General features: G+C 61.4%; 172 protein-coding genes, 1 tRNA gene and 5 pseudogenes. 96 read left to right on the forward strand and 82 right to left on the reverse strand.

Annotated features, from left to right (window positions below; genetic code table 11):
- Together AC3WJW_RS23050 and AC3WJW_RS23055 are read right to left on the reverse strand one after the other, a co-directional pair.
- Positions 1-1,094, reverse strand: a 1,094-nt coding sequence (locus tag AC3WJW_RS23050) for a VCBS domain-containing protein (RefSeq protein WP_493727519.1), incomplete at its 3' end; no start/stop codon positions are given.
- A 339-nt stretch (positions 1,095-1,433) separates the two neighbouring features.
- A complete protein-coding gene (locus tag AC3WJW_RS23055) occupies positions 1,434-1,721 on the reverse strand; it encodes a PilZ domain-containing protein (RefSeq protein ID WP_493727520.1) in 288 nt (95 codons plus the stop codon).
- Between the two features lie 201 nt (positions 1,722-1,922).
- Here AC3WJW_RS23055 and AC3WJW_RS23060 point away from each other — a divergent pair, with 201 nt between their 5' ends.
- The 3 genes from AC3WJW_RS23060 (at position 1,923) to AC3WJW_RS23070 (ending at position 5,873) form a co-directional block, all read left to right on the forward strand.
- A complete protein-coding gene (locus AC3WJW_RS23060; RefSeq protein ID WP_493727521.1) occupies positions 1,923-2,588 on the forward strand; it encodes a LuxR C-terminal-related transcriptional regulator in 666 nt (221 codons plus the stop codon).
- 238 nt (positions 2,589-2,826) lie between these two features.
- Entirely contained in the window at positions 2,827-4,635 is a 1,809-nt protein-coding gene (locus AC3WJW_RS23065) for a monovalent cation:proton antiporter-2 (CPA2) family protein (RefSeq protein WP_493727522.1), read from the forward strand.
- Positions 4,636-4,775: 140 nt separating this feature from the next.
- Positions 4,776-5,873, forward strand: coding sequence for a DNA alkylation repair protein (locus tag AC3WJW_RS23070; RefSeq protein WP_493727523.1), 1,098 nt, complete (start codon positions 4,776-4,778; stop codon positions 5,871-5,873).
- A 130-nt stretch (positions 5,874-6,003) separates the two neighbouring features.
- Here AC3WJW_RS23070 and AC3WJW_RS23075 read toward each other — a convergent pair whose 3' ends face one another.
- Positions 6,004-6,891 (reverse strand): LysR family transcriptional regulator, encoded by an 888-nt coding sequence (locus AC3WJW_RS23075; RefSeq protein WP_116582791.1) that lies wholly within the window; start codon positions 6,889-6,891, stop codon positions 6,004-6,006.
- A gap of 132 nt (positions 6,892-7,023) precedes the next feature.
- On the opposite strand from AC3WJW_RS23075, the gene AC3WJW_RS23080 reads away from it, so the two are divergent.
- Both AC3WJW_RS23080 and AC3WJW_RS23085 read left to right on the forward strand, forming a co-directional pair.
- Positions 7,024-8,670: a GMC family oxidoreductase gene (locus AC3WJW_RS23080; RefSeq protein WP_493727524.1), complete on the forward strand. Its 1,647-nt coding sequence runs from the start codon at positions 7,024-7,026 to the stop codon at positions 8,668-8,670.
- A 208-nt stretch (positions 8,671-8,878) separates the two neighbouring features.
- Complete coding sequence (locus AC3WJW_RS23085) at positions 8,879-10,501, forward strand: MFS transporter (protein ID WP_493727525.1); 1,623 nt, start codon at positions 8,879-8,881, stop codon at positions 10,499-10,501.
- A gap of 66 nt (positions 10,502-10,567) precedes the next feature.
- Here the strand turns inward: AC3WJW_RS23085 and AC3WJW_RS23090 are convergent, their stop codons facing one another.
- Positions 10,568-10,936 carry a DUF427 domain-containing protein gene (locus AC3WJW_RS23090; protein WP_102675744.1) on the reverse strand — a complete coding sequence of 123 codons (369 nt, stop codon included), beginning with the start codon at positions 10,934-10,936 and terminating at the stop codon, positions 10,568-10,570.
- A 257-nt stretch (positions 10,937-11,193) separates the two neighbouring features.
- Here AC3WJW_RS23090 and AC3WJW_RS23095 point away from each other — a divergent pair, with 257 nt between their 5' ends.
- From AC3WJW_RS23095 to AC3WJW_RS23105, 3 genes are all read left to right on the forward strand, one after another.
- Entirely contained in the window at positions 11,194-13,140 is a 1,947-nt protein-coding gene (locus tag AC3WJW_RS23095; RefSeq protein ID WP_493727526.1) for a DNA topoisomerase III, read from the forward strand.
- 196 nt (positions 13,141-13,336) lie between these two features.
- Entirely contained in the window at positions 13,337-13,840 is a 504-nt protein-coding gene (locus AC3WJW_RS23100) for a GNAT family N-acetyltransferase (protein ID WP_493727527.1), read from the forward strand.
- 523 nt (positions 13,841-14,363) lie between these two features.
- A complete protein-coding gene (locus AC3WJW_RS23105) occupies positions 14,364-14,693 on the forward strand; it encodes a hypothetical protein (protein ID WP_043302583.1) in 330 nt (109 codons plus the stop codon).
- Between the two features lie 189 nt (positions 14,694-14,882).
- On the opposite strand, the gene cynR is transcribed toward AC3WJW_RS23105, so the two are convergent.
- Positions 14,883-15,764, reverse strand: a complete 882-nt coding sequence (gene cynR / locus AC3WJW_RS23110) for a transcriptional regulator CynR (protein ID WP_493727528.1) — start codon at positions 15,762-15,764, stop codon at positions 14,883-14,885.
- Between the two features lie 123 nt (positions 15,765-15,887).
- On the opposite strand from cynR, the gene cynS reads away from it, so the two are divergent.
- Positions 15,888-16,355: a cyanase gene (gene cynS / locus AC3WJW_RS23115; protein WP_008021517.1), complete on the forward strand. Its 468-nt coding sequence runs from the start codon at positions 15,888-15,890 to the stop codon at positions 16,353-16,355.
- A 62-nt stretch (positions 16,356-16,417) separates the two neighbouring features.
- Positions 16,418-17,077, forward strand: coding sequence for a carbonic anhydrase (locus AC3WJW_RS23120; RefSeq protein ID WP_095967594.1), 660 nt, complete (start codon positions 16,418-16,420; stop codon positions 17,075-17,077).
- Positions 17,078-17,138: 61 nt separating this feature from the next.
- On the opposite strand, the gene AC3WJW_RS23125 is transcribed toward AC3WJW_RS23120, so the two are convergent.
- Positions 17,139-18,641 (reverse strand): aldehyde dehydrogenase family protein, encoded by a 1,503-nt coding sequence (locus tag AC3WJW_RS23125; RefSeq protein ID WP_493727529.1) that lies wholly within the window; start codon positions 18,639-18,641, stop codon positions 17,139-17,141.
- 363 nt (positions 18,642-19,004) lie between these two features.
- Between AC3WJW_RS23125 and AC3WJW_RS23130 the strand changes: the two genes are divergently transcribed.
- Positions 19,005-19,511: an HvfX family Cu-binding RiPP maturation protein gene (locus AC3WJW_RS23130; RefSeq protein WP_493727530.1), complete on the forward strand. Its 507-nt coding sequence runs from the start codon at positions 19,005-19,007 to the stop codon at positions 19,509-19,511.
- 234 nt (positions 19,512-19,745) lie between these two features.
- On the opposite strand, the gene AC3WJW_RS23135 is transcribed toward AC3WJW_RS23130, so the two are convergent.
- Both AC3WJW_RS23135 and AC3WJW_RS23140 read right to left on the reverse strand, forming a co-directional pair.
- Positions 19,746-20,720 carry a nitrilase-related carbon-nitrogen hydrolase gene (locus tag AC3WJW_RS23135; RefSeq protein ID WP_493727531.1) on the reverse strand — a complete coding sequence of 325 codons (975 nt, stop codon included), beginning with the start codon at positions 20,718-20,720 and terminating at the stop codon, positions 19,746-19,748.
- Between the two features lie 102 nt (positions 20,721-20,822).
- Positions 20,823-21,755, reverse strand: a complete 933-nt coding sequence (locus AC3WJW_RS23140; protein ID WP_493727532.1) for a GlxA family transcriptional regulator — start codon at positions 21,753-21,755, stop codon at positions 20,823-20,825.
- 156 nt (positions 21,756-21,911) lie between these two features.
- Between AC3WJW_RS23140 and AC3WJW_RS23145 the strand changes: the two genes are divergently transcribed.
- Positions 21,912-22,574 carry a glutathione S-transferase family protein gene (locus AC3WJW_RS23145; RefSeq protein WP_493727533.1) on the forward strand — a complete coding sequence of 221 codons (663 nt, stop codon included), beginning with the start codon at positions 21,912-21,914 and terminating at the stop codon, positions 22,572-22,574.
- Between the two features lie 150 nt (positions 22,575-22,724).
- Here AC3WJW_RS23145 and AC3WJW_RS23150 read toward each other — a convergent pair.
- Positions 22,725-22,799, reverse strand: a tRNA-Gln gene (locus AC3WJW_RS23150).
- 323 nt (positions 22,800-23,122) lie between these two features.
- On the opposite strand from AC3WJW_RS23150, the gene AC3WJW_RS23155 reads away from it, so the two are divergent.
- Together AC3WJW_RS23155 and AC3WJW_RS23160 are read left to right on the forward strand one after the other, a co-directional pair.
- A complete protein-coding gene (locus tag AC3WJW_RS23155) occupies positions 23,123-23,551 on the forward strand; it encodes a hypothetical protein (protein WP_493727534.1) in 429 nt (142 codons plus the stop codon).
- A 111-nt stretch (positions 23,552-23,662) separates the two neighbouring features.
- Positions 23,663-24,241 carry a hypothetical protein gene (locus tag AC3WJW_RS23160; protein WP_493727535.1) on the forward strand — a complete coding sequence of 193 codons (579 nt, stop codon included), beginning with the start codon at positions 23,663-23,665 and terminating at the stop codon, positions 24,239-24,241.
- Positions 24,242-24,282: 41 nt separating this feature from the next.
- Here the strand turns inward: AC3WJW_RS23160 and AC3WJW_RS23165 are convergent, their stop codons facing one another.
- From AC3WJW_RS23165 to AC3WJW_RS23175, 3 genes are all read right to left on the reverse strand, one after another.
- Positions 24,283-26,271: a peptidase U32 family protein gene (locus AC3WJW_RS23165; protein WP_102702707.1), complete on the reverse strand. Its 1,989-nt coding sequence runs from the start codon at positions 26,269-26,271 to the stop codon at positions 24,283-24,285.
- A gap of 364 nt (positions 26,272-26,635) precedes the next feature.
- On the reverse strand, positions 26,636-27,016 hold the full coding sequence (locus AC3WJW_RS23170; protein WP_116582778.1) for a RidA family protein: 381 nt from the start codon (positions 27,014-27,016) through the stop codon (positions 26,636-26,638).
- Positions 27,017-27,133: 117 nt separating this feature from the next.
- Positions 27,134-27,757: an NIPSNAP family protein gene (locus AC3WJW_RS23175; RefSeq protein WP_493727536.1), complete on the reverse strand. Its 624-nt coding sequence runs from the start codon at positions 27,755-27,757 to the stop codon at positions 27,134-27,136.
- A 250-nt stretch (positions 27,758-28,007) separates the two neighbouring features.
- Between AC3WJW_RS23175 and leuC the strand changes: the two genes are divergently transcribed.
- The gene (gene leuC, locus AC3WJW_RS23180) at positions 28,008-29,429 is read left to right on the forward strand and encodes a 3-isopropylmalate dehydratase large subunit (protein ID WP_493727537.1); all 1,422 of its coding nucleotides are present in this window, start codon (positions 28,008-28,010) and stop codon (positions 29,427-29,429) included.
- Between the two features lie 3 nt (positions 29,430-29,432).
- Entirely contained in the window at positions 29,433-30,041 is a 609-nt protein-coding gene (gene leuD / locus AC3WJW_RS23185) for a 3-isopropylmalate dehydratase small subunit (protein WP_493727538.1), read from the forward strand.
- Between the two features lie 372 nt (positions 30,042-30,413).
- On the opposite strand, the gene AC3WJW_RS23190 is transcribed toward leuD, so the two are convergent.
- Positions 30,414-31,328 carry a LysR substrate-binding domain-containing protein gene (locus tag AC3WJW_RS23190; protein WP_476200787.1) on the reverse strand — a complete coding sequence of 305 codons (915 nt, stop codon included), beginning with the start codon at positions 31,326-31,328 and terminating at the stop codon, positions 30,414-30,416.
- A 128-nt stretch (positions 31,329-31,456) separates the two neighbouring features.
- Here AC3WJW_RS23190 and AC3WJW_RS23195 point away from each other — a divergent pair, with 128 nt between their 5' ends.
- The 5 genes from AC3WJW_RS23195 (at position 31,457) to phnX (ending at position 37,435) form a co-directional block, all read left to right on the forward strand.
- Positions 31,457-32,794 carry a 2-hydroxycarboxylate transporter family protein gene (locus AC3WJW_RS23195; protein WP_102702584.1) on the forward strand — a complete coding sequence of 446 codons (1,338 nt, stop codon included), beginning with the start codon at positions 31,457-31,459 and terminating at the stop codon, positions 32,792-32,794.
- Positions 32,795-33,078: 284 nt separating this feature from the next.
- The gene (psrA, locus tag AC3WJW_RS23200) at positions 33,079-34,170 is read left to right on the forward strand and encodes an iron-containing alcohol dehydrogenase PsrA (RefSeq protein ID WP_493727539.1); all 1,092 of its coding nucleotides are present in this window, start codon (positions 33,079-33,081) and stop codon (positions 34,168-34,170) included.
- Between the two features lie 129 nt (positions 34,171-34,299).
- A complete protein-coding gene (locus tag AC3WJW_RS23205) occupies positions 34,300-35,595 on the forward strand; it encodes an MFS transporter (protein WP_493727540.1) in 1,296 nt (431 codons plus the stop codon).
- A 53-nt stretch (positions 35,596-35,648) separates the two neighbouring features.
- Positions 35,649-36,521: a LysR substrate-binding domain-containing protein gene (locus AC3WJW_RS23210; RefSeq protein WP_007980564.1), complete on the forward strand. Its 873-nt coding sequence runs from the start codon at positions 35,649-35,651 to the stop codon at positions 36,519-36,521.
- A gap of 86 nt (positions 36,522-36,607) precedes the next feature.
- Entirely contained in the window at positions 36,608-37,435 is an 828-nt protein-coding gene (gene phnX / locus AC3WJW_RS23215; protein WP_007980567.1) for a phosphonoacetaldehyde hydrolase, read from the forward strand.
- A gap of 41 nt (positions 37,436-37,476) precedes the next feature.
- Here the strand turns inward: phnX and AC3WJW_RS23220 are convergent, their stop codons facing one another.
- Complete coding sequence (locus AC3WJW_RS23220) at positions 37,477-38,250, reverse strand: AraC family transcriptional regulator (RefSeq protein WP_493727541.1); 774 nt, start codon at positions 38,248-38,250, stop codon at positions 37,477-37,479.
- Between the two features lie 134 nt (positions 38,251-38,384).
- Between AC3WJW_RS23220 and AC3WJW_RS23225 the strand changes: the two genes are divergently transcribed.
- From AC3WJW_RS23225 to AC3WJW_RS23235, 3 genes are all read left to right on the forward strand, one after another.
- On the forward strand, positions 38,385-39,614 hold the full coding sequence (locus AC3WJW_RS23225; protein WP_493727542.1) for an MFS transporter: 1,230 nt from the start codon (positions 38,385-38,387) through the stop codon (positions 39,612-39,614).
- A gap of 76 nt (positions 39,615-39,690) precedes the next feature.
- Positions 39,691-40,086 carry a VOC family protein gene (locus tag AC3WJW_RS23230; protein ID WP_493727543.1) on the forward strand — a complete coding sequence of 132 codons (396 nt, stop codon included), beginning with the start codon at positions 39,691-39,693 and terminating at the stop codon, positions 40,084-40,086.
- 158 nt (positions 40,087-40,244) lie between these two features.
- A complete protein-coding gene (locus tag AC3WJW_RS23235; protein ID WP_429389787.1) occupies positions 40,245-41,069 on the forward strand; it encodes a response regulator transcription factor in 825 nt (274 codons plus the stop codon).
- Between the two features lie 524 nt (positions 41,070-41,593).
- Here the strand turns inward: AC3WJW_RS23235 and AC3WJW_RS23240 are convergent.
- Positions 41,594-41,941, reverse strand: a complete 348-nt coding sequence (locus AC3WJW_RS23240) for a DUF6124 family protein (RefSeq protein WP_493727544.1) — start codon at positions 41,939-41,941, stop codon at positions 41,594-41,596.
- 556 nt (positions 41,942-42,497) lie between these two features.
- Between AC3WJW_RS23240 and AC3WJW_RS23245 the strand changes: the two genes are divergently transcribed.
- The 6 genes from AC3WJW_RS23245 to AC3WJW_RS23270 all read left to right on the forward strand — a co-directional run bounded on the left by AC3WJW_RS23245 (position 42,498) and on the right by AC3WJW_RS23270 (position 49,489).
- Positions 42,498-43,613, forward strand: coding sequence for an ABC transporter ATP-binding protein (locus AC3WJW_RS23245; protein WP_493727545.1), 1,116 nt, complete (start codon positions 42,498-42,500; stop codon positions 43,611-43,613).
- Positions 43,614-43,652: 39 nt separating this feature from the next.
- Positions 43,653-44,795: an ABC transporter substrate-binding protein gene (locus tag AC3WJW_RS23250; protein WP_493727546.1), complete on the forward strand. Its 1,143-nt coding sequence runs from the start codon at positions 43,653-43,655 to the stop codon at positions 44,793-44,795.
- Between the two features lie 31 nt (positions 44,796-44,826).
- Positions 44,827-45,744 carry an ABC transporter permease gene (locus tag AC3WJW_RS23255; protein ID WP_493727547.1) on the forward strand — a complete coding sequence of 306 codons (918 nt, stop codon included), beginning with the start codon at positions 44,827-44,829 and terminating at the stop codon, positions 45,742-45,744.
- Position 45,745: 1 nt separating this feature from the next.
- Positions 45,746-46,573, forward strand: coding sequence for an ABC transporter permease (locus tag AC3WJW_RS23260; RefSeq protein WP_104447473.1), 828 nt, complete (start codon positions 45,746-45,748; stop codon positions 46,571-46,573).
- Entirely contained in the window at positions 46,566-48,038 is a 1,473-nt protein-coding gene (locus AC3WJW_RS23265) for an aldehyde dehydrogenase family protein (RefSeq protein WP_493727548.1), read from the forward strand. Before AC3WJW_RS23260 ends, AC3WJW_RS23265 begins: the two co-directional genes overlap by 8 nt.
- A 683-nt stretch (positions 48,039-48,721) precedes the next feature.
- Positions 48,722-49,489 (forward strand): metallophosphoesterase, encoded by a 768-nt coding sequence (locus tag AC3WJW_RS23270; RefSeq protein ID WP_493727549.1) that lies wholly within the window; start codon positions 48,722-48,724, stop codon positions 49,487-49,489.
- 13 nt (positions 49,490-49,502) lie between these two features.
- On the opposite strand, the gene AC3WJW_RS23275 is transcribed toward AC3WJW_RS23270, so the two are convergent.
- Positions 49,503-49,703: a YbdD/YjiX family protein gene (locus tag AC3WJW_RS23275; protein WP_493727550.1), complete on the reverse strand. Its 201-nt coding sequence runs from the start codon at positions 49,701-49,703 to the stop codon at positions 49,503-49,505.
- A 199-nt stretch (positions 49,704-49,902) separates the two neighbouring features.
- On the opposite strand from AC3WJW_RS23275, the gene ahr reads away from it, so the two are divergent.
- Positions 49,903-50,934, forward strand: a complete 1,032-nt coding sequence (gene ahr, locus AC3WJW_RS23280) for an NADPH-dependent aldehyde reductase Ahr (protein WP_493727551.1) — start codon at positions 49,903-49,905, stop codon at positions 50,932-50,934.
- Positions 50,935-51,487: 553 nt separating this feature from the next.
- On the opposite strand, the gene AC3WJW_RS23285 is transcribed toward ahr, so the two are convergent.
- The 5 genes from AC3WJW_RS23285 to AC3WJW_RS23305 form a co-directional block, all read right to left on the reverse strand.
- Positions 51,488-53,038 (reverse strand): ArnT family glycosyltransferase, encoded by a 1,551-nt coding sequence (locus AC3WJW_RS23285; RefSeq protein WP_493727552.1) that lies wholly within the window; start codon positions 53,036-53,038, stop codon positions 51,488-51,490.
- Between the two features lie 3 nt (positions 53,039-53,041).
- On the reverse strand, positions 53,042-53,320 hold the full coding sequence (locus AC3WJW_RS23290) for a lipid-A-disaccharide synthase N-terminal domain-containing protein (protein ID WP_007976061.1): 279 nt from the start codon (positions 53,318-53,320) through the stop codon (positions 53,042-53,044).
- On the reverse strand, positions 53,317-54,057 hold the full coding sequence (locus tag AC3WJW_RS23295; protein ID WP_493727553.1) for a glycosyltransferase family 2 protein: 741 nt from the start codon (positions 54,055-54,057) through the stop codon (positions 53,317-53,319). Before AC3WJW_RS23295 ends, AC3WJW_RS23290 begins: the two co-directional genes overlap by 4 nt.
- Positions 54,058-54,106: 49 nt before the next feature.
- On the reverse strand, positions 54,107-55,084 hold the full coding sequence (locus AC3WJW_RS23300) for an NAD-dependent epimerase (protein WP_493727554.1): 978 nt from the start codon (positions 55,082-55,084) through the stop codon (positions 54,107-54,109).
- Between the two features lie 198 nt (positions 55,085-55,282).
- Positions 55,283-55,903 carry a cell wall hydrolase gene (locus tag AC3WJW_RS23305; protein WP_493727555.1) on the reverse strand — a complete coding sequence of 207 codons (621 nt, stop codon included), beginning with the start codon at positions 55,901-55,903 and terminating at the stop codon, positions 55,283-55,285.
- A 142-nt stretch (positions 55,904-56,045) separates the two neighbouring features.
- Here AC3WJW_RS23305 and AC3WJW_RS23310 point away from each other — a divergent pair, with 142 nt between their 5' ends.
- Positions 56,046-56,897 (forward strand): CAP domain-containing protein, encoded by an 852-nt coding sequence (locus AC3WJW_RS23310; protein ID WP_493727556.1) that lies wholly within the window; start codon positions 56,046-56,048, stop codon positions 56,895-56,897.
- Between the two features lie 158 nt (positions 56,898-57,055).
- Here AC3WJW_RS23310 and AC3WJW_RS23315 read toward each other — a convergent pair whose 3' ends face one another.
- From AC3WJW_RS23315 to AC3WJW_RS23330, 4 genes are all read right to left on the reverse strand, one after another.
- A complete protein-coding gene (locus tag AC3WJW_RS23315; RefSeq protein ID WP_493727557.1) occupies positions 57,056-57,211 on the reverse strand; it encodes a DUF2474 domain-containing protein in 156 nt (51 codons plus the stop codon).
- A complete protein-coding gene (cydB, locus tag AC3WJW_RS23320; RefSeq protein ID WP_116583026.1) occupies positions 57,198-58,214 on the reverse strand; it encodes a cytochrome d ubiquinol oxidase subunit II in 1,017 nt (338 codons plus the stop codon). Before cydB ends, AC3WJW_RS23315 begins: the two co-directional genes overlap by 14 nt.
- 17 nt (positions 58,215-58,231) lie before the next feature.
- On the reverse strand, positions 58,232-59,653 hold the full coding sequence (locus AC3WJW_RS23325; protein WP_493727558.1) for a cytochrome ubiquinol oxidase subunit I: 1,422 nt from the start codon (positions 59,651-59,653) through the stop codon (positions 58,232-58,234).
- A 137-nt stretch (positions 59,654-59,790) separates the two neighbouring features.
- On the reverse strand, positions 59,791-62,115 hold the full coding sequence (locus tag AC3WJW_RS23330) for an FdhF/YdeP family oxidoreductase (RefSeq protein WP_493727559.1): 2,325 nt from the start codon (positions 62,113-62,115) through the stop codon (positions 59,791-59,793).
- 581 nt (positions 62,116-62,696) lie between these two features.
- Between AC3WJW_RS23330 and moaA the strand changes: the two genes are divergently transcribed.
- Positions 62,697-63,695 carry a GTP 3',8-cyclase MoaA gene (moaA, locus tag AC3WJW_RS23335; RefSeq protein ID WP_493727560.1) on the forward strand — a complete coding sequence of 333 codons (999 nt, stop codon included), beginning with the start codon at positions 62,697-62,699 and terminating at the stop codon, positions 63,693-63,695.
- A gap of 5 nt (positions 63,696-63,700) precedes the next feature.
- On the forward strand, positions 63,701-64,600 hold the full coding sequence (locus AC3WJW_RS23340; RefSeq protein ID WP_218504241.1) for a bestrophin family protein: 900 nt from the start codon (positions 63,701-63,703) through the stop codon (positions 64,598-64,600).
- Between the two features lie 164 nt (positions 64,601-64,764).
- Here the strand turns inward: AC3WJW_RS23340 and AC3WJW_RS23345 are convergent, their stop codons facing one another.
- Together AC3WJW_RS23345 and moaB are read right to left on the reverse strand one after the other, a co-directional pair.
- A complete protein-coding gene (locus AC3WJW_RS23345; protein WP_493727561.1) occupies positions 64,765-65,970 on the reverse strand; it encodes a molybdopterin molybdotransferase MoeA in 1,206 nt (401 codons plus the stop codon).
- Entirely contained in the window at positions 65,967-66,506 is a 540-nt protein-coding gene (gene moaB / locus AC3WJW_RS23350; protein ID WP_493727562.1) for a molybdenum cofactor biosynthesis protein B, read from the reverse strand. Before moaB ends, AC3WJW_RS23345 begins: the two co-directional genes overlap by 4 nt.
- Before the next feature lie 299 nt (positions 66,507-66,805).
- Here moaB and AC3WJW_RS23355 point away from each other — a divergent pair, with 299 nt between their 5' ends.
- The 7 genes from AC3WJW_RS23355 to AC3WJW_RS23385 all read left to right on the forward strand — a co-directional run bounded on the left by AC3WJW_RS23355 (position 66,806) and on the right by AC3WJW_RS23385 (position 73,117).
- Complete coding sequence (locus tag AC3WJW_RS23355) at positions 66,806-67,696, forward strand: LysR family transcriptional regulator (RefSeq protein ID WP_493727563.1); 891 nt, start codon at positions 66,806-66,808, stop codon at positions 67,694-67,696.
- Positions 67,697-67,842: 146 nt separating this feature from the next.
- Positions 67,843-68,670: a formate dehydrogenase accessory sulfurtransferase FdhD gene (fdhD, locus tag AC3WJW_RS23360; RefSeq protein ID WP_493727564.1), complete on the forward strand. Its 828-nt coding sequence runs from the start codon at positions 67,843-67,845 to the stop codon at positions 68,668-68,670.
- 43 nt (positions 68,671-68,713) lie between these two features.
- On the forward strand, positions 68,714-69,220 hold the full coding sequence (moaC, locus tag AC3WJW_RS23365) for a cyclic pyranopterin monophosphate synthase MoaC (RefSeq protein ID WP_493727565.1): 507 nt from the start codon (positions 68,714-68,716) through the stop codon (positions 69,218-69,220).
- The gene (moaD, locus tag AC3WJW_RS23370; RefSeq protein ID WP_493727566.1) at positions 69,217-69,468 is read left to right on the forward strand and encodes a molybdopterin converting factor subunit 1; all 252 of its coding nucleotides are present in this window, start codon (positions 69,217-69,219) and stop codon (positions 69,466-69,468) included. Before moaC ends, moaD begins: the two co-directional genes overlap by 4 nt.
- 3 nt (positions 69,469-69,471) lie before the next feature.
- Positions 69,472-69,960, forward strand: a complete 489-nt coding sequence (moaE, locus tag AC3WJW_RS23375; protein ID WP_493727567.1) for a molybdopterin synthase catalytic subunit MoaE — start codon at positions 69,472-69,474, stop codon at positions 69,958-69,960.
- 44 nt (positions 69,961-70,004) lie between these two features.
- Entirely contained in the window at positions 70,005-71,363 is a 1,359-nt protein-coding gene (gene chrA, locus AC3WJW_RS23380; protein ID WP_493727568.1) for a chromate efflux transporter, read from the forward strand.
- A gap of 458 nt (positions 71,364-71,821) precedes the next feature.
- A complete protein-coding gene (locus AC3WJW_RS23385) occupies positions 71,822-73,117 on the forward strand; it encodes an NAD(P)/FAD-dependent oxidoreductase (RefSeq protein ID WP_493727569.1) in 1,296 nt (431 codons plus the stop codon).
- 147 nt (positions 73,118-73,264) lie between these two features.
- Here the strand turns inward: AC3WJW_RS23385 and AC3WJW_RS23390 are convergent, their stop codons facing one another.
- A complete protein-coding gene (locus AC3WJW_RS23390) occupies positions 73,265-74,047 on the reverse strand; it encodes a DeoR/GlpR family DNA-binding transcription regulator (protein WP_493727570.1) in 783 nt (260 codons plus the stop codon).
- 425 nt (positions 74,048-74,472) lie between these two features.
- Between AC3WJW_RS23390 and speF the strand changes: the two genes are divergently transcribed.
- The gene (speF, locus tag AC3WJW_RS23395) at positions 74,473-76,656 is read left to right on the forward strand and encodes an ornithine decarboxylase SpeF (RefSeq protein WP_493727571.1); all 2,184 of its coding nucleotides are present in this window, start codon (positions 74,473-74,475) and stop codon (positions 76,654-76,656) included.
- 49 nt (positions 76,657-76,705) lie between these two features.
- Here the strand turns inward: speF and ppk2 are convergent, their stop codons facing one another.
- Entirely contained in the window at positions 76,706-77,524 is an 819-nt protein-coding gene (gene ppk2, locus AC3WJW_RS23400) for a polyphosphate kinase 2 (RefSeq protein ID WP_493727572.1), read from the reverse strand.
- Positions 77,525-77,582: 58 nt separating this feature from the next.
- Complete coding sequence (locus tag AC3WJW_RS23405) at positions 77,583-79,304, reverse strand: SulP family inorganic anion transporter (protein WP_493727573.1); 1,722 nt, start codon at positions 79,302-79,304, stop codon at positions 77,583-77,585.
- A 318-nt stretch (positions 79,305-79,622) separates the two neighbouring features.
- Here AC3WJW_RS23405 and AC3WJW_RS23410 point away from each other — a divergent pair, with 318 nt between their 5' ends.
- Positions 79,623-80,075 (forward strand): hypothetical protein, encoded by a 453-nt coding sequence (locus AC3WJW_RS23410; protein ID WP_493727574.1) that lies wholly within the window; start codon positions 79,623-79,625, stop codon positions 80,073-80,075.
- Between the two features lie 289 nt (positions 80,076-80,364).
- Entirely contained in the window at positions 80,365-81,318 is a 954-nt protein-coding gene (locus AC3WJW_RS23415; RefSeq protein ID WP_493727575.1) for a helix-turn-helix transcriptional regulator, read from the forward strand.
- Between the two features lie 147 nt (positions 81,319-81,465).
- Here the strand turns inward: AC3WJW_RS23415 and AC3WJW_RS23420 are convergent, their stop codons facing one another.
- From AC3WJW_RS23420 to AC3WJW_RS23430, 3 genes are all read right to left on the reverse strand, one after another.
- On the reverse strand, positions 81,466-83,385 hold the full coding sequence (locus AC3WJW_RS23420; RefSeq protein ID WP_493727576.1) for a tyrosine-protein phosphatase: 1,920 nt from the start codon (positions 83,383-83,385) through the stop codon (positions 81,466-81,468).
- A 283-nt stretch (positions 83,386-83,668) separates the two neighbouring features.
- Positions 83,669-84,175, reverse strand: a complete 507-nt coding sequence (locus AC3WJW_RS23425) for a hypothetical protein (RefSeq protein ID WP_493727577.1) — start codon at positions 84,173-84,175, stop codon at positions 83,669-83,671.
- A 98-nt stretch (positions 84,176-84,273) separates the two neighbouring features.
- Positions 84,274-84,720, reverse strand: a complete 447-nt coding sequence (locus AC3WJW_RS23430) for an anti-virulence regulator CigR family protein (RefSeq protein WP_493727578.1) — start codon at positions 84,718-84,720, stop codon at positions 84,274-84,276.
- Positions 84,721-85,121: 401 nt separating this feature from the next.
- Here AC3WJW_RS23430 and AC3WJW_RS23435 point away from each other — a divergent pair, with 401 nt between their 5' ends.
- Positions 85,122-85,358 carry a hypothetical protein gene (locus AC3WJW_RS23435; protein WP_218504226.1) on the forward strand — a complete coding sequence of 79 codons (237 nt, stop codon included), beginning with the start codon at positions 85,122-85,124 and terminating at the stop codon, positions 85,356-85,358.
- Between the two features lie 190 nt (positions 85,359-85,548).
- Entirely contained in the window at positions 85,549-86,286 is a 738-nt protein-coding gene (locus AC3WJW_RS23440) for a hypothetical protein (protein WP_493727579.1), read from the forward strand.
- Positions 86,287-86,319: 33 nt separating this feature from the next.
- Here AC3WJW_RS23440 and AC3WJW_RS23445 read toward each other — a convergent pair whose 3' ends face one another.
- Positions 86,320-87,123 carry a hypothetical protein gene (locus AC3WJW_RS23445; RefSeq protein WP_493727580.1) on the reverse strand — a complete coding sequence of 268 codons (804 nt, stop codon included), beginning with the start codon at positions 87,121-87,123 and terminating at the stop codon, positions 86,320-86,322.
- Positions 87,124-87,762: 639 nt separating this feature from the next.
- On the opposite strand from AC3WJW_RS23445, the gene AC3WJW_RS23450 reads away from it, so the two are divergent.
- A complete protein-coding gene (locus AC3WJW_RS23450; RefSeq protein WP_493727581.1) occupies positions 87,763-88,053 on the forward strand; it encodes a fructose-bisphosphate aldolase in 291 nt (96 codons plus the stop codon).
- A 177-nt stretch (positions 88,054-88,230) separates the two neighbouring features.
- Positions 88,231-88,938 (forward strand): CatB-related O-acetyltransferase, encoded by a 708-nt coding sequence (locus AC3WJW_RS23455; protein ID WP_493727648.1) that lies wholly within the window; start codon positions 88,231-88,233, stop codon positions 88,936-88,938.
- A gap of 127 nt (positions 88,939-89,065) precedes the next feature.
- On the opposite strand, the gene AC3WJW_RS23460 is transcribed toward AC3WJW_RS23455, so the two are convergent.
- From AC3WJW_RS23460 to AC3WJW_RS23475, 4 genes are all read right to left on the reverse strand, one after another.
- Positions 89,066-89,614 (reverse strand): cupin domain-containing protein, encoded by a 549-nt coding sequence (locus AC3WJW_RS23460; protein WP_007975263.1) that lies wholly within the window; start codon positions 89,612-89,614, stop codon positions 89,066-89,068.
- 338 nt (positions 89,615-89,952) lie between these two features.
- Positions 89,953-91,251: an NAD(P)/FAD-dependent oxidoreductase gene (locus AC3WJW_RS23465; RefSeq protein WP_493727582.1), complete on the reverse strand. Its 1,299-nt coding sequence runs from the start codon at positions 91,249-91,251 to the stop codon at positions 89,953-89,955.
- A 52-nt stretch (positions 91,252-91,303) separates the two neighbouring features.
- A complete protein-coding gene (locus tag AC3WJW_RS23470) occupies positions 91,304-92,794 on the reverse strand; it encodes an aldehyde dehydrogenase (protein WP_493727583.1) in 1,491 nt (496 codons plus the stop codon).
- Between the two features lie 208 nt (positions 92,795-93,002).
- Positions 93,003-94,379 (reverse strand): glutamine synthetase family protein, encoded by a 1,377-nt coding sequence (locus tag AC3WJW_RS23475; protein ID WP_493727584.1) that lies wholly within the window; start codon positions 94,377-94,379, stop codon positions 93,003-93,005.
- A gap of 283 nt (positions 94,380-94,662) precedes the next feature.
- On the opposite strand from AC3WJW_RS23475, the gene AC3WJW_RS23480 reads away from it, so the two are divergent.
- From AC3WJW_RS23480 to AC3WJW_RS23500, 5 genes are all read left to right on the forward strand, one after another.
- Positions 94,663-95,424: a gamma-glutamyl-gamma-aminobutyrate hydrolase family protein gene (locus AC3WJW_RS23480; RefSeq protein WP_493727585.1), complete on the forward strand. Its 762-nt coding sequence runs from the start codon at positions 94,663-94,665 to the stop codon at positions 95,422-95,424.
- Between the two features lie 367 nt (positions 95,425-95,791).
- Positions 95,792-96,934, forward strand: a complete 1,143-nt coding sequence (gene potA / locus AC3WJW_RS23485) for a polyamine ABC transporter ATP-binding protein (RefSeq protein ID WP_007982155.1) — start codon at positions 95,792-95,794, stop codon at positions 96,932-96,934.
- On the forward strand, positions 96,931-97,845 hold the full coding sequence (locus AC3WJW_RS23490; protein ID WP_102701223.1) for an ABC transporter permease subunit: 915 nt from the start codon (positions 96,931-96,933) through the stop codon (positions 97,843-97,845). The genes potA and AC3WJW_RS23490 overlap by 4 nt, the downstream gene beginning before the upstream one ends.
- Positions 97,842-98,726: an ABC transporter permease subunit gene (locus AC3WJW_RS23495; RefSeq protein ID WP_015095584.1), complete on the forward strand. Its 885-nt coding sequence runs from the start codon at positions 97,842-97,844 to the stop codon at positions 98,724-98,726. The genes AC3WJW_RS23490 and AC3WJW_RS23495 overlap by 4 nt, the downstream gene beginning before the upstream one ends.
- Positions 98,727-98,907: 181 nt before the next feature.
- Positions 98,908-100,005 (forward strand): polyamine ABC transporter substrate-binding protein, encoded by a 1,098-nt coding sequence (locus tag AC3WJW_RS23500; protein ID WP_493727586.1) that lies wholly within the window; start codon positions 98,908-98,910, stop codon positions 100,003-100,005.
- Between the two features lie 413 nt (positions 100,006-100,418).
- Here the strand turns inward: AC3WJW_RS23500 and thpR are convergent, their stop codons facing one another.
- On the reverse strand, positions 100,419-100,967 hold the full coding sequence (thpR, locus tag AC3WJW_RS23505) for an RNA 2',3'-cyclic phosphodiesterase (protein ID WP_493727649.1): 549 nt from the start codon (positions 100,965-100,967) through the stop codon (positions 100,419-100,421).
- A 122-nt stretch (positions 100,968-101,089) separates the two neighbouring features.
- Here thpR and AC3WJW_RS23510 point away from each other — a divergent pair, with 122 nt between their 5' ends.
- Positions 101,090-101,284 (forward strand): hypothetical protein, encoded by a 195-nt coding sequence (locus tag AC3WJW_RS23510; RefSeq protein ID WP_007975251.1) that lies wholly within the window; start codon positions 101,090-101,092, stop codon positions 101,282-101,284.
- A 14-nt stretch (positions 101,285-101,298) separates the two neighbouring features.
- On the opposite strand, the gene AC3WJW_RS23515 is transcribed toward AC3WJW_RS23510, so the two are convergent.
- Together AC3WJW_RS23515 and AC3WJW_RS23520 are read right to left on the reverse strand one after the other, a co-directional pair.
- Positions 101,299-101,652 (reverse strand): DUF1428 domain-containing protein, encoded by a 354-nt coding sequence (locus AC3WJW_RS23515; protein WP_102701220.1) that lies wholly within the window; start codon positions 101,650-101,652, stop codon positions 101,299-101,301.
- Positions 101,653-101,669: 17 nt separating this feature from the next.
- Positions 101,670-102,734 carry a hypothetical protein gene (locus AC3WJW_RS23520; RefSeq protein ID WP_493727587.1) on the reverse strand — a complete coding sequence of 355 codons (1,065 nt, stop codon included), beginning with the start codon at positions 102,732-102,734 and terminating at the stop codon, positions 101,670-101,672.
- 388 nt (positions 102,735-103,122) lie between these two features.
- Between AC3WJW_RS23520 and AC3WJW_RS23525 the strand changes: the two genes are divergently transcribed.
- Positions 103,123-103,383, forward strand: a complete 261-nt coding sequence (locus AC3WJW_RS23525; protein ID WP_493727588.1) for a hypothetical protein — start codon at positions 103,123-103,125, stop codon at positions 103,381-103,383.
- A gap of 38 nt (positions 103,384-103,421) precedes the next feature.
- On the opposite strand, the gene AC3WJW_RS23530 is transcribed toward AC3WJW_RS23525, so the two are convergent.
- Positions 103,422-103,658, reverse strand: coding sequence for a hypothetical protein (locus tag AC3WJW_RS23530; protein ID WP_493727589.1), 237 nt, complete (start codon positions 103,656-103,658; stop codon positions 103,422-103,424).
- Positions 103,659-103,837: 179 nt separating this feature from the next.
- Between AC3WJW_RS23530 and AC3WJW_RS23535 the strand changes: the two genes are divergently transcribed.
- From AC3WJW_RS23535 to yghX, 6 genes are all read left to right on the forward strand, one after another.
- A complete protein-coding gene (locus AC3WJW_RS23535) occupies positions 103,838-105,601 on the forward strand; it encodes an L-lactate permease (protein WP_493727590.1) in 1,764 nt (587 codons plus the stop codon).
- Positions 105,602-105,843: 242 nt separating this feature from the next.
- Positions 105,844-107,343: a glycolate oxidase subunit GlcD gene (gene glcD / locus AC3WJW_RS23540; RefSeq protein ID WP_493727591.1), complete on the forward strand. Its 1,500-nt coding sequence runs from the start codon at positions 105,844-105,846 to the stop codon at positions 107,341-107,343.
- On the forward strand, positions 107,343-108,407 hold the full coding sequence (gene glcE, locus AC3WJW_RS23545; protein ID WP_493727592.1) for a glycolate oxidase subunit GlcE: 1,065 nt from the start codon (positions 107,343-107,345) through the stop codon (positions 108,405-108,407). The genes glcD and glcE overlap by 1 nt, the downstream gene beginning before the upstream one ends.
- A gap of 3 nt (positions 108,408-108,410) precedes the next feature.
- Complete coding sequence (gene glcF, locus AC3WJW_RS23550; RefSeq protein WP_493727593.1) at positions 108,411-109,628, forward strand: glycolate oxidase subunit GlcF; 1,218 nt, start codon at positions 108,411-108,413, stop codon at positions 109,626-109,628.
- 19 nt (positions 109,629-109,647) lie between these two features.
- Positions 109,648-110,049 (forward strand): heme-binding protein, encoded by a 402-nt coding sequence (locus AC3WJW_RS23555; RefSeq protein ID WP_407801892.1) that lies wholly within the window; start codon positions 109,648-109,650, stop codon positions 110,047-110,049.
- A gap of 150 nt (positions 110,050-110,199) precedes the next feature.
- Positions 110,200-111,087, forward strand: coding sequence for a YghX family hydrolase (gene yghX / locus AC3WJW_RS23560; protein ID WP_493727594.1), 888 nt, complete (start codon positions 110,200-110,202; stop codon positions 111,085-111,087).
- A 142-nt stretch (positions 111,088-111,229) separates the two neighbouring features.
- Here yghX and AC3WJW_RS23565 read toward each other — a convergent pair whose 3' ends face one another.
- Positions 111,230-111,883: a peroxiredoxin gene (locus AC3WJW_RS23565; RefSeq protein ID WP_429398773.1), complete on the reverse strand. Its 654-nt coding sequence runs from the start codon at positions 111,881-111,883 to the stop codon at positions 111,230-111,232.
- Between the two features lie 110 nt (positions 111,884-111,993).
- Positions 111,994-112,938 carry an aldo/keto reductase gene (locus AC3WJW_RS23570; RefSeq protein WP_173900838.1) on the reverse strand — a complete coding sequence of 315 codons (945 nt, stop codon included), beginning with the start codon at positions 112,936-112,938 and terminating at the stop codon, positions 111,994-111,996.
- Positions 112,939-113,067: 129 nt separating this feature from the next.
- On the opposite strand from AC3WJW_RS23570, the gene AC3WJW_RS23575 reads away from it, so the two are divergent.
- Positions 113,068-113,856 carry an alpha/beta hydrolase gene (locus AC3WJW_RS23575; protein WP_493727595.1) on the forward strand — a complete coding sequence of 263 codons (789 nt, stop codon included), beginning with the start codon at positions 113,068-113,070 and terminating at the stop codon, positions 113,854-113,856.
- A 179-nt stretch (positions 113,857-114,035) separates the two neighbouring features.
- On the opposite strand, the gene AC3WJW_RS23580 is transcribed toward AC3WJW_RS23575, so the two are convergent.
- Positions 114,036-115,310, reverse strand: coding sequence for a glucarate dehydratase family protein (locus AC3WJW_RS23580; RefSeq protein ID WP_493727596.1), 1,275 nt, complete (start codon positions 115,308-115,310; stop codon positions 114,036-114,038).
- On the reverse strand, positions 115,307-116,704 hold the full coding sequence (locus AC3WJW_RS23585) for an MFS transporter (RefSeq protein WP_493727597.1): 1,398 nt from the start codon (positions 116,702-116,704) through the stop codon (positions 115,307-115,309). Before AC3WJW_RS23585 ends, AC3WJW_RS23580 begins: the two co-directional genes overlap by 4 nt.
- 131 nt (positions 116,705-116,835) lie before the next feature.
- On the opposite strand from AC3WJW_RS23585, the gene AC3WJW_RS23590 reads away from it, so the two are divergent.
- The 5 genes from AC3WJW_RS23590 to AC3WJW_RS23610 all read left to right on the forward strand — a co-directional run bounded on the left by AC3WJW_RS23590 (position 116,836) and on the right by AC3WJW_RS23610 (position 121,379).
- On the forward strand, positions 116,836-117,738 hold the full coding sequence (locus AC3WJW_RS23590) for a LysR family transcriptional regulator (protein ID WP_493727598.1): 903 nt from the start codon (positions 116,836-116,838) through the stop codon (positions 117,736-117,738).
- 254 nt (positions 117,739-117,992) lie between these two features.
- On the forward strand, positions 117,993-118,622 hold the full coding sequence (locus AC3WJW_RS23595) for a hypothetical protein (RefSeq protein WP_007975236.1): 630 nt from the start codon (positions 117,993-117,995) through the stop codon (positions 118,620-118,622).
- A 19-nt stretch (positions 118,623-118,641) separates the two neighbouring features.
- Positions 118,642-119,271, forward strand: coding sequence for a helix-turn-helix transcriptional regulator (locus tag AC3WJW_RS23600; RefSeq protein WP_218486146.1), 630 nt, complete (start codon positions 118,642-118,644; stop codon positions 119,269-119,271).
- A 148-nt stretch (positions 119,272-119,419) separates the two neighbouring features.
- Positions 119,420-120,280 (forward strand): CAP domain-containing protein, encoded by an 861-nt coding sequence (locus AC3WJW_RS23605; RefSeq protein WP_493727599.1) that lies wholly within the window; start codon positions 119,420-119,422, stop codon positions 120,278-120,280.
- Positions 120,281-120,977: 697 nt separating this feature from the next.
- Positions 120,978-121,379: a GFA family protein gene (locus tag AC3WJW_RS23610; protein WP_493727600.1), complete on the forward strand. Its 402-nt coding sequence runs from the start codon at positions 120,978-120,980 to the stop codon at positions 121,377-121,379.
- A 151-nt stretch (positions 121,380-121,530) separates the two neighbouring features.
- Here AC3WJW_RS23610 and AC3WJW_RS23615 read toward each other — a convergent pair whose 3' ends face one another.
- On the reverse strand, positions 121,531-122,163 hold the full coding sequence (locus AC3WJW_RS23615) for a Vgb family protein (protein WP_218504196.1): 633 nt from the start codon (positions 122,161-122,163) through the stop codon (positions 121,531-121,533).
- Between the two features lie 36 nt (positions 122,164-122,199).
- Positions 122,200-123,420 (reverse strand): helix-turn-helix domain-containing protein, encoded by a 1,221-nt coding sequence (locus AC3WJW_RS23620; protein ID WP_493727601.1) that lies wholly within the window; start codon positions 123,418-123,420, stop codon positions 122,200-122,202.
- 84 nt (positions 123,421-123,504) lie between these two features.
- Here AC3WJW_RS23620 and AC3WJW_RS23625 point away from each other — a divergent pair, with 84 nt between their 5' ends.
- Positions 123,505-124,263, forward strand: a complete 759-nt coding sequence (locus tag AC3WJW_RS23625) for a DUF899 domain-containing protein (RefSeq protein ID WP_493727602.1) — start codon at positions 123,505-123,507, stop codon at positions 124,261-124,263.
- A 12-nt stretch (positions 124,264-124,275) separates the two neighbouring features.
- Here the strand turns inward: AC3WJW_RS23625 and AC3WJW_RS23630 are convergent, their stop codons facing one another.
- From AC3WJW_RS23630 to AC3WJW_RS23650, 5 genes are all read right to left on the reverse strand, one after another.
- On the reverse strand, positions 124,276-124,572 hold the full coding sequence (locus tag AC3WJW_RS23630; RefSeq protein ID WP_493727603.1) for a hypothetical protein: 297 nt from the start codon (positions 124,570-124,572) through the stop codon (positions 124,276-124,278).
- Between the two features lie 33 nt (positions 124,573-124,605).
- Positions 124,606-125,139 (reverse strand): molybdopterin-dependent oxidoreductase, encoded by a 534-nt coding sequence (locus AC3WJW_RS23635; RefSeq protein WP_493727604.1) that lies wholly within the window; start codon positions 125,137-125,139, stop codon positions 124,606-124,608.
- A gap of 78 nt (positions 125,140-125,217) precedes the next feature.
- Positions 125,218-126,582 carry an OprD family porin gene (locus AC3WJW_RS23640; protein WP_493727605.1) on the reverse strand — a complete coding sequence of 455 codons (1,365 nt, stop codon included), beginning with the start codon at positions 126,580-126,582 and terminating at the stop codon, positions 125,218-125,220.
- Positions 126,583-127,173: 591 nt separating this feature from the next.
- Positions 127,174-128,256 carry a sterol desaturase family protein gene (locus tag AC3WJW_RS23645; RefSeq protein ID WP_493727606.1) on the reverse strand — a complete coding sequence of 361 codons (1,083 nt, stop codon included), beginning with the start codon at positions 128,254-128,256 and terminating at the stop codon, positions 127,174-127,176.
- A gap of 77 nt (positions 128,257-128,333) precedes the next feature.
- A complete protein-coding gene (locus tag AC3WJW_RS23650) occupies positions 128,334-128,996 on the reverse strand; it encodes a hypothetical protein (protein ID WP_493727607.1) in 663 nt (220 codons plus the stop codon).
- A 151-nt stretch (positions 128,997-129,147) separates the two neighbouring features.
- On the opposite strand from AC3WJW_RS23650, the gene AC3WJW_RS23655 reads away from it, so the two are divergent.
- Both AC3WJW_RS23655 and AC3WJW_RS23660 read left to right on the forward strand, forming a co-directional pair.
- A complete protein-coding gene (locus AC3WJW_RS23655; RefSeq protein WP_493727608.1) occupies positions 129,148-129,519 on the forward strand; it encodes a DUF3302 domain-containing protein in 372 nt (123 codons plus the stop codon).
- A gap of 3 nt (positions 129,520-129,522) precedes the next feature.
- Entirely contained in the window at positions 129,523-130,482 is a 960-nt protein-coding gene (locus AC3WJW_RS23660; RefSeq protein WP_493727609.1) for an HlyD family secretion protein, read from the forward strand.
- 22 nt (positions 130,483-130,504) lie between these two features.
- Here AC3WJW_RS23660 and AC3WJW_RS23665 read toward each other — a convergent pair whose 3' ends face one another.
- The 10 genes from AC3WJW_RS23665 to AC3WJW_RS23710 form a co-directional block, all read right to left on the reverse strand.
- The gene (locus tag AC3WJW_RS23665) at positions 130,505-132,487 is read right to left on the reverse strand and encodes a methyl-accepting chemotaxis protein (RefSeq protein ID WP_493727610.1); all 1,983 of its coding nucleotides are present in this window, start codon (positions 132,485-132,487) and stop codon (positions 130,505-130,507) included.
- A 257-nt stretch (positions 132,488-132,744) separates the two neighbouring features.
- Positions 132,745-132,870, reverse strand: coding sequence for a hypothetical protein (locus AC3WJW_RS23670; protein ID WP_493727611.1), 126 nt, complete (start codon positions 132,868-132,870; stop codon positions 132,745-132,747).
- Between the two features lie 189 nt (positions 132,871-133,059).
- Positions 133,060-133,206, reverse strand: coding sequence for a hypothetical protein (locus AC3WJW_RS23675; RefSeq protein WP_493727612.1), 147 nt, complete (start codon positions 133,204-133,206; stop codon positions 133,060-133,062).
- A gap of 533 nt (positions 133,207-133,739) precedes the next feature.
- The gene (locus AC3WJW_RS23680; protein ID WP_493727613.1) at positions 133,740-134,807 is read right to left on the reverse strand and encodes a GGDEF domain-containing protein; all 1,068 of its coding nucleotides are present in this window, start codon (positions 134,805-134,807) and stop codon (positions 133,740-133,742) included.
- Positions 134,808-134,930: 123 nt separating this feature from the next.
- The gene (locus AC3WJW_RS23685) at positions 134,931-136,346 is read right to left on the reverse strand and encodes a purine-cytosine permease family protein (protein WP_008049652.1); all 1,416 of its coding nucleotides are present in this window, start codon (positions 136,344-136,346) and stop codon (positions 134,931-134,933) included.
- A gap of 792 nt (positions 136,347-137,138) precedes the next feature.
- Complete coding sequence (locus AC3WJW_RS23690; protein WP_493727614.1) at positions 137,139-138,179, reverse strand: ABC transporter substrate-binding protein; 1,041 nt, start codon at positions 138,177-138,179, stop codon at positions 137,139-137,141.
- Between the two features lie 35 nt (positions 138,180-138,214).
- The gene (gene argE, locus AC3WJW_RS23695) at positions 138,215-139,384 is read right to left on the reverse strand and encodes an acetylornithine deacetylase (RefSeq protein WP_493727615.1); all 1,170 of its coding nucleotides are present in this window, start codon (positions 139,382-139,384) and stop codon (positions 138,215-138,217) included.
- Positions 139,377-140,051 (reverse strand): DUF1028 domain-containing protein, encoded by a 675-nt coding sequence (locus AC3WJW_RS23700; RefSeq protein WP_493727616.1) that lies wholly within the window; start codon positions 140,049-140,051, stop codon positions 139,377-139,379. Before AC3WJW_RS23700 ends, argE begins: the two co-directional genes overlap by 8 nt.
- 10 nt (positions 140,052-140,061) lie before the next feature.
- Positions 140,062-140,472: a RidA family protein gene (locus AC3WJW_RS23705; protein WP_003201555.1), complete on the reverse strand. Its 411-nt coding sequence runs from the start codon at positions 140,470-140,472 to the stop codon at positions 140,062-140,064.
- A complete protein-coding gene (locus tag AC3WJW_RS23710; RefSeq protein ID WP_493727617.1) occupies positions 140,472-141,833 on the reverse strand; it encodes a flavin-containing monooxygenase in 1,362 nt (453 codons plus the stop codon). Before AC3WJW_RS23710 ends, AC3WJW_RS23705 begins: the two co-directional genes overlap by 1 nt.
- Positions 141,834-142,107: 274 nt before the next feature.
- On the opposite strand from AC3WJW_RS23710, the gene AC3WJW_RS23715 reads away from it, so the two are divergent.
- The 12 genes and pseudogenes from AC3WJW_RS23715 (at position 142,108) to AC3WJW_RS23770 (ending at position 151,761) form a co-directional block, all read left to right on the forward strand.
- Entirely contained in the window at positions 142,108-143,484 is a 1,377-nt protein-coding gene (locus tag AC3WJW_RS23715; RefSeq protein WP_493727618.1) for a pyridoxal-phosphate dependent enzyme, read from the forward strand.
- A complete protein-coding gene (locus AC3WJW_RS23720) occupies positions 143,481-144,659 on the forward strand; it encodes a trans-sulfuration enzyme family protein (RefSeq protein ID WP_218486175.1) in 1,179 nt (392 codons plus the stop codon). The genes AC3WJW_RS23715 and AC3WJW_RS23720 overlap by 4 nt, the downstream gene beginning before the upstream one ends.
- A gap of 111 nt (positions 144,660-144,770) precedes the next feature.
- A pseudogene (locus AC3WJW_RS23725) lies at positions 144,771-145,139 on the forward strand (PLP-dependent transferase); the annotation flags it as partial.
- A gap of 192 nt (positions 145,140-145,331) precedes the next feature.
- Positions 145,332-145,619 (forward strand): annotated as a pseudogene (locus tag AC3WJW_RS23730) (PLP-dependent transferase); the annotation flags it as partial.
- A 192-nt stretch (positions 145,620-145,811) separates the two neighbouring features.
- Positions 145,812-146,099: pseudogene (locus tag AC3WJW_RS23735) on the forward strand (PLP-dependent transferase); the annotation flags it as partial.
- 191 nt (positions 146,100-146,290) lie between these two features.
- Positions 146,291-146,578, forward strand: a pseudogene (locus tag AC3WJW_RS23740) (PLP-dependent transferase); the annotation flags it as partial.
- 272 nt (positions 146,579-146,850) lie between these two features.
- The gene (locus tag AC3WJW_RS23745; RefSeq protein ID WP_102702713.1) at positions 146,851-147,702 is read left to right on the forward strand and encodes a putative selenate ABC transporter substrate-binding protein; all 852 of its coding nucleotides are present in this window, start codon (positions 146,851-146,853) and stop codon (positions 147,700-147,702) included.
- Complete coding sequence (locus tag AC3WJW_RS23750) at positions 147,699-148,496, forward strand: phosphonate ABC transporter ATP-binding protein (RefSeq protein ID WP_493727619.1); 798 nt, start codon at positions 147,699-147,701, stop codon at positions 148,494-148,496. The genes AC3WJW_RS23745 and AC3WJW_RS23750 overlap by 4 nt, the downstream gene beginning before the upstream one ends.
- Entirely contained in the window at positions 148,490-149,317 is an 828-nt protein-coding gene (locus AC3WJW_RS23755; RefSeq protein WP_493727620.1) for a PhnE/PtxC family ABC transporter permease, read from the forward strand. Before AC3WJW_RS23750 ends, AC3WJW_RS23755 begins: the two co-directional genes overlap by 7 nt.
- Positions 149,314-150,081: a phosphonate ABC transporter, permease protein PhnE gene (phnE, locus tag AC3WJW_RS23760; RefSeq protein ID WP_493727621.1), complete on the forward strand. Its 768-nt coding sequence runs from the start codon at positions 149,314-149,316 to the stop codon at positions 150,079-150,081. The genes AC3WJW_RS23755 and phnE overlap by 4 nt, the downstream gene beginning before the upstream one ends.
- A 359-nt stretch (positions 150,082-150,440) precedes the next feature.
- On the forward strand, positions 150,441-151,202 hold the full coding sequence (locus AC3WJW_RS23765) for an HNH endonuclease (protein WP_493727622.1): 762 nt from the start codon (positions 150,441-150,443) through the stop codon (positions 151,200-151,202).
- 76 nt (positions 151,203-151,278) lie between these two features.
- Positions 151,279-151,761 carry a hypothetical protein gene (locus AC3WJW_RS23770; protein WP_493727623.1) on the forward strand — a complete coding sequence of 161 codons (483 nt, stop codon included), beginning with the start codon at positions 151,279-151,281 and terminating at the stop codon, positions 151,759-151,761.
- Positions 151,762-151,950: 189 nt separating this feature from the next.
- Here the strand turns inward: AC3WJW_RS23770 and AC3WJW_RS23775 are convergent, their stop codons facing one another.
- Both AC3WJW_RS23775 and AC3WJW_RS23780 read right to left on the reverse strand, forming a co-directional pair.
- Complete coding sequence (locus AC3WJW_RS23775; protein ID WP_493727624.1) at positions 151,951-152,742, reverse strand: PDZ domain-containing protein; 792 nt, start codon at positions 152,740-152,742, stop codon at positions 151,951-151,953.
- Between the two features lie 349 nt (positions 152,743-153,091).
- A complete protein-coding gene (locus tag AC3WJW_RS23780) occupies positions 153,092-153,553 on the reverse strand; it encodes an HvfA family oxazolone/thioamide-modified RiPP metallophore (RefSeq protein ID WP_116265222.1) in 462 nt (153 codons plus the stop codon).
- A 619-nt stretch (positions 153,554-154,172) separates the two neighbouring features.
- Here AC3WJW_RS23780 and AC3WJW_RS23785 point away from each other — a divergent pair.
- The 3 genes from AC3WJW_RS23785 to AC3WJW_RS23795 all read left to right on the forward strand — a co-directional run bounded on the left by AC3WJW_RS23785 (position 154,173) and on the right by AC3WJW_RS23795 (position 156,629).
- A complete protein-coding gene (locus tag AC3WJW_RS23785; protein WP_493727625.1) occupies positions 154,173-154,523 on the forward strand; it encodes a DUF6124 family protein in 351 nt (116 codons plus the stop codon).
- Between the two features lie 319 nt (positions 154,524-154,842).
- Entirely contained in the window at positions 154,843-156,423 is a 1,581-nt protein-coding gene (locus tag AC3WJW_RS23790) for an ATP-dependent nuclease (RefSeq protein WP_493727626.1), read from the forward strand.
- Positions 156,424-156,455: 32 nt separating this feature from the next.
- Positions 156,456-156,629, forward strand: coding sequence for a hypothetical protein (locus tag AC3WJW_RS23795; protein WP_493727627.1), 174 nt, complete (start codon positions 156,456-156,458; stop codon positions 156,627-156,629).
- Here AC3WJW_RS23795 and AC3WJW_RS23800 read toward each other — a convergent pair.
- The gene (locus AC3WJW_RS23800; RefSeq protein ID WP_493727628.1) at positions 156,626-157,642 is read right to left on the reverse strand and encodes a M14 family metallopeptidase; all 1,017 of its coding nucleotides are present in this window, start codon (positions 157,640-157,642) and stop codon (positions 156,626-156,628) included. The two genes, AC3WJW_RS23795 and AC3WJW_RS23800, sit on opposite strands and share 4 nt — an antisense overlap.
- 171 nt (positions 157,643-157,813) lie before the next feature.
- Between AC3WJW_RS23800 and AC3WJW_RS23805 the strand changes: the two are divergent.
- A pseudogene (locus tag AC3WJW_RS23805) lies at positions 157,814-158,299 on the forward strand (TetR family transcriptional regulator C-terminal domain-containing protein); the annotation flags it as partial.
- Here AC3WJW_RS23805 and AC3WJW_RS23810 read toward each other — a convergent pair.
- From AC3WJW_RS23810 to AC3WJW_RS23835, 6 genes are all read right to left on the reverse strand, one after another.
- Positions 158,255-159,259 carry a DMT family transporter gene (locus AC3WJW_RS23810; protein WP_493727629.1) on the reverse strand — a complete coding sequence of 335 codons (1,005 nt, stop codon included), beginning with the start codon at positions 159,257-159,259 and terminating at the stop codon, positions 158,255-158,257. The pseudogene AC3WJW_RS23805 and the gene AC3WJW_RS23810 sit on opposite strands and share 45 nt — an antisense overlap.
- Entirely contained in the window at positions 159,259-159,957 is a 699-nt protein-coding gene (locus AC3WJW_RS23815; RefSeq protein ID WP_015095644.1) for an ABC transporter permease subunit, read from the reverse strand. The genes AC3WJW_RS23810 and AC3WJW_RS23815 overlap by 1 nt, the downstream gene beginning before the upstream one ends.
- An 18-nt stretch (positions 159,958-159,975) precedes the next feature.
- Positions 159,976-160,689: an ABC transporter permease gene (locus AC3WJW_RS23820; RefSeq protein ID WP_493727630.1), complete on the reverse strand. Its 714-nt coding sequence runs from the start codon at positions 160,687-160,689 to the stop codon at positions 159,976-159,978.
- A 170-nt stretch (positions 160,690-160,859) separates the two neighbouring features.
- Positions 160,860-161,642 carry a transporter substrate-binding domain-containing protein gene (locus tag AC3WJW_RS23825; RefSeq protein ID WP_007999835.1) on the reverse strand — a complete coding sequence of 261 codons (783 nt, stop codon included), beginning with the start codon at positions 161,640-161,642 and terminating at the stop codon, positions 160,860-160,862.
- 27 nt (positions 161,643-161,669) lie between these two features.
- Positions 161,670-163,673, reverse strand: a complete 2,004-nt coding sequence (locus tag AC3WJW_RS23830; RefSeq protein WP_493727631.1) for an aminotransferase class I/II-fold pyridoxal phosphate-dependent enzyme — start codon at positions 163,671-163,673, stop codon at positions 161,670-161,672.
- A gap of 157 nt (positions 163,674-163,830) precedes the next feature.
- Positions 163,831-165,231 (reverse strand): MFS transporter, encoded by a 1,401-nt coding sequence (locus AC3WJW_RS23835; RefSeq protein WP_493727632.1) that lies wholly within the window; start codon positions 165,229-165,231, stop codon positions 163,831-163,833.
- A gap of 355 nt (positions 165,232-165,586) precedes the next feature.
- Between AC3WJW_RS23835 and AC3WJW_RS23840 the strand changes: the two genes are divergently transcribed.
- Positions 165,587-166,471, forward strand: coding sequence for a LysR family transcriptional regulator (locus AC3WJW_RS23840; RefSeq protein WP_493727633.1), 885 nt, complete (start codon positions 165,587-165,589; stop codon positions 166,469-166,471).
- 14 nt (positions 166,472-166,485) lie between these two features.
- Here AC3WJW_RS23840 and AC3WJW_RS23845 read toward each other — a convergent pair whose 3' ends face one another.
- Positions 166,486-166,935 carry a winged helix-turn-helix transcriptional regulator gene (locus AC3WJW_RS23845; protein WP_493727634.1) on the reverse strand — a complete coding sequence of 150 codons (450 nt, stop codon included), beginning with the start codon at positions 166,933-166,935 and terminating at the stop codon, positions 166,486-166,488.
- A gap of 203 nt (positions 166,936-167,138) precedes the next feature.
- On the opposite strand from AC3WJW_RS23845, the gene AC3WJW_RS23850 reads away from it, so the two are divergent.
- Both AC3WJW_RS23850 and AC3WJW_RS23855 read left to right on the forward strand, forming a co-directional pair.
- Positions 167,139-167,924 (forward strand): SDR family oxidoreductase, encoded by a 786-nt coding sequence (locus AC3WJW_RS23850; protein ID WP_493727635.1) that lies wholly within the window; start codon positions 167,139-167,141, stop codon positions 167,922-167,924.
- Positions 167,925-168,143: 219 nt separating this feature from the next.
- On the forward strand, positions 168,144-168,563 hold the full coding sequence (locus AC3WJW_RS23855; protein ID WP_493727636.1) for an organic hydroperoxide resistance protein: 420 nt from the start codon (positions 168,144-168,146) through the stop codon (positions 168,561-168,563).
- 190 nt (positions 168,564-168,753) lie between these two features.
- Here AC3WJW_RS23855 and AC3WJW_RS23860 read toward each other — a convergent pair whose 3' ends face one another.
- Together AC3WJW_RS23860 and AC3WJW_RS23865 are read right to left on the reverse strand one after the other, a co-directional pair.
- Positions 168,754-169,206: a cupin domain-containing protein gene (locus AC3WJW_RS23860; protein ID WP_428607257.1), complete on the reverse strand. Its 453-nt coding sequence runs from the start codon at positions 169,204-169,206 to the stop codon at positions 168,754-168,756.
- Between the two features lie 163 nt (positions 169,207-169,369).
- A complete protein-coding gene (locus tag AC3WJW_RS23865) occupies positions 169,370-169,864 on the reverse strand; it encodes a winged helix-turn-helix transcriptional regulator (protein WP_493727637.1) in 495 nt (164 codons plus the stop codon).
- A gap of 99 nt (positions 169,865-169,963) precedes the next feature.
- On the opposite strand from AC3WJW_RS23865, the gene AC3WJW_RS23870 reads away from it, so the two are divergent.
- Together AC3WJW_RS23870 and AC3WJW_RS23875 are read left to right on the forward strand one after the other, a co-directional pair.
- Positions 169,964-170,596, forward strand: coding sequence for a cysteine hydrolase family protein (locus tag AC3WJW_RS23870; protein ID WP_218504160.1), 633 nt, complete (start codon positions 169,964-169,966; stop codon positions 170,594-170,596).
- On the forward strand, positions 170,596-172,161 hold the full coding sequence (locus AC3WJW_RS23875; protein ID WP_493727650.1) for an aldehyde dehydrogenase (NADP(+)): 1,566 nt from the start codon (positions 170,596-170,598) through the stop codon (positions 172,159-172,161). Before AC3WJW_RS23870 ends, AC3WJW_RS23875 begins: the two co-directional genes overlap by 1 nt.
- A 744-nt stretch (positions 172,162-172,905) precedes the next feature.
- Here the strand turns inward: AC3WJW_RS23875 and AC3WJW_RS23880 are convergent.
- The 4 genes from AC3WJW_RS23880 to AC3WJW_RS23895 form a co-directional block, all read right to left on the reverse strand.
- Positions 172,906-174,324 carry an efflux transporter outer membrane subunit gene (locus AC3WJW_RS23880; protein WP_493727638.1) on the reverse strand — a complete coding sequence of 473 codons (1,419 nt, stop codon included), beginning with the start codon at positions 174,322-174,324 and terminating at the stop codon, positions 172,906-172,908.
- Complete coding sequence (locus AC3WJW_RS23885) at positions 174,324-177,515, reverse strand: efflux RND transporter permease subunit (protein WP_493727639.1); 3,192 nt, start codon at positions 177,513-177,515, stop codon at positions 174,324-174,326. The genes AC3WJW_RS23880 and AC3WJW_RS23885 overlap by 1 nt, the downstream gene beginning before the upstream one ends.
- A gap of 12 nt (positions 177,516-177,527) precedes the next feature.
- Complete coding sequence (mexE, locus tag AC3WJW_RS23890) at positions 177,528-178,769, reverse strand: multidrug efflux RND transporter periplasmic adaptor subunit MexE (protein WP_429398528.1); 1,242 nt, start codon at positions 178,767-178,769, stop codon at positions 177,528-177,530.
- 453 nt (positions 178,770-179,222) lie between these two features.
- Positions 179,223-179,516 carry a LysR family transcriptional regulator gene (locus tag AC3WJW_RS23895; protein ID WP_493727640.1) on the reverse strand — a complete coding sequence of 98 codons (294 nt, stop codon included), beginning with the start codon at positions 179,514-179,516 and terminating at the stop codon, positions 179,223-179,225.
- A 127-nt stretch (positions 179,517-179,643) separates the two neighbouring features.
- On the opposite strand from AC3WJW_RS23895, the gene AC3WJW_RS23900 reads away from it, so the two are divergent.
- Complete coding sequence (locus AC3WJW_RS23900) at positions 179,644-180,210, forward strand: TetR/AcrR family transcriptional regulator (protein WP_493727641.1); 567 nt, start codon at positions 179,644-179,646, stop codon at positions 180,208-180,210.
- A gap of 54 nt (positions 180,211-180,264) precedes the next feature.
- On the opposite strand, the gene katG is transcribed toward AC3WJW_RS23900, so the two are convergent.
- Positions 180,265-182,520, reverse strand: coding sequence for a catalase/peroxidase HPI (katG, locus tag AC3WJW_RS23905; protein WP_493727642.1), 2,256 nt, complete (start codon positions 182,518-182,520; stop codon positions 180,265-180,267).
- Positions 182,521-182,828: 308 nt separating this feature from the next.
- Here katG and AC3WJW_RS23910 point away from each other — a divergent pair, with 308 nt between their 5' ends.
- Positions 182,829-182,987, forward strand: a complete 159-nt coding sequence (locus tag AC3WJW_RS23910) for a hypothetical protein (RefSeq protein WP_493727643.1) — start codon at positions 182,829-182,831, stop codon at positions 182,985-182,987.
- Between the two features lie 115 nt (positions 182,988-183,102).
- Here the strand turns inward: AC3WJW_RS23910 and AC3WJW_RS23915 are convergent, their stop codons facing one another.
- Together AC3WJW_RS23915 and AC3WJW_RS23920 are read right to left on the reverse strand one after the other, a co-directional pair.
- Positions 183,103-183,300, reverse strand: a complete 198-nt coding sequence (locus tag AC3WJW_RS23915; RefSeq protein WP_493727644.1) for a YbdD/YjiX family protein — start codon at positions 183,298-183,300, stop codon at positions 183,103-183,105.
- Between the two features lie 14 nt (positions 183,301-183,314).
- The gene (locus AC3WJW_RS23920; protein ID WP_102702207.1) at positions 183,315-185,372 is read right to left on the reverse strand and encodes a carbon starvation CstA family protein; all 2,058 of its coding nucleotides are present in this window, start codon (positions 185,370-185,372) and stop codon (positions 183,315-183,317) included.
- Positions 185,373-185,739: 367 nt separating this feature from the next.
- Here AC3WJW_RS23920 and AC3WJW_RS23925 point away from each other — a divergent pair, with 367 nt between their 5' ends.
- The 3 genes from AC3WJW_RS23925 (at position 185,740) to AC3WJW_RS23935 (ending at position 188,532) form a co-directional block, all read left to right on the forward strand.
- Complete coding sequence (locus tag AC3WJW_RS23925) at positions 185,740-187,104, forward strand: cache domain-containing protein (RefSeq protein WP_493727645.1); 1,365 nt, start codon at positions 185,740-185,742, stop codon at positions 187,102-187,104.
- Between the two features lie 34 nt (positions 187,105-187,138).
- A complete protein-coding gene (locus AC3WJW_RS23930) occupies positions 187,139-187,771 on the forward strand; it encodes a response regulator (protein ID WP_007970873.1) in 633 nt (210 codons plus the stop codon).
- 242 nt (positions 187,772-188,013) lie between these two features.
- Entirely contained in the window at positions 188,014-188,532 is a 519-nt protein-coding gene (locus tag AC3WJW_RS23935) for a phage infection protein (RefSeq protein WP_493727646.1), read from the forward strand.
- The last annotated feature ends 300 nt before the right edge of the window (positions 188,533-188,832 follow it).

Raw genomic sequence — 188,832 nt, forward strand, 5'->3', positions numbered from 1 at the left:
AGCGCACCGGACGGCGCGCTCACGCTGGCCACATGGGCGTCATCGGCCAGGTCCACGTCGCCGAAGGCGAAGCTGCCACTGGCCACCGTGGTGCCGTCTTCGGTCACCGCAGCGCTTTCGACCTCAGATGCTGCCACCGTTGGCGCGTCATTGGTCCCGGTCAGGGTGATCGTCACGGCCTTGGTCACTGTCGCTCCGAAGTCGTCGGTCAGCGTCACCGTGAACACTTCGGTCTTGGTCTGCCCCTCGGCCAGGTACTGCGCCGCGCTGTTGTTCAGCGTATAGGTCCAGCCCACACTGCCCACCGCGTCGCCCGTGCTCTCGTCGCCCACAGTGGCCACCAGCGTACCCAGCGCACCGGACGGCGCGCTCACGCTGGCCACATGGGCGTCATCGGCCAGGTCCACGTCGCCGAAGGCGAAGCTGCCGCTGGCCACCGTGGTGCCGTCTTCGGTCACCGCAGCGCTTTCGACCTCTGCCGCCGTCACCGTCGGCCCGTCGTTGGTGCCGGTGATGGTGATAATCACATTCTGCGTTGCCGACGAACCATGACCATCGCTGATGGTGACCACGTAGGTTTCGGTAACTGTCTGTCCCTGGGCCAGGTACTGCGCAGCCACATTGCTCAGGTTGTACGTCCATTGCACCGAACCGTTGGCCGCGTTCGCGGCTTCGCTGACCGACGAGAGCACGAACGTACCAAGATGAGTAGCGTTGCCCGCCACCGGTGCGAACGTCGCCATGTGCGTGTCGCTCAGGTCGACGTCGTTGAACACAATCGTGCCGCTGGCCGTCAGCGAGTCGGTCGCGCTCGCAGTGGTGGCGGCGTCTTCGGTCACCGTGCCGGCCTGCGCGCCGAGGCTGATCGTCACACCATCATTCACGCCCGAGAACTGTACTGTCGCGGTGGCCCAACTGAGCGTTCCGTTGCCCAGACGTATCGCATAGGTAAAGCTGTCCGTCAGGACATCGCCAGCAGCAAGCGCCTGGAGTTGTGCCTTGAAAGCAGGGGTGAAAGTAGCGGCGTCGTAGCCGACCTTACCGTCCGGGGTGATCCAGATCCTGGCCCCATTCAAACTGGTGTCAGAACTCATCGCCTCAGCCCTCGCCGTATCCTGGGCCAGGAGGTCGGCCGGAGCAGAAACCTTGGTGGCAGTAGAAAGACTATCCGCGTTGTCGAGTGACCAGAGTGTCTTCGCGTTACCGCCGAGGTCATTGGACATGACGTCCCAATACACGACCCCCAGCAGATTTTCATTGGTGGTAAAGACGTCATCCTTCGCCTGTGGCGTGTTGGAAAACGAGGTAACGGTTCCGCCGCTGGTAGTGGTGGTGCTAGCCATGTCTTTCTCCCAAGAATGTCACTCAGAGCAAAAAAACCGCTGTGGGCCACCAACAGCCGCAAGCCGATTCTTCCTCAACCCACGAACACTTCACTCCACCGGTACCAGCCGGCTGGCCAGTAGCTTCACGCCCACCCCGGCCCTGCCGCCCAGCGGCTCAATGCGCACGATTTGTCCTCGCGCCCTGAACTTCATGGGGCCGCCGGGAGTGTCGAGTTCGATCTCGAAGTCAATCAAGCTACCCACCTGCTGCTCGCTATCTGTTTCGAAATACAAACCGGAGGCGCTGATGTCACGGGTGACACCGTTGCCCCCGCCGATCAGTTGCAGCGACAGGGTGACTTGTTCACGGGGCTCAATGCGGTGTGTGTCTTTCATGACTGCAGTCTAAAAACGACCGCTGTTTATTACATGAGTGCGCTATCCCTTTTTTCTGGGAGTCAATCACCCATGAAAACAGTGTTTTACGGGACAAATGTCATGGGAGGGGGGGCCTGAAGCGTTATGAAAAAGCTACGGACTGCAACGATTGCTATCATGATCAGCTAACACAACCCGCCAAAAGAGGCAGCGACACGCATGCCAATTCAAGTTCTGTTGGTAGCTCTACCGCTCGTGGCCTGGGGCCTTGAGCGTCTGGTGGAAAGCGCTCAGCCAAGGTTGGCGCTGGCGGGTTCGGTGTCGTCGCTGGCGCAATACCTGCTTTCGCTGCACCAATACGCGCCGGATGTGGTGGTGCTGGACCTGGACAGCGAGGACTGTATCGAGTCGCTGGCCGACTTGCACAGCCAGACCAAAGCCAGGATTCTGGTCGTGACAGGGTCGAGCGACGTGGCGCTGCATGACAGTGCGGTGCTGGCGGGCGCACGTGGCGTGGTGGATAAACGGGAGCCGGCATCCGCATCAACATTGCTCAAAGCCATAGAAAAAGTGCATGACGGCGAACTCTGGATTGACCGCAATGCGACCAGCCGTATCTTTCTTGAACTGGCGCGCAAGAAAACCGAGCGCAATATAGACCCGGAGCAACAAAAAATCGCCAAGCTGACGCGCCGCGAGCAGCAAACCATTGCATCGCTGGCCCGCGACCCCTCAGTGTCTGGCAAGTTGGTGGCCGAGAAGCTGCACATCAGCGAGCACACGCTGCGCAACCATTTAACATCGATCTACAGCAAGCTGGGCCTGACGAACCGCGTAGATCTGTACGCCTACGCACACAAGCATGGGCTTTCCACAGGCGACTGAGGGCTGCGGCAAATCGCCGGGCGTGTTGCCGCAGCCTGACCTTGCCCGGAAACTCCAACACAGGTCATTCGCCGATACTATCCAGATTTATCGAGAACCCGAATTACCCCCCATCTCCTGCGAGGCCGGCAAGATTCGCCATCAATCCATATGACAGACCACTCTCGCAGTGGATCTTCACAGAACCCAACCTTTATCCTTGACGCCCCCCGCTGCCCCGAGTCCTGGAGTTTCGCCCATGCCCCATGAAGGCAACCTGCTACAAGCCGCTGTCGTGTTCCTGATGGCGGCCGTTCTCATCGTTCCATTGGCCAAGCGCCTGCAACTGGGGGCGGTCCTGGGCTATCTGTTTGCCGGGGTGATCATCGGCCCGTCGGTACTGGGGTTGATCGACAATCCGCAAAGCGTCGCGAACATTTCCGAACTCGGCGTGGTGTTGCTGCTGTTCATCATCGGCCTGGAGCTGTCGCCGCGACGCTTGTGGGTGATGCGCAAATCCGTGTTCGGCGTGGGTCTGGCGCAAGTGCTGCTGACCGGCACGGTGATTGGCGTGGTGGCTTTGTGGTTGTTTGCCCAGCCGCTGAACACCGCGATCGTCCTGGGTCTGGGCCTGGCGCTGTCGTCCACGGCGTTCGGCCTGCAAAGCCTGGCTGAACGCAAGGAGCTGACCAGCCCCCACGGGCGATTGGCGTTCGCAATCCTGTTGTTCCAGGACATCGCCGCAATCCCCTTGATCGCCATGGTGCCGCTGCTGGCCGGTGGCGATCACAGCACCAGCGTCAGCGAAAACCTCAACCACGGCCTGCAAGTGCTGGCCAGCATCGCAATGGTGGTGATCGGCGGGCGTTACCTGCTGCGGCCGGTATTCCGCGTGGTGACCAAGACCGCATTGCCGGAGGTTTCCACCGCCACCGCGTTGCTGGTGGTGATCGGCACGGCCTGGTTGATGGAACTGGTCGGTATTTCCATGGCCCTTGGCGCCTTCCTCGCCGGCCTGCTGCTGGCGGACTCCGAGTATCGCCATGAACTGGAAGCCCAGATCGAACCCTTCAAGGGCCTGCTGCTCGGCCTGTTTTTCATCAGCGTTGGCATGGGCGCGAACCTGAGCCTGTTGCTGAGCATGCCGGTCGCGGTGTTGGGCCTGACCCTGCTGCTGATCGCGATCAAACTGCCGCTGCTGTTTATCGTCGGTCGCCTGGCCGGAGGCTTGAAGAACGTCAGTGCGATCCGCCTGGGTATCGTGTTGGCGGCCGGTGGCGAATTTGCCTTTGTGGTGTTCAAGATCGGTCGCGATCATGGGCTGTTCGCCGCCGGGTTGTATGACTTGCTGGTGTTGACCATCACCCTGTCCATGGCCGTGACGCCGCTGTTGCTGCTGGTTTGCGCACGCCTGGTCAGCCCGAAAGTGCAACCGGTGGAAGTACCGGAGAAGTTCCGTGAAATCGACACCGACGCACCACGGGTGGTGATCGCCGGCATGGGCCGCATGGGCCAGATCGTTGCGCGAATCCTGCGCGCACAGAACATCAAGTTCGTGGCCCTCGACACCTCGGTGGAAACCATCGAACTGTCCCGCAGCTTCGGTGGCGTGCCGGTGTTCTACGGCGACCCGATGCGCCCGGAAATCCTCAGCGCGGCCAAGGTCGGCGAAGCCGAGTTTTTTGTGATCGCCACCGACGACCCGGACACCAACATCAAGACCGCCGAGCTGGTGCGCAAGCTCTATCCGCATATGAAAATCATCGCCCGCGCCCGTAACCGTCAGCATGTGCACCGGCTGATGGACGTTGGTGCCCACGCCGTGCGCGAGACCTTTTTCTCGAGCCTGGAAATGAGCCGGCAAACCCTGATCGGCTTGGGATTGACCCAGGCCCAGGCCGATGCGCGGATCAGGCGTTTCAAGCAGCACGACGAAGAAGTGCTGGAAGCCCAGCACGCGGTGTATGACGACGCGGTGAAAGTGATGCAGACGGCGCAGGAAGCGCGGGTGGAACTGGCCAGGTTGTTCGAGTCGGATCAATTGCAGGAGCAGGCGGGCAAGAAATGAGGTGACTATTCGGGCCTCATCGCGACGAGGCTCGCTCCCACATTGGATCTATGTCGCTCATACGCTCTTCTGTGGGAGCGAGCCTGCTCGCGAAGAACGATAACGCGGTGTGACGGATCAACAACTACCAAGGAACCACCATGGCTGACCAACCTGCCCCCGCCCTCAAGGAAATCTTCAACGCCGAGCGCCTCAAGCACATCGCCACAGAGATGACGGCGGTGTACCCCGATTTTGACGGCAGGAAATTCCTGAAGCTGGCCCAATCCGGCCTGGCAGACCTCAGCGTCATGCAGCGCATGGCCCGGGTCAGCGAATGCCTGCACGCGGTACTGCCGCTGGACTATGAAGCATCGCTGCAGGTACTGCGCGCCCTCGCCCCGCGCCTGAACAGCAGCTTCGTCAGCATGTGCCTGCCGCACTACGTCGCCCGCTACGGCGCCCATGCGTTCGAGCAGTCGATGGACGCGCTGAAGTACTTCACTGCTTTCGGCTCTTCGGAATTCGCGATCCGCCACTTTCTGCGCAGCGACCTCGAGGGTTCGCTCAAGCTGATGCACGACTGGTCACTGGATGACAACGAACACGTAAGACGCCTGGCCAGTGAAGGTTGCCGCCCTCGCCTGCCCTGGTCATTCCGTCTGGAACCCGTCCAGGCCGACCCGACACTCGCCGCGAAAATCCTCGACAACCTCAAGGCCGACACCAGCCTGTACGTGCGCAAATCCGTGGCCAACCACCTCAACGACATAACCAAGGACCACCCCGGCTGGGTGCTGGACCTGATCGAAGGCTGGTCGCTGGACAACCGGCACACCGCATGGATCGCCAGGCACGCCCTGCGCAGCCTGATCAAACAGGGCAACCAGCGGGCACTGGCGATCATCGGCGCGGGCGGCAAGCCTGAAGTCGAGATCGTCGATGTGAAAGTCGAACCGCCGGTGATTGGCCTGGGAGAAAAGATCACTCTGTCGTTTGCCATCAGATCCACGATAGAAAGCAGCCAGCGCCTGGTGATCGACTACGCCATCGATTACGTCAAGGCCAACGGCAGCACCTCGGCGAAGGTCTTCAAGCTCAAGGCGCTGACGCTGCCCGGCAACGCCAGCGAAGCCGTCAGCCGTGGGCAGCAGATCAAGGAACTCACCACCCGCCGGCATTATGCGGGGCGTCATGCGGTGCATGTCATGGTCAATGGCGAGCGGCTGGCCAGCACGGCGTTCGAGATTGTTGTTTAAACCCCGGGATGGATATTGAATGTGCCACCTTCGCGAGCAGGCTCGCTCCCACAGGGGGGCAGAGTTGCCACATACTTTGCGAACGACGCTGAACCAGTGTGGGAGCGAGCCTGCTCGCGAAGGCGTCAGGTCAGCCACCCAGTAGCAACCCCTGCTCCCGCTCACACAACTCCACCACATAATCCCACAACACCCGCAACCGCACCGACTTGTGCAACTCCCGGCGAGTGCTGATCCAGTAACTGCGCTGGATGCTTTCATCCGGCAACAGCGGCACCAGCCCCGGATCGGCACTGGCCATGTAGCACGGCAACACCGCAATCCCAAGACCCGAGCGCGCAGCCTGCTGCTGGGCGATCACGCTGGTGCTGTGAAACACCACCTGCGGGTTGCGGCAGAAGCTGTTGAGGAACATCAATTCCTGGCTGAACAGCAAGTCGTCGACGTAGCCGATCCACGCATGACGCCCCAGGTCCTCGCGACTGCGCAACGGCGGCGAACGATCGAGGTACTCCTGGCTGGCATACAATGCCAGGCGATAATCGGTGAGTTTGCGGGTGACCAGCATGTCGGCGGCCGGGCGCTCAAGGTGGATGCTGATCTCCGCCTCGCGGTTGAGGATGCTGACAAACCGCGGCACCGCCACCAGTTCCACTTCCAGCCCCGGATAGCGTTCGAACAAGCCGTTCATGCGACTGGCGAGGAACATGATGCCCAGGCCTTCGGTCACCCCGACGCGGATCTTGCCCAGCGGCGCAGTGGATTGGGTGATTTCTTCCTGGGCCAGCAGCGCCACGTTCTCCATCGCCTCGGCGTGTTTAAGCAACGCCTCGCCCGCCGGGGTCATCTCATAGCCCTGGGCATGCTGAACGAACAACGCCGTACCGAGGCTCTTTTCGATGGCCTCGATGTGCCGCGCCACGGTGGCATGGGTGGTGTTCAAGCGCCGGGCAGCCGTGAGCAAACGCCCGCTACGCTGCAATTCGAGAAAAAACCGCAGGTCATTCCAGTCGAACATGAAGCGTCCTTGTTTGTAGCCGTTCGGGATGCTGTTTAAAAACGCACAGCGGCTGCGCAAAAACTAACATTCTTTTGACGAAAGCTAACAACTAGGATGACAGACAACAAGAACAACAAAACGAGGTCAGGGATGCAGGCTTCCCTTGATGAATACGATTACATCGTGGTCGGAGCCGGGCCGGCCGGGTGTCTGCTGGCCAATCGACTGTCGGCCAACCCTCGACATCGCGTGTTGTTGCTCGAAGCCGGCGGCCGCGACAACTATGCGTGGATTCACATCCCCGTGGGTTACCTGTACTGCATCGGCAACCCGCGCACCGACTGGTGCTTCAAGACCGAAGCGCAATCGGGCCTGCAAGGTCGCGCCCTGAGTTATCCGCGCGGCAAGGTACTGGGCGGCTGCTCATCCATCAACGGCATGATCTACATGCGCGGCCAGGCCGGTGACTACGACCGCTGGGCCGCCGACGGCAACCCCGGCTGGAGCTGGCAAGACGTGTTGCCGCTGTTCAAGCAGAGTGAAAACCACTTCGCCGGCGCCGCCGAATTTCACGGCGACGCGGGTGAATGGCGCGTCGAACGCCAGCGCCTGTCGTGGCCGATTCTCGACGCCTTCCGCAGTGCCGCCGAACAAAGCGGCATCGCCAGCATCGATGACTTCAACCAGGGCGACAACGAAGGTTGCGGCTATTTCCAGGTCAACCAGAAGGCCGGCATCCGCTGGAACGCGGCCAAGGCCTTTCTCAAACCGATTCGCCAACGCTCCAATCTCACCGTACTGACCGGTGTCGAAGTCGACCGCGTGCTGCTGGACAATGGCCGCGCATCGGCAGTCAGCGCCCGCTGGCAAGGCGCGGTGAAGACCTTCAAGGCACGCAAGGAAATCGTCCTCTGTGCCGGCTCGGTCGGGTCGCCCGGCATCCTGCAACGCTCCGGCATCGGCCCGCGCCCACTGCTGGAACGGCTGGGCATTGGCGTCGCCCATGAGCTGCCCGGTGTCGGCGGCAATCTGCAGGATCACCTGCAACTGCGGCTGATCTACAAGCTGGAAAATGCCCGCACCCTGAACCAGATTGCCGGCAGTCTGTGGGGCAAACTGGGCATGGGCCTGCGCTACCTGTATGACCGCAGCGGTCCGCTGTCCATGGCGCCGAGCCAGTTGGGCGCCTTCGCCCGCTCGGGGCCGGAACAGCCTTCAGCCAACCTCGAATACCACGTGCAGCCGCTGTCGCTGGAGCGCTTTGGCGAACCACTGCATGCGTTCCCGGCGTTCACCGCATCGGTCTGCGATCTACGCCCGCAAAGCCGTGGCCGGGTCGATATCCGCTCGGCTGATCCGCAACAAGCACCGCTGATCCAGCCCAATTACCTGAGCCACCCGGAAGACCTGCGGGTCGCCGCCGACGCCATTCGCCTGACCCGGCGCATCGTCGCCGCGCCGGCCCTGCGCGCCTTCAATCCGGTGGAATACCTGCCCGGCGCCAGCCTGCAAAGCGAGGAACAACTGCACGAAGCCGCCGCGCGCATCGGCACCACGATTTTCCACCCCGTGGGCACCTGCCGCATGGGCAATGACGCCAACGCCGTGGTCGATGCGCAACTCAAGGTCCATGGCATCCCCGGCCTGCGCATAGCCGATGCCTCGATCATGCCGCGCATCACCTCGGGCAACACCTGCTCACCGACGCTGATGATTGCCGAGAAGGCTGCGCAGATGATCCTTAATCCCGAAACAAGGGCCTTTGCCCCGGAAAAGGAGATCCCCACCAACGCCTGAAAGCCACACACGGTCCCTGTAGGAGCTGCCGAAGGCTGCGATCTTTTGATCTTGCCCTTAAAAGATCGCAGCCTTCGGCAGCTCCTACAAAGGCCATTCAACGAACGAGTACATAAGCAAACCCGATGCATGGACAGTAGCGGCACCCGCCCACAAGGCCGGCGCCGACAGTGGAACAACAAAAACAATCACTGTGAGGGATACCGGTATGTCAGAAAATGTTCAAACCCTGGAAGCCGTGCGCAGCGCGGGCACCAGCCAGGAAACCCAGAAAGTCATCTTCGCGTCGTCCCTCGGTACCGTCTTCGAGTGGTACGACTTTTTCCTCTATGGCGCCCTCGCGGCGGTCATCAGCAAGCAGTTTTTCGCCGGGGTCAACGACACCACGGCGTTCATCTTTGCACTGATGGCCTTCGCCGCCGGCTTCATCGTCCGGCCGTTCGGCGCGCTGGTGTTCGGCCGGTTGGGGGACATGATCGGGCGCAAGTACACCTTCCTCGCCACCATCATCCTCATGGGCCTGGCGACGTTCTGTGTCGGGCTGCTGCCAACCTACGCCAGCATCGGCATCGCCGCGCCGATCATCCTGGTGGTGCTGCGCATGCTCCAGGGCCTGGCCCTGGGCGGTGAATACGGTGGCGCCGCGACCTATGTCGCCGAGCACGCGCCCATGGGCAAGCGTGGCTTCCACACCAGCTGGATTCAATCCACCGCGACCCTGGGTCTGCTGCTCTCGCTGCTGGTGGTGCTGGGCTGTCGCTACTTCACCGGCGACCAGTTCGAAGTCTGGGGCTGGCGCATTCCGTTCCTGTTTTCCATCGTGCTGCTGGGCATCTCCACCTGGATTCGCCTGAGCCTGCACGAGTCGCCGGCCTTCGTGAAAATGAAAGAGGAAGGCAAGCTGTGCAAACAGCCGATTCGCGACTCCTTCGGCAAATGGGAAAACCTCAAGGTGGTGTTGATCGCGCTGTTCAGCATCAATGCCGGGCAAGCGGTGACCTTCTACGCCGCGCAATTCTATGTGCTGTTCTTCCTCACCCAGTTCCTGAAAATGGACCCGGCCGTGGCCAACGGTCTGCTGATTGTCAGCGTGACCATTGGCGCCCCCTTCTTCATTTTCTTTGGCTGGCTGTCGGACAAGGTCGGGCGCAAACCGGTGCTGATGATCGGCCTGCTGCTGGCCACTGCGCTGTACTTCCCGATCTTCAAGACCCTCGCCCACTACGCCAACCCGGCCATTGACCAGGCCAGCCGCCAGGCACCGATCACCGTGATGGCCGACCCGGCCACCTGCACCTTCCAGTTCGACCCGGTGGGCAAGGCGAAATTCGACAGCCCCTGCGACAAGGTCAAGACCTTCCTGGTCAAGCAGGGCTTGCCCTACCAGAGCGCAGCGGCCCCGGCCGGCAGTGGCGTGCAGGTGAGCGTCGGTGACGTGAAGATCGATGGTTTCGACGAAGCCGCCTTGCGCGGTGCCGTGACCCTCGCCGGCTACCCGCAACAGGCGGACATGCAACAGATCAACAAACCGATGATCGTGGCGCTGATTGTCGCGCTGATCATCATCTCGGCAATGTGCTACGGCCCGCTGGCGGCGTTGATGGTCGAACTGTTCCCGACCCGCATCCGCTATACCTCTATGTCCCTGCCCTACCACATCGGCAACGGCTGGTTCGGCGGCTTCCTGCCGACGGTGTCGTTCGCGTTGGTGGTGTACACCGGGGACATCTTCTACGGGCTGTGGTATCCGGTGGTGATCACCGGGGTGAGCCTGGTGGTGGGGATGATATGCCTGCGTGAGACGCGTAACGTGGATCTCGACAAAAACTGATCCGCCCTGCTCGCGAGGGAGTCCACGGACTCTCTCGCCAGCACTGCGCCTGGCTGACGGCGCCCATCAAACCTCTGCGTCCAACAACTCGAACTTCACCTGATCCGGGTAGAACGCCACGTATTCGCGTATCTGCTGCACCGATATCTTGGGGTTCTCATAACTCCACACCGCATTGGCACTCTCATGCCCCGGCACCTGCAAACTGAAATAACTCGCATCGCCCTTGTACGGGCAATAGCTGGTGTGGTCGGTGCGGGCGAAATATTTCTCGTCGATATCCTCCCGCGGCACGTAGTACACCGGCGGGTAGTTGGCCTCCAGCAACACCAGGGCCCGCGCCGAGGCGGCGACCTGAATACCGTGAAACCTCACCAGCAGACAGCCAGGCTGCTCGGCGATGGTGATGACAGGACTAGGACCGGAGCTTTTCATGGAAAACGTTCCTCATGACGGTGATGGACCTGCAAATCGATGATGTGGGAGCGTGGCTTGCCCGCGATGGCTGCGCAGCAGCCCCAAAACCTGAGACCACGGTTTATCAGGTATAACCCAAGTTTTACCCTCGCGACTGCTTCGCAGCCGAACGGGAGCGACACACAAAGCTGTACATCCATACAGATAAAGATTGCTCCATCGTCCATCAAGCGCCATTCTGTGCACCCCTGACACATAGATCGACGATGGTGGTTATGCGGCTGTACCTCTGTGAAAAACCTTCCCAGGCCAAAGACATTGCGGCAGTCCTCGGCGCCCGGCGCCGGGGCGATGGCTGCTGGCTGGGAACGGACGTCACGGTGACCTGGTGCATCGGCCACCTGCTGGAAACCGCACCGCCGGATGCCTACGACGCGCGCTACAAGCGCTGGGTGCTGGCGGACCTGCCGATCATTCCAGAAAAATGGAAAATGACCGTCAAGCCGCGCACCGCCAGCCAGTACAAGGCGGTCAAGCGCCTGCTCGGTGAAGCCTCCGAACTGATCATTGCCACGGACGCAGACCGTGAGGGCGAGATGATCGCCCGGGAACTGGTGGAGCATTGCCGCTATCGCGGGCCGATCCGTCGCCTCTGGTTGTCGGCGCTGGACGATGCGTCCATCCGCAAGGCTCTCGCGGCACTGAAACCGGGCAACGAGACGTTCAGCCTCTATCACTCGGCCCTGGGCCGTTCCCGGGCCGACTGGCTGATCGGCATGAACATGAGCCGGCTGTTCACCTTGCTGGGGCGCCAGTCCGGCTATCAAGGCGTGTTGCCGGTGGGCCGGGTGCAAACACCGACCTTGCGCCTGGTGGTGGATCGCGATCGCAGCATTGCCGACTTTGTTCCCGTCCCCTATTGGGCGATCGATGTGCAACTGCTGCACAACGGCACCGCGTTCACGGCGCAATGGCGCGCGGCATCCGAGGTTTGCGACGATCAGGACCGTTGCCTGAACCAGGCGCTGGCACAACAAGCAGCAAACGCCATGAGCGGCGCGGCCAGTGCGCGGGTGATCAAACTGCGCACCGAGCGGATGCGCGAAGTGGCGCCGCTGCCGTTCGACCTGGGCACCCTGCAGGAGGTCTGCTCAAAGAAACTCGGCCTCGGCGCCCAGGAAACCCTCGACATCGCCCAGGCACTGTACGAAACCTACAAAGTCATTACCTATCCGCGCAGCGATTGCGGCTACTTGCCCCTGAGTCAACACGCCGAGGTGCCGGCCATTCTGGCAGCACTGCGCCAGGCCGACCCGGCGTTGAACGCCTTGCACGATCACCTTGATCCGCAACGGCGCTCACGGGCCTGGAACGATGCCAAGGTCAGCGCTCACCACGGCATCATCCCCACCGCGGCGGCGAAGAACCTCGACAAGCTGGCAGGCAAGCAGCGCGCGGTCTACACGCTGATCCGCGCGCGGTATCTGGCGCAGTTCCTGCCCAATCACGAATACGACCGCACCCAGGCCGACTTCGATTGCGCCAGTGAAGCCTTGCGCGCTGTCGGCAAGCAGATCATCGAGCCGGGCTGGAAACGCGCCCTGCCCGAGGCACTGGCTCCGACCAGGGGACGCGAAGCTCCAGCGCCGCAGACACTGCCCAACCTGGCCGAAGGCATCGATTGCGCCGTGGCCGGCGTGCAACTCAAGGACCTCTGGACGCAACCGCCGAAGCCGTTCACCGAAGGCGATCTGATCAAGGCCATGAAGAACGTCGCCAAACTGGTGGAAGACCCGCTGCTCAAGCAAAAGCTCAAGGACACCACCGGCATCGGCACCGAAGCGACCCGTGCATCGATCATCCAGGGCCTGCTCGACCGTGGTTATCTGGTCAAGAACGGCAAGGCCCTGGCCGCCACGCCGGCCGCGTTCAGCCTGATCGACGCCGTGCCGCGGGCCATCGCCGACCCGGGCACCACGGCGATCTGGGAACAGGCCCTGGACATGGTGCAAAGCGGGGAAATGAGCCTTGAGGAGTTCGTCACCAAACAGGCGGCGTGGATGAGCAAGCAGGTCAGCCGTTGCGCCGGACTGAGCCTGACCATCAGCGGTCCGCCGCCCAACGGATCCGCCGCAGCCCCCTGGAAGAAAAAACGCAAGAGCGCCCCGCGCAAACCAGCGAGCGGCACCAAGCGCAGGGCAAAGCCGGCAGTCAAAACGTAGACCTGACACTGAGCCCTTGTGGCGAGGGAGCTTGCTCCCGCTGGGCCGCAAAGCGGCCCCACTCCCTAACAAAAATGAATGGGCCTGCTGCGCCCGAACGCGGACCGGTCCAACGGGAGCAAGCTCCCTCGCCACGGATCGTGCGACGCCGACCATAATCAAATGTGTCCCTTGGCCGCTCAGGAGCCACCCCCGTATGTCTTCGATAGCACTGCACGCCGCCCAACGCGACGAACTGGAAACCATCGAAAACCTGATGCAGTTCTACACCTACGACTTCAGCGAATGGCTGCCGCTAAAGTTGGGTGAATCCGGATTCTTCAACATCCTGCCCATGCCGGAGTACTGGCGACACCCGGCTACCCGCCCGTTCCTGATCAAGGTCGACGGGGAACTGGCCGGGTTCGTGACCGTGGATAACCGGACTCATCTCCCCGGTGCCGACTACAACATCGGCTATCTGTTTGTCAGTCGACGCTTTCGTGGCCGGGGTGTCGCGCGATTTGTCGTTTCCACCCTCTTGAGCCAATTACCCGGTCAATGGCAGATTTTCCATCTCGAGGCGAATCAGCCGGCACGCCTGTTCTGGGCCACCGTGATGCCGGGGCTGGGCGTTGGCGCGTTCACCTTGCATCAGCAGGTGGTAGACGGCCATCCCTGCACTTTTTACCGCTTTGAGTGTCCGCCTTTGTCGTCCTGATCGACACGCCCTCGTCTCCCGCCGCTAATTCCGAACAGCTTTGTCCGACAATATGTAGTGACTGAAAATAATCACTACAAAACCGTTGACGCCTCCGTTTTGCCCTTGCATGATGCAGACGTCTCCCCGATCGGGAGTACAGGCAACACGTTTGAGCAAGCTCGTCTGACCGCCGAGCTGTTTTTCCCGGATACACGCTGCCCACAAGGCAGATTGAAGAAGCTGACCTGGCCTGAACGTCCAGTACAAGGGCGAGAAGTCTCGGCGAGCAATCCTCATGATGCTTGTGGCCGACCCTGAAAATGTCGGCAGTGGCCTTAAGGTTTTCGCCGCTTCTCTTCGTTGTGACGCTATTGCGTAGCAGTTATTCAACACGACTACATGCAACAGACGCAGGACCCCGCCCGATAAGGCGGTCGAACGCTGACGTCCTGGTTTCGGTGCCAGGGATCAACTAACCGATGGGCTACCTGTATTAGCGAATCAACTTTGAAAGATCACCAATTGGTCAAGGGGCTTTATGATGAATCTGAACAATCAACCAACTATCGATGAACTGGCTCGTATGTTCGCTGCCAAGAAAGACAGCCACGACAGCCATATTCTCTGGATCAGCAAGTGTGGCCAGGTTCATATCGACTGCCTGTCGCCGCACGCCCACGAAGCAGAGTTCGACCAGAACAACCAGAACCTGCTCGCCCGACTGAAGATGTACCGTCGCGGCCAGGGCTATGTCGGCAAGAAGGCCGCGGCCGACAAGGACTTCATCGGTAATGTTCTGCAAACCCTGAAACAGGCCTGGGCCTCGATGCAGAATCAGAACGAAGTTCGGGTGATTGACCGGTTCTACTGATTGAATGAGTCGTCACTGACATATTGAAAAACAGAGCCTGCTCCCAATAAGGAGCAGGCTTTTTTTATGCCCGAACGAAGACCAACTGTGGGAGCGAGCCTGCTCGCGAATACGGTGTATCAGTTGGCATGGTTTTATCTGACACACCGCATTCGCGAGCAGGCTCGCTCCCACAAGGGTTCGCGGTGATCAGAAAAGATCAGACCCCAACACCAGCTCCACAAACGCCACCGACGCCGCACTGTGGTAGTTGTTCTTGCGCCGCAGCAACGCGGCCCCGCGTTCAGGCGCTGCGCCCTGCATGGAAAGCTTGCGCAATGCCCGATCCTGAGTGGCGATGGGTTCCGGCAGGATGGTGGCGATGGCGGAATGCCGGATGACTTCCAGCAGCGTGTTGACCGAGTTCACTTCAATCACCACTTTGGGCGTGATCTGCGCCTTAGCGAAAAACTCATCGATGCATGTTCGGGTGATGTAATCCGGGGTCAGTAGCGCAAACTCCAGTTGAGCCACCTCTTGCGCGGGCAAGGCGTCCTGATGCTCGTAAAGCGGATGATCGCGCCCAACCATCAACCCCAGGGTCTCGGTAAACGCCGGGATCGATTCGATATCGGCGCTTCTCACCTGATCAAACGCAATCGCGATATCCAGCGAATCATCCGCCAGCCCGGCTTCGATCCCGTCCATCGACAGCTCGAAAATCTCCAGGTGGATGTTCGGGTAGCGCGCCACGTAGTCGCGCACCAACGGCCCGACCAGATAAGCCATGAAGGTTGGCGTCATGGCCAGGCGCAAGGTGCCGCGGGACAAATCCTTTACGTCATGCAACGCACGCCTGCCCGCTTCCAGCTCCACCAGTACCCGCCGCGCGCATTCAATGTAAGCCTGGCCAGCATCGGTGGGCCTGACCGTGCGCGAGGTGCGGTCGAACAGGCTCACACCCAGTGATTCCTCCAGTTGGCGGATCTGCTGCGACAAGGTCGGCTGGGACACATGCAGCACTTCGGCGGCGCGGGTGAAACCGCCCTGGTCGGCCACCGCCAGCAGGTAACGCAAATGGCGAAGCAACATCGGACTCTCCATCTATAGGCAGTGCTTATGCTTGGCATTGTATATCGGTCTTGGACGCTATGGATGGATCGGCAGAAGATGGCCCCACACCCAAGCAACGCCACTCCCGATAGGAGAATCACCATGCAACAGTCCCACGCCTACAACGACCCAAGCCTGGCCCTGACCACTTCTGTCCTTGATGCCAAGGCGCGCAAGAACCTGTCGTGGCAGGACCTCGCCGATGGCACCGGCTTGAGCCTGGCCTACGTCACAGCCGCCCTGCTCGGTCAACACCCGCTGCCGGAAAGCGCCGCCAAAGTGGTCGGCGACAAACTCGAACTGGACGCCGACGCCGTGGCCCGGTTGCAGATCATCCCGTTGCGCGGCAGCCTCTCGGGTGTGCCGACCGACCCGACCATCTACCGCTTCCACGAAATGATCCAGATCTACGGCACCACCCTCAAAGCCCTGGTCCATGAGCAGTTTGGCGACGGCATCATCAGCGCGATCAACTTCAAGCTCGACATGAAGAAAGTCGAAGATCCGGAAGGCGGCTCCCGCGCCGTCATCACCCTCGACGGCAAGTTCCTGCCGCTGCGTCCCTTCTAAGTTGATACCGGCCCGCACGCCCCGTGCGGGCCGACCCCTGCCCACCCCATGAGGACGCGATCATGAAAGCGCTCATCGACGGTTTCCTGAAGTTCCAGAAAGAAGCCTTTCCGCAACGCACCGACCTGTTCAAGCACCTGGCCACCACCCAGCATCCGGGCACGCTGTTCATCACCTGCTCCGACAGCCGTGTCGTGCCGGAACTGCTGACCCAGCAAGAGCCCGGTGAACTGTTCGTGATCCGCAACGCCGGCAACATCGTGCCGTCCTACAGCCCGCATCCGGGTGGCGTATCGGCCACGGTCGAATACGCCGTCGCGGTGCTCGGCGTGACCGACATCGTGATTTGCGGCCATTCGGACTGCGGCGCCATGACGGCGGTGGCCAAGTGCACCTGCATGGATCACCTGCCCGCCGTCAGCGGCTGGCTGCAACACGCCGAGTCGGCGAAAGTGATCAACGAAGCCCGGCCACATGCCAGTGAAGCGGCCAAGGTCAGTTCGATGGTGCGGGAGAACGTCATCGCCCAACTGGCCAACATCCAGACGCACCCGAGCGTGCGACTGGCCCAGGAAAAAGGCCTGTTGAACCTGCATGGCTGGGTGTACGACATCGAGACCGGCTCGATCGACGCGCTGGATGCCGACAGCCGCAGCTTTGTGTCGCTGGTCGAGCATCCGGGCACTTGTGCGGTATCGGCCAAGGCGATCAAAGCCGCTTGACCGGAACCACCGGTTGTTGAAAAAAGTGACCGCCCTTGCAGCGGTCACGGGTTCCGCTGTCTCAGCGTTTGACGCCCAGGTCGATCTGGGTCATGCGGCTACGGATGGTGAACACGCCATCACCCGAGAGAATCGCACTGCGCGCAAACAGGCGCCCGCTCTCCCAGTTCGAAAGGCCCAGTTCCGGCTTGTTCAACGCGTACTGACCGTCGACCCAGCGGGTGATGCCATTGCCGACAAAAGGCGCGTTGACCGCGCTGTAGAAACGCTCCTGGGCCTCGGCACTTTCACTGATCAAGGACACGGTGAACTGCGGGCTGTAGCGATTGAACAAGGCAATGGCACTGTCCAGGTCGTCGACGATTTTCAGGCTGACTTCCGGGGTTTCTTCCCACTCCCATTCACGACCCAATTGATCTTCCGGCAACGGCTCGGCCTGGGCTTCGGTCTGATAGCCTTCGGCGCGGTACACCTCGACCGTTGCAGTCAGCCAGTCTTGCGCCAGGTGCGACTCGCTGCCTTCGACGATGTGCAGCTTGCAGCCCTGCCCCCGCGCAGTACCGGCGTGCTTGAGTGCATCGAGGAACAGCGGCACCAGTTCAGCGGCGCGCTCGCGGTGGATCAGGCAGACGTTCAGGGTGTTGCAGACTTTGCGGTCCAGGGAGTTGCGTACCACAGCAGCAAAGCGCTGGGCGTCGGCATCGGCGTTGGCGATCAGCCAGGCGCCACCGGTGCCGTGCAGGCTGACCGCCGTGCCGGCCTGCTGCGCGATGCTGCCCAACTGGCTGACGGCGCGACCCGAACCACGGGCTACCGCCAGTGACAGGCGCCGGTCAGCGAACATCGCCCAACCGGCGGCGTGGTTGACGCTTTCCACCAGCGACACCGCACCGGCCGGCAGGCCAGCGTCGTTCAATGCAGGGTTCAGTGCATGGGTAACGATCGCCTGGGCGGTGCCCAACGCATCACTGCCGATGCGCAATACGGCGGTGTTGCCAGTGCGCAACACACCGGCCGCATCGGCAAACACATTCGGCCGGCCTTCGAAGACGAACGCGACAATGCCCAACGGCGAGACCACTTGCTCGACTTTCCAGCCATCGTGTTCGACGCAGCTGATCACCTTGCCCCGAGTGGCCGCGGCATCACGCCATGCGCGCAGGCCGGCGATCATGTCGCGACGCATGCGCTCATCGGCCAGCAACCGGGTGGTCGAGCGGCCGCGCGCCTTGGCCCGTTCGATATCGGCCAGGTTGGCGGCCTCGATCAAGGTCCAGCACTCCGGGTTTTCCAGGCGCTGGGCAAACAGGTCGAAGAAGGCGCTGATCGCTTGATCGGACACCGCCGACAGCGCGGTAAACGCCGCTTGGGCGCGCTCGATCGCGACGTTGGCCGCTTGCTGGTCCGCCACGGGGATCAACAACAACTCGCCGCTGACCTGCTCCACCAGCAGGTGATCACCGGGCTGGAAGCGTTGCGCCAGTTCGGGGCTGACGACAGTGACACGATTGCCGGCGAAAGGGATGGGCGTACCAGCGACTAGACGTTCGAGCGCGAGAGACATGAAGCGGTTTCACCATGCAGTGGGCGGCCGGAAAATGTATAGCAATTTCCCTGTGGGAGCGAGCCTGCTCGCGAATAGCGTCAGACCAGTCACATGGATGCTGCCTGAACCTCCGCTATTCGCGAGCAGGCTCGCTCCCACAAGGGTTCAGTGGTGTTTTTTGATTTGATCGCGCGCTTACGTATCTCAATGTATACAGCCCCGCCCCAGACACACCCCGCACGCAAAACCCCACCCCAACGACACACCGCAGATACACCCCGTTGATGAAATACGCCGGTCGATTGGCCACGCCGATCAAAGCGCTCAACTCACGGGGCATGCCCTTGCCGCGACTCCCCGACCTGAAGGAGATCATCGTCCATGAACACCACCCTTTCCTCGGCCGTCAAAGGCCTGAACCTGAACCTCGACCGCGCCGGCAACTGGGTTGCGCCCCTGGCGCTGCGAGTGTTCCTTGCCTGGGAATTCCTCGAGTCGGGCCTGGAAAAATTCAACGGCCAGAACTGGTTCGCCGATATCCAGGAGCGCTTCCCGTTTCCGTTCGACCACCTTCCGGCGACGCTGAACTGGGAACTGTCGATGTGGGCCGAACTGATCTTCGCCATGACCTTGCTGGTGGGCCTTGGCACGCGCTTCTCGGCGTTGAGCCTGATGGTGGTGACCCTGGTCGCCACCGCCGCCGTGCATTGGCCCGCCGACTGGCACACCCTGAGTGAACTTGCCCAGGGTTACGCCATCAGCAACAAGGGTTACGGCAACTTCAAGCTGCCCTTGATCTACCTGGTGGCCCTCACTCCGCTGTTGCTGTCCGGTGCCGGCAAGCTCAGCCTCGATGCACTGCTGGCGCGCTACTTCTGGCGTCGCTGACAGATCACGCAATATCTGTAGGAGCTGCCGAAGGCTCGGGCCGCGTTCGGACGATCTTTTGATATTTCTTTTGCGATCTGGAGATTGCTGAAGATCAAAAGATCGCAGCCTTCGGCAGCTCCTACAGGGGAACGCGTGCACCACCAAACAACGAGGCCCTGTAGGAGCGAGCTCGCTCGCGAAAAACCCGAGAGCACCGCGGGGTATCAGGCTCCCCGCAATTGCCTGAACAACCTATCCAATCAATTCCTCCACCCCCGTCTGTTCGGCCAGCCTCGGATACGCACTGCGTTCATGCACATGGGCGTGCGGTGTACGGTCAATCAGCAGGCTCAGTATTTCCGGACGACTGTAGTGGCCGCGGGAATCCATCATGCGTTTGCGCTTGTCGATCAGGCCCATGTCGAGGTCGGCGATCACCTCGCCTTCACCTTCCTGCAACGAACCCAGCACCGTGCCATCCGGGCTGATGATCGCCGTATAGCAGCCGCCGGAGATCGGGCCGATGGCGCAGCCGGTATCAGCCATGATCTGCGCCTGTTGCTCGGGGTACAGCCATGCCGTGGAATTGACCACAAAGCACGCGGCCTCCAGGGCATGCTGGCGAATGCTGACTTCCATTTGCGAGGCGAACAACGGACCTGCAAACGACCCCGGGTACATCGCCGCATGGATCTGTTCGCCATCGGCCATCAAGGCATAACGGGCCAGCGGGTTGAAATGCTCCCAGCAGGCCAGTTGCCCGATGCGCCCTGCCGCGCTGTCGACGGCCCGCAGGCCGGAGCCGTCGCCCATGCCCCAGATCATGCGTTCATGGTAGGTCGGGGAGATCTTGCGGCGGCGCTGGATCAGCGAGCCGTCGGCATCGAACAGCAACTGCGTGTTGTACAGCGTGCCGCCATCACGCTCGTTGACGCCGATGGACACGACCATGCCGACTTGCCTGGCCGCAGCGCCGATGGCATCGGTGGCGGGCGAAGGCACGGTGACAGCCTGGTCCAGCAGCTTGAGGTGTTCGGCGGCCATTTCGAACGGCGACTGCACGAAGGAAAAGTACGGGTAGTACGGCACGACGGTTTCCGGGAACACGGCGAATTGCACGCCCTGTTCGCCGAGTTCGAGAATCTTCTGCACCACTTTGTCGACGGTGCCTTCACGGCTGTAAAGAACGGGACTGATTTGCACGGCGGCGGCTTTGACGAAGGTCATGGCGGTGATCTCACTGAAGGAAGGGTTTCAACGAGATCGAGATTACACCCATAATATTAAGGCTTGAATGTCGTATACACCACCTTTCAGGACATAACCCAATCAACCCCGACTGGCGCGCTGAATCACCTGCGGCGGCTGCCCGAAGGCCCGAATAAAAGCGCGGCGCATCCGCTCTCGGTCACCAAAACCGGTGTCCGTCGCCACCACATCGATAGAGTGCCGTCCGGTTTCCATCATCAACCGGGCCGACTCGACCCGCAGGCGTTCGATGGCCTTGGCCGGAGACTGGCCGGTTTCGGCATGAAACACCCGGCTGAATTGCCGGGGGCTGAGATTGGCCGCGCTGGCCAGCTCCTCGACCGACAGCGCGGACTTGAGATTCTGCCTGGCGTAGTTCAGCGCGGCCTGAATCCGATCGGTCTTGGGCGCCAGTTCCAGCATCACGGAAAACTGCGACTGTCCGCCGGAACGTCGGTGATACACCACCAATTGCCGCGCCACCTTGCGTGCAAGGTCGGCGCCCAGGTCCTGCTCCACCAGCGCCAACGCCAGGTCCACGCACGCGCTCATGCCCGCCGCCGTCCACAAATGACCATCATTGACGAAGATCCGGTCCTCCTCGACCTTCACGTTCGGGTACGTCTTGCGAAAGGCCGGAACATGCGCCCAGTGGGTGGTCGCCCGCCGACCATCAAGCAAACCGGCCTCCGCCAAGGCAATCGCCCCCGTGCAAATCGAGCCCAGGCGTCGGGTGCCGTGGCTGGCGCGGCGCAAGAACGCCAGCATGCCCGCAGTGGTCGGGCGGATCAGATTGTCGCCCAGGACCAGCAGCGTATCGAACGCGCGCTGGTCGAACGCTTCGGTCTGCACGGCAAAACCGGCGGAGGTTTGCACCAGGCCACCCGGCTCGGACAACAAGGCGATGCGGTACAAGGGTTCGTCACCGGCACTGTTGGCCAATTCGAAGGCGGCACACATGGCCAGGCCCAGAACCTGAAAACCGGGATAAACAATGAGTCCGATCTGGTGCATGGCGGTATGACCCTGAACGTGGCATGCATGATATTCAGGCCAGGATCTGCACTCTAACCCGAACAGCCCGCACCGGACATCATGATGGAGCGCCTCGCGCATTGGCCGATGGCGACGGATAATGAAGCGGTTTGCATCTCACCGAGGAATGGAAGGATGTCACTGACTCTTTATTTCCACCCGCTCTCGTCGTTCTGCCACAAAGCGCTGATCGCCCTCTATGAACTGGACATCGAGTTTGAAAAAAGGGTTATCGACCTGGGCAACGACGCCGACCGGGCCGAACTTCAAGCGCTGTGGTCGATCGGCAAGTTCCCGGTGCTTCGCGATCACACCCGGCAAAAGAACGTGCCGGAGTCGAGTGTGATCATTGAATATCTGGACCGACTTCATGCCGGCCAGGCACACCTGATTCCCCACGATTGGGAAGCCGCCCTGGAAGTGCGGCTATGGGATCGCTTTTTCGACCTCCACGTCCAGGTGCCCATGCAAAAGATCGTCGCTGACCGCCTGAACGCCGCCAACGGCGACCTGAGCCGCGAGCGCGCTGCGCTGACAACGGCGTACGGCCTGCTTGAACGGCAAGTGGCGGCAAGCACCTGGGTGGCCAGTCCGGCATTCAGCATGGCCGATTGCGCCGCCGCCCCGGCGCTGTTCTACGCCAGCACCCTCGTCCCCTTTGCCGACGATCATCGCCACTTGAGCGCTTATTTCGACAGGTTGACCGAAAGGCCCTCGGTGAAGCGGGTGATCGACGAGGCACGGCCCTGGTTTGCCTGGTATCCGTTTGCCGAGGCCATCCCGGAGCGCTTTCGCTAGAGGCGCGCGCACAAAGAACGCCCGCGAGCCTTGGCTGTACGCTGGTTCGCAAGGGAGCATCCGGGACATGAATAACGAGCGCAAAAAAATGGCGAATCGACGAATAACAACCGTCGGCCGAGTGTTTTCTGATTGAGCAGGAAGAAAAAATGGCAGGGGCGGCTGGATTCGAACCAACGCATGGCAGGATCAAAACCTGCTGCCTTACCGCTTGGCGACGCCCCTGTATCTGTTGCGACGAGTGCCAGGCACTCGCTTTCTTGAGTGGCAACAAGCGCTGTTGCCCGCTTGCGTGACAGGCTCCCTGAGGGCCTGTGCAAGAGTGGGCGGCAATTTACCAACTTTTGTCTCGTCTGGGAAGCCCCAATAAAACAATTTGTTTTTTTAAAACAGATGCTTAGTGTTCAGCCGAGTCCCGGGGAAGTGGTCGGCGCACATTCGGCCCGATCACGTCTGCTACGCTTTTCCTTTAGGGGATGGAATCGGGAATCGCTTGCTCAACACCCCTCCTTTGTCATTTGAGGGCGCAAAATGTGAAAGGCAAATTGATGGGCACCTTTGCAACCATCCTGGTGGTCGGGGCCGCAATCTATGGACTGAACACCTGGGAACACATCGAGAGCCAGCGACAGGAAGCGGTCTGCAGGGCCGCCCGGGAGCACCTCAACGGCCTGGAAACCCAGGCGCGGGCCCTGGCCTCCGGGTTGACGGTCGAAGCCTATGCCGAAGCCGAAAAAGCCGAGGCCGGCCAGTTGGTCCTGGCACTTGATACAGCCAGGAACGAAGCCGAGGTCAATGCCGTCATCGACAAACACGCCGCCGCCATCGAAGCACAGATAACGGCCGAAAACGCCGAGGTCCACTCCCGGAGCGATCAACCCTTCCTCGGCCAGGAAGTCAAGAAGCAACGCATCCCCACCGACATCAAACAGGAATTCAAACGAGCTGAAAAAGCCGTCCTCGAGACCTGCGGATAGCGTCGACTGCAGCTCCGGGTTTGTCGCCAGCGTCTAGACTCCAGCAAGAGCAGGCCGCAACCAGACTCCGCGTTTAAAACAAAAAAAACTACAAACGAGGACGCCCATACCTTGAAAATATCATCCCTCTGCGCCATCGCGGGCCTGCTGGTGTCGGTCGCGGTGTCTGCCAACGGTGTCATTCCTGTCCTCGAACTGGACTTCACACGGTCGGCGACGGAAACCCTGAAAAAAATCGGCATCAATGACGCGTGCATCATCGGCGCCTCGAGCCCCGTTGCGTTCACTTATTGCCGGGAAGGATCGTCGACACTCTGGAAGTATCAGGCACTGGATCTGGAACAGATGGCGGCACTGCACAATGATGCAAAGCAATCCACGGCGGTCTACCAACCGGTTTCCGTGGTGGAGTTCGGAAGTCCGGCCTGTGAACACGAGGGTAGTCTGGCCGCCACTGGAAGACCGGCGATACGCAGGCTGGTCCTCGGCCTGATCGCCATTTCCCTGCTGATCGGCTTGCGCTACAGCTATCGGGCCATGCGGCAGCGCCGCCAGGCCCCCACCGTGTACTCGCACCCCCTTGAGCAGGCGTCGAGTGAATTTCAGGCCAGCGCACAGACAAAAGCCCTGGCAGCCTTTGGCCTCGCGGTTGCCGTGGCAGTCGTCTACTTCAATTACACGGGGTATTGAACAACAGGCGAGCGCGCCGTTGCAGCGCGCTCGCCGGTCACTCAGTGCGGTGCGCGCGGGATGGTCTTGAGCAGGTCTTCGGGGCTGATGTGACCGACCACGCTGCCCGGTTGCGGCAGGTTGAGGATGTGGCCCTTCATCTTGCCGATGATGTGCATTTCGCATGGCTTGCAATCGAACTTCAGCGTCAGCACTTCATCGCCGTGAATCAGCTGCATCGGCGCGACCTTGGTGCGCACGCCGGTCACGCCCTTGGCCTGTTTCGGACACAGGTTGAAGGAGAAACGCAGACAGTGCTTGGTGATCATCACCGGCACTTCGCCGGCTTCCTCGTGGGCCTCGTAGGCCGCGTCGATCAGCTTGACCCCATGGCGGTGATAGAAGTCGCGGGCCTTCTGGTTGTAGACGTTGGCCAGGAAGGTCAGGTGCGACTCCGGGTACACCGGCGGCGGTGTGGTTTCGGCTTTACGGCTGCCGCGCGGGTGGGCGGCGACCCGCGCCTGGGTCAAGGCCTCGATCACTTCGCGGCGCAAGGCCTTGAGCTGCGAGTTCGGGATGAAGAACGCCTGCGGCGCATCCAGCTTGATGTCGATGGCGTGGTACTGGGTAGTACCCAGCTGGCCGAGCAGATCCTGCAATTGCTCCAGCGCCTGCTCCGGCTTGTTGGCCGCGCCGAACGGGCCGGCCAGGGTGACGCTGGCGCTGATGCCCTCCTCGCTGGTCGCGGTCAGCTCCAGCTGTTCTTCACGCAGGCGAGCGACCCAGCTCAGGGCGATGCGACGCTCGGCCGAGGTCCGTTGCAGCGCCTGTTGCCAGTTGTGATCGAGATTGCGATTCAGCGGATGATTGGGACGCAGCTTGTACATCCCCTCCGGCATCTCGTTGGGCTCGACGCGATAGCGATAACGCTTCTCGCCGTCCTCCTCGAATTCGCCCTTGGGTTCGGCGATGTTGGCGCGGAACCCCACCACTTCACGCTTGACCAGCACGTTGAGGCCGTCACCGTTGGACAGCGGCTCATGCGTCACGACCTGCATGTCACGCTTGGCGACCTTCTCGACCACACCCACCGGCAGACCGGTGAAGGTCGGCGAGTCAAAGGCGCCGATATCGATCTTGCGGTCAGTGACGAAGTAATCGGTGCTGCCGCGGTGGAAGGTCTTTTCCGGGTCGGGCAGGAAGAAGTGCGCGGTGCGGCCGCTGGAAGCGCGGGCCAGGTCCGGGCGGTCTTCGAGGACGTCGTCGAGACGCTGGCGGTAGTAGGCGGTGATGTTCTTCACATAGCCCATGTCCTTGTAGCGGCCTTCGATCTTGAACGAGCGCACGCCCGCCTCGACCAGCGCGCGGATGTTGGCGCTCTGGTTGTTGTCCTTCATCGACAGCAGGTGCTTTTCGTAAGCGATCACCCCACCCTTTTCGTCCTTGAGGGTGTACGGCAGGCGGCAAGCCTGGGAGCAGTCGCCACGGTTGGCGCTGCGCCCGGTCTGCGCGTGGGAAATGTTGCACTGGCCGGAAAACGCCACGCACAACGCGCCATGGATAAAGAACTCGATGGCCGCGTCGGTTTCGTCGGCGATGGCACGGATTTCCTTGAGGTTCAGCTCTCGGGCCAGCACCAGTTGCGAGAAACCGGCCTGATCGAGGAACTTCGCCCGCTCCAGGGTACGGATATCCGTCTGGGTGCTGGCGTGCAGTTCGATCGGCGGGATGTCCAGTTCCATCACACCCAGGTCCTGGACGATCAGCGCATCGACGCCGGCGTCGTACAACTGGTGGATCAGCTGGCGGGCCGGCTCCAGTTCATTGTCGTGCAGGATCGTGTTGATGGTGGTGAAGATCCGCGCGTGATAACGACGGGCGAACTCCACCAGTTCGGCAATCTCGCTCACCTCGTTGCAGGCGTTGTGGCGGGCGCCGAAGCTCGGGCCGCCGATGTACACGGCATCGGCACCATGCAGGATAGCCTCGCGGGCGATGGCGACATCGCGGGCAGGGCTGAGCAATTCCAGGTGATGTTTGGGCAAAGACATAGTTTTTTTAGTCAGGCTTGTCACGGTCGAGGCGTGCATTGTAACGGCGAAACGCCTGACCGGCACCCGTATGCTGCCAGGTGGCGTTTCGGGCAAGCCTGGCCAGCCTCAATCCCTGTAGGAGCGAGCTTGCTCGCGATGGACGCTAACGATGACGCGGGCATTCTGTATGCACGCGTCGCCCTTGTGTTCATCGCGAGCAAGCTCGCTCCTACATTATTTGATCGGCGTTGACCAAATGCCCAACATCCCCTGTGGGAGCGAGCCTGCTCGCGAAGGCGGTATAACAGTCAAGGTTGATGGTGACTGACACACCGCTTTCGCGAGCAGGCTCGCTCCCACAGGGTTTTGTGTGTTGCCGAGATCAGGCCTTGGCCGCCATCGCGGTCACTTCCACGCGCATGCCTTCCACCGCCAACGAGGCAACCCCGACAGCGGCGCGCACTGGCCACGGCTTGGCGAAGTAGCGCTTGTAGACCTCGTTGAACGCGGCGCGGTCGGCCATGTCGGTGAGGTAGATGGTCAGGTGCATCACGCGGTCCATGGAGCTGCCGGCACGTTCCAGCGCAACCTTCAGCGCTTGCAGGGTGCATTCGCTTTGCAGGGTGATGTCGCCCAGTTCCAGGCTGCCGTCGGCACGGGTGGGGATCTGGGTGGAGACCAGCACACCGGCGAAACCGACGACGTCGGAGGAAATCGAATCGGCATCGAGGTCAGGCGTAAAGGTCAGGTCGTGGTTTGCCATTGGAAGTTCTCTTGCTTGAAAGGGTAAGGCGAGCGCCTTTTGCGCCGCCAGTTTACAGGGCCATTCCCGGCGCGTCGCTAATCTGCACCGTTCGACTGCGCATGAGCCGGGCCGTCGTCATTGCAAGGGGGAAAACTTCGCCGGCAGGTAGATCGTCGAGCACATGTCACGCAGTTGCGGGCCGGAGTTTTCCGGCGGCCAGACGCCGTCGGCGACTGCTTGGGTGCGCACCTGCAAGCGCTGCTCAAGGCTGGCCCACGGCCAGATGTGCAGGTAACGCGGCAGCGCGCCGTCGGTGGCGTAAAACGCCGCGTACACCGGCGAATACTGTTCGCTGGTTCGCGCCTCGATGGCTTTACTCCAGCCGTCGAGTGTCGGCTGCAAACCGCTGCTGACCAGATCGTAGACGCGCAACTCATAGAACGGACCGTGCTGGCCGGCGCTCAAGGGTTCGAGGAAGGGAAACAGCGTGTAGTTTTCGATGCGCAGGTCGGTGATGAACTCGTTGACGCCAAACGCCCCGCCCCCCAGCAGGAAACGCTCGCGCTCTGCCTGCCTTGAGTGTTCGTCGGCATAGCCACGCAGCACGGCGATCTGATTCAACGGGCCGATCTCCGAAGCCCAGCACCCCATCAACACCCCGCCGACTTCCGGCTTCGCCAACTCATTCTCGATACGTGCCAGTGCATAGGCCACCGAGCGCACCCGCACGGTAAAAGTGATCAGTTCAAATAAACGCATAACGACTCCGCCGACTTGATTGCCAAAAGCCCACAGCCTAAGGCAGCCCCTGCCGACGGGGTATTGAGACGAACCCCATCGATTACGGCATTTCCCCCAGTGTTCCAGGTGATTTCTTTACGACGGGCAGCCATCGATCATTCACACATCGTGTTCAATGCCTTCACTTAATGGCGCTTGATGCAGGAATGGCGACGAATATGCTGTGAGTACGTTTCCGTGATCTCGCATGACAACAAGAGCCCACAACATGCACAGCCCCAGAACGCTCTACCAGAAACATATCGACAGTCACACCGTCTGCGCCCTCGACGATCAGGGCCATGTGCTGCTGTACATCGACCGCCAGGTCGCCAACGAATACACCAGCCCGCAAGCCTTCAGCGGCATGCGCGACGCAGGTCGCAAAGCCTGGCGCCCGAGCGCGACGCTGGCGGTGGTCGACCACGTCAATCCCACGGCGCCGACACGCGTTGCCGCCATGCCGGACGCCGGCGGTGCCCGTCAGGTGTCCTATTTCGAAGAAAACTGCCGCGACTTCGGCATCGAACTGTTCGATGTGCTGGACAAGCGCCAGGGCATCGAGCACGTCGTGGCCCCCGAACAAGGCTTTATCCTGCCCGGCATGGTCATTGCCGCCGGCGACAGCCACACCACCACCTACGGTGCCCTGGGTGCCTTCGGCTTCGGCATCGGCACCTCGGAAATCGAACACCTGCTGGCCGCGCAAACCCTGGTCTACAAGTGCCTGAAGACGATGCGCGTGACGGTCAATGGCCTGCTCGGGCCTGGCGTGACGTCCAAGGACATCATCATGGCCCTGATCGAGAAAATCGGCGCTTCGGGCGCCACCGGTTACGCCATCGAGTTCGCCGGCCCGGCGATCAGCGACCTCAGCGTCGAAGCGCGCATGACCATCTGCAACATGGCCGTCGAGGCCGGCGCCCGAGGCGCGTTCATGGCCCCGGATGACAAGGTCTTCGCCTACCTGCAACGCAAGCCCCGCGCCCCCCGGGGCCAGCTGTGGGAACAGGCCGTCGCAACATGGCGCGGCCTGCACAGCGACGAGGGTGCGGTGTTCGATCGCGAAGTCACCCTGGATGTCGCGACGCTCGAACCCATGGTCACCTGGGGCACCAGCCCCGATCAGGCCGCACCGGTGGGCGGGCATGTGCCGGACCCGGCCGCGCAGCCGGACCTGATCCTGCGTCAGGGCATGCAACGCGCCTTGAACTACATGGGCCTGGAACCGGGCATGCCGCTCAGCGACGTGGTGATCAGCCACGCCTTCATCGGCTCCTGCACCAATGCGCGCATCGAAGACCTGCGCGATGTCGCCCGCGTCGTGCGCGGCAAACGGGTGGCGGCCCATGTGCGGGCGATGATTGTTCCCGGTTCGACGATGGTGCGTGACCAGGCCGAAGACGAAGGGCTGGCGCAGATTTTCCTCGACGCCGGTTTTGAATGGCGCCAGTCGGGTTGCTCGATGTGCCTGGCCATGAATGACGACGTGCTCGCCCCCGGTGATCGCTGCGCCTCAAGCACCAACCGCAACTTCGAAGGCCGGCAAGGCGCCGGTGCGCGCACCCATTTGATGAGCCCGGCCATGGTCGCCGCCGCAGCGATTACCGGGCACTTGACCGACGTGCGCACCTTCGCGCTGGAGGCTTGAACCATGCAACCTTTCGCTATCGTCAGCGGCAGCGCCGCCCCGCTCCTGGCCGCCAACATCGACACCGACGTGATCATGCCCAAGCAGTTCCTCAAAGGGATTGATCGCAAGGGCCTGGACAAGGGGCTGTTCTTTGACTTGAGGTTCCTTGAGTCCGGCGAACCCGATCCGCGGTTCATCCTCAACCAACCGGCCTGGAACGAGGCTGCGTTTCTGGTGGTGGGTGCCAATTTCGGCTGTGGTTCGAGTCGCGAACATGCGGTCTGGGGCCTGAAACAGGTCGGCATCCGCGCACTGATCGGCACCCGCTTCGCCGGCATTTTCTACGACAACTGCCAGCGCAATGGGGTGTTGGCGATTCAGCTGACCGAGGAACAACTCAAGCAGATTGCCGCGTTGACCAGCAACCCGGCAACGGCTCGAATCAGCGTCAACCTGCCGGAGCAAACCATCGAACTGGCAGACGGCAACGTGATCCCGTTCGAGATCGATGAACTGCGCAAGCAATCGTTGCTGCTGGGACTGGACGCGATTGGCACCACGTTGCAACGGGCCGAGCAGATTCGCCAGTTCGAAGCCCGGCACCTGGCGGAAAATCCCTGGCTGGTCTGATAAGGACCCTGTAGGAGCGAGCTCGCTCGCGATGGTCGTTAACGATAACGCGTGTTTACTGGCTAAACGCGGCGCCCTTGAATCCATCGCGAGCAAGCTGACCTTCCTTGTAGGCGCTGCCGCAGGCTGCGATCTTTTGGCTTTTGACGGGCTCAAATCAAGATCAAAAGATCGCAGCCTGCGGCAGCTCCTACAAGGGGGGTGTGGTAGATGTAAAAAAACGGCTTCTGGGGCTCGATGCCATTGGCACCACGTTGCAACGGGCCGAACAGATTCCTGTAGGAGCGAGCTCGCTCGCGATGGTCGTCAACGATAACGCGTGCTTACTGGCTAAACGCGGCGCCCTTGAATCCATCGCGAGCAAGCTCGCTCCTACAGAGACAGATGACGAAAATACTCCTCGAGAAACTCGACACAAACCCGCAGCTTGGCCGACTGGCTCAGCCGCGTCGGGTACACCGCCCACACGTTGGCGCTCTGGGTGTAATCGTGCAGCACCTGCACCAGTCGCCCCTGCTCCAGCATCGGCTTCACATCCCACATCGAGCGCAACAGGATCCCGCCGCCACTCAAGGCCCACTGCAACACGATCTCGCCGTTGTTCGAGGATAACGGCCCGCTGACACGCACCGATTCTTCCTGCCCGTCCTTCGTCAGGCTCCACACGCCGAACGCGTTGTTGCGCTCCTTGAGCACCAGGCAATCGTGGTCTTTGAGGTCAGCCAGCGATTGCGGCACACCGCGCCGTTCCAGGTACTCGGGCGTCGCACACAGCACCCGCCGGTTGCTTACCAGTTTGCGCCCCAGGTGCTGGCCCGGCAGGTCATCCCCCACGCGAATCTCCAGGTCGAAGCCCTCACCGACGATATCGACCACGCGGTCGAACACGTCCAGGCGCAGTTCGAGTTTGGGATAGGTCTGCGACAGCTCGCAGATGGCCGGCGCCACATGATTACGGCCAAAACCGAAGCTGCTGCAGATGTGCAACGAGCCCATGGGTTGTTGCCGCGCCTCGGATATTTCGCCGACGAAATCATCGAAATCACCCAGCAACTTCTCCGCCCACACCCGCACCCGCTCGCCGTCGTCGGTCAGTGCGATGCGTCTTGTCGTGCGGTGCAGCAGGCGGGTCGAGAGCGTGGTTTCCAGCACGGATATGCGTTTGCTGATGTAGGCCGGCGAATACCCCAGCTCCTCGGCGGCGCTGGCGAAGCCGTTTTTGCGCACGACGGTGAGGAACACCTTGAGGTCTTCAGGCAAGGGAAACTGATCACGATTCGTGTTCATACGCCTCATACTTTTGCTGTTTATCGCGTTATTCGCGAAGGATAGCATCGATCTACCGAGTGGCAATCCATCCCCGGCCAACCGTAGTTTCTGAATCCTCGATAAAAACAACATGAGGAAAGCGCGACATGAACAAGCCCTACGAGCAAACCCTTAACGCCCCCGACGGCGGTTTCGTGCAACGCCTGCGCAGCCTCTGTGCCTACGAAATCGGCGTCATCCCGCTGCCGATCTTTCTCGGCATCGCGGTCATCGTTTATCTCTCGGCCCACCTGGGCTTCCTGCCCAAGAACATGATCGGCGGGCTCGCTGTGATCATGACCATGGGCGTGTTCTTCGGCCAACTGGGCTCGCGCCTGCCGATCCTCAAGGAAATCGGCGGCGGCGCGATCCTGTGCCTGATGCTGCCGTCGATCCTGGTGTTCTACGGCTTCTTCGGGCCGGCGACGATCGACGCGACCAAAATGCTCATGAAGGAAGCCAACTTCCTGTACTTCGTGATCGCCAGCCTGGTGGTCGGCAGCATTCTGGGGATGAGTCGTTTCATCCTGGTCCAGGGCATGCTGCGAATGTTCATTCCCCTGCTCGTCGGCACCCTGGCCGCCGTTGCCAGCGGATTGCTGGTCGGCAAACTGGTGGGCTACAGCTTTCACCACACGTTCTTTTTCATCATCGTGCCGATCATTGGCGGCGGGATCGGCGAAGGGATTCTGCCCCTGTCGCTGGCCTACTCGTCGATCCTCGGCGGCACACCGGATATCTACGTGGCGCAACTGGCGCCGGCCGCCGTGGTCGGCAACATCGCGGCGATCATCTGTGCCGGTTTTCTCGCGCGCCTGGCCCTCAAACGCCCGAACATCAATGGCGAAGGTTCGCTGATCCGCGCCAAGGACGAGAACGATAAATTCAAGGTCAAGGAAGACACCGGCTCCCTTGTCGACTTCCGCGTCATGGGTGCCGGGGTCCTGGTGATCTGCGCGTTCTTCGTCCTCGGCGGCCTGCTGGAAAAAGTCGTGGGCATTCCCGGCCCGGTGATGATGATCCTCGCGGCGGTGCTGTTTAAGTACCTTCGGGTGCTGCCGGAGAAACTCGAGAAAGGCGCCAACACCTTTTACAAGCTGGTGTCGTCGGCCTTCATCTGGCCGGTCATGATCGGCCTGGGTATGCTCTACGTGCCGCTGGACAGCGTGGTGAAAGTGTTCTCGGTCGGCTATGTACTGGTGTGCGTCTCGGTGGTGGTGTCGATGACCGTGGCCGGCTTTTTCATTGGCAACCTGATGAAGATGTACCCCATCGAATCGGCCATCGTGACCTGCTGTCACAGCGGCCTGGGCGGCACCGGAGACGTGGCGATCCTCTCCGCGTCCAACCGCATGTCGCTGATGCCGTTCGCGCAGATTTCCACGCGCATTGGCGGGGCTTCGACGGTGATTCTGGCGACGATACTGTTGCGCCTGTTTGTCTGAAGTTCTCAACACACAAACCCTGTGGGAGCGAGCTTGCTCGCGATAGCGTTGTGCCTGATACATAGATGTTGAATGTACGACCGCAATCGCGAGCAAGCTCGCTCCCACAGGAGGTGCGGTGTTCAAACTATTAGCTGAACAGAACACCGGCCCCGTGCCGGTGTTTTGCATTGTGAGGTCGTTATCGGCCCAGCCGATTCAAACCTGCGAATTATCGATTTGTGCAGCAGTCCGTGGACCGCGAGCATGGCATCACTTCCAACAACAAAAACCAAGGACCCGCCATGACCGCCCGATTTCACAACCCAGTGGATACCCGTTTCGGCTGGGGCAGCCTGCAAGAGCTGGCCGCCATCACCGAACACCAGAACGTTGCCGTCGTGACCTTTCCCGAAGCCCGTGACCTGGGGCTGGTGGATCGCCTTCAAGCGTTGCTGGGCGAACGTCTGGTCTACGTGATCGAAGATGTCCAGCCCAATCCCGATGTCGCGCAACTGCGCGCGACCTATGAACGCTTCTGGCAGGAAGCCGGCGATTGCCATGCGGTGATCGCCGTCGGAGGCGGCAGTGCCATCGACACCGCCAAGGCGCTGATAGTCGGCACCGAGTCAGGCCGCTTCGATGAGCTGCTGGCATTGCTGGCAAGCGGCAAACCCTTCGTTCCGGTACGCAGCAAACAGCTGATCGCAGCCCCGACCACGGCAGGCACCGGCAGTGAAGTCACGCCCTGGGCGACGATCTGGGACGCGGCCAACCACAAGAAGTATTCCCTGCACCTGGACTGTACCTGGCCAAAGGTCGCGATCATCGATCCGCAATTGATGCTCACGGTGCCGGCCAGCGTCACCGTTTCCACCGGGCTGGATGCACTGTCCCACGCACTGGAATCGATCTGGAACATCAACGCCAACCCGCTTTCCGACACCTTCGCCATCTCCGCCATCGAAGACATCCTCGAATGCCTGCCCTTGCTGCGGCGTGACCTGTCCAACCAGGAACTGCGTTCACGGATGGCCCTCGCCGCACTCAAGGCCGGCATGGCGTTCTCCAACACCAAGACCGCGCTGGCCCACTCCATTTCCTATGAGATGACCCTGCACTACGGTTTGCCCCATGGCATCGCCTGCTCCTTCACCTTGCCACTGGTACTGGGCCTCGCCTGGGGTCACGACGCAACGCGCGACAAGACCCTGCAACGGGTTTTCGGGCCAGACCTGGATAAAGCCCAGGCCCGTTTGCGCGCCTTCCTGCACAGCCTGGACGTGAAAACCGAGTTCGCCGACTACGGCGTAACGGCCGAAGAGGCGCAAGCCATGATCGACTTCGCCCTGCAGGGCGCGCGCGGCAAGAACTTCATCGGCTCACGAGCGGCCTAGGGCTCGACAGCCCCCAAGACACTACACTGCCAGCGGCGTAACGAGCCGCGACGATTTCCTGCCGCACCTGAAAAAGAGTGCACCCTGCGACGCAACTCGCAGGGAACGAACAAGAATAAGGAAAAGATCATGAATCGTGCCCAAACCATGCCAGGTCTCGCCGTACACAGCGCATCGTTTCGCTTCGCCCAGTGGCGCATGCTGCTGGCCGCCATGTTTTGCTATCTGTTTTTCTATACCGGGCGACAAACGTTCGGTTTCGCCATTCCCGGTATCCAGGCCGAGTTCGGCTTTACCAAAGAGCACCTTGGCTGGGTATCGGCCGCCATGCTCTGGGCCTACGCCATTGGCCAGGCCATCAACGGCAACCTCGCCGACAAATTCGGTGGCCGACGCATCATGACCCTGGGCGCGGTACTGTCGTGCGGCGCTAACTGGGTGACGAGCTTCGCCAGTAACTTTGCCGCGTTGATTTTGCCCTGGGGCATCAATGGCTACTTCCAGGCATTGGGCTGGGCACCGGGCAGCCGGCTGATCTCCAACTGGTGGAGCGCAGGTGAACGCGGCAAGGTCTACGGCTTCTACGTGTTCGCGGCCGGTTGCGCTTCCGTTCTTTCCTACGTGACCTCGATCGTCGTGCTGGAAGTGATGCATCTGGAATGGCGCTGGATCTTCCGCCTGCCCGTATTGCTCATGCTGGCGGGCGGCATCATCTTCTACCTGGTGGCCCGCGAGCGTCCGCAAGACCTGGGATTCGAACCGCTGGCCGACACAGGCGTGGCCAACGCCGAGGACAAGAACCATGAGGTGGCGCACGGTGAAACCGAAACATCGGCGCAACGCTACAAAGCGGTACTGAAGAACTTTCGCCTGATCATCGCCGCCGTGTCCCTGGGGTTCCAGAACGCTGCCCGCTACGGTTTGATCGTCTGGGTGCCGGTGCACTTTCTGGGCGCCAACTGGAAAAGCGGCGACAGCATGATCGATCCGAAATGGATCACCGTGGCCCTTCCGGTCGGCATGGCCATCGGCGCGCTGAGCAACGGCTGGATCTCGGACAAGCTGTTCGGCTCCAGGCGCTACCTGGCGATCATGCTCTACATGTTCCTCGGTGCGGCCACCAGCTTGTGGATGTGGACCCTTGCCCCCCACAGCGCGACCGGCCTTGTGGCGTTGTTCCTCTGCGGTTTCTTCGTGTACGGCCCCGCCTCCAGCTTCTGGGCACTGTGCCCGGACCTGGTGGGCGCCAATCGTGCCGGCACGGCGACCGGCGTGATGAACTTCTCGTCCTATCTGTTCGCCGGCCTGGCGGAACCGCTGATCGGCAGTATGCTCGACAGTACCGGCAACACCTCGCTGATCTTCATCGTGGTCACCAGCGCCTGCCTGTGCAGTGCGATTGTCGCGTTGTTCATCAGGCGTTGATTGGCTGGCACGGCAGATTGAATCGAAGGCGCGGCTTCTGAACAGGATCGTCTATGTACCAGTACCACAAGTGGCTACGTTCATTTCACGCGGTGGCCAAGACCGGCAGCTTCACCCTCGCCGCCGAGTACCTGAGCGTTGGCCAGCCCACGGTCAGTGAGCAGGTCAATGCCCTGGAGAAGAAGTTTTCCGTGGAGCTGTTCCATCGCCGCGGCCGCTTTATCGAAATGAGTGCCGCCGGGCACCAACTCTATGCGATCACCCAGGGCCTGTTCGGCCAGGAGGATGAAGCCGTGCAACTGCTGCAGAGTTTCAAGCAACGCAAGACCGGCATGCTGCGCCTGGGCGCGGTGTCCCCGCCCATTGCGATGAACCTGACCTACGAACTGATGCAGCGGCACCCGGACATCGAGCTGGAAACCTCGTTTTCTCCGGAAAAAGAGACCCTGGATCGCCTGTTCAACTTCGATATCGATGTGGCGATCCTGGCCCTGTCCGAATTCGACCAGCGTTTTGACACGCAGCTTTACCGGCGCTACCCGATCATTGCGGTGGTGCGCGAGGACCATCCCTGGGCCCGGCAGAAAGAAGTCCATGTCGAGCAGATCAGCGAAGAGAAATGGGTGCTACGGGAAAAAAGCTCCCGCACTCGCCAGTTGGTAGAGGAAAGCTGCAAGCGCCTGGGCGTCGCCCTCAATTGCGTCATGCAGTTGAACAGCCGCGAGGCCATCGTCCATGCCATCGCCAAGGGCATCGGTATCGGTTTCGTCTCGGCCGTCGAGTACGCCGAAACGCCCGGCACCAAACCGATCACCTTCGTCAATCACCCGTTTTCCATCGACTACCACCTGTGCTGCCTGGGCATCCGCCGAAACCGGCCGATGATCGCGGAGCTGTTCGACTCGAGCCCAACGCCGGCCACCTGATTTCGTCTCACCCTTGAGCAATCCACAGGCCTACTTCCTGGCGACAGGAGGGACGGCCTGCCCACAACAAAAAATGGAGAAATCCCATGAACTACCAACAACCGACCCAACTGCAAGCCGTGGTCCTGGACTGGGCCGGCACCGTTGTCGATTTCGGCTCCTTCGCCCCCACGCAGATTTTCGTCGAAGCCTTTGCCGAGTTCGGCGTCGCCGTTTCGCTGGAAGAAGCCCGGGGCCCGATGGGCATGGGCAAGTGGGATCACATCCGCACCCTGTGCAATCAGCCGCAGATCGCCGAGCGCTACCGTGCCGTGTTTGACCGCCTGCCGACCGATGACGATGTCACCGCACTGTACGAGCGCTTCATGCCGCTGCAGATCGAGAAAATCGCCCTGCACTCGGCCCTGATTCCCGGCGCCCTGAACACCATCGATGCCTTGCGCGACAAGGGCCTGAAAATCGGTTCCTGCTCCGGTTACCCGGCCGTGGTCATGGAAAAAGTGGTCGAACTGGCGCGGCACAATGGCTACGTGGCGGACCATGTGGTGGCCACCGACGAGGTGCCGAACGGCCGCCCCTACCCGGCCCAGGCGCTGGCCAACGTGATTGCCCTGGGGATCAGCGACGTCGCCGCCTGCGTCAAGGTCGACGACACCTGGCCCGGCATTCTCGAAGGCCGTGCCGCCGGGATGTGGACGGTCGCGCTGACCTGTTCCGGCAATGCCCTGGGCTTGACCTACGAGCAATACAAGGCCCTGCCTTCCGACAGGCTGGACAGTGAGCGGGCCCGCATCGTCAAGATGTTCGAAGGCTCCCGCCCGCACTACCTGATCGATACCATCGTCGATCTGCCGGCGGTCATCGAAGACATCAATGCCCGACTGGCGCGGGGTGAAACACCGCAAGGGTCCTGAACGGATTCAGACGTCAAGCGGCCGTCCCACGGGTGGCCGCCTTACTTGAAAAAATCACTCGGCGTCTTGCCGAACTGCTTCTTGAACATGGTCGTGAACGCGCTCGGGCTGTCGTATCCCAGCTCCCCGGCGATGTCGATGATCTTCTCCCCGACGGCGATGCGTTCCAGCGCCAGCAGCAGTCGCGCTTGCTGGCGCCATTGGCCGAAGGTCATGCCGGTTTCCTTGCGGAAGCGGCGCTGGATGGTTTTGACGTCGAGGTCCAACCGCGCGCTCCAGTCCGACAAGGTCGAGCCATCCCCTGGGTCTTGCTGCAATGCGCTACAGATCTGGTTGATCCGTTGATCGGTGGGCTGCGGCAGGTTCAATGGCAAGGTCGGCAGGATCGTCAGTTCATCCAGGATCAGTCGCAGCACCCGGGCTTCCCGCGAGTCCGGATCGCAATTGAAATCGAAATCCACCGAGACCTTGATCAGCTCACTGAGCAAGGCGGACACACTCACCGCGCGGGTTTCGCCGGGCAGGTCCGGGCTCGCGCCGGGGTGCACAAACACGCTGCGCATCTTGATCGGCCCCACGCAGCGAATCGAGTGCACTTCCCCACTCGGCATCCAGATGCCACGGCTCGGCGGCACCGTCCATTGGCTGGTGGCGGCGTGCACCACCATCACGCCTTCGATGGCATAGATCAGTTGATGCTTTTCATGGGAATGCGGCGCGATAAACCAGTTTTCCGGGTAGTCGGTCGCACTGCTGCGAACGCTCCAGCCGCCCTGGTCGATCTCCGCAAGAAATGTCTGCAATGGCTTGATCATGACGCCCTTTTTGCGATGGTCGGCGCCCGAGTTGCGCGAGACGGGCGACTTTGTGGGCCATAGGATAACGCCGAACCCTGAAATTGGCTGCGCCTTGCGTTCGCGGCTCGCGTTTTTTATCCGGAAACCCGCCTATGTCGACCACCACCCTCAGCTCGCCCTCACCCACCGTCTCGGTCGCCAGCCAGGCCAGCCCCCTGGTCATGCGCGTCATCGGCGCCTGTGCGTTGGCGCACCTGATCAACGACCTGATCCAGGCCGTGCTGCCGTCGATCTACCCGATGCTCAAGGCCACTTATGGCCTGAGCTTCACCCAGGTCGGCCTGATCACCCTGACCTTCCAGCTCACCGCCTCACTGCTGCAACCGTGGATCGGCTTCTACACCGACCGTCATCCCAAACCGTGGCTGCTGCCGGCCGGCATGGTCTGCACCCTGATCGGTATCCTGATGCTGTCGATGGTCGGCAGTTTCCCGGCGATTCTCGTGGCCTCGGCGCTGGTGGGGGTTGGCTCGTCGACCTTTCACCCGGAGACCTCGCGGGTGGCGCGCCTGGCCTCGGGCGGTCGCTACGGCCTGGCGCAGTCGACCTTTCAGGTCGGTGGCAACGCCGGCAGCGCCTTCGGCCCCTTGCTGGCCGCCGCGATCATCATTCCCTATGGCCAGGGCAATGTCGCCTGGTTCGGCCTGTTCGCGGTGTTCGCCATCCTCGTGCAATACGGCCTGAGCCGCTGGTATCGCAATCACTTGAACCTGTTCAAGCTCAAGCAAGGCAGCAAGGCCACCCACGGCCTGTCGAAACGGCGGGTGACCTTCGCCCTGGCGGTGTTGGCGCTGTTGGTGTTTTCCAAATACTTCTACATGGCCAGCTTCACCAGTTACTTCACCTTCTACCTGATCGAAAAATTCGACCTGTCGGTGGCCAGTTCGCAGCTGTACCTGTTCCTGTTCCTCGGTGCCGTCGCGGCGGGTACGTTCTTTGGCGGCCCGATCGGCGACCGGATCGGCCGCAAGCGGGTGATCTGGTTCTCGATCCTCGGCGCAGCGCCGTTCACCCTCGCCCTGCCCTACGTCGACCTGTTCTGGACGGGCGTGTTGAGCATGATCATTGGCTTCATCCTCGCCTCGGCATTCTCGGCCATCGTGGTCTTCGCCCAGGAACTGGTGCCCGGCAACGTCGGCATGATCGCCGGGGTGTTCTTCGGCCTGATGTTCGGTTTTGGCGGGATCGGTGCCGCGTTGCTCGGGCATCTGGCGGATATCCATGGCATCGAGTACGTGTACACGCTGTGTTCATACCTGCCGCTGCTGGGAATTCTGACCCTGCTGCTGCCGTCTACTGGACAACGCCCGTCGGGAGCTTGAATGGCCAAAATGGTGTTCTCCCGAAAAGGAGCGCACCCTTTCGGTTTTACAGGCCAGCCATCAGGAGGAACACCCCATGAAAATCGTAGTCACCAGCGTACTCGTCGATGATCAGGCCAAGGCCCTGGCGTTCTACCGGGATGTACTCGGCTTTGAACTCAAGCACGACATTCCCATGGGCGAACACCGCTGGCTGACGCTGACGTCCCCCGGCGATCCCGATGGCGTCGAGCTGCTGCTGGAGCCCAATGCCCACGGCGCGGCAAAAACCTTCCAGAGCGCAATCAAGCAGGACGGCATTCCCTGCACGTTTTTCGGTGTCGAGGACGTGCAGGCCGAATATGCCCGGCTCTGTGCCGCCGGGGTTCAGTTCACCCGCCCGCCGACGGTGATGGGACCGGTCACCCTCGCGGTACTGGACGACACCTGCGGCAACCTCATCCAGATCGTCCAGCACCACTCGACCGCCTGATCATTTCTGCTACCAGCCCTGTAGCACTCGGTAACACCCGGCCCCAATGCGGTGCGTCTTTTAAACGCAATGCCGTGCGCCACCCCGCTCCACACGGGGCCCCCCGCCATGGCGTACTTTGTGCATCCAAAGGCCATCCTCTTCTGCCTGTAGCCGCCATGCGCCCCAAGGAACTGAAACTCTGGACCACCGGAGTCGCCCACCTGCTCGACCTGCCTGCCGGGCATGCGCGGCTGTCGGGGTTGAGCCACTGGCTTCGACAAATCTGCCCGGTCGATCATTTCGTGTTGTTTGTCTATGAAGGCAATCACCGGCCACTGGCGTTGTTCGATACGTTTTCGGCGGACAAGCGCGCGGTGTATGTCGACGACTACCAGTGCGGGCCTTACCTGCTCGATCCGTTCTACCTGGCTTGTACACGCGGGCAGGCGCCGGGACTGTGGCGGTTGCGCCAGTTCGCCCCCGACCATTTCTACCTTGGCGAATACTTCCTGACCTATTACCAGCAGACCGGCCTGGCCGAGGAAGTGGCGTTCTTCGTCGACCTCGGTGGCGGCGCCATGGCGGTGTTGTCGTTGATGCGTTCCAGCGCCAGCTGTGCGTTCAGCCGGGACGAAATGCAACTGGTCGAGTGCGCGCAAGCGGTGGTCGAACAGGTCATCAATGAAGCCTGGCGCTTGCGTCAGGCCCAACAACCGCGACCAGCGCAAGACCTGGACTTCAAGATCCGCGAAGCCTTCGACCACTTCGGCGCGCACATCCTCACCGGGCGCGAGCAGGAAATCGTTCAACTGTTGCTGCGCGGCCACTCCAGCGCGTCGGTGGCCGAACAACTGAACATCAGCCCCGGCACGGTGAAGATTCACCGCAAGAACATCTACGCCAAGCTGGGGATTGGCAGCCAGTCGGAGTTGCTGGGGTTGTTCATTCGGGAGCTGACGGAGGACCCGTTGCAGGCGCCCGGCCTCAGGCTGCAAGCCTGATACCTGTTGGTATACGCATATCCCTGTGGGAGCGAGCTTGCTCGCGATTGCGGCCATACATTCAACATCCATGTGTCTGATACACCGCCATCGCGAGCAAGCTCGCTCCCACAGGTCTATCGGTGATCCGGAGATTGTGGTCAGCGCGAATCAAGCTAATCCTGCTCCCCTGGGCTCAAGCTGCAAGCCTGATACCTGTCGGTAAGCAGAAAACCCTGTGGGAGCGGGCTTGCCCGCGATAGCGGCAGCACATTCAACATTGATGTGTCTGACATACCGCCATCGCGGGCAAGCCCGCTCCCACAGGTCTATCGGTGATCCGGAGATTGTGGTCAGCGCGAATCAAGCTGATCCTGCTCCCCTGGGCTCAAGCTGCAAGCCTGATACCTGTCGGTAAGCAGAAAACCCTGTGGGAGCGGGATTGCCCGCGATAGCGGCAGCATATTCAACATTGATGTGTCTGACATACCGCCATCGCGAGCAAGCTCGCTCCCACAGGTCTACTGGTGATCTGAAGATTGTGGTCAGGGCGGATCAAGCTGATCCAGTGCCCGGTTCACCGCCAACTCCCCCAGCATGATCACCTGCGCGATGCCCAACAGCGCATTGCGGCTCGACCCTTCCAGATGATCCACCAGATCGTTGGCCATGACATTGGCCGACGCCAGCGACTCGCAGGCGTGCACCAGCAAGGTCTCGGTATTGAGTTCGGGATTGACGATGAACATCGTGCTGGGTTTGTGAGGGGTGGCCATGATGTGGGGGCCTGGGTTGAGCTCGCGCTCGGCGGCTTCGTGGAGCTTGCTTGAATCGAGGCTTTCGTACGGGAATGCCGGATCGGTGTCCGGCGGGTTGGGTGTGACTTTGAACATAGTGAAACTCCTCGCATCGTAAAAAGGAGCCATCACTCTCACGCTACCAAACGTAGGGTGGTGGCCATACGCAGGTTGGTAGACCGGGATGCAAGGAGACCGGCGCGCCCGAAGGCGCCCTGTGCATGGCCACCATAGAGCAGAGTAGAAAAACACTGCAAATGATGAAGCATTGCACCTCGCATACCTGGGCTACCAAACCCGATCACTGTTGTTTTCCAGCGACCGGCAAACGATAAAACCCAGGCCCGAAGCGCACAAGCCGGCGGATTCTGGCGTACCTGTAGGCAATGACGCAAGGTGGTGTAGCCTTCGCGAAGTAACCCCGGATGTCTTTAAACACGCATCTGCATTTTGTAGGAGCGAGCCTGCTCGCGATGGTCGTTAACGATTACGCGTGATGACTGGCTGAACGCAGCGCTCTTGAGTCCATCGCGAGCCAGCTCGCTCCTACAGTAATCTGCTTCTATCCCCGTAGGGATATATACACCGCAAAACCCCCATTGCTAGTTTGGCTCCCGACGCACTGATTCATCACTGCAAGGGAGCCCGCCTCGTGAACAACACCCCGCCAAGCGATATCGAATTCTGCAATGTGGTCAAACGCTATGGCGAGGTACAGGCCGTCAGCGGTCTGGATTTCGCGGTGCGGCGTGGCTCGTTTCATTCCTTTCTCGGCGGCTCGGGCTGTGGCAAGACCACCACCCTGCGCATGATCGCCGGTTTCGAACAGCCCACCAGCGGCGAGGTGCGTCTGGCCGGCAAAAGCGTGGCCGGGGTGCCGGCGTTCGAGCGGCCGGTGAACATGGTGTTCCAGCATTACGCATTGTTCCCGCACCTGACCGTGGCGCAGAACATTGCCTACGGCCTGCGCTATCGCACACCGCGCCCGGACAAGAAACAGCAACTGCGCATGGCCGATGAAGCGCTGGAGATGGTGCGCCTGAGCGGCTTTGGCCAGCGCAAGCCGAGCGAGCTTTCCGGCGGCCAGCAACAGCGTGTCGCCCTCGCCCGCGCCTTAGTGAACAAGCCGACGGTGTTGCTGCTCGACGAGCCGCTGGCCGCGCTGGACCGCAAGCTGCGCAAGGAGATGCAATCGGAACTGCTGCGTTTGCAGCGCGAGGTCGGCATCACCTTCGTACTGGTCACCCATGATCAGGAAGAAGCCCTGTCGATGAGCGACAGCATCAGCGTGATGCACAACGGTTCGATCATCCAGACCGCCACCCCGGAACAACTCTACGAAGCCCCGGCCAGCCGCTACGTCGCCGACTTTATCGGCGAGTCCAATCTGTTCGACGGCACGGTGCGCCAGCTCAACGGCAATTCGGTGGTGCTGCGTACCGAGCAGGGTCTGGAGCTGACCAGCCCGCTGACGCCTACCGGCAAATCTCTGAGCGCCAATGCCGCCGGCTGCATTGCGGTGCGCCCGGAGCTGATCAGCATCGCCGGCGCCCATGCCGAAATGAGCCGCGAAGTGAAGCTGCCGGGCTGCGTCGAAGACCGCATTTACCTGGGCAATTCCACCGAATACCGCGTGCGCACCCATGCCTTCGGCGTGGTCTGCGTACGGGTGCCGCGCCAGCAGGATCACGGCGCCAATGCCTTCGAACACGGCGCAGCGGTTCGCGTCGGCTGGGATCACGCCAATGGCCTGGCCATGGCGTTGTAAATCATCGATTCGTTTCATCAACCGGATGTGGAGCGTGCTATGGACCAGAAGACTTTTATCAAAACCCTGCGCAGCTGGCAGAACGGCTCGATCAGCCGCCGCGAGTTCCTTGGTCGCACCGGCCTCGGCATTGCCGCCGCCGTGGTCGCCACCAACATGCCCGGCCTGCTGACCTCCAGCGCCGAGGCCGCCGAGCAGACCAAGCTCGGTGATCGCCTGTCGCTGGCGACCTGGCCGAACTACCACAGCCAGGAAAACATCGACGCCTTCGGCAAGACCACCGGCGCCCGGGTGTCGATGAGCGTGTTCGGTTCCAACGAGGAAATGCTCGCCAAATTGCAGGCCGGCGGCAGCGGCTGGGACGTGCTGGTGCCGACTAACTACACCATCAGCACCTACGTCGGGCTGGGCCTGATCGAGCCGCTGGACCTGTCGCGCATTCCCAACTTCGATGCCTCGGCGTTCCAGCAGAAGTTCATGGCCCAGGGCACGGTGGACGGCAAGGTCTACGCGGTGCCGAAAAACTGGGGCACCACCGGCATGCTCTACGACACCGGCAAGCTGAAAAACGGCCCGACCAGTTGGAAGGAATTCTGGGTCGCCGCCCAGGGCCCGGCCAGTGGCCGGACGATGGTCCACGACTACCAGTTGACCGCCATTGGCAACGCCCTCAAAAGCTTCGGCTACAGCTTCAACTCCCTGGACCCGAAAGAACTGGCCGATGCGGAAAAACTGCTGATCGAGGTCAAGCCGCACCTGTTCGCGATCAACTCCGACATTCAGCCGTCGATGCGCAGCGGCGATGCCTGGCTGGCGATGTCGTGGACTGGCGACGCTTCGCAACTGCACCGCGACAACGCGCAAATGCAGTTCGAACTGGGCAAGGAAGGTGGCGAGTTGTGGAGCGACTTCTTCGCGATTCCGAAAAGCTCGGAGCACAAGGACGCCGCCTACGCCTTCATCAACTACCTGCTCGATCCCCAGCACAACAAGCTGGAAGTGCTGAGCCACGGTTACCCGAGCGGCGACAAGCGTGTCGATGCCTTGCTGCCTGTGGCGATGCTCGACGACCCGATCATGTACCCGGCCGCCGAGGCCTTGAGCCCGCTGGAGTTCGGTGCCGCCGCGACGCTGACCAGCCCGGCGCGTGCCGAACTGATGGCGCGTTTCAAGTCCGCCTGATCGCCTGACCATGGCCAATGAGGAGTCACCCATGAATGTCGCCGCCCACCCGCAAACGGTGCAGCCGGGCCATGCCCTGTCGGCCGAGGTTCGCCAGCGGCGCAGCCTCGGCCGGCGCATCACCCTGCTGATGCTCTTGCCTTCGACCCTGTGGTTCCTGCTGCTGTTGTTGATGCCGCTGGTGATCATCCTGGTCTTCAGTTTCGGCGAGCGCAGCGCCGTGGGCGGTTACGCCGGTGGCTTCACCCTGGCCAACTACCTGAACCTCGGCTCTCGCGGCGCAGCGTTCAGCAACACGCTGATGCTCGCGCCGCTGGGCACTTTGGTGTGCCTGGTGGCAGCCTATCCGCTGGCGTACTTCCTCGCGGTCAAGGTCAGCAGAAACCGTTCGCTGTTGCTGACCCTGGTGATCGTGCCGTTCTGGACCAGTTTTTTGATCCGCACCTACGCGTGGATTTTCATCCTCAGCGGCAAAGGCATTCCGGCGCTGCTGGCCAGCCTGGGGCTTGAGGATGTGCGGCTGATCAACACGCCGTGGGCGGTGCTGATCGGCATCGTCTACGGCTACCTGCCGCTGATGGTGTTCCCGATCTACGTCAGCCTGGAAAAACTCGACAAGCGCCTGCTCGAAGCGTCCGCCGACCTGGGCGCCAGCGCCTTCGAAAGCTTTCGCCGGATCACCCTGCCGCTGTCTGCGCCGGGGATCATCACCGGGGTGATGCTGGTGTTCATCCTGCTGATGGGCGAGTTCCTGATACCGGCCATTCTCGGCGGCGGCAAGGTGTTCTTTGTCGGCAATGCGCTGGTCGACCTGTTCCTGCAATCGCGCAACTGGCCGTTCGGCAGTGCGCTGGCCATGACGCTGGTGGCGATGATGCTGCTGATCATCGGCGTGTATCTGAAACTGGTGGCGCGCTACGGCGGCCGCCCTGCCGATGGAGGCTTGTGACATGTGGCTGCGCAGCTATTCGACATCGCTGTACCTGTTCCTCTACGCGCCGATTGCCTTGATCGTACTGTTCAGCTTCAACGCCGGGCGCAGTGGCCTGGCCTTCCAGTGCTGCTCGGTGCAATGGTTCGGCACCGCGTTCGGCAACCCGTTCATCATGGAAGCCCTGGGCAACAGCGCACTCATCGCCGCAAGTTCCGCGGTGATCGCCACGCTGTTCGGCACCCTGGCGGTGTTCGGCTTGCAGCGCTGTGGCGCCAAGGTACGCCTGCTGTTCGATGCGCTGACCTACTGCGCGATCATCGTGCCCGGCATCGTCATCGGCATCTCGACGCTGATCGCCTTCATCAGCCTGTTCGACCTGATCAACCCGCTGCTGGCGAGTTGGCTGCCGACTGTGCCGAAGTTGAACATGGGCTTCTTCACTGTGATCGCCGCGCATTCGCTGTTCACCATGGCCCTGGTGATGGTGATCGTGCGCAGCCGCGTCGATTCCCTCGACAAGGCCCTGCTGGAAGCCTCGGCGGACCTGTACGCACCACCGATGGACACCTTCTGGAGGGTGACCCTGCCGCAGATCAGCCCGGCGATCATGGCCGGGTTCCTGCTGGCCTTCACCTTCAGCTTCGACGATTTCATCATCGCTTTCTTCGTTGCCGGTTCCGAAACGACGCTGCCGATCTACATCTTTTCCTCCATCCGCCGCGGAGTGACGCCGGAGATCAACGCGATTTCCACGGTCATCATCTGCGTGTCGCTGGCCCTGCTGTTCACTTCCCGCCATCTGCAAAACCGCCGCACCGGCGTCCAGGAGTCGCACCATGCGTGATCAGCTCTACATCAACGGCGAATGGGTCAGCCCGGACCTGGGCGGCTATCTGGATGTGATCGACCCGGCCACCGAACAGGTCTTCCACCGGGTGGCGGCGGGGACTGAAGAGGACGTCGACCACGCCGTGCGCGCGGCCCGGCGGGCCTTCGACAATGGTTGGGGTCAGACCAGCGGTGCCGAGCGTGCGCAGTGGCTGGAGGTCTTGGCCGATGAACTGGAGGCCGGCAAACAGGCACTGGCGGAACTGGAAGTGCGCGACAACGGCAAACCGCTGCCCGAGGCGCAGTGGGACATTGGCGATGCCATTGCCTGCTTCCGTTACTACGCCGGCCTGGCCCGCGATCTGGACCAACAACAGGACCAGCCGCTGGCCTTGCCGGACGAGCGTTTCCGCTGCCGCATCCGCCACGAGCCGATTGGCGTGGCCGGGCAGATCATCCCCTGGAACTACCCGCTGCTGATGGCTGCGTGGAAGGTGGCACCGGCCTTGGCCGCCGGGGCCACGGTGGTGTTGAAACCGTCCGAGTTGACGCCGCTGACCGCCCTGGAACTGGCCGCCGCCGCCGATCGTATCGGCTTGCCAGCCGGGGTGTTGAACCTGGTCACCGGCCTCGGCGCCGACGCCGGCAGCCCGCTCACCGAGCATCCGGGCGTGGACAAACTGGCCTTCACCGGCAGCGTGCCCACCGGGGCGAAAATCATGTCGGCGGCAGCGCGGGACATCAAGAACATCAGCCTGGAACTGGGCGGCAAGTCGGCCTTCATCGTGTTCGATGACGCCGATGTCGAAGCCGCTGTGGAGTGGATCCTGTTCGGGATCTTCTGGAACCAGGGCCAGGTGTGCAGCGCCACGTCACGCCTGCTGGTGCAGGAATCCATCGCCCCGCGCCTGATCGAACGCTTGGTGGAAGAAACCCGCAAGATCAGCATTGGCCCCGGCATGCAGCCCGGCGTACTGCTGGGTCCGCTGGTCAGCCAGGGCCAGTACGACAAGGTGCTCGGCTTCATCGACCAGGGCCTGGCCAGTGGCGCCCGTTTGCTCACGGGCGGACGGCGCCCGGCGCACTTGCGCGAAGGTTACTTCGTCGAGCCGGCGATCTTCGACGAGCCCGGCCACAGCAGCATTCTGTGGCGCGAGGAGGTGTTCGGCCCGGTGCTGTGCATCAAGCGTTTCAAGACCGAAGAGCAAGCGCTGCAAATGGCCAACGCCAGCCGCTTCGGCCTGGCCGCCGCCGTGATGAGCGCCGACCCGCAGCGCACCGCCCGGGTCGCCAACCAGCTGCGCGCCGGGATTGTCTGGGTCAACTGCTCGCAACCGACCTTCGTCGAAGCGCCATGGGGCGGCATGAAACACAGCGGCATCGGCCGGGAACTGGGGCAATGGGGGTTGCACAATTACCTGGAGGTCAAGCAGGTGACCGAGTACGTCAGTGACCAGCCGTGGGGGTGGTATTTGAAGTAAACAGGTCAACTGTGGCCAGCCGCGGGATTAGCGTTCACTGAAGATCAGAATTGTGGGAGCGAGCCTGCTCGCGAAAGCGGTGGGTCAGTCGACATCTCCGTTGGATGTGCCGACCTCTTCGCGAGCAGGCTCGCTCCCACAGGGATTTTGGTCAGCCGTGGGATTGGCGTTCACTGAAGATCAAAATTGTGGGAGCGGGCCTGCTCGCGAAAGCGGAAGGTCAGTCGACATCTCTGTTGGATGTGCCGGCCTCTTCGCGAGCAGGCTCGCTCCCACAGGGATTGTGGCCAGCCGTGGGATTGGCGATCACTGAAGATCAAAACTGTGGGAGCGGGCCTGCTCGCGAAAGCGGTGGGTCAATCGACATCTCTATTGGATGTGCCGGCCTCTTCGCGAGCAGGCTCGCTCCCACAGGGATTGTGGCCAGCCGTGGGATTGGCATTCACTGAAGATCAAAACTGTGGGAGCGAGCCTGCTCGCGAAAGCGGTGGGTCAGTCGACATCTCTATTGGATGTGCCGGTCTCTTCGCGAGCAGGCTCGCTCCCACAATGGATCGGCGGTGAGCACGGCATTGGCGTACATCCGTTCCCGCAATTTTTTTGCTGACCAGCAGGCTTGTGACTGCGGGCTAACAACAGGTAATTTGAACGGCCTGCCCTCCAAGACACGCCGGAGTTGATCCATGCGCATCGCCTTGCTGTCCGACATGCACCTGTCCGTCAACACGGTCCCGTTTCCCGCCGTGGAGGCCGATATTGTCGTGCTTGCCGGGGATATCGCGCGACCCGCCAAGGCCATCGAGTGGGCCAGGGCGTGCCCGGTTCCGCTGCTGTACGTGGCGGGCAATCACGAGTTCTATGGCAGTGACCTGGTTTCCACCTACGAACAGCTGAACAGCCTGGCGCAAGGCACGCAGATCCACGTGCTGGAACGTTCGGAGTATGTCCACGACGACGTGCGTTTTCTCGGTTGCACCTTGTGGTCTGACTATCGTCTGCTCGACAGCCCCGAGGATCGAGCGCTGGGTATCGACTTGGCGACTCAACTGATCCGTGACTTCAGCCACATCAAGATCGCCCCTGATTTTCCCGACCTGTTCACGCCGGCCATTTCCCAGCTGGTGTTTCTGCAGACGGTCGCCTGGCTGGAAGACTGCTTCGCCCGCGACAGCAGCATACCCACGGTGGTGGTCTCTCATTTCGCCCCGACACGATCGAGCATCGGCCCGAGCTTTGTCGGTTCGCCAATCAACGCAAGCTTTGTCTCGGACCTCGAAGCGCGAATCAAAGACTGGCAGCCGGCCCTGTGGCTGCATGGCCACACCCATGGCAGTTTTGATTATCGGGTGGGTAATACCCGGGTGGTCTGCAACCCTCGGGGCTATGCCAGGAACGGCATCAATGAAAATCCCGATTTCGATGATGCCTTCGTGATTGATCTGGATTTCTGAGGTAACTACCGGGTCAGCAGCACCGCGTATTGCACTTGCCCCGGCCAAAACGCGCTTCCTGGCGTTCGCGGAAAAACGCCTCATAACTCATCACTGGCTCGCCCGGACGGTTGCGGGCCATTTGTGCCACGTAGTTGTCGTACTCGGGAACGCCGACCATCAATCGGGCGCTCTGGCTGAACAATCTGGCGACCTGCTGCAGTTTGCGTAACATGGCGGATCTCTCTGTGGGCGTGGGACCTGGCCCATGAAACCGCGCTCATGTATCGGCATTGTGTCCAGATCGGGCGCCTTTGTATGTTCAAGTATCCAGGCTCGCGCCCGATGGACCGCCGGCAACCCGCTACACTTTCCTCGCTCCGCCGCTGCACCCGAGCGGCCAAGACCCCTGACTACTGATCTGGAGGTATCCCATGAGCGACAGCAGCGAACTCACCACCTTTACCGGCTGGGCCGCCACGACGGCGGGCGCGCCACTGGAGCGCTACAGCTACGATCCCGGTCCGTTGGGCAACGATGAGGTGGAAGTCGCCGTGGAGTATTGCGGCGTCTGCCACTCCGACCAGTCGCTGATCGACGACGACTGGGGTATCAGCCGCTACCCGTTCATTCCCGGCCATGAGGTGGTCGGCCGTATCGTGCGCATGGGCGCCCAGGTGCGTGGCCTGGAATTGGGGCAACGGGTGGGCATCGGCTGGTACAAGGGCAGTTGCATGCATTGCACGTCCTGTATCGAAGGCTCGCATAACCTGTGCAGCACGGTGCAACCGACCATCATCGGCAGCCACGGCGGCTTTGCCGACCGCGTCCGCTCGCACTGGGCCTGGGCCCTGCCGATCCCGGCCGGACTCGACCCGGCGATGGCCGGGCCGCTGTTCTGTGCCGGCTCGACCGTGTTCAACCCGCTGGTGGAATTCGGCATCAAGCCCACTGACCGGGTCGGCGTGGTGGGCATCGGCGGCCTTGGTCACCTGGCGCTGCGCTTTCTCAACGCCTGGGGCTGCGAAGTCACGGCGTTCACCTCATCGCTGAGCAAGCAGGACGAAGCCAGGCGCCTGGGCGCGCACAAGGTGGTGGCCTCGACCGATTCCGATGCGCTCAATACCATTGCCGGTACCCTGGATTTTCTCCTGGTCACCGCCAACGCCAACCTCGACTGGACCGCCATGCTCGCCACCCTGCGCGGCAAGGGGCGCCTGCACTTTGTCGGTGTCGTGCCCGACGCCATTCCGGTGCACGTGTTCAACCTGATTCCCCAGCAAAAAACCATGTCCGCCTCACCGGTGGGTTCACCGGCCAACACCGCGGCCATGCTGGAATTCTGCGCCCGCCACCAGATTCTGCCGCAGGTCGAGATGTTTCCCATGAGCCGAATCAACGACGCCATCGATCACTTGCGCAGCGGCAAGGCACGCTACCGCGTGGTGCTGGACGCCAGCCAGTGACAGGAGAGCCGAACGCGGTCTCCTGTAGGAGCTGGCCTGCCAGCGATGGTCGTTAACAATAACGCGTGTGACCTGGATGAACGCGGCGCACTTGAGTCCATCGCCAGCAAGCTGGGCTCCTACAGTTTCAGCGTGGGCAGGGTCCCCTGTGGGAGCTGGCCTGCCAGCGATGGTCGTTAACGATAACGCGTGTGAACTGGATGAACGCGGCGCACTGGAGTCCATCGCCAGCAGGCTGGCTCCTACAGGTATTGCGTTAAAAACGACTCGGACGCGGTCCCATGTGGGAGCTGGCTTGCCTGCGATGGTCGTTAACGATAACGCGTATGAACTGGATGACCGCGGCGCACTGGAGTCCATCGCCAGCAGGCTGGCTCCTACAGGTATTGCGTTAAAAACGACGTGGGCACGGTCCTTTGTGGGAGCTGGCCTGCCAGCGATGGTCGTTAACGATAACGCGTGCAATATGGATAAACGCGGCGCATTGGAGTCCATCGCCAGCAGGCTGGCTCCTACAGGTTCCCGGGATTGTGTGAAGGACCTTTTTTTACACTCAGGGATTGGCTACCTGCGCCGGCACCACTGCCATATGCGGGTCATTCCAGCTGAACCGATAGGCTTTGCCAGCTTCTGCCGGCTGGCATTTGCCGTTGTCGGCATCCACCCCCACGATCGACCAGTTCGCCCGGGAGTTTTCGCCCAGTTCACGGGCCACTTCGGCTTTGAAACACTGGCTCAAAACATCATCCGGCACCAAGGCGTAGGCCTTGGGGTGTTCGCGCAGGTACAGCGCGGCCTTCTCGATGGACGAGTTGTCCATGCCGAAATGCACGATCGGCTGGCGGGCGAACAACCAGTGCCCCTCCTCCCAGTTGACCAGCACCAGATCGGCGCCGCGGGTCATGGTCGCCGCCTGCGCCATGAGCACCTGATCGATGTTGGTGCCGTCCTTGAGCGGTTCGATGAACCCCCGGGCGAACCACAGCGCGAACCAGGTCGCCACCAGTGCAGGGAACACCCGACGCAAACGCGGGTGCCTTCTGAACCAGCGCTTGAGCAGCCACGGAATCAGCGGCGCGGCGACCAGCACCAGCCCAGGCAGCGCCGGGTAGATGTACAACTTGCGCTTGCCCGTGCTGATGCAGAAAAACAGCACCACCAGCACCACCCAACCGAGCAACACCAGGACCCGGCCGTCGCGTTTTTGCAACTGACGGCGCCAGGCGGGCACCAGCCATGGCAGCACCAGCACCAACGGTAGCCAGTACTGCGGAATCACCTTGGTGAAGAAATACCAGAACGGTTCGCGGTGATGCCATGCAGCGGCATAGCGGCCCGCGGTCTGGCGCAGGAGGATCTCCCGCGCATAGGCCATTTCGTCCGCGCTGCCATTGAAGAAGATCGACCAGGCCAGGGGCAACAGCCAGATCGCGATGGCGCCAAGCATCAGCGCAAACCCGAGCAACCACTTGCGCGCCTCGCCAGGCATGGCCACCACACCGGGCCAGCCTTTGCGCACCGCATAGGCGTACGGAATCAGCAACAGCGCCGGCAGGAAACCCACGCCCTTGGTGATCACGCCGATGCCCATGGCCGCGCATCCGGCGTAAAACCAGCGCCACGCCGGGCCGAGCAGCAGGTGCCGCGCCAGACCGTACAGGCCAAGCGAGGTGAACAGAATCAAAAAGCTGTCGATCTGACCGGTGCGCAGAATGCTGTAGGTCTGATAGGTCGCCAGGTACAGCAGCGCGGCGTTGCGCCCGATACGCTGGGTCCACAGGCGACGGCCCAGGTCATAGACCATCGCCGTGACCGTCACGGCCGAAAACAGTCCCGGCAGGTAGAGCGCGATGTTGGGCTTGCCGGTCAGCCAGGTGAAGAACGCCACTGTCCACATGAAAATCGGCGGTTTGTCGCCGTAGATCTCGGCGGCACGGTGCGGGATCAACCACGAGCCGTTTTGCAGCATCTCCAGGGCGACGCCGAGGAAGCGCTCCTCATCCACGTTCTGTGCCTGGCGTAGCCCCAGCCCCGCGCCGATCAACAACAGGGCAAGCAGCATCAGCCCCAGGCACTCGACCCGGGGCGACAACGATCTACGCATGGTTCATTCCTTCACGCTGCGGCTTTTGGCAATCAATTGCAGGTTGCGAAAATAGACGATGGAGCCGAAGGCCTGCCCGGCAATGAACACCGGATCCTGACGGTAGATGGCGTAAGCCAACAGCAGGGAGCTGCCGACGATGCTCAGGTACCAGAAGCTGGTCGGGATCACGCTGCGCTTTTTGTATTCGCTGTACAGCCACTGCAGGACAAACCGCCCGGTAAAGGCAATCTGCCCGGCAAAACCGACCACCAGCCACAGGGTTTCACGGGTCAGCATCATCCTTCGAGCTCCTGGGCAATGGTGTTCAGCCGCGTGCGCTTGATCAGCCACCAGACGCCGATCAGGTCAAGAATGCCGACCAGCGCGCGGTCGAGGTTGCCGTATTTCGACACTCCGGCCGTGCGCGGCCGGTGGTTGACCGGGTGCACGATCATGCGCCCGTTGTGACGCTGGATCAGCGCCGGAATGAAGCGGTGCATGTGGTCGAAGTACGGCAGGCGCAGGAACGCCGCGCGCTCGATCAGCTTCAGGCCGCAACCGGTGTCCGGGGTGGCGTCCTTGAGCAGGCGGCGGCGCAGGTTGTTGGCGAACCGCGAGGCGTAGCGTTTGCTCGCGGTGTCGCGGCGATTGACCCGGTGCCCGGCGACCAGTTGCACATCGACCTTGCCCGGTTCGCCGCGCACCAGCGCCAGCATCCCGGGAATGTCCGCCGGGTCGTTCTGGCCGTCGCCATCGAGGGTCGCCAGCCATTGCCCGCGCGCCTCGCTGGCGGCGTGGTACAGCGAGGTGCTCTGCCCCAGCGACCGCTCGTGATGGAGGATGCGCAGGGTGTTCAAGCCGTTGTGGCGGATCTGCCGCAGCTCCTGCAGGGTCGCATCGGTGCTGCCGTCGTCGACGACGATGATTTCGTACGATTCATCGGCCAGCGCCACGCGGATTTCCTCAATGAGCGGCTTGAGGTTGTTCGCTTCGTTCTTGGCGGGAATCAGTACGGATACAAAAATGTCATGGCTCATGGGGTCCCTCTCGCCTTTTATGATTTTTTCGAGATCAGAGGCGAACGCTTCAAATCCGGTAGAACTGCCGATACCACTGCACAAACTCTGCGACGCCGGTTTCCAGCGTCACCTGCGGGCTGAAGCCCACCCACTCGGCCAGTGCCGAGACATCGGCCCAGGTGCTGACCACATCACCGGCCTGCATCGGCAGGTAGTTACGCCGGGCCTGCCGATCCAGGGCCGATTCCAGGCACTCGACGAAATCCAGCAACGCCACCGGCATGCCGCGCCCGATGTTGAAGAGCCGGTTGACCCCAGCGGCAGAGCCTTGCGGCACCGGAGGCTTTGGCCGCAGTCGGGCGATGCCTTCGACAATGTCGTCGACGTAGGTAAAGTCGCGCGACATCTGGCCCTGGTTGTAAATGTCGATGGGCAGGCCTTTGAGGATGGCGTCGGTAAACTTGAACAGCGCCATGTCCGGGCGGCCCCACGGGCCGTAGACGGTAAAAAAGCGCAGGCCACTGGCTTTCAAGCCATACAAGTGGCAGTAACTTTCGGCCAACAGTTCATTGGCGCGCTTGCTGGCGGCGTACAGCGATACGGGATGCTCGACAGAGTCCTCGACACTGAACGGCATCTTGCCGTTGGTGCCGTACACCGAACTGCTCGAGGCGTAGATCAGGTGCTCGGGGCGATGGTGCCGACAGGCTTCCAGCACATTGAGGAAACCCACCAGGTTCGACTGCGCATAGACATCCGGGTTGTCCAGCGAGTAGCGCACTCCGGCTTGCGCCGCGAGGTGTACCACCTCGGTAAACCCGTGGTTGCGGAACAGGTCCATCAGGGCCGGTTTGTCGACGATGTCCATTTTCCGGAAGCGAAAACCCGGCAACGTCTCCAGCACCTCGAGGCGTGCGTGCTTGAGCTCCACGTCGTAGTAGTCATTGAGATTGTCGATACCGACGACGTTCTGACCCTCGCGGCACAAGCGCTGGACCGTATGAAAACCGATGAAACCGGCCGCACCGGTGACCAGGACGGTCATGGCACGCACGCCGGCGACTGCGCCGCGATCGGCGCGAGGTTACTGATCCGGACCCTCGTCAACTTCATGTGTAGTCCCTGCTTATCGCGTCATTCACGCACGGTTGCGTCATGAAGCTTATAAAACAGACACATTTCAGTTTGGATAACGCCGCGCACGAGCTCTGCAAAAAACACCATTGGGCCGAAATCAGCGCGGCTACCTGGCCGATCCGTCGTGGGGCTTATAGAACCGGAACAGGCCGATATCCACGGTCCTGATGTATTCCCTGGCCCAATCCGGCTTGACCGTACGATCATGGAAATACAGGGCACCCTGGGTGCGATCCGGCAGCTCCTTGTTCAGGGCCTTGCGCGCGATTTCCTTGGCCATCGCATACGGCACCTCTTCCTGGACCGAATCGGATTTGCCGTCACACCACCAGGAGAACTGACAACTCTTGGTCTCCGATCCCTGCTTGACCACTTTGCACACCGTGTCCGGAAAGCCCTCGTGGCCCAGGCGATTCATGACCACATTGGCCACCGCCTCCATGTCGGCAGAGTCCTTGCCCTTGGCTTCCCAGTAAATGGAGCGGGCCAGGCACGTGATCGCATCGTCCAGCGGCGCGGCACCCGCCGGGTCAACGGCCTGGACCTCGGACGGGGTAATGGCTTCGACCTTGGGTTCCGTTGCGGGCTTTTTATTCTCGGCGGCCTTCTGTTCCAGCACCTCGGCCTTGTTCTCGGCCGATTCCTGTTTTTGCTCTTGATCCGTAGCCGATACCGGGCCGGCGAGCAGCGTGAGGGCAAGGCAAGTGGCGATCCAGTCGAAGCGCATGGTCGATGTCACTCGGTGAGCGATTCGATTCAGTGTAGTAGTGAAATGATTTCGCTTACCCCACTACACTCTGGATAAATCCGTTGTCCTGGATGGGTCAACTTCGCGCATCATGGGCGCCATCTGCTCAAGGGGGATTTTCATGGGATTCATCTCATCCGCAATGCGTTTGGCCGGTTTGTCACTGGGCCTGGTATGTGCCGCCAACGCCATGGCGGCGGACGAAGCGCAATTGATCGAATCGATCAACGTCTACCGCAGCCAACTGCAGCGCTGTGCCGGCCAGGTGTCATCGGAGCTGCCGCCACTGTCGGCCGACCCGCGCCTGGTACTCACCGCCCCGAGCATCGGTGATCTGCAGCAGGCCATGGCCACTGCCGGTTATCCGATGAAGAACGTGCAGGCCATCAGCCTGTCCGGACCTCGCGATGCAGCCGCGGCGATGAAGGCGATCCAGGAGAGTTTTTGCCAGATCGTCCTCGACCCGCAATTCGTCGATGTCGGCGTCTTCCGCCAGGACCGGCAATGGCGCATCGTGGTCGCTCGGCCATTGTTGAGCGCAAGCCTGGGCGACGCGCAGACCGAAGGCCAGAAACTGCTCACCGAACTCAACGCCGCACGCACCCGCCCACGCCAGTGCGGCGCGCAATCCTTCGCCGCCGCACCAGCGCTGACCTGGAACGCCACACTGGCCAGCGCCGCCGAAGGCAACTCGCGCTCCATGGCCAACAACAACTACTTCGACCACAAGGACCGCGACGGCCGCACCCCGGGCGACCGCGCGGAACTGGCCGGCTACGACTTCCAGCAGATCGGCGAAAACATCGCCGCCGGGCAAGACACCGCACACAAGGTGGTCGAAGGCTGGCTGTCCAGCCCCGGCCACTGCGCCAACCTGATGAACCCGCAGTTCCGCGAACTGGGCGCGGCGTATGCGACCGATCCGAAGAGCGATGCGGGGATTTACTGGACGGCGATGTTTGGGGCGCAGTAAAAACTGAACCTGGCACGAACAATGTGGCGAGGGAGCTTGCTCCCGCTGGGCTGCGAAGCGGCCCCAAAAAAGGGCCTGCTGCGCAGTCCAGCGGGAGCAAGCTCCCTCGCCACAGGTGATTCATCACTCCTGTTATTTCCGTGTTTTTGCAACGTGCGTCAGTGACTACTCATCCCCGCCGCCTGCATCAACACCCGCAACGCCCCCGCCACCACCCCCAACGCAACCACACTGCCCAGCCAGATCAACACCAGCCACCCAAGGCGCTTGTACCAAGGCGCCGGTGCCGGTTCACGGGAATCAATGGTAGCCATCGCCAATCCTCACTTTGCCGCGGAACACGTAGTAGCTCCAGACCGTGTACATCAGGATGATCGGCAGGATGAACAGCGCCCCGATCAGGATGAACAACTGGCTGGTCGGCGGTGACGCCGCGGCCCACAGGCTGATCGACGGCGGCACGATGTTCGGCCAGATGCTGAACGCCAGGCCGATGTAACCGAGGAACACCAGCATCAGGGTGAAGGCGAACGGCCAATGGGTGTGGCGTTGGCGCAGGGTCTTGAGCAAGCCGAACATTGCCAGCAAGGCCAGCACCGCGAGACCTGCGAACACCGCCAGGTGCGCATGGGCAAACCAGCGCGTGGCGATGTCCGGATGCAGGATCGGCGTCCACACACAGATCACGCCGATCACCGCCAACAGCAGCCAGGCCAGGGGCCGGGTGAACAGGCGCATGCGCGATTCGAGCATGCCTTCGGTCTTGACCAGCAACCAAGTGCTGCCGAGCAGCGCATAGGCGACGATCAGGCCGACTCCGCAGAACAACGGAAAGGGTGCCAGCCAGTCCAGCGAACCTCCGGCGAACTGGCGGTCGACCACCGGGATGCCGGCAATGTAAGTGCCGATCACCACGCCCTGGGAGAAGGTCGCCAGCAGCGAGCCGCCGATGAACGCCATGTCCCAGACATGACGCTTTTCAGGGCTGGCCTTGAAGCGAAATTCGAACGCCACACCGCGAAAGATCAAGCCGCACAACATCAGGATCAGCGGCAGGTACAGCGCCTCCAGGATCACCGAATAGGCCAGCGGGAACGCGCCGTACAGCGCCGCACCACCCAGCACCAGCCAGGTCTCGTTGCCGTCCCAGACCGGAGCCACGGTGTTCATCATCACATCGCGCTCCTTCGCATCCGGGATCAGCGGAAACAGAATGCCCAACCCCAGGTCGAAGCCATCCATGATCACGTACATCATCACGCCGAAGGCGATGATCACGCCCCAGATCAGCGATAAATCGATACCTTGAATACCCATGACTCAACTCCCTTCCTTCAATTGACGCGGGCGTCGGTTTCGAGGATTTCAGCGTCGGCAGACAACGGCCGGCGCGGTGTGATGACCTGATCGGCATGCCCCGCAGGCGCATGCTCGTGATGGGGTTTTGGCCCCTTGGCCACCAGTTTCATCATGTAGCCGATACCCACCGTGAAGACCGAGAAGTAGATCACCACGAACAGCGCCAACGAGAGGCTCAACTGCGTGACGCTGTGATTGGACGCGGCATTCGCGGTACGTTGCAGGCCATACACCACCCACGGCTGGCGCCCCACTTCCGTGGTGATCCAGCCGGCGAGCATGGCGATCAGGCCGCTCGGGCCCATCCACAGCATCAGGCGCAGGAACCAGCGGTTGCGGTAGATGGCACCGCTGCGACGCAGGATCAGGCCGAGCACGCCGGCCAGTACCATCAACATGCCCAGCCCGGCCATGACGCGGAAGCTCCAGAAAATGATCGTTGCGTTGGGGCGATCCTCTTTCGGGAAGCTCTTGAGCGCCGGGATCTGCTTGTCGAGGCTGTGGGTCAGGATCAGGCTGCCCAGGTACGGAATCTCGATGGCGTATTTGGTTTTCTCGGCCTGCATGTCCGGGATGCCGAACAGCACCAGCGGCGTGGCTTCGCTACCGTTGTTTTCCCAGTGACCTTCGATGGCGGCGATCTTCGCCGGTTGATGTTCCAGGGTGTTCAAGCCATGGGCGTCACCGACCACGGCCTGGATCGGCGCGACGATCAAGGCCATCCACAGCGCCATCGACAGCATCTTGCGTACTTGTTTGGTGTCGTTGCCGCGCAGCAGGTGCCACGCCGCCGACGAGCCGACAAAGAAAGCCGTGGCCACGAAGGCGGCAATCGCCATGTGCGCCAGGCGGTACGGGAACGACGGGTTGAACACGATGGCCAGCCAGTCCAGCGGCATCACCCGACCGTCGACGATCTCGAAACCCTGTGGCGTCTGCATCCAGCTGTTGGAGGCGAGAATCCAGAAGGTCGAAATCAGCGTGCCGATGGCCACCATCACCGTCGAGAAGAAGTGCAAGCCGCGCCCTACCCGGTTCCAGCCGAACAGCATGACCCCGAGGAAACCGGCCTCGAGGAAGAACGCAGTGAGCACTTCATAGGTCAACAACGGCCCGGTGATGCTGCCGGCGAAATCGGAGAAGCGGCTCCAGTTGGTGCCGAACTCGTAGGCCATGACCAGCCCCGAGACCACGCCCATGCCGAAGTTGACGGCGAAGATTTTCGACCAGAAATGGTAGAGATCGCGGTAGGTGTCGTTGTGGGTCTTCAGCCACAGCCCTTCGAGCACCGCCAGGAAACTGGCCAGCCCGATGGTGATGGCGGGAAAGATGATGTGGAACGAAACCGTGAACGCGAATTGCATCCGCGCCAGGTCCAGTGCCTGCAGGTTGAACATGTCGAAATCCTCATGGCGGATTTAAAACTGTGGGAGCGAGCTTGCTCGCGATGAGGCCGGCACCTTCAACATCAATGGCGCCTGGCACCCTGCAATCGCGAGCAAGCTCGCTCCCACAAAGTCTTGAGTGATCGGTACTACGCAGCGGAGGTCGAAATCAGGTTGCTGGCCCTGGCCTGCTCCAGCCGGATGGCGACGAACTTGGAAGTCGGGGTGAAGGTGCGGTCACCGTAACTTTCCAGCGGCACCAGCGGATTGGTCTCCGGGTAGTACGCTGCCGCCTGACCGGCCGGAATGTCGTAGGCGATCAGGGTGAAACCGCTGACCCGACGCTCGCGATCGTCGTCCCACAGCGCCACCAGGTCGACCTTTTGTCCCGGTTCGAACCCCAGCCGGCGAATGTCCTGCTCGTTGGCGAACACCACGTCGCGCATGCCGTAGACCCCGCGATAACGGTCATCCAGGCCATACAGCGTGGTGTTGTACTGATCGTGGGAGCGCATGGTCTGCAGAATCAGGTGCGGCTTGACCGCCAGGTTGCGCACGCCCTCGCTGATCAGGTGCTCCGGTAGCACGCTCGGGGTGAACTGGGCTTTGCCGCTGGCGGTTTTCCAGATGCGTTTGGCTGCGTCGTTGGGCATGTGGAACCCGCCCGGGTGCAGCAAGCGCCGGTTGAAATCTTCGAAGCCGGGAATGGTGTCGGCAATCATGTTGCGGATGCGGCCGTAGTCGCCGATGGCCCAGTTCCAGTCGATCGGGTGCTTGCCCAATGTCGCGGCAGCGATGCCGGCGATGATCGCCGGTTCCGACAGCAGGTGTTTCGACTTGGGTTTCAGTTGGCCGTGGGAAATGTGGATCATGCTGAAGGTGTCTTCCACGGTGACGCCTTGCGGGCCTTCGGCCTGGATGTCGATGTCGGTGCGGCCCAGGCACGGCAGGATCAGCGCCTCACGACCGGTGACCAGATGGCTGCGGTTGAGCTTGGTGGCGATGTGCACGGTGAGGTCGCACTTGCGCAACGCGGCGTGGGTGCGCGGCGTGTCGGGGGTGGCCTGGGCGAAGTTGCCACCCAGGGCGATAAACACCTTCGAACGCCCCTGCTCCATCGCGCCGATCGCCATCACGGTGTTGTGACCATGCTCACGCGGCGGCTTGAAGGAGAAGCGTTTTTCCAGGGCATCGAGCAACTCGGTGGGCGCCAGTTCGTTGATGCCCATGGTGCGGTCGCCCTGCACGTTACTGTGACCGCGAACCGGCGACAGCCCCGCGCCGGGACGGCCGACGTTGCCGCGCAACAGCATCAGGTTGATGACTTCCTGCAGGGTCGGCACCGAGTGCGTGTGCTGGGTCAGGCCCATCGCCCAGCACATGATCACCCGTTTGGCCCGGGCGTACATGCGGGCGGCGAGCTCGATGTCAGCCAAAGACATGCCCGACTGCTGCTCGATGTGCTCCCAGCTGGTGGCGTCGACTTCGCCCAGGTAGGCCCCCATTCCCGAAGTGTGTTCGGCGATGAACTCGTGGTCGAATACCGGCTCGCCGCCGCTGACCTGTGCTTCGCGCTCCCACTGCAGCAGGAACTTGACCATGCCGCGCATGACCGCCATGTCACCACCCAGGGCCGGGCGGAAGTACGCGGTGTTGGTCGGCTCGGAGCCGTTCATGAGCATTTCGATCGGGTGCTGTGGATGCTGGAAGCGCTCCAGTCCGCGCTCCTTGAGCGGGTTGATGCAGATCACCTGGGCTCCGCGCTTGACCGCTTCACGCAGCGGTTCGAGCATCCGCGGGTGGTTGGTGCCGGGGTTCTGGCCGATGACGAAGATCGCGTCGGCATGTTCCAGGTCGTCGAACACCACGGTGCCTTTGCCCACGCCGAGGCTTTCGATCATGCTCACTGCGCTGGCTTCATGGCACATGTTGGAGCAGTCCGGAAAGTTGTTGGTGCCGTAGGCCCGGACGAACAACTGATAGAGGAATGCAGCCTCGTTGCTGGCCCGGCCCGAGGTGTAGAACTCGGCCTGATCCGGCGATTCCAGCGCGTTGAGGTGCCGGGCGATCAGCGCGAAGGCCTCGTCCCAGGTGGTTTCCACGTAACGGTCGGTGGCCGCGTCATAGCGCATCGGGTGGGTCAGACGGCCCTGATACTCCAGCCAGTAATCGCTCTGTTCGGCCAGCGCCGAGACGCTGTATTTGTTGAAGAAGGCCGGGTCGACCAAACGCCCCGTGGCTTCCCAGTTAACCGCCTTGGCGCCGTTTTCGCAGAACTTGACCATGCCGTTTTCCGGCGACTCGCCCCAGGCGCAACCGGGGCAGTCGAAGCCGCCGTTCTGGTTGGTCTTGAGCATGGCGCGAATGTTTTTCAGCGCGTTTTCACTGCCCAGCCAGTTCCTGGTAACAGCAATCAGTGCACCCCAACCGGCGGCGGCACCTTTGTAGGGTTTGTAGCGGTCGACTTGAGACATGGTACTTCTCCGTGACCTGATTCAGGCCATTGATCGTTTGACGGAGAAAAGCATATGGAGAGGGGTTAATTATTGTCTAATCGCTATTTACGACCACATGATCGAGGATATTTATCATCGTTTTTTATTTTTACTTTTCAATTACTTGAGATAACTTTCAGCCCTTCAAATCCCAAAATTAAGTTCATCATCGACCCGCTCGATCACCCGGTTGTTAATAGTGATTGGACGTCCGTTAAAGTTGCTCTTAGCCTGCGCTCAACAGATCCGTTAACAACGCAATACCTGTAGGAGCGAGCTTGCTCGCGATGGACTCAAGAGCACCGCGTTCAGCCAGTAAGCACGCGTCATCGTTAACGACCATCGCGAGCAGGCTCGCTCCTACACCTGCGCTCAACAGATCCGTTATCTGCGCAATACCTGTAGGAGCGAGCTCGCTCGCGATGGACTCAAGAGCACCGCGTTCAGCCAGTAAGCACGCGTAATCGTTAACGACCATCGCGAGCAGGCTCGCTCCTACAAAGACAAAACCCGATTAACGGAATGTCCATTCAACGCATGCAGTACCAAGCGAGGGTGTCATGTCAGAACGAGTCTTGATCGATGGCTTCTCCCGGCGCGTGGACTATCTGCGCATGTCGGTCACCGACCGCTGCGATTTCCGTTGCGTGTATTGCATGGCCGAGGACATGCAGTTTCTGCCGCGCCAACGGGTGCTGACCCTGGAAGAGATCTATCAAACGGCGCAAAGCTTCGTCGCCCTGGGCACCCGCAAGATCCGCCTGACCGGAGGCGAGCCGCTGATTCGTCCGGGTGTAGTGCAGTTGTGCGAAAAGATCGCCGCCCTGCCCGGTCTGCGTGAACTGTGCATGACCACCAACGGTTCGCAGCTGGCCAAGCTGGCAGTGCCGTTGTTCGAGGCCGGGGTCAAGCGCCTCAACATCAGCCTCGACTGCCTGGACCCGCAACGCTTTCGCGAACTGACCCGCACCGGTGACCTGGCGCAGGTCATCAAGGGCATCGACGCGGCCAACCAAGCGGGCTTTCGCAACACCAAGCTCAACTGCGTGGTGATGAAGGGCCGCAACGACCATGAGATCAATGATCTGGTGAGCTTCGCCATCGACCGCAACCTGGACATCTCCTTCATCGAGGAAATGCCGCTGGGCACCATCGACGAGCACAGCCGCGCCGAATCGTTTTTCGCAAGCGCCCAGGTCCGCGAACGCATCGCCGAACGCTACACTTTGATTGATTCCGCCGAGTCGACCCAGGGTCCGTCGCGCTACTGGCGCCTGGCCGAGGCGCCGCAGATTCGCCTGGGGTTCATCTCGCCCCACAGCCACAACTTCTGCGGCACCTGCAATCGGGTGCGGCTGACCGTGGAGGGACGCCTGCTGCTGTGCCTGGGCAATGAGCACTCGGTGGATCTCAAGGCTGTCTTGCGCAGCCACCCCGGACAGCCCGAGCGCCTGGAAAAAGCCATTATCGAGGCGATGAAACTCAAGCCTTATCGACACAACTTCGAAGTGAACGACGATGTTCAGGTCGTTCGCTTCATGAACATGACGGGCGGCTGAAACCCATGATCGTTAGACCCAAACCCAACCTGATCGGCGTGCTGACGTCCCTCAAGGGTTCGATTGCCAAGCGCATTGCCTGGCGCAGCCTGATGGTGACATTGCTCGCCTCGGCCATCGTGCTCATCGAAACCTTGCATCCCAGCTACTTTTCCAAGGTCAGCGCAACGCCCTTCACGCTGCTGGGTTTGTCGTTGTCGATCTTCATGAGCTTTCGCAACAACGCCTGTTATGACCGCTGGTATGAAGCGCGCAAGGCGTGGGGCGAGGTGATAGTCGAAGTCCGCTCGATGATTCGTGAAACCCTGGTGCTCAAGGACACGGATGAGCGGCATACGATCCTCAGCAACCTGTGCGGCTTCGCCCATGCCCTCAACGCGCGGCTGCGCCGGGAAAATGAACTGGCCGCCAGTGGCGACTGGCTGCACCCGATGCCCAAGGGCGACACCACCGACATCAGCGGGCAGATCCTGATGCAGGTCGGTCAGCAGTGCTCGACACTCAACGAGTCCGGGGCGATCAACGACTGGCGCTACACGCTGATGGCCAACCACCTGGCCGGCCTGACCCACGCCCAGGCCGTCTGTGAACGGATCAAGCACACCCCGCTGCCCTTCCCCTACACCCTGTTGCTGCACCGCACCATCTACCTGTTCTGCATCCTCCTGCCGTTTGCCATGGCCGAACCCCTGGGCTGGCTGACACCGATTTTCACTGCGATTGTCAGTTACACCTTTTTTGGCCTGGATGCGATTGCCGACGAACTGGAAGACCCCTTCGGCCGCGACGAAAACGACCTGCCCACCGACGCCATCGTGCGCAACATCGAGCGCGATGTGCTGGCGGCACTGGGCGTAACGGAGTTGCCGCCGCAGCTGGAACCGGTGGATTTTGTGTTGAACTGATTTTCAGGAAACACACAGATATCGAGGTCAGCCGCAGAATAGGCATTCACTGAAGATCAAAACTGTGGGAGCGAGCCTGCTCGCGAAAGCGGTCTGTCTGCCAACATCTGCGTTGAATGTGCCGACCTCTTCGCGAGCAGGCTCGCTCCCACAAGGGGGCAGTGTCAGAACAGTTCGCTAAAGGGTATGAACCGTGCCGTGTCGCCCACTTCCAGTGTGCAGCCTTCCGGTACTTCCACCAGTCCATCGGCCCAGGATGCTCCCAACAAAACGCCTGAACTCTGGTTCGGATACAACACAGCCCGACCACCCTCCACCCTCGCCCGCAGGTACTCGCGGCGGCTCCCGGGTTTGGGCCAGGCAAAGCCGACACTGACCGGGAAGCTCAACGGTTCGACCTCTTCCACGCCCTGAATTCGCAACAGATAAGCCCGGGCCAACAGGCCGAAAGTGACCAATGCCGATGTCGGATTACCCGGCAGGCCAATCACCGGCACGCGGCCGAAGTGGCCCACGGTCAATGGCTTGCCGGGCTTGATCGAGAGTTTCCACAGCAGCGGCTCGCCGCACTCGCGCAGCACCTGGCCGAGGCAGTCGGCGTCACCGGCAGACACACCGCCCGTGCTGAGCATCAGGTCTGCCCTGTGTTGCAGCTGTTCGAGCTTGAGCCGCGTCTGGCGTGGCTCGTCGGGAAGAATGCCGGCATCGATGACCTCGCAACCCAACGCATTCAACCAATGGCTCAACAATATACGGTTGCTGTTGTAGATGCTGCCGGGCTTGAGGGGATTGCCCGGCTCGACCAGTTCATCGCCGGTGGACAGCAACGCCACCCGAGGTCGGCGCACCACCTGCACATGGGTGCAGCCCTGCGCCGCGGCGACCGCCAGTTCGAACGGACCTAGGCGCTTGCCGGCACGCAGCAGCACATCGCCGACGCGGTTCTCCTGACCTTGCGGACGGATGTTGTTGCCAGTGCTCAAGGGCTGCTTGAAGCGGATACGTCCGTCATCCAGCACCTGCGTGTTCTCCTGCATCTCCACGCAGTCGGCACCCGGCGGAACCGGTGCGCCGGTGAAGATGCGCGCGCAGGTTCCCGGTACCAGGGCTTCGGGAGCCTGGCCGGCAAACACCTGCTGCGACACGGCCAGCGGCGCCCCGTCCCAACCCTCGACATTCAGGGCATAGCCGTCCATGGCGCTGTTCGGCCATGGCGGCAGATCGAGGGTCGCCAACAGGTCATTGGCCAATACCCGTTGCCTGGCGGCATTGAGCGGCACGGCTTCGCTGTCTTCAATCCACTGCGTCTCGGCCATTGTCAGTAAACGGTCGATGGCGTCCTCTACCGGCATCAAGGGTGAAGCGCTCATCCGCGCGTCCCGCAGGCTTGCACAGACTTGAGGTGCGGTACGAAATTGCACGGCCGGTGGCGCGCGTCGAGCTGCTCGGCAAGGATGCCTTCCCACGCGGTGCGGCAGGCGCCCGTGGAGCCCGGCAGACAGCAGACCAGCGTGCCATTGGCCAGCCCGGCCAGTGCCCGGCTCTGCACCGTCGAGGTACCGATATCGAGGATCGAAATCGCCCGGAAAAGCTCACCGAAGCCATCGATCTGTTTATCCAGCAAGCAGGCCACTGCCTCGGGGGTGCTGTCGCGGCCGGTGAACCCGGTGCCGCCCGTGATCAGCACCACCTGGATGCCATCGTCGGCGATCCAGTTCGCCACCTGTGCGCGGATCTTGTACAGGTCATCCTTGAGCAGGTTGCGCTCGCTAAGGGTGTGGCCGGCTTCCAGCAGACGGCTGACGAGTAACTGGCCGGAAGTGTCATTGGCATATTCACGGGTATCGCTGACCGTCAGTACGGCAATATTCAAAGGTATAAACAAGGCATCCGGTTTGACGCTCATTGGATTCTCCGGCAGGCATGAATTAGATAGCTTAATTAAATGACTTCCGGAGACTAATTCTATAAATCAAGCCGTGTCTAATCACTCTAACCAACCAGACTATCGAGGCGCTCTATCAATATAAAAAGACCGGAAAAAAGCATCAGTGATAGAGCCCATCGATAACCCCTTAAACAACAGTGATTGGACGCATACCAAAGACAATGAGATCGTCCGCACCTCACGTTTCCGTCTCGCCTTGTGTCTTGCACACCTGAGTCAATACTTAACCCTTCACTCCCCCGCCAGCAGGTGCCGTCATGGACATCAAACAACTCAAGTTCCTGATCGCCCTGGAGCAAACCCGCCACTTCGGCCAGGCGGCCGCGCGCTGCCACATCACCCAGCCCACCCTGTCGATGCGCCTGCGCAACCTGGAGGATGAACTGGACCTGGTGCTGGTCACCCGGGGCCAGCGCTTCGAAGGTTTTACCGAGGCCGGCGAGCGTGTACTGGCCTGGGCCAGGACCCTGCTGGCCGCCCACGACGGGCTGTTCGCCGAGGCCGCCGCGTGCCGGGGCCAGCTCGTGGGTAACCTGCGCCTGGGGCTGGTGCCGCTCAGCAGCTTCAACCCGGTCACCTACATCCAGGGCCTGTCCCGCAGCTTTCCCGAGCTCAAGTACAGCCTGTCGTCCCTGAGTTCCGACCAGATCATCGAGGGCCTGGGCAACAATCAGCTGGACCTGGGCGTGTGCTACCTCGATCACGTCAACCCGAGCTATTTCGAGTTTTTCGAGATCGGCGAAACCCGCGTCGGCCTGTTGTACGACACCCGCCACTTCCATTTCGACGGCACGCAGATGAGCTGGGAGGACGCCGCCGAACTGCCGCTGGGGATGCTCAGCAACGGCATGCACTACCGCAAATCCATCGACCTGAGCTTTCGCAGCCGCGGACTGGACCCGCAGCCGATCCTGGAAAGCGATTCGACCTACCAGTTGCTGCAGGCGATCCACGAAGGTTTCTGCTGCGCGATCATGCCGCTGGACAGTGGCCTGGAAGAGCCCATCGAACACCTGTCGTTCATCGAATTGCCCGATGCCAGCGTGCTCGCGCCCCTGGGCCTGGTGATGCGCAAGACCGAGCCACGTTCGGCGATTGCCGAGAAGTGTTTCGCCGAAGCACGAACCCTGTTCAGCCGGGCCGACTGATCAAGTTTCAGTTTTATATAAAACCGCACCGGGCATGTTTGCCCGGCGTGATAGACATCACCAATCGGCGCATCGGAACAAGCGATTGGACGCTTTGAAAAGTTACCCGTAGCCTGAACTTAATTCAGCGCTTCGAGGTTCTTTTCATGTTGTGCAAAGTTGAACAAGCCGAATATCGAAGCGACACTAACGCACCCGCCCCCAAACCCTTGAGTGTGAACTTTCGCGAATACGACAACGGCGCATCAGTCTGTCAGGCGGCGCTGGCCGCAGAGATCGCATTGGCAATCACCTACAACGGTTTGAGCCAGGCCGTGATGATGGTGTCGCCGGGCAACCTCGAAGATTTCATCCGCGGTTTCAGTGTCAGCAACGACATCGTTGAGGACCAGAGTGAAATCTACGACCTGCGCCTCACCCACTTCGACCAGGCTGTTCAGGCCGACGTGCAGATCTCCAGCCGCGCATTCTGGGCGCTGAAGAACCATCGTCGGCAAATGGCGGGTACCAGTGGCTGCGGACTGTGCGGCGTGGAAGCGCTGGAGCAGGCCCTGCCGAAACTGGAGATTCTCGAGCCGGTTGCCCTGCCGCCCGCCGAGCACTTCATCGACATCCGCCACCGCATCGAACAGGCCCAGCAAATGGCCCGCAGCAGCGGCGCGCTGCACGCAGCACTGTACTTCGACACCGAAGGCAACGCGCTGATCTGCCGCGAAGACATTGGCCGCCACAACGCGCTGGACAAGTTGATCGGCGCCCTGCAACACGCCGGCATCGACAGCCGCAGCGGCTTCACCGTGGTCACCAGCCGCTGCAGCCTGGAGCTGATCCACAAGGCCGTCAGGGCCCGGCTCGGCACGCTGGTCAGCCTGTCGGCGCCCACCGCCCTGACCGTGCAATGGGCGACCAAGCATCGCCTCAACCTGATTCACGTCCCCCACCGCAACGCGCCACGCATCTACAGCCCGGCATGATGCCTTCAACTGATCACCGCGCCGGCCAGCGCAGGAACCTCCCATGACAGACATTTCACATGCATCGCCCAACGGCCTGACCCACCTCGACAATCAGGGTCGCGCCAACATGGTCGATGTCAGCGAAAAAACCCCGACGCAGCGTGAAGCCCAGGCCCAGGCCTGGGTGCGGATGCGCCCGGAAACCCTGAAGCTGATTCAAAGCGACGGCCACCCCAAGGGCGACGTATTTGCCGTGGCGCGGATCGCCGGCATCATGGCGGCGAAAAAAACCCATGAGCTGATCCCGCTGTGCCACACCCTGCTGCTCAGTTCGATCCATGTCGAACTCAAGGCCTGCACACCGGACAGCGTGAAAATCCTCGGCACCTGCCGCGTCGAGGGCCAGACCGGGGTCGAGCTCGAAGCCCTGACCGCCGTCAGTGTGGCGGCCCTGACCCTCTATGACATGTGCAAGGCCGTGGACCGGGGCATGGTCATCGATGACATCCGCCTGCTCAGTAAACAGGGTGGCCGCTCCGGTCATTTCAAGTTCGAGGACGCACAATGATCCTGATCAATTACTTCGCCCGTTACCGCGAACAGCTCAACCTGGGCGGTGAAAAACTGCCCCTGACCGACAGCCTCAGGACCATCGAAGACGTGCGCCGCTTGCTGATGGCTCGCGGCGAGCTGTGGCGCCAGGTGCTCGGTGAAAACAACCTGATGTGCGCACTGAACCAGGAGCTGTGCCATCCGGACCGGGTGATCGAGGACTATGACGAGATCGCCTTTTTCCCACCGGTCACCGGGGGCTGAGACATGACGGTTCGGGTCCAGCGTGAAGTGTTCGACGTCACTCAGTTGATCGCCAGCCTGCAGGCGAACGATCCGGGCGTGGGTGCCGTGGTCAACTTCGTCGGCTATGTGCGCGACATCAATCAGGGTGAGGCGGTCGCGGGGTTATTTCTGGAGCACTACCCGGGCATGACCGAACGCTCGCTGCAAAAGATCATCGGCAACGCCCGGGCCCGATGGCCACTGCGGGCCGTACAGATCGTGCATCGGATCGGCTCGTTGTCGATCAGTGAGCCGATCGTGTTTGTCGGCGTCAGCAGCCCGCATCGCCAGGCCGCTTTCGAGGCCTGCGCGTTCATCATGGACCACCTGAAAACCGACGCGCCGTTCTGGAAGCGCGAAAACGTGGCGGACGGCGCACGCTGGGTCGATGCCAGGGACAGCGACCGATCCGCTGTCGAGCGCTGGGCAGATACGCCACAAGAGGCGGCTATGCAACGCGTTCCGGCATAGCTACAGTCACGGGCTCAACGTTTCCCTGCACAAGGAACCCGCGCTTGAGCCCCACGCCCTCCCCGATCACGCAACAGGCTGTGCCCCAGCCCCGGACCATCAGCCTGCGGGAAGCCTTCCTGTTCTGGCTCAAGCTTGGTTTCATCAGTTTCGGCGGGCCAGCGGGGCAGATTTCGATCATGCATCAGGAACTGGTCGAACGCCGGCGCTGGATCTCCGAGCGACGCTTTCTGCACGCCCTCAACTACTGCATGTTGCTGCCCGGCCCCGAGGCTCAGCAGTTGGCGACCTACATCGGCTGGCTGATGCACCGGACCTGGGGCGGCGTGATCGCTGGTGTGCTGTTTGTGCTGCCGTCGCTGTTCATCCTGATTGCCCTGTCCTGGGTATACATCGCCTTTGGCGAATTACCCGTGGTCGCCGGACTGTTTTACGGGATCAAGCCGGCGGTCACGGCCATCGTGGTGCAGGCGGCTCACCGGATCGGCTCGCGGGCGCTGAAGAATGCCTGGTTATGGGGCATCGCCGCCGCGTCCTTCGTGGCCATCTTCGTGATCAACTTGCCGTTTCCGTTGATCGTGCTCGGCGCGGCGGTCATTGGCTACTTCGGCGGACGCCTGGCACCGGAAAAATTCAGGACCGGAGGCCACAGCGCGGCGAAGCAATCCTACGGCCCGGCTGTGATCGACGACGACACTCCGTCCCCTGAGCACGCCCGCTTCAGTGGTTTGAAGCTGGCGTACCTGGCGGTGATCGGTGCGATTTTGTGGACGCTGCCCATGGCCACGCTCACCGCCCTGTTCGGCTGGGAAGGCACGCTGACCCAGATGGCCTGGTTCTTCACCAAGGCGGCGCTGCTGACCTTTGGCGGTGCCTATGCGGTGCTGCCGTATGTGTACCAGGGCGCGGTCGGTCACTACGGATGGCTGACGCCGACGCAGATGATCGACGGCCTGGCGCTCGGCGAAACCACTCCAGGTCCGTTGATCATGGTCGTCGCCTTCGTCGGCTTCATCGGCGCCTACGTGCAGCAGGTCTTCGGCCCGGATCAAGCCTTTGTCGCCGGTGCCGTGGCCGCCACGCTGGTGACCTGGTTCACCTTCCTGCCTTCGTTCCTGTTCATCCTCGCTGGCGGGCCGTTGGTGGAATCGACGCACAACGAACTCACCTTCACCGCGCCGCTGACGGCCATTACGGCCGCCGTGGTGGGCGTGATTCTCAATCTGGCGTGTTTCTTTGCCTATCACGTGCTGTGGCCCAAAGGCTTCGAAGGGCAACTGGACTGGCCTTCGCTGCTGATCGCCAGCGTGGCGGGCATTGCCTTGCTGCGGTTCAAGCGCGGAGTGATCGAGGTGTTGATCGGCTGCGGGTTGATCGGGCTGGTGGTGCACCTGATGTTCTGAATCAAACATTTACACGCGCCCCAATCCTCCCTAGTATCCAGCCATCCCCGGATGGCTTGTTCCACTCGCCACCGACGATTTCCGCCGCCGGAAACCTGCGCCATGCGTACTTTGCCGTCACTGCTGAACATTTCGATCCAGGCCACCTCGCTGCTGGCTGCGGACGGCATTGCATGAAGCGCATCGTCAACCTGCCCATGGCCCTGCGCCGCTCCAAGTTGCGTCACTCCGCACGTCCGCCGGATAGCGCCCTGCTCGCCTGAGCGGCGCGCCCCCTCCTTTCGCTATCCAGCTCAGCGCTTGCAATCCCTGTGGGAGCGAGCCCGCTCGCGAATGCGGTGTGTCATTCACCATTGATGTCGAATGACACACCGCATTCGCGAGCAGGCTCGCTCCCACAGGTTGCGCACTTTGACTGACTGGCATTGAGTTTCTTTCAATTTCGCGTGGACACCGACATGACTCAACGTTGCAACTCCTACTACACCGCCACCCTCAACCAGGACACCGATTACCCGACGCTGCAAGGCCGGCACAAGGTTGACGTGGTGATCATAGGCGGCGGCTTCACCGGCGTGGCCACCGCCGTCGAGCTGGCGGAAAAAGGCCTGAAGGTCGCCATCGTCGAAAGCCACAAGATCGGCTGGGGCGCCACCGGGCGCAACGGCGGCCAGGTCACCGGCAGCCTGTCGGGCGACGAGACCATGCGCAAACAGATGCGCCGCACCCTCGGTGATGAAGTCGACGATTTCATCTGGAATCTGCGCTGGCGTGGACACCAGATCATCCAACAGCGCGTGGAAAAGTACGGTATCGCCTGCGACCTCAAGCACGGCCACCTGCACGCCGCGTACAAACCCGTGCACATGGACGGCTTGCGCAAGGATTACGACGAGGCGGTGTGTCGTGGCATGGGCGATGAAGTCAGCCTGCTCGACCGCAGCCAGGTGCGCGACCTGCTGCAAAGCGACCTCTACCACGGCGCGATCAAGAACACCCGCAACATGCACCTGCACCCGCTCAACCTGTGCATCGGCGAGGCCCGCGCGGCTGAAAGCCTGGGTGCGTTGATCTTCGAAAACAGCGAAGTGCTGGAGATCATCCACGGCGATGGCCTTCACAAGAGCCCTGGCGTACGCACCGCCCACGGGCAGATCGACGCCAACCAGGTGCTGCTGGCCGGCGACGTCTACCACAAGCTGGAACCGGGCAAGCTCAAGGGCAAGATTTTCCCGGCCATGGGCGGCATCGTCACCACTGCGCCGCTGGGCGATCTGGCCAGGCAGATCAACCCCGAAGACCTGGCGGTCTACGACTGCCGCTTCGTGCTCGATTACTACCGCCTCACCGCTGACGGTCGCCTGCTGTTTGGTGGCGGCGCCAACTACAGCGGCAAGGATTCACGGAACATCGCCGCCGAGCTGCGCCCGTGCATCGAGCAGACGTTCCCGGCGCTCAAAGGCGTGGCCATCGATTACCAGTGGAGCTGCGCGATGGGCATCGTGATCAACCGCATCCCGCAACTGGGCAAGCTGTCGGACAACGTCTGGTATTGCCAGGGCTACTCCGGCCACGGCATCGCCACCACCCACATCATGGGTGAAATCATGGGCCGCGCGATCACAGGCCAAATGGAGCAGTTCGACACCTTCGCCGCCTGCCAGCACATCCGCGTGCCCATGGGCGATCTGCTGGGCAACCCGATGCTGGCTGCCGGGATGTGGTACTACCAGATGCTTGAGCGACTGCGCTGAGCCCCCTGCATTGATGTTGTTTGTGTTGGCCCCTTCGCGAGCAGGCTCGCTCCCACACTGGACTTGTGTGCGCCACCGATCCCCTGTGGGAGCGAGCCTGCTCGCGAAGAGGCCGGCACATTCAACACATCTACCAGCAAAAAATGCTCAAGCCTGCTCCACCTCAATCCCCAACGCCCGATAATCCTCGACATTGCCAGACGCCACATGCCGCTCGGTGATCAGCGTGTGCACACGGTTGCAAGGCGCGACGACAAAGGGCTCCACCGCGCCGAGTTTGTCCGCCGTGGTAACGGCAATCACATGGGATGCACAATCGAGCATCGCCTGCTTCACCGGCACTTCATCAAAGTGCAGTGAGCTCAAGCCCACCTGCGGGTGAATCGCGCAGACCCCGGTGAACAGCAGATCGGCCTTGATGCCTGCCAGCAGCCGCAGGGTTTCGTGGCCGCTGGCCGACATCGTCGCCGGGTTGAGCTGGCCGCCGGCCAGGATCACCTTGATGCCTTTGTATTCGGACAGGGTAATGGCCGTCATCGGCGACGCCGTGATCGCGGTGATGGCTATCTCCGTCGGTAGCGAACGCGCGATCTGCAAGGTGGTGGTGCCCGAATCGAACACCACGATCTGACCGTCCTGCACCCGTCGCGCGGCCAGTTGCGCCAGATGGGTTTTCACCTCATCGGTTTCGCTGATCCGGGTGAAATAGTCCTTGCCCGTGTCTTTGGGCCGCGGCAACGCCCCGCCGTGCACCCGCTGCACCAGGCCGGCACTGGCCAGTTCCGCCAGATCGCGGCGGATGGTGTCTTCGGATACCGCGAAATGCTGGCTCAACTCCGAGGCCATGACCTTGCCGTCACGCTCGAGGATCAACAGGATTTTTTGCCGGCGCACTGACGGCATTTCGACAGCAGCATGGTTGTCTTGCATGTTTTTGCCCGTTTATGCGTGTAACTGCGTGTTGCACGAGAGTATCCGCAACCCCCGGCAAAAACAACGAACCGGCCCGGTATCATTTTTTTCGATCTTTCAAATCATTACAGCGAATTTTTTATTTTCCCCTGAGCTGTTCAAGATGGCGCCGTCGCTCATGTCCTGGATGGAAACCTCATGAATATCAATTTTGCCTTTGCCTGCATGATCGTGGTCTCGTTCACCATTGCGCTGGTGCACGCCTGACCAAAAGGTCGTGAGGCGTCAAGATGTGCAAGGTCGCGGTAAAAGGCTGACAGATCAGGAAAATGCTCTATAACCAGTGGTGACACGATTTCCGATCAGGGGAACTGGAAGGCTCCCTCGGAAGTTGATCTCTTGAAAAGTTGCGGACAATTGAGTGCCCGCCTGGAGACGCCACGATGAAACCCCTGAAAATAGCCGCCAGCGATGGCGCTGCCGCAAGCTTCAAGAACGCTCGGGAAGTGGTAGCGCTCAGCCAGACCGATTTCACCAACGTCGCCGTGGCGGTGGTGTCTGTCAATGACGTCATGGCCGGCGCCCTGGGTGCCATTCAGCGCACCGGTTTCGACATTCCGATTTTCCTGGTGGCCTCGCCGGATTCAGCCAACCGTCCCCGGGAAGTCTATAAGCACCTGACGGACGTGCTGCTGCAGGTCAACGGCATTTTCGATCTCACCCGCGCCAACGCCGAGTACCATGGCAACCAACTGGAAACAGCGGCCCGAGCCTATGAAGACAGCCTGCTGCCGCCCTTCTTCGACTCACTGAAGAAGTACACCGAAGCGGCCAACGCGACCTTCGCCTGCCCCGGTCACCAGGGCGGCCAGTTCTTTCGCAAGCACCCGGCCGGCCGGCAGTTTTTCGACTTCTTCGGCGAGACGCTGTTTCGCGCCGACATGTGCAACGCCGACGTCAAGCTCGGCGACCTGCTGATCCACGAGGGCCCGGCGCTGCTGGCGCAGAAACACGCCGCGCAAGTGTTCAACGCCGACAAGACCTACTTCGTGCTCAACGGCACCTCGGCGTCGAACAAGGTGGTGACCAACGCCCTGCTGACCCCGGGCGACCTGGTGCTGTTCGACCGCAACAACCACAAGTCCAACCACCAGGGCGCGCTGCTGCAGGCCGGAGCTACGCCTGTGTATCTGGAAACCGCGCGCAACCCCTACGGCTTCATCGGCGGCATCGACGCCCACTGTTTCGACGAAGACTACCTGCGCGAACTGATTGCCGAGGTCGCCCCGGACAAGGCCCAACTGCCTCGGCCATTCCGCCTGGCGATCATCCAGTTGGGCACCTATGACGGCACCGTGTACAACGCCCGGCAAGTGGTCGACCGCATCGGCAAGCTGTGTGACTACATCCTGTTCGACTCGGCGTGGGTCGGCTACGAGCAGTTCATACCGATGATGAAAGACTGCTCGCCGCTGTTGCTCGACCTCAACGAAAACGACCCGGGCATCTTCGTCACCCAATCGGTGCACAAACAGCAGGCCGGTTTTTCCCAGGCCTCCCAGGTGCACAAGAAAGACCGCCACATCAAGGGCCAGGCCCGCTATTGCAACCACCACCGACTCAACAACGCCTTCATGGCCCAGGCCTCCACCAGCCCCTTCTACCCGCTGTTCGCCTCGCTGGATGTCAACGCGCGCATCCACTCCGGCCGCAGCGGCCTGCGCCTGTGGGAAGACTGCGTGAAGTTCGGCATCGAAGCGCGCAAGCTGATTCTCGAAGCCTGCACCATGGTCCGCCCGTTCGTGCCGGACACCATCGAAGGGCGCGCCTGGGAAGACTACCCAACGGAAGACATCGCCAGCGACATCCGCTTCTTCGAATTTCATCCCAAGGACCGCTGGCACGCCTTTGCCGGCTACGCCGAGAAGCAGTACTTCATCGACCCGTGCAAATTGCTCTTCACCACGCCGGGCATCGACCCGGTGGACGGCAGCTACACCGACTTCGGCATTCACGCCGGCATCCTCGCCAACTTCCTGCGCGAGAACGGCATCGTCCCGGAAAAATGCGACCTCAACTCGATCCTGTTCCTGCTCACCCCGGCCGAAGACTGGGCGAAGATGACCCACCTGGCCGCCCAGATCGCCCGCTTCGAACGCTTCGTCAGCGACGACGCGCCGATGAGCCGGGTGCTGCCGGCCATCTACGCGCAGCATCAGGAGCGCTATCGCAACTACACCATTCGCCAGCTCTGCCAGGAAATGCACGACCTGTATCGCCACCACAACGTACAGCAACTGCAGAAGGACATGTTCCGCAAGGAACACTTCCCGAAAAAGGCCATGAACCCGCAGCAAGCGCAAATCGAGTACATCCGAGGCAACGTCGAACTGGTGGCGTTGGCCGATGCCGACGGGCGTATCGCCGCTGAAGGTGCGCTGCCCTATCCACCGGGTGTGCTCTGTGTGGTGCCGGGTGAAATCTGGGGGGGCGCGGTGTTGAAATACTTCCTGGCGCTGGAGGAAGGCATCAACCGCTTGCCCGGCTTCACGCCGGAGTTGCAAGGGGTGTACCTGAAGCAGGAAGGCGGTTGTACCCGGGCGTATGGGTATGTGATCAAGGCTTGATGGCATGCGGCAGGAGCTGGCGTGGGCCGGCTCCTGCCCAATGCATCGATCAGAATTTTTCCGCGATGTACTTGAACGGATAGTTCGGATCCCGATAGTTGCCGGGACTTTGGCGCTTGGGCAGTTTCACCTTCGCCCGCGGTACTTCCTCATAAGGAATGCTGCTGAGCACATCGCTGATGATGTTCAGTCGCGCCCGCCGCTTGTCATTCGAGTTGGCGACCCGCCACGGGGCGAACTCGGTGTCGGTGGCCTCGAACATGTCGTCCCGGGCACGGGAGTAGTCGTACCAGCGGTTATAGGACTTGAGGTCCATCGGTGACAGCTTCCAGATCTTGCGCCCGTCGGTGATGCGCGCCTTGAGGCGTCGGGTCTGCTCCTCCGGGCTCACTTCCAGCCAGTACTTGATCAGGATGATGCCCGATTCGACCAGTGCATGCTCGACGCGCGGCGCCACGGTGAGAAAGGTGCGCACCTGCTCGTCGGTGCAAAACCCCATGACCCGCTCGACACCGGCACGGTTGTACCAACTGCGATCGAAGATCACCACTTCACCGGCCGCCGGCATGTGCGGCAGATAGCGTTGCACGTACATCTGGCTTTTTTCCCGCTCGGTCGGTGCCGGCAACGCTATCACCCGGAACACCCGCGGACTGACCCGTTCGGTCAGTGCCTTGATGGTCCCGCCCTTGCCGGCGCCATCACGGCCCTCAAAGACGATGCAGACCTTGGCGCCCGAGTGCTGTACCCACTCCTGCAGCTTGACCAGCTCGACATGCAGCCGCGCCAGCTCCTCGAGATACACCTTGTTCTTGAGCTTGCCGCTTTCAACCGGCTTGCTCTTCGTTGCAGCCTTCTTCTTTGCCATGCCCGTTACCTCCTTCAATGCGTCACACAGCGCCCGGGATACACCCGGCCGCGTTCATTCAGCGTCGACTGCGCTGGTAATGTTCAACAGCCAGTTCCAGGTTCAGGAACATGCGGGCCTCGCCCAACGTATGGCCCAGGGGTGCCTTGATGACCATGTCCCATACGCTCGGGCTCATACCCACCAGCCACAGTGAAATGCCCTTCTCGCTCATGCGCTGCTCGGCGCTGGTGAGCATTTTCAGGGCCGTGTATTCCAGGTCGAACACACTGCGCAGGTCCAGGACCACGACCCTGGGTGTCGCCGCATCGATCAGCGGCCGGATTTTCTCGGCGATGCGCTCGGCATTGGCGAAGAACACCCGCCCCTCGGGCCTGAGCAACAGCAGCCCGTCAAACTGTTCGTCATCTGCGTTGCCGGTGGCCTGCGGGCGATAGACGTTGGTGCCGGGCTTGCGTGCCAGGACATGCACGGGCGGGTCCGAGAGCTGATAGGCCAGGGCCAGCAACGAGACGATGATCGCCACGACGATCCCTTGCAGCGTGCCCAGCAGCATCACGCCGATCATGGCCACCACGGCCCAGGCGAATTCGGTACGGCGAACCGACAGGATCTCGCGAAACTCCGCCGGCTCGATCAAGCCCACCGAATACACGATCACCACGGCGGCGAGCGTGGCATTGGGCATCAGGCCAATGAGCGGTGCCAGCAGCAGGCAAGTGCCCAATGCCAGTGCAGCGGTAATCAGTGCGGCCAGTTGCGAGCGGGCGCCGGCCAGGCGGTTGACCGCCGTTTGAGTGGTCCCGCCACCCGCGACCATGGCCCCGAGAAACGCACCGCCTATGTTGGCAACGCCAGTGGCCAGCAGCTCCCGATTCGGTTGTGGTGCAGGCTCGTCACTGCGGGCGAAAGCGCGTCCCGCGGCGATGGTTTCGGTGAAACTCATCAGCGCGATACCCATCGCCGAAGGCCACAGGGTTTCGGCCAACGACCATAGCGGCAGGGTCGGCGCCGGCAACCCGATCGGCACCACGCCGACGGCGGACACACCAAAACTCTCCAGGCCAAGCAGGCTCATGCCGAGGATGCCCAGCGCCACCGCAATCAAGGGTGCGGGCAGGCGCGGCGTAAAACGCTTCATGCCGACCAGCAGCAGTATCATGAACACCCCGACCGCCGCGGTCGGTAGCGAGGCATGAGGGATGCTCTGAACAGTAGCCACCAGGTTGTGCAGGAAGCCACCTTTGTCGATGTGGGTGCCCAGCAGCTTGGGTAGCTGGTCGAGCACGATGACCACGCCTATGCCGGCCTTGAAACCCACCAGCACCGGTTCGGAAATGAAATTGGCGACGAAACCCAGGCGCAGCAACCCCGCGACGATCAGGATCGCGCCCACCATCAAGGCCAGCGTGGCGGAGCCCGCCAGCAGGGTCGCCGCATCGCCATCGGGGCTGATCTGGCCCAGCGCGGAGCCGGCGAGAATGGCCAGGGTGGTCGTGGTGCTGACACTGAGCGGACGCGACGTGCCGAGCACGGCATAGATCACCATCGGCACCAGCACCGTGTACAGCCCGACCTGCACCGGCAGGCCGGCAATCGTGGCGTACGCCAGCGCCTTGGGGATGACCACGGCCGCTGCCGTCAACCCGGCGACCACATCGCCCCGCAGCCAGTCCGGCCGATAGCTGCCGAGCCACTCCGGGATCAACAGGCTGCGCAAGGTACCCCGCTGTGGAATGCCGGGGTTCCGCACTTGCGGATCGCTGCCTTGTTGATTCATCAGTCACTCCAGTCGCAAATCGTCCGTGCGGATGATGAGTGGGCTCAACTGACCGCACAATCCGTTAACTGCACGCGTAACCACTGCAAACCTTCATCGGCATCGAAGCGCGCGTGGCAGCAGGCAATCCGCGCAGGCTCGACTACAAATGTAGCCGGTTTGCACGGCTACGCCGCCACATGCCTGGAGAAGGAGACAGACGCCCCAGCATCTGCGCGCAAAAATGGAAAGCCTTATATGGACGACGTCATGAAGGCGGTAAATGAGCTATACCCGCTAATTCCCCCCATTGCAGTTCTTCAACTCAGGAGTTTGGCAATGAAGCTCAAGACCTCTCTGGCAGCAATCATGGTGGCGGCAAGCCTTTTCGGCTGCGCCACTTCCTCGCACCACGGCGTGAACCTCAACCTGGTCGCCACCCGGCAAAACGCGGGTCAGATCGGCACCGTCACCTTGACCGACTGGGACAAGAAAACCGGGCTCAGTTTCTTCATCAGCGGTGCTCCAACCGGGGTTACCCTGCCCCTGCGCCTTTATTCGTTCATCAATAACGGCACCTGCGAGCAACCCGGGTCAGTCGCCTACGCGATGAACGACACCGTCAACACCGAACGCCAACCCATACGCGGCTGGTCTTTTACCAGGACCGCACCCGTGCAGTTGCAAACCTTGCTTGACGGCAAGTATTCGGTGGTCGTGCGAACGGCGGCGACCGATGGCAACGTCGATATCTTTTGCGGGGATATCAAGGCGACAGAGCCGGTGAAATAGCCCTGGCCAGTGCAGGCCAGCCCACGCCCCGGTACCGCTCGTGCCACCGGTTGTCCGGTGCGAGCGGTGGCGTCGGGTGAACGGAAACGGGGGCCGGCGGCGACATCAGCAACAACCGGTAACAAACCTGTCATTACTCACTGATAACGTCCTGACGCTTTCCCGAACCGCATCCGCTCGATCTCCGATCGTCAGTTCCCTGTACCAGGGCTTTGCCCCTCCGCTCAAGGTGACACTTCAGGTGTACGCAAGCACGACGCGCAAGCAAATCATCATCAGGTCCAACGACATGAGCTGCGACGACTTTGGCGCGTTGTTCTCGAACCTGTTCGGCAACCTGTATGCCGACTCCCCGCCACCGCCGAAAAACATCATCATCGGCGGGGTCTATGGCCGGCACGAAGGTGTCAGTTTTCGGCGCATGCACTATCGCGGCGACTTCACCGTGGACTTTCCCGCGCCCCTGGATGAAATCACCTTCGTCATTCCTACCGCCGGCAAGATCATCTTCAACCACGTCACCGAGTCGGTAGGTTTCGCGCAGATCGGCCTGGCGATCGACAAGGCCGAAGTCCGCTCGGCGCGCTTTGTCGATAACCACGCACAGCACGGGATTTCGATCAGCCGTCGGCTGATCACCGAGCGCCTGTCGACGCTGCTGGGCAAACCCATCCTGCAAAAGGTGCATTTCGAACCAGTGGTGGATCTGAGGGCATCGGCCTTGCAGGGCATCCGGGCATTGATCGAACTGGCCACGGGCAGCGAGTTCGACCTGCTGATCAACAGCGGTTCGCTGATGCCTTCGCGCCTTCGCGAAATGCTGGTCGATGCGGTGCTCGAAACCTGGCCGCACAACTTCACCGAGGCCCTCCGGCGCCCTTCTCCCCTGATAGCGCCGCGGCATGTGAAGCTGGCCGTCGAATACATCCAGGCGCACCCCGACCACCTGGCCAGCGGCACGGAGCTGGCGCAACTGACCCATGTCAGCCTGCGCGCCTTGCAGGAAGGTTTTCAGCGTTTCATGGGCACTTCGATCGTTGCCTATCAGCGCCAGGTACGCCTGGAGCGCGCCTTTGCCGCGCTGTCCCAGGGGGCGGCGCCGTCGGTGACAGACGTGGCCTTGCAATACGGCTTCAGCAACGTCGGGCGGTTTTGCCAGTACTTCCAGAGCGCCTACGGCATCAGTCCCGCAGACGTGAGAAAGGGTGTGCGAACGCGGCCGATGGATTCAGCAATGCTCTGAACCCTCGGGGATTCAGGTATGGCAATGAACCCATGTGGGAGCGAGCCTGCTCGCGATGGCGGTGCGTCAGTCACCCTGATGTTGAATGTGACGACGTATTCGCGAGCAGGCTCGCTCCCACAAGGATCTCCAGTGAGTGGCTTCCCGTCAGAACAGATAGCTGGCCTTCAGCCCGCCATTGAAGCCGTGGCTGTCGCCGCCACCGCTGGCGCCGATTTCTGCTCCCACGCTCCATGGCCCAAGGTTGGCCATGACGTTGACGCCACCGGTGAACTGGTCACGGTTGTCGAAGGCGGCTTGCTGCTCGATGTCCAGGCCCAGCAGGTGCCCTTCGCTGTCGACTTCAGCGTCGCCCAGCACATGCTCGTAGCCCACTTGCACCCCCGGCACCAGTTGCCAGGCGCCCAGGCTGACCGGTGCAAAGGATGCATTGAGGTTGGCCACCGCGCTCTTGCGGGTCTCGTGGATGCCATCGACGTCCAGCGCCAGCTCACTGCCTTTTTCCTGGAAGCCCGACAGATTGACATGGCTGACCCGCACACCGAGGCTTGGCTCAAGGGTCACGCCGTTCACCGGAACCCGGTAGCCCACGGCCAGGGTCGCGCCGGTGAGGTTGCCATGGCTGTCGCCCTTGGCCGTGCCCAGGCCGCCGCCGAGTTCGCGCTTGCTCTCGTAATCGAGATAACCGGCACTGGCGTCGGCATCCACAAACAGGCCGCGCTCCAGACCGCTCGGTGCAAAGCGGGCACCCACGCTGAAGAAGGTCAGGTCGGTATCGGCCTCGCCACCGGCGCCACCGACATTGCCGCGGCTGTAGCCGAAGCCGGCATGGGCGCTGAGCTGTTCGGAAAAGCGCTGGGTCAGGCCAATCATCAGGCCCTGGCTATGCTCGTTACTGCTGGAGGCCTGAGACGAGCCGTCAGTGCCCAGATACCCCGCCAGGGCGGTGCTCCACAGGCGATATTGCCCGGTCTTGAGGTCGGTGCCGCTGGTGAAGGGCGCAGCGGCCTGATCGATCATCGCGCCCTGGCGCAGCAGGTAGCTGGCAGCATCGGCATGCACCTGGCCGCCAATGGTGGACTCGACGCCGCCGAGGCTGCGCGCATCGATGGCCGATTGCAGGTAGTAGTTGTAGGCGCTGTAGGTGCCCGACAGGTTGCTGTTCTGCAGTTGTTGCAACAGCTGCGCGCCGGCCGCGGCGTTGCCGGCAAGGTCCGCCGCGCCCGGCAGGCTGTTGTAGAACACCATCTTGCCGCGCAGCACGTAGATGGTTTCCTGGGACAGGCCGAGGCCTTGCTTGAGGTAGTTGTCCATGGTGCCGTACTGCGCGGTCACCTGGTCCAGCCCGGCTTGCAGGTAACTGGCCTCCACACCGATCAGCGGCCCATAGATGGTCGCCATGCCGGGTGGCATCGCCGCCAGGGTCGCCTTGATACGTGCGGCGGTGTAGTCGTTGGTGGCCAGGTAGTTGCTCATGATGGTGGCATCGTCGACCCCGGCGATGCTTTGCAGCACAGCGGCCGTCCAGCCCGTGCGGTCCTTGCCCGCAGTGCAATGGAACAGCGCGGCACCGTCGACCGCGGCCAGTTCATTGAACAGCTGGTTGAACTCGCTGCGCATCCCCGCGTTCCGTACGAAATCACGGTTGGTGTCCTGCATCATCGCGGTGGCTTCGGCGGCGCTGTGGAACGCGACGTTGGTGACGTTCGCGCCAGACGTGGAGCCGCCGATGATGTCGATGTTGCTGTAGGTCGCGCCCGTGAGCATTGTGTCGGGCGTGGCGGCGATCTCGGTGGGTGTGCGCAGGTCGTAGACCGCCTTGATGCCCAGGCCGTTGAGGGTCGCCAGATCCGCCGCCGACGGCGTCAACGCATTGGAGCGGTAAAACACCCCGCCACGCATCGTGCCGTCGTTGGCTGTGGTGTACGCCGTGGTGAGACCGGCGACATCGCGGAAATTGTCGATGCTTTTCAGGCGTGGCGTGTTGAGGGGAACAGTCTCGGCCGCCTGGGCGGCAGCGATGGACAGACTCAAAACAGACAGCGAACACACAAGTCGTTGGAACACAGGGCAGCCTCATTGGAATCACGTTGGGCTGACCAATATCTACATTGAAATGGCGCTGAACATGACAAATCGCCCGCAAACGCAAATCACTGCGCGATGTGTCCGGGTGGCTCGTTTTCTGTCCGTGCCTGGCCCGGTGTGCGGCCAGCTTCAGTGCCGAAAACCCATGACAGGCCGGGTGAGAAATGTGCTGCGCAATGTCCGGCGATCAAATGCCAGACGCAAAAAACCCGCTCTTCAGCGGGTTTTTGGCTTTTCTGAAACTGCTCGTACTGCTGCGAACTCAATGGGTTTTTTTCGAGGTCGACAGCCCGGCTTTACTCAAGCCTTTGGTGTTGTGTTCACCCGGCGTCGAGGCCGAAATAGCCCTGGCCTTGGAGAGGCCGCGAGTATCCTTGGAATGGGCGATGCCTGAGGTCGTGGTGCCGTGACCGTTGTCATCGTTGCGCTCACTACCGTAGTGGTTCCCGCTCAGGCCATGGTCGCGCACGGATTTGCCAGCATGGTCGCTGTCCAGCCCGTTGCCGCGGCCATTACTGCCGGAGTGGCCTGTGCCGGCGTGTCCGCCACCCATGCCGCCGCCGTGACCTGCGCCGTTTCCGCCGCCGTGGCCTCCACCGTTTCCGCCGCCATTACCACCGCCGCCACCACCGTTTCCACCGCCACCGCCACCGCCGTCCTTCGCGTAGGCGGAACCCATGATCGACAGGCCATCAGGCAGCATAGGGGCGGCTGCAAGCATCATGGCGCATGACATTACAGCAACGAGACTCTTGTTTTTGAAAAGCATGATTGCTTCCGTAGGAGGTTGATATCGCGTGGTTTATGACGCGATATCCCTCAAACAGTTCCAGCCCGACGACAGGCGGCTGGAAGTCCACTCACACATCAATCGAACACACCGTTGAGAATTTCATAGACGAGCCCGGTGGCCAGCGCGACCAGGATCAGATCCGTGCCGACTTGCTGCCACTCGTAACCGTCGTAGTGGGGCAACCTGCCGACCAGCCGGCCATCCAGCTTTTTGGCAATGCCGGGTGGAAGCGGCTTGCCTCGCGCAAGGTTCTTTTGAATACCCGGTGGCAAGGCAGGCCCGGGGCTCCAGTAGCCCGTGCTGGCGCCAATGATCTCGAGCACGCTGCTGCGATTGATGCTGGGGCCATGACTCCAGTCCCCGCCGCCGGAATTTTTGTTCTTGTTGCCATGACTGCCCTGGTTGCCATGGCTGGCCTTGTTGTTGCCCTGGCCGTTTCCTGGATCAGCCAGCGCAGTCACTGAGCCGCTGACCAGGGCCAAACAGGTGATTGCTGCAATCAACGATCGAGACTTGATCATGAGTCGTTCCTTCGTGGCGGGAATGTTCCCTGAAATTTAGACGCCATTGACGGAGTTGGTTCCTTCGGGTCATCGGGCGCAACGATCCGCTCATCCCGCCCTCCGAAAATCACGCAGAAAATCACTCACTGTGGCGAGGGAGCTTGCTCCCGCCGGGCTGCGAAGCGGCCCTTGCGACCCGGCCGGTCCTCACCCTTCCCATCCGAAACGCTCACCCCCGCTTGATACGTCGCAGATACGTCAATGCATGGCGCTGTTTCCCGACTGTTACCTCAGCGCCGCAGTTGTCACTTCTGCGCCACCGAACGGGCCAATAAAGTATGGCCGTCGGTGTGAAACAGGGTCGTCGACTTGTCGGCCCGCACCAGCACCGATCCCCCCCATCACGGAAGAGGTGAATCATGAGTTTCGTCAAAGTGGAAAAAAACCAGAGCAGCGCCCCGTCGGATGCCGACATGAAAAAAGCCATGGTCGAGTCGGGCGGCCAGCCGGGCGAGGTCACCGGGAACAATGCCGCCCGCACCCTGACCTACACCGGCGTGGTCAATCACACGGTGTACGAGAACAAGCTGATCGAGATCGCCAAGGGCAAACGCACCAGCTGGAACTTCGTCTGGGCCGATGCCCGGGCCGCCTGAGGTCAAGGCGGGGCGGCCGATCGGCTGCCCCGCTGACCCGGACCCTGATACAGCCCCGATACCCGCTTGTAACACCAAGACACTTAGCCGTCCTGCCCCTCGACCCTAGAGTGAAATCGTCAATGCACTGCAGCGCCAAGCGCCAGCAGCCCATTGCTTGCCCAACACACCACCAAGGAAGAGGGAAACCATGAGCAAATCAATCGCTGTCAGCCAACAGAGCCAGCAGCTTCACAATGATGTGCAAGAAGCCGTCAAATCGATCATGGGTGCAACGCAACTGAAGGCGTCGGATTACGGCCGGGTACTGAGGTCGGCCCTGGCGGCTTCGCAAAAAACCGTCACCATCGAAATCGCCCCCGGCGACCTGACGCTGCTGAAGAAGTCCGGCTACAAGCTGTGCTTTGCCAAGAAAGTGGGCACCGAAGACTACAACGTGGTCTGGCAGTCCTACGATGCGTATTTGAGCAACAACGAGTTCAGTTGGACCCCGCAATATCAGCTGTTCGCCTCCAACGTATTCAAGGAAAACGTGCAAGTCAGAGTCTCGACCAATATCGTCAACATTGGCCTGGGGCAAACCTCGACACTTGATGAACACGGCCTGCTGAGCCAGGCGGTAACCGGTGGCCCGGACATTTCCCTGACTTTCGTGAACGACTACGCGCCGATTCATCCGGGGGTCAACCAGTTGTCCACCGGCATTGATGGCAATCAGGTCAGTACGCCCATCTACGTGGCCGTAAACCAGGTCGTCACCGGCAATACCGTACTGACGCCGGTGGAAACCATCCTCGTGTGGTTCGAACAGAACGTGCAGACCAGCACCATGTTCAGTACCTCACGCTCCAAGGCGATCGAAATCGACCTGACGTTCGATAACACCGCAGGTCGCCTTTACGAAGGCGGTCAGTGGAAAACCGTGTAACCGTCATCCCGGGGCAACCTTGCGGTTGCCCTTTCACCCTTCTTTGCCCGCCGTGGCGAAGTAGCCCGTCAGCGAGCGACAGATCGACTGCGCGAGGTCCTCCTGGGTGGCGATGCCATAGGGTCGATCACGATCGAACTGCGCCGACCAGCGAATCCGCCCCTGCGCCACATCCACCAGGCGCAATGACGCTCGCACCCGCGAAGGCTCGACCCGCACGCTGCCCTCCAGGCAATACCTGTAACGCCCGCCACGCTTGAAGTCCGGTACCGGTTCGCTGTTGCGTGCCACCCGCATCAACACATGATTGGTCCCGGTCTGCGCCTGCTCGAACGACTCGAACAGGCGGCAGCTCAACTCCTCGCACAAGCCTCGGGTAAAGTCATCGCCATCGCGGGTGAGGCAGGTAAACGGCTGGATCTGGACCACAGGATGGCGAGTGCCGACGCCCTTGGGCCGCAGCCGCTGATAGGTCAAGCGATAACACCCGGGTGGAATGCTGAAGCGCACCGGATCCTGCTGGCCGTTGCCGGCGTAATGCGCTGCGAGCTTGCGCCGCAAACGCCCCACCTGCACTCGCACCACCGGATCGTCACCCGTGCAATACACTGCCGGGTCACGACGAAACACCGCGAGGCCGATGGCGTGTTCGGTCAGCGGCGTTTTGCAAGCCTGAAGGTCGTGCTCGACCAGAAAGCGCAACAGACTGCCCATGCGCCTGGACTTGGCAAACAACGGGCTGACCAGCAACAGCGCCAGCACCCGCTCGATTTCTTCCCGATCGAGCGGCTCGGGAACCCCCGCCGCCGTCGAATCGGCCATGCTCATGATCACCATCGCCTGCCTCCGTGCAGGTTGCCGACAGGAATGGATGTCGTACTCCGTGATTACCCTTGCAGCGCGAACAGGAATGGGGCTCGGACACTGCAACGACCAAGCTTAGCAGCCGTGTTGATATCGGCTGGCAATTGCGATGGTAGCAACCCGCCATCCGACGAACGTTCAATCTTGATGTCTGAAAAACTTGTAGGACTTGCCCCTTTGTGGCGAGGGAGCTTGCTCCCGCCGGGCTGCGAAGCGGCCCTCATCCCTTGCAACTCATTTCCTCAGACACATTGCAGCACCCGGTTTTACGACGGCAGAGCCGCCGAACGGGAGCAAGCTCCCTCGCCACGGAGGGGATTTGGCGTCCTACAGGTCGGTTGCAGCGCTGAAAATCGACGCCTAATGTGCGCCCGTCGCTGACTTGAGTTGGCGATTGGGTTTCGCAGCCCGAAGGAACAAGCCTTAGACCGTCAAACAACAATTCTGGCAAACTGCGCCGGCTTTACGTTTTATGGCGGTTGTACGTGGGAGATCTTCGGATCTGCCGGGTTTTGGGTTGCTTCCTCGGTCTGCGAACCCACGTACAGCTGCCACCCAATTGATTCGCAGCAAGCAGGTGGCGCTTCATTAATTTTTTGAGTGAATATCAAAATGATGAACAACCCGCCCCGCCGCTTCACCCCCATGAAACAAATCGCCACCAGCTACCCCGTCCTCCTCATCGACAACGACGCCCCGCTGCGCGAACTCCACAACTGCGCCGCCGAACGCCTCAACGCGGTCCTGCAATACCTCAACCTCATGGCCTGCACCAGCCTCCCCGACTACGCCGAAAACGACATCAACACCGTCAGCAACATTTCGCGAATTCTGCTGCAGGATGTGCGGGATGTGTTTGGGGTGATTGAGCAGCGGGGGTTTGAGGTGCCGAAGCAGCAGTGACATTTTTCAATGGCCATCGTTCAGTTGGCTACAGCACCCATCCGCAGACTGAGAGGCATAAAAGCGATTATTGAAAAACATCTAAAAAATCCATCTCCCCGGCCGATTCATTTAGACTCGACTGTTGGCTCATGGGGCCAGGCCAAGCCCTATAACGGATATCCAAGACAGCTTTTCATGAAAAAAATAATCAGTTATTTGCGAAATAGTTACTGGAAAAGATGGATTCGCAAACACAAATGCAAAGTGGCGGGCGGTGTATTGTCACTGCACAAAAGATCGACACTGACCATTGAAGAAGGCGTGACCCTTGGGCATGTGGTCATAGAGTCAAAAAAGCTGGAAATCGGTGCGCATACCTATATCCGCAGTGACTGCGTCCTTTCGGCGGTCTCCTCCATTGGCAGGTTTTGTTCCATTGGCAGCAGCTGTTTTATCGGCCAGCAAAAGAGCTCGCATCCGTTGGACTGGCTCAGTTCACATCCCTTTCAATATACCGACACTGCGCTGGCTTACGACCCGGAGGTTGCGGACATCACGATTGGGCATGACGTCTGGGTCGGCCATAGCGCGATGATCCTGGAAGGCGTGACCATAGGCACCGGCGCTGTCATCGCCACCCGCGCCCTGGTTGCCCATGACGTGCCGCCGTACGCCATTGTTGCTGGCACCCCGGCAAAAATCGTCAAGTATCGGCACACACCCGAGTTGATTGAGGCGCTGATCAACAGCAAGTGGTGGGAGGTTGATGTCGAGGTACTCAAGACATTACCGCTCAATGATCCGCAAGCCACTTTGTCTCTGTTGGCCACTCTGCAGAAAGAAACGCGCGCCGATTACCAACAGATCGAGATAACCCGCAAAGGGTGCAGTGTTTCGTCTTGAGCAGCGCAAATGACCAGCGCTGCACTTCAAGATGCCTGGCTGTAACCCGATTCGAATGACAAAAAACCCGCATCAAATGCGGGTTTTAAAGGCCGGTTCCTGATGAACCCTGCCCGCAAAGCGCTTATCAGAAGTTCGCCGGTGTGTTGGCGCTGATGATTTCCGCCTCATCCGCCCCGATATTGCGAAACCGATGCGGCAAGGTCGTCGGGAAGTAATAACCATCCCCGGCGTTCAGCACACTCACCTGGCCGTCCACGGTCAACTCAACCGTACCCCGTGTCACCAACCCACACTCCTCGCCTTCGGAATGCACGATCGGCTCTTCGCCGGAGCTGGCGCCCGGTGCGTATTGCTCGCGCAGCAGGCGCATCTGCCGGCTCGGTACGGACGCGCCGATCAGCAGCAGGCGCAGGCCATGGCGGCCGAGGTCGGGCTGTTCGTTGGCGCGGAAAACGTACTGGTGTTCGCGGGGTGGCTGATCGAAGGTGAAGAAGTCGGCCAGGGACATGGGGATGCCCTCCAGCAGTTTCTTCAGGGAGCTGACGGAAGGACTGACCCGATTCTGTTCGATCAGGGAGATGGTTGCATTGGTGACGCCGCTACGCCGGGCCAGCTCGCGCTGGGACAGTTTGTAGCTTTCGCGTACTAATTTGAGTCGTGAGCCCGTGTCCATGACAGCCTTATGTGCCAACCCGCTTTCGCGAGCAAGCTCGCTCCTACAGGGATAATGGATGGGTGGAGTACAGGCGCGGATCACGCCGTTTTCCGGTCCCGGAAACGTGAAAGGCGGCTATTAAATCACGTTTGTTCATAATGCTCAGCAGGTTCGATAAACGGCAGAAAAAAACGATCTGTGGGAGCGAGCCTGCTCGCGAAAGCGGTGTGTCAGGCGACATCTGTTTTGGCTGATATGGCCTCTTCGCGAGCAGGCTCGCTCCCACAGGGGGTAGCGGTGTTTCGGATAAAAAACCAGCGGCACCCTTTGGGGAGATGCCGCCGGCGAGGTAAAGCTTAGATGCCGAAACGGTCGCGCAGCGAGTAGTACACGGCGCCCAGGGCGGTCAGCGGTGCCGAGAAGGTGCGCCCGCCGATCATTGGCATGTGCGGCAAGGAGGCAAACGCGTCGAAACGCTCGGCGTCGCCACGGATCATTTCCGAGATCAGTTTGCCGGCCAGGTGCGAGCAGGTGACGCCGTGGCCGCTGTAGCCCTGCATGTAGTAGGCGTTTTTCTCGATACGGCCGAATTGCGGCATGCGCGACATGGTCAGCAGGAAGTTGCCGGTCCAGCGGTAGTCGATCTTCACGTCCTTCAACTGCGGGAAGGTCTTGAGGATTTTCGGGCGGATCAGTTGCTCGATGTCGTCCGGTTCACGCGCACCGTAGACCACGCCACCGCCGTACAGCAGGCGGTTGTCCGCGGTCAGGCGGTAATAGTCGAGCAGGTAGTTGCAGTCTTCGACGCAGTAGTTGTTCTTGATCAGGCTGCGGGCCTGCTTTTCCGACAACGGCTCGGTGACGACGATCTGCGAACCGCACGGCATGCTCTTGCTGGTCACGCGGTTGTCCAGACCCTGCGGCAGGTAGGCGTTACCGGCGATCAGCAGGTACTTGGCCTTCACCAAGCCTTTGGCAGTGCGCACGGTGATCGGCTCGCCGTAGGTAATTTCCACTGCCGCCGATTGCTCGTAGATCTTGCCGCCCAGGCCGATGATCGCCGAGGCTTCGCCGAGGGCCAGGTTCAGCGGGTGAATGTGACCGCCCTGCATGTCCAGCAGGCCGCCGACGTACGCATCGGAACCCACTTCGCGCTTGATGTCGGCTTCGCCGAGCAGTGTCAGGTTTTTGTTGCCATAGCGCTCCCAGCTCTTCTTCTGTTCGGCCAGGCCTTTGAGTTGCTTCTTGTTCATCGCCGCGAAGATGCCGCCGGGACGGTAATCGCACTGGATGTCGTAGTGCTGTATGCGCTGACGAATGATGTCGGCGCCTTCGAAAATCATGCTGCCGAGCACTTCGGCGGTCTTGTCGCCGTAGCGCTCTTCGATGACATCGACGTCGCGGCTGTAGGAGTTGACCAGTTGGCCGCCGTTGCGACCGCTGGCACCGAAGCCGACTTTGGCTGCTTCGAGCACGGTCACGCTGTAGCCCGCTTCGGCGAGGAACAGCGCCGAGGACAGGCCGGTGTAGCCGGCGCCGATCACGCAGACGTCACAGTCCACCGCCCCTTCCAGCACCGGGAAATCGCCGGTGAAGTTGCGGGTGGCGGCGTAGTAGCTGTTTACATGCTGTTGATTGCTAGAGCTGTGTTTCATACATTTCTCCGATGGCCGCCGCAGGTTGCCGGCGACCGCCGCTTTATTGTTGTTAGAGCTTGATCCAGGTCGCTTTGAGCTCGGTGTACTTGTCGAACGCGTGCAGCGATTTGTCCCGACCGTTACCCGACTGCTTGTACCCGCCGAACGGCGCGGTCATGTCGCCGCCGTCGTACTGGTTGACCCAGACGCTGCCGGCACGCAAGCCACGGGCGAAGGTGTGGGCCTTGCTCAGGTTGCGGGTCCAGACGCCGGCGGCCAGGCCGAAGATGCTGTCGTTGGCAATCGCCAGGGCTTCTTCAGCCGTGTCGAAGGTGATGACCGACAGCACCGGGCCGAAGATTTCTTCCCGGGCGATGGTCATGGCGTTGGTCACGCCGTCGAAAATCGTCGGTTCCACGTACTGGCCACCGGTGTCCTCGAGGGTGCGGCTGCCGCCGGCGATCAGTTCGGCGCCCTGCTCCTTGCCGATGCCGATGTAGCGCAGCACGTTGTCCAGTTGACGCTGGTCGACGACCGCGCCAACGGTGGTCGCAGGATCGAGCGCGTGGCCCGGCTTCCAGGCTTGCAGGGCTTCCACCAGCAATGGCATGAACTGCTCGCGAATCGAACGCTCCACCAGCAGGCGCGAACCGGCGGTGCAGACTTCGCCCTGGTTGAAGGCGATGCCGCTGGCCGCTGCCTGTGCCGCCGCGCGCAGATCCGGCGCGTCGGCGAACACCACGTTCGCGCTCTTGCCCCCGGCTTCGGCCCAGACGCGTTTCATGTTGCTTTGCCCGGCGTAGATCATCAGCTGCTTGGCAATCGCCGTGGAGCCGGTGAAGGCCAGCACGTCGACATCCATGTGCAAGGCCAGCGCCTTGCCCACGGTGTGGCCGTAGCCCGGCAGGACGTTGAACACGCCTTTCGGAATGCCGGCATCGAGTGCCAGTTGCGCGATGCGGATCGCGGTCAGCGGCGACTTTTCCGAAGGCTTGAGGATGAACGAGTTGCCCATCGCCAGGGCCGGGGCGAACTTCCAGCTAGCCATGATCAACGGGAAGTTCCACGGCACGATGGCCGCGACCACGCCGGCCGCTTCGCGCGTCACCAGACCCAACTGATCGTGGGGCGTGGCGGCGACTTCGTCGTAGATCTTGTCGATGGCTTCGGCGGTCCAGCGGATCGCGTTGGCGGTCGCCGGAATGTCGATGCTCATGGAGTCGCTGATCGGCTTGCCCATGTCGAGGGTTTCGAGCAGGGCCAGTTCTTCCTGGTTCGCCAGGATCAGGTCGGCGAAACGGATCAGGATGCGCTTGCGCTCGGCCGGGGCCAGGTTGGCCCACACACCGGATTCGAAGGTGCGGCGTGCGACAGCGACTGCCGCATTGGCGTCGGCTTCGTCGGTGCTGGCGACGTTCGCCAGGAAACGGCCATCCACGGGGCTTAAGCATTCGAACGTGGCGCCACTGGCGGCCGCGCAGTATTGGCCGTCAATGAATGCGCGACCTTCAATGGAGAGGGACTGGAAGCGTTGCTCCCAATCGCTGCGAGTGTTTGTCATGGTTGTGACTCGATAAGTGATCGTCGGACTGATGCCATTCGGTCATGGATCAGATTGCCGCAGTACCTGTGGGAGCGAGCTTGCTCGCGATAGCGGTGCAACAGTCACTATTAATGTTGAATGTGACGGCCTCATCGCGAGCAAGCTCGCTCCCACAGGGGACTGGTGGTGTCACAGACTCTGTGTACACCACCCATCCACGAGGCCGTTAAACGGTGTGCAAGTACCAGTTGTACTCAAGGTCGGAGATGGAGTTCTCGAACTCGGCCAGCTCGCTTTCCTTGCACGCCACGAACACGTCGATGTACATCGGGTCGATGTAGCGCGCCATGACTTCGCTGTCGTCCAGCTCGCGCAGGGCATCGCGCAGGTTGTTCGGCAGGCTTTGCTCGTTCTGCTCGTAGCTGTTGCCTTCCACCGGGGCGCCCGGCTCGATCTGGTTGGTCAGGCCGTGGTGCACGCCGGCCAATACCGAAGCCATCAGCAGGTACGGGTTGGCGTCGGCACCGGCCACGCGGTGTTCGATGCGCACGGCGTCCGGCGAGCCCGTTGGTACGCGCACGGCCACGGTGCGGTTGTCGATGCCCCAGCTCGGCGAGTTCGGCACATAGAACTGCGCGCCGAAACGACGGTACGAGTTGACGTTCGGGCAGAGGAACGCCATCTGCGCCGGCAGGGTCTCGAGCACACCGCCGATCGCGTGTCGCAGCGCGGCGTTCTGCTCGGGATCCTCGCTGGCAAAGATGTTGTTGCCTTCTTTGTCGAGAATCGAAATGTGCACGTGCAGACCGTTGCCCGCCTGGCCCGGGTACGGCTTGGCCATGAAGGTGGTGTCCATCTCGTGGTCGTAGGCGATGTTCTTCACCAGACGCTTGAGCAGGACCGCGTAGTCGCAGGCCTTGATCGGGTCAGCCACGTGATGCAGGTTGACTTCGAATTGCGCCGGGGCGCTTTCCTTGACGATGGCGTCAGCCGGGATGCCCTGCTCTTTAGCGCCTTCGAGGATGTCTTGCAGGCAGTCGACGTATTCGTCGAGGTCGTCGATCAGGTACACCTGGGTCGACATCGGACGCTTGCCGGATACCGGCGAACGCGGCGATTGCGGACGACCGTTCACGTTGTCCTGGTCGATCAGGTAGAACTCCAGTTCGAACGCGGCGCAGATGGTCAGGCCCATGTCGTCGAACTTGCGCACGACATTGGCCAGCACTTCACGCGGGTCGGCGAAGAAGGGCTCGCCTTCGAGTTCGTGCATGGTCATCAGCAGTTGCGCAGTCGGGCGCTTCTGCCAGGGTTCGATGCTCAGGGTGCCCGGGATTGGGTAGCAGATCCGGTCGGAGTCGCCGATGTCCAGACCCAGGCCGGTGCTTTCCACCGTGGAGCCATTGATGTCCAGAGCAAACAGAGACGCCGGCAGGTTGATGCCTTTCTCGTAAACCTTATGAAGACTGGTGCGCTCGATGCGCTTGCCGCGCACCACACCGTTCATATCCGCAATCAGAAGGTCGACGTACAAAACCTCAGGATATTTCTTAAGGAATGCGTTTGCTTCGTTGAGTTGAACGGCACGCAGAGGGACCGACATGATGCACCTATTTTTTACTGTTAATTATTATGTTCACCGCCCTTTCACGAGCCCAGTCAATCCGAAAGGCAAAGTGAAGTCAATAGCGAACACCTGGCCTTTCAACGTTTATTTTCGGGCCTCTCAGAAGGACGAGAGTGCCAGATACGCCCTCAAACACGCATAAATCCTGAAGATCGGACGTGCGGCGTTTAGAATTTTTTACATGAGAGTTGTTAATTAAAATCAACAAGGCTAAGCTCCAGAAAAGCTCGTTCAAGTGTGAAACTTCGAGGTGATAAAAATGGCATTCAAGCCATTGATCGGCGTTACTGCGTGCGTCAAACAGATTGGCCTGCACCCCTACCACATCAGCGGCGACAAGTACTTGCGTGCTGTCAGCGTTGCGGCGCTGGGGCTGCCTGTCGTTATTCCTTCCTTGGCTGAACTGACCGAAATCGATGACCTGCTGCCGCAGCTCGACGGTCTGTTGCTGACCGGCTCGCCGTCGAACGTGGAACCCTTCCACTATCAAGGCCCCGACAGCGCCCCCGGCACGGAGCACGATCCGCAACGGGACCGCACCACCCTGCCACTGATCCGCGCAGCCATCGCTGCCGGCGTTCCGGTGCTCGGCATCTGCCGCGGCTTCCAGGAAATGAACGTGGCGTTCGGTGGCAGCCTGCATCAGAAAGTCCATGAACTCCCTGGCTTCCTCGATCACCGCGAGGCCAACCACCCGGACCTGGCCGTGCAATACGCTCCCGCCCATGCGGTGAATGTGCAGCCCGGTGGTGTGTTCGAAGCCCTGGACCTGCCACCGGAGTTCCAGGTCAATTCGATTCACAGCCAGGGCATCGACCGCCTCGCGCCCGGCCTGCGCGCCGAAGCCGTCGCACCGGACGGCCTGATCGAGGCGATCTCGGTCGAGCACAGCAAGGCCTTCGCCCTCGGCGTGCAATGGCACCCGGAATGGCAGGTTCTGAACAACCCGCCTTACTTGAGTATTTTCCAGGCGTTCGGCGAAGCCTGCCGGCAACGGGCGGCGCTGCGTCACTCGAGCTGACGACCCGGCATCCACATTCAACGATTGACTGCCCAACGCGAGCGGGCGGGCGCTTTTGCGTGCCCCGTTCGCGAAAACAACACACTGCAATAACAACAAGTACGACCAGGCAGCCAGGATGGCGGCGCCGAATAAACCCGGAGCGGTATGGGAGAGTTCGATCAACAAACGCAAATCCCTGTGGGAGCGAGCTTGCTCGCGATAGCGGTAGAACAGTCACCATCAATGTTGAATGTGGCTGCCTCATCGCGAGCAAGCTCGCTCCCACAGGGTCTGCGCTCTGACCGAAGTCCCCGATACGGGTTTGCAATCCACTATTAAGCCGGGCCGTGTTGGCCGGGCGACTGAAACCTGTTGGGAGTTTCACATGGCAAACGCCTCCAGCATTTACAGGAAGGCTATTGAAGGTCACCAGGCACCGAAGAAGGTCCTGGTGAAAGTCGATCGCGTCACCAAGAAATTCGACGAAACCACCGCAGTGGACGATGTGTCCCTGGAAATCCACCAGGGTGAAATCTTCGCCCTGCTCGGTGGTTCCGGCTCCGGCAAATCGACCCTGCTGCGCATGCTCGCCGGTTTCGAGCGCCCGACCGAAGGCCGGATTCTGCTCGACGGTGTCGACATCACCGACATGCCGCCGTACGAACGACCGATCAACATGATGTTCCAGTCCTACGCGCTGTTCCCGCACATGACGGTGGCGCAGAACATCGCCTTCGGCCTCAAGCAGGACCGTTTGCCAGCGGCCGAGATCGAAGCCCGGGTGCAGGAGATGCTGCGTCTGGTGCACATGACCCAGTACGCCAAGCGCAAGCCGCACCAACTGTCCGGCGGCCAGCGTCAGCGCGTGGCCCTGGCCCGTTCCCTGGCCAAGCGTCCGAAGCTGCTGCTGCTCGACGAACCGATGGGCGCCCTGGATAAAAAACTGCGTTCGCAAATGCAACTGGAGCTGGTGGAAATCATCGAGCGCGTGGGCGTGACCTGCGTGATGGTGACCCACGACCAGGAAGAGGCCATGACCATGGCCCAGCGCATCGCGATCATGCACCTGGGCTGGATCGCCCAGATCGGCAGCCCGGTCGACATCTATGAAGCACCGGTCAGCCGCATGGTCTGCGAATTCATCGGTAACGTGAACGCCTTCGACGGCACAGTGGTGGAAGACCTGGAAGGTCACGCGATCATCCACAGCCCGGACCTGGAGCAGAAGATCTACGTCGGTCACGGCGTCAGCACCTCGGTGCAGGACAAGTCGATCACCTACGCGATCCGCCCGGAAAAACTGCTGGTCAGCACCGTCAAGCCGGACAACCGCTACAACTGGTCCAGCGGCAAGGTGCATGACATCGCCTACCTCGGCGGCCACTCGGTGTTCTACGTCGAGCTGCCTGGCGGCAAGATCGTCCAGTCGTTCATGGCCAACGCCGAACGCCGTGGTGCACGTCCGACCTGGGACGATCAGGTCTACGTGTGGTGGGAAGACGACAGCGGCGTGGTACTGCGCGCATGAAAACCTTCAATCAGCAATTTCTGAGACTGGTCCCCAGCGGGCGCAAGTTCGTCATCGGGATTCCGTTCATCTGGCTGTTCCTGTTCTTCATGTTGCCGTTCTTCCTGGTGATGAAGATCAGCTTCTCGGAAGCAGCCCTGGCCATTCCGCCCTACTCGGAGATCTACACCTTCGCCGAGCAGAAATTCCAGCTGTTGCTCAACATCGGCAACTACACCTTGCTGGGCCAGGACGAGCTGTACCTCTCGGCTTATCTCGGTTCGTTGAAGGTCGCGCTGTTCAGCACCCTGATGTGCCTGGTGATCGGTTTCCCGATGGCCTACGCCATCACCAAGGCCAGCAAGGAAGCGCAGAACGTGCTGATGCTGCTGATCATGATGCCGACCTGGACCGCGATCCTGATCCGCGTGTATGCGTGGATGGGCATCCTCAGCAACAACGGCCTGCTCAACGGGTTCCTGATGTGGACCGGGCTGACGTCGCACCCGATCGAGATCCTCAACACCAACACGGCTGTTTATATCGGCGTGGTGTATGCGTACCTGCCGTTCATGGTGCTGCCGCTGTACGCCAACCTGGTCAAGCACGACCAGAGCCTGCTGGAAGCGGCGTCGGACCTGGGTTCGAGCACCTTCAACAGCTTCTGGAAAATCACCGTGCCGCTGGCCAAGAACGGCATCATCGCCGGCTGCATGCTGGTGTTCATTCCGGTGGTCGGTGAGTTCGTGATTCCGGAACTGCTGGGCGGTCCGGAAACCCTGATGATCGGCCGTGTGTTGTGGCAAGAGTTCTTCAACAACCGCGACTGGCCGGTGGCGTCTGCCCTGGCGGTGGTGATGCTGTTGATCCTGATTGTGCCGATTCTGCTGTTCAACCGCAGTCAGGCCAAAGAGATGGAGGCACGGGGATGAAACGCTTCGGATTTTCAAAGTTCATGCTGATTTTCGGCCTGTCGTTTATCTACCTGCCGATGCTGATCCTGGTGATCTACTCGTTCAACGCCTCGAAGCTGGTGACGGTGTGGGGCGGCTGGTCGTTCAAGTGGTACGCCGGGTTGCTCGACAACTCGCAACTGATGGGCTCGGTGGTGCGCTCGCTGGAGATCGCCTGCTACACCGCCATCGCGGCGGTGGCGCTGGGTACCCTGGCAGCGTTCGTGCTGACCCGCGTCACCCGCTTCAAGGGTCGCACCCTGTTCGGTGGCCTGGTCACCGCGCCGCTGGTGATGCCTGAGGTGATCACCGGTCTGTCGCTGTTGCTGCTGTTCGTGGCCATGGCGCAGTTGATCGGCTGGCCGATGGAACGCGGCATCGTGACGATCTGGATCGCCCACACCACGTTTTGTGCCGCTTATGTGGCGGTGGTAGTCTCCGCCCGCCTGCGCGAGCTGGACCTGTCCATCGAGGAAGCGGCCATGGACCTGGGTGCGAAACCGTTCAAGGTGTTTTTCCTGATCACCATCCCGATGATCGCGCCGTCACTGGCGGCCGGCGGCATGATGTCGTTCGCCCTGTCGCTGGATGACCTGGTGCTGGCGAGCTTCGTCTCCGGCCCGGGTTCCACGACCCTGCCGATGGAAGTGTTCTCGGCGGTACGTCTGGGGGTTAAGCCCGAGATCAACGCCGTGGCCAGCCTGATCCTGTTGGCCGTGTCGATCGTGACCTTCATGGTCTGGTACTTCAGCCGCCGTGCCGAAGCCACCCGCAAACGCGCGATCCAGGAAGCCATGGACCAGACCGCCAGCGAATCCTGGCAACAACCGAAAAAGCAGATGGCAGCGGCCACCGCCTGATGCCGCCCCTGTGGGAGCGAGCTTGCTCGCGATGGACGTTAACGATGACGTGGGCTACCTGAATTAACGCGGCGTCCTTGAGTTTTTCGCGAGCAAGCTCGCTCCTACAAAGGAGCGCGCAAGTGTTCGCCACAAATGTTTGCCGTGTGATCTTGAATAAAAAAGAAATGGAGTTGTACCGATGAAAATGTTTGGCAGGACTCTGCTGACACTGTCCTTATTGGGCGCGATCGCCACCGGCGCCCAGGCCAATGACAAGGTTCTGCGCGTCTACAACTGGTCGGATTACATTGGCCCGGACACCGTCAAGAAGTTCGAAGACGAGACCGGCATCCAGGTGACCTACGATGTGTTCGACAGCAACGAAACCCTCGAAGCGCGCCTGCTGGCGGGCAAATCCGGCTACGACATCGTCGTGCCGTCCAACAGCTTCCTGGCCAAGCAGATCAAGGCCGGCGTCTATCAGACGCTGGACAAGTCGAAGCTGCCGAACTGGAACAACCTCAATGCGGTGCTGCTGAAAAACGCCTCCGCGAGCGATCCCGACAACGCTCACGCCATCCCGTACATGTGGGGCTCGATCGGCATCGGCTTCAACCCGGCCAAGGTCAAGGAAGTGCTCGGCGCCAACGCCCCGACCAACTCCTGGGACCTGCTGTTCAAACCGGAAAACGCCGAGAAGCTCAAGGCCTGCGGCATCAGCTTCCTCGACTCGCCGACCGAAATGATCCCGACCGCCCTGCACTACCTGGGCTACCCGGTGAACGATCAGGACAAACAGCACATCGCCCAAGCCGAGGCGCTGTTCATGAAGATTCGCCCGAACGTGGCGTACTTCCATTCGTCGAAATACATCTCGGACCTGGCCAACGGCAACATCTGCGTGGCCGTCGGTTACTCCGGCGACGTGCTGCAGGCCAAGGCCCGCGCCCAGGAAGCCGGGGACAGGGTGAAGATCGACTACAGCATCCCGAAAGAAGGCGCCGCCAGTTTCTACGACATGCTCGCGATCCCGCGCGATGCCGCCAACGTCGAGAACGCGTACCTGTTCATGAACTTCCTGATGCGCCCCGACGTGATCGCCGACATCACCAACAACATCGGCTACAGCAACGCCAACGCGGCGGCCACGCCACTGGTTGATGAAGCGATCCGCAACGATCCGGGTTCCTACCCGTCGGAAGCGGTGATGGCCACACTCTACGCCGTACCGGATCAGCCGATCGCCATCCAGCGAATCATGACCCGAGGCTGGACCAAGGTGAAACTCGGCCAGTAATCCACTCAATTGATCTGCTGAGCCTGACATAGCCATCGCGAGCAAGCTCGCTCCCACAGGTACGGCATGCTATCCCTGTGGGAGCGAGCTTGCTCGCGATGAGGCCAGAACATCCAGCACAGATTTCAGCTCTACCCATTTCCGTTCACGCAGCGCCTTACCACCGCTGCCTCTCCTGCAAGTAGAACGGCCTCACCTGGCTCCCTCGGTTCAGGTGAATTTGGCGCCCTCGGGCGCCTTTTTTTATGGGGCCTTCACTGGTTTTTCAGCGCGGGCAAGGTCCCCTGTAGGAGCTGGCTTGCCAGCGATGGTCGTTAACGATAACGCGTGTGAGCTGGACAAACGCGGCGCACTTGAGTCCATCGCCAGCAAGCTGGCTCCTACAGTTTCCGGGATTGCGTGAAGGACTTTTTTTATCGGCGGTCGGGATCCATCAACGGCCATTCGGCCAGCGCCCGATAACGACCCTTGTGGGATTCAAACAGGGTGAACCGGTCGGCACGCAGGAAGAATTGCGGCGCAGTCGGGGACTCCGGCACCGGCGCCCGATAGTCCCGCGCCAGGGTCAGGTGCGGGCGATACTCCCTTGGGGCCTCCTCCAGCCCGAACGGCAACATCGCCTGTTCCAGGGCATACACCAGACGCAGCAATGCCGGGGGCGCCTGCTGTGGCGCGAGCACCAGCGCCCCTGCCCTGCGCCATACGTCCAGCCGGTCAAGCACCACCGTCAAGCGCTCGCCCGGCGTGCGGATGGCCCCCGCTGCGTTGCAGAGCTCGGCGATCTGCGCCACACCCACCGCGCCCAAAAACTTCAGCGTCAGGTGAAAGTTGTCCGCCGACACCGGTCGTCCGTGGCGCAGCTGCAGCGCGCTGCGCCACTGGGCGATCTCCCGGCGCTGGGCCGGAGCGCAGTCCAGCGCAAAGAACAGCCGCTTGATCGGCTCGCGGGTTTCGTCGTTCATGCCGCACTCCTTGTGGGAAGACTGTCTGAGTGTACTCAACGCCCGCCTGCCGGCCAGCGGATTTCTGGCACCGTCCACAAGGCGCGTTATAGTTCTGGCATCCCAAAACCGGAGGGGGGGCCATGCGACAGATCATCAGCAAAGAGCCATGGTGGGCCAGACCGCCCGCGCCAGGTCAGGATGAACTCCAGCTGGAATGGGGCTGGCTGGTGCATTACAGCGAAGGTGAGCCGCGCTTCGAGTTCATCCACGAGCGGCCGACGGATGACGAGATCCGCCAGCGCAAGAGTTGCAGGATCACCCCGACGCCGGAGTGATCCCGCGTCCGGCATCAAGCCGTGAGAAGTACTTCAAACCCGCCGTACACCATGCGCTGGCCATCGAAGGGCATCGGATTGACGTCCGGCTTCATGCGCGGGTCCTGCATCATCCTGTCCATCCCGGCATTGCGGGTGGCCTTGTCCGGCCAGATGATCCAGCCAAAGGCAACGGTTTCGCCCTCCTTGAGCTTCACCGACATCGGGAACGAGGTGACCTTGCCTTCCGGCACGTCCTCGCCCCAGCATTCGACCACGCTCAAGGCACCGTTTTCCTTGAAGACCGAGGCGGCGATTTCCGCGTGTTTAAGGTATTGCCCACGGTTGGCGGTGGGTACGGCAGCGATAAAACCATCGACATAAGACATGAGTGCTTCTCCTTGGGTCATGGGGTGTTCTGCTGGGTAGTCGGTTGCGCCGGCGTCCAATCGACAGTGCCGGCACTCAAACCGACCGGCGGTGGTGCGCCGCCGCCCAGATTCCCTTCGATCTGCCCCGCCATGTAAAGCGTGCCAGCCATGACGCCGGTGGTCGGGTTCTGCACCAGCTTGATCCAGGCCTTGTCGAAGGTGTTGCCCAGACTGCTGCGGATCAGCGCTTCGCTGTCCGGCCGGTCATTGGCCTGAATGATCGCGCGAATGGCCGCCACACCGACGGTGATCAATCCGCCGGCGAGTTTCCCGGCTGCAGCGGCCACGGCACTGGCGGCCCCGCGCGGGGCCATCTCGGCTTCCATGCGCTGGCTGGCGCGCTTGGCCACCGGCGCCATCGCGGTGTCGGTCGAACCCACGCCCCTGTCACCGCCGGCCTTGTGGATTTTGTCGAGCAACGCAGCATAAGCCGGCAATGTGTTCAACGATTCGGTGTGCACGATCTGGTACAACGAGGCGTCCCGCGCCGGCGGTGGCCCGAGGGCAATGGCCGGGATTTTCTGGATGCGCCCGTTGAGCTGGGCCATCGGCACGCCGTGGCGGGTGGAGATTTTCTGCAGTTCTTCCTTGAGGATGTCGACGTAGAATGCCGCTGCCAGGCCAAGAATCGCATCAGGATCGATTTCCGCCGCCACCGGGGCCAGGACCTTCTCCTGGTAGGCCTCGAGCAGGTACGCCGCCAGGCGCTTGGCCGAGGCATCCTGCTCACCCTTGGCGCTGATGGTGTACCAGCTGACCTTCATCGACAGCCATTCCTGGGTCCAGTAGCTGCTGAACCACGGAATGAAATTTTCTTCGGTCAGTTCATAAACCCGCGTACGCCAGTATTCCATGGCTCCACGGGCGTAGATTCGGGTCTGCTCGGTGGCCGACTGCGACGCGGCGACGATCTCCCGGTCCACCTGTTGCCAGGTGCTGGCGGGAACGATGACCGGCGCCACTTCCACTGGCGCACGCGGCGGCGTGGCGCACCCTGCCAGCACCACCAGCACGGCAATGATCAGCGAACGCAGGTTCAAGATGGCGGCTTCCTGAAGTGTGCACCGGGCGGGATGTCCAGCACTCGAAAACCATGATTCAAGTATAGGTTGCGACGCACCTGAGGCCGCCTTCGCGAGCAGGCTCGCTCCCACAGAAAAGCGGTTGGCCACGGACCTGTGGGAGCGAGCCTGCTCGCGAAGGGGCCAGAGCAGACAGAACAAAAACCACCATCACTGGCGTCGATATTCACCATCGCCGCGATTGCCTTCCGCTTGAACGCCGTCAGCGTAGGATCGATCCCAAGCCAACACGAAATCCCGAATCGGAGGGAAACCTCATGCTGATCCATCTGCTGACCTGCCTGGCCCTGACGGCGTTCACATTGAGTGTGTTTGCCTGGTACGTCCTGAGCGAGGAGCAAACATCATGATGCACACCGTCTCCCTCGCCGTGCGTTTTCCGCTGTTCGGCAAGAATTTCTACGCGCAGAAATTCGAGTCACGTAAAGAGTTGACTCTGCTGTTCGACGAGAAGTTCGAAGCGTTGCTGATCCCTTCAGCCGATCATCACTTCAGCAATGAAGTGGTCGGGCTCAATGATCAGTTCCGCTTTTTGAATGACGTGCTGGCCGAGCATCTGCTGGATGTCGAGCTGGCAAAAGTCTCGGCCCGCGCCTTCGGATTCTGACAGCGACCGCAGGTCACCCGAGTACGGACGCGAACCGCTCACAACGTTCGCTGGCTATTGCCAATCCCCTTGGCAATATCGATTCCCCAATCCATCGCCGCCTCCATGTCCAGCATGTGCGGCCGTGGGTCGTGGTTTTCGTCGATGACCGAGCCGTCCGGCTTGTAGACGCCGATAAACATGCCCAACGAACCGTCTTTCAATATCTCGGCGGTGACTTTGATGTTGCATCCGTTCGATAACGTCTCCTTGTGCTCAATGTGGCGCTCGGTCATGACTGCATTCCTCCCCTGACTGGTTTCAAACCCTACTGGCCATGCTAGCTCAGGCCCCGGAACTGCGCCGCCCCGCTGGACCGGAGGGCCTGGCCTGACAGCGGCGCAATGCCACCTATACTCAAGGCCACCTCCCCCAGGGGATCTGCACGTCCAACAATAAAAAGCAGAGGTGGAACATGGTCTGGCAGCAAGTCTACGATCCGTTCGGTAACCCGGTGCTTTCAACGCTCATGGCGGCTGTGCCGGTGGTGGTGATGCTGGCGTCCCTCGCGTTTTTTCATATCAAGGCGCACCTGGCGGCGCTGCTCGCCCTGGCCTCGGCCTTGCTGATCGCGATCTTCGCCTTCGGCATGCCGGCGAACATGGCCGGTTCCGCGGCGCTGTTCGGTGCAGCCAACGGTTTGCTGCCAATCGGCTGGATCGTGTTGAACATCATCTTCCTGCACCGCCTGACCACCGAGAACGGTTCGTTCAAGGTGCTGCAAGATTCCCTGGCGCGCATCACCGATGACCGGCGCCTGCAATTGCTCCTGATCGCCTTCTGCTTCGGTGCGTTTTTCGAAGGCGCGGCCGGTTTCGGTACGCCGGTGGCAGTGACCGGGGCGATTCTCATCGGGCTCGGCTTTTCGCCGCTTGCCGCCTCGGGGCTGGCGCTGATCGCCAACACCGCGCCGGTAGCATTCGGCGCCCTCGGCACGCCGATCATCACCCTGGCCAAGGTCACCGGGCTGGATGAAATGGAGCTGTCGATGATGGTCGGCCGGCAGTTGCCCTTCTTCTCGGTGCTGGTGCCGTTCTGGCTGATCTGGGCCTTTGCCGGCTGGCGCAAGATGCTGGAGATCTGGCCGGCGATCCTGGTGGCGGGGGTCAGTTTTGCCATTCCGCAGTTCCTCGTGTCGAACTATCACGGGCCAATGCTGGTGGATGTGATCGCCGCGCTGATTTCCATGGCCTGCCTGGCCGGTTTCCTCAAGGTCTGGAAACCGGCCACCGTGCACACCTCCGCCGCCCTGTCCGGCCGGGTCGACGACTCGAAGATCGACGCCGAGCACGACGAAAAGCCCGTACCCACTGCAACCTTTGCCAACGAGGCGAAACCGGCGGTGATGCGGGCCTGGATGCCGTGGATCATCCTCACGGTCTTCGTGTTCATCTGGGGCACCCAGGGCTTCAAGAACACCTTCGACACCCGCCCTGCCATCGACCCGCAAACCAGTGCCGCCAAGCTCGATCCGCAGGGCAAGCCGATGCGCGAGGCCAACCCGCTGTTTGCGCCGGTCGTGACCTTCACCACCCTGCACTTGCAGGTCGAGAAAGTCCCGCCCGTGGTGGCCGCGCCGAAAACCGAAGAGGCGGTGTACAAGTTCACCTGGTTCACCGCCACTGGCAGCGGCATTCTGCTGGCGGCAATCGTCGGCGGCTTGCTGATGGGTTACTCGATCCCGCAACTGATTCACCAGTACCTGCGCACGTTGTGGGTGGTGCGTTACTCGTTGATCACCATTGCCGCGATGCTTGCCCTGGGCTTCCTCACACGCTACTCCGGCCTGGATGCGACCATGGGCCTGGCCTTCGCCGCGACGGGCATTTTCTATCCGATGTTCGGCACCCTGCTCGGCTGGCTCGGCGTGGCGCTGACCGGCTCGGACACCGCGTCCAACGTGCTGTTCGGCGGCCTGCAACGGGTGACGTCCGAGCAACTGGGCATCAGCCCGGTGTTGATGGCCGCCGCCAACAGTTCCGGCGGGGTCATGGGCAAGATGGTCGACGCCCAGTCGATCGTGGTCGCCTCCACCGCCACCCGCTGGTACGGCCATGAAGGGGAAATCCTGCGCTACGTGTTCTTCCACTCGATTGTGCTGGCGATTCTGGTCGGCGGGCTGGTGACGCTGCAGGCCTACGTCGCGCCGTTCAGCCATATGGTGGTGGGCGGGCATTGAATCGAACGCTACTTGATTATGCTTAAGCCGCATCCCTGTGGGAGCGAGCCTGCTCGCGAAGAGGGTGGCACAGTCGACATCTCTGTCGGATGTGACACCCTCTTCGCGAGCAGGCTCGCTCCCACAGGGGACGGTGATTTTTTTGAATGAATGGTCCGTCATGCGGACAAACATCCCATGGACAGCCGGCGGTATCAGGCCAATGATGAAGGTCGCAGGTCTCCAGCGAGAATCGTGATCCCATGAACATTCTCTACGATGAACGCGTTGACGGCGCCTTGCCCGACGTCGACAGACAGGCACTCTTGCAGGCCCTGCAGAGCCGCTTGCCGGGCCTGGAAATCCTGCATCAGCAGGAGGAACTCAAGCCCTACGAATGCGACGGACTGTCGGCCTATCGCACCACGCCGATGCTGGTGGTGCTGCCCCGGCACATCGATGAAGTGCAAGGGGTGCTGCGGGTCTGCCATGAACGACAGGTCCCCGTGGTGGCCCGGGGCGCCGGCACCGGTTTGTCCGGCGGTGCACTGCCCCTGGAGAAAGGCGTGCTGCTGGTGATGGCGCGTTTCAACAACATCCTGGGCATCGACCCCGCCGCCCGTACCGCACGGGTTCAGCCGGGTGTGCGCAACCTGGCGATTTCCCAGGCGGCGGCACCGTTCGGCCTGTATTACGCGCCGGATCCATCCTCGCAAATTGCCTGTTCGATCGGCGGCAACGTCGCGGAAAATGCCGGTGGCGTGCATTGCCTGAAGTACGGCCTGACCGTGCACAACGTGCTCAAGGTCGACATCCTCACGGTCGACGGCGAGCATTTGAGCCTGGGCTCCAACGCCCTCGACGCCCCCGGTTTCGATCTGCTGGCACTGTTCACCGGCTCCGAAGGCCTGCTCGGGGTGATCACCGAGGTCACGGTCAAGCTGCTGCCCAAACCGCAGACCGCCAAAGTCTTGCTGGCGGCGTTCGACTCCGTGGAAAAAGCCGGGCGCGCCGTCGGCGACATCATTGCCGCCGGCATCATCCCCGGTGGCCTGGAAATGATGGACAACCTGGCCATCCGCGCCGCCGAGGACTTCATCCACGCCGGTTACCCGGTGGAGGCCCAGGCCATTCTGCTGTGCGAGCTCGATGGTGTTGAAGCCGATGTCTCGGATGACTGCGACCGGGTGCGCCAGGTCCTGCAACAGGCCGGTGCGACCGAGGTGCGCCAGGCGAAGGACGAAGCCGAGCGCGTACGTTTCTGGGCCGGGCGCAAGAACGCCTTCCCGGCGGTGGGCCGCCTCTCGCCGGACTATTACTGCATGGACGGCACCATCCCCCGTCGCGAACTGCCCGGCGTGCTGCACGCCATCGCCGAACTCTCGAACGAATACGGCCTGCGGGTGGCCAACGTATTCCACGCCGGCGACGGCAACATGCATCCGTTGATCCTGTTCGACGCCAATCAACCCGGTGAACTGGAGCGCGCGGAAAACCTGGGCGGCAAGATTCTGGAGCTGTGCGTGAAGGTCGGCGGCAGCATCACCGGTGAGCACGGCGTGGGTCGCGAGAAGATCAACCAGATGTGCGTGCAGTTCAACAGCGATGAGCTGACCCTGTTCCATGCCATCAAAGCCGCCTTCGACCCGAGCGGCCTGCTCAACCCCGGCAAGAACATTCCGACCCTACATCGCTGCGCCGAATTCGGTGCCATGCACATACATGGCGGTCAATTGCCCTTCCCCGAGCTGGAGCGTTTCTGATGCGCGGCCCTGAAGATTTCGACGACAGCCAACTGCTCCTGGAGCAGGTCAATCAGGCGCTGGAAAACGCTACGCCTCTGCGCATCCAGGGTTCCAGCAGCAAAGGTTTTCTTGGCCGCACCACGGCCGGGGAAATTCTCGATACCCGCGCGCACCGGGGCATCGTCAGTTACGACCCGACAGAGCTGGTGATCACCGCCCGTTGCGGCACGCCGCTGTCGGAGCTGGCGCAGGCGCTGGATGCCGCGCAACAGATGCTGCCCTACGAGCCGCCGTCCTTTGGCGACGGCGCCACGGTCGGCGGCATGATCGCCTGCGGACTGTCCGGCCCGCGGCGCCCGTGGTCCGGCTCGGTGCGCGACTTCGTCCTCGGCACGCGGGTCATCACCGGGCAAGGCAAGCTGTTGCGCTTCGGTGGCGAGGTGATGAAAAACGTCGCCGGCTACGACCTTTCACGCCTGATGACCGGCAGTTACGGCTGCCTCGGGCTGATCACCGAAGTCTCGCTCAAAGTGCTGCCAAAACCCCGGAAAGTCCTGAGTATCAGCCTGGAAATGGACCCTGAACGCGCCTTGCTGCGCCTGGCGGAGTGGGGCCAGCAACCGTTGCCGATCAGCGCGGCCTGTCACGACGGCTCACGCCTGCACCTGCGGCTCGAGGGCGGTGAAGGTTCGGTGGCGGCGGCCCACGAGCGCCTCGGTGGCGAACGGCTGGACGCTTCGTACTGGGAAGATCTCAACGAACAGCGCTTGAGCTTCTTCGATGAAGACCAGCCGCTTTGGCGCCTGTCACTGCCGCACAACACACCGCGCCTGTCGCTGCCGGGGCGCCAGTTGATCGACTGGGGCGGCGCCCAACGCTGGTTGAAGTCCGATGCCGAAGCGGCGTTCATCCGCCAGGTCGTCGACGAAGTCGGCGGCCATGTCACCTGCTTCAGCCACGGCCTCACCGACACCCCGTTCCAGCCGCTGCCCCAGGCCCTGATGCGCTATCACCGCAACCTGAAACAACAACTCGATCCACGGGGCATCTTCAACCCCGGACGCCTGTACGCGGAGCTTTGAACCATGCAGACGACCCTGAGTGAACGCGCCCGCCATCTGCCCCGCGCCGCAGAAGCCGAAAGCATCCTGCGCACCTGCGTGCACTGCGGCTTCTGCAATGCCACCTGTCCGACCTATCAATTGCTCGGCGATGAACTGGACGGACCGCGGGGCCGCATCTACCTGATCAAGCAAGTGCTGGAAGGCAACGACGTCACGCAAAAGACCCAGCAACACCTGGATCGCTGCCTGTCGTGCCGCAACTGCGAAACCACCTGCCCATCGGGCGTCGACTACCACAACCTGCTGGACATCGGCCGCGCGGTGGTCGATGCGGCGGTGCCGCGCCCGCTCGGGCAGCGCCTGTTGCGCGAGGGATTGCGCCAGACCGTGCCGCATCCGGACCTGTTCAAGAGCCTGGTCAATGGCGGCCAGGTGTTCCGTGCGCTACTGCCCGATACCCTGCAAAGCAAATTGCCGCGCCATGCGCCGCCGGCCAAGCCGCGCCCCATGACACTGCGCGAACGTCAGGTGCTGATGCTCGAAGGCTGCGTGCAGCCGGCCCTGTCACCCAACACCAATGCCGCGGCGGCGCGGGTGCTGGACCGGTTGGGGATCAGCGTCATCGCGACCCGCGAAGCCGGTTGCTGCGGTGCCGTGGACTACCACCTGGACGCCCAGGCCGCCGGTCTCGATCGCGCCCGGCGCAACATCGACGCGTGGTGGCCGAGCATCGAAAAAGGCGCCGAGGCGATTGTGCAGACCGCCAGCGGGTGCGGCGCCTTCATCAAGGACTACGGCCATCTGCTCGCCAGCGACCCGGCCTATGCCGACAAGGCGAAAAAGGTCAGCGAACTGGCCCGGGACCTGGTGGAGGTGTTGCGCGACGAACCGCTGGAAAAACTCGGGATCCACGCCTCGCAGCGCCTGGCCTTCCATTGCCCTTGCACCTTGCAGCACGGGCAGAAACTCGGCGGCGCCGTGGAAGCGCTGCTGACCGGCCTCGGTTTCAACCTGACGTCCGTCCCCGACGGGCACCTGTGCTGCGGCTCGGCGGGCACCTATTCGCTGACCCAGCCCGAACTGTCGCGACAACTGCGCGACAACAAGCTCAATGCCCTGGAAAGCGGCCATCCCGAGGTCATCGTCACGGCCAACATCGGCTGCCAGTCGCACCTCGACGGCGCGGGCCGGACCCCGGTGCGGCACTGGATCGAACTGGTCGAAGCCGCCCTGCCTTAACCGAATCCCGGAGATGCCCATGAACCGCAAAGCCGTGCTGAGCCAGACCGAAGTCCAGCAGATCATCAAAGCCGCCCGTGCCGAGGCACAGGCCAATCAGTGGGCCGTGACCATAGTGGTGGTCGATGACGGCGGCCACCCGCTGGCCCTCGAACGCCTCGACGGTTGCGCACCGAGCAGTGCATATATCGCCACCGAAAAGGCCCGCACCTCAGCCCTCGGGCGGCGCGAATCGAAAAGCTATGAAGACATGGTCAACGGGGGGCGCTACGCTTTTCTGTCAGCACCCGTGCTGACTTCGCTCGAGGGTGGCGTGCCGATTGTTTTCGATGGCCAGGTGATCGGGGCTGTCGGGGTGTCAGGCGTCAAGCCCGAGCAGGATGCGCAAGTGGCCAAGGCCGGTGCGCAGTGCGTGAAATGAGATTTTAGCCTCACCCTTTAACCCCTGTGGGAGCGAGCCTGCTCGCGAAAGCGGTGTATCAGGCACCTGGATACTGAACCTGACGCCGTCTTCGCGAGCAGGCTCGCTCCCACAGGGGCCGTGTTCAACCTTCTGTGAGGAGTTGCACCGATGACCCGACTAACTGCCAAAGACTTTTCCCCGGAACTGCTGGAACTCTACGACTACTACGCCCACGGCAAGATCAATCGCCGGGAGTTTCTCGACCGCGCAGCGTTGTTCACCTTCGGCAGCATGACCGCCGGCGCCCTGCTCGCCGCGCTAAGCCCCAACTACGCGCTGGCCGAGCAAGTCGAGTTCACCGACCCGGATATCATTGCCGAGTACGTCACCTACCCTTCGCCCAAGGGCAACGGCCAGGTACGGGCTTATCTGGTGCGTCCGGCCAAGACCACCGGCAAGGTGCCGGCGGTGGTGGTCGTGCATGAAAACCGCGGGCTCAACCCGTACATCGAAGACGTGGCCCGGCGTGTGGCCAAGGCCGGTTTCATCGCTCTGGCTCCGGACGGCCTGACCTCGGTCGGCGGTTATCCGGGCAATGACGACAAGGGCCGCGAGCTTCAGGCCACGGTCGACCCGGAAAAGCTGATGAACGACTTTTTCGCCGCCGTCGAATGGATGATGAAACACCCTGCCGCCACCGGAAAAGTCGGCATCACCGGGTTCTGCTACGGCGGTGGCGTGACCAACGCCGCCGCCGTGGCCTATCCGGAACTGGGCGCCGCCGTGTCGTTTTATGGCCGTCAGCCAACGGCCGAGGAAGTGCCCCGAATCAAGGCACCGGTGATGCTGCACTACGGCGAACTGGATACGCGGATCAACGAGGGCTGGCCGGCCTATGAGAAAGCGTTGAAGGCCGGGGGCAAGACCTATGAGGCCTACATTTATCCGGGCGCCAATCATGGTTTCCACAACGACTCGACGCCGCGTTATGACGAGGCGGCGGCGAAGCTGGCTTGGGAGCGGACGTTGGGGTGGTTTAAAAAGTATCTGGTTTGAAGGACTCGGCCAGCAGGGCCGGCCTCTTCGCGAGCAGGCTCGCTCCCACATGGGGTCTTCAGTGGACACAAAATCTGTGTCCGACAGAGATCCAATGTGGGAGCGAGCCTGCTCGCGAAGGCGATTTCAGAGGCTGCTACAGTTACTTCGGCTGAGCCACCGTCCGCAGATACGGCTTCAATGTCTTGAAGCCATCCGGGTATTTCTTCTTCGCATCTTCATCAGACACCGAAGTCGGAATGATCACATCCTCGCCCGGCCGCCAGTTCACCGGCGTGGCAACGGTGTGCTTGGCATTCAGTTGCAGGGAATCGAGCAAGCGCAGCACTTCATCGAAATTGCGCCCGGCGCTCATCGGGTAGATCAGCATGGCCTTGACCTTCTTGTCCGGGCCGACGATGAACACCGAACGCACTGTGGCGTTGTCCACGGCTGTGCGCGCGCCGCCGCTGGCATTGGGGTGGATCATGTCGTAAAGCTTGGCCACCACCAGGTTTTCATCGCCGATCAGCGGATAATTGACCGCGCTGCCCTGAGTCTCGGCGATGTCGCCGACCCAACGGTTGTGGTCGCTGACCGGGTCGACGCTGAGGCCGATGACCTTGGTGTTGCGCTTGTCGAATTCGGGCTTGAGTTTGGCCAGGTAGCCCAGTTCAGTGGTGCACACCGGGGTGAAATCCTTGGGGTGGGAAAACAGGATGGCCCACCCGTCGCCGATCCATTGGTGAAAATTGAGCGTGCCTTCGGTGGTTTCGGCGGTGAAATCCGGTGCTTCGTCGCCAATGCGGATAGCCATGTTCGATCTCCTTGCAGTGATGGACAGGGACGCCGTCAGGGCAACGAATGCGCTTTCAACGGCATGGTCGCGGACAGTATAGGAGAGGCTGCGGGACTCGCCGGGCTGCGCTAGTCCACCAGCGCAATCAGTTGCTGACGCTGGGCATCGGTCAGCATCGGGCCGAAACCGGCCCGGGCATTTTCCGCCATGTAGCGCGGGTTGCCGGTGCCCGGAATCACGCAGGTCACCGCCGAATGCGACAGCAGGAACTTCAGTGCCAGTTGCGGCCAGCTCTTGACCCCGACTTGCGCCGCCCAGCCTGGTAGCGGCTTGTCTTTCAGTCTGGCCAGCAGGCCGCCACCGCCGAACGGCCGATTGCAGATCACCGCCACGCCCCGTTCACGGCACAACGGCAGCAAGCGTTTCTCGGCGCCGCGATCATCCAGGGCGTAGTTGATCTGCAGGAAATCCAGCGGTTCGGCCTTGAGTACCGCTTCCACTTCGTCGTAGGCCGACGCCGTGTAATGGGTGATGCCGATGTAGCGGATGCGCCCTTGTTCTTTCCAGTGGCGCAGGGTCGGCAAGTGCGTCTGCCAGTCCAGCAGGTTGTGGATCTGCATCAGGTCGATCCGGTCGGTCTGCAACAGGGCGAAGGATTGTTCCATCTGCGCGATGCCTTCTTCGCGCCCGCGGGTCCACACCTTGGTGGCCAGGAACGCCGGCGAGCGCGGCTCATGGATCGACAACAGTTCGCCGGTGGTCTGTTCGGCGCGACCGTACATCGGCGAACTGTCGATCAGCTTGCCACCCTTGTCGAACAACGCATCCAGTACCGCGGGCAAGTCCTTGTAGGCCGGTTGCGAAGGCTCGACGTCGAATCCGCGGTAAGTGCCCAAGCCTACGATCGGCAAGGACTCGTTGCTGGAAGGAATGGCGCGAGTCTGCATGGTCTTGCCTCCTGTTCCCGTCGACGGCGCGGGTTGCGCACCCGCCGGACCGAACGTGAAGACCGCCGAAGCACCGGCAGCCAGCGTGAGTATTTCTCTACGGGTGTAACCCTCAGGATGGCTCATAAAACGCTTCTCACCAGTCGTTCGGGTTTGGCCTGTTGCACCGACACGGCGGATAACATGTGCCAAGGGTCGATTGACTACACTCACAAGGCCCTGCGGCGCCAGTCACTTTCAAACCCCGAGCCGTCAATGCCGCCCACTAACGTTAGTCGAATGTCGCGCACCCTGGTGTTACTCGTCGTCATCGTCGCTGCGTTGTACCTGGCGCTGTGCGTGGCACTGTTCGTGTTTCAGCGGGCGCTGATCTATTACCCGCAACCGCGCACCGTCGGCGCAGCCGGGACGCTGCTCACCCTGCCGGTCGCCGACGCACGGGTGCTGGTGTCCATCCGGCCCCACGAAGGCCCGAATGCGCTGATCTACTTTGGCGGCAACGCCGAAGACGTCTCGCGCAACTTGCCCGGGTTCACCCAGGCGTTCCCTGACTACGCGCTGTATCTGCTGCATTACCGTGGCTTTGGCGGCAGTTCCGGCTCGCCTTCCGAAGAGGCCATCGCCCGCGACGCCTTGACCTTGTTCGACCAGGTGTATGCCAGCCACTCGCACGTGGCGGTGGTCGGACGCAGCCTGGGGTCGGGTGTCGCCGTGCGCCTGGCCAGCGAACGCCCGGCCGCGCGACTGGTATTGATCACGCCCTACAACAGCCTCGAAGGGCTGGCCGCTCGTCAGTTCCGCTGGTTTCCGGTGCGCTGGTTGTTGAAGGACAAATACCCGTCCTGGCAGTACGCCGCCCGCATCACGGTGCCGACGGTCTTGATAGCGGCCGAGCATGATGAAGTGATTCCGCGTTCGAGCACCGAGCGCCTGTTGAGTCATTTCACCAAAGGCGTGGCGTCGTTGCAGGTGATACCGGGGACGGAGCATAACTCGATCAGTGAAAGCCCTGAATACTTGAAGGCGCTGGGGGATGGGTTGTAGCAAGCAAGGTAGAACATACCTGTGATCTGTGATCTGTGATCTGTGGCGAGGGAGCTTGCTCCCGCTGGGTTGCGAAGCAACCCCCAAAAACAGGACTGCTACGCAGTCCAGCGGGAGCAAGCTCCCTCGCCACAGCAAGCTCCTTCGCCTCAGCAAGCCCCCCTTGCACGTCTTGCAGATCAAAACCGCGGTTTGACCGCCTTCCACTCCGGTTTGTATCGCTGCATCTGCTTCACGTCATCGCGCTGGCGAATGCCGCACGTCAGGTACTGGTCATGCAGCTTGCCCAACTGGTCGTGGTCAAGTTCCAGCCCCAGGCCCGGGGCGCGGGTGATTTTCACGCAGCCATCGACAATCGGCAGCTTGCCGCCCTTGATTACCTCTTCGTCGGGCTCCTGCCAGGGGTAATGGGTGTCGCAGGCGAAATCCAGGTTCGGCACCGCAGCGGCGACATGTGCCATGGCCATCAGGCTGATGCCCAGGTGCGAATTGGAATGCATCGACACCCCAAGACCAAAGGTTTCGCACATTTTCGCCAACGCCTGCGTGTCACGCAGGCCACCCCAATAATGGTGGTCGGCGAGGACAATCTGCACGCTGTTCTGTGCCACGCTGCGGCGGAACTCGTCGAAATCGGTGACCACCATGTTGGTCGCCAGGGGCAGACCGGTGCGCTTGTGCAGCTCGGCCATGCCCTCCAGGCCCGGCGTCGGGTCTTCGTAATATTGCAGGTCATCACCGAGCAGTTCGGCCATGCGGATCGAGGTTTGCAGCGACCAGTTGCCGTTCGGATCAATACGCAGCGGGTAACCGGGGAAGGCCTTTTTCAGCGCCTTGATGCACGACACTTCATGCTCGGGCGGCAAGGTGCCGGCCTTGAGCTTGATGCTCTTGAAGCCGTAGGCCTCGATCATCCGCCGCGCCTGGGCAACGATCTGCTCTTCGGTCAGGGCCTCGCCCCAACTGTCGGGCTTGTAGGGTGAATCGACGTGCTGCGCGTACTTGAAGAACAGGTAGGCGCTGAACGGAATCTCCTCGCGGATGGCCCCGCCCAGCAAGTCCACCAAGGGCACATTCAGGGAGTGCGCCTGCAAATCCAGAAACGCCACTTCGAAAGCCGAATAAGCATTGCTCACGGCTTTGCTGGCATGGGAGCCCGGCGCCAGTTCGGCACCGGCAATACTCGCCGGTTTGTTCGCCGCCACGGTGGCCTGGACGATGGCACGCAACTGATTGAGGTTGAACGGGTCAAGGCCGATCAGTTGCGTTTGCAGTTGCTGCTGGATCGCCAGCGCCGGAGCGTCGCCATAACTTTCACCCAGGCCGATGTAGCCGTTGTCGCTCTCGATCTCGATGATCGAGCGCAGCGCGAAGGGTTCGTGGATGCCGCTGGCGTTGAGCAAGGGCGGATCACGGAAGGCGATGGGCGTGACAGTGACTCGTTTGATTTTCAAGAGGCGGCTCCCGTTGGATCAGTTTTCAGGGCTGGATGACTGTTGGGCTTTTTTGCCGGTGTGCCGTCGGCCGCTTGGCCGCTCAACGCACGGAGGGCATCGCCACGGGGGGCGGTGCGGGCGAAAAAGATCACGATGGCGGCGACCAGCGAAGTGGCGGCCAGGCCGTAGAGCCCGCCTTCGATGGAGCCGGTGGTCTGCTCCAGGAACCCGAAGGTGGTCGGCGCGACGAAGCCACCGAGGTTACCGATGGAGTTGATCAGGGCGATCACCGCCGCGGCGATCCGGGCATCGAGATAGCCCTGGGGAATCGGCCAGAACAACGCCGAGGCGGCCTTGAAGCCGATGGCGGCAAAACAGATGGCGACGAAGGCAAAGACCGGGCCGCCGGTGGTGGACATGAACATGCCGAATGCCGCGATCACCAGCGTCACCGCTACCCAGGCCTGTTGGTACTTCCATTTGCTGGCCATGGCCGCGAAGCCATACATCGCGACGATGGAAATGATCCACGGAATCGAGTTGAACAGGCCGACCTGGAAATCGCCGAGGTTGCCCATTTTCTTGATCATGCTCGGCAGCCAGAACGTGGCACCGTAGATGGTCAGGGCGATGGAAAAGTAGATGAAGCAGAACAGCAGGATCTGTCGGTCGGCCAGCAGTTTGAAAATCGAGGGTTTGACCCCCTGCGTGGCTTCGCGAGCCTGTTGCTCCTGAGCAATCGCGTCGATCAGCGCGGTTTGTTCTTCGTCGCTCAGCCACTTGGCTTGCCGTGGGTGGGATTGCAGCCAGAACCAGACGAACCCGCAGAGCACGATGGAAGCAAAGCCTTCGATCAGGAACATCCACTGCCAACCGTGCAGGCTCAAGCCGCTGACGTTGAGCAGTGCACCGGACACCGGACCGGAAATCACCGAGGCAATGGCCGAACCACTGAGGAAAATCGCCATCGCCTTGCCGCGCTCGGTCGACGGTAGCCATTGGGTGAAGTAGTAGATGATGCCGGGGAAAAAACCCGCTTCGGCGGCTCCGAGTATGAAGCGCAGCACGTAGAAACTGGTTTCGCCACGGACAAACGCCATGGCCATCGCGGCGGCGCCCCAGGTGAACATGATCCGCGTCAACCAGGCGCGGGCACCGTAGCGTTGCAGCAGCAGGTTGGACGGCACTTCGAAGATGGCGTACCCGATAAAGAACAGCCCTGCACCCAGGCCGTAGGCGGCGGCGCCAATGCCCAGGTCGGTTTCCAGGTGGCTGCGCACGAAGCCGATATTGACCCGGTCGATGTAGTTGACGATGAACATCACCACGAACAGCGGCAGTACATGGCGCTTGACCTTGGCGGCGGCGCGGGCGAGCACATTCGGGTCTGGCGGAATCTGGAGGGTATTCAAGGGGCGACTCCCGATCATTGTTTTTTTGGGGGATAGCTTTGGGGATGGCGTGTGACGTGGCCCGATCATGGACGCGAGTATTGATCCCGTCTAATCTAACTTGGCATTCGATTGATACTTGGATTAGATCAATGTTCGAACTGACTCAACTGCGATGTTTCACCACCGTGGCAACCGAACTGAATTTCCGCCGCGCCGCCGAACGGCTGAACATGACCCAACCGCCTCTCAGCCGACAGATTCAGTTGCTGGAACATCACCTGGGCGTCGAACTGTTCACCCGCAGCACCCGCAGCGTCGCGCTCACCGCCGCCGGCCGGGCCTTCTTTATCGAAGCCCAGAACCTGCTGGAGCGCGCCCAGCAAGCGGCAGTGACGGCCCGGCGATTCGCCGAGGGCGACATCGGTTCGGTCAATATCGGTTTCGTCGGTAGCGCGGTCTACGAGTTCCTGCCCAAGGTCATCGCCGAGGCGCGACTCAAACAGCCCCACGTCAAAATCGACCTGTCGGAGATGAACACCTACCAGCAACACGAAGCCTTGCGCGCACGCCGCATCGACCTCGGCATCGCCCGGGCGCCGCTGCTGGAACCGGGCTACTCCACCGAATGCCTGGTGCGCGAGCCGTTCGTGCTGGCGGTGCCGAGTACGCACCGCCTGGCCAGTGCCGGATCGGTATCCGTCCAGGACCTCGATGGGCAACCGTTCCTGATGTACTCCCACGCGGCTTACCCGCCGTTCAACGAACTGCTGACCGGCATGCTGCGCTCGGCCCGCGTCGCCCCGGATTACGTGCAGTGGCTCGGCTCGTCATTGACCATCCTGGCACTGGTCAACGCCGCCATGGGCCTGGCCCTGGTGCCGCGTTGCGCGACCAGTGTGGTGTTCAGGAACGTGGTGTTCCGCGATATCGATCTGGGCGAAGGCGTACAGAGCGAGTTGCACCTGATCTGGCGCGAGAACAACGACAACCCGGCGTTTGCGATGTTGCTGGACGGAATTCGGCGCGCGGTGCGGGAGGGATGGGGGGTGTAGATCAGCTTTGAAAAACCCTCTATCAGACACACACCTGTGGCGAGGGAGCTTGCTCCCGCTGGACTGCGCAGCAGGCCCTGCTTTTCGGATAAAGAGCTGGGGTCGCTTCGCAACCCAACGGGGGCAAGCCCCCTCGCCACAGAAAGCCCTTCAGTCGCGACCATTGGTCCGAGATTCTGCCTCCGGCCAATAAAAGCATATTTTTATGCCTATATTGATATTGTCGAACGTTCCCACTCTCAGAGGGTGCCGTCATGAATATCAAAACCCTGGCTTTGCTCCTGCTGGCTTTCTGTGCGCAACCGGTCTGGAGCCAGACGCCTGCCGCCTCACCCGCCGCTGCCGACAGCCCCGCGCTGACCACGCGCCTGGCCGAGCGTGACCTTTGGGTCGAACACATTTTCTGGATCAGAAACTACGCACTGGCCAATCAATCCGCCGACCAGAAACAAGCCAAGGTCGCAGCCGATCAGGTGGTCGACAACGCCACCAAGATCGCCAACAGCATCGCCCCGCTCTACGGCCAACCAGCGGCGGATCAACTGCTCAAGTTGCTTGCCGGCCATTGGGGCGCGGTGAAACACTACAGCGATGCCACAGTGGCCAAGGACGCCAAGGGCAAGCAGGCCGCCGTCACCGAACTGACCAGCAATGCCAAGGCAATTGCGGCGTTCCTGGCCACGGCGAACCCCAATCTGCCTGAGGCGACACTGGTGACAATGTTGTCAGCCCATGGCGGTCACCACATCACCCAGATCGATGAATTCGCAGCACATGATTACGCCGGCGAAGCCCGTACCTGGGCGATGATGCGCACGCACATCCTGGCCCTGGCCGATGCGTTGACCGGCGCGCTGGTCAAGCAATTCCCGGACAAGTTCTGATATCGCGCGAGGCTATCCCATGCTGGAAGGACTGGGCCGAACACAGCAAGACCTGCTCAATGCGCTGCTGCACCATGCTGGCGGCATGAGCATTGACGAGTTGGCTGAACATCTGGCCGTTACGCGCACCGCGATCCGCCAACACCTGGCGGCGCTGGAGCGTGACGGCCTGGTGCTGCGCGGCGACACCCGCCCGACGGGGCGTCGCCCGGAGCAGCTGTATCGGCTCACTGACCACGCACGGGAGCAGTTCCCTCGCCACTATCAGCTACTGGCCAGCGTCCTGATCGATGAAGTCGCCGCCATCATCGGCCCCGAAGCCCTGGCTTCGCTGATGCGCAGCATGGGCCGAAAGCTGGCGCTGGACCGTGAACAACAGGTCGTCGACGAAACCAGGATCGTGCAGCACATGAACCAGGCGGGCTACGAAGCCGAGGTGTTTTTTCGCTCGGGCGACACGCCGGAAATCGTCGCGCATAACTGCGTATTCCATCGCCTGGCCGCCGAGCATCCGGTGGTCTGCGAACTGGACCTGGCCTTGATCGGCGCACTGGGCGGCGGCGAAGTCGAACACAGCGAGTGCATGGTGCGCGGCGGGCATGTCTGTCGCTTCAGGTTGCGACCTAGCGAGAAGCAGGATCCCGTTTAAACAGCGCACTACGCCCTACCCTTCGTCGGACGCCTCGGCTGGATGACAGGCAGCTGCTTGTCCGCCGTGAACCTTGTGTCGAGACACCAGTCATACCCTGCGTTTTCCCCCACTCCTATCGTCGTCATCTCATCCGAGTTGTCCGTTCATGCGCCAAACCGTCGTTGCCTTGCGCTTTGCTTCGCTGTGCCTGTGTTCCCTGCTCCCCGTTTTTGCCAGCCCCGCCCACGCCGATGGGCAACGGCAACTGGTCAACGCCATCAACGACTACCGCGCCCATCCGCAACGTTGCGACCGGCGCCCCGCGCAACGCCTGTCACCTCTGACGCTCAAATCGAACCTGGCCTTGCCCGTTGGCTATGGCGGTGGGTTGCGGGACCGGTTGAAGGCTTCCGGCTATCAGGCCACCATGGTGCGTTCTATCCGCGTGGTGGGTGCACGGGATGCCGACGAAGCCTTCGATATGTTCCAGGAGGAGCACTGCGCCGCACTGCTCGACAACCAGTACGCCGACATCGGTGTCAGCCGCGCCGGGAGCGAGTGGCAAGTGGTGCTGGCGCGGCCGGTGCTCGACCGGCAAACCGCCGATCCCCGCAGTGCCGCACAGGCGTTGCTGGCGCAGGTCAACGCTGCCCGGGCCAGGCCGCGCCTGTGTGGTCGCCAACGTTTCGCCGCCGCGCGGCCGCTGTCCTGGAGTGCGGCCTTGGGTTCCGCAGCACAAAGTCACAGCAAGGATATGGCCTACGGCAACTATTTCGCCCACCAGGACCCCGACGGTGACATGCCCTCCGACCGCGCCAGGGCTGCCGGCTACCGTGGCCGACAGATCGGCGAAAACATCGCCGCCGGGCAAGGTTCACCGAGCAAGGCCATGGCCGGCTGGCTCGCCAGTCCCGGGCACTGCGCCAACCTGATGAACCCGATATTCACCCAGGTCGGCGCCGCGTACGCCGCCAACGCCCGCAGCGACAACGGTGTTTACTGGACGATGCTGTTCGGCGCGCCTTGAGCCGCCGGCCAGCCCCACCTTGCGGGCATTGAAAAGGTTCTCGACGGAAAACTGTAGGAGCCAGCCTGCTGGCGATGGACTCAAGCGCGCCGCGTTCATCCAGATCACACGCGTTATCGTTAACGACCATCGCTGGCAAGCCAGCTCCCACAAGGGGCCATGCCCACGCTGAAACTACTGTAGGAGCCAGCCTGCTGGCGATGGACTCCAGTGCGCCGCGTTCATCCAGTTCGCCCGCGTTATCGTTCACGACCATCGCTGGCAGGCCAGCTCCCACAAGGGTCCGCGCCCACGCTGGCTCCTACAAAGACACCGTGTGAGTCGTGAAAAAACCAAGGCATTAAAAAGCCCGCACTGAGCGGGCTTCGTGGGTGAGTACAAGTAGGTGGCCGGTGCTGGTCTCCGGCTTACAAGGTTTATCAGGCCTCCCACAAAAGAGTCGTGAAACTGTAATGGAACTCTTCTGCTTCACACGGCATAAGGGCTGGATCCCAGCGCGGGGATCTTTCTAACCGTGTACCCTTCGGAACGCGCCCCACGTCTCCTTGCTATCCTTTTGCGCATCAGTCTGCGTCTTCACCTACAAAGTTGAGGATAGCAAAACAGGGACGATTGCCAACCGGGCTTTTAGACCGATTTCGACCAGCAGAAAACATGGCAGGACGGAAAAATACTATTGATACAGGGATGACTGTACATGGATGAGTTTCACCGAGGCAGTTGCCTTTGCGGCGCCGTCAAATATCGCGTGTCGAGCGAGCTGAAAGCCGTCACCCATTGCCATTGCAGCCAATGCCGAAAGAGCCATGGGGCGGCGTTTGCGACCTATGCGAGCGCGCCCGCCTCGTCGCTGTCGATCATGACCGGCACTGATTCGCTGCAGGCGTTTGAATCATCCAAAGGTGTCACGCGGCAGTTCTGTTCCCGCTGCGGATCTTCGCTGTTCTGGACTGACTCGACAGGCGCGTTTTCCGAGTGGGTTTCGATTGCCCTCGGCTCGCTGGATACGCCGCTACGGACACACAAGCAAAAACATGTTTGTGTCGGCTCGAAAGCGGATTGGTACGAGATCAACGATCAGCATCCACAAGCGGACTGAGTGGTGGAGCGTGGTCACTGAAGATCCACTGTGGGAGCGAGCCTGCTCGCGATAGCGTCAAATCAATCAACATTGATGTTGCCTGACACCCTGCATTCGCGAGCAGGCTCGCTCCCACAAAGGTTATACCCGGTGACCTGGCTGCAGCGCCTCACGAAGGCCGACGCACCACCCTCACCTTACCGCTTTCGCCGCCACCGCAGAACAACCGCTCGCCGCCATCGGACTCCAGTCCCGACACGCCGACGCCTTCGGGCATCCTGAGGCTCTCGAGTACTTCACCGGTTTGCGAGTCGATGCGCCGCAACTCACTCTCGTCGCCCTCCCAGGTGCCATGCCACAGCGAACCTTGCACCCAGGTCACGCCAGTGACGAAACGGTTGGATTCGAGTGTGCGCAGGATCTTGCCGGTCTCGGGGTCGATCTGGTGGATCTTGCGTTCGCGGTACTGGCCCACCCACAACGTCCCTTCGGCCCAGGTCAGCCCCGAATCGGTGCCGGCGCCGGGGGCCGGAATCGTCGAGAGGATGCGCCCGGTGCGGGGGTCGATCTTGTGGATGCGGTCGTCGGCGATCTGGAACAGGTGCTCGCCATCGAACGCGGTGCCGGCATGGGCAGCGACATCGATCGAGTCCAGCAGCTTGCCGCTTTCCGGGTCGAGGGCGTTGATTTTGCTGTTGCTGGCGAACCAGACCTTTTTGCCGTCCCAGGTGACGCCGCACACATGATCGACCTCGGCAAACGGGCCATATTCACGAATGACTTCAGCAGTTGCGTGTTTCATCTGGAAATCCTCAATGGGGGGTTGGTGGCGTTCATCCTAGCCACCGGGCAGCGGCGCCGGGAGTAACAAGGTCGTCGCGAATCCCGGCACGGGCGGCGTCATCCAGCGCCGCGCGCGGCCTCGGCCAAACCACTGCACCTTGCCCTGCTCCGCCAGCGTATCGAGCGCACGCTGCACCGTGCGCTGGCTGGTACCCAGCGCCAGGGCCAGGGCGGAACTCGACCACGACTCGCCATCGGAGAGGCAGGCAAATACCGCGGCAAATTTTTCCTCGACCGGTTGCGCCAGTGTCACCACCTCCGTGCACACGGACGTTTGCAGGGCAAAACCACGGGGCGTCGCGATGACGCCGGCCAACGGCTTGAGCGCTTTACGCAGCCGGCCGATTTCCACGCGAAGCCGGGCACGATGGGACTCATCCGAGAGCTTCAGACGGAACGCCCGGGCGATCAGCGTTTCCCGCGCAACATCGGCGGGCCAGGCTTCGGCCAGGGTGCGGGCGAGCACGAACAGGATCGGTCGCGTCGCCAGCGACACCGACATGCCGCAGCCCCGCACAACGTACCGGCAGGCGTCCACCACCAACGCCGTTGAACCGAGCAAGGCTTCCACTTCATCGAGCAGCAGCGCACGTTCCTCACCCCGGGCAATCAGGCGTGCCGCGGGTGCGTCGAGCAGGCGCGCCACCTGTTCGACTTCAGCGATCAGCGCGGCAATCCCCGTCTGACCGGCAGCCTGCCCGGCTCGCGTCAACGCCTCCCGCGCCGCGTTCGATTGCAGGCGGCGAATGGCGATCCCCGCCAGCACCAGTTCATGGGTTGCACGCAAGGCCGGCGGCAAGGGGCCGGGGTCGAGGCTGGCCAGCAACTGCTGCGCCTCATCGAGCTGGCCGATCAGCAGCAGACGGCGGATTTGCAGATACCGCGCATGAGCGGCATTGACCCGGTCACCGTGGTGTTCAAGGGTGACCCGTGCCGTTTCGAGCGCCTTGACCGGCCAGCCGAGATCCCGCGACGCCAGGGCGATTTCGGCCTCGGCCACCACGCATCGGGCACGGGCCAGCACCTCCCTGGGCGAAAAGGCCCGTTGCGCGCGCTTGACCAGCGCCCGGGCGCGCACCAGATCGCCCAGTTGCGCCATGGCGATGCCGCGCAGGGCCAGCGCCGGCGCATCGTCGCGCAAGGCCACGCGGTCCAGTGCGCCCAGTGGATTGCCCGCCGCCAGCGCCTGGGCGGCGGCCGTGATCATCGAGTCCATCGAAATCCCGCCACGCTTGTCACTCCCATCATTCGATACCCGGGTTTAGTCTAATTCACGACCTTTCACCAGGAGCGTACAGCGATGAACACGCACACAACCGCGACCCGGGACCAATGGCTGGCGGCACGCCTGCAACTGCTCGAAGCGGAAAAGGCCCTGACCCGACGCAGCGATGAACTGGCCCGGCAACGCCAGGCCTTGCCGTGGGTTCGCCTCGACAAGACGTACCGTTTCGCTACCGACAACGGTAGCGCCACCCTGGCCGAACTCTTTCAAGGGCGCTCGCAACTGCTGGTCTATCACTTCATGTTCGGCCCCGACTACACCGCCGGCTGCCCTTCCTGCTCAGCCATTGCCGATGGCTTCGACCCCGTGGTCATCCACCTGGCCAATCACGACGTGACCCTGATGGCGATATCCCGCGCACCGTTGGCGAAACTGCAGGCCTACAAGCGTCGGATGGGCTGGACCTTCCCCTGGGCCTCGGCCGCCGACAGCGATTTCACTGCCGACTTCAACGTCTACTTCACCGAGGCGCAGCAGCGCGAAGGCTTGGTCGAATACAACTACCAGCGCGGCGGCCATGCCATGGACGCCAGTGACATACCGGAACCGGTGAAACAGTTCGCCGCGACCTGTGGTACCGACGCGCCGACCTATACCCGCGACCGGCCGGGGCTGAGTACCTTTGTGCTGGAGGACGGCGAGATCTATCACACGTACTCCACCTACGCGCGGGGCCTGGACGGGTTGTGGAGCATGTACCAATGGCTCGACCGCGCACCCAGGGGACGCAATGAAACGGGACCCTGGTGGCGTCGGCATGATGAGTATCGGTGAGCGCCGGCGCTGTCACTGACCGCCGATGAAGACGTCCGCCAGCTTGTCCACCAGCGCAGGTTTGGTCTGCGAGACCCAGCGGCGGGTCGCCCATTCCTGCCATTCCTCGGCACGGTCCAGGGTGTAGCGCGGCACAAAGTCACCGAGGAAGCGGCCGAGGTTGTGCAGCGTGACGTCATGGCCGGCGTTGGCCATTTGCTCGAGCAAATCCCTCAGGGCCACTTCGCATTCGAGCGGCCACTTTTCACCGGCCAACAACTGTTCGACCGAAGGGTGTCGATCACAACCCAGCGAATTACAGACAGGCATCGGCATTTTCCTCGGCGCTGTGTTGTGTGAGCGTCAACCGAAGATGCTGCACAGTTCAATGCTGCGCAACCACTTCACCTGACGGGCCCCGGAATGGCGATCGCTTCCCGAGACCAATGAAAGGTGTTCCCCGGCCGCTGTCTGGCCGTGCGCATGCTGTCGGTACACCACCAGCACCGCATCGCCCACGTCGGTATTGATCAGTTCATTCCAACTGAACAACGCGACGTAGCCGTCACTGGCGCGCGCCACCACATAGGCGCGCTTCCAGCCCTTGGGATCGTCGCTCCTGAGCCCGGCCTTGAGCACGATTTCCCGCAGCAGCACCCCGCGATAACCCTTTTTCTGTGCTTTTTGCGCATTGCCCTCGCAAGTGTTGCTGGTCAGTCTCACCCAGTCGTAACCCGGCATGGCTTGCAGGTCGGCCACGCTCAGGCACAGGGGGTTCTGCACCTGCCCCACCACCTCCAGTGTCTGTTGCGCCACATCGATGGCGGTGCCGGGCAACAGCAGGGGTTTGGCGCCGGGGCGAACAAGGCTTTGCACAGTCGAAAAAATGGAACGCATGGCGATGCTCCTGTCGTGGTTGACCAATCACCGGGGACCCGGGCTGCGCAATGGCAGCCAAGGACCGGTCCGCCGTGCTTAAAGCAGCGGCAGGCTGTAGCTGAGGATCAGGCGGTTTTCATCCAGGTCGCTGCTGGCATTGCCACGCAAGCTGGCGTTACGCCAGGAAATGCCCAGCCCCTTGAGCGGGCCGCTTTGCAGCGCGTAGTCGATGCGCAAATCGCGCTCCCACTCTTTGCGATCACCGGCGGCGGAATCGATGTGGTCGCCGCTGAGATAAGTGACCACGGTCTTGAGACCCGGCACGCCAAGCGCGACGAAGTCATACCCGTACTCGGCCAGCCAGGTACGCTCGCCGGCACTGAGGAACTTGCCGATCTGCCGGTCGGTGATCAGGTACGCGGTGGCACCGTCCCCCTGGTTGACGAACGGGAACGCGCTGTCGCCGGAGACTTGCTGGTAGCCCGCGCTGAAGGCATGGCCACTCAGGCTGTAAGTGAACAGGGCGCTCCAGGTGTTGTTGTCCACCTCACCGACGTGGGTGTCCCCCGCTCGCCAGAAGCCGCTGCTTTTATAGCCTTGGGCACGCCCGGCCGCATTGCCGTTCTTGCCATCGGCGCTGCTGTTGAAATAGCGCAGGTCAGTCTTCAACGCGCCGGGGCCGATGGCCAGGGTGTGGATCAGGCCGAGGAAGTGCTGTTGGTAGAAATCTTCGAGACTGCCGTAGTAGTACTGGGCGGTCAGGTCCTTGGTGACCTTGTAGTCGCCGCCCGCGAAGACGAAGCTGTCCGAGTCCGCCAACGCAGTGCTGGCCGGCGTCCCGGCGGGACGCGTCGCGCCGCTGATGCGCAGGTCGATATCGTCGGTGGAACTGCGGGTCTTGGTGCTTTGCAATTGGCCGGCGGTGAGGGTCAGGCCGTCGATTTCGCTGGAGGTGACCTGCCCGCCTTCGAAGGTTTGCGGCAGCAGACGACCGTCGTTGAAGTTGATCACCGGCAGCTTGGGCTGCAGGGTGCCCAGACGTGCTTCGGTCTTGGAAATGCGCACCTTGCCGGTCACGCCGCCCTTGGAATATTCATCGACCGCATGACCATCGCTGTCCACGGGAAACAGCGCCCCCGGCGTACGGTCGATACCGGCCTTGCCCACGCGACCGCCGCTGTCCAGCTTCAGCCCGGTCATGGCGATGGCATCCAGGCCAAAGCCGACGGTGCCCTGGGTGAACCCGGAAATCACGTTGAGTTGCAGCCCCTGCCCCCACTCCTTGGCCTGGCTGGCGTAGGCGGCATTGCCCACGTTGCCCTGGCTTTCGCGGTTGTCAGAGTTGAAATAGAAATTGCGCAGGTTCAGCGAGGCCTTGCTGTCATCGATAAAACCGGCGGCGATGGCCTGGTGGGTCAAGCCACCGAGGGTGATGGCCAGGGCCAGGGGTTGCAGCTTCATTGTGTTTACTCCGGTGCGGGTCTCTTGTTTTTTTGGTGCCCATGGTCCTGATTCCCTCGTGACCTGACGTTTTCGCCAATCGCTATATATTTTTGTATATAGCGATTGGCGAAATTTACCGCCTGCGGGTCTGCAAGCGCTGTCAGTGCTACGTGATTGAGGCTAGGAAAAGATCGAAACAGGTCTGGCGGCCTGCATCTTTCTAGAAGCTGACTTTGAAGTCAATAAATTTAACAGGCGAGATTGGCAGTCGAGCAGATGCTCGAACGGGTGAACACAATACGCAGGAAGAAGGGCCGACACTCCCTGTGTACCGCCCTTTCAAGAGCTTCAAGGTCAAACGGCGGCATCGACAATTTATTCATCAGGGGCGAGCCCCCGGAATGAAGTGTTTCAGAAATTCCGCGCGTGGCCGTCGACGAGCAGCAACGGGTGTCATCACGCCGGAGGAATCGTCGCCAGCACACCGATCAGGATGGTCAACAGCAGAAAACCGCCGAGAAAAATCGTCATCTTGGCCATGCGGCCTCCCACTCTATGAATTGGCGGTACAGCGGGCGCTGTGCGCTGCCCGAGCGGCGTACCGAAGACTTATTGTGGGTGGACGGCTGTTTTCGTTACAGAGGCAGATTGCGCTGAAAAGTACGGATCAGATGCGTTTTCAGGCTGTGCATCAGGGCGTTTTGCACAGAGAAGTTTACGGGCGATGTCCACAAACGGCGTGACGATCAAACCCTTCATCGTCAGGTAACGCTCGTGATCCTGTTCCCCGGTGCCGAAATGGATGACCTCGGGCGTGGACCGGGTGACGTACAGCGTGCCGAACATCCAGTCCCACAGCGACAGGTTGATGCCGAAGTTCTTGTTGAAATGACGTGGTGCATCACTGTGATGGATCTGGTGTTGCGCCGGGCTGCTCAGCACCCGTTCGAGCACCGGCCCGAAGGACAACCAGACATGGCTGTGACGCAGGTTGGCCGCCAGGCAATTGAAGATGAACACCATGTAGGTCACGCCAAACAGGGTATAGCGGCTGATCTCCTCACCACTGGCGTACCAGAAGACACCGGCAAAGGCGCCGATGCAGATGATGTCCGTGAGCTTTTCCACCACCTCTTCCAGAAAGTGCACGCGGCTGGCCGTCGCCGGCACCAGCACGGGCGCCGAGTGATGGACTTTGTGGAAGGCCCACAAATACCGCGAATGAAACGCTCGATGACCCCAGTAATGGCTGAAATCCTTGACCAGGAACACGCCGAGCCCATAGAGCAGGGTCAGCGCCAGGTGTTCCTCCACTTGCGTGCGCGCGCCCCACAGCCGGGTGAAGAAGGCGATGTAGTCCGCTGAGCGCAGCACGTACGGATCGACCAGACCGACGATGGGCAGCACCAGGACAACCTTGAGGATGGCGAGTACGAAGTAATAGCGGTAGTCGAGCAGCGCCGAGCGGTGCAGGTAAACCCGGCGGCCACCGATGAACTGAACGAAGGAACGCGCGTCGGTCAAACCCCGGGATTTGCGGTACCGGAACAGGCAATAAGCGACGCCGTAAGACATGCAGAGAAAGGATAGACCGAGTCTGCCGTTGAAGTCGAAAATGCCCAGGAACTGCGCGGTGACCGGTTCGATCACCCACTGGAGTAAATAACGATGGATAGCGGCGAGAACATCCATACCAGGCTGCCCGACGTAAATGGAAGGGCAATTGTAAATGAGAACGAGTCTTTAGTGTGTTGAATTATGCCCAGTTGTCAGCCACCGAGCGCAATAATTGCAAGGATCAGCACCGCCCCCGTAGCGGCCATGATCACCCCACCCTGCCACTGCGTGGCGCCAGCGTATCTGGCGAGCATCCAGCCTGCGATGAACAGCACCACCAGTCCGATCAGGTTGGACAGGCGGATGGCGAGCGCCGTCTGATCGAGCAGTATGAACGGCACCACCAGCGGAAAGGTCGAGCACACCACCAACAGGAAAACACCGAACGCCCCCCTGAAGTCGGTCCAGCCGAGGCCGGCCCTGATCGGCAAGGGCGGTTGCTCGAGCAGCCGACGGCGCAACAGCTCCAGGCCCTCGCTGCCGGCCGCCGTGGCGAATTGCAACGGCAACACCTGCGCAATCAGCGCCTGACCGGCCGCGGCGTCCGCGCCATTGCGCAGGGCCAGGTACAGCTTGATCCGGCGCGTGCGCTCGACCAGTGCACGCAACAGGTACATGACCGCATCGGCCAGTCCCCAGGCGAGATTGCAACCGAGCGCGGCCAGCATCATCGTGCGCTCGGCGGCCTGGTCTGCCGTGGCCACGCTGATGGTGCCGGTGAACGTCATGGCCATCAGCAGGCCGAAGATCACCTCGGTAATGCGCTCGACAGGGTCAAGTACAGGCGCCCTTTCGAATTGACCATTGCCTGGCATGAGTTCACCTCCCCTTGGGCTACCTGCACGTTACCGGTCGACGCTTCGGCCAGGCACCGGGTGCCCGGGCTGGAGATCCGCCTCCCCGTCAAGTGTAGATTGAACGGCTACACTCATGCGCACACGTCACCTGCTTCAAGAGGAGTGATTCATGCTTGATTACTTCGCGCTGGGCCTGCTGATCTTTGTCGGGCTCGTCCTGTTCTACGGGATCATCCTGCTCCACGACATCCCCTATGAAATTGCCGTCCACCGCAACCACCCTCACCAGGATGCGATCCACGCCACCGGCTGGGTCAGCCTGTTCACCCTGCACGCGCTCTGGCCGTTCCTGTGGATCTGGGCGATGGCCTATCGGGAGGACCGGGGCTGGGGCTTCAGTGACGGCCACTCACCCAAGAGCCATGTGGTTCACCTCGAACAACAGGTCGCCGAACTGCAAGGCCGGATCGAGCGCCTCGAAGCGGCGACCGGTACTGCACAGAGCAGGCTGCCAACGAACAATCTCGGCGAGGGCCTTTGATCCATGGATCTTTTACTCGTTCTGACGTATGCGGCAATCTGCGTAGCCATCTTCAAGATCTTCCGCATCCCCTTGAACAAATGGACAGTGCCCACGGCGGTGCTGGGCGGGATCGTGATTGTCGGCGCGATGATTTTCACGATGAACTACAACCACCCCTACTCCGAGGTGGCGCGTTCCTATTTCGTATCGGTTCCGGTGATTCCCGTGGTCAGTGGCCAGGTGATCGACGTGCCGGTCAAGACCAACCAGCCCCTGGAAAAAGGCGATGTGCTGTTTCGCATCGACCCCGCGCCTTTCGATTACCGGGTGAAATCCCTCAAGGCACAGCTGATTGCCGCCCAGGCCGATCGTGTGCGGATCACCGAGTTGATCAAGCGTAATTTCAGCACTCAACGGGAACTGGATATGGTGGTCGCCCGCACCGACGACCTGAAGGCACAACTGGACAACGCGCAGTACGAACTCGACAACACCACGGTGCGTGCGCCCAGCAAAGGCTTCGTCACCCATGTTTCGCTGCGTCCGGGCATGATGGCGACCAAGCTGCCGCTGCGCCCTTCGATGGTGTTCATTCCCGCCGAAGGTCATTACTTCTCGGCGTGGATGCGGCAGAACAGCCTGTTGCGCCTGACCGAGGGCGATGAGGCCGAAGTCGCATTCGACGGCATTCCCGGGAAGGTGTTCGAAGGCAAGGTCAAAACCGTGGTTTCGGTCATCGCCGAAGGCCAGATTCAACCGTCGGGCACGCTGATCGGCTTTACCGGTTCACCACCGGCCGGCCGGGTTCCGGTGATCATTGAAATCACCGATCCCGACTATGCCCAGTACGCCGAGCTGATGCCCGGCGGGGCCTACGGCCAGGCGGCGTTGTACAGCCAGCACTTCCATCACATCGCAATGATGCGCAAGATCCTCCTGCGCATGGCTGCCTGGATGAACTACATCTTTCCGTTCCACTAACCCGCTAGCGTCGGTAACTGGCTCAATCCTTGAATTGGGTCAGTTGCCGGTTCAGCGAACCGGCCTGGTCGCGCAGTTGCAACGACTGATCAAGCAGGCTGCGGATCGCGTGATCGTTCTGCTCGGAAATCCGACTCACACCCTGGATCGCGACGGACAATTGTTCCCCCGTCGCGGCCTGGCTCTGGGTCTGGCGCGCCACTTCACTGATGCGCGTCAGAATGTCCTGGGCATGTTGGCGAATCTGGTCCACACCCTGCGCCGACGTGGTCAGTTGCACGACACCCTGGCGCACCGCCTCACCGACCTGCTGCACGTTGGCGACGGTGTTGCGCACGTCCGAACCAATGGCTCCGATCATCTCGCCGATTTCCCCGGTCGAACGGCTGGTGCGTTCGGCCAGTTGCCGCACTTCATCGGCCACCACGGCAAATCCGCGCCCCTGCTCCCCTGCCCGCGCCGCTTCAATTGCCGCGTTGAGCGCGAGCAAATTGGTCTGGTCGGCAATGCTGCGGATCACCGCAATGATGCCGGCGATCTGCTGCGAACGTTTTTCCAGGTCGCCCACGGCGCCCGCCACCACATCCATGGTCTGGTCGATGTGGGTGATGCCGGCGAGGGTCTGGCTCATGTCCCCGGAGATATGCGTGGTCAGCATCTCGGTATTGCGTGCCAGTTGTTCCACGTCCTCGGCCTGCTGGGACATTTCCGTCACCGAGTGCGCCAGCGCCGTGACGCCGCTGGCCATTTCCTCGGTGGCCGTGTGTTGCGAAGTGGCGCGCTCGGCGACCGCCTGGGTGGTGTCGCCCAGGTGCGTGGAGATCTGCATCAGCGTCGCGCTGCTGTGACGGATCGACCCCACCAGGTCCCCCAGGCGCTGGATGAACTGGTTGAACGCCCCGGCCAGCTTGCCGGTTTCATCGCCGCTGCGTTGTTCAAAACGCAGGCCCAGTTCGCCGCCCCAGGCCTGGATACCGACCGTCAGGCCCGACAGCGGACGAATCTGCCATGCCAGCAAATGCCAGAGCACAATGGCCAGCGCCAGCAGCGCCACCAGGCCGATGACCACCGCGGTATAGAGGAAGTGATTGATGCCGGCCATGGCTTCGGCCAGTGGATAGGCCACCATCAACGCCCAACTGTTCGGCGCCTTGCCGATGCGCACCGGTTGCAGCACATAGCCCCAGCCATCGCGCTCGAAATGATAGGGCTGGCCGGCCTTGATGGCGCTTTTGGCTTCAGCCGGCAAATCGTCGGCCGGTTGTGCCAGGCGCTTGGCATCGGGATGGCTGGCGTACAGCCCGTCGCTGGAGACCAGCGCACCGTAGCCTTTATAGGCGTCGATTTTCGCCAACTGCCGGTTGATGTTTTCCAGCGGAATGTCGACACCGGCCACCCCCAGCGCTTTGCCACCCTGCAACAGTGGCGCCATGATCGACACCAGCATCACCTTCTGACCGTTGCCCGTGCTGTAGACATAGGGTTCGGTCGCCCAAGACTGACGGGTGTGCAACGGCCGGTAGTAGTACTGGTTATCGGCATTCTCCGGGGCGTAACCGCTCAGCGGCTCGGACTTCACCGTGCCGTTCGCGCGATTCCAGTACGTCAGGTAACGGCCCGTGGCGTCGTGGTTCGGCTGGTTGACGAAGTCACTGTCCTTGCCGTCGAACGCATTGGCTTCCCAGTACTGCCCCAGGCCCAACAGGTTCGGATTGGCCTCGAGCAACTGGCGCGTCATGGCATCGGCGGCCTTGCGTTCTACGTGCTGTTGCTGCATCGCCGTGGCGACACTGGCCAGCGACTCGGCCACGGTAAAACCGGCCCCCAGTTCAACTTCGACTTCCTTGGCATTGGCCTTGACGATGGTCTCGACCAGCGCAGAGGTTTCCTTTACCGACGTGCCATAAGCGATCCAGGCAATGGAACCCAGGAGCAGCGCCATGACGACCACTGCTCCAGTCAGGGCCGTCCAGAACAACTTGAAGTGTAAAGAGCGGTTTGGCATGCACATTCTCTATTGGGCAAGGCGTCAGCCAGAGCGCCCAACGATGTGAATGCAGCTCCGCTGACCAGGGGTGATATTGTTATGCCACTATATAGAGACGCACCGTGACAGTGCAATGCAAATGACCGTTCGTCTGCCACTGGAATGCGTGAGAGAAAACAGGTTGCGGGAGGACCGCAGGAGAGGAAGAAGGTCAAACCGTGGCTTGCACCCTCGCGGAGCTAGAAGTATCGAGCGTGGCATTGAGGGGCGCGGCGCTAGAGAATCCAGTTGAGCAGCAGGTGCGAGGCAATCCAGGGAGACGCCTGGGTCACCGCCCATGCCAGCAGTGCGCACACGAACAGGTAGCCCGCAAAGAACTTGACCATCGCGCTGCTTCCCATGTAACCCTCCCGGCTTTACAGCCATACGGGGCGCTCTATGCGAATGCGTAACCATTACGACGCCAATCTCGCCCGTAAAGGATTCGATTGCCAGAATGGTGTGCAGTTCCATAGGCTGGGTAATTCACAGGCTTGCTCACCCGCTTGCATTCGACCTGACCCGTCATCGTCGCCGGCAGGTCAGAGCGCTCAAAGGGTCAACTCCATTGCCAGTACGGCGGACAACGCCAGCATCATCAGCAACGCGATAACCATCAGACTCAACTGAGCGAGTTGCGTATAACGGTGTGTCGATCTTTTCGTGATCAGATCAATGGATTTAGTCGTGGAAGCCATCACCCATTCTCCCTTTCCCGCCGTACATGTAATAACTCCCGCGAACAATGGGCTGGGCTGGCCGTCGGTGGCGATTTGAATGATGACTGCACGTTGGGTGCAAGCGCGTTGTCAGCCCGTGACGTGTTCCGGGTAGGAGCATCGTGCAGGGCGGGCTTGACCTGAGCGGTAAGGCGATGGCGTTGCATCCTGGTGTCGCTGGCTTCATTTTTTCACCCCTCGCGTCATGGGACGAAAACTGTTGCGGGTACCAAGGGGTTAAGCAACGAATGAGCCATCACCACGAGGCCAAGAAAAAGGCCAAGTTAATGAACGAGCTGTTTGACGGTGTGCCAGGCGAGACGCAAGTTTGGTGAAAAAGGCCCAGTCAGGTGGGTGTAATACCCCATGTATGGGGATGTAGGAGCGAGCTTGCTCGCGATAAACCCGAGAGCGCCACGGGGCACCTGCCAACCCGCGTTATCGTTGACGACCATCGCGAGCGAGCTCGCTCCTACAGGGATTTGTGGCCGATCCCCCTTGCGGGGCACCTGCTAACTGGCCGCGACCGGTACGTCCGGCTGTTGACGTACCTGGTTGCGCCCGTTGCGCTTGGCCTGATACAGCGCGTCGTCGGCGCGGGTCAGCAGGCTTTCCGGCGTGTCGCCGCGTTGTGCATGGGCCACGCCGAACGACGCGGTGATGGTGTCCAGCACGGTATCGGTGCCCCGGGCCTTGACCCGCAGCGACTGGATTTTCAGACGCAGGCGCTCGGCAAACGCACCCGCAGCCGCCAGATCCGGGCAATCCTTGAGCACCACGCAGAACTCCTCACCGCCGTAACGCGCCGCGAACGCTTCGCCCGACAGCGATTCACGCAACACCCGGGCAACATGCTGGAGAACACGGTCCCCCAACGGATGGCCGTACTGATCGTTGAATTGCTTGAAGTGGTCGATATCCAGCATCACCAGCGCCACGCCGGCGGCATCGTGATTCATCGCCTGTTCAAGCTTGCGGTTGAAGGTGGTGCGGTTGAGCAATTCGGTCAGGCCATCGAGGGTCGCGGCCAGTTGGGCGCGCTCCAGCTTGTCGCGCAGGCTTTTGATCTCGTGTTGCGCCGACTGCAACTGGGCGAGGAAGTGTTCCTGCTGCCCCTGCATCAGCCGGGTACTCTGTTGCAGCTGGATCAGGATGCTCGGCAAGCGCTCGCTGGCCGGCTCTTCGAGCATTTGCAGGTACTGGCCAAGGCTGGCCTGGAAGTTCTGGTTACCCTTCACGCTGCGCGAGACATCGCGCTCCATGTCGTCGACCAGGTTGATTGCGTCCTGCTGCCCGGAACGGGCGTCCGCCAGTTCGTCGCGGATGATGTATTCGCGAAACAGCCTGGCTGCCGACTCCGGCGGGAAAGCGTCGAAATCGTTGACCACCCGGTCCAGGTGCCGATTGAGTTCCGGCTCCTGGCCCTTGCTGTAGGTGTACCAGAGCGCGTAGTGCACCGGGTTGGGCGGAATGTTGTGACGAACCATCAGCGGCACTGCCTGCTTGAGCAACGCCGCTGCCTCACGGGAGTCTTCTGGATACAGCGCTAGAACAGTCGCACGCGTGTCGGATTGGCTCATGGCTTCACTGTGGTTGTTTATCATTGGCAATTGGCAAACCCGCTGAGCATAGCCATACGCCCGACAAACAGCCATCCCCAATTACACCCGCGATTCAACCCGCTACGCCGGTTCCCGCGGCCTTTACAGGTTGCCCGACATCAGACCCGCCACGTTCTGCCGGCGACGATAAGCGGTATCGCGGTTCGCCAGCCAGTAGTACAGCGGCGTCGTGACGATCAAGCCCACCAGCCACGACAGATCCGCGCCATCGATATGCACCGCCACGGGGCCGGTGTAGATCGGCGTATTCATGAAGGGAATCTGCACCACGATGCCGATGGCGTAGGCCAGCAGCGCCTGCGGGTTGAAGCGGCCATAGATGCCGCCGTCGACGCGAAAGATCGAGGCGATGTCGTAGTCACCCTTGTGGATCGCGTAGAAGTCGATGAGGTTGATCGCGGTCCACGGCACCAGCACCACCAGCAACGCCAGCACCAGGTCGACGAAGTGCCCGATGAAATCTGCCGAAGCGCCGATGGCCGCCACGCAGCAACCGGCGAGGATGATCAGCGACAGCACCGCCCGGCTCTGCGCGGTCGGAATCCAGCGGTGGGCAAAGGTTTGCAGCAAGGTGATCACCGAGAGCACCGCGCCATACAGGTTCAAGGCGTTATGGCTGATCACGCTGAGCAGGAACAGCACCAGCATCAACGGGCCAATGGCACCGGTGGCGAGTTTCACCGCGTCCATGGTGTCCATGCCCACCGGCGTGGCCAGCACAGCGACGGCGCCGAACACGAAAGACAGGATCGAACCCAGCGACGAACCCAGGTAGGTCGCCCAGAAGGTCGAGCTGACCTTGACGTCCTTCGGCAGGTAGCGCGAGTAATCGGACACGTACGGCGCGAACGCGATCTGCCACAGCGCCGCCAGCGACACCGTGGCCAGCCAGCCGGAGATGTTGAAACTGCCGCGGGTGAGGAAGTCGTCGGTCTGCACGTGGGTCAGGATGTAACCGAAGCCCAGCACGATGCCCAGGCCCAGCACCCAGGTGCCGATGCGATTGAGCACGTGGATGAAGCGGTAGCCAATGATGCCGATGATCCCCGAACCGAGGCCGCCGAGGACGATGCCCACCGACACCGGCACACTTTCGACCACGCCATGCAGCGACTTGCCGGCCAGGACGATGTTGGAGGCGAAGAAGCCGATGTACATCACGCCGGCAATCACCACCACCAGCAACGCCCCCAGGGAACCGAACTGCGCGCGACTCTGGATCATCTGCGGAATGCCCATCTGCGGGCCTTGCGCCGAGTGCAGCGCCATCAGCACACCACCGACCAGGTGGCCGACGATGATCGCGACAATGCCCCAGACCAGGTTCAGGTGGAACAACTGCACGCCGAGCGCACCGGTGACGATGGGCAACGGCGCGATATTGCCGCCGAACCACAGGGTGAACAGATCTTTGACCTTTCCGTGGCGATCCTCAGGAGGGACATACCCGATCGTGTGTTTCTCGATGAGCGGGGCGGATGAAGCGGTGGTGGACATGACGAACTCCAAGGCAAGGATGAGTACGTGTTCGTACTTCGGTGTGCGCAAACGGGACGGCGCATTTCTTGTTGGAGACGATCATGGACAAAGAGCGAGGGGAGGAAAATTAGTTAATTTGTGCCTTTAAACCTTAAAAAAGATTGCGCAGTAATGGCCAATCATCAGCAGGAAAAACCAATAAATGATCAGTAACCAGAAACAACCGAACGACAAAATCCCTGTGGGAGCGGGCTTGCCCGCGATGAGGCCATCAGATCCAACATCTTCGTTGACTGATACACCGCCATCGCGGGCAAGCCCGCTCCCACAGGGTCCTGCGTTTTAGCTGACTACCATCACCACTGCACAAACCCGAGGTATTGCACTGTTTTTTGTGGGAGCGAGCCTGCTCGCGAAGGCGGCGGCACATCCAGCATCGATGTGACTGACATACCGCTTTCGCGAGCAGGCTCGCTCCCACAGGGGTCTGTGCTTTACCTGACTACCATCACCACTGCGCAAACCCGAGGTATCGCACTGTTTTTTTGTGGGAGCGAGCTTGCTCGCGAAGGCGGTGGCACATCCAGCATCGATGTGACTGACATACCGCTTTCGCGAGCAGGCTCGCTCCCACAGGGGTCTGTGCTTTACCTGATTACTATCACCACTGCGCAAACCCGAGGTATCGCACTGTTTTTTGTGGGAGCGAGCCTGCTCGCGAAGGCGGTGGCACATCCAGTATCGATGTGACTGATATACCGCTTTCGCGAGCAGGCTCGCTCCCACATGGGGGGTTATGGGGTTGCTGGGTTAGCGCGCAGCCCAGGCGTTGAAGCGCTGTTCAAGCTCTTCGCCATGGTCGACCCAGAACTCTGCGTCCACCGCCCGGGCGCCGGCCAGGTTGGCCTCGGCGGTCGGGAGTTGTTCCTGCACGTCCTTGGGCAGCAATGGCAGGGTCTGGCGATGCACCGGCCCGTAGGGGATGTTTTCCGAGAAGACTTTTTGCGTCTGCGGCTGGCTGGCGAACGCGATGAAGTTTTCCGCCAACGCCTTGTTCGGCGTGCCTTTGACCACCGCCCAGTATTCCGGGTCGTACAGGCTTTGCGGCCAGACGATGCTCAGCTTCATGCCTTCCTTTTGCGCCGATGCGATCCGGCCGTTGTAGGCCGCGCTCATCACCACGTCGCCGGCCACCAGCCATTGCGCCGGTTGGGCGCCCGCCTCCCACCACTGGATGTTTGTCTTGATCTGGTCGAGCTTGGCAAAGGCCCGGGTCACGCCTTGCGGGGTTTTCAAGACCTTATAAATGTCATCCGCCTTGACGCCATCGGCCAGCAAGGCGATTTCCAGGGTGTACTTGGCGCTCTTGCGCAGGCCGCGCTTGCCCGGGAAGTCGGCGACGTTCCAGAAGTCCGCCCAGGATTGCGGGGCCTTGGCCTGCTTGCTCTGGTCATAGGCCATGACCATCGACCAGACGTAAGTGGCCACCCCGCATTCGGTCAGCGCACCGGGCACGAAGTTCGCCGAATCACCGAAGCGTCCCGCATCGAGCTTCTCGAACAGGCCCTCCTCGCAGCCGCGCAACAACTCGGGGCTTTCGACTTCCACCACGTCCCAGCTGGTGTGACCGGCCGAGACCATGGCCTTGATCTTCGACAGCTCGCCGTTGTACTCACCGGCGATGATGTTGCCCGCGCCGCTGGCGTTGAACGGCTGGAAGTAGGCTTTATCCTGGGCCTGCTTGGTAGCACCACCGAAGGAAATCACGGTGAGGTCCTGGGGGGCCGCCCACACACTGGCACTCAACAACGCCAGGGCAAACGGAACACTGCAACGCAAGGATCTGGACATGGATCGCTTCCTCGGGGCTGGTCGGCCCGCTGTTGTTATGGGTGTTCGGATTCACTCAAATAAGCCGCCAGGCGATCCATCAGGCGGTCACAGGCCGCCATCTGGTCGACGCTGACAAATTCATCGGGCTTGTGCCCCTGGTCCATGCTGCCGGGACCGCAAACCACGGTCGCAATCCCGGCCTGATTGAACAGTCCGCCTTCGGTACCAAAGGCCACGGTGCCGAAATCATCGCTGCCGCACAGCTCGGCAATCAGCCGGGCGGCGGCGCTGTCGGCGGGTGTCGCCAGGCCTGGATAGGCCGAGATTTTTTCAAAGCGAATGGCGGTATCGCTGTCCACGGCCTGCATGGCCGGCAGCAACGTCTGCTCGGCGTAGTCCTGCAGCTCATCGACGACCACTTGCGGAGCGAAGTCCGGCAAGGCGCGGATCTCGAAATCGAAACGGCAGTCCGCTGGCACGATGTTCAGCGCCGTACCGCCCTGGATCACGCCGACCTGTACGGTCGAGAACGCCGGATCGAAGCGCTTGTCGTGCAATGGCGGCCGGGCCAGGGTGGCGCCGATGTCGCCCAGCCGACCGATCAGGCGCGCGGCCTGCTCGATGGCATTGACCCCATAAGGCGCGTAGGCCGAATGACAGGCCGCACCGCGTACGTGGCAACGCATCGCCAGCTTGCCCTTGTGACCAAGCACCGGTTTGAGCTCGGTCGGCTCCCCGATCAGGCACAACGCCGGGGCCGGGATGCGTTGGGGCAACACCTCCAGCAAACCGCGCACGCCAAGGCAGCCGACCTCTTCGTCATAGGAAAACGCCAAATGCACCGGGCGCTTCAAAGGGCTGGCGAGAAACACCGGCACGGCGGCCAGCACCGAGGCCAGATAGCCTTTCATGTCCGCGGTGCCGCGACCGTACAGCTTGCCGCCCGCCTCGCTCAGGCTGAACGGCTCGACCGTCCAGGCCTGGCCGTCCACCGGCACCACGTCGGTGTGACCGGATAGCACGATGCCGCCGGCCACGCTCGGGCCGACCGTGGCCAACAGATTGGCCTTGGTCCGCTCGGCGTTGTAGATCAGTTCGCAATCCACGCCCAGTCCGTGCAGGTAGTCACGCACGAACTCGATCAGCTCGAGGTTCGAGTCGCGGCTGACCGTGGCGAACCCGATCAACCGCGCGAGCATGGCGCGGCTGCGCAACTCACTCATCGCCGGGCACTCCATAGGCGGGGGCCAGGGTCGGATTGAGGGCGCGGGTCAGGTAGTCCTGCAATTGCGGCTCGTAGGCCGACCACAGTTTGCCCAGCTCGCCGATGGGGTTTTCATCGGCCCAATCCACCCGCAGGTCGACAATCGGCCAGGTCAGGTCACCGACCACCGACAGCGCCGCCGAGTGCACAGCGCCGGCTTCGCCACCGGCATCCTGTCCGGCCTGCAAAGCGTTCATCAGGCGGGTGGCGAGGCAGCCTTCGCTGTTTTCGAAGGCCGCGACCATCGCCTCGATCACCCCACTGTTGGCCAGCAGATTGCCGGCCGCCACGCATTGGTCTCCGGCCACCGCGTTGTTGATGCCCAGCGCATGGTTGCCGCTGAACACCGCTGTGCGCCCGTGGGCATCCACCACCGCCACCTGGCGGTACTGGCTGTAGCCGTTGCGGGTCAACGAGTGGTCCAGCGCCTGGGGCGGCGCCGAGCCGCCTGCCAGTTCATCGAGGATCTGCGGGCCAAGGGCCGGCAGCGTGATGTTCTGGCTCGACACCGCGCCGACCCCGGCACGCAGCCAGGGGCAACGCGCACCGACGGCGATGCTCGAAGAACTGATGGCAATGCCCAACTGGCCGGTCTCGGCGCAGCGACCCACGATGGAAAAAGTCATGGCGAATTCCTTATTCAGGGATAACGGCAATCACGTCGATTTCCATCAGCCACTGCGGCTGGCCGAGGGCACTGACCACCAGCCCGGTGGAAATCGGGAACACACCCTTGAGCCACTTGCCGACTTCCTGGTACACCGGCTCGCGATAGCGCGGGTCGATCAGGTAGGTGGTGGTCTTGACGATGTGGCTCAGGTCGCTGCCCGCCTCTTCCAGCAACTGCTTGACGTTGCGCATGGCCTGTTCGGCCTGGGCGCGCGGATCACCGAGGCCCACCAGTTGGCCGTTGAAATCGGTGCCGACCTGACCACGGACGTACACGGTGTTGCCGGCGCGCACGGCCTGGCACAAATCGTTGTCCAGCGTCTGGTTCGGGTAGGTGTCTTTGGTGTTGAACATGCGGATGCGGGTATGAGTAGGCATTAACGAACTCCCATGAGGCTGGCTTTCTGAACAGGTGCGCGGGCGGCGTCGGCTTGACGCTGGGTCGCATCCCGATAATTGAAATAGGTGTGCTGCTTAACGATGTGATCGGCGATGTGCTTGGCGTCGTGCCAAACGCCCCAGATGAACGCGGAGCCACGACGGGACTGCCACGGCAACCCGACGAAATACACGCCGGGCTCGGCCGACACGCCGCGCTGGTGCTGCGGCTTGCCGTTTTCCTTGAAGGCATCGACCTTCAGCCAGCTGTAGTCGGTGGAGTAACCGGTGGCCCAGATGATGGTGGTCACGCCGGCCTTGACCAGGTCCAGTTCCAGGATTGGATTTGTCACGCAATCCGGGTCGGCCAGCATGGCCCGGGCTTCCGGTTCCAGCGGCAGGTCCAGGCCGTTGCGCTCGATGTAGGCGTCGGCCTTGTCGAGCAGCGCGAGGTAGTTTTCATCGCCACGGCGGATGTTGTCGGCGAGGTTGTCTTCAAAACTGACCACGGCGCCATTGAACGATTGAGTCAGGCCGACCAGGGTCATGCCCTGATGCGCCAGGCGGCGGAAGTCCACGGTGTGGCCGCCACGGGCACCGCTCACGGCGATGGTCACGTGCTCCTTGCCCGGTTGCATGGCCTCGGCATCCCACTCGCCCAGCACTCCCAGCCACCAGCAGAAATCGCGGTTGCGATAGGCGCGCGGCGGACGGTCGTGGGCGCCGACCGAGAGGTAGACCTGTTTGCCGGAACGTTGCAGCTCATCGGCGATCTGCACGCCCGACGACCCGGCGCCCACCACCAGCACCGCGCCTTCGGCCAGTTGCTGCGGGTTGTAGTACTGGGCGGAGTGAATCTGGCTGATGCCGGCCATTGGCGGGGCAATCGGCGGGATGGCCGGACGCTGGAACGGGCCGGTGGCGACCACCACGTGGCGGGCCTCGATCACGCCATCAGAGGTTTCCACGGTGAAACCCGGACGGTCGGCATTGCGTTGTACGCTCTTGACTTCAACACCGGTGCGGATCGGCGCGTTGAACTTGCGGGCGTAGGCTTCGAAGTACTCGGCCACCTGCTCTTTGCCGGCGAAGGCGTCCGGGTCCAGGCCGTCGAATTCCAGCCCCGGGAAACGGTCGTGCCAGGCCGGACCGTTGGCTACCAGCGAATCCCAGCGACCGGTGCGCCAGGCTTCGGCGATACGATTGCGCTCCACAACGAGGTGAGGCACACCGAGTTTGCTCAGGTGTTCACTCATGGCCACGCCGGCCTGGCCGGCGCCAACAACAAGCGTATCAATTTCGGTTTTATCAACTGTCATGGCTGTGCACTTCTGAAAGGTGGTTTGATTCAGGTCGGTCATGGCTGCCGCCTCGATTCTGATCACTGTTGTTCTTCTGCTGCGGCTATCGGTATCAGGGTGTTGGCCGCATTCTGTTCGGAGCCGGGAAATAGCGAAATTATGTTTTTTGTGGTTGCTGGCGAGGAAAAAGCGTCGAGGTGACCGGCTGGCCGTGCAAGGTTGCGGTCGACCCGATCCCGGCCTATGGTCCAAGCGATGCATTGCCCGCGACCGGCGCGAAGACCCGGCGCGGATTGCTGTCCATCCAGTGCGGATTCACGCAAGGAGTGATGACATGCCCGACAATTCCCGTCCTGCCGTACTCGAACTGATTGGCAATACCCCGCTGGTACGCGTCAGCCGGTTCGATACCGGTCCCTGCACGCTGTTTCTCAAGCTCGAATCACAGAACCCCGGCGGTTCGATCAAGGACCGCATCGGTCTGGCCATGATCGACACCGCCGAACGCGATGGCCGCCTCAGGCCCGGCGGCACCATCGTCGAAGCCACCGCCGGCAACACTGGCCTGGGCCTGGCCCTGGTCGGCCGCGCCAAGGGCTATCGCGTAGTGCTGGTGGTGCCGGACAAGATGTCCACCGAGAAGGTCTTGCACCTCAAGGCCATGGGCGCCGAGGTGCACATCACCCGCTCCGATGTCGGCAAGGGCCATCCCGAGTACTACCAGGACGTCGCCGCGCGGCTGGCGGCGGAAATTCCCGATGCGTTCTTCGCCGACCAGTTCAACAACCCGGCCAACCCCCTGGCCCACGAATGCAGCACCGCGCCGGAGATCTGGGCACAAACCCAGCACGATGTGGACGCCATCGTCGTCGGCGTCGGATCGGCCGGCACCCTCACCGGCCTGACCCGTTTCTTCAAACGCGTACAGCCGGACCTGGAAATGGTCCTGGCCGACCCGGTCGGTTCGGTGATGGCCGAATACAGCCGCGGAGGCACCCTCCCCACCCCCGGTTCCTGGGCGGTGGAAGGCATCGGCGAAGACTTCATTCCGTCGATTGCCGACCTGTCCAGCGTGCGCCACGCCTATTCGATCAGCGACGAGGAAAGCTTCGACCACGCCCGCCAGTTGCTGCGCGCCGAAGGCATTCTCGGCGGCTCGTCCACCGGTACCCTGCTGGCGGCGGCGCTGCGTTACTGCCGCGAACAGACCCAGCCGAAACGGGTGGTGAGCTTCGTCTGCGACACCGGTACGCGTTACCTGTCGAAGGTCTACAACGACCAGTGGATGAACGATCAGGGCCTGCTGCAACGCAAGCACTACGGCGACCTGCGCGACCTGATCGCGCGGCGTTTCGAGGATGGCCGGGTGATCAGCGTCGGCCCCGACGACACCCTGCTCACCGCGTTCCAGCGCATGCGTCTGGCGGACGTGTCGCAATTGCCGGTGCTGGTGAAGGGTCAGCAACTGGTCGGCGTGATCGACGAGTCCGACATCCTGCTGGGGGTGCATGAAGACGTTGCGCACTTCCGTAAAACCGTGGCCAGCGCCATGACCGACAAACTGCAGACCCTGCCCCCCGCTGCCAGCCTGGCGGAACTGGAGGCAGAGCTGGGCCGTGGGCTGGTGGCGATCATCCAGGATGCCTCGGGCTTCCACGGCCTGATTACCCGAACCGACATGCTCAACCATTTGCGGAGATCCCTGCCATGAGTCAACAGGACAAAAACGCCCCGCCTCAGGGCTTCGCCACCCGGGTGATCCACGCCGGGCAATCGCCGGACCCATCCACCGGGGCCTTGATGCCACCGATCTACGCCAACTCCACCTACCTGCAACAGAGCCCCGGGGTGCACAAGGGCCTCGACTACGGGCGCTCGCACAACCCGACGCGCTGGGCGCTGGAGCGCTGCGTGGCCGACCTCGAAGGCGGCACCCGGGGCTTTGCCTTCGCCTCGGGCCTGGCGACCATTTCCACGGTGCTCGAACTGCTCGATGCCGGTTCGCACGTCGTCTCCGGCAACGACCTGTACGGCGGCACCTTCCGCCTGTTCGACAAGGTGCGCCAGCGCAGCGCCGGGCACCGCTTCAGCTTCGTCGACCTGACCGACCTGGCGGCGTTCGAGGCGTCCCTGCAGGACGACACCCGCATGGTCATGGTCGAGACCCCGAGCAATCCGCTGCTGCGCCTCACCGACCTCGCCGCCATCGCCCGCACCTGCCGCGCGCGCGGCATCATCTGCGTGGCCGACAACACCTTCGCCAGCCCGTGGATCCAGCGCCCGCTGGAACTGGGTTTCGACATCGTGCTGCACTCGACCACCAAATACCTCAACGGCCACTCCGACGTGATCGGCGGCATCGCCGTGGTCGGGCAGAACGCCGAACTGGCCGAGCGCCTGGGCTTCCTGCAAAACGCCGTCGGCGCCATTGCCGGGCCGTTCGACGCCTTCCTCACCCTGCGCGGGGTGAAGACCCTGGCCCTGCGCATGGAGCGTCATTGCAGCAACGCACTGGAACTGGCGCAGTGGCTGGAGCGTCAGCCGCAAGTCTCCCGGGTCTACTACCCCGGCCTGCCCTCGCACCCGCAGCACGAACTGGCCCAGCGGCAAATGCGCGGATTCGGCGGGATGATCTCCCTCGACCTCAACAGCGACCTGGCCGGCGCCAAACGCTTCCTCGAGAACGTGCAGATCTTCGCCCTGGCCGAAAGCCTGGGCGGCGTGGAAAGCCTGATCGAACATCCGGCGATCATGACCCACGCCACCATCCCGCCCGATACCCGGGCAGAGTTGGGGATTGGTGATGGGTTGGTGCGGTTGTCGGTGGGGGTTGAGGATGTCGAAGACTTGCGTGCGGACCTGGCGCAGGCGTTGGCGCGGATGTGAGTTGTCCAAAGTCCTGAGAACCGTAACCCCCTGTGGGAGCGAGCCTGCTCGCGAAAGCGTCAGTTCAGTCAACATCAATGTTGAATAACATACCGCATTCGCGAGCAGGCTCGCTCCCACAGGTTTTGCGCATCTCTCATGTTGCAGGCTGATCAAGTACGCCGTAGCCCCTATAATCGCGCCGTTTTCGTCTACCAGCGGCAAATGCGCGGATTCGGCGGGATGATTTCCCTCGACCTCAACAGCGACCTGGCCGGTGCCAAACGCTTCCTCGAGAACGTACAGATCTTCGCCCTGGCCGAGAGCCTGGGCGGCGTGGAAAGCCTGATCGAACACCCGGCGATCATGACCCACGCCACCATCCCGCCCGATACCCGGGCAGAGCTGGGGATTGGCGATGGGCTGGTGCGGTTGTCGGTGGGGGTTGAGGACGTCGAAGACTTGCGCGCGGACCTGGCGCAGGCGTTGGCGCGGATGTGAGTTGTCCAAAGTCCTGAGTACCGTAACCCCCTGTGGGAGCGAGCCTGCTCGCGAAAGCGTCAGTTCAGTCAACATCAATGTTGAATGACATACCGCATTCGCGAGCAGGCTCGCTCCCACAGGTTTTGCGCATCTCTCATGTTGCAGGCTGGTCAAGTACGCCGTAGCCCCTATAATCGCGCCGTTTTCGTCTACCAGCGGCAAATGCGCGGATTCGGCGGGATGATTTCCCTCGACCTCAACAGCGACCTGGCGGGCGCCAAACGCTTCCTCGAGAACGTACAGATCTTCGCCCTGGCCGAGAGCCTGGGCGGCGTGGAAAGCCTGATCGAACACCCGGCGATCATGACCCACGCCACCATCCCGCCCGATACCCGGGCAGAGCTGGGGATTGGTGATGGGTTGGTGCGGTTGTCGGTGGGGGTTGAGGATGTGGAAGACTTGCGCGCGGACCTGGCGCAGGCGTTGGCGCGGATGTGAGTTGTCCAAAGTCCTGAGTACCGTAACCCCCTGTGGGAGCGAGCCTGCTCGCGAAAGCGTCAGTTCAGTCAACATCAATGTTGAATGACATACCGCATTCGCGAGCAGGCTCGCTCCCACAGGTTTTGCGCATCTCTCATGTTGCAGGCTGGTCAAGTACGCCGTAGCCCCTATAATCGCGCCGTTTTCGTCTACCAGCGGCAAATGCGCGGATTCGGCGGGATGATCTCCCTCGACCTCAACAGCGACCTGGCCGGCGCCAAACGCTTCCTCGAGAACGTGCAGATCTTCGCCCTGGCCGAGAGCCTGGGCGGCGTGGAAAGCCTGATCGAACACCCGGCGATCATGACCCACGCCACCATCCCGCCCGATACCCGGGCAGAGCTGGGGATTGGCGATGGGTTGGTGCGGTTGTCGGTGGGGGTTGAGGACGTCGAAGACTTGCGCGCGGACCTGGCGCAGGCGTTGGCGCGGATGTGAGTTGTCCAAAGTCCTGAGTACCGTAACCCCTGTGGGAGCGAGCCTGCTCGCGAAAGCGTCAGTTCAGTCAACATCAATGTTGAATGACATACCGCATTCGCGAGCAGGCTCGCTCCCACAGGTTTTGCGCATCTCTCATGTTGCAGGCTGGTCAAGTACGCCGTAGCCCCTATAATCGCGCCGTTTTCGTCTATCAGCGGCAAATGCGCGGATTCGGCGGGATGATCTCCCTTGACCTTAACAGCGACCTGGCCGGTGCCAAACGCTTCCTCGAGAACGTGCAGATCTTCGCCCTGGCCGAAAGCCTGGGCGGCGTGGAAAGCCTGATCGAACACCCGGCGATCATGACCCACGCCACCATCCCGCCCGATACCCGGGCAGAGCTGGGGATTGGTGATGGGTTGGTGCGGTTGTCGGTGGGGGTTGAGGACGTCGAAGACTTGCGCGCGGACCTGGCGCAGGCGTTGGCGCGGATGTGAGTTGTCCAAAGTCCTGAGTACCGTAACCCCCTGTGGGAGCGAGCCTGCTCGCGAAAGCGTCAGTTCAGTCAACATCAATGTTGAATGACATACCGCATTCGCGAGCAGGCTCGCTCCCACAGGTTTTGCGCATCTCTCATGTTGCAGGCTGGTCAAGTACGCCGTAGCCCCTATAATCGCGCCGTTTTCGTCTACCCTCACGAAGCGTCGTGCAGCAATCAGCTTGTGCGGGGCGCATCGACATTTTTCCGCTATTGAACCGGAGAACTTCCATGCTCAAACGTACCCTGGCTATGGCCGTCGGCCTGACCCTGTCCCTTTCCACCCTGCTGGCACAGGCGGCCGAGACCCTCAAGGTCAGCGCCATTCCCGACGAAGCCCCCACCGAATTGCTGCGCAAGTTCAAGCCACTGGGCGAATACCTCGAGAAGCAACTGGGCATGAAGGTCGAGTTCGTACCGGTGTCCGACTACCCGGCGGTAGTCGAGGCGCTGGCCACCGACCGTATCGACATGGCCTGGCTGGGCGGTTTCACCTTCGTGCAGGCGCGTTTGAAAACCGGCAATGCCATTCCCCTGGTACAGCGTGAGCAGGATGCCCAGTTCACCAGCAAATTCATCACCGCCGACCCGGCCGTCAAATCCCTGGCCGACCTCAAGGGCAAATCGTTCGCCTTCGGCTCGGTCTCGTCGACATCCGGCAGCCTGATGCCGCGTTATTTCATGTTGCAGGACGGCATCAAGCCGGAAACCTATTTCAGCCGCGTCGGTTACTCCGGCGCCCACGACGCCACCGTCGCCTGGGTTCAGGCGGGCAAAGTGGATGCCGGCGTGCTCAACGCCAGCGTCTGGGAAAAACTGGTCAAGGCCGGCAAGGTCGACACCGACAAGGTCAAGGTCTTCGCCACCACGCCGGCCTACTTCGACTACAACTGGACCGTGCGCGGCACCCTCGACCCGGCTCTCGCCGAGAAAATCAAGGCCGCCTTCCTCGCGCTCGACCCGGCCAACCCTGAGCAAAAGGCGATCCTCGACCTGCAGGCCGCCAGCCGCTTCATCGAGACCAAGCCTGAGAACTACAAGGGCATCGAGGAAGCCGCGCGCGCTGCCGACCTGCTGAAATGACCTTGCATCTGAACCGGGTCAGCCTCACCCACGACACGGGCGTGCGGGCGCTGCATGAGGTCGACCTGCACATCGGCGCCGGTGAGCAGGTGGCGATCATCGGCCCGTCCGGCGCCGGCAAGTCGAGCCTGCTGAACCTGCTGGCCACCGCCCTGCGCCCCGGCAGCGGCACGGTCGAGGTGCTCGGCGAGCACGCCTGGCAGCTCGGCGCCCGACAGCGCCAACGCCTGCGCGCACGCATCGGCCTGGTGCATCAGGCGCCGCCGCTGCCACCGCGCCAGCGCGTGGTCACGGCGGTGCTGGCCGGCAAACTGGGGCAGTGGGGGTTTGCCAAAAGCCTGCTGAGCCTGTTGCATCCGGTGGATGTGCCCGGCGCACGCGCGGCCCTGGTCAAACTCGATCTGGGCGACAAGCTGTTCGCCCAGTGCCAGCAACTGTCCGGTGGCCAACTGCAGCGCGTGGGCATTGCCCGCGTGCTGTACCAGGCCCCCGACGTGCTGCTGGCCGATGAGCCGGTGTCGGCGATGGACCCGGTGCTGGCCGGGCACACCCTGTCGATCCTCTGCCGCCACGCCCGGGAACACAAGGTGACCCTGGTCGCCAGCCTGCATGCGGTGGATCTGGCGCTGAGCAACTTCTCTCGCATCATCGGTTTGCGCGACGGCCAGATCCTCTTCGATCTTCCCGCTGCCGACGTCGACCACGACTTGCTCGACAAGCTCTACGCCAACGAGCAACTGCAATCCCCGCCCGCTCCGGTGGCGCCCTTGAGCCTGCAGATTCCCCGATGCTGACGCGCGATACACGAGACCCGGCCACCCTGCCCCGCCTGCTGCTCAGCCTGTTGGCGCTGGCCCTGCTGTGGCCCGGCATCCACTTCAGCGAACTGGACCTGGGCGTGCTGCTCCAGGCCGACAGCCAGAGTGAAATGGGCCGTTTCGTTTCGGCCTTCTGGCCACCGGCCCATGGTGAAGAGTTCCTCCAGCTGCTGTGGCAAGCCACCTTGCAAACCCTGGCCATCGCCACCGCCGGCATGGCCCTGGCCTTGCTGTTGGCCGTGCCCGCCAGCCTGCTCGCCAGCCGCGCCCTGTCACTGTCGGCGGCTTCACACAGCGGCCGCCCGAGCACCCTGGGCCGGTTGTTGCGCTGGCCGGTGCGCGGCTTGCTGATCTTCCTGCGCAGCGTGCCGGAAATCGTCTGGGCCCTGCTGTTCGTGCGCGCCGTCGGCCTTGGCCCGACCGCCGGGGTGCTGGCCATCGCCATCACCTACAGCGGCATGCTGGGCAAGGTCTACGCGGAAATCTTCGAGTCGGTCGACCAGCGCCCCGCCCACTCACTGCTGCAAGCCGGCAGTGGCCGGTTGGCGGCGTTCTGCTACGGCATCCTGCCCAATGTCGCGGCGGAGTTGCTGTCGTACACCGTGTACCGCTGGGAATGCGCGATCCGCGCGTCCGTGGTGATGGGCTTCGTCGGCGCCGGCGGACTGGGCCAGCAGATCGACCTGTCACTGCGCATGTTCGCCGGCGGTGAAGTGGCGAGCATGCTGCTGACCTTCTTCGTCCTGGTGCTGTTCGCCGACCAGATCAGTCGCCTGCTGCGCTGGAGGTTCGCATGAACCGCCTGATCAACCTGCTGCTGATCCTGTGCATCGGCACCGCGGTCGTCGCCTCGTTCCGCTATCTGGGCATCGACCTCGGCGAACTGACAGGCAGCGGCAACCTCAAGCAGATGGGCGCCTACGTGCTGCGTTTTCTCAGCCCGGACCTGAGCGCCGGCCACCTGCAAGCCATCGGCCGAGGCGCCGTGGAAACCATGGCGATGTCCGCCCTCGGCACCCTGCTCGCAGCGGTGTTTGGCCTGCTGCTGGCGCTGCCGGCGGCCGGGCGCTTCGGCTGGCTGCTGCAGAGCGCGTCGCGACTTGTACTCAATGGCCTGCGCGCCATTCCCGAACTGGTGTGGGCCGCGCTGATGGTACTGGCCGCCGGACTCGGCCCGAACGCCGGGACCTTGGCACTGGCCATGCACACCACCGGCGTACTCGGCCGCCTGTTCGCCGAAGCGCTGGAAAACACCCCGCCACAACCGGCCGAAGCCATTCGATTGCAGGGCGGCAATGTTGTCTGGGCCTTTTGCTATGGCACCCTGCCGAACCTGTTTCCGCAGCTGTTGGCGTACATTTTGTACCGCTGGGAGAACAACATTCGCATGGCGAGCGTGTTGGGGTTTGTTGGGGCTGGCGGTTTGGGGCAGATGCTTTATGTCAGCCTCAGCCTGTTTCAGGAGGCTCAGGCTAGTACGGTGATTTTGGCGATGTTGCTGTTGGTGTTTGCTGTTGATGGGTTGAGTAGTTGGAGTCGACAGCGGTGGGTTAAAGCTTGATGGGGGGTGGATGGATTTGGTCAGCTGATTGCGTTCGAGCTGAGGAGGTATTGGTATGGAGTTGACTGCCGCGCTTTATGGTTATGACTGGTAGAAAACGACCCAAGGCTGACGGTGGCGACGGGCAGAGATCGGCCAAGATGAGTCGGTGGACATCATGATGGCAAATCGGTAGCGTCGACCTGCTGCACTAGCTCTTTACCACAATTGAGCTTGCCGCCATCCATGTTGCGTTTCTCCGTGGGCTATGTCGCGCTTGCTGCGACTCCATCCACGCTAGACAAGTGCTTACAGGATGACAAGGAACGCTATACGAAATTACTGTCGCCCAATAGTAGTTAGGCATCGAGGAAGAAACAGTGGAACTGATAACTTCAGTACAAGAAATTCAGGAAAACCTAATTAGATTCAACAGCTACAAGGCAAGCGAACGTCAAAAGTACCGTGAATATTTCTCAGAGCGGCTCCGCCTTGGGAAAATCTTCGTAGTTGGAAAAATCAATAATGAGTATTTTTTCTGCCCCAGTCGCTTTGTTGGGTATAGTAATTGCACAATTGAAAAGCACTCTGCCTTTCCACACAAGAACGGAAGCGTTACTACACCGAGGATAACCCAGATCCTAGGGCAGCCAGTCGAGAGCGCAGAAATTGAAGATGCATATATTCGAGTATGTAATGAAATCGATGCGGTGCCATCTGGCAAAGATCGTACTTACTGGGAAGTAGATTTGACGCGGAATGCTATATCGCTCCAACCCGAAGGTGGGGCGCCCGGGTTCCCTGATGAAGTATCAGAATACCTCGAAGGAGCATCAAAGCGAGTATTCGTAAACGCGTACGAACGAAATGAGAAAGCAAGAGCAGCTTGTTTGGCACACTATGGCTTGAGCTGTGTTGTTTGCAAATTTAAATTTGAGCAGGTGTATGGTTCTGTTGGAGCAGGTTTTATGCACGTACATCACTTGCTTCCGATTTCAGCCCGGCGCGAGCAATATATTGTTGACCCAATCCAAGATTTGCGCCCTGTTTGCCCCAATTGCCATGCCATGCTTCACAGAAGTGATCCACCATTTTCGGTTGAAGAACTTAAAGAGTTGATTGCATCGGTAAAAGACGCCTAACAACATTCAAGCCGTTCGTTGTGCTCATTCGGGATGGGCTAAAGCCCGCCCAACAACATAAACTTCGGACTTTTCCATGAATCATCTTGAACAGTTAGTTTCTGAGTGGTACGAGTATAAAGGCTATTTTGTGCGCAAAAATGTTCATGTTGGCAAGCGGGGAAATGGTGGATGGGAGTGTGAGCTAGATGTGGTTGCGTTCAATCCGAAAACAAAACATCTTGTTCATATCGAACCATCGATGGATGCAAACTCGTGGGAGAAGCGCGAGGCTCGGTACTTAAAGAAATTTGAGGCTGGAAAGAGGTACATCCCACAGCTTTTCGCTGGCATTGAAATTCCCGATCACATTGAGCAGATCGCGCTTTTCGGCCTCGGAGCTAAGGCTAATAGTCGGACGCTTGCAGGTGGTCAAGTGTGGATGGCATCCGATCTACTTCTTCAAATCACAGAAACACTTAGTAAGCTGCGCATTGAAAAGGCTGCGGTCTCTGAGCAGTTTCCACTCCTAAGGACAATTCAGTTCGTTTGCCAGAATCAGAAAGTCCTATTTTCCTAGCCAGCCTGCTCAGCTTGGCAGTGCAGTCTGAATCACCCCTAGTACTGTAGAAATATCGGATCGTCTACTCAGGGTCGTTCACTGCCGTACATGGCCTCAATGCATGGTGGTATGTCCTGGCGCAAATTGGCTGGTCAGCTTGATTACAAACGGGTGAGCAAACCTGTGCAATCGCCACATCGGCCTGAGCTACGGTATTGTTAGTTTCTTTATTATGGATTTGCCGCTACGAATAAGCATGACGTCGACCGTCTTTCCCTGGCGCGCGCGTACAAAATCGGCAGCGTTAGGAATTTGGTCAACGGAAAGATTATCAGCTTTAAGAATTGTATCTCCTGGAAGGAGATCCGCTTGATAGGCAGCAGAGCCGCGCACAATAGAGGTGATCACAACCGCACGCTGTGTGCCAAGAGCTTGCGCTTCCGCAGTTGTAGGTGCGCGGAAATGCAGCCCTAAGGGCTGGTTGGTCCTGACGTAGTACGTGGCGGTCTGAAAATAGCTATCCCGGCTAACTTGGATCGCAGTCCATTGTTGCCCGGAAACAGTTCCATACGATGAACCATATGCGGTGGCTGATCCGCCATAATTGTTGTAAGCGGTCGCTTGCCCATAACTACTCACAGTTTGCTGAGTGGGAAGTGATATCGGTACAGCTTGGGTGTTGGTGCGCTGGTAAACGGGCTCGTAGTAGACAACCAGGTCAGCACCAACTGCCCGACCTTGCTCAATTGCTTTTTGCTGTGTCGACAACTCATCGCTGAACATACTAAAGCCAAGTGCTTCATAGCTATTTTCATAGTACGTCTGAACGTCCTGAACCGGGTTTACGCCGAGCGCCAAGGTCGGTTCCAAAGGGGCGGGACCTGTTCGATAGGCGGCGATATATCCCGGATCAGAAAGTGATTTGTAGCTTTTGGCGTAGGGGTTTGCGCAACCAGCTAGAGCAAGGAAGCCAACGATCATCAGTACGTTCTTGACCACAGCCAATGTCCCTATGAGCTATTTGATGGATGCCGTATATCCGAGAGCAGACCGAGCCTAGAACGTCGGTTAGCTCGGTGGCAAGGAAATCCTCTAAAAAAACAAAAACCATGCGATTATGAGGCTTTTGTGGGTGAACAGTTACGGTAATAGTTGTAGACCGTGGAATTATATGTATACCCGAGCGGCCGTTCTCTGCCGGTCATGGTTACAAAGCCTGCTGGTCAAATCCGATGCAGCCGGTGGTCAAGTAGAGTGCAATTTTCCGCCTGACGACCAAACCACTACTCCCCACGCAAAAAACCCTTCCTGCGCCTCAACGCAGGAAGGGTTTTTCGTTTGCGGCGAATCAGTCTTTAGCCTGGCTCAACTTGGTAAACAGCTCGGTCGGCACTTTCTTGCCGTTGGAGGTGTACTGGTTGGTGCGGAACTTGTACACCTCACCCTCGGACAGGAAGCCGTCGCCGTTGGCGTCCATCGCCTTGAATTCCTCTGTGCCCTTGGGGGCCACGGCCAGCAGTTCCTTGAGCGACACGCGGCCGTCATGGTCGGCGTCGGTGCGGGCGAAAGACGCATCGCCGCACTTGCCTTCACCGCACTTGCCTTCGGCCTGGGTCTTTTGCGCGCTGGCTTCGCTGGCACCGCATTTGCCTTCGCCACACTTGCCTTCGCTGGTCTTCTCGGCGGAGGCAAGTTGATAGCCTTGAGGCAGGGCTTCGGCGGAAAACGCCGAGGACGCGAAGTTGATACCGCCGACCAGTGCTACAGCGATCAGGCCAATACGGGTTTTGTTCGACTGGATACGAGACATGTTGATACTCCGGATCAATGACGTGGCGGGACCACTATTGGTCGTACCACAAGGGTTGATGAACCTGGTTGCGAGCTGCGTTGTGCTTCTCGCTTTGGCAGGTCTATTTGGCCCCAGTGGTGTATCCGGGCTGTATCCGTGATGAGTGGGTTTTGTAGGGTTGTAGTCGGATTTCGTGCGCTGATACACAGCGATACACGAAAGCCGGAATTCAGTTGGCCGGGGATGTTTTTTGCTTGCGTGGGGATCGCTCGACTTTGCCCACGAGCGCTTGTTTAAAAAGGTTTTAGGGTATTTCCGGCGGGCTACAAGACCTTGCGTCGTTGCCTACGGGTACGCCAGAATCCGCCGGCTTGTGCGCCCTAGGTCCGGGTTCTATCGTGTCCGCGTCGCTGCCAATTCAGCGATCAGGCTTGGAACCCTGATGAGTAAACGGTGCATGACGCCCTTCATAACAATGCTTGCATGCTTTTGAGCCTGTACTCCGTTATGGCGGCTGTGCGTGGGAGACCTTCGGGTCTGCCGGGTTCCGTTTACCCCGGGTTCCAACCTGCGTACAGCTGCCACCCTTCGCTTGGAACCGAATGGTGCAGCTTTAACTCGTAGACGGAGAGTTGCCATGTTCAAGGTCACCCCCAACCCGCCGGACACCGATCCGACATCCCCCTGCGAACCCGATTCAAACAGACTCAACGAAGCCGCCGAATCCGCCTTCCACGTCCCCTCCACCGCCGACATCAAGGCCACACCGCGCACGCCTGGCACTCTGTTTACCGTCGACCCCGAGGCCGATACCGAAACGCTGATGGTGTATCTGGTCGAGACGCTGGCCTCGGTCGATGTGATGGTGCATCAGTTAGTGGATCATCTGGATGGTGGGTCGCGCAATGCCCTGCTGGGGATTTCCAATAGTGTGATGCTGGCGGAGATTACGGCGAATCGGGTGTTGGATCAGATTGATCCGGCTTAAATACGGTTATTTATGGCGAGGGAGTAAGCTCCCTCGCCATAGTTTTGGCGTTGGCTGGGCTGTACCAAAAAACCAATAAACATGTTAAGGGATAATAGTTTAATTTTGATCCGAACAGGACTCAAACAGTTTTTTCATGAAAAATTAGCAGCTCACTATCTAGCCTGCCCCACTTTCACACAAGTACAATAAACCCTATGGACGTGCCATCGACCAGTAAAAAAGCAGACACCAAACGCAAGACAACAGCCTCAAACTTAAGCTGATGAGTCACCTGCCAACTCCTCCCTATACAACACAACACACCGGACACAGCAAATTGCACATTAAAAGCTTCGGGTTATTAGGCCTCCGCAAACTCAACCTAAACAATGACATTCAGGACCAGTCTTTCGACAAGGTGATAGTAGAGCAACACAACACTTCCGATGTTAATATTTTTGTTGGCCCGAACGGAGGCGGCAAGTCCACAGTATTAGACATGGTGCGCGCCATAGTTGATGTTAATACTTTAAAAACGGTCGCGAGAGAAAACATGAATTTCTCTACGGCATCGACCTTCACCATCCATTTTCATGGAAACTCCAGTATCGCTGCGTACTTTAATCAACAAGACATCGACGCATTCGGCATGGTTTTATCAGTCAAAACACCCACAAAACAAAAGCATTTCTCTGGAATATTACTCAAAAAACCATCAAAACCACAAAAAGAACTAAATGATGTTATAGGTTTACTATCAGCTAAAGTTAGCTGGCGCAATGCACATGATGAAACCGATGTTAAACCTGTGGACTTTGCTGCAGCGTTGAACGCCGACGCTAAACATCTTGTTGGACTTGCTCCGTATCCACTGCCGAAAGGACAAGTAACATACGGTATGCCACCAAATGCTGAGGTACACAAAATCAATCTATTGGAACCCATTAACGTCTTGAAAAAAGGCTATCTGGGGGTAAGTCTGAATGATGATGCACTGCAACGTAATCATATCTCAATGAAAATGCTACCCTCAGGGTGGCGTGCATACGGTGGCTTGATCGCTTGGCTTAATTCTCGAAACGATAAAGAAATATGCGTTATTGAGGAACCCGAAACCCATCTTCACCCGACGCTTCAAAGGATACTTATTAAAAGAATATGCGAGATTACCGAAAGAAAAAAGCTCCAACTTTTCCTCTCCACCCATTCCCCTATCCTTATCGACATTGCTAGTTGGCAGGGAGCAAAGGCAAAACTCTTTGAAGTAGATGGCTATGGCATTGTAGAGCTTACCCAGCCCGCAATAGCCATGTCCGGACTTGGAGTAAGACCCAGCGACGTATTCCAAGCGAACGGAGTAATATGGGTAGAAGGGGCGTCGGATCGTATCTACCTGTTGCATTGGATGACTCTCTGGTGCGAAAAACATGGAAATACACTACCTTTAGAGAACCTTCAATTTAGCTTCGCCTTTTATGGCGGCGCAATGCTAAGCCATTTCAGTGCAAGTGAAGCGCCAGGCTTAATCGACATTTTTAGCGTAAATAGGAACTCTATAGTAATAATGGACCGCGACTTGGATTTTGTGCGCAATAATCATGGCATAGAAATTTGCATTAAAAAAAATCACGCCAAAAAAGCGATATGGGACGACTTCAAAAATAAAGTGCGTCCAGACAATTTCTGCTGGCTAACCCAAGGTTATACAATCGAAAGTTATCTCCCAAAAACATTTCGCAGCAGCTACTACAAATTAGAAGATGGACGCCTTAAACCTACCACAAGCAAGTCAAAGGTTTCGATAGCGAGGAAATTTGAAAGAACCTTTAGCAGCTTTGATTCCTCTTTCCCCGAACACTCAGACCTAGAGTGCCTTATTCATAAAATTTACGACGCAATTCAAACCTGGAATCGCTGAGAGCACTTAAGCTTTGTAAAAATGTATTTGGCATGATCTCAACTACGTCATGGGTCTGCGCCCGCGGCGATATGCTGCAACTGCTGCCTGAGCGGAAAATGGCTGACCTGCCGGTGCATGCGTACTTTCCATTGGGGCGCACAACGCAGATGGCGGCACGGGCGTTTGCCGATTACCTGGCCAACGCCCTCGCGAAGCAGGCTTAGTTCGGATCCAGCAACCCGCCACTCCAGTGACGCGACATCCGGCTGCCGGTGAATTTCGCTACGCCCATGCCCTGGGCGATCAGTCGGTCGCGATAGCGCGTCACCAGGCGCCCCGCTTGTTCGGCATGCAGGACGACTTCGGAGGACGGGTCGCCCGGGGTCCTGAGAATCCGGGCAAAGCGCTGCCCTTCTTCGACAAAATCTCCCAGCTCTTTTTCGAAGATCAGCACGCCGGGTTGCGGGGCGATGATGGTTTCCATGTGGCCCATTTCCACGGCTTCGACAGGCCAGTCTGCAGGCGCCACGGACTCATCGATGACGCCGAACGCGCACAGCCAGCGGTACAGCCCTTCGGCATCCGACTCGGCGAAGCGGTCGTTGACGTCGCCCTGCCCGCGCAGCTCGAGGGTCGCGGCCATGCGCCCTGCTGTGACACCGTCGCGTAGCCACGGGGCGATGATGGTTTCTTCGAAGGAGCCATCGCCGCCGTCATCCCAGATGATCGCCACGTCCATCTTCATCGCCGCCGCCAGTTCGCGGCCGCGGGGCCAGAAACTGCGGTGTACGTAGAGGTACGGCAGGGCTTCGTCATCGGTGTGCAGGTCGAGCATCACGTCGGCCGGGGCGGCCAGTTGCACCAGTTGCTTTTGCCATTGCTGGACGCAGGTCGAAGGTCGCGCCATGGCCGCCGACTGGTCGAACGCGCGATTGAAGTTGTGCCCGGTCGCGTCGTGGTAACGCCCGAGTATCCGGCCCTGGCGAAACTGTCCGATACCCAGTGGATTGGCCTGTGGCACCACGGTCACCTGGCCTTTGAGCCGGCCCTGGGCTTCGGCGATCTGTAGCCGTTGCATCAGCACATGCAGGACCAGCATCCCGGCGATTTCATCGGCATGCACCCCGGCCTGCAGGTGCACGTTCGGCCCGCTGCCGTCGCCGGCATAGCGCCAGGCGCCGACCCGCACGGCATCGCCGTTGTTGTTGCTGACACTGAACGAAATATCCTGCGGCATTGGTTTTCCCTCCTGTCATGACCGTTGAAAAACGCTGTATCGCGGCTGTCGAGGCTGGTGATTGAACAGGTGTTCAACTAAGCTCGACAGCGTGGAAGCTCATCCAGGGACAGCCTTGTGACAACCGATGCCCAGAAAAACCGTCGCGCCGAACCCGAAGACCGCCGCGAAATGCTGGTGGCGGCCACGCTGCGCTGCCTGGGCCGCGACGGTCACGCCGGGATATCCGTGCGGCGCATCGCTACCGAAGCCGGGGTGTCCGTGGGTTTGCTCAACCATCACTTCGGCAGCATCGAGGCACTGATCGCCGACACCTACCAGCGGCTTGCGAGCGAACTGACCACGGCCCTGCTCCAGGAAATCGAACAGGCCGGCACCCCCGCACAGAAGATGGATGCGTTCCTCGTCGGCTCGTTTTCCCCCCGGGTCATGGACCCGAAACTGCTCGGGGTGTGGGTGGTGTTCTGGAGCCTGATCCGTCACTCCGAACACGTCAGCCAGTCCCATGAAAAAACCTACCGCGCCTACATCGATCTGCTCAGCCAATTGCTCGATGAACTGGCGGCCAGCGAAGGCTTTGTGATTCACGACACGCGCCTGGCCGCCATCGGCCTATCGGCGATGCTCGACGGTCTCTGGCTCGAGTGGTGCCTGAACCCCGAGACCTTCAGCGCTGCCAACGGACTGCATATCTGCCGTTGCTGGATAAAGGGGCTGCGTCACGGAGCATTCAGCACCGACGACGTCCTGTGACGGATGCCGGCCGAAGATCATCGCCAGGGTGCCACTGACGGCGATCAACCCGGCGCCGATCATCAGTGACGTGTCCATCAGCGTGCCCCAGACCAGGCTCGACAGGGCAAACGCCCAGATCAAGCCGGTGTATTCGAACGGCGCGAGCAAGGTCGCGGTGGCGCGGCGGAAACTGGCGAACAGCAGGAACTGGCCGATGCCGCCCACCAGCCCGGCACCGAGCATGCCCAGCCAGGCCGGTGTCGGCGAGGGTGTGTAAGTCCACGGCAGCGCCACCGCCATGCAAATCACAAACACCACGTTGGTGATCAGCATCTGTTCCAGCACGGAGGTCTGGTCATCCACCTGACGTAGCTGGATGTAGGTGAACGCCCAGCACATCGCCGCCAGCAGGGTCAGGACGATCGGCAACGGCTCGGTCATGTGGTCGGGGCGACAGGCAATGACCACTCCGACGAATCCGACGATCAGGCTGAACCACTGCCAGCCGCTGGCGCGCTCCTTGAGAATCACCGCCGCCAGCACCGTGACCATGATCGGCGCGGAAAAATACAGGGTGGTCATCTCGGCCAGGGTCAGGTCCCGGGCCGCCGTGTAGTACAGCACCCAGGCGACAATCGACAGCAAGCCGCGCACCACCAGCAGGCGCCGGCTCGGTGAATGCCAGGCCCGCTGGATAACGCGCGAACGCCCCGCCAGCAACACGGCCACGACCACCACGGCGGCGCGCCAGAACAGAATGGTGACCACCGAATAATCGGCCACCAGCCACTTGATGACTGCATCCTGCAACGACAGGAACGCATAACCCAGAGTGCACAGGCCAATGCCCTGCAGCGAGCGGTCGACGCTGGACGAGCTCATCAGGCGGACCTGCGCACGGGCGTTCCGCGCCGCTCGGCGAAGGCAAACAGCGCTTCGATCAGGAAGGTCAGGCAGACGTAGACCCCGGCCACCAGCAACAGGGGTTCGTACACTTGCAGGGTTTGCGCGCGGACCACGTTGGCGGCGCCGAGCAGGTCGATCACGGCGATGGTCGAGGCCAGTGCCGTGGACTTGAGCAGCATCACGGTTTCCCCCGCCAGTGTCGGCAACAGCAGGCGCAGGGCCCGGGGCAAGCGCACCCGCAGCAACGACTGGCGCGCGGTCATGCCAAAGGCCGACGCGGCTTCCATCTCACCCTTGGGCACCGCCAGCAGGCCACCGCGAATCACTTCGCCGACATAGGCCCCCATCGACACCACCAGGGCGAACACGATGTACCAGTAGCCATCGCGCAGGTAAGGCCAGAGGAAGCTGCCGCGAATCAGCGGGAACTGGGCAAACAGGCTGCCCAGCCCGTAGTAGTAGATGTAGATCTGGATCAGCAACGGCGTGCCGCGCGTGACGCTGGTGTAGAACAGGCTGACCTTGGCGATCACCTTGTTTTTCGAGATCCGCGCCAGCGCCACCAGCACCGCCAGCAGGTAACCGAACACACTGGAGACCAACAGAATGATGAGGGTGGTTTGCAGCCCCCGGCCCAACAGGGCCCCGTATTCAACTATCCACGCTGGAATCATTTCATTCTCTCTGCCGGTTCAGTCAACAAGAGGCATCCAGCGACGAATGCGTCGCTCCAACCGTCCCGAAAGATAGTTCGACACCAGGGTCACCGCGTAGTACAGCGCGGCAGCCGTGAGGTAGAACAACAGGTAGTGGCGCGTCGAACCCGCGCCTTGCTTGGCGGTGTACAGCAGCTCGTTGGTGCCGACTACGCTGATCAGCGCGCTGTCCTTGATCAGGTTGATCCACAGGTTGGCCATCCCGGCCATGGCGTAAGGCGCCATGATCGGCAGCGTGACCCGGCGGAACAGACCGAAACCGTTGAGACCGAACGCCTTGGCCGCTTCGATCTGGCCGAAAGGAATCGCCTGGATCGCCGCGCGGAAAATCTCCGAGGCGTAGGCGCCCTGCACCAGCCCCAGCACGACGATGGCCGCCAGCGGGCCGCTGACATTCACCACGCCGTAGCCAAGTCGGGTCATCAGCGAGTTGAGGAGCATGGAGCCGACGTAGTACAGCAACAGAATCAGCAGCAACTCCGGCACCGCGCGGAACAAGGTGGTGTAGCCGCGCATCAGCGCTGCGATGGGCTTCGGCGCGCCGAGCTTGAGGCACGCCACCACCAGCCCGATGGCCAGCCCGAGCACAAAGGCCCCGGCGGAAATCTGCAGGGTCATCCAGAGCCCCTTCAACAGCGCACTGCCCCATCCCTGTTCGGTGAAATTGATCAGATCGAACATTGCCGGCATATCAGTCTCCAGTATGCGGTCATGAACACACCGCCGGATCCTGTGGGAGCGAGCTTGCTCGCGATGAGGCCCTGCCAGTCAATATCAATGCTGACTGAACCACCGCTATCGCGAGCAAGCTCGCTCCCACAGGGATCTGCTTTTCCTCAGGACTTGCGTTTAGCCAGTCATCAGAACGCCGGCTTCACGCTGGTGCCGAAGTAGCTCTGGGACAGGTCGTCGTAGTCCTTGCTCGCCAGCAATTCCTGGATGGCCTTGTCGAGTTTCGCCTTGAGTTCGGTGTCGTCCTTGCGCAGGCCGGCGCCTACGCCTTTGCCGAAGATCGGGTCGTACGGCACGGTGCCGAGGTAGGCCAGGTCCTTGGCATCCGGGGTCTTGACGAACGAAGCCATGGCGGTGCCGTCGGCCATCATCAGGTCGATGCGCCCGGCAATCAGGTCGGCGTTGGCCGAATCCTGGGTGTCGTAGTACTTAACGTCGGCGATTTTTTCGTAGTAGGTCTTCAGGTAGCTGGCGCTCACGGTCGAGTTCTGCACGCCGATGATCTTGCCCTTGAGGTCATCCGGGTACTTCTTCACCGACGTCTCTTTCGGGCCGACGACGGCAATCGCCGAATCGTAGTAGGCCTTGCTGAAGGCGATCTGTTTTTCCCGTTCTTCGGTCACCGACATCGAGGAAAAGATCACGTCGATCTTCTTCGCCAGCAGCGACGGAATGATGCCGTCCCACGCCACTTCCTTGATCTCGCAATCGGCTTTCATTTCGCTGCACAGCTTGTGGATCAGGTCGACTTCAAAGCCCTTCCACTCACCGTTGGCCTGCTTTTCGGTGTACGGCGGATAGGGTTCGGCGGCCACCGCGAAACGGATGGGCTGTGCCTGTGCCGCGCTCATGCCGGCCAGCAGTACGCAGGCTGCACCGGTCAACCAGTTTGCAAAACGTCGATTTCCCATGTTGTTTTCCCGTCTTTTTATGATGAGTTAGCGAGTCTGATGAGCGTTGACGAATTGCCGGCAACGCTCGCTGCGTGGGTGTACGAACACTTCGTCCGGCGAACCGGTTTCCTCGATCAGCCCTTGGTGCAGGAAGGCGACTTTGGAAGAGACATCGCGTGCGAAAGCCATTTCATGAGTCACCAGGATCATGGTCCGGCCTTCTTCGGCGAGGGAGCGGATCACCCGCAGCACTTCCCCGACCAGTTCCGGGTCGAGTGCCGAGGTGGGTTCATCGAACAGCATGACCTTGGGCCGCATGGCCAGGGCCCGGGCGATGGCCACCCGTTGTTGCTGTCCCCCGGAAAGAAACGCCGGGTACTCGTTGCGCTTGGCCGCAAGCCCGACGCGTTCGAGCAGGGCTTCGGCCCGTTCGGTGGCCTCCGCACGGCTTTCACGCAGGACCTGGGTCGGCGCTTCGATGAGGTTTTCCAGCACCGTGCGATGGGGCCAGAGGTTGAAGTTCTGGAACACCATGCCCAGGCTCGACCTTATGCGTACGAGCTGTTTGGCGTCCGACACCAGCGGTGCGCCGGGGCGATTCTGGTTAAGGTGAATGCTTTCGCCATCGACCAGGATGCGGCCCTGGTCCGGCACTTCGAGCATGTTGATGCAGCGCAGCAAGGTACTTTTGCCCGAGCCGCTGGCACCGATCAGGGAGATCACCTCGCCCTCGCGGGCGGTCAGGGAAACGCCCTTGAGCACTTCGATATTGCCGAAACGTTTGTGCAGGCGATCGACCTCGATCATGGTCCTGGCCGCGGTCGGTTCGACGGTTGCGGTACTGGTCACGGTGCCGATCACCGGCCTCGGCGCTTCGCCATTGAGCACCTGGACAAAGCCGCGAATGCGCTGGCACGCCTGGGCCAGTCGCTCTTCACTGAGGGTGAACGAAAGCCGTACAAAACCCTGGGCCGGTTCACCGAATGCCGCGGCATCCAGGACCGAGACACCGGCTTCACGCAGCAGGCGCCAGGCGAATTCCAACGAAGTCAGGCCGGTGCCGCGCACGTCCACCAGCACGAACATGCCGGCATCGGGGTTGAGCACGCTGATGCCCGGGCAATCGGCCAGGCCGGACACCACCAGGTCGCGGCGCCGACGATAGATCTCGCGCATGCCGTGGGTGACGTCATCGTGGGACTGCACGGCCTTGAGCGCCGCTTCCATGACAAACCCGGGCAGGCCGTACAGCATGCTCAGCACCAGGGTTTCGACATGGTTGACCAAGGCTTCGTTGGCCACGACCCAGCCGATGCGCCAACCGGTCATGGCATGGGATTTCGACAGGCTGCCGATCACCACGCAGCGCTCGGCCATGCCCGGCAACGCCGCCAGGCTCAGGTGTTCGCGCTCGTAGGCGAGGCTCTCGTAGACCTCGTCCACCACGACCCACAGGTCATGGGCGATGGCGAGATCGGCGATGGCTTGCAGCTCTTCGCGACCCAGTACCACACCGGTGGGGTTGTTCGGGTTGGAGAAGAAAATCGCCCGGGTGCGCGGGGTGATGGCCTTGGCCAACACGGCGGCATCGAGGCGAAAACCGGAGTCCGCCGCACAGGGCACCCGCACCAGCGTGGCGCCGGAGGCCTTGAGCGTGGCTTCGTAGGTGACGTACATCGGGTCGAAGGCGATCACTTCGTCGCCGGCGCCGAGCAGGCACATCGAGGTGGCGAACAAGGCGTTCTGCGCACCGGCCGTGAGAATGATGTTCGAGGCCTGCAGTTCGCGGTCGATCAACCGGCTGTAGCGGCCGGCGATGGCTTCGCGCAAGGCCTGGCGGCCAGCGATTTCAGTGTAGTGGGTATCCCCTTCGCGCAAGGCGTGGATGGCGGCATCGGTGATGAAATCCGGGGTGGGAAAATCCGGGTCGCCGACGCTGAGGATGATCACGTCCTCGCCTTTGCGCTGTGCCGCGTTGGCCGCGTAGTGAATATCCCAGGCGGCAACGCCTTGGCCACTGATCCGCTCTACAAAGGGTGAAAACCGCATGCCAGTGCCTCGTTCGAATTGAAGAAACGCAAGCCCGCAACCAGCCGGGGGAAGGTGGCCCTCAACATAGTCCAGACTGAACACTCGTTCAACAGAAAACTCACAAGGCTTCGCGTTCAGCGCAAACAGGTCGTTTTCACGACAGTCGCGCCGTTTTTCAGCACGACGCGATCAGGCGACGTGAAACGATTTTGCCGACCGCGCCAATCGCCAGGGCAATGCAGATCAGCCCCGCCGCAACCGCAAACGTCAACCGCATTCCCTGCGCGATGGCCTCAGGTGGCGCCTGCAAAATATCGTGGCTGGCCGAGCCGAATGCGAACACTGCGCCCATTACTGAGGCGCCCGTGATCAGCCCGAGATTGCGCGACAACCCGAGCAAGCCGGAGACCACGCCGCGCTCTTGCGGCGTGATGTCCGCCAGCACGGCGGTATTGTTGGCCGCCTGGAACAGCGCATAACCGGCGGTCATGACCGCCAGGGGCACGATGTAGCCGAACGCACCGAACCCCGTCGGCACGGCGGGCAGGAGGCAAGCGCCGGTCAGCATGGCCAGCAATCCGAGCGTGCCGGATCGATGTGCGCCCAATCTGTCGACCCATCGACCCGCCGGGATCCCGGCCAGTGCGGCGACCAGCGGCCCCGTCGACATTACCAGGCCAACGCTCGCTGCATTCAACGCCAGTGCACCGGTGAGATAAAACGGCCCCACCACAAGGGTGGCCATGACCACGGTGGTCACCAGCAGGCTCATGGCGAAACCTGCGCTCAGCTGCCAATTGCGGAACATTGTCAGTCGAACCAGCGGCGACTCGGCGGTGCGCTCGACGAACACAAACACCCCCGACCCCACCACGGCCGCCAGCAGCAGTGCCAGGTTCAGCGGCGCAAAACTGCCGCGCCCGAGGGTCATCGCCAGCGCATAGGCCAGCAGCGTCAGGACCAGTACCAGGGTGCCGAGGACATCGAAACCCGCTCGGTCCGCCCTTTTCTCAGGGCCATCTTTCGGTAGAAAACGAAGCGTGAGGCCCATCGCCAAAACACCCAGCGGCACATTGAGCAGAAAAATCGCCTGCCATCCCGAATTGGCAATCAAGAAACCGCCGAGGGTCGGGCCGAGCGAGGTGCCGATCGCCGACATCGTGCCGAGCAGGCCCATCGCACTGCCCAGTTTTGCCTTGGGCACCGCCCCGCTCACCAGCGCCATGGTCAACGCCATCATGATGGCCGCGCCGATGCCCTGCAGGGCCCGGGCGGCAATCAGCAATCCGAGACTGGATGAGACGGCGCACAGGACTGAAGCGGCGGTAAACACACCTATCCCGATCAACAACAAACGCCGACGGCCAACGATGTCGCCGAGCCGCCCGACACTGACGATCAGCGCCGTGATCGCCAGCAGGTAAGCGAGCACCACCCATTGCACTTGCTGGAAGGAGGCCGAGAACGCAGCGGCCAGTGTCGGTAAACCGACATTGGCAATGCTCGTGCCCAGGGATGACAGCAGCATGGACAGCGACAGGCTGGCCAGTGCGCCCCGAATCGATATGGACTTCATTTTCTCGCGACTCCGCAAACAGGTTGTCTGGAGCCTAAGCCCAGCCATAACATGGCGGAAGACGCAGCGTTTGCACTGAATACATGCACGAGACGCCACCTATCCACAAACCAGTGTGGGAGCAGGCCTGTAGTGAGGGGGGGCTTGTGGTGAGGGACCTGTGGCGAGGGGGCTTGCCCCCGTTGGGTTGCGAAGCAGCCCCAAAATCTCTGATGCACCAAAGATCTTGTGAGTGCTACGCACTCAAACGGGGGCAAGCCCCCTCGCCACAGGTCCCCTCACCACAGGCCCATCACCACAGGCCCCCTCACCACAGGTCCCTCACCACAGACCAGCTCCCACAGGAATTGATTCAATGCCCGATCTGAATCTGCTGATCACCCTGAACGTGTTGCTCGAAGAAGGCAGCGTGGCCCGGGCCGCACAGCGTTTGCGCCTGAGCCCGTCGGCCATGAGCCGGGCGCTGGCGCGGTTGCGCGAAACCACAGGCGATCCGCTACTGGTGCGGGCCGGACGCGGGCTCGTCCCCACACCCCGGGCACTGGAGTTGCGTGAGCGCGTCGGCGTGCTGGTGCAGGACGCCGAAGCCGTCCTGCGCCCCGCCGAGGCGCTCGATCTCGACCAACTGGCACGCACCTTCACCCTGCGCACCAGCGACGGCTTCGTAGAAAATTTCGGCGCGCCACTGATCGCCCGCATCCACCGCGAGGCGCCCGGTGTCCGCCTGAATTTCGTGCAGAAGCTGAACAAGGACAGCACCCTGCTGCGCGACGGTTCGGTGGACCTGGAGACCGGCGTGATCGGCGAATCCACCAGCCCGGAAGTGCGGACCCGGATGCTGTTTCGCGACCGTTTCATTGGCGTCGTGCGCGAGGGCCATCCACTGGCTCAAGGCGAAGTCACACCGGTGCGATATGCCGACGCCCGGCACATCCTGGTTTCACGCCGGGGCCACGAAAAAGGTGTCATGGACGATGCCTTGAATGAGTTGGGGCTGAAGCGGGAGATCGTCACCCTCGTCGCCGATTTTTCGTCCGCGATTGCATTGGCGCGGGCTTCAGACCTGGTCGCCAGCGTACCGGAGCGGCACGTCGGCAACCTGTGCCAGGGCATGCATTGCTTTGCGCTGCCCTTCCCCACGCCGCCAATCAGGGTGTCGATGCTGTGGCACCCGCGCATGGACGCCGACCCGGCCCATCGCTGGCTGCGCGGTTGTGTGTGGGAGGTTTGCAGTCAATAACGCCAGCGGAAAACTCAGTGTGGAACGCCCAGTTTGACCGCCACATCTTCTGGTGCGAGAGACCTGCCATCGCCGGAAACCAGTTCCAGTTTGCGAATCGGCTTGCGGTCCCGCGCGTCGACCATGACCGATCCCGGCTCGCCGGGTTCGTACATGAATTCGTTACCCCACTGCGACAGCGCCACGATAACGGTCTGCAACGCCCTGCCCTTTTCGGTCAGTACGTACTCCTTGTAAACGCTGCCGTCGGCCGCCGGCACCAATTGCATCACACCCTGCTCGACCAGGCCTTTGAGCCTTGTACTGAGCATGTTTTTCGCCACGTCCAGGCTCTTCTGAAAATCACTGAAGCGCCGCGTGCCGGCGAGCGCATCACGAACGATCAGCAACGACCACCAATCGCCGATCAGATCGAGGGATCGGGCAACCGGACAGGGATTGCCCTGCAAACTTTTGCGTTTCATGTAGCGGACCTCGTTAAAAACAGCGGATCTGACGTCAGCGCGTCGATGGGTGCAGTGGTTGCATCATACAACCTGGAGTGCTATTAATCTTCACGTGGTTTCATATTGAAACCAAAACCCCCATCACTCCGACTAAAATCCGTAACCCTTGCGCATTCGTACCGACTGCAAGGGTTGCATTATAAAACCACAGGAAGACTCCCATGAAACTGGCTGGAAAAACGGCATTCATCACCGGCGGCAACAGCGGCCTTGGCTTGGCCACCGCAAAACTGTTCATCGCTGAAGGCGCGAAGGTGGCCATTACCGGCCGCAGCCAAAAAACCCTGGACGAAGCCCGGGCGGCACTGGGCCCGAACCTGCTTGCAATCCAGGCCGACCTTGGCGACGTGAAAGCAATCGAGCGCGCCGTGGCGCAGGCCGTCGAAGCGTTCGGCAAACTGGACATCGTGTTCGCCAATGCGGGCGTGGCCGCACTGACGCCGGTCGGCAGCACCACCCTCGAGGCGTTCCAGACCATCATCCAGACCAACCTCACCGGCACCTTTTTCACCGTGCAGGCGGCTGCACCTCACCTCAACCCTGGCGCCTCGATCATTTTGAATGGATCGGTACACGCCACCATGGGCTGGCCCGGCTACAGCGCTTACGCCGCAACCAAAGGCGCCGTGCGCTCCATGACCCGCGTCATGGCCGCTGAATTTGCTCCCCGGGGCATCCGCGTCAACCAGATCACCCCCGGCGCCGCGCGCACCCCGGTGTGGAACCCGTTGGCCTCCAGTTCGGCGCAAATGGACGCGCTGGAGCAGAAGCTGATCACCACCATCCCGCTTGGCCGCATCGGCGAGGCTGAAGAAGTCGCCACCGTCGCGCTGTTCCTGGCCTCCAGCGACTCGAGCAATGTCGTGGGCGCGGAAATCGTCGTCGACGGCGGCGCCACCGGGTCCCCGCTGGCGGCACCTGCGCACAGGGTGAACTGGGAGGTGTAATCGAACGGACCTTCGTCGGGGATGCTCGTGGGCACTCCCCGGCTGAAGGCATTCAAGCGCTTTGTATCGAACTGTATGTCCCCCCGGCCACCTTACACGGCGATACACATACCCCTGGTTCAGGACATATGGGCAGTACATGGAAGTGAAACAGTGGGGCGCATCGGAAAGCGCAGGTTTTCCGAGCATTCCCGCGACCCACTGACAGGAAATACCACCATGATCAATGCAATCGATACCGTGCTGTACACCGGCAAGACCCACACCACCGGCGGCCGCGACGGTCAGGCGCGCAGCACCGATGGACGCCTGGACATCAAGCTTTCGCCTCCTGGCTCTTCGGGCGCCGGCACCAATCCTGAGCAACTGCTGGCGGCGGGTTGGTCGGCCTGTTTCATCGGGGCGATGGGCAAGGCGTGCGTCGCGCTGAAAGTGGCCTTGCCGAGCGACGTTGCGGTGGATGCCGAAATCGATCTGGGCAAGTCCGAAAACGCTTTCTTCCTTCAAGCCCGCCTGAATGTCAGCCTGCCGGGCCTGGACCCGGCCATCGCACGCAGCGTGGTGGAACTGGCGCATCAGACTTGCCCGTACTCCAAAGCGACCCGCGGCAATATCGACGTCGAGATCAATCTGGTTTGACCGACGCAAGAAAGCCTGGCCTGACGTCTTGATACCGGTCAGGCCAGGCTTTCTGAACACCACAATCGTTGTTGGTGTTGTTGTTGTGGGAGCGAGCCTGCTCGCGATGGACGTTAACGATAACGCGTGTTTCCTGGTTAAACACAGCGCTCTCGAGACCATCGCGAGCAGGCTCGCTCCTACAGTTCATCTACTCCTTCAGGATCAGCAGCGGCTGGCCTTTCCTGGCGATGTAGGTGGCCAGTTCCGAGGCCTTGTCCTGGCCCACGTTCTTCGCCACATGGGCGACGCCTTCGGGGATGTACAACGAATCACCGGCCTTGAGCGTCACCGGTGCCCGCCCTTCCAGCTGATACTCGAAGGTGCCGCTGATCACGTGCGCCACTTCTACGCCAGGGTGAGCGTGTTTGGGTGATGTCACGCCCGGGTCGAAGTCCACGAGCACCTGAGTGACTTCGCGGTCGGCGGCGCCCAGATCTTCGCGTACCAGATCGGTGCGATGCAGGCCCTGCTGCCAGCTTTTCATCGCCGGGGCCGCCTGTGTTTCCTGGGCTTGAGAGAGACTCGCGAAGGCAGCGAGCCCTGCAGCGGTCAGAACCAGACCCAGCTTGCCGATGGTGTGACGGGTGTTGATACGCAACATTGCCTTTCCTCCAGTTGAACCCTGGCCAGCCGCGCCGAAAATGACCCGGTGCCGGTGATTGCATTTGAAGGCCGCCGTGTATCGCCAGGGTGTCTGGAAACCCCGGTTTTGTATGCCCGGGTAACGGCGGGCGTTGCGGATACCTGCCGATACAAACCCGCCGCTAGGCCTTGAACGCTTCGCGCCGGGCGCTGCGTTCGGCGACATAGGCGGCACTCGGTTCACTGATCAGGTCGGCGCGGCGCAAGGGCTGCCCGCAATGGGCGCACAGCGGACCGAGGCCGGCGGGCTCGCCGCAACTGCGGTGGGTATAGACCACCGCCAAACCTTCCCCGGGCGATTTGCACCAGGTTTCGCCCCAGGCCCGCAGCGCCAGCACCACCGAGTAGAACGCGTCGCCCTTTTCCGTGAGGTGATATTCGTAGCGTTTGGGCCGTTCGCTGTAGGCACGTCGCTCCAGGAGCCCGTCGGCCTCCATGCTCTTCAAGCGCGCCGCGACCATTTGCGGCGTACCGCCGGTCTGCGCCTGGATTTCATCGAAGCGATGACTGCCCATGAACAACTCACGCAGCACCAGCACCGTCCAGCGGTCGCCCACGACGGCTTCGGCCCGGGAAATCGGACACAGGGTTTCGGAAACGGTTGTTTTCACCGACATGCGGTATTGCCTCTTGCCTAGTTACTATGATTATCATATCTACGTGAACTGCTGGCAACTACACTTCATCATCCACGGATTATCTTGCGGAGCACCGCCATGTCCAACGCCACCTACCCTCTTGATCGGACGGCCTACCTGCTGGTCGACCCCTACAACGATTTTCTGTCGGAAGGCGGAAAGATCTACCCCTTGATCGAGCCCATTGCCAAGGGCGTCGGCCTGCTCGACAACCTGCGCACGCTTGATCGCACCGTTCGCGGGCTCGACATTCCGGTGGTCATCGTACCGCACCACCGCTGGGAAAAAGGCGACTACGAAAACTGGGATCACCCAAGCCCCACCCAGTGCAAGATCATGCACATGCACCACTTCGCACGCGGGGAATGGGGCGGCGAATGGCACCCCGACTTCGCGCCGCAGGACGGCGACATCATCGTTCAGGAACATTGGGGTTCCAGCGGCTTTGCCAATACCGACCTTGATTTTCGCCTCAAGCAAAAGGGTATCACCCACGTGATCATCGTCGGCCTGCTGGCCAACACCTGCATCGAGGCCACCGCCCGTTACGCTCAGGAGCTCGGCTATCACGTCACCCTGGTACGCGACGCGACCGCGGCCTTCAAGCCCGAGATGATGCATTCGGCCCATGAGCTGAACGGCCCGACCTTCGCTCACGCCATCCTGACCACCGATGAACTGGTTGCCGCACTGGCACAGGCAGGTGCGTGATGCAGTTGACCGGCAACCTGCTGATCGGCGCCCGTGATGTCGGCGCCAGCGAAGGCACCCTGAAGGCGCTCAATCCCGCGACCAACCGGCCGATTGAACCGGCGTTTGCGCTGGGCAGCGTGGCCGATGTCGACCGGGCGGCGACCCTGGCCGATGAAGCATTCGATGTGTACAGCCATACCTCGCTCGCCGTGCGGGCGGCGTTTCTCGAACGCATCGCCGACAACCTCGACCGCGTTCGCGCGGCGCTGGCGGCACGGGCCGCCCTGGAAACCGGCGTGCCTGAGGCGCAACTGGAAGGCGAGGCAATCAAGGCGGCCACCCAGTTCCGCCAGTTCGCCGATGTGGTGCGCAAGGGGCGTTTCCTGCAACTGGCCATCGACCCGGCGCAACCCGAGCGCCAGCCACGCCCGCGCATGGATCATCGCCTGCAAAAAATCGCCATCGGCCCGGTGGCGATTTTCGGTGCGAGCAACTTCCCCATCGCCTATTCGGTGGCCGGTGGTGATACCGCGTCGGCGCTGGCGGCGGGATCGACCGTCATTCTCAAGGCGCACAACGCGCATCCCGGCGCCTCGGAAATCCAGGCCCGGGCGATCCGCCAGGCGGTGCAAGACAGCGGATTGCCCGAAGGCGTGTTCTCCATGGTGCGTGGCAGCGGCAATGCCATCGGCGAAGCGCTGGTCGATCATCCGCTGATCAAGGCCGTGACCTTCACCGGTTCCGAACAGGGTGGCATGGCGCTGTATCGGCGTGCGCAATTGCGTCCCGAGCCGATTCCGGTCTTCGCCGAAATGACCAGCGTCAACCCGACCTTCATCCTGCCCCAGGCACTCGCCGAACGCGGCGCGGCGATTGGCGATGGCTTTGTCGAACGCATGCTGGTCAACGTCGGGCAAGCCTGCCTCAAGCCAGCGATCCTGCTGGCCGTCGAGGGCGCAGGGTTTGCAGCACTGCGCCACGCCATGAGCCAACGCGTGAGCGCAGCACCGGCGCGCACGATGCTGACACCGGGCATCCATGGGGCCTATCTGAACGGGCTGCGCACCCTGGAAAACGCCGGCGCCCGCCTCGTCGCCGTGGGCTCGACATCCACCGCTGAAGTCGACGGCCGTTCGGCGCTGTTCGAAGTCGATGGCGAACATTTTCTCGCCGAGCCGGCGCTTTCCCAGGAGGTATTCGGCCCGTCCGCGCTGCTGGTGAAGGTCCGGGATGAAGCAGAGCTGTTGCGGGTAGCCCGCTCCTTCAAGGGGCAACTCAGCGCGACCCTGCACCTTGAACAGGACGACCTGCCACTGGCCCGTCGCCTGCTGCCAACCCTGGAGCGACGCACCGGGCGCATCGTGGTCAACGCCTTCGCCCATCCGCAGGAAGTGTGTTTTGCCACCGTGCATGGCGGGCCGTTTCCGGCCACCTCGGACAGTCGCTTCACCTCGGTGGGCATGACCGCCATCGAGCGCTTCCTGCGCCCGGTGGCTTACCAGGGGTTTCCGGATGAGTTGCTGCCGGAGGTTTTGCGTGAGGGCAATCCCTTGGGGTTGCCGCGTCTTGTCGACGGTCATTAACGCCATACCACCAACCCTGTAGGAGCGAGCTTGCTCGCGATGGTCGTCAACGATAACGCGTGCTTGCTGGTTAAGCGCGGTGCACTTGAGTCCATCGCGAGCAAGCTCGCTCCTACAGGTGAACACTCGTTCTGTGGCGAGGGAGCTTGCTCCCGCTGGGGCGCGAAGCGGCCCCCAGGTCTTCACCTGAAAAGCAGGGCCTGCTTCGCAGTCCAGCGGGAGCAAGCTCCCTCGCCACGGGTTGTGTGTTGCTCGCTCAGTTGTTTTTCGCGAGCCGGGTGTCGCCGCTGTCCCATCCGGCCACCTCGGACAGTCGCTTTACCTCAGTGGGCATGACCGCCATCGAGCGCTTCCTGCGCCCGGGGGTTGCCACGTCTTGTGGACGGTCATTGAACGAAAATGCATCTCCGGCCACCGCTGACTGCAGGATCGAGACAGCTCCTACATTGGTGTTGTTGGGCCAAACACGGTTCTTTTGCCCACTGAAAATCCCTGTGGGAGCGGGCTTGCCCGCGAAGGCGTCGGCACAGCCAACATCATCGGTAGTTGAACTACCGCTTTCGCGGGCAAGCCCGCTCCCACAGTAGATTCGGTAGTTCACAAATACTGCGTACACCCACTAACCCTGTGGGAGCGAGCTTGCTCGCGATGATCTCAAGATCACCGCGCTTAGCCAGCAAGCACGCGTTTTCGTTAACGTCCATCGCGAGCAAGCTCGCTCCTACAAAAGCAACAACGGGTTTGTCAGTTGTTTTTCGCGAGCCGGGTGTCGCCGCTGTCCCATCCGCCGCCCAGGGATTTGTAGATCGCCACAATGGCCCGGTACTGGTCGGTTTCACCCAGTGCCTGGGCATCTTCGGCGTTCAGGCGCTCGCGTTGTGCGTCGAGCAACACCAGGTAGTCCACCACCCCTTCCTTGTATTGGGTCGCCGCCAGGTCGGCCGCGGCACGGCTCGACTCACTTTGCTTGATCAGCGACAGCAGGCGTTGCTGGCGCTTGCCGTAGTCGCTGAAGGCGTTTTCCGACTCTTCCAGGGCGAGCAGCACCTGTTGCTCATAGGTTGCCAACGCACCCTCGGCCTCGGCGTTTGCGCCGCGAATGCGCGCCCGCACACTGCCCAGGTCAAACGCGGCCCAGGTGATGCTCGGGCCCAGGCTCCAGGCGCGGGCGGCGCTGGAGCCGATCTGCGAACCACGCCCCGCGATGAACCCCAGGAATCCGCTCAGGCTCACCCGTGGAAACAGGTCGGCGGTGGCCACCCCGACATCCGCCGTTGAAGCCGCCAGGCGGCGCTCTGCCGCGCGCACATCCGGGCGCCGCTGCAACAGCTCGCCGGGATCACCCACCGGCAACGCCTTGGCGATGGCCGGCAAGTCCTTCGGACTCAAGTCGATGCCCAGGGTGTCCGGGCGTTCACCCAGCAGCGTGGCGATGCGGTTTTTGTGGTGCACCTGCTCCGCCTGCAGTTGCGGCACGCTCGCTTCGACGGCCGCCAGGCGGGCATCGGCACGCACCACGTCGAGTTCATTGCCCACGCCCGCGTCACGCAGGCTCACCGTCACGCTGCGCGATTCGCTCTGGTTCTTCAGGTTGGCCAGGGCGATTTTTTCCCGCAGTTGCGCACCCCGCAGCTGACCATAGGCATCCACCAGCTCGGCGATCATGCTCACCCGCAGTTGGTACAGGTCCGCCGCCGTGGCGTCTTCCCGGGCATCGCTGGATTCCAGTTCGCGCTGGATGCGCCCGAACAGGTCGATCTCCCAGGCCATGTCCAGGCCAAGGTCGTAGCGATCGGTGTTGACCCTACTCTCGGTCAGACCCGGCACCTGCGACTTGCCCTGCTGGCTGCTGACCCGGCTGGTGACCACCGGCAGGTTGTCGTTGCTGATGTCATCGCGGATGGCCCGCGCGGCTTTCCAGCGGGCGAAGGCCACGCGCAGATCGCGGTTGCCATTGAGGGCTTTACCGACCAGCTGATTCAACGTGGGGTCATCGAATTGCTGCCACCACACCGTTTCGAAACGCGTTTGATCGTAGTTGGCCCCTTGGGCCGAGACGACATGGGCCGGCGCCGTGTCCGGGGTCTTGTAATCCGGCCCGACGGTGCAGGCGGCCAACGCGGTGACCAGCAGGCTCGGTAAAAACAGCTTGAAAGCGTTCATCAGTGTGCCTCCGGATCGATGACCTTGAGCGAGTGAGCGCGGGCTTCCTGGCGCGCGGCTTTACGTTCGATGTAGCGACGGATAAGGACGTAGAACACCGGTGTCAGCAACAGACCGAAGAAGGTCACCCCGAGCATCCCGGAGAACACGGCAACCCCCATGGCCCGACGCATCTCGGAACCGGCGCCGGTGGACGTCACCAGCGGGATGACGCCCATGATGAACGCGAACGACGTCATCAGGATCGGGCGCAGACGCTGCCGGCAGGCTTCGAGAACAGCGTCCAGCGGCGACAGGCCCTGGTCCTGTTTGTCCTTGGCGAACTCGACGATCAGGATCGCGTTCTTGCACGCCAGCCCCACCAGCACGATCAAGCCGATCTGGGTGAAGATGTTGTTGTCGCCCTTGGAGATGATCACCCCGGCAATCGCCGACAGCAGGGTCATCGGCACGATCAGGATCACCGCCAGCGGCAGGCTCCAGCTTTCATACAGGGCCGCCAACACCAGGAACGCCAGCAGGACGCAGAGCGGGAACACCAGCAACGCGGTGTTGCCGGAGAGGATCTGCTGGTAGGTCAGGTCGGTCCATTCGTAGGTCATGCCGTTGGGCAGCTCTTGCTTCAACAGCTTTTCAATCGCCGCCTGCGCCTGGCCGGAGCTGTAGCCCGGGGCCGCGCTGCCGTTGATTTCTGCGGTGACGAAACCGTTGTAGTGCGAGACCCGGTCCGGCCCCGACGTCGGGCTGACCTTGACGAAGGTGGCCAGTGGAATCATCTCTCCACGGTCGTTGCGCACCTTCAACTGACCGATCTGCTCCGGCTCCTGGCGGAACTGTTGCTCCGCCTGGACGTTGACCTGATAGGTACGGCCAAAACGGTTGAAGTCGTTGGCGTACAGCGACCCCAGGTACACCTGCAGCGTGTCGAAAATATCGTTGATCGCCACGCCGTGGGTCTTGGCTTTTTCGCGATCGATGGCGGCTTCGACCTGCGGCACATTCACCGTGTAGCTGGTGAACAGGTTGGCCAGTTCCGGCACGCTGCGGCTCTTGCCGATGATGTTCATGGTCTCTTTGTACAGCTCGTCGTACCCCAGGTTGCCGCGGTCTTCGATCTGCAGGCGGAAGCCACCAATGGTGCCCAGGCCTTGCACCGGTGGCGGCGGGAACACCGCGATGTAGGCGTCTTGAATGCCACCGAACTTGGCGTTCAGCGAAGCGGAAATCGCTCCGGCGGACAGGCTCGGACTTTTGCGTTCATCGAAAGCGCTCAAGCCGATGAAGGCAATACCGGCGTTCGGGCTGTTGGTGAAACCGTTGATCGACAGGCCCGGGAAGGCCACAGCGCTGTCGAAGCCCGGTTCGTTCATGGCGATGGTGCTCATGCGGCGGATCACCGACTCGGTGCGATCCAGGCTGGCCGCATCCGGCAGTTGCGCGAAGGTCACCAGGTACTTTTTGTCCTGGGTCGGCACGAACCCGGTCGGCGTGGTGCTGAAGCCCATGTAGGTCAGGGCGATCAGGCCGGCATAGACCAGCAACGCCACGCTGCTGCCACGGATGACCTTGGACACGGTCCCGACATACCCATTGCCGGCCTTTTCGAACAGCCGGTTGAAGGGCTTGAACAGCCAGCCACCGAACAGGCGATCCAGAATCCTCGAAAAGCGGTCCTTGGGTGCGCTGTGGGACTTGAGCAGAACCGCCGCCAATGCTGGCGACAAGGTCAGCGAGTTGAACGCAGAGATCACCGTGGAGATCGCGATCGTCAGGGCGAACTGTTTGTAGAACTGCCCCGTCAGGCCGGAAATGAACGCCGCCGGGACGAACACCGCGCACAACACCAACGCCGTGGCGATGATCGGGCCGGTCACCTCGCCCATGGCTTTTTGGGTCGCTTCAACCGGATCGAGCCCCGTCTCGATATTGCGCTCGACGTTCTCCACCACGACGATCGCATCGTCGACCACGATGCCGATGGCCAATACCAGGCCGAACAGCGACAAGGCATTGAGCGAAAAACCGAACAGGTGCATCACGGCAAAGGTACCGATCAACGACACCGGTACGGCGACCAGCGGAATGATCGAGGCGCGCCAGGTTTGCAGGAACAGGATCACCACCAGCACCACGAGGATCAGCGCTTCGAACAGCGTATGGACCACCGCCTCGATCGAGCTGCGCACGAAGATGGTCGGGTCGTAGACGATCTCGTAGTCCATGCCCTCGGGGAAGCTCTTTTTCAGCTCGGCCATCTTCGCCCGCACCTGATCGGAAACGTCGATGGCATTGGAACCCGGGCGCTGGAAGATCGGCATCGCCACCGCTTCCTGGTTGTTGAGCAAGGCGCGCAAGGCGTACTGGTTGGAGCCGAGTTCAATCCGCGCAATGTCCTTGAGGCGGGTGATTTCGCCGTCCGCACCACTGCGGACGATCACGTTCTCGAACTCTTCTTCGGTGACCAGGCGGCCCTGGGAGTTGATCGACATCTGGAAGCTGGTGGCGTTGGGCGCAGGCGGTGAACCCAGTTGACCGGCCGCCACTTGACGGTTCTGTTCACGCACCGCATTGACCACGTCGGTGGCGGTCAGGTTGCGTGACGCGGTCTTGTTCGGGTCGAGCCAGATACGCAGCGAGTAGTCGCCGATACCGAACATCTTCACGTCACCGATTCCGTTCAGGCGCGACAGCTCATCCTTGACGTTGAGGATCGCGTAGTTGGACAGGTACAGCATGTCGTAGCGCTTGTCCGGCGAGGTCAGGTGCACCACCATCGTCAGCTCGGGCGACGCCTTGTCCACGGTGATACCGATGCGCGTCACTTCCTCGGGAAGCTTCGGCTCGGTGCGGGTCACGCGGTTCTGTACCTGTACCTGGGCGTTGTCCAGATCGGTGCCCAGGGCGAAGGTCACGGTGAGCGTGAGTCGACCATCGGCCGTCGACTGCGAGGACATGTACAGCATGTTCTCCACGCCGGTGATGGCTTGCTCCAGGGGCGCGGCCACGGTTTCACCGATGACCTTGGGGTTGGCCCCCGGATAGTTGGCGTGAACGACGACAGTGGGTGGCACCACTTCCGGGTACTCGCTGATCGGCAACTGGAACAGCGCGATGGCGCCGGCAATCAGGATCAGCAGCGAGAGCACGGCGGCAAAGATCGGCCGCGTGATAAAGAACCGGGAGAACTTCATGGCAGTGTTCCTTTATCCGCGAGGCGAAACGGCGGCATCGGTTTTCACCAGTGCCGGGGACGGAGCGACGGGCTGATTACCCGCCTCGACGGCCTGCCGCTGACGGGCCAGGTTGGCGACGGTTTGCGCATCGGCCATTGGCGCGTCCTGAGGCGCGACCACCGCGCCGGGACGAACCCGTTGCAGGCCGTTGATGACGATCCGGTCGTCTTTTTGCAAACCGCTGCGCACGATGCGCAAGCCTTCGAGCTTCGGCCCCAGATCGACACTGCGGTACACGGCCTTGTTGTCCTGGTCGATCACCAGCACGAATCGCTTGCCAAGGTCAGTGCCCACGGCCTCGTCCTTGATCAGCAGGCCGGCATAGGCCGCGCTGCCCACCAGTTTCAACCGGGCATACAGGCCCGGGGTGTATTGACCGTCGGCGTTGTCGAACACCGCGCGGCCACGGATGGTGCCGGTCTTGGGATTGACCTGGTTGTCGACGAAGTTCATCTGCCCCAGATGGCTATTGCCCTCCTCGTTCGACAGGCCCATGTACACCGGCGTGGACTGACTGCGCCGGCCTTCACGGGAGAGCTGGCCGTACTTGAGGAACAGGCGTTCGTCGGCATCGAAATAGGCGTAGACCTTGTCGGTGGAGACCACGCTGGTCAGCGCCGAGGTGTCGGCGGTGACGATGTTGCCGGCGGTGATTTCGGCACGACTGACCCGGCCGCTGATCGGCGCAGTGACGCGGGTGAAGCTCAGGTTCAGGCGTGCCAGATCCAGCTGCGCCTGAACCGAATCGACACCGGCCTTGGCTTCCTGGGCCGTGGTGCTGCGCGTGTCGGCCAGTTCCGCAGAAATGGCATTGCTGCTCAGCAGGCGCTGGCCGCGTTGCGCTTCGTTGGCGCTTCGAACCAGCGCGGCGCGAGCTTGTTGCAACTGCGCTTCGAGGCGGTGCACTTCGTGTTCGAACGGACGTGGATCGATCTGGAACAGCAGATCCCCTTTCTTGACCGACTCGCCATCGGTGAAGGCGACACGATCGATCTGCCCCGAAACCCGCGGACGCACCACGACGGTTTCCGGCGCTTCCAGACGGGCGGTGACCTCGTCCCATTCGGTAATGGGTTGCTCAAGCACTTTGGCGACGGTGACAGAAGGCGCACCCGGCGCCTTGGCGGCATCGGGCGCGTGACCGCAGGCCGTGATGGCCGCCAGGGTCAGGGCAGCAAGGGGATAACGCAAAGGTTTGAGTGACTGTTCCATGGGGGTGTCCGCCAGACGGTTTAAGGGTTGGAGAATTCTCGGCCGCACAAGGGGCAGCGACGAATCGAATGGAGTGAACTTGGGTATCACCATTAATGATGACCATCATGTATAAGCACAAAAAAAAGGTTTTTCACGCAATACGGGGAAACTGCAGGAGCCAGCTTGCTGGCGATGAACGCCAGTACGCCGCGCTCATCCAGCTAACCCGCGTTATCGTTGACGACCATCGCTGGCAGGCCAGCTCCCACAGGGGACCGTGCCCACGGAAAAACTGTGGGAGCCAGCCTGCTGGCGATGGACGCCAGTGCGCCGCGTTCATCCAGCTTCCACGCGTTATCGTTAACGACCATCGCTGGCAAGCCAGCTCCCACAGGGGACCGTGCCCACGCTGAAACCTTGCTGGCGATGGACTCCAGTGCGCCGTGTTTATTCGGTTCGCACGCCTATGAATCAGCAGGTTTTTTCATTACAAGCCGTCAAACTGACGACGGAACAAATGGAGTCCAGTGCCGGCCCGAGCGTTTGCGCCACCTGCAAGGCTCGGGTGGTCGGTTCCATTTTGTGGCCAATGCGTTTAAACAGAGGGTCGTTGAACAACGTGCGCAGACGAGCCAATGCGCCGCTGACCGCCGGTTGGCCCAGGGACAGTCTTTTTGCGGCCCGAGTGACGTTGCGCTCCTGAATGAGCGCCTCGAAAACCACCAGCAGATTGAGGTCGATATTGCGCAGATCATTACGTTTCATGGGTCAGCACCCTGTGAGGTGTTTTTCCTGCAAGGCCATTGCCGCGAATTTATATTACGACCATCATTAATACCAGCCCTTCAGCAAAAAATTGCCATGGCGCCCATCGGAAGACAGGACTCCACTCATGAAAGTGACGAAAGACAAGGCAGCGGCCAACAAGGAAGCGATCCTCGGCGCGGCCTCGAGGATGTACCGGGAAAAAGGCATCGACGGCATCGGGATCGGCGAACTGTCCCGCTCGGTGGGCCTGACCCACGGCGGCTTTTACGGACAGTTCCCAGGTGGCAAAGAGCAGTTGGCGTCGGAGGCTGTGAGCCGTACGTTCGAAACCAACATCGACGACTGGCGAGCGGCCAAATCCATCCCCGAACTGCTCAAGAGGTACTTGAGCCAAAGCCACATGGCCAACTGGACCGAAGGCTGCCCGATCCCTGCCCTGGCGGCCGATGTCGCGCGCAACGGCGGTGCCGTCAGCCGCTCGTTCACCCAAGGCGTGCAGACCCTGATCGAAACGCTGATGCCATTGGTCAACGGCGAAACCGATGATGAAAAGCACCAGGAAGCCTTGCGCATCCTGTCATCGATTACCGGGGCGATACTGATCGCCAGAGCCCTGGACAACCCGCGATTGTCGCAGCAGTTCCTGCAATCGGTGATCGATGCCTGGTCTGTCGGTGCTGAACAACAGTAGAAGGGCTTGCCGCGACCGGGTCCAAGCAGGTCGCGGCAAGTTCAGGCTTTATGATTACGCCAGATCGAATCGGTCCAGGTTCATGACTTTGGTCCACGCAGCCACGAAGTCCTTGACGAACTTCTGCTGCGCATCGGCGCTGGCATAGACTTCGGCCAGCGCACGCAGCTGCGCGTTCGAACCGAAGACCAGGTCAACCCGGGTGCCCGTCCACTTCACCGCACCGGTTTTGCGGTCACGCCCTTCAAACTCCTGCTGGGCATCCGACACCGGCTTCCACTCCACGCCCATGTCCAGCAGGTTGGTGAAGAAGTCATTGGTCAGCGTTTCCGGCCGTTGGGTGAACACACCGTGTTTGCTCTGGCCGACGTTGGTGTTCAACACCCGCAGGCCACCCAGCAGTACCGTCATTTCCGGTGCGCTGAGCGTCAGCAGTTGTGCCTTGTCGATCAGCAAGGATTCGGCCGGCACGCGGTACTGGGTTTTCAGGTAGTTACGGAAGCCGTCGGCAATCGGTTCAAGGAAACCGAAGGACTCGACATCGGTCTGTTCCTGGCTGGCGTCCGTGCGTCCTGGGCTGAACGGCACCGTCACACTGTGGCCGGCGTTTTTTGCCGCCTGTTCGACACCCGCGCCACCGGCGAGCACGATCAGGTCGGCCAGGGAGATTTTCTTGCCGCCACTGTTGAACTCCTTCTGGATGCCTTCAAGTTTGGCCAGCACGTTGGCCAGTTGCTCCGGCTGGTTGGCCGGCCAGGACTTCTGCGGCGCCAGGCGCAGGCGCCCGCCGTTGGCACCACCGCGCTTGTCTGAGCCACGGAAGCTGGACGCTGCGGCCCACGCCGTCGATACCAGCTGCGACACCGACAGGCCGGACGCCAGCACCTTGCTTTTCAGGCCTGCCACATCGCTGTCATTCACCAGCGGATGATCGACGGCAGGAATCGGGTCTTGCCACAGCAGTTCCTCGCCCGGCATTTCCGGACCGAGGTAGCGCGAGAGCGGGCCCATGTCACGGTGAATGAGTTTGTACCAGGCGCGCGCGAAGGCATCGGCCAGTTGATCGGGGTTGGCCAGGAAGCGTCGGGCGATCGGTTCGTAGATCGGGTCGAAACGCAGGGCCAGGTCCGAGGTCAGCATGGTCGGATCACGACGTTTGGACGGATCAAAGGCATCCGGAATGATCCCGGCACCGGCACCGTTCTTCGGTTTCCACTGATGGGCGCCGGCCGGGCTCTTGGTCAGTTCCCAGTCGAAACCGAACAGGTTTTCCAGGTAGTTGTTGCTCCATTTGGTTGGCGTGGTGGTCCAGGTCACTTCCAGGCCACTGGTGATGGTATCGGCCCCTTTGCCGGTGCCGAATGTGCTCTTCCAGCCCAGGCCTTGCAGCTCCAGGCCGGCAGCTTCCGGTTCCGCCCCGACGTGGTCGGCAGGCCCGGCGCCGTGGGTCTTGCCGAAGGCGTGGCCACCGGCGATCAACGCCACGGTTTCCTCGTCGTTCATCGCCATGCGGCCGAAGGTTTCGCGGATGTCCTTGGCCGAGGCAACCGGGTCCGGTTCCCCTTCCGGGCCTTCCGGGTTCACATAGATCAGGCCCATCTGCACCGCGGCGAGGGGGTTTTCCAGATTGCGGCCATTTTCGGTACGGCTGTCCTCGTTTCTGCCAGGCTCAGCCACCAAGGGCACATCGCCGGGTTTCTGCACCGGTTTGTCTTCTTTTCCGTAACGCGAGTCACCGCCCAGCCATTTGCTTTCGGAACCCCAGTAAACGTCTTCGTCCGGTTCCCAGACATCCGCGCGGCCACCGGAAAAACCAAACGTCTTGAAGCCCATGGACTCCAGGGCGACGTTGCCGGTGAGGACGATCAGGTCGGCCCAGGAGATTTTGTTGCCGTACTTTTGCTTGATCGGCCAGAGCAGACGGCGGGCCTTGTCGAGGCTGACGTTGTCCGGCCAGCTGTTGAGCGGTGCAAAGCGTTGCTGGCCGGAGCCGGCGCCGCCCCGGCCGTCACCGGTACGATAGGTGCCTGCGGCGTGCCAGGACATGCGGATGAAGAGAGGCCCATAGTGACCGAAGTCCGCCGGCCACCAGTCCTGGGAGTCGGTCATCAGCGCAGTCAGGTCATTTTTCAGCGCCTGGAAGTCAAGGCTCTTGAAGGCTTCGGCATAGTTGAAGTCGCCCCCCAACGGGTCAGACTTGGGCGAGTGTTGACTCAGGATCTTCAGGTTCAGTTGGTTCGGCCACCAGTCGCGGTTCGTCGTGCCACCGCCAGCGGCGTGATTGAACGGGCATTTCGATTCAGTTGACATGGCATCTCCTCTTGATTTTGTTTTCAGCTAACCACCCTTGAGCGTGGATCCGGATCACCGATTGATGAAATAGCTTTTCGGTATGGGATCCATAGCCTTGAGGCTATGACAGCCCCGCGATCAGTCGCTCCAGACCATCCATTAAAGTACCGGTCGGGGAAACTGTCGCTTCATCCGTGGAGATAGCTGATAAACAGCGCAAATCAGTCACGCGATGCAAGATCATCAACACCTGCCACAATGGATTAATACTATTGCTACAGGGACGTCGGCGATCGGAAGGATCGTTTTGCGCGAGAGGTTTCGCCATGTACGTGAAAGCCATTGTCATCTGGGTAGTGCTGGCGATCATCGTCGTCGCCGTGCTCTGTCGCCTGGTGCATAACGCCAAGGTCGCCGACCGGGCACTCAAGATCGCCAAGCCGGATCATCAGCCTCACGGGAGAAAGAATGACAAGGCCCCTTGACTGACCCGGGGCAACAGGGACGGCGACGATTCGGATCGCCGCGGGGCCTCCATCACTCGGGACTTTGCTCCAGGCAATAAAAAACCGGCCTTTCAGCCGGTTTTTTATTGTTCACTCAACAGCACTTGGGTCCGGCTTTACTGCCGTAACGGGCCTCCTGGCGCTCGCGGAAGAACGCCTCGTAGTCCATCACCGGTTTGTCCGGGTGCTTGGCCTGCATGTGCTCGACGTAGTTGTCGTAGTCGGGCATGCCGACCATCAGGCGCGCGGCCTGACCGAGGTATTTGCCCAGGCGACTCAGGTCATTGAACATGCTGCCCTCCTCGCCTATGCATTCGGCAGCGCCTGGAATGGCGCTTCTTTATCCGTGCGCTCCTTGCTGCCCCAGGCGGCGATACCGACCTTGAGCGCGAAGAACAGGATGCTGAACACCACGAACAGGAACAGCGCAGTCAGCGTCGCGTTGGTGTAGGCGTTGAAGATCACGTGTTGCATCTGCTCGATGCTCTTGGCCGGGGCCAGCACCTGACCATTGGCCAGGGCATCGCTGTACTTCTTCGCCAGGGCGAGGAAGCCGATCGCCGGATTGGCATCGAACAGCTTGATGAAGCCGGCGGTGGTGGTGCAGATCAGCAACCACACAGCCGGCAGCAAGGTGACCCAGGCATAACGCTGGCGCTTCATCTTGATCAGCACCACGGTGCCGAGCATCAGCGCGATACCGGCCAGCATCTGGTTGGAGATACCGAACAGCGGCCACAAGGTGTTGATGCCGCCCAGCGGGTCGATCACGCCCTGGTACAGCAGATAACCCCACATGGCCACGCAACCGGCGGTGGCGATCAGGTTGGCGGTCCAGGATTCGGTGCGGCGCAGGGCCGGCACGAACGAGCCGAGCAAATCCTGGAGCATGAAGCGCCCGGCACGGGTGCCGGCGTCGACTGCGGTCAGGATGAACAGCGCTTCGAACAGGATCGCGAAGTGGTACCAGAACGCCATGGTGTTCTCGCCCGGCAACAGCTGGTGCAGGATCTGCGCGATCCCCACCGCCAGGGTCGGCGCACCGCCGGCACGGGCCAGGATGGTGGTTTCCCCGATGTCGTGGGCCACCGCTTGCAACGCTTCCGGTGTGATCGCAAAGCCCCAGCTGCTGACGGTTTGCGCAACGGCCACCGCATCGGCGCCGACCACGGCCGCCGGGCTGTTCATGGCGAAGTACACGCCCGGATCGATCACCGACGCCGCGACCATCGCCATGATGGCCACGAAGGATTCCATCAGCATGCCGCCGTAACCGATGTAACGGGCATGCCCCTCATTGGCGAGCAACTTCGGCGTGGTGCCGGAAGCGATCAGCGCATGGAAGCCCGACACCGCGCCACAGGCGATGGTGATGAACAGGAACGGGAACAGACCGCCCTTCCAGACCGGGCCGGTACCGTCGATGAATTGGGTCAGGGCCGGCATTTTCAGCTCGGGCATGGTCACCAGGATGCCGATGGCCAGGGCGACGATGGTGCCGATTTTCAGGAAGGTCGACAGGTAGTCACGGGGCGCCAGGATCAGCCACACCGGCAACACGGCGGCAACGAAACCGTAGCCGATCAGCATCCAGGTGATCTGGATACCGGTAAAGGTAAAGGCCTTGGCCCACACCGGATCCGCGGCAATCTGCCCGCCGAGCCAGATCGAACCGAGCAGCAACAGCACGCCGATCACCGAGATCTCACCGATGCGACCCGGGCGGATGTAGCGCATGTAGATGCCCATGAACATCGCGATCGGAATGGTCGCCATCACCGTGAAGATCCCCCACGGGCTCTCGGCCAGGGCCTTGACCACGATCAGCGCCAGCACCGCAAGGATGATGATCATGATCAGGAAGCAGCCGAACAGCGCGATGGTGCCGGGGATGCGGCCCATTTCCTCACGGACCATGTCGCCCAGGGAGCGACCGTTGCGGCGGGTGGACATGAACAGGACCATGAAGTCCTGCACGGCACCGGCCAGCACCACGCCGGCGATCAGCCACAGGGTGCCGGGCAGGTAGCCCATCTGCGCCGCCAGTACCGGACCGACCAGCGGACCTGCACCGGCAATGGCCGCGAAGTGGTGACCGAACAGCACGTGTTTGTTGGTCGGCACATAGTCCAGACCGTCGTTATTGAGCACAGCCGGCGTGGCCCGAGTAGGATCGAGCTGCATCACTTTGTTGGCGATGAACAGGCTGTAGTAGCGGTAGGCAACGAGGTAGATGGCGACGGCTGCGACTACGATCCACAGGGCGTTGATCGCTTCGCCGCGGCGCAGGGCCACGACACTCAGCGCAATCGCTCCCAGGACAGCCACGGCAAACCAGGCGAGGTGTTTAGCCAGACGGGGCATAGCGTGTCTCCTGCCGACAGCCAGTGACTGCGGCGGTAATTTTTATAATTGTGTCCGCGGTGCGGAGCTGGCCCAATATCTGCGCATGCCGTCCACAAATAAATCCGCGTTACTACGTACGTGGCGTCTACGTAGTTCTACGTAGATCCGTGGCTGTCCACTCATCAAATGTGGGAGCGAGCCTGCTCGCGAAGGCATTCTGTCATTCAACATCGATGTCGACTGATACACCGCCTTCGCGAGCAGGCTCGCTCCCACAGGTTCGGCATTTCAACTGAATGACCTCACCCGCCAATGGTCATTCCGTCCAACAAGGCTGTGTATCTTTGGCATATGATCCCCAGCCTTCGCGCGGGCAGGAGTCAATATGCAGCTCAAACACAAAATCGTCGCCCTCGGGATTCTGCCGCTGGTGCTGGCCATTGCCGTCATCTGCGCGCTGGTGATTTCCCTCAACCGCCAATTGGGCGATCAACAGGCGCAGTTGATCGAAGACAGCATTCTGGCGAGCAAACGCGCGGAACTGAAAAACTACGTGGAAATGGCCCAGAGCCTGATCGCCCCGCTGTACGACGACGGCCATGGCGACGCCCGCGCCCAGCAACAAGTGCTGGAAGAACTGCGCAAGCTCAGCTTCGGCATCAACGGCTACTTCTTCGTCTACGACCACGAAGGCCGCAGCCTGATGCATGCGCGCCAGTCGGACCTGGTGGGCCAGTACCTGTGGGACATGAAGGATCCACACGGCCTGCCGGTGATTCAGGCGCTGCTGAAAAGCGCGCAATCGGGCGAAGGCTTCCAACGCTACGCCTGGAACAAGCCCTCCTCCGGCCAGGTGACCGACAAGCTCGCCTACGTGGTGATGCTCGACCGCTGGGGCTGGATGCTCGGCACCGGCATCTACCTCGAAGACGTCGAGCGCGCCACCCAGCAGGCCCGTGCCGAAGTGGCCATGGGCATCCGCAAGACCATGATGGCGATTGCCGTGGTCGCACTGGTCGCGGTGCTGTTCGTCTTCGCCACCGGCATGACCCTCAACGTCAGCGAGCATCGCCTGGCGGACAAGAAACTGCAGCGCCTGACCCAGCGCATCGTCAGCCTGCAGGAGGAGGAACGATCCCGGGTGTCCCGCGAGTTGCACGACGGCGTCAGCCAGGTGTTGGTCTCGATCAAGTTCCAGTTCGAACTGGCCAGCCACCTGCTGGAAAGCGGAAAAGCCCGGGACAAGGGCTTGAACACCTTGAAGGACGCCACCGAACGCCTGGGCGATGCCATCGGTGAAGTCCGCAGCCTCTCCCATGACCTGCGCTCATCCTTGCTCGACACCCTCGGCCTGCCAGCGGCCATCGGCCAATTGGCGGCGGAATTCGAGCAGCGCAGCGGGCTGACCGTGACCTACGACGAAAATGAATTCGACTGCCAACTGGTCGATGGCGCAGCGGTGTCGCTGTTCCGCATCGTCCAGGAAGGCCTGACCAATATCGAACGCCACGCCCAGGCGAAGCACGTGTCCATTACACTGCGCGGCTGCGACGAGTCCGTGCGGCTGACGCTGGTCGATGACGGCATCGGTTTCAACGTCGCCCAGGTCGAACGGCGTCAGGCCGGCATTGGCTTGCGTAACATCCGCGAACGCGTCGAACATTTTGGCGGCCGGTTCGACTTGATCTCGATGCCGGGCAGAAGTGAGCTGGACGTACGACTGCCGATGAAACCCGGCGCAAAACGCTGAGCCGGCCCCACCACTACAAGAGTGAATAGCTGCGATGAACCTGCCCTCCCCGATCCGCATCGCCCTGGTCGACGATCACTCCCTGGTGCGTGACGGCATCAAGGCGCTGCTGGCCGTGATGTCGCCCCTGGAAGTGGTCGGCGAAGCGGAGAACGGCGCCGACGCCATCGACATGGTCGGGCGCTGCCAGCCGGACCTGCTGCTGGTCGACATCAGCCTGCCGGACATGAACGGCCTGGAACTGACCCGCGTGCTGCGCAGCCAGTACCCATCGCTCAAGGTGCTGGTGCTGAGCATGTACGACAATTACGAATACGTCAGCGAGTCGGTGCGCTCAGGCGCCAGCGGCTATGTGCTGAAAAACGCCCCGTCACGGGAAATCATCGCCGCCATCGAAGCCATCACCAGCGGCGGGACCTTCTACAGCGCCGACATCGCCCAACGGCTGATCGCCGACAGGAACACCGACAACGAACTGACCCCGAGGGAAAGCCAGGTGCTGTCGAAGATGGCGCAAGGCTTGAACAACAAGGAAATGGCCCGGGAGCTGGACATCAGCGTGCGCACGGTGGAGACACACCGCTTGAGCATCCGGCGCAAGCTCAACATCGACAAACCGGCGGCGCTGGTCAAATACGCCATCGATCACGGCCTCATTTCCCGCTAACCCTCCGCCCACTGTGGCCACTGCAAAAACCTGTGGGAGCGAGCCTGCTCGCGAAGGCGTTGTATCAGTCACCATCAACATCGACTGACACACCGCCTTCGTCGGAACGCCGCCCGGAGCAAGCCCGCTCCCCACCATTGACTGCATCAATAGTCACCATCAACTCAATGAAGTTCTCATAAAAAATCCACGGCGTAACATCTGCTCCATACCAACCCATAAGCACCCCGGAGCACACGATCATGAAACGCCAGACCCTCCTGAGCATCGCTTTCTCGGTTTTCGCAGTTAACGCTTTCGCCGCTACCTCTGCTCAACCTGTGGTCGCTGAAGGCGGCTCGGATCGTCTGATTGAAAGCCGTGTGGCCGAGGGTGGTTCCGATCGCCTGATCGAAAACCGCGTCGCCGCCGATGGCTCCGACAAGTTGATGGAGAACCGCGTGGCTGAAGGCGGTTCCGACAAACTGCTGCAGAACCGCATCGCCGAAGGTGGCTCTGACAAACTGCTGCAGAACCGCGTGGCTGAAGGTGGCTCCGACAAACTGCTGCAGAACCGCGTTGCTGAAGGTGGTTCGGACAAACTGCTGCAGAATCGCGTTGCCGAAGGTGGCTCTGACAAACTGCTGCAGAACCGCGTCGCTGAAGGTGGTTCCGACAAACTGATGCAGAACCGCGTTGCCGAAGGTGGCTCTGACAAACTGCTGCAGAACCGCGTTGCTGAAGGTGGCTCGGATCGTCTGATCCAGAATCGTGCGGCATAACTAATCGCCGCACCACAACGCCCAACAAAAAACCCGGCCTGATCAGCCGGGTTTTTTCATGTTTTTTTTGAAGGCTTTCACTGGCTTGGAGGTCACTTCATTTTCTGCGTGGGCACGTTCCCTTGTGGGAGCTGGCTTGCCAGCGATGGTCGTTAACGATAACGCGTGGAAGCTGGATGAACACGGCCCCCTGTAGGAGCTGGCTTGCCAGCGATGGTCGTTAACGATAACGCGGGTGAACGGGATGAACGCGGCGCACTGGAGTCCATCGCCAGCAAGCTGGCTCCTACAGTAGTTTCA

The sequence above is a fragment of the Pseudomonas sp. GW821-FHT07G06 genome (genome assembly GCF_058986625.1).

What these genes read in the sequence shown, in the direction of transcription:
- AC3WJW_RS23055 (WP_493727520.1), bottom strand. Translation starts at nt 1,721, where the DNA reads ATGAAAGACACACACCGCATTGAGCCCCGTGAACAAGTCACCCTGTCG.
- AC3WJW_RS23060 (WP_493727521.1), top strand. Translation starts at nt 1,923, where the DNA reads ATGCCAATTCAAGTTCTGTTGGTAGCTCTACCGCTCGTGGCCTGGGGC.
- AC3WJW_RS23065 (WP_493727522.1), top strand. Translation starts at nt 2,827, where the DNA reads ATGCCCCATGAAGGCAACCTGCTACAAGCCGCTGTCGTGTTCCTGATG.
- AC3WJW_RS23070 (WP_493727523.1), top strand. Translation starts at nt 4,776, where the DNA reads ATGGCTGACCAACCTGCCCCCGCCCTCAAGGAAATCTTCAACGCCGAG.
- AC3WJW_RS23075 (WP_116582791.1), bottom strand. Translation starts at nt 6,891, where the DNA reads ATGTTCGACTGGAATGACCTGCGGTTTTTTCTCGAATTGCAGCGTAGC.
- AC3WJW_RS23080 (WP_493727524.1), top strand. Translation starts at nt 7,024, where the DNA reads ATGCAGGCTTCCCTTGATGAATACGATTACATCGTGGTCGGAGCCGGG.
- AC3WJW_RS23085 (WP_493727525.1), top strand. Translation starts at nt 8,879, where the DNA reads ATGTCAGAAAATGTTCAAACCCTGGAAGCCGTGCGCAGCGCGGGCACC.
- AC3WJW_RS23090 (WP_102675744.1), bottom strand. Translation starts at nt 10,936, where the DNA reads ATGAAAAGCTCCGGTCCTAGTCCTGTCATCACCATCGCCGAGCAGCCT.
- AC3WJW_RS23095 (WP_493727526.1), top strand. Translation starts at nt 11,194, where the DNA reads ATGCGGCTGTACCTCTGTGAAAAACCTTCCCAGGCCAAAGACATTGCG.
- AC3WJW_RS23100 (WP_493727527.1), top strand. Translation starts at nt 13,337, where the DNA reads ATGTCTTCGATAGCACTGCACGCCGCCCAACGCGACGAACTGGAAACC.
- AC3WJW_RS23105 (WP_043302583.1), top strand. Translation starts at nt 14,364, where the DNA reads ATGAATCTGAACAATCAACCAACTATCGATGAACTGGCTCGTATGTTC.
- cynR (WP_493727528.1), bottom strand. Translation starts at nt 15,764, where the DNA reads ATGTTGCTTCGCCATTTGCGTTACCTGCTGGCGGTGGCCGACCAGGGC.
- cynS (WP_008021517.1), top strand. Translation starts at nt 15,888, where the DNA reads ATGCAACAGTCCCACGCCTACAACGACCCAAGCCTGGCCCTGACCACT.
- AC3WJW_RS23120 (WP_095967594.1), top strand. Translation starts at nt 16,418, where the DNA reads ATGAAAGCGCTCATCGACGGTTTCCTGAAGTTCCAGAAAGAAGCCTTT.
- AC3WJW_RS23125 (WP_493727529.1), bottom strand. Translation starts at nt 18,641, where the DNA reads ATGTCTCTCGCGCTCGAACGTCTAGTCGCTGGTACGCCCATCCCTTTC.
- AC3WJW_RS23130 (WP_493727530.1), top strand. Translation starts at nt 19,005, where the DNA reads ATGAACACCACCCTTTCCTCGGCCGTCAAAGGCCTGAACCTGAACCTC.
- AC3WJW_RS23135 (WP_493727531.1), bottom strand. Translation starts at nt 20,720, where the DNA reads ATGACCTTCGTCAAAGCCGCCGCCGTGCAAATCAGTCCCGTTCTTTAC.
- AC3WJW_RS23140 (WP_493727532.1), bottom strand. Translation starts at nt 21,755, where the DNA reads ATGCACCAGATCGGACTCATTGTTTATCCCGGTTTTCAGGTTCTGGGC.
- AC3WJW_RS23145 (WP_493727533.1), top strand. Translation starts at nt 21,912, where the DNA reads ATGTCACTGACTCTTTATTTCCACCCGCTCTCGTCGTTCTGCCACAAA.
- AC3WJW_RS23155 (WP_493727534.1), top strand. Translation starts at nt 23,123, where the DNA reads ATGGGCACCTTTGCAACCATCCTGGTGGTCGGGGCCGCAATCTATGGA.
- AC3WJW_RS23165 (WP_102702707.1), bottom strand. Translation starts at nt 26,271, where the DNA reads ATGTCTTTGCCCAAACATCACCTGGAATTGCTCAGCCCTGCCCGCGAT.
- AC3WJW_RS23170 (WP_116582778.1), bottom strand. Translation starts at nt 27,016, where the DNA reads ATGGCAAACCACGACCTGACCTTTACGCCTGACCTCGATGCCGATTCG.
- AC3WJW_RS23175 (WP_493727536.1), bottom strand. Translation starts at nt 27,757, where the DNA reads ATGCGTTTATTTGAACTGATCACTTTTACCGTGCGGGTGCGCTCGGTG.
- leuC (WP_493727537.1), top strand. Translation starts at nt 28,008, where the DNA reads ATGCACAGCCCCAGAACGCTCTACCAGAAACATATCGACAGTCACACC.
- leuD (WP_493727538.1), top strand. Translation starts at nt 29,433, where the DNA reads ATGCAACCTTTCGCTATCGTCAGCGGCAGCGCCGCCCCGCTCCTGGCC.
- AC3WJW_RS23190 (WP_476200787.1), bottom strand. Translation starts at nt 31,328, where the DNA reads ATGAACACGAATCGTGATCAGTTTCCCTTGCCTGAAGACCTCAAGGTG.
- AC3WJW_RS23195 (WP_102702584.1), top strand. Translation starts at nt 31,457, where the DNA reads ATGAACAAGCCCTACGAGCAAACCCTTAACGCCCCCGACGGCGGTTTC.
- psrA (WP_493727539.1), top strand. Translation starts at nt 33,079, where the DNA reads ATGACCGCCCGATTTCACAACCCAGTGGATACCCGTTTCGGCTGGGGC.
- AC3WJW_RS23205 (WP_493727540.1), top strand. Translation starts at nt 34,300, where the DNA reads ATGAATCGTGCCCAAACCATGCCAGGTCTCGCCGTACACAGCGCATCG.
- AC3WJW_RS23210 (WP_007980564.1), top strand. Translation starts at nt 35,649, where the DNA reads ATGTACCAGTACCACAAGTGGCTACGTTCATTTCACGCGGTGGCCAAG.
- phnX (WP_007980567.1), top strand. Translation starts at nt 36,608, where the DNA reads ATGAACTACCAACAACCGACCCAACTGCAAGCCGTGGTCCTGGACTGG.
- AC3WJW_RS23220 (WP_493727541.1), bottom strand. Translation starts at nt 38,250, where the DNA reads ATGATCAAGCCATTGCAGACATTTCTTGCGGAGATCGACCAGGGCGGC.
- AC3WJW_RS23225 (WP_493727542.1), top strand. Translation starts at nt 38,385, where the DNA reads ATGTCGACCACCACCCTCAGCTCGCCCTCACCCACCGTCTCGGTCGCC.
- AC3WJW_RS23230 (WP_493727543.1), top strand. Translation starts at nt 39,691, where the DNA reads ATGAAAATCGTAGTCACCAGCGTACTCGTCGATGATCAGGCCAAGGCC.
- AC3WJW_RS23235 (WP_429389787.1), top strand. Translation starts at nt 40,245, where the DNA reads ATGCGCCCCAAGGAACTGAAACTCTGGACCACCGGAGTCGCCCACCTG.
- AC3WJW_RS23240 (WP_493727544.1), bottom strand. Translation starts at nt 41,941, where the DNA reads ATGTTCAAAGTCACACCCAACCCGCCGGACACCGATCCGGCATTCCCG.
- AC3WJW_RS23250 (WP_493727546.1), top strand. Translation starts at nt 43,653, where the DNA reads ATGGACCAGAAGACTTTTATCAAAACCCTGCGCAGCTGGCAGAACGGC.
- AC3WJW_RS23255 (WP_493727547.1), top strand. Translation starts at nt 44,827, where the DNA reads ATGAATGTCGCCGCCCACCCGCAAACGGTGCAGCCGGGCCATGCCCTG.
- AC3WJW_RS23260 (WP_104447473.1), top strand. Translation starts at nt 45,746, where the DNA reads ATGTGGCTGCGCAGCTATTCGACATCGCTGTACCTGTTCCTCTACGCG.
- AC3WJW_RS23265 (WP_493727548.1), top strand. Translation starts at nt 46,566, where the DNA reads ATGCGTGATCAGCTCTACATCAACGGCGAATGGGTCAGCCCGGACCTG.
- AC3WJW_RS23270 (WP_493727549.1), top strand. Translation starts at nt 48,722, where the DNA reads ATGCGCATCGCCTTGCTGTCCGACATGCACCTGTCCGTCAACACGGTC.
- AC3WJW_RS23275 (WP_493727550.1), bottom strand. Translation starts at nt 49,703, where the DNA reads ATGTTACGCAAACTGCAGCAGGTCGCCAGATTGTTCAGCCAGAGCGCC.
- ahr (WP_493727551.1), top strand. Translation starts at nt 49,903, where the DNA reads ATGAGCGACAGCAGCGAACTCACCACCTTTACCGGCTGGGCCGCCACG.
- AC3WJW_RS23285 (WP_493727552.1), bottom strand. Translation starts at nt 53,038, where the DNA reads ATGCGTAGATCGTTGTCGCCCCGGGTCGAGTGCCTGGGGCTGATGCTG.
- AC3WJW_RS23290 (WP_007976061.1), bottom strand. Translation starts at nt 53,320, where the DNA reads ATGATGCTGACCCGTGAAACCCTGTGGCTGGTGGTCGGTTTTGCCGGG.
- AC3WJW_RS23295 (WP_493727553.1), bottom strand. Translation starts at nt 54,057, where the DNA reads ATGAGCCATGACATTTTTGTATCCGTACTGATTCCCGCCAAGAACGAA.
- AC3WJW_RS23300 (WP_493727554.1), bottom strand. Translation starts at nt 55,084, where the DNA reads ATGACCGTCCTGGTCACCGGTGCGGCCGGTTTCATCGGTTTTCATACG.
- AC3WJW_RS23305 (WP_493727555.1), bottom strand. Translation starts at nt 55,903, where the DNA reads ATGCGCTTCGACTGGATCGCCACTTGCCTTGCCCTCACGCTGCTCGCC.
- AC3WJW_RS23310 (WP_493727556.1), top strand. Translation starts at nt 56,046, where the DNA reads ATGGGATTCATCTCATCCGCAATGCGTTTGGCCGGTTTGTCACTGGGC.
- AC3WJW_RS23315 (WP_493727557.1), bottom strand. Translation starts at nt 57,211, where the DNA reads ATGGCTACCATTGATTCCCGTGAACCGGCACCGGCGCCTTGGTACAAG.
- cydB (WP_116583026.1), bottom strand. Translation starts at nt 58,214, where the DNA reads ATGGGTATTCAAGGTATCGATTTATCGCTGATCTGGGGCGTGATCATC.
- AC3WJW_RS23325 (WP_493727558.1), bottom strand. Translation starts at nt 59,653, where the DNA reads ATGTTCAACCTGCAGGCACTGGACCTGGCGCGGATGCAATTCGCGTTC.
- AC3WJW_RS23330 (WP_493727559.1), bottom strand. Translation starts at nt 62,115, where the DNA reads ATGTCTCAAGTCGACCGCTACAAACCCTACAAAGGTGCCGCCGCCGGT.
- moaA (WP_493727560.1), top strand. Translation starts at nt 62,697, where the DNA reads ATGTCAGAACGAGTCTTGATCGATGGCTTCTCCCGGCGCGTGGACTAT.
- AC3WJW_RS23340 (WP_218504241.1), top strand. Translation starts at nt 63,701, where the DNA reads ATGATCGTTAGACCCAAACCCAACCTGATCGGCGTGCTGACGTCCCTC.
- AC3WJW_RS23345 (WP_493727561.1), bottom strand. Translation starts at nt 65,970, where the DNA reads ATGAGCGCTTCACCCTTGATGCCGGTAGAGGACGCCATCGACCGTTTA.
- moaB (WP_493727562.1), bottom strand. Translation starts at nt 66,506, where the DNA reads ATGAGCGTCAAACCGGATGCCTTGTTTATACCTTTGAATATTGCCGTA.
- AC3WJW_RS23355 (WP_493727563.1), top strand. Translation starts at nt 66,806, where the DNA reads ATGGACATCAAACAACTCAAGTTCCTGATCGCCCTGGAGCAAACCCGC.
- fdhD (WP_493727564.1), top strand. Translation starts at nt 67,843, where the DNA reads ATGTTGTGCAAAGTTGAACAAGCCGAATATCGAAGCGACACTAACGCA.
- moaC (WP_493727565.1), top strand. Translation starts at nt 68,714, where the DNA reads ATGACAGACATTTCACATGCATCGCCCAACGGCCTGACCCACCTCGAC.
- moaD (WP_493727566.1), top strand. Translation starts at nt 69,217, where the DNA reads ATGATCCTGATCAATTACTTCGCCCGTTACCGCGAACAGCTCAACCTG.
- moaE (WP_493727567.1), top strand. Translation starts at nt 69,472, where the DNA reads ATGACGGTTCGGGTCCAGCGTGAAGTGTTCGACGTCACTCAGTTGATC.
- AC3WJW_RS23385 (WP_493727569.1), top strand. Translation starts at nt 71,822, where the DNA reads ATGACTCAACGTTGCAACTCCTACTACACCGCCACCCTCAACCAGGAC.
- AC3WJW_RS23390 (WP_493727570.1), bottom strand. Translation starts at nt 74,047, where the DNA reads ATGCAAGACAACCATGCTGCTGTCGAAATGCCGTCAGTGCGCCGGCAA.
- speF (WP_493727571.1), top strand. Translation starts at nt 74,473, where the DNA reads ATGAAACCCCTGAAAATAGCCGCCAGCGATGGCGCTGCCGCAAGCTTC.
- ppk2 (WP_493727572.1), bottom strand. Translation starts at nt 77,524, where the DNA reads ATGGCAAAGAAGAAGGCTGCAACGAAGAGCAAGCCGGTTGAAAGCGGC.
- AC3WJW_RS23405 (WP_493727573.1), bottom strand. Translation starts at nt 79,304, where the DNA reads ATGAATCAACAAGGCAGCGATCCGCAAGTGCGGAACCCCGGCATTCCA.
- AC3WJW_RS23410 (WP_493727574.1), top strand. Translation starts at nt 79,623, where the DNA reads ATGAAGCTCAAGACCTCTCTGGCAGCAATCATGGTGGCGGCAAGCCTT.
- AC3WJW_RS23415 (WP_493727575.1), top strand. Translation starts at nt 80,365, where the DNA reads ATGAGCTGCGACGACTTTGGCGCGTTGTTCTCGAACCTGTTCGGCAAC.
- AC3WJW_RS23425 (WP_493727577.1), bottom strand. Translation starts at nt 84,175, where the DNA reads ATGCTTTTCAAAAACAAGAGTCTCGTTGCTGTAATGTCATGCGCCATG.
- AC3WJW_RS23430 (WP_493727578.1), bottom strand. Translation starts at nt 84,720, where the DNA reads ATGATCAAGTCTCGATCGTTGATTGCAGCAATCACCTGTTTGGCCCTG.
- AC3WJW_RS23435 (WP_218504226.1), top strand. Translation starts at nt 85,122, where the DNA reads ATGAGTTTCGTCAAAGTGGAAAAAAACCAGAGCAGCGCCCCGTCGGAT.
- AC3WJW_RS23440 (WP_493727579.1), top strand. Translation starts at nt 85,549, where the DNA reads ATGAGCAAATCAATCGCTGTCAGCCAACAGAGCCAGCAGCTTCACAAT.
- AC3WJW_RS23445 (WP_493727580.1), bottom strand. Translation starts at nt 87,123, where the DNA reads ATGGTGATCATGAGCATGGCCGATTCGACGGCGGCGGGGGTTCCCGAG.
- AC3WJW_RS23450 (WP_493727581.1), top strand. Translation starts at nt 87,763, where the DNA reads ATGATGAACAACCCGCCCCGCCGCTTCACCCCCATGAAACAAATCGCC.
- AC3WJW_RS23455 (WP_493727648.1), top strand. Translation starts at nt 88,231, where the DNA reads ATGAAAAAAATAATCAGTTATTTGCGAAATAGTTACTGGAAAAGATGG.
- AC3WJW_RS23460 (WP_007975263.1), bottom strand. Translation starts at nt 89,614, where the DNA reads ATGGACACGGGCTCACGACTCAAATTAGTACGCGAAAGCTACAAACTG.
- AC3WJW_RS23465 (WP_493727582.1), bottom strand. Translation starts at nt 91,251, where the DNA reads ATGAAACACAGCTCTAGCAATCAACAGCATGTAAACAGCTACTACGCC.
- AC3WJW_RS23470 (WP_493727583.1), bottom strand. Translation starts at nt 92,794, where the DNA reads ATGACAAACACTCGCAGCGATTGGGAGCAACGCTTCCAGTCCCTCTCC.
- AC3WJW_RS23475 (WP_493727584.1), bottom strand. Translation starts at nt 94,379, where the DNA reads ATGTCGGTCCCTCTGCGTGCCGTTCAACTCAACGAAGCAAACGCATTC.
- AC3WJW_RS23480 (WP_493727585.1), top strand. Translation starts at nt 94,663, where the DNA reads ATGGCATTCAAGCCATTGATCGGCGTTACTGCGTGCGTCAAACAGATT.
- potA (WP_007982155.1), top strand. Translation starts at nt 95,792, where the DNA reads ATGGCAAACGCCTCCAGCATTTACAGGAAGGCTATTGAAGGTCACCAG.
- AC3WJW_RS23490 (WP_102701223.1), top strand. Translation starts at nt 96,931, where the DNA reads ATGAAAACCTTCAATCAGCAATTTCTGAGACTGGTCCCCAGCGGGCGC.
- AC3WJW_RS23495 (WP_015095584.1), top strand. Translation starts at nt 97,842, where the DNA reads ATGAAACGCTTCGGATTTTCAAAGTTCATGCTGATTTTCGGCCTGTCG.
- AC3WJW_RS23500 (WP_493727586.1), top strand. Translation starts at nt 98,908, where the DNA reads ATGAAAATGTTTGGCAGGACTCTGCTGACACTGTCCTTATTGGGCGCG.
- thpR (WP_493727649.1), bottom strand. Translation starts at nt 100,967, where the DNA reads ATGAACGACGAAACCCGCGAGCCGATCAAGCGGCTGTTCTTTGCGCTG.
- AC3WJW_RS23510 (WP_007975251.1), top strand. Translation starts at nt 101,090, where the DNA reads ATGCGACAGATCATCAGCAAAGAGCCATGGTGGGCCAGACCGCCCGCG.
- AC3WJW_RS23515 (WP_102701220.1), bottom strand. Translation starts at nt 101,652, where the DNA reads ATGTCTTATGTCGATGGTTTTATCGCTGCCGTACCCACCGCCAACCGT.
- AC3WJW_RS23525 (WP_493727588.1), top strand. Translation starts at nt 103,123, where the DNA reads ATGATGCACACCGTCTCCCTCGCCGTGCGTTTTCCGCTGTTCGGCAAG.
- AC3WJW_RS23530 (WP_493727589.1), bottom strand. Translation starts at nt 103,658, where the DNA reads ATGACCGAGCGCCACATTGAGCACAAGGAGACGTTATCGAACGGATGC.
- AC3WJW_RS23535 (WP_493727590.1), top strand. Translation starts at nt 103,838, where the DNA reads ATGGTCTGGCAGCAAGTCTACGATCCGTTCGGTAACCCGGTGCTTTCA.
- glcD (WP_493727591.1), top strand. Translation starts at nt 105,844, where the DNA reads ATGAACATTCTCTACGATGAACGCGTTGACGGCGCCTTGCCCGACGTC.
- glcE (WP_493727592.1), top strand. Translation starts at nt 107,343, where the DNA reads ATGCGCGGCCCTGAAGATTTCGACGACAGCCAACTGCTCCTGGAGCAG.
- glcF (WP_493727593.1), top strand. Translation starts at nt 108,411, where the DNA reads ATGCAGACGACCCTGAGTGAACGCGCCCGCCATCTGCCCCGCGCCGCA.
- AC3WJW_RS23555 (WP_407801892.1), top strand. Translation starts at nt 109,648, where the DNA reads ATGAACCGCAAAGCCGTGCTGAGCCAGACCGAAGTCCAGCAGATCATC.
- yghX (WP_493727594.1), top strand. Translation starts at nt 110,200, where the DNA reads ATGACCCGACTAACTGCCAAAGACTTTTCCCCGGAACTGCTGGAACTC.
- AC3WJW_RS23565 (WP_429398773.1), bottom strand. Translation starts at nt 111,883, where the DNA reads ATGGCTATCCGCATTGGCGACGAAGCACCGGATTTCACCGCCGAAACC.
- AC3WJW_RS23570 (WP_173900838.1), bottom strand. Translation starts at nt 112,938, where the DNA reads ATGAGCCATCCTGAGGGTTACACCCGTAGAGAAATACTCACGCTGGCT.
- AC3WJW_RS23575 (WP_493727595.1), top strand. Translation starts at nt 113,068, where the DNA reads ATGCCGCCCACTAACGTTAGTCGAATGTCGCGCACCCTGGTGTTACTC.
- AC3WJW_RS23590 (WP_493727598.1), top strand. Translation starts at nt 116,836, where the DNA reads ATGTTCGAACTGACTCAACTGCGATGTTTCACCACCGTGGCAACCGAA.
- AC3WJW_RS23595 (WP_007975236.1), top strand. Translation starts at nt 117,993, where the DNA reads ATGAATATCAAAACCCTGGCTTTGCTCCTGCTGGCTTTCTGTGCGCAA.
- AC3WJW_RS23600 (WP_218486146.1), top strand. Translation starts at nt 118,642, where the DNA reads ATGCTGGAAGGACTGGGCCGAACACAGCAAGACCTGCTCAATGCGCTG.
- AC3WJW_RS23605 (WP_493727599.1), top strand. Translation starts at nt 119,420, where the DNA reads ATGCGCCAAACCGTCGTTGCCTTGCGCTTTGCTTCGCTGTGCCTGTGT.
- AC3WJW_RS23610 (WP_493727600.1), top strand. Translation starts at nt 120,978, where the DNA reads ATGGATGAGTTTCACCGAGGCAGTTGCCTTTGCGGCGCCGTCAAATAT.
- AC3WJW_RS23615 (WP_218504196.1), bottom strand. Translation starts at nt 122,163, where the DNA reads ATGAAACACGCAACTGCTGAAGTCATTCGTGAATATGGCCCGTTTGCC.
- AC3WJW_RS23620 (WP_493727601.1), bottom strand. Translation starts at nt 123,420, where the DNA reads ATGGACTCGATGATCACGGCCGCCGCCCAGGCGCTGGCGGCGGGCAAT.
- AC3WJW_RS23625 (WP_493727602.1), top strand. Translation starts at nt 123,505, where the DNA reads ATGAACACGCACACAACCGCGACCCGGGACCAATGGCTGGCGGCACGC.
- AC3WJW_RS23630 (WP_493727603.1), bottom strand. Translation starts at nt 124,572, where the DNA reads ATGCCTGTCTGTAATTCGCTGGGTTGTGATCGACACCCTTCGGTCGAA.
- AC3WJW_RS23635 (WP_493727604.1), bottom strand. Translation starts at nt 125,139, where the DNA reads ATGCGTTCCATTTTTTCGACTGTGCAAAGCCTTGTTCGCCCCGGCGCC.
- AC3WJW_RS23640 (WP_493727605.1), bottom strand. Translation starts at nt 126,582, where the DNA reads ATGAAGCTGCAACCCCTGGCCCTGGCCATCACCCTCGGTGGCTTGACC.
- AC3WJW_RS23645 (WP_493727606.1), bottom strand. Translation starts at nt 128,256, where the DNA reads ATGGATGTTCTCGCCGCTATCCATCGTTATTTACTCCAGTGGGTGATC.
- AC3WJW_RS23650 (WP_493727607.1), bottom strand. Translation starts at nt 128,996, where the DNA reads ATGCCAGGCAATGGTCAATTCGAAAGGGCGCCTGTACTTGACCCTGTC.
- AC3WJW_RS23655 (WP_493727608.1), top strand. Translation starts at nt 129,148, where the DNA reads ATGCTTGATTACTTCGCGCTGGGCCTGCTGATCTTTGTCGGGCTCGTC.
- AC3WJW_RS23660 (WP_493727609.1), top strand. Translation starts at nt 129,523, where the DNA reads ATGGATCTTTTACTCGTTCTGACGTATGCGGCAATCTGCGTAGCCATC.
- AC3WJW_RS23665 (WP_493727610.1), bottom strand. Translation starts at nt 132,487, where the DNA reads ATGCCAAACCGCTCTTTACACTTCAAGTTGTTCTGGACGGCCCTGACT.
- AC3WJW_RS23670 (WP_493727611.1), bottom strand. Translation starts at nt 132,870, where the DNA reads ATGGGAAGCAGCGCGATGGTCAAGTTCTTTGCGGGCTACCTGTTCGTG.
- AC3WJW_RS23675 (WP_493727612.1), bottom strand. Translation starts at nt 133,206, where the DNA reads ATGGCTTCCACGACTAAATCCATTGATCTGATCACGAAAAGATCGACA.
- AC3WJW_RS23680 (WP_493727613.1), bottom strand. Translation starts at nt 134,807, where the DNA reads ATGAGCCAATCCGACACGCGTGCGACTGTTCTAGCGCTGTATCCAGAA.
- AC3WJW_RS23685 (WP_008049652.1), bottom strand. Translation starts at nt 136,346, where the DNA reads ATGTCCACCACCGCTTCATCCGCCCCGCTCATCGAGAAACACACGATC.
- AC3WJW_RS23690 (WP_493727614.1), bottom strand. Translation starts at nt 138,179, where the DNA reads ATGTCCAGATCCTTGCGTTGCAGTGTTCCGTTTGCCCTGGCGTTGTTG.
- argE (WP_493727615.1), bottom strand. Translation starts at nt 139,384, where the DNA reads ATGAGTGAGTTGCGCAGCCGCGCCATGCTCGCGCGGTTGATCGGGTTC.
- AC3WJW_RS23700 (WP_493727616.1), bottom strand. Translation starts at nt 140,051, where the DNA reads ATGACTTTTTCCATCGTGGGTCGCTGCGCCGAGACCGGCCAGTTGGGC.
- AC3WJW_RS23705 (WP_003201555.1), bottom strand. Translation starts at nt 140,472, where the DNA reads ATGCCTACTCATACCCGCATCCGCATGTTCAACACCAAAGACACCTAC.
- AC3WJW_RS23710 (WP_493727617.1), bottom strand. Translation starts at nt 141,833, where the DNA reads ATGACCGACCTGAATCAAACCACCTTTCAGAAGTGCACAGCCATGACA.
- AC3WJW_RS23715 (WP_493727618.1), top strand. Translation starts at nt 142,108, where the DNA reads ATGCCCGACAATTCCCGTCCTGCCGTACTCGAACTGATTGGCAATACC.
- AC3WJW_RS23720 (WP_218486175.1), top strand. Translation starts at nt 143,481, where the DNA reads ATGAGTCAACAGGACAAAAACGCCCCGCCTCAGGGCTTCGCCACCCGG.
- AC3WJW_RS23745 (WP_102702713.1), top strand. Translation starts at nt 146,851, where the DNA reads ATGCTCAAACGTACCCTGGCTATGGCCGTCGGCCTGACCCTGTCCCTT.
- AC3WJW_RS23750 (WP_493727619.1), top strand. Translation starts at nt 147,699, where the DNA reads ATGACCTTGCATCTGAACCGGGTCAGCCTCACCCACGACACGGGCGTG.
- AC3WJW_RS23755 (WP_493727620.1), top strand. Translation starts at nt 148,490, where the DNA reads ATGCTGACGCGCGATACACGAGACCCGGCCACCCTGCCCCGCCTGCTG.
- phnE (WP_493727621.1), top strand. Translation starts at nt 149,314, where the DNA reads ATGAACCGCCTGATCAACCTGCTGCTGATCCTGTGCATCGGCACCGCG.
- AC3WJW_RS23770 (WP_493727623.1), top strand. Translation starts at nt 151,279, where the DNA reads ATGAATCATCTTGAACAGTTAGTTTCTGAGTGGTACGAGTATAAAGGC.
- AC3WJW_RS23780 (WP_116265222.1), bottom strand. Translation starts at nt 153,553, where the DNA reads ATGTCTCGTATCCAGTCGAACAAAACCCGTATTGGCCTGATCGCTGTA.
- AC3WJW_RS23785 (WP_493727625.1), top strand. Translation starts at nt 154,173, where the DNA reads ATGTTCAAGGTCACCCCCAACCCGCCGGACACCGATCCGACATCCCCC.
- AC3WJW_RS23795 (WP_493727627.1), top strand. Translation starts at nt 156,456, where the DNA reads ATGATCTCAACTACGTCATGGGTCTGCGCCCGCGGCGATATGCTGCAA.
- AC3WJW_RS23800 (WP_493727628.1), bottom strand. Translation starts at nt 157,642, where the DNA reads ATGCCGCAGGATATTTCGTTCAGTGTCAGCAACAACAACGGCGATGCC.
- AC3WJW_RS23810 (WP_493727629.1), bottom strand. Translation starts at nt 159,259, where the DNA reads ATGAGCTCGTCCAGCGTCGACCGCTCGCTGCAGGGCATTGGCCTGTGC.
- AC3WJW_RS23815 (WP_015095644.1), bottom strand. Translation starts at nt 159,957, where the DNA reads ATGATTCCAGCGTGGATAGTTGAATACGGGGCCCTGTTGGGCCGGGGG.
- AC3WJW_RS23820 (WP_493727630.1), bottom strand. Translation starts at nt 160,689, where the DNA reads ATGCCGGCAATGTTCGATCTGATCAATTTCACCGAACAGGGATGGGGC.
- AC3WJW_RS23825 (WP_007999835.1), bottom strand. Translation starts at nt 161,642, where the DNA reads ATGGGAAATCGACGTTTTGCAAACTGGTTGACCGGTGCAGCCTGCGTA.
- AC3WJW_RS23830 (WP_493727631.1), bottom strand. Translation starts at nt 163,673, where the DNA reads ATGCGGTTTTCACCCTTTGTAGAGCGGATCAGTGGCCAAGGCGTTGCC.
- AC3WJW_RS23835 (WP_493727632.1), bottom strand. Translation starts at nt 165,231, where the DNA reads ATGAAGTCCATATCGATTCGGGGCGCACTGGCCAGCCTGTCGCTGTCC.
- AC3WJW_RS23840 (WP_493727633.1), top strand. Translation starts at nt 165,587, where the DNA reads ATGCCCGATCTGAATCTGCTGATCACCCTGAACGTGTTGCTCGAAGAA.
- AC3WJW_RS23845 (WP_493727634.1), bottom strand. Translation starts at nt 166,935, where the DNA reads ATGAAACGCAAAAGTTTGCAGGGCAATCCCTGTCCGGTTGCCCGATCC.
- AC3WJW_RS23850 (WP_493727635.1), top strand. Translation starts at nt 167,139, where the DNA reads ATGAAACTGGCTGGAAAAACGGCATTCATCACCGGCGGCAACAGCGGC.
- AC3WJW_RS23855 (WP_493727636.1), top strand. Translation starts at nt 168,144, where the DNA reads ATGATCAATGCAATCGATACCGTGCTGTACACCGGCAAGACCCACACC.
- AC3WJW_RS23860 (WP_428607257.1), bottom strand. Translation starts at nt 169,206, where the DNA reads ATGTTGCGTATCAACACCCGTCACACCATCGGCAAGCTGGGTCTGGTT.
- AC3WJW_RS23865 (WP_493727637.1), bottom strand. Translation starts at nt 169,864, where the DNA reads ATGTCGGTGAAAACAACCGTTTCCGAAACCCTGTGTCCGATTTCCCGG.
- AC3WJW_RS23870 (WP_218504160.1), top strand. Translation starts at nt 169,964, where the DNA reads ATGTCCAACGCCACCTACCCTCTTGATCGGACGGCCTACCTGCTGGTC.
- AC3WJW_RS23875 (WP_493727650.1), top strand. Translation starts at nt 170,596, where the DNA reads ATGCAGTTGACCGGCAACCTGCTGATCGGCGCCCGTGATGTCGGCGCC.
- AC3WJW_RS23880 (WP_493727638.1), bottom strand. Translation starts at nt 174,324, where the DNA reads ATGAACGCTTTCAAGCTGTTTTTACCGAGCCTGCTGGTCACCGCGTTG.
- AC3WJW_RS23885 (WP_493727639.1), bottom strand. Translation starts at nt 177,515, where the DNA reads ATGAAGTTCTCCCGGTTCTTTATCACGCGGCCGATCTTTGCCGCCGTG.
- mexE (WP_429398528.1), bottom strand. Translation starts at nt 178,769, where the DNA reads ATGGAACAGTCACTCAAACCTTTGCGTTATCCCCTTGCTGCCCTGACC.
- AC3WJW_RS23895 (WP_493727640.1), bottom strand. Translation starts at nt 179,516, where the DNA reads ATGAAACGTAATGATCTGCGCAATATCGACCTCAATCTGCTGGTGGTT.
- AC3WJW_RS23900 (WP_493727641.1), top strand. Translation starts at nt 179,644, where the DNA reads ATGAAAGTGACGAAAGACAAGGCAGCGGCCAACAAGGAAGCGATCCTC.
- katG (WP_493727642.1), bottom strand. Translation starts at nt 182,520, where the DNA reads ATGTCAACTGAATCGAAATGCCCGTTCAATCACGCCGCTGGCGGTGGC.
- AC3WJW_RS23910 (WP_493727643.1), top strand. Translation starts at nt 182,829, where the DNA reads ATGTACGTGAAAGCCATTGTCATCTGGGTAGTGCTGGCGATCATCGTC.
- AC3WJW_RS23915 (WP_493727644.1), bottom strand. Translation starts at nt 183,300, where the DNA reads ATGTTCAATGACCTGAGTCGCCTGGGCAAATACCTCGGTCAGGCCGCG.
- AC3WJW_RS23920 (WP_102702207.1), bottom strand. Translation starts at nt 185,372, where the DNA reads ATGCCCCGTCTGGCTAAACACCTCGCCTGGTTTGCCGTGGCTGTCCTG.
- AC3WJW_RS23925 (WP_493727645.1), top strand. Translation starts at nt 185,740, where the DNA reads ATGCAGCTCAAACACAAAATCGTCGCCCTCGGGATTCTGCCGCTGGTG.
- AC3WJW_RS23930 (WP_007970873.1), top strand. Translation starts at nt 187,139, where the DNA reads ATGAACCTGCCCTCCCCGATCCGCATCGCCCTGGTCGACGATCACTCC.
- AC3WJW_RS23935 (WP_493727646.1), top strand. Translation starts at nt 188,014, where the DNA reads ATGAAACGCCAGACCCTCCTGAGCATCGCTTTCTCGGTTTTCGCAGTT.